This window comes from Agrobacterium sp. OT33, from assembly GCF_017313365.1.
Lineage (GTDB): Bacteria > Pseudomonadota > Alphaproteobacteria > Rhizobiales > Rhizobiaceae > Agrobacterium > Agrobacterium rhizogenes_A.
Genome location: NZ_JAFLMZ010000007.1, coordinates 115344 through 346029, shown reverse-complemented (window position 1 = coordinate 346029; position 230686 = coordinate 115344). Strand labels below are relative to the sequence as shown.

The window sequence follows — 230686 nt, the reverse complement described above, 5'->3', positions numbered from 1 at the left end:
GAGAACCTGCCCCCGCATGTGGATGTCATCTGGCGGCCACGCTTTGCAGCGGTGGCCCGCGCCTTCATCGACTGGGAGAAGGAACGCCATCCAGCCATTCGCCACAGTTTTTTTGAAGCGCGCGCCGGACAGGAAATCACCGAGGCGGGCATAAGACTGACCGGCATTGCCGACCGGATCGACATCAAGACCAACGGTCAGGCGGATATTATCGACTACAAGACCGGGCTTGCGCCATCCGTCAATCAGGCGCGCGCGCTGCTCGACCCGCAGCTCGCGCTGGAGGCGGCGGCACTGATGCGCGGTGCCTTCCGCGAAGCCGGATCACCCACGCCTGAAAACCTTATCTATGTACGCCTGCGGCCGGGCGAGCGCTTCTTTGCCGATCAGGTCAATAACGAACATTCCAGCCGAAGCGGCAAGAAACCACCAAAATCAGCCATTGAACTGGCGACCGAATCGATCGAACAGCTCGCCAGGTTCGTCCGCTCGCTGCGCGAAGGCGAGAATGGTTTTGCCTCACGGCTGGTGCCGGAAGAGCAGCAATCCTATGGCGGGGAATATGATCACCTCGCCCGCGTTTCGGAATGGTCGACGGCAGAACCGGGAGACGGCGATGACGATTGACCCCTTCGACGCCGGCCCCGCCGCTGACACGCCTGAGAGCTGGATCGACTGGACCAGCGCCCGGCAGCGGCTTGCCTCCGATCCGTCGAGCTCCGCCTGGGTGTCCGCCAATGCCGGCTCGGGCAAGACCCATGTGCTGACCCAGCGTGTCATCCGCCTGCTTTTGGCCGGATGCCGTCCCTCCGCGATCCTCTGCCTCACCTATACCAAGGCTGCCGCGTCGGAAATGTCGAGCCGTGTCTTCGACCGCCTGGCGGAATGGGCTACTTTGCCGGATTCGGATCTTAAGGACCGTATCACCGCCATTGAAGGAAGAGCGCCAGATCGCATCAAGCTTGCGGAAGCGCGCAGGCTGTTCGCCAAGGCGCTGGAAACGCCCGGCGGCCTGAAAATCCAGACCATCCACGCTTTCTGCGAGGCGCTGCTGCATCAGTTTCCGCTGGAGGCCAATGTCGCCGGTCATTTTTCCGTACTCGACGACCGGGCCGCAACCACCCTCCTGGCTGAAGCACGCCGCTCGCTTCTGACGGCGGTTTCGACGGAGCGCGATGCGGAACTGGCCCGGTCGCTGGCCTATGTGCTCGATCTCGCCGACGAAAGTGGGCTGGAATCGCTGCTCTCCGCCATCATCGCCAATCGCAGCGCCCTTCGCGGTTTTCTGCTCGACGCCAAACAATCTGGCGGCATTGATGCCCGGCTGCGGCAGGCGATGAAGATCGCAGATGGAGAGACCGAAGAAACGGCAGCGGCGGCCTTCTGGCCCTTGCCCGGCCTCTCCGGGCTCGCACTCGATACCTATCTGACACTTGCAGACGAGGTCGGCGGATCGCGTGTCATCGATGTCGCTTACGCCCTCAGGGAGGCGAAACGGCAGTCGGACCCGGTGCGGCGGATGGAATTCATCGAGGCCGCACTGCTGACGGCCAAGGGCGAAAAGAAATCGGATACCTATGTCATCAACAAGGGCATGCAGAAATCCGCTCCTGATCTTGTCGACGCATTGACGCTGGCGCGCGACCATGTGGTTGCCTGCCGCAACCGCTACCGCCTGGTGCGGATGCTGGCGGCGACCAAATGCGCCCTTATTCTGGCCGAACGGCTGATCGGTGATTTCGAGGATTTGAAAAAGCAGCGCAGCCAGCTCGATTTCGAGGATCTGATCGAGCGCGCCGCCAATCTGCTCAACCGCGATACGGCGGGTGCATGGGTGCATTACAAGCTCGATCAGGGCATCGACCATATTCTCGTTGACGAGGCACAGGATACGAGCCCGGTGCAATGGTCGATCATCCAGTCGCTGGCGGCGGATTTCTTCACCGGCGAAAGCGCCCGCATGGGGCAGCGGACGCTGTTTGCCGTGGGTGATGAAAAACAGTCGATCTATTCCTTCCAGGGTGCGCGGCCGGAACGGTTCTCGCAGGAGCGCGACGAGACCAAAAGGCGCGTCGATTCGGTGGAGCAGGCCTTTCACCGCATCCGCCTGCCGCTTTCTTTCCGCTCCACGGAAGATGTGCTGGCCGCCGTCGATCAGGTCTTCTCGATCCCGCAAAATGCCAGCGGCCTCAGCGCCGATAATGAGCCGGTGGAGCACCGCTCGAACCGCGCCGGCCATCCCGGCACCGTGGAAGTCTGGGACATGGTGGCGCCCGAAACCACTGAGGACGAAGAGGACTGGACGGCACCTTTCGATGCGCTGCGCGAAAGCGCGCCGTCCACCATCGTCGCGCGTCGCATCGCCGCACGCATCGCCGACATGATCGGACGTGAAACCATCATTGAAAAGGGCGTGGAGCGCGCTGTCGAGCCGGGTGACATTCTGGTGCTGGTGAGAAAACGCCATGCTTTCGTCAATGCGCTGACCCGTGAACTGAAGCGGCGCAAGAATATTCCCGTTGCCGGCGCCGACCGTCTTCGTCTGACAGACCATATTGCCGTGCAGGATCTCCTGGCGCTCGGCCGGTTCGTGGTACTGCCTGAGGACGATCTGTCGCTTGCCGCACTCTTGAAAAGCCCGCTTTTCAACCTGACGGAAGATGACGTCTTCGAGATAGCCGCCGCGCGAACCGAGACGGAGAGCGTGTGGTGGAGGCTGCAGATGCTTTCACAGAAAGAAAATAGCCACCTTTCCGTCGTTACCGGCAAACTGCAAAACTTCATCGCGCTCTCTAAAACAGCCACCGTGCATGACTTCTTCGCGGCGGTTCTGACGCTGCATGACGGGCGCAAGAAGTTTCTCGGAAGGCTTGGCAACGAAGCAAGCGACGTTCTGGATGAATTCCTGTCCTTTGCACTGGACCACGAAAGAACGGGGCTGCCCGGCCTGCAGGCCTTTCTTTCCGTTCTGGAGACCGATTCGCCGGAAGTGAAGCGCGAGCAGGACAAGGATCGCGGCGAAGTGCGCATCATGACCGTGCATGCCTCCAAGGGGTTGGAAGCGCCGGTCGTTTTTGTCGTCGATGGCGGCTCGAAGGCCTTCAATCACAGCCATGTGCCGAAACTGCGCTTCATCGAGGCTGGCGAAGACACTTTCCCTGTCTGGCTGCCCGGCAGCGGCTTCTCCAACCATCTCATCCGCTCCGATGAAGAACGGCTGAAGACGGCTGCGGAAGATGAATATCGCCGGCTGCTTTATGTGGCGATGACCCGTGCCGCCGATCATCTGGTCGTCTGCGGTTATCGCGGCCAGAAAGAAAACCCCGAATGCTGGCACGCCATCGTCAAGACGGCGCTTGCAGACAATCAGGACCATTGCCGGCCGCACGTATTCGTGGCCGATGGCGAAGAGTGGCAGGGGCTTGTGTGGCGCAAGTCCGAGCCTCGTCCGGCATCCACCCCGCAAATGTTGCCGGAGACGCAACAGGAGGAGAACCACGCTCTTCCGGCGGGGCTTCTCGCCCCCCTGCCGGCCCTGCCCGCTCTGCCAAGACCGCTCAGCCCTTCCGGCGCAGGCACCATCATCGATGATGGCGCGGACGATCTGGCTGTACGTTCACCGTTGTTCGGAGAAAAAGCGGAGGCATCCGGCCTTGCCTTGCAGCGCGGCCGGCTGGTGCATCGCATGCTGCAGGCCCTGCCGGATTTTACGGAGAATGAGCGCGAAGAGGCAGCCCGCCGTTATGCGGAGCGGGCAGCCCGTTTCTGGCCCGCTGCCGAGCGCGAGCATTTGATACAGGCGGTTTTGCGGGTTCTGTCCGAACCGGCGGTGCAACCGGCCTTTTCCGCCAACAGCCGTGCGGAAATATCGATCATGGGCACGATGACGATCGGCAGGCAGCAATATGCCGTCTCCGGCCGCATCGACCGGCTGGCAGTGGAAGGCAACCGCGTCATTCTTGTCGATTACAAGACGAACCGCGTTCCCCCACGTGAAGCACGCGAGATCCCCTTCTCCCATGTCGCGCAGCTTGCGATTTATCGTGAAATTCTGGCGCCGCTCTATCCCGGCAAGGAATTTGTCTGCGCGCTGATCTATACGGAAAATGCCGCTTTTGTACGGGTTGACGACGATGCCATGGCGGAGGCCCTTGCCGCAATAAAGACAAAGTGAGATACCGGGGCATTGAAATTCCGTCGCGCCCGCATCACATCGATAGCGGAAAAGTTTAGCTGAAAGGAGAGCCAGATATGGCTACCGTAAAAGTCGATGCCGCCAACTTCCAGTCCGAAGTCCTTGAATCCGCCGAACCCGTCGTAGTGGATTTCTGGGCTGAATGGTGCGGCCCGTGCAAGATGATCGCGCCGAGCCTTGAGGAAATTTCCTCCGAGCTCGCCGGCAAGGTCAAGGTCGCAAAGCTCAACATCGACGAAAACCCGGAACTGGCCGCCAAGTTCGGCGTTCGCTCCATCCCGACGCTTGCCATGTTCAAGGGCGGCGAAGTGGCTGATATCAAGGTTGGCGCTGCTCCCAAGACCGCGCTTTCCGCCTGGATTTCCAGCGCCGCATAGGTGCTGTCTTATGGAATTGAAAAAGCCCGGCGATAACGCCGGGCTTTTTTATTGGGGAACCGTGCCGTTCAGGGCGAGCGCGTTTCCGGCAAGATAAAGCGATCCGCCGATGAGAATGCGTGGTGGTGGTCCTTCGGGATCGACACGGCGCGACAGCTCTTCCAAAGCGTGGGTGAGCGACGATGTCGGGGCTGCCACCAGTCCCGCGTCGAAGGCCGCGTGGGCGAGCACGACGGGATCGATCGCCGCATCGGTGCCACCGATCGGCACGGTGAACACATATTCGGCGATATCGGCGAAGGCCTTGAAATAACCCACCGGATCCTTGGTGTTGATCATGCCGGCAATGATGAACAGCGGGCGTGGCGTCTTTTCCTCAAAACCCGCCATGGCCTCGGCAATGACTTCGCCGGCACCCGGATTATGACCGCCATCGATCCAGATTTCTGCACCCTTCGGCGCCATATCAGCGATTTTGCCAGTCAGGACGCGCTGAAGACGGCCGGGCCACTCCACGGAGGTCATGGCCCTCTCGATCATCCGTTCCGTCACCTCGAAACCGGCAGCCTTGACGGCACGGATCGCGGCAGCGGCATTGGCAAGCTGGTGACGGCCGGGAAGCCGCGGCAGCGGCGCATCGGTCAGGCCAAATTCATCCTGATAAACCATGCGGCCAAATTCCTCATGGGCGGAAAAATCCTGTCCATAGACGGAAACGGGGCAGCCAAGCCGCTCAGCAGTGGCGACGAGCGTTTCCAGCGCCGCATCATATTCCTGATGACCGATGACGACGGGAGAGCCCTTTTTCATGATGCCGGCCTTTTCAGCGGCGATCAGTTCCACGCGGTCACCTAGATAAGCCTGATGATCCAGCGAAATCGGCATGATGACGGAGACGGCCGGATTGTTGATCACATTGGTGGCATCGAAGCGTCCACCTAGACCAACCTCGACGATGGCGGCGTCGGCGGGCTGTTCCGCAAAAAGCACGAACATCGCGGCCGTCAGGATTTCGAAAACCGTGATCGTCTGACCAGCATTGGCGGCTTCAATACGGCGCAACGCGTCCGCGAAAATGTCGTCTTCGACATAACGACCTTTATCACCGGCGACGCCGATACGATATCGCTCATGCCAGTTCACCAGATGCGGCGAGGTATGGACATGAACGGAAAGCCCTGCCGCCTCGAGCAGGGCACGGCAAAAGGCCGTCACCGAACCCTTACCATTTGTGCCTGCAACGTGGATAACAGGTGGCATCCTGTTCTGCGGATTGCCGAGTTTTTCGAGAAGACGGGAAATTCTGTCGAGCGAAAGATCGAACCCCTTGGGGTGGAGCTGCATCAGCTCTTCAATGATCTTCTCGGCCTCACTGATCGCGGGCTTCGTCATGTCTTCCGTTCGCCTTTCAGGCGTTTTGCTTGCCATTTGTCCGCCGCACCAAAGATGAAATCATGCAACGTATAGCATCATCCCGAAGGCAGTTTATGCCTTCGGGCGACATATTTTTTTCCTCAGGCCGAAGCGGCCAGCGGGACGACCGCATTTGCAGTCTCAGCAGGCGCTTTGGTCATGATCTTGAGCAGATTGGCCAGAGTGTCGGGGATTTCGCGGCGGTCAATCACCATGTCCACCATGCCGTGTTCCAGCAGATATTCCGATGTCTGGAAGCCTTCCGGCAGCTTTTCGCGAATGGTCTGCTCGATGACGCGCTTGCCTGCGAAACAAATCTCAGCGCCGGGTTCGGCGATATGCACATCGCCCAGCATGGCGTAGGAGGCCGTGACGCCACCCGTCGTGGGGTTTGTCAGAACCACGATATAGGGCATGCCGGCTTCTTTCAGCATGTTCACCGCAACGGTCGTGCGCGGCAGCTGCATCAGCGAAAGAATGCCTTCCTGCATGCGGGCGCCGCCGGAGGCCGGGAACATGACCAGCGGGCAACGCTCGGAAATGGCGCGCTCGAAGGCCTTGACGATAGCTTCGCCGGCGGCGATGCCGAGCGAACCGCCCATGAACTGGAATTCATGCACGACGGCCACGATCTTCAGGCCCTTCAGCAGGCCGACGCCGGCGAGGATGGTGTCTTCCTGCTCGGTCTTCGCACGGCTGTCGCGCAGGCGGTCGGTATATTTTTTGGAGTCACGGAACTTCAAGGGGTCCTGCGCCACCTTCGGCTGCGGCAGGGCCTCATAGACACCGTCGTCAAATAGATCGACAAGGCGTGCCTTGGCCGGCATCTTCATATGATAGCCGGAAGCGGGGATGACCCACTTGTTGTCTTCCAGATCCTTGTGGAAGACCATTTCGCCCGTTTCCGGGCACTTGATCCACAGGTTCTCCGGAACCTCCGGGCGGCGGCCAAGCATGGAATTGATCCGCGGCCGAACGTAATTGGTGATCCAGTTCAACTGTCTACTCCTGACTGGGCCGCGCGCCTATTCCGCAGCGGCAAGGCGCGATGCACGCACGCCCGTTGAAAGTCCTTTTACCAGCGTCGTGACGGCCGGCACGGTATCGGCGGTCGCCTTTCCGTCCCTGGTCAGGCTGCCGGCGATCTGGTTGACGATGGCGGAACCGACCACCACGCCATCCGCCACGGCGCCGATCGCCTTGGCATGATCGGCCGTCTTGACGCCGAAACCGACACACACCGGCAGTTCCGTATGCGCCTTGATACGACCGACAGCGCCCGAGATCAACGAGGGATCGGGAAGTGCTGAACCGGTGATACCGTTCATCGAGACGTAATACACGAAACCTGAGGTATTTTTAAGGACGACAGGCAGACGCTTGCCATCCGTCGTCGGCGTGGCGAGACGGATAAAGTTGATGCCGCGTGCAAGCGCCGGAATGCAGAGCTCATCGTCCATTTCAGGCGGCAGATCGACGACGATCAGACCATCAATGCCGGCCGCCAGTGCGTCGTCCAGAAACTTTTCGACGCCGTAAATATAGATCGGATTATAATAGCCCATCATCACGATGGGCGTCGCATCATCACCCTTGCGGAACTCGCGGGCGAGATCGAGCGTGGTCTTCAGCGTCTGGCCGCCCTTCAGCGCGCGCTGGCCGGCCAGCTGGATGGCCGGACCATCCGCCATCGGGTCGGAAAAGGGCATGCCGAGTTCGATAACGTCGGCGCCCGCTTCCGGCAACGCCTTCATGATGCCGAGCGAGGTTTCAAAATCCGGGTCGCCACCCATGAAATAGGTAATCAGGGCCGGGCGATTTTCAGCGCGCAGATCGGCGAAGCGCTTGTCCATACGTGCAGTCATGATCTTATACATCCATTCCAAGGAACTTGCTGACGGTGTGGACATCCTTGTCGCCACGGCCGGAAAGGTTCATCAGGATGATCTCATCCTTGCCCATCTTCGGCGCGCGCTTGATGACTTCGGCCAAGGCGTGGCTCGGCTCGAGAGCCGGAATGATGCCTTCGAGGCGGGTCAGCATCTGGAAGGCGTCCAGCGCCTCATGGTCCATGATCGGCACATATTCCACGCGACCGATATCGTTCAGCCAGGAATGTTCAGGGCCGATACCGGGATAATCGAGGCCTGCGGAGATCGAATGGCCTTCCTTGATCTGACCGTCCTCATCCTGCAGCAGGTAGGTGCGGTTGCCATGCAGCACGCCCGGCGAACCGGCAGTGATGGAGGCGCAATGCTCGTCGCCCGAAAGACCCTTGCCGCCGGCTTCGACACCGACGATGCGGACATTCTTGTCATCGAGGAAAGGATGGAAGATGCCGATAGCGTTCGAGCCGCCGCCCACGGCTGCCACGACCAGATCCGGCAGGCGGCCTTCCGCCTCCAGCATCTGCGCCTTGGCTTCCTCGCCGATAACGGCCTGGAAGTCGCGGACCATTTCCGGATAGGGATGCGGGCCGGCGGCCGTGCCGATCAGATAATAGGTATCCTCGACATTGGTGACCCAGTCGCGCAGGGCCTCGTTCATGGCATCCTTCAGGGTGCCGTGGCCAGCCGTGACCGGCTTCACCTCGGCGCCCAGAAGCTTCATGCGGAACACATTCGGAGCCTGACGGGCGACATCGGTCGCGCCCATGTAGACGACGCAAGGCAGGCCAAAGCGTGCGGCAACGGTTGCCGAGGCAACACCATGCTGGCCGGCGCCGGTTTCGGCGATGATGCGGGTCTTGCCCATGCGCTTGGCCAGCAGGATTTGGCCGAGGCAATTATTGATCTTGTGCGAGCCGGTGTGGTTCAATTCTTCGCGCTTGAAATAGATCTTCGCGCCGCCGAGTTCCGCCGTCAGGCGTTCCGCAAAATAAAGCGGGCTCGGGCGACCGGTGTAATGCGCGCCGAGGTGCTTGAGTTCGGCCTGAAACTCGGGATCGGTCTTGGCCTTGTCCCACTCCGCCTGCAAATCCAGAATGAGCGGCATCAGCGTTTCGGCAACGAAGCGACCTCCATAAATGCCGAAACGGCCGTCCTCATCGGGACCAGCGCGAAAAGAATTGGGTGTTGGCGCGTCGTTCACTTCAAGCTCCCTTTGGGCCTTTCGACCAATCATTCACCACATCGAAAAATGCGTCGATCATCGACAGATCCTTGACGCCCGGCGCGCTTTCGACACCGGACGATAAATCTAGTCCGCTTGCCCTGGTCTCCGCCAGCGCCTCGGCGACATTGTCCTTGTTCAATCCCCCGGAAAGCATGTAATCCACACTTCCGTCAAGTGATCGCAGGATGGTCCAGTCGAAGGAGACGCCGTTGCCACCCGGAAGCTCGGAGCCGGCGGGCGCCTTGGCATCCAGCAGAAAACGGTCGGCTATTCCAATATAGGGGTCGATTTTGGCAAGATCAGCGGCGTCGCGAATGGAAATCGCCTTCATGACAGGCAAACCATAAAGCGCCTTGATGTTCAGCAGCCGTTCCGGGCTTTCATTGCCATGCAGTTGCAGGATGTCCGGTTTGACGAGATCGACGATTTCATCGAGATAATCATTATCGGCATTGACGGTGACGGCGACCACCCTGGCGGCGCCACGGGCGGCTTGCGCCAGCCTTCCGGCAATATCGGGCTCGACGTTGCGCGGGCTTTTTTCAAAGAAAATAAAACCGACATGGGACGCGCCGCGCCTGACGGCGCGCTCCAGCGCTTCCGGTGTCTTCAATCCGCAAATCTTGATATCCGGTTTCATACCCGCGACCTGACATGAAATGCGACAAGAGTCGAGCCAAATCGCATGCATTCCCGATGGAATGTTTCACGTGAATCCAGATGGCGATCCGCGCCGCAGGTTTCAATCGAAATCGATGGCGTGAAGTTTGGAACCGTGGCGTTTCAACCAGTCCTTGGCCTCATCGGTGTGTGGGCAAAGCTTTTCGCACAAAGCCCAGAATTTCGGGCCGTGGTTCATTTCGCGCAGATGCGCGACCTCATGGGCGGCGAGATAATCGATGACCTTTTCCGGGGCCATGACGATGCGCCAGGAAAAGCTCAGATTTCCATCATGGGAACAGGAGCCCCAGCGGCTGCGTGTATCCTTCATGCTGATGGACCGCACCGGCCGACCGGCCGCGCGCGCATGAACGGCAACCAGTCGCTCCAGATCGGCCTTCGCTTCCTTTTTCAGGAAAGCCGCGATCCGTCTTTTCAGATGCTCGGGCGCGCCGCTCACTTTCAGAACGGACACGCCATCGGCGTCTTTCGCGATGTGGGTCAGCCCCCGCAGGCTGCCGGTATGGTCGATGCGATGGGATACGCCACGAATATCGATGGTGGCGCCGGGACGCAAACCGTCATCGGGGCTGAATTTCAGAAGCTTGCCTTCCAGCCAGCCCTGATGCCTCTCCAGAAAATCATCGACCTGGCGGTGATGCAGACCCATCGGGATCGTCAGCTTCAGCGCCCGGCCGCCCGGTTCGATGCGCAACGTAATGCGTGTCGCACGCGGGTTTTCCCTGACCGTGATCGGCACCTGACGGCCAGCCACCGCAACGGTGCGCTGGCTCGGCGCGACCTTCTTTGGCGCCGGCGACGTCAGGGATTTTCTGAGGAGCGAAAACATGGACCCTTCATAGCCGATTCGTCCGTCGCTTGGCCATGCAAATGCGTGGCGCCTCCTGCCCTCTCACCTAAACCGTCTGGTGTCTGCGGATAAAATCCAGCATGCGCGGCACGATTTCCCTGCGGAAGCGCGAACCATTGAAGACGCCGTAATGGCCTACATCCGGCTGCATGTAATGGGCGCGTTTGTCTTCGGGGATATTCCGGCAGAGATCATGCGCGGCCTTTGTCTGGCCGACGCCGGAAATATCATCGTTCTCACCTTCCACGGTAAATAATGCGACTTTGCGAATGGCCGCGGGATCGACCGCCCTGCCCCGGTGCAGCATGTTCCCTTTCGGAAGCGCATGGTCAATGAAGACGGTTTCCACCGTCTGCAGATAGAATTCCGCCGTCAAATCCATGACGGCCAGATATTCATCGTAAAATTCGCGGTGTTTTTCAGCGGAATCGCCATCATTCTTGACGAGGTTCAGATAAAAATCCTTGTGCGCCGTCATGTGCTTGTCGAGGTTCATGGACATGAAACCGGACAGTTGCAGGAAGCCCGGATAGACGTTGCGGCCGAAAGCGGGCTGCGGCCACGGCACCTGCATGACGACATTGTCGCGGAACCACTCGATCGGCTTCGCCTTGGCCAGACCGTTGACGGCAGTGGGGTTGATGCGCGTATCGATCGGCCCACCCATCAGCGTCATGGATGCCGGCGCGAAAGAATCCCCATCCGCCTCCATCAGTGAGACGGCAGCCAGAACAGGCACCGACGGTTGACAGACGGCGACCACATGCGCACCCGGCCCGATCTCGCGCAGCATCTCGATGACATAGCCGATATAATCGTCGAGATCGAAACTCCCCTCACTCACCGGCACCGTGCGGGCATCGGCCCAATCGGTGATGTAGATATCCGCCGATGGCAGCAGGGCCTCCACCGTCCCGCGCAACAGGGTGGCGTAGTGGCCGGACATCGGCGCCACCAGCAGCACCTTCGGATCGGACTGGCGGGCTGGATCGGGTTCTTTCTTGAAATGAACGAGATTGCAGAACGGACGCGACCAGACGGTCTCTTCGGCAACATTGACGGGCTGGCCATCGACAATCGCGCTGCCGAGGCCGAACTCCGGTTTCGCGTAACGGCGCGTCATCCGCTCGAAGACCTCAAAACCGGCATCGAGGCTTCTCCCGAAAGCCGTGCTGGAAAGCGGGTTCAGAGGATTGTTACAGGCCTGGCGCATCATGTCGGCACCGGCGCGCAGCGGCGCCATGGCCGCATGGTTCATTTCATAAAGATGGTAGAACACTGATGGCGCCTCCCTCGCGGATCAAGCTCTTTTCCTGACCATAGCAGCTTTTCGCATGTGCACAAAATCGAAGGCGCCGGCGGTTGCCCGCCGGCGCCTCACTTTCCGTTGAATGCCTGCTGGCGATCAGATGTCAGCAACAAAAGTCTGCTTCTGGGAACCGAGGCCTTCAATGCCGAGTTCCACGACATCACCAGCCTTCAGGTAACGCGGCGGCTTCAGGCCCATGCCGACGCCCGGAGGAGTGCCGGTGGAAATGACATCGCCGGGATGCAGCGACATGAACTGGCTGAGATAGGAAACAACGTGGGCAACGCCGTATACCATGGTCTTGCTGGAGCCGTCCTGCATAGTCTGGCCATTCACTTTCAGCCACATGCCGAGGTTCTGCGGATCTGCGATTTCATCCTTCGTCACCAGCCAGGGGCCGATGGGGCCGAAGGTGTCGCAGGACTTGCCCTTGGTCCATTGACCGGCGCGCTCCGTCTGGAACGCACGCTCGGAAACATCGTGCGAAACGCAATAACCGGCGACGTAGTCGAGGGCATCGGCTTCCGACACGTATTTGGCGGTCTTGCCGATGACGACGCCGAGTTCGACTTCCCAGTCGGTCTTTTCAGAGCCGCGCGGAATGGTGACGTTGTCATTCGGGCCGACGATGGCCGAGGTTGCCTTCATGAAAATGACCGGTTCCGGCGGTACGGTAGCACCCGTTTCGGCGGCATGGTCGGAGAAGTTGAGGCCGATGCAGATGAATTTTCCGGTACCGGCAACGCAGGCGCCGATGCGGTCTTCGCTCAGCACCGGAAGGCTGCTCAGGTCGATCGCGGCAATCTTCTTGAGACCCTCGGGAGAAATGGCATCACCGCCAATATCCTTCACGTGGGCGGACAGATCGCGGACTTTTCCTTCCGCATCGAGAATGGCAGGCTTTTCCTGGCCGGGCTGGCCAACGCGCATCAATTTCATGGAACTCTCTCCCGGTTGTCAGACAAGGTGATGCATATATGAACGATGCATTCATACTTGTCACCCCTTGACTACGCCAAGTTTCGAAAAATACCTTTTCCTTCCCGTCAATCAAAAGGACATGGCCCGTGACGAACAGCAATAACCGGCAATCCGAATATCCCGTCGATCCCCTCTTCCTTGATCGCTGGTCTCCACGCGCCTTCGATGGCAGCGCCATGCCGCAAGAGCACCTCTTGACCATTCTGGATGCGGCGCACTGGGCGCCTTCGGCATCCAATCTGCAGCCATGGCGATTTGTTTATGCCCATCATGGCAGCAAAGACTGGCCGCTCTTCGTGGAGCTTCTCATGGAAGGAAACCAGCGCTGGGCGAAAAATGCCTCCGTGCTGCTGTTCGTCGTTTCGCGGAGCTACAATATCTCGCGCGAAGGTGAGAAAAAGCCCTCTGCGACCCATTCCTTCGATGCCGGCGCGGCCTGGTTCTCACTCGCCATGCAGGCACATCTGCTCGGTTACCACGCCCACGGTATGGGCGGCATTTTGAAGGACAGGATTGTTGAGGCGCTTGATATTCCGGAAGGCTACAAGGTGGAAGCCGGAATCGCCATTGGCACGTTGACCGACAAATCCGTCCTCCCGGACGATCTGGCGGAACGGGAAATACCCAGCAAGCGCCTGCCGCTTGCGGACGTGGCTTTTGAAGGACGTTTCACCGGCAAGGCCGATTGATATCCGCTACCGCACATAAAAAGGCCCGGCGTACATAGTCCGCCGGGCCTTTTGTTAAATTTGCGTTTCACGTGAATCGTTACGCGAGACGCTCCACAGGATTAAATGTCGAGGTTAGCGACGCTGAGGGCATTTTCCTGAATGAAGTCGCGGCGCGGTTCCACTTCGTCGCCCATCAGGCGGGCAAACAGGCCATCGGCGTCGGTCGCATCACTCACCCGCACCTGCAGCAGAGAGCGGACATTGGCATCAAGCGTGGTTTCCCACAGCTGTTCGGCATTCATCTCGCCAAGGCCCTTGTAGCGCTGCATGGAGAGACCCTTGCGGCCGGCGGCGAAAATCGCATCCAGAAGCGCCCGCGGTCCGGCCAGCTCCATGCTGCCATCCTTGCGCTGCAGCACGGGCGGCGTGGCGTAGATATCACGCGAGCGGACAGCGAGCTGGTCGATATGGCGGGCATCGGCCGAACCGAGTAGGCCCATATCCAGCGTCGAGACTTCCTTGACGCCGCGGACCATGCGCTCGAAGCGCAGACCACCGTCTTCCAGCACCGTGCCGGACCAACCACGCTCGGTTTCCTCCGCAATCATGTCCAGTCGCCGCGCCACTTCGGTCACGGTTTCCTCAGCGCGGGCGGCATCGGCCGAAAGCTCGGGGTTCAGCGCGCCGGCAATGGCCGCCTGTTCGACAATCGAGCGATTATAACGCGAATGCAGTCCGTCGATCAGCGAGCGCATGCGCACCGCATCCAGAATGGCCTCGCGCAGATCGGCGCCGACCCGGACCTCCCCGGAACCGAGGGTCAGCGACGCCTCCTCGATACCCATGGAGATGAGATACTCTTCCAGCGCCTTTTCGTCCTTCAGATACTGCACGGATTTTCCGCGCGTGACCTTATAGAGTGGCGGCTGGGCGATATAGAGATGGCCACGCTCGATCAGCTCCGGCATCTGGCGGAAGAAGAAGGTCAACAGCAGGGTACGGATATGGGCGCCGTCAACGTCAGCATCCGTCATGATGATGATCTTGTGGTAACGCAGCTTGTCGGCGTTGAATTCATCCTTGCCGATGGACGTGCCGAGCGCCGTGATCAGCGTGCCGATTTCCTGGCTGGACAGCATCTTGTCGAAACGGGCGCGCTCGACGTTCAGGATCTTGCCACGCAGCGGCAGGATCGCCTGGGTTTCGCGCGAGCGGCCCTGCTTGGCGGAACCGCCGGCAGAATCGCCCTCGACGAGGAAAAGTTCGGATTTCGCCGGATCACGCTCGGAGCAGTCGGCAAGTTTGCCGGGAAGCGACGCGATATCGAGCGCGCCCTTGCGGCGCGTCAGTTCGCGTGCCTTGCGGGCAGCTTCGCGGGCGACAGCCGCTTCCACAACCTTGCCGACGAGGATTTTCGCATCGGAAGGATGTTCTTCCAGCCAGGTGGACAGGGCTTCGTTGACAAGGCTTTCCACGACCGGGCGAACTTCGGACGAAACGAGCTTGTCCTTCGTCTGCGAGGAAAACTTGGGATCGGGAACCTTGACGGAAAGAATGGCCGTCAGGCCTTCACGGCAATCCTCACCCTGCAGGCTGACCTTTTCCTTTTTCAGAATACCGGATGTTTCGGCATAGGAAGTCACCTGGCGGGTGAGCGCCGCGCGGAAACCGGCCATATGCGTGCCGCCGTCGCGCTGTGGAATGTTGTTGGTAAAGCAAAGCACGTTCTCGTGGTAGCTGTCGTTCCACCAGAGCGCGACCTCGACGGTGATACCGTCCTTCTCGCCCCTGATGGCAACGGGCTTGTCCACCAGCGGCTTCTTGGAGCGATCGAGATAACGGACGAAAGCTTCCAGGCCGCCATCATAAAGCAGCTCTTCCTGTTTTACGTCCGAATGACGCTTGTCGGTGAGCAGGATGCGAACGCCGGAATTCAGAAATGCCAGTTCGCGCAGGCGGTGCTCGAGCGTGGCGTAATCATAGTCCGTCATGGTGAAGGTTTCGGGGCTCGCGAGGAAGGTGACTTCCGTGCCCGAGCGGCCTTCATATTCGCCAATGACGGAAAGCGGCGCGTCGGCGACACCATGGGTGAAGCCGATCTCATGCAGCTTGCCGTTACGGCGGATTCGGAGCTTCAGCCAGACCGAGAGCGCATTGACCACCGAGACGCCCACGCCATGCAGACCGCCGGACACCTTGTAGGAATTCTGGTCGAACTTTCCGCCCGCGTGCAGCTGCGTCATGATGACTTCGGCGGCGGAAACGCCTTCGGAAGAGTGGATATCGGTCGGAATGCCGCGCCCGTTATCCGTGACCGTCACCGACCCGTCGGCGTTCAGCGTCACCGTCACCAGATCGGCATGACCGGCTAGCGCCTCGTCGATGGCGTTGTCGACCACTTCGTAGACCATGTGGTGCAGGCCGGAACCGTCATCGGTATCACCGATATACATGCCGGGCCGCTTGCGCACGGCATCAAGACCCTTGAGGACCTTGATAGAATCGGCTCCATATTCGGTGTTCGCGCCGACTCCGCTTGACGATGTTTCGGTCATAAGTACTCTTTCCAAAGTTTCCTGGCCAGGTTTTCAGTGAGAAGGCCTGAAGCCAGCGAATCACTCAAATCCGACATGCGACTATAGAAATTCTACACCCAATCCCAAAGGCCGCATGCTTCAGGATGCTGCATAAAGCAGGGGATAGAGGGGGTTTCAATCGCAAGAACGGCTTTTTTGCAGCACCGCTGACAGTTCCTCTATCATACTCGGCGACAGCTTGCGAATATCCCGCGCCAGACGATTGGCGAAAGCCGTATATTGCGGCGGCAGGCCGATCGTATCGATCACCACTTTCGGGTCGGACGAACCGGCCAGAAAGAACAATTCCTCCGCCTCGTCCCAGATGATATTAAAATATCCGGCGATGCGCTGCAGAAGATCGAAGCTCGGCTTGCCGCGCCTGCCATGTTCCAATGCCGATAGATAGGCAGGCGACACGCCGATGGCAGCGGCCATTTCCTTCTGGGTTACGCCCTTGCGTTCGCGAAGCTGCCGTACGGCTTCCGCAAAGGGCGTCATGATTTTTCACCCCGCCTACGCGAAAGCCGCACATAAAGCGCACCGTCGCCACCATGATTGGCCGATGCATCCTCATAGGACGAGATCAGATGGCGATATTCCGGCTTTGAGAACCACATGGGCACGGCCCTCTTCAACGCTCCGTCGCTACCAATCGAACGCCCCTTGCCGGTGATGACCAGCACGTGCCTGAGGCCCCGTTCATGTGCACGCAACAGAAAATCGAGCAGCACCGCATGGGCCTCGCTCTGGAACATGCCGTGCAGGTCGATCCGCCCTTCCAGCGGCAGCCGGCCACGGGTGAGCTTGCGCTTGACCGGCTTTTCGAGCGGCTGATGGATTTTCGGCTTCTTGTCCGGTGTCATAGCCGGCGCTCCCGCCGCCTCCACAAGCATGCGCGGAAAGGCGCTTTGGCCGGTTTGCGGGACAACGGGTTCGGCCGCGGTTTCCTCTATCTCGTCGAAAGCCAGCAAATCCTCCAGCCTGCCGGAAATCGGCCGCGCGGTTCTTGCGACCTTGCCCCACAGAATGCGTTCTTCCTTGCCAAGCTTGCGACTGCCTTTCATCGCCGATACCTTTCCGCAGCAACGCGCGGCAGCAGTATATAAAAATCAGCCTCATTGCGCACCGTGCCGGCAAGCTCTCCCGCTTCGAAACCGGAACCGGTGAAAATATCGCCCCGCGCCGGCCCGACGATGGCTGAGCCCGTATCGAGCGCCAGCATCAGCCGGGCAAAGGGCTTTCCGTCATCCAGATGGGTGAGCGACGGCGCATGGATGAAGAAAGGAAGGCCAAAAGTATGGATCAGCCTGTCGACCGCAAGCGCGCGTCCGGCAACCAGTGGCACCTTGGCGGCAGCAATCGGCCCCATCTCCTGACCGGTAACATCCGCCTCCCGGAAAAAAATGAAGGAGCGGTTATGCCACAACACCGCGTCCACCTCATCCGGATGTTCAGCGAGCCACTTGCGGATCGTCTGCATCGAGATCGTTTTCGGATCAAGTTCCCCTCGGTCGAGAAGCAGCCGGCCGATCGGCGAAAACGGATGACCGGCCTTGGCCGCATAGGTAATGCGTTTTACCGCACCGTCCGGAAACACAAGGCGGGCAGCACCCTGGACGTGAACGAAAAACAGGTCGACCTTCGATCTTGCCCAGGCAATCTCCAGACCCCTGCCCTCCAGATATCCCTCATCGATCGCCCGGCGGTCAGGAAAATAGGAAATGCCGTTGCCGTCCGATTTGCCGAAAGCATAGGTGGGATCGAAGCCAGCGGGACGATTATCGTCGCCAATATCCACCAGTTCCGCCGGCCTGCGGTAAATCGGATGACGCCAGATGTCATCCGGCTTTGACGATACTTCCAGTTCCGGCTCATAGAAGGCCGTTACAAAACCGCTTTTTCCCTGGGCGGGAGAAATCCTGAACGGAACGCAATTGGCCTCGAAAAAATGGCGGGCTTGTTCGGGACTATCGGCTTTATTTCCCTCAGCCGCTTCCAGCAGGGAAACCAGTTCCGCCGCAGTGACCCCGAGAGCGCCGGTCCGATAGGGTTTTGAATTCCGAAGATGCGACAGGATCGTACCCATCGCCGGAAAAAGCTTGCCTGGATCGTCTTGTCGCCACCCGGGCAGGTCGCGGAAAGACACCTCATCGATCGAAAAGGGCGTATTCATTGCTCGGATTCGGTAGCAATCAGCTTCCAGTTCGGATCGCGCGAACGGATATCACGCGAGAAGGTCCAGATGTCGTCAACTTCCGCAACAGCATCCGGATCACCGTCGACCAGCTTGCCATCCTTGTCATAGGTCGCCGAAATCAGCTGGCTGACAATTCTGAGCGTGATCTGTATTTCGGAATCGCGAATGCCGGCCTGAGTAATGTCGGCTTTTTCGATGCCAACAAAAGTCGACTTCACGACTTCGCCGCGACCTTCACGTTCGGAAATCGCCGCCTCGAAGCCGTCAAAGACCTCCCTCGACAGAAGGTTCCTGAGCGTCTTGCGGTCGCCATCGGCAAAACCCATGACGATCATCTCGTAGGCCATACGTGCCCCGTTCAGGAATTCCTTCGGCCTGAAAGACGGATCCCTGGTCATTACATCACGCAGCGACGCGTTCAGGGCGCTATCCGCCGGAGCCAGGGCATCTGCCTCGGCAAAGCGGTTTTCATCATCTTCCGTTTCGCTGCGCCTCGGCAGGGTCACAACCTTGTTATCATCCGTGACGGGGCCTTTTGCGACATCGCGGGGGCTATAGGGATCGAATGGCGGCTTCTCGTTGCCTGTGCGGCGGCCGAGAACGCTGCGCAGCTGAAGAAAGATCAGCACCGCTGCAACGAGAAAAAACAATGTGATAAAGTCGCTAAAGCCCATCTTTTACCAAAACCGCCATTTAAATTCGAAAACCACACCATCATATAGTCTGCATCTTATCATCATTCAAATGTGCAGATTCAATCATCGGTGTCCCGGGAACCGGCAATCTGCCAGAGATGCACACGCAAGGCTAGAAGATGCGTTTTTCCTTTCTCCCCATCGTCATCCTGATGATGCCCATCCTCGAAATTGCCGGCTTCATCATCGTCGGCAAAGCGATCGGTCTGTGGCTGACTTTGGCGCTCGTCCTGTTCACGTCGTTTCTCGGCCTGCTCATCCTGCGTCTTGGCGGCATCGGCATGGTGAGAAATCTTCAGGATGCCGGCCGCACCGGGGCCCAGCCGGCGGATGAGCTGGTCAATGGCGCCATGCGGGTGGTTGCCGGAATCCTGCTTTTCATCCCCGGTTTCATCACCGACATCCTCGGACTTCTGCTTCTGTCGCCAGCAGTACGGCGCTTTTTCTGGAAAGCCTTGGGACCGCGTGTCGTCGTAGCCGGTTCTTTCCGGCAATCCGGTCCCCGGCCCGGCAATTATTCCGGGTTCGGCAACGGTCCGGGACGGGCAGGCGATTCCAAGGTGGTGGATCTGGACGAAGAGGAATTTCATCGCGAAGGTTCTGCAGAGTCTCCCTGGTCGCGCAACAAGCCGGACGACCGCGACCTGCCCAAACCCTGAGCACCCGCGAGCGCCGGGACGAAGGCGCCATCACGAAGGGTTGTAAGGCTCCGGTCGAAATGATAGACCGCCTTCCACGAATTCACGCCGCGAGGAAACGTAATGACCGCTGAAAATGGCGCACAGGGCGCAGTTAGTCCTTCCCTCAACATTCTTGCCCAGTACATCAAGGATCTTTCCTTCGAAAATCCGGGTGCTCCTCGCTCGCTTCAGGCCCGTGACAATGCGCCGTCGATCAACATCAATGTCAACGTCAACGCAAACCCGATCTCCGGTTCGGATTTCGACGTTGTCCTGACGCTGAATGCAGAAGCCAAGGATGGCGACAAGGTCCTGTTTGCGGCCGAACTGGTTTATGGCGGTGTGTTCCGCATCGCCGGTTTCCCGCAGGAGCATATGCTGCCGGTCCTGTTCATCGAGTGCCCACGCCTGCTGTTCCCCTTCGCCCGCCAGATCATCGCCGACGTTACCCGCAATGGCGGTTTCCCGCCGCTGATGATCGATCCGATCGATTTTGCGCAGATGTTCGCGCAGCGCGTTGCCGAGGAACAGGCCAAGGCCAAGGTTCAGGCCGTACCGAACTGATACTCTTCAGAGTGTCTGACAAAACAAAACCCGGGTTCTTCGCCCGGGTTTTTCTTTGACCCTACCGGTCATTTGGGCGTCTCAGCCCATGTCAATTCTGATAGCGATTCCAGATCGCCTTGTCGCCCATGCCGAGAACGAGTTTGCCATGGGCTGCGGCGGTTTCCGCATCCAGCCTTGCGGGCAAAGCCCTCGGCCGCTGCAGCGGCTCCAATGGCACATCTTCCTCGACGACAATGGTTTCCTGCTTGGCGGCGGAGCCGAAACCGAGCGCCGTCTGACGCCCGCCGATCATTTCTATATAGACTTCGGCCAGCAGTTCGGAGTCGAGAAGTGCGCCGTGTTTGGTGCGGTGGGAATTGTCGATGCCATAACGGCGGCAAAGCGCATCCAGCGAATTCGGCCCCATTGGATGTTTGCGGCGGGCAAGTGAAAGCGTGTCCGTCACCAGGTCGGCCGCAACGGGTTCTATACCAAGACGGGCGAATTCCGCATTGATGAAGCCCATATCGAACGTGGCGTTATGGGCCACCCAACGCGCGCCATCAAAGAAGTCACGAATCTGATCCACGACCTCGCCGAATTTCGGTTTGTCTTTCAGAAACTCATCGGTAATGCCGTGAACGGCAAGCGCGTCGGGATGAACCTTGCGATCTTCCGGGCTGATATAAAGATGCAGCGTGCGGCCGGTCGGGAAATGGTTGATCAGCTCGATGCCGCCGATCTCGATCACCCGATCCAGTTTCGATTCAAGACCCGTGGTTTCCGTATCGAAAATGATCTCACGCATTTTTCTCTCCACGGCGCGACTCGGCGGCCAGTTTCTGCAATATTCCTCTTACCTGATCCCGTGCCGCTTCGACACCGTTTCCGGAATCGACGATGAAATCCGCACGCCTGCGTTTTTCGGCATCGGGCATCTGCCGGGCAAGGATCATTTCGAGTTTCTCCTGCGTCATGCCGGGACGGGACAGGACCCTTTCGCGCTGGATCTCCGGCGCACAGCTCACCACCACGACCTTATCAACGCGGTTTTCCGCCGCCGTTTCAAACAGCAGGGGAATATCAAGGAGAGCGAATTGCCGGCCATCCTTCGCCGCTTCCGCCAGAAAAACATCCTGTCTTCTGCGTACCAACGGATGGACAATCGCTTCCAGTCTGGTGAAATTAGCCGGATTCTCCCGCAGCGCATCGGCGAGCTTCCGCCGGTCGACCGTTCCGGAAACGGTGGTGCCCGGAAAGGCAGATTCGATCAGGGGAACGGCTTCCGCCCGATAGAGCCCGTGCACGACCTCATCGGAATCGAGAACCGGAATACCCTCTTCGGCAAACAACTTCGCCGTCGTCGTCTTTCCCATTCCAATCGAGCCGGTGAGACCGATAACGATCATCAATGTTTCTCCATATCCTCGACGATGAGCGAACGCAGCGTTTCATCGACGTCAGGCATTTCGCCGAACCACCGCTTGAAACCCGGCTTTGCCTGGTGAAGCAGCATGCCAAGCCCATCTACGGTTGCCATGCCCTGCTCTTCCGCCATCTTCAGGATCGGTGTTTTCAACGGCACATAGACGATATCGGTCACAACCGCATTGGCGGCGAGCGGCGAAAAATCGAGATGTGGCGCTTCGCTCCCATCCATGCCGAGCGAAGTTGTATTCACAAAAAGCCCGGCATCCCGCATGACCTCGTGAAGTGCCGCCTGCGGATGGGAAAAGACACGCGGGCCAAAACGATCGGCCAGTTCCCGGGCCCGCTCAACCGTCCGGTTCAGGATGTGAATCTCGGCAATGCCCCGGTCGCGCAGGGATTGAACGATTGCACGGCTCGCGCCGCCTGCGCCCAGAACCACTGCACGGCTGGTCCTGTCCCAGCCGGGGTGCCGCTCATCAAGATTGGCGACGAAACCATAACCATCCGTATTGGTGGCATGGACCCTGCCCTCCTCCACCCAGATGGTGTTGGCAGCGCCAAGCTCCTCCGCCAAGGCATCCGGACTATCCGCCAAACGGTAAGCCGCTTCCTTGTGGGGAATGGTGACATTGCCGCCCACCGCCGTACCCGGTTTGTCCTCTTTGAGCATCGCGATAAAATTCGGAAAATCGCCCGGAGAAATTTCGATGGCCTTGTAGGAACCGGCAATGCCGAATTTCTTCAGCCAATAGGAGTGGATGATGGGTGATCGCGAATGCTTTATCGGATAGCCGGCAACGAAGGCATTTATGGTTAATGTTTCACGTGAATCAGCCATCAATGACATCCATGTCGCGCAGTTTCGATAAAAGTGGCAGAAGCGGCAGGCCGAGAATCGTGAAATAATCCCCCTCTATCGAGGTGAATAGCTGGATTCCCTCCCCTTCAAGCTGGTACGCGCCAACGCTGGTCAGGGCTCTGTCACCCACACGCTGCAAATGGCGCGAAACAAATTCGGCGCTCAAGGTCCTGACAGCAAGCTCGGCGCTGGAAACAGTCTGCCACAGAACCTCGCCGTTCAAGACAAGAACGGCCGCGCTGTTCAGGCGATGAACCTTGCCCGACAATGACAATAGATGGGCTTCAGCCTCCGCCATGGTTTTCGGCTTGTGATAGACCCGGGCTCCGAGCGCCATTGTCTGATCGCAACCAAGGACGAGTGCTTCGGGATACAGGGAACCAACGGCAAGAGCCTTCGCCCTTGCGAGTTCCAGCGCGACCTCTTCCGGGCTTGCGCCGTTTCGCTCCAGCCGCTCATCAAGCGCACGCTCATCGATATCCGCCGGTATCGCCGAAAATGTCAGCCCCGCATTGCGCATCAGCATCTGGCGGGATGCGCTGGACGAGGCGAGGATCAACTCTTGTTTCATCGACTGTCTGCTCCGAATGATGCGATCCGGATTATCGTGTCCTCGGGCGAAGGGCAAGGATGGCGGCGGCCGTTTCCTCAATGGAGCGACGGGTGACATCGATCAGCGGCCAATTGTTGCGGGCGCAAAGCGCGCGCGCATATTTCAGCTCTTCCATGATTGTGGCTCGGTCCGTGTAACGGCTGCTGTCAAATCCGCCCGTCGCGCCCAGTTCCCGGTTTTCACGCACCTGCGATATGCGGTCGGACGTTGCAACGAGACCGACGATCAGCGGCCGGGTGGCGGTATAGAGGCTTTCAGGCAGCGGCACATTGGGGACGACCGGTATATTGGCGGTCTTTATGCCCCGGTTGGCAAGATAGATGCTGGTCGGGGTTTTCGATGTGCGGCTGATGCCGATGATGACGATATCGGCCTCGTCATAGGTTTCCGGCATTTGCCCGTCATCATGGTCCATGGCGAAGTTGAGCGCTTCGATCCGGGCGAAATAATCGGCATTCAAGGCGTGCTGCGCGCCCACCCGCCTTCTGGATGGCGCACCGAGATAGGTCTGGAAAATGCCGATGATCGGTTCGAGAACGTTGACGCAGGGCACCCCGATCGCGTGGCAGCGCAGATCCAGGAACTCGGCCAGCTGCTGGTCAACAATGGTATAAAGGACGATACCCGGTTCCTTGTCGATGAGATCCACCACCTGCGCCAGCTGCTTCTGGTTCCTGATCATCGGATAGACATGTTCCACGGGCATGGAGGCATGAAACTGAGCGGAGACGGCACGGCCGGCCGACATCAGAGTCTCTCCCGTTGAGTCCGAAATCAGGTGCAGATGGAAGAAGCTTTTTTTGTTCTCCACGCTGTTTTTCTCCCGCTGTTGATAAACCGGGACAAACGTCCGAATTGTCCTGCGGGCCGAACCGCGCCGTGAATAAGGTGGTGTTTTTCCACAATCCGCAAGCGGCTTCAATCATCATCGGCGCGGGCTGTGAATTATTGGGAGAAGCCAGACTTGTTCAAACTTGTCCCCACGTCATCCACAGACAAAGCCATTATGATTTTCTACTTAAATATATGAAATAATTTAGAAAATTATGGTTTCAATTTTATCCCGCCATAGTCGGGTCCCAAATATCCTCTGGCAGTTTTCAAATCCTGGCGCTGCGGCATTTCGACTGGAATGATTTTAATCCTTGCTACCCACAGACTCTAAGAAATAGAAAATCTTTTAAATCTCTTTGATTTTATTTTTTAGAAGTTGGATGCCATGAGCGAACGCAAGGTAATGACGGTGTTGAACGGAGAGACGGTCACACCGCCGCCCATATGGCTTATGCGGCAGGCCGGCCGCTATCTTCCCGAGTACAGGGAAACCCGGAAGAGTGCCGGAAGTTTCCTTGATCTCTGTTATAATCCCGAGCTGGCAACGGAGGTCACCCTTCAGCCCATTCGCCGGTTCGGGCTCGACGCCGCCATCCTGTTTTCCGATATTCTGGTGATACCCGATGCGCTTCATCGCAACGTGTCATTCAGCGAAGGAAAAGGTCCAGCAATGGACCCGATCGATGTGAACGGTATCGAGAAGCTGGATGCCGCAAATGTCATGGCGCATCTTTCCCCCGTTTTCGAAACCGTTTCCCGTTTGCGCGGGACATTGCCGGATGAAACGACGCTTCTCGGCTTTTGTGGCGCGCCATGGACGGTTGCGACCTATATGATCGCCGGCCATGGAACGCCGGATCAGGCGCCGGCGCGACTGTTCGGTTATCAGGAGCCGGCTGCGATGGAAAAGCTGCTGGCTTTCCTGGCGGATGTTTCCGCCGATTATCTGGTGGCGCAGATCGATGCCGGAGCGGATGCGGTTCAAATCTTCGATTCCTGGGCCGGCGTGTTGGGCGAGAGAGAATTCGAGTCTTTTGCGATAAAGCCGGTTGCCCGCATCATTGCTTCCGTGCGCGCCCGTCGACCTGCCGCAAAGATCATCGCTTTCGCAAAAGGGGCCGGTTATCTCCTGAAGGATTATCGCCGCAAAACGGACGCCGACGCCATCGGGCTCGACTGGTCGGTTCCCTTGAGCTTTGCCAGTGATTTGCAGAAGGAAGGCCCGGTGCAGGGCAATCTGGACCCGATGCTCATGGTGGCTGGCGGGAAAGCGCTGCAGGATGGTATTGATGCGGTGCTGCAGGCTCTCGGACAGGGGCCGCTGATCTTCAATCTTGGCCATGGTATTACCCCGCAGGCCGATCCTGAAAACGTCGCCCGTCTGGTGCAGCGGGTGCGTAGCGGAGCCGGGATATGAGCGACGGCAGACAGACTTCGGCCCGCTCCGGAAACAGGGCGGCCTTGCGGGCCGGCATCGCACTCGGTGTCTTTGCCGCCTTCGTCGCGCTGCTGTTTTATGCCGACCCTGCCGATCTCTATCTCTGGATCAAGGCGCTTCACATCATCGCCGTGATTTCATGGATGGCCGCTATTTTTTATCTGCCGCGGCTTTTCATCTATCACACCGATGCGCCGGCCGGTTCTCAGCAATCCGAAACCTTCAAGGTGATGGAGCAGCGGCTGATCAGGGTCATCATGAACCCCGCGATGATGATATCCTGGATATTGGGCCTTTATCTCGCATGGTCGGTTTACGGTTTTTCCGGCGGATGGTTGCATGCCAAGATCGGGCTGGTGGTACTTCTGACCGCAGCACATGTTTATTTCACCCGAAGCGCCAAACGCTTCGCGCGCGATGAAAATACGAGACCTGCCCGTCACTGGCGGTTGATGAACGAAGTTCCGACCGTTCTGATGATCCTGATTGTCATACTTGTGGTTGTGAAACCCTTCGGTTAAGTCGGTGCGACGATAAATTTCGCGGAATTCGTGCTTTCCTCTTGCAGCGGCCGTGTTCAATCGCTATTTTCGGACCACTCATCTTCGTGGCATGTGAATTATTCAGTCATCTGCGGTATCTCCCACAGCATCTGATTCGCGAACACGCCCTCCCCCGACATTACATTATCAAACGGTCTTCTCTTCATGGCTGAAATGAAGCTTCAGGAACTTAAGAGCAAATCGCCTACCGACTTGCTGACTTTTGCCGAATCCCTGGAAGTTGAAAATGCGAGCACCATGCGCAAGCAGGAACTCATGTTCGCAATCCTCAAGGTTCTCGCGAGCCAGGACATCGAAATCATCGGCGAGGGCGTCGTTGAAGTCCTGCAGGACGGTTTCGGCTTCCTGAGATCCGCCAACGCAAACTATCTGCCCGGTCCGGATGATATCTATATCTCGCCCTCGCAGATCCGCCGCTTCTCGCTGAAGACCGGCGACACCGTTGAAGGACCGATCCGCGGCCCCAAGGAAGGTGAACGTTATTTCGCGCTTCTTAAGGTCAATACGATCAATTTCGACGATCCGGAAAAGATTCGCCACAAGGTTCACTTCGACAATCTGACGCCGCTTTATCCGAACGAGCGCTTCAAGATGGAACTGGATGTTCCGACATCCAAGGATCTGTCTTCGCGGGTCATCGATCTCGTTGCTCCGCTCGGAAAGGGCCAGCGCGGATTGATCGTTGCGCCGCCGCGTACCGGTAAAACGGTTCTGCTGCAGAATATCGCTCACTCGATCACGGCAAATCATCCTGAATGTTATCTGATCGTTTTGTTGATTGACGAACGCCCGGAAGAAGTCACCGACATGCAGCGTTCCGTCAAGGGCGAGGTTGTGTCCTCGACCTTCGACGAACCGGCGGTGCGCCACGTTCAGGTCGCTGAAATGGTCATCGAAAAGGCGAAGCGCCTGGTTGAACATGGTCGCGACGTCGTGATCCTGCTCGATTCCATCACCCGCCTTGGTCGCGCCTATAACACGGTCGTTCCCTCCTCCGGCAAGGTTCTGACCGGTGGTGTGGATGCCAATGCCCTGCAACGCCCGAAGCGTTTCTTCGGTGCCGCGCGTAACATCGAAGAAGGCGGTTCGCTGACGATCATCGCCACTGCGCTGATCGATACCGGCAGCCGTATGGACGAAGTCATCTTCGAAGAGTTCAAGGGCACAGGCAACTCGGAAATCGTGCTCGATCGCAAGGTTGCCGACAAGCGTATCTTCCCGGCGCTGGATATTCTGAAGTCCGGTACACGTAAGGAAGACCTGCTGGTGCCGCGCCAGGATCTGCAGAAGATTTTCGTTCTTCGCCGTATTCTTGCGCCGATGGGAACGATGGACGCTATCGAATTCCTGATCGACAAGCTGAAGCAGACCAAGAATAATTCGGATTTCTTCGAATCCATGAATACTTGATCCGGAGTTTAGCCGGATTCATCTGAAGACCTTGAAGCCGCATTCGTTCATTCGGATGCGGCTTGACTGTTTTAATCCGAGGTGAGCGATGTCAGCTTCCGCCGATACCATTTATGCGCTTTCAAGCGGAGCCTTGCCGGCGGGCGTTGCCGTGATCAGAATCAGTGGGCCTGGTGCTTTGGTGGCTGTGACGGCATTGACCGGGCGGCAAGCGCCGCCGCCGCGCCGAGCTGTATTGAATTCGATTCGGAATCGAAACAACGAGATTATCGACCAGGCGCTGGTCATGGTTTTCCCATCGCCGAATTCTTTTACCGGTGAGGATTGCGTGGAGATTCACAGCCACGGAAGCCGGGCGGTTCTGGCGTCGATTTTCGCCGAGCTTGAAAGTCTGGATGGGTTCCGCCCTGCTGATGCCGGTGAATTCTCCCGTCGGGCCTTCGGGAATGGCAAGATGGATCTTCTTGAAATCGAAGGGCTGGCGGATCTGCTGCAGGCGGAAACGGAAATGCAGAGACGGTTGGCCGTGGAGCAGAGTACGGGCAAACTGTCGGCGCTCTACGATGGCTGGGCAAGCCGGCTGACGCGGGCACGGGCGCTGATCGAGGCCGAGCTGGACTTCGCCGACGAGGATGATGTCCCGGATTCTGTTGCCTCTCAGGTCTGGGAAGCGATGGCGCAATTGCGGCAGGAAATATCGGCTCACCTTCATGATGGTGGAAATAGCGAAATCATCCGTGACGGTTTCAAGGTGGCGCTGGTTGGGGAGCCGAATGCAGGAAAATCGACCCTGCTTAACGCCTTGAGTGGCCGTGACGTCGCGATTGTGACCGATATAGCGGGAACCACGAGAGACGTACTCAGCGTCGATATCAATCTCGAAGGCTATCTTGTCCGGATATTTGATACAGCCGGTATTCGTGAGACACAGGACGTTGTGGAGCAGGAGGGTGTAAGGCGCGCACGGCTGACTGCCGAGAATGCTGACCTCGTCCTGTTACTTCAAGATAATGATTCGTCTCCGAAACAATCTTCTGTCTCCTTTGAGCATTCACGCCGCCTTTATATCAGAACGAAGGCCGCGCTCTCTTTCGGATCGGTTAAAAATGGCTTCGATCTTTCGATCTCGGCAAAAGAAGGACAGGGGCTTGATGGGTTGCGTGGGTTGATCAAACAGGAGATCGAAAACCGCGTAGGCGGAGGGCTGACATTGGTTCCCGCCCGCGCCCGCCATAAAAAACGACTTGAAGAGACGCTGAACTATGTTAGTGATGCGCTCGATTCCGAAGCCATGGACCTTGCGATAAGGTCGGAGTATTTGCGGCTTGCGGCGACATCGCTCGGACGCATTACCGGGCGCGTTGATGTGGAAGACTTGCTCGGTGTAATCTTCTCGGAATTCTGCATAGGAAAATGATTCACGTGAAACATTGGCGGCCCCTTGGGCCATGCCGGTGATTTGGGATAGGGCGCAGGAATATGCACCAGTCATTCGATGTTATTGTTATCGGCGGTGGACATGCGGGCAGTGAAGCGGCTGCCGCTGCCGCACGGCATGGTGCAAAAACCGCTCTTGTTACCCATAAGCGCGAAACCATCGGAGTGATGTCCTGCAATCCGGCAATCGGCGGTCTTGGCAAGGGGCACCTCGTTCGGGAAATCGATGCTCTTGACGGCCTGATGGGCAGGGTCGCCGATGCGGCGGGCATTCAGTTCCGTATGCTTAACCGCAAAAAGGGGCCGGCAGTCCGTGGGCCACGGACGCAGGCCGACCGGCGGCTCTACCGTGAAGCTATGCAGCGGGAAATCGGTGCAATTGAGAATCTGACGATTATCGAAGGCGATGCCTTTGATATTGAGATGGTCAATGACCGGGTTTCCGCAGTTTTAATGGAAAACGGTAGCCGGATTCCCTGTGGAGCTGTTGTCCTCACCAGCGGGACTTTCCTGCGTGGGCTTATTCATATCGGCTCCGAAAAGATTCCTGCCGGCCGTGTGGGTGAAAAACCGTCAGTGGGTCTCTCTGATACACTTTCGCGGCTCGGTCTGGTCATGGGACGGCTAAAAACCGGTACACCTGCACGGCTTGATGGCCGAACGATTGACTGGAGCGCTGTAGACCGGCAGGCGGCGGATGAAGATCCCGTGCCCTTTTCCTTCATGACCGATCATATTGCCAATCCGCAGATTGAATGTGGTGTAACCCGCACGACGCCTGCCGGACACAAGATCATCAGGGACAAAATACATTTGTCGGCGATGTATTCCGGACAGATCGAGGGAGTCGGTCCGCGTTATTGCCCGTCGATAGAGGACAAGATAACCCGCTTTGGCGAGCGCGATGGTCATCAGATATTTCTGGAACCGGAAGGCCTGGATGATCACACCATTTATCCGAATGGTATCTCGACCTCCCTGCCCGCTTCGGTTCAGGAACAATTTATCCGTACCATACCAGGGTTGGAACAGGTTGCCATTCTTCAGCCCGGTTATGCGATTGAATATGATTATGTTGATCCGCGTGAACTCAAGCCATCGCTCGAATGCCGCAAAATTCCGGGGCTCTTCCTCGCCGGGCAGATCAACGGCACCACTGGTTATGAAGAAGCCGGCGCTCAGGGTCTTGTTGCCGGACTGAATGCCTCTCTGTATGCAAGCAATACCGACGCGCTCTATTTCAGTCGCACGGAATCCTATATCGGTGTCATGATCGATGATCTGACGTCCAAGGGTGTGAGTGAGCCCTATCGCATGTTCACGTCCAGGGCGGAATACCGGCTTTCCCTCCGGGTAGACAATGCCGATCTGCGGCTGACACCGATTGGTCAAAGGGCGGGCATTATCAGCGCCGAGCGCGAAAAGCGCTTTGAAGCATTTATTGCGGATCTGGAATCAGGTCGCGAGCTGATGAAGACTATCTCCATCAGCCCGTCCCAGGCGGCGAAACAGGGATTAAAACTCAATCAGGATGGCCAGCGCCGTTCTGTTTATGAACTGCTCGCTTATCCCGATATAACGCTGGACGTTCTGACGCAGCACTGGCCGGAGCTGGAGTCTCTCCGCGGTAAAGTTGCGGAGGTTCTGGAGATCGAAGCCAGTTACGCGGTTTATATGCAGCGACAGAGCGCCGATATCGTCGATATCAAGCGGGACGAAGACAGAAAGATTCCAGAGGACTTCGATTTTCAGAGCCTGTCGGGTCTTTCCAATGAATTGAAACAAAAGTTGGAAAAGGCACGACCCGAGAACATTGCGCAGGCAGCGCGTGTTGACGGTATGACGCCTGCTGCGATATCGCTGCTGCTCGCGCTCCTGCGGAAAAACTCCACGGCGCGAAATGAAAAATTGCGCATGCACCAATAGCGAGTCGGATTATGAAGATAAACGGCCAGAGTGTTTCACGTGAAACACAAGAAAGGCTCGAGCATTTTGTTGAGCTTTTTAAGAAGTGGAACAAAACCACGAATCTGGTCGCGCCTTCCACTCTTGGCGAGCTTTGGAGCCGGCACGTTGCCGACAGCGCGCAGATATTTCAACTTTTTCCCCATCCAAAAAAATGGATCGATCTGGGCAGCGGTGGCGGCTTTCCTGGCGTTGTCACCGCTATTTTTCTGGCGGAACTTGGCGATGGCTGGGTAGATCTGATCGAAAGTAACAATAAGAAAGCCGCGTTTTTGCGGATTGCGCTGAAGGAAACCGGCGCAAGAGGTGCGGTTCATCCCGTGAGAATCGAAAAAGCGCCCGAAATCGTTGCAACCTGCGATGCTGTTTCGGCGCGGGCGCTAGCGGAGCTGGATCTGCTCTTCGAATACATTCACCCGTGGGCGCGGAATAATCCAAATCTCAAGGCTTATTTTAATAAAGGCCGGGATTATGATTCGGAAGTGCAGAAAGCGCATGGTCGCTGGCAGTTCGATCTGGTAAAACATCAGAGTGCCATTGAGGCAGATTCTGTTGTTCTTGAAATCAGCAACCTCACCCTGAGGCGCTGATAAGCTGGCCAGGTGCGGCATGACTTTTGAAAAAAACCGGATTATCGCAGTCGCAAACCAGAAGGGTGGGGTCGGTAAAACGACTACTGCCATTAATCTGGCAACGGCGCTGGCGGCTATCGGTGAACGCGTGTTGATCATTGATCTTGATCCGCAGGGAAATGCCAGTACCGGGCTTGGAATTGATCGCAAGGAGCGGAAGCTTTCATCCTATGATCTCCTTGTGGGCGATCATGGCATCAGTGACGTTGCTGTTCCAACAGCCGTTCCAAATCTTGATATCGTACCCTCCACGATGGATTTGCTCGGTTTTGAAATGCAGGTCGCGAATGTTTCCAATCGTGTGTTTCTCCTGCGCGCGGCTATGGAAACGCAGGAGGCGAGAGGCTACTCCTATGTTCTCGTTGACTGCCCGCCCTCCTTTAATCTTCTGACCATGAATGCAATGACAGCCGCGCATTCAGTGCTGGTGCCGCTACAATGCGAGTTTTTCGCGCTGGAGGGCCTTAGCCAGCTGCTGGATACGGTCAGCCAGATCCGTGGTTCGGTTAATCCGCAACTTGATATTCAGGGTATTGTTCTGACAATGTTCGATGCGCGCAATAATCTTGCGCAGCAGGTCGTTTCGGATGTGCGGACGCACCTGGGAGAAAAAGTTTACCACACGCTCATTCCGCGCAATGTTCGTGTTTCGGAAGCGCCCTCTTATGGTAAACCGGCAATTCTTTATGATCTGAAATGTGCCGGCAGTCAGGCCTATCTACAGCTGGCATCGGAAGTGATTCAGAGAGAGCGTTTGCGCAAGGCCGCCTGACGTTTGCCGGAATGTATGGAGTAATGTCTTATGAGTGATGATCTTTCCAAGCGCCGATTGGGGCGCGGCCTTGCTGCCTTGATCGGTGAAATGGACCAACCTGTCCCGGTGGGTGAACCGCAGCGGGCCGTTAATGCTGATCGGACCATCCCGATCGAATTCATTGCTCGCAGTCAAAGAAACCCCCGGCGGCACTTCGATGAGAATGAGCTGCAGGATTTGGCCGCATCCATTCGTCAGCACGGGATTGTTCAGCCTGTGGTGGTGCGAACGGTTGGAGTCAATCGATATGAGATTATTGCAGGTGAAAGGCGCTGGCGCGCCGCGCAGCTGGCTGGCTTTACCGACGTGCCGGTTATCGTTCGTGATGTGGATGACCGTACCGCGCTGGAACTGGCCATTGTCGAGAACGTGCAGCGTTCAGACCTCAATCCGCTTGAAGAGGCGATGGGTTATGAACAGCTGATTGCCGAACACGGATATACCCAGAACGATCTCGGTGAGATCATCGGCAAGAGCCGAAGCCATGTCGCCAACAGCCTCCGGCTTCTCAAGCTTCCCGATCCGGTACGAGACATGCTGGCGGATGGTTCGCTTTCCGCCGGTCATGCGCGTGCGCTCGTGTCCACTTCCGATCCGGCGAGCCTTGCGCGTACGATCGTTTCCAAGGGATTGTCGGTGCGTGATGCCGAACGTCTGGCACAGAACGACATCAAGTCTCAGGACATCGTCGAGAAGCGGCCGGCGGCTGAAAAGGATTCCGACACGATAGCGCTGGAGCGTAGCCTGTCGGACGCTCTGGGGCTTGATGTAAAGATCATCCACAAGGGCGGATCGGGGCAAATCCGTATCGGCTATCGTACGCTGGAACAGCTGGAAGCGGTCTGCCGGCTGCTAGAGCAAAAATAAATAAATATCTGTTTTAATTGACAAATACCCGCCTTTGGCGGGTATTTTTATTTCGCGCGGCTCAAAAGTCGATGGCCCGGCCCTTTATTTCGTAGTCGCCGAAACGGACGGGTTCGGCACCGCCTCTGCCGCCGGTTTCCGGAGGCAGCTGAAGATCGGCCTGTTGCCTGCGCCGCTCCTCCGCTTCTTTCAGGGCCCGTTCTGCGGCCGGCGACAACCGTCTCGGCTTTTCCGCGCCATTGTCATTATCTGCGTCCTGCATGAGAAATCCTCCCTATGACGGGATATTGAAATATGTTTGCCGTTCACCAGATTATATAATCTGACGGGCTTTATAAACCCCGTAACAATTCTGGTGAGCGACAGGGAGATTTCAACGGATGAACATGATGCGCACGGCAATGCTTCTGGCCTTCATGACCGCATTGTTCATGGGTGTCGGTTTTCTGATCGGCGGCCGGGGTGGCATGATGATTGCGCTGCTTATCGCCGCTGGTATGAATCTCTTCTCCTATTGGAATTCGGATAAAATGGTTCTCTCAGCCTATCGGGCACGGGAGATCGACGAGGCGAACGCGCCCGAATTTTTTCACATGATCCGGGACCTCTCGCACAATGCCGGCTTGCCGATGCCGAAGGTCTATATTTATGACAGCCCGCAACCCAATGCTTTTGCGACGGGGCGAAACCCGCAGAATGCTGCTGTGGCAGCTTCAACAGGATTGCTGGAGCGTTTGACGCCGGAGGAAGTGGCCGGCGTCATGGCGCATGAACTGGCGCATGTGCAGAACCGCGATACCCTGACCATGACGATCACCGCCACGCTGGCGGGTGCTATTTCCATGCTCGGCAATTTTGCCTTCTTCTTCGGCGGCAACCGGGAAAACAACAACAATCCGCTTGGTTTCATCGGTGTACTGGTTGCTATGATCGTGGCGCCGCTTGCGGCGATGCTGGTGCAGATGGCGATCAGCCGCACGCGGGAATATTCCGCTGACCGGCGCGGTGCTGAAATCTGTGGTAATCCGCTCTGGCTCGCCTCAGCCTTGCAGAAGATTTCCGGCATGGCGCAGCAGATTCATAACGACGATGCTGAGCGCAACCCGGCAACGGCGCATATGTTCATCATCAATCCCCTTTCTGGCGAGCGGATGGACAATCTCTTCTCCACACACCCGAACACCGAAAACCGGGTTGCAGCATTGCATGCCATGGCACAGGAGTTTTCCCCGCGAGCATCGACGCCGCCGCCGTCGGGTGATAGACCTCTGCGCAAATCAGGCTCCGTGCCCAATACGGGTTGGGGACGTGGCAACGAAAACGAGCGCAAGGGGCCGTGGTCTTGACATCCGATATTCAGAATAAGCCGGCGCGGTTTAAAAAATCGAGACCGGCGCAAGGCAGGGGCCGTGAAGACGGCCCTTCGTCTTTCCAGGACAAGCCAGGCCTTGCCGCACGCATTGCCGCGACTCGCATTCTTGCTGCCGTTCTGGAAAAGAAGACCTCGCTGGACGGCATGCTGGACAATGAAAACGGCAATCCGGTCTATCGCGCGCTGTCGCTTGCGGATCGGGCATTGGTAAGGGCCATCGTCAATAGTGCACTTCGCCATCTTCCCCGCATCGAAAAGGCATTGGCGATGCTGCTGGATGGTCCGCTGCCGCAGGGTGCTCGATCATTGCATCACGTTCTCATCGTCGGTGCGGCGCAGATGCTCTACCTTGATGTTCCCGATCATTCCGCTGTCGACTTGGCTGTCGAACAGGCGCACCGCGATCCGCGCAACCGGCGTTTCGTGAAGCTGGTCAATGCGGTCCTCCGGCGGCTGGGCCGGGAAAAAACGGAGATCGAAACGGCTCTTGCCGATGTGCCCGTGTTGCCGGACTGGTTTTACGCCCGGCTTGTTTCGGCCTACGGCGATGTGGTCGCACAACGCATTTCGGAGGCGCAGTTGACGCCCTCCTCCATCGATCTCACCGTCAAAACCGATCCTGGTCTCTGGGCGGAAAAGCTGGGTGGCACACTTATGCCGAATGGCAGCGTTCGCCTAGGTGAGTTCGAAGGCCAGATCCCCTCGCTTGACGGATTCGCCGAAGGCGCGTGGTGGGTGCAGGATCTTGCGGCCAGCATGCCGGTGAAGCTGTTGGGGGATATTTCCGGCAAGCGTGTCGCCGATCTCTGCGCGGCACCGGGCGGCAAGACAGCCCAGCTCGCACTTGCAGGTGCAAAGGTGACGGCGCTGGATCAGTCCGGAAATCGCCTGCGCCGTCTCAGGGAAAATCTCGACCGGCTTGGTCTCCACGCCGAAACGGTGGAGGTCAACATGTTGAAGTACCAGCCGGAGCAGCTTTTCGACGCCGTTCTTCTGGATGCGCCATGCTCGTCGACGGGTACGCTGCGCAAACATCCGGATGTCTGCTGGACCAAGGATGAAACGGACATTGCCAAGCTTGCGGCTCTTCAGGGCCAGATGCTGCGGCATGCCTTGACGCTGGTGGGGGCTGGCGGTGTCGTGGTGTTCTCCAATTGCTCGCTGGACCCTTCGGAGGGCGAAGCGATGATTGCCGAGGTTCTGGCGGAGAATCCCGATATCGAGCGCATTGCCGTACGCAAGGAGGACTGGCCGGGAATGGAGGTGGCGATCAGCCCGCAGGGAGATTTGCGTACAACGCCGGATATGTTTGGCGGCGTCGATGGGTTTTTTAGCAGTGTCTTGCGTAAGAAGTAGAAAAAAGCGAAGCTTTAGCGAATCATTGATATTATCGATAACGTTCCGGTCATCACGGTTCACTGATAAAAACAAAACTATGTGAAGCGGGAAACACAGCTTGTTTGGGTCCTTTGCAGGCAGCATGAATGCGGCCGGTCTTCTTTCACGGATGGCATATCGTCATCTGTGTGTCGGCCTCACACCTTTGCGTCTGCATGTCTCACGGTTTGCCAACCGTGTTCCCGATGGTCTGGTTGCGGCGCCGACCGATCTCAGGGCGATCGATCCGTATTTTGCCGAGGAATTGTTGCGCGGCCGGATCGCGCTTGCCGGTCGTGTTGTCGAAACCGGTGGCCTTTCGCCATTCCAGGTGGATTACCCCTCCCTCGTTTTTGAAGAACGGTTGCACGCTTTCGGCTGGCTGCGGCATATCCGTTCCGACAGGTCGAGCGAGGCATGCAAGCGGGCGCGCCGCATCGTGGCTGAGTGGATTGCCCTGAACGGCAGGCGCGTTACGGGCACCGGATGGTCGCCGGAGATTGCGGCACAGCGTTTGATCGCCTGGTTATCCCATTCCCCAGTGGTTTTATATGAGGCTGACGCCGGCTTCTATCGCCGGTTCCTGAGAAGCCTCGCTTTTCACGTGCGGTATCTCGACAGGATCGTGAAACATGCACCGGATGGCGAAGCCCGGCTGCGGATCAGGATCGCACTTGCCATGGCCTCCATTGCCATGCCAACACGCCTGTCACGCATTACCCGGCATGGAATGAAGCTGGCTCAGGAAATGGAACGCCAGATTCTACCCGATGGCGGGCATGTTTCCCGCAATCCGCGGGTCATGCTGGATCTGCTGCTCGATCTTCTGCCGCTTCGGCAAAGCTATATCAATCTTGGCCACGACCTGCCCTCGGGGCTGGTGCCGGCAATAGACCGGATGTTTCCGGCAATCCGGTTTTTCCGGCATCAGGGCGGCGATCTCGCGCTGTTTAATGGCGCGACGGCAACGCTTGCCAATGAGCTTGTCTCCGTGCTGCGTTATGACGAAACCGCCGGCCGGCCTTCGAAAATCCTGCCGGATGTAAATTACCACCGGCTCGCGACGGATGAGACTGTCATCATCGTGGACACGGGGTATCCCGGTTCGGCCGAGCTTTCGCGCAATGCCCATTCGGGTTGCCTGTCCTTTGAAATGTCCTGCGGCAAGAACCGGTTTATCGTCAATTCCGGTTTTCCACGAAATGCCGCGCCGGAATATCAGCGGGCCAGCCGGTCGACGGCCGCCCATTCCACCGTTACGCTTGCGGATACCTCCTCCTGCAGATTATCGCGCTCCAGACTTCTTGGTCCGATCATGATTTCGGGTGTCAGCCACGTGGATAGCGAGCGCGGAACGGATGAAAACGGCAATGATGTGCTGCGGGCGTCGCACGATGGATACCTGCAGAACTTCGGCTGTTACCACGAGCGTGAAATCGAGTTGAATGCCGCTGGCACGAAGATCAAGGGCCGTGACCTGCTTCGCGCTGACGAGAATGCAGCAAAGGTGCAATTGCAGTCGATCTCAGCGGTTTCACGTTTTCATATCCATCCTCATATTCAACTGCATCAGCGGGATGAAGAGTCGGTTTATATGGAGGCGGCGGACGGAACCACCTGGCTGTTTTCAGCGCCGGGTCTGGAGGTTTTCGTCACGGAGGATGTTTTCATGGCAGATGCCTCGGGCATGCGTCCGTCGCAACAGATCGAACTGCCTTTCAATCTGGCCAATACGCGGGAGATCCGCTGGATCATCGAGCGCAAGGCCTAGGAAAATTCCGACGGAGCGGGACAAAAACCGCCATAGTTTTCACCGTTCGATGTCCCTGCTGTTTATTAATTCGGTAAGCTGTGTTAACGCGGCGGCAATTGCTGGATCAATCCCATTCCAGCCTGTCCTCCCCGTTAAACGGAGTATGCCCGATGGCCGTCGTGTCCAAAAAAATCCCCGCCCCCGATAAGGTCAAAATCCGCACGGCGCTTCTTTCCGTGTCCGACAAGACTGACATTATCGAGCTGGCGACGGTTCTCTCCAAGCTTGGTGTCCGGCTGCTTTCGACCGGCGGAACGGCGAAGGCCATTGCCGATGCTGGGCTGCCGGTGACGGATGTTTCCGACGTGACCAATTTTCCCGAAATCATGGATGGCCGCGTCAAGACCCTGCATCCGAATGTGCATGGTGGGCTTCTCGCTATCCGGGATGACGCCGAACATGTCGAGGCTATGAAGGCACATGGCATTGAGGCGATCGATCTGTCGGTGATCAATCTTTATCCCTTCGAGGAAGTTCGCGCCAAGGGCGGCGATTATCCGACGACGGTTGAGAATATCGATATTGGCGGACCGGCAATGATCCGTGCTTCTGCCAAGAATCATGCCTATGTCACGGTGGTTACCGATCCCTCCGACTATCCTGATCTGGTTGAAGCCCTGCAGGCTGATGACGGCCAGACGTCCTATGCGCTGCGCCAGCGTTTCGCTGCCAAGGCCTATGCTCGAACCGCGGCCTATGATGCGGTGATTTCCAACTGGTTCGCAGAGGCGCTTGCAATCGAGACGCCGGATTACCGCGCCATCGGTGGCGTGCTGAAGGAAAAGATGCGTTATGGCGAGAACCCGCACCAGAGCGCCGGTTTTTACCTGACCGGTGAAAAGCGCCCCGGTGTCGCAACCGCGACGCTGCTTCAGGGCAAGCAGCTTTCCTATAACAACATCAATGATACGGATGCCGCTTACGAGCTGGTGGCGGAGTTCCTGCCGGAAAACGCTCCGGCCGTTGCCATTATCAAGCACGCCAATCCCTGTGGTGTGGCGACGGGTCCAACCCTTGCCGAAGCCTATCGGCGGGCGCTGGCATGCGATTCCGTATCCGCATTTGGCGGCGTCATTGCGTTGAACCGTACGCTTGATGCGGAAACGGCGGAAGAGATCGTCAAGCTCTTTACCGAAGTCATCATCGCGCCTGATGTCACCGAGGAAGCCAAGTCCATCATTGCCCGCAAGCCGAACCTGCGCCTTTTGACCGCCGGCGGCCTGCCGGACCCGCGCGCAGCCGGGATTACGGCGAAGACCGTTTCGGGCGGCCTGCTGGTACAGAGCCGCGACAATGGCATGGTTGAGGATCTCGATCTCAAGGTCGTCACCAAGCGCGCGCCGACGGCGCAGGAACTTGAGGACATGAAGTTCGCCTTCAAGATCGCCAAGCATGTGAAATCCAACGCCGTCATCTATGCCAAGGATGGTCAGACCGCAGGCATTGGCGCCGGCCAGATGAGCCGCGTGGATTCCGCCCGCATCGCCGCCCAGAAGGCGGAAGATGCCGCCAAGGCGATTGGTCTTGCCGAACCGCTGACACGCGGCTCTGCCGTTGCTTCGGAGGCGTTCTATCCCTTTGCCGACGGCCTGCTCGCCGCGATTGCCGCAGGTGCTACCGCTGTCATCCAGCCGGGCGGTTCCATGCGTGACCAGGAAGTGATCGACGCCGCGAACGAGCATAATGTCGCGATGGTCTTTACCGGCATGCGCCACTTCCGCCACTAAGTGCGTAAATAGTCAGGAATAAAGAAGGCCCGGAAAGCGATTTCCGGGCCTTTTGTTTCACGTGGGACAGTCTCGATTTTTGTTCAGGTCACTGCACCGACCTGCCACGGCACAAATTCGTTGTCGCCGTAATCGTAAATCTCGCTAACCGTCTTGTCGCCGGAAGCCACGGCGAGAATATGCTCGAAAATTCTTTTGCCGGATTCTTCGATGGTTTCCGCCCCGGTAACGATCTCGCCGCAGTTGATATCCATGTCTTCCTTCATGTGTTCATACATTTCGGAATTGGTGGCGATCTTGATGCAGGGTGCCGGCTTGAAGCCCGAAACCGAGCCGCGCCCGGTGGTGAAACAGATGACGTTGCAGCCGCCGGCAACCTGGCCGGTGACGGCGACGGGGTCGTAGCCGGGTGTATCCATGAAGACGAAGCCCTGTTCCGTCACGGTCTCGGCGAATTCATAAACTGCCTTCAGCGGCATGGAGCCGCCCTTGGCAACCGCGCCCAGCGATTTTTCCAGAATGGTGGTCAGGCCGCCAAGCTTGTTGCCATGGGAGGGATTGTTGTTGAGTTCGTCGCCATTGCGGGCGGTATAGTCCCGCCACCAGTCGATGCGTTGCAACAGTTTTTCAGCGACTGCCGGCGTGACGGCGCGTTTTGTCAGCAGGTGCTCGGCACCATAAATTTCGGGCGTTTCGGAAAGAACCGTGGTGCCGCCGTTGCGGACAATGAGATCGGATGCATAACCCAGGGCCGGGTTCGCCGATATGCCGGAATAGCCATCGGATCCGCCGCATTCCAGTGCCACCTTCAGCTTCGAAAGCGGTTGCTCGGTGCGACGGGCGGCATTGACCATCGGCAGCATGGCCTTGATCTCGGCGATTGCCGCATCGATCGTCTTGCGCGTGCCACCATGCTGCTGGATCGTCATGGTGCGCAGCCGCTCGCCCTCCTCCATCTTGTAGTGTTCGAGGATGGGGGCGATCTGGTTGGTTTCGCAGCCGAGGCCGATCAGCAGAATGCCGCCGAAATTGGGGTGGCGGGCATAACCCTGAATGGTGCGGATCAGCAGGCGATAGCCTTCCGATTTGGTGTTCAGCGCGCAGCCGCCACCATGGGTCAGCGCCACGACACCATCGACATTGTCGAAACCGTCAAGGCCGCCCTGCTTGTTGAAATAATCGGCGATATAACGCGACACGGTGGCGGAACAGTTCACCGAAGCGATGACGCCGATATAGTTGCGCGTGCCGACACCGCCGAAACCACGGTCATAACCCATGAAGGTGCGGCGCTCGGTTTCCGGCACCATGCCCTTTTCTTCGATATCGATGCTGAACTGATGCGCGTGTTCGGAAGGCACCATGGCGAGATTGTGCAGGTGCACGTGCCGGCCGGGTTCGATATCCTGGGTGGCAATACCGATGACCTGTCCGTATTTCAGCACCTCATCGCCGGATTTGATGAATTTGAGGGCTACCTTGTGCCCGCGCCCGATCAGCTCAAGCGCTGCCAGATCGCCTCTGCCCGTCGCGCCGCCGGCCGGAATGGACCGACGCGCCACCGCGACATTGTCGTTGGCGTTCAGCAAAATGGTTGCCTCGGAATTCTCACTCACGGGTTTTCCTCCTCCCGGTATATTGCCTGCTATGTTCTTAAATCAGCTTTCCACCCAGCGCCGCTTGGAGCCTTCCAGATGGGTATGCATGGCCGCCTGCGCCAGCAGCGGATCCTTGAGTTCCAGCGCCGCGAGAATCGCTTCGTGCTCCTGAAGCGCATAGGTCCAGGTGTCGCGGTCCTCGAATTTGACACGCAGCTGAGCTGAAATAGGGCTGTGTCGTTCATCAAAGAGGTTCGCTACCAGCCGTGCCAGAACGCTGTTGCCGGATTGTTCGGCAATGGTGACGTGAAACAACCGGTCCTGATCAAGAGGTTTACGCCCGGCCTCGATTTCTCTCTGCATGGTATTGAGGATCTGGCGAAGGCTTGAGATCGTCTCGTCGGTCATGCGGCTCGCCGCCAGCACGATCGTCGCACCTTCCAATGCGGCGCGTGCCTGCATCAGTTCGGAGGGGCTGTCGCCCAGCGATTTGGTGTGATGGGTCGTTTGGAGAGCCTCGGTCGACACATAAACACCGGAACCCATACGAATTTCGACGGTGTTGTCGATTTCAAGCGCAATCAGCGCCTCACGCAGCGAAGGTCTCGATACACCGAGCTTCTGGGCCAGTTCCCGTTCGGCAGGAAGCCGTGTGCCGGGCAGGAATTCACCGAGATCGATGAGTTCGCGTATCTGGTCCGCAATCTGCTGATAAAGCCGGCGCGGTTCCGCTATTTTGGCCTGACCACTCATGTGTTTTTTGCTGAAGCCTTTGTGATATCGGTATTTGGCCTTACCGTAACGCCAAGTGCAGCAATACGCAAGATATTACTTAAATAGCTGAAAATACGTAATTATTTTAATGGTATCTTTGGCGGCTCTTCGTTCTCTTGAATGCACCTCTTCACTTTTTGACCTAATTGGCTTGACCATTCTTCAAAACCGGCCTAACCATTTGGCCTGTTCATGACCCCCGGTGGAGCGGGGAGTGCGGGTGGAGGTTTTCTGATGTCGCAGGGCGCATCGACAATTCGGGACGAATTTTCGCCTGGGGAGATGGCGCGCGCGGAGCGTTTGGTCCTTCTGCGTCTCGAAAACATCAGCAAGGAATTTCCAGGCGTCAAGGCGCTGTCAAATGTGCATTTCGATCTGCGCAGCGGCGAAGTGCATGCGGTCTGCGGCGAGAATGGCGCGGGAAAATCGACGCTGATGAAAATCATCAGCGGCGTCTATCAGCCGAGCGACGGCACCATCCTGCACAAGGGCGTGAAGGTGCAATATGCATCGCCGCTGGAATCCGAAGCCGCCGGCATCGCCATCATTCACCAGGAACTCAACCTCGTTCCGCATCTTTCCGTCGCCGAAAACATCTATCTTGCGCGCGAGCCGCGCCGCGGTTTTCTCGTCGACCGCAAAAAACTGCGGCTTGATGCCAAGCGCTGTCTCGACCGGCTGGGTGTCGATATCGACCCCGACCAGATCGTGCGTGGCCTCTCGGTCGCGCAATGTCAGATGGTGGAAATCGCCAAGGCGCTCTCTCTTGACGCCGAAGTGCTCATCATGGACGAGCCGACCTCCTCGCTGACCGAGCAGGAAACGCGGCTCCTGTTCAAGGTTATCCGTGATCTCAAGGCATCCGGTGTCGGCATTGTCTATATTTCCCATCGTCTGGATGAAATGGCCGAAATCGTCGACCGGGTGACGGTTCTGCGTGATGGACGTTATATTTCGACCGACGATTTCGCTTCGATCACTGTCGATGACATCGTCACGCGCATGGTCGGGCGTTCGCTGGAAGACAAGTTCCCCGAACGCACGTCCCGTCCGACGGATGACATCATCTTCTCGGTTGAAGGCCTGACGCGAAGCGGCGTGTTCCACGATGTCGGTTTTTCGCTGCGGCGCGGTGAAATCCTCGGTTTTGCCGGGCTGATGGGCGCCGGCCGCACCGAAGTCGCCCGGGCAATCTTCGGCGCGGATCCGCTTGATGCGGGCAAGATCGTTTTCAACGGGCGCGAACTTTCCATCAGCTCGCCGCAGGACGCTATCCGGGAGGGCATTGCCTATCTCTCGGAAGACCGCAAAAGCGATGGCCTTGCGATCAAGATGTCGGTTGCGGCCAATACCACGCTTGCCAATCTCGGCGAGGTTTCCAACCGCTTCGGCCTGATCGATTTCAAGAAGCATGATGATGTTGCGAAGCGCTACGTCGATCTCCTGAATATCCGCACCCCCTCGATCGAACAGACGGTGCGGCTGCTTTCGGGCGGCAATCAGCAGAAAATCATCATCGGCAAATGGCTGTTCCGGCAGTCGCGCGTGCTGTTCTTCGATGAGCCGACACGCGGCATCGATGTCGGCGCGAAATTCGCGATCTACAAGATCATGGACGAACTGGCCGCGCAGGGTATCGGTGTCATTCTCATCAGCTCGGAACTGCCGGAAATTCTCGGTCTGACGGACCGTATCGCCGTTTTCCATCAGGGCCGTATCACGGGCGTGCTCGAAACCGCCAGGACCAATCAGGAAGAAATCATGCGGTATGCGTCCGGTTACGGCCGGGCCGCGCAGTGAGGAACGACATGGCCAATATTGCAGAACCCAAGAAGAGCTTTGCTGTCAGCGACCGCCAGAAGGACATTATCCAGAAGTTTGCCGCACTTGGCAGCCTCTTTGCGCTTGTCGCGGTCTTCTCCGCAACCAGCAGCGCTTTCTTCACCGTCAATAACGGCATGACGATCGCGTTGCAGGTCACGTCCATCGCGCTTCTCGGCATTGGCGCAACCTGTGTCATCATCACCGGTGGCATCGATCTTTCCGTTGGCTCGGTGCTGGCGCTTGCCGGCGTCGTTGCGGCGCTTGCGGTGAAGGAACTCGGCATGCCCGTGCCGGTCGGCATGTTGCTCGGCATTCTGACGGGGTCGCTCTGCGGCCTCATCAACGGCCTTCTGGTCACCCGTTTCAAGCTGCCACCCTTTATCGCCACCCTGGGCATGATGCTGATCGCCCGTGGCGTGGCGCTGCAGATCACGGGTGCACGCGCTGTTTCAGGTCTTGGCGAGTCCTTCGGTGAACTCGGCAATGGCGCTCTTTTCCGCATCGTCAATATCGGTGACGACGGCTTTCCGAATGTGGTGTTTCCCGGTATCCCCTACCCCGTCATCCTGATGGTGGTGATTGCGCTTGCGGTTTCCTTCATGCTCAACCGCTCGATCCTCGGCCGTCACATCTATGCTGTCGGCTCCAATGCGGATGCCGCGCGTCTTTCCGGTGTCAATGTCGCCCGCGTTACCAATTTCACCTACATCCTGTCCGGCACGCTCGCCGGCCTGACGGGCTGCGTGCTGATGTCGCGCCTTGTCACCGCCCAGCCGAATGAAGGTGTGATGTATGAGCTGGATGCGATTGCCAGCGCGGTTATCGGCGGTACGTCCCTCATTGGCGGCGTGGGCACGATTTCCGGCACGGCCATCGGTGCCTTCGTCATCGGCATCCTGCGCAACGGTCTCAACATGAACGGCGTCTCCGCCTTCACGCAACAGATCATCATCGGCCTCGTCATTCTGGTCACCGTCTGGATCGACCAGCTGCGCAACCGCCGCTGATCAAGGGCCTGCGGACCCTTTCCGCAAAAAAGATCGGCAAGGGGAGGCCCGGTATGCCGACATCACGGAGGAAGAAATGAAGAAAATTGCGACTGCCCTTCTGACATCCGCAATCGCGCTGTGGAGCGTTTCCACCGTGCAGGCCGGCGAAATCGCCGTCATCGTCAAGACCGTCAATTCCACCTTCTGGCAGAACGTTCAGAAGGGCGCCGATGCGGCGATGAAGAATTCTTCCGGCAACACCATGACCTTCCAGGGTCCGGCAGCCGAATCCGCGATCGCCGACCAGGTCAACATGGTTGAAAACGCCATCAACCGTAAGGTTGCGGGTATCGTTCTTGCTCCTTCCGATCCGGACGCGCTGGTGCCTGCCGTCAAGAAGGCCTGGGAGGCCCGTATTCCCGTGGTGCTGATCGACTCGCAGCTGGCGAGCGGCTCGGAGCAATATTACCAGTCGTTCCTCGCGACCGATAACAAGAAAGCCGGCGAACTGGCCGCACAGGCGCTGATCGACAAGGTGGGCAAGGAAGGCAAGATCGCCGTCATGTCCTATGTCGCCGGTGCCGGTTCGGAAATCGGCCGCGTTGGCGGTTTCACCGATTACATCCAGATGAACTCCAACCTGAAGATCGTCGGCCCGTTCTATTCGCAGTCGCAGATGGCGACCGCGCTGAACCAGACCACCGACGTTCTGGCCGCCAATTCCGACCTCAAGGGCATTTTCGGCGCCAATGAGCCGACGGCAATCGGCGTCGGCCGTGCGCTTGCCCAGAGCGGCAAGGCCGGCAAGGTCGTCGCCATCGGCTTCGATGGCAATCAGGACCTTCAGGGCTTCGTCAAGGATGGCACGCTGGCCGGCATCGTGGTTCAGGGTTCCTATCAGATGGGTGAAAAGGGCGTGGAGACCATTTCCAAGCTCATCAACAAGGAAAAGGTCGAGAAGTTCGTCGATACCGGCGTCGTTGTTGTCACCAAGGACAATATTGAGAAGCCGGAAGCCAAGAACGTCCTTTACTGATTGCGTGATGGCGCGCCGCTGTGCGGCGGCGCGTCCTTCCAAAGACAAGCTGGAAAGTCCCTGCGATGAAAGTCTCCGATACACGTAAATTGCCGCGCCGCGCCGTTGATGTCACGGTCATGGGCCTCGGTTGCGCCCAGATGGGCAATCTCTACCGGGTCACGCCGTATGAGGAATCCAAAGGCGCGTTCGACAAGGCGTGGGAAAGCGGCATGCGTTATTTCGATACCGCGCCCTTTTACGGCTATACGCGGTCGGAGCGTCGTCTCGGCACCATGGTGACCGAGCATGAGCGGGGTGACTATACGCTCAGCACCAAGGTCGGCCGTGTGATGGTTCCTGACGAGACCGTCGGACCGGAGGAGGACGCCTATATTGCGCCGCTGCCCTTCCGCCCGGTCTATGATTATTCCTATGACGGTATCCTGCGGTCCTTCGAAGCAAGCCAGCAGCGGCTTGGTGTTTTGAAGCCGGATATCCTTTATGTGCATGATATCGGCTCCTATACTCACGGCGAAAAGCATCAGCATTATTGGGAGCAGCTGACCACCGGCGGCGGTTTCCGGGCGCTTGGCAAGCTGCGTGAGGAAGGATCGACGGGCGCCGTTGGTCTCGGCGTCAATGAGTGGCAGATCGTCAACGATGCCATGGATGTCTTCGATATCGATGTCGCCATGCTTGCCGGACGTTATACGCTTCTGGAACAGCAGAGCCTTACCTTCATGAACCGCTGCGCGGAAAGCGGCGTTGGCATCGTCGTTGCCGGGGCATTCAATTCGGGCATCCTGGCCGGCAACCGCAAATTCAATTATGCCGATGCGCCGGCCGATATCCTGACACGCGTCGATGCGCTGCAGGGCGTGTGCGAGGAGCTGGGCGTGTCGCTGCAGGCGGCCGCGCTGCAATTTCCGCTGGCGCATCCGGCTTCGGTCACGGTCGTGTCCGGCGCGCGCAATGCACAGCAGCTTGCCTCCAATATCGAATGGTTCGAGCAGTCGATCCCGGATGAATTCTGGTCCGAGCTGCACAGGCGTGGCCTGATTGTCGAAGGTGCGCCCGTGCCGGTCGGAGAGGCCTGAGACAATGCTCATCGACGCCCACCAGCATTTCTGGTTGATGAAGAATCGCGCCGGGCAATGGCCGCCGCCATCGCTTGCCGCCATCTACAGGGACTTTCTTCCGGCCGATCTGTCGCCGTTGCTGGCCGCTGCCGGGGTTTCCGGCACGGTGCTGGTGCAGACGATGGAGACCGCGGCTGACACAGATTTCATGCTGGAGCTGGCGGAAAAGACCGATTTCATCAAGGGCGTGGTCGGCTGGGTCGACATGAAGTCTTCCGATGCCGTGGCGGAAATCGGCCGCCGGGCAAAACACCCGGCCTTCAAGGGTGTGCGCCCCATGCTACAGGGCATGGAGGATGTCGCCTGGATAGACGATCCGGCACTCGGTCCTGCCGTGGAAGCGCTGGTGCAACATGGGCTGGTGTTCGATGCGCTGGTTTTACCGCCCAATCTGCCGCATCTCCTGTCTTTCGCCCGCCGCCATCCGCAATTGCCCGTTGTCATCGATCATGGTGCAAAGCCGTTGATCGCCACTGGCCACTACAGGGACTGGCGCAGCGACATGGCCGCTTTGGCGGCTCTGCCCAATCTCTATTGCAAGCTTTCGGGTTTGTTGACCGAGCGTGGCGAGCAGCGGCCGGAAGCGGTGCGGCCTTATGCCGAAACCATTCTGGAACTGTTCGGCGCAAACCGCGTGATTTTCGGCAGCGACTGGCCGGTGTTGCGACTGGCGGGCGATTATCAGGGCTGGCTGGATTTTTGCTGCGATATCGTGCCGGCGGAAGACCATGCGGCAGTTTTCGGCGGCAACGCCATCCGTTTTTATTCCCTTTCCGACAGGTGATGCATGCTGGCGATTTTCTGTGACACCCCCGGTCAACTCACCGCCAAGGACCTGCCCAAGCCCGTGCGCGGTGAAGGTGAAGTACTGGTGCGCATTCGCCGTATCGGCGTCTGCGGTACGGATCTGCACATCTTCACTGGCAACCAGCCCTATCTTTCCTATCCGCGCATCATGGGCCACGAGCTTTCCGGCACGGTCGAAGAAGCGCCGGAAGATAGCCATCTTTCCACTGGTGACGTGGTCACCGTCATTCCCTATATCTCCTGCGGCAAATGCAGCGCCTGCCTGAAGGGCAAAAGCAATTGCTGCCGCAATATCGGTGTGCTCGGCGTTCACCGTGATGGCGGCATGGTCGAATATCTGAGCGTGCCGCAGCAATTCGTGCTGAAGGCGGAGGGGCTGAGCCTCGACCAGGCGGCGATGACCGAATTTCTGGCCATCGGCGCGCATGCGGTGCGCCGTGGCGCAGTCGAAAAGGGGCAGAAGGTCCTGATCGTCGGCGCCGGCCCGATTGGCATGGCGGTTGCGGTTTTCGCGGTCCTCGATGGTGGCGAAGTGACCATGATCGATGGGCGCACAGACCGGCTGGATTTCTGCAAAAAGCATCTCGGTGTTGCCCATACGGTGGCGCTCGGAGAGGGCGACGGGGATCGCCTTTCCGAAATCACCGATGGCGATTTCTTTGATGCGGTCTTTGATGCGACCGGCAATCCGAAGGCCATGGAGCGTGGGTTCTCCTTTGTTGGCCATGGTGGTTCCTATGTGCTGGTTTCCATCGTCGCCAGCGATATCGGCTTCAGCGATCCGGAATTCCACAAGCGCGAAACGACGCTGCTTGGTAGCCGCAATGCCACGCCTGAGGATTTCGAGCGCGTTTTGCAGGCGCTGCGGGAAGGCAAGGTACCGGAAGCGCTGATTACCCACCGCATGACGCTTGCCGATGTACCCACCAAATTCGCCGGACTGACCGATCCGAAAGCCGGAGTCATCAAGGGCATGGTGGAGGTCGCATGACGTTCAATACGCCCATTCTGCAATTCGGAACCAGCCGCTTTCTTCTGGCGCATGCGGACTTGTTCGTTTCGCAGGCGCTGGATAAAGGCGAGGCTCTCGGACGCATCGCCATTGTCCAGACTACCGGCAATGCCGAGAGCCTGAAGCGTGTTGCCGCGCTGAATAGCGGTGCGCCCTATCCTGTGCGCATTCGCGGCATTCGCGATGGGCAGGAAGTGGACGAGGAAATTCCGGGCAAGGCTGTCGCGCGGGCGCTGACCGCCGCAACCGGCTGGGCCGAGGTGCGGCGTCTCGCCTGTGTGGCCGAGGTCATTCTGTCCAACACGGGCGATCGCGGTTATGAGCTGGATTCCAGTGATGGGCCAAGCCTTGCAGCCGACTTCACAGTGGTTCCAAAAAGCTTTCCGGCCAAGCTGTGCATGTTGCTGCTGGAGCGCTTCACGACCAATCCGGAAGCGCCTTTGTCGATCTTCCCCTGCGAGCTTGTGCCGCGGAATGGCGAGCGGCTGAAGCAGATCATTCGCCAGCTTGCAGATGAATGGCAATTGCCGGCGGGTTTTGCCTTTTATCTGAATGAGAAGTGCCGTTTCGCCAACAGTCTGGTGGATCGTATCGTCTCCGAGCCGATCGATCCGGTTGGTGCTGTGGCAGAACCCTATGCACTCTGGGCGATCGAGAGCCAAGAGGGGCTTGTCCTTCCCTGCACCCACCCTGCCGTGGTGCTGACGGACGATCTCGATCACTATGAAAAGCTGAAACTTTTCCTGCTCAATCTCGGCCATTCCTATCTGGCGGAACGCTGGTTGCAGGATGCGCGTGCGAAGGACGAGACGGTGCGGCAGGCAATGGCCGACGACGCCCTCGTTGCGGATCTGGAAACACTCTGGCGAGACGAGGTTCTGCCGGTCTTTGTTGCGGAAGGCATGGGAGATGAGGCTGAGGCCTATATCGCTGTGTTGCGCGAACGTTTGCGTAATCCTTTTCTCGCGCACCGGCTCGCAGATATCGCCGGCAATCACGATGAAAAGAAGCGTCGTCGATTTACCCCGATCATCGCTGCTGCAGAACGGCTGGGATTGAACCTGCCGCAACACGGGCTGCGCGCGGCGCTCGCCACCATCAAGCAATAACGGAGTTTTTCATGCAGCGCATGGGCATGGTCATAGGCGTCAAACCGGAGATGATCGCAGAATATAAAAGGCTGCATGCGGCCGTCTGGCCGGAAGTTCTGGCGCTCATCAGCGACTCCAACATCCGTAACTATACGATCTTCCTGCGCGAGCCGGAGAATCTGCTCTTTGGCTATTGGGAATATCATGGCAGCGATTTCAGCGCCGACATGGCGAAGATAGCCGCAAGCCCCAAGAACCAGGAATGGTGGTCTTTCACCATTCCCTGTCAGCAACCGCTCGAAAGCCGGAAGGAAGGCGAGTGGTGGGCAATGATGGAAGAAACCTTCCACCACGACTGAACGATTTCCTTTGACACTGACCGCGAGTGACCGGCCATGACCAAAATTACTGATCTGCGTGTTTTCGACCTGCGTTTTCCCACATCCCAGAGCCTTGACGGTTCGGATGCGATGAACCCCGATCCGGATTATTCGGCGGCTTACGTCATTCTCGACACCGACGAGCCGGGCCTGAAGGGCCATGGCCTGACCTTCACCATCGGCCGCGGCAACGACATCTGCTGCATGGCCATTGAAGCGATGCGTCATCTGGTGGTCGGCACCGATCTCGCCACCGTCACCGAGAACCCCGGCAAATATTGGCGGCATCTGACGAGTGACAGCCAGCTGCGCTGGATCGGACCGGACAAGGGCGCGATGCATCTCGCCACCGGCGCCGTCGTTAATGCGGTCTGGGATCTGCTCGCCAAGAAGGCGGGCAAGCCGGTGTGGCAGCTTGTTGCCGATATGAGCCCGGAAGAAATCGCCGATATTGTCGATTACCGTTATCTGACCGATGTGCTGACCCGCGACGACGCTCTCGCGATCCTGAGACAAGCCGAGAGCGGCAAGAAGGAGCGTATCGAGACGCTGAAGAACGAGGGTTATGCCTGCTACACGACGTCAGCAGGATGGCTCGGTTATGACGATGCCAAGCTGCGCCGTCTTTGCCAGGAAGCCATCGATGCCGGTTTCAACCATGTGAAGATGAAGGTCGGCCGTGATCTGGAGGACGACATTCGCCGTCTCACCATCGCCCGCGAAGTGATCGGCCCCGACCGTTACCTGATGATCGATGCCAACCAGGTATGGGAAGTGGATCAGGCAATCGACTGGGTCAAGAAGCTCGCCTTCGCCAAGCCTTTCTTCATCGAGGAGCCAACCAGCCCTGACGATGTCGCCGGCCATCGCAAGATCCGTGCTGCCATCGGCCCGGTGAAGGTGGCGACCGGGGAAATGTGCCAGAACCGTATCATGTTCAAGCAGTTTATCGCCGAAGGTGCGATTGACGTGGTGCAGATCGATAGCTGCCGCATGGGGGGCCTCAACGAAGTGCTGGCGGTTCTGCTGATCGCCGCCAAATACAATCTGCCGGTCTGGCCGCATGCCGGTGGCGTCGGCCTTTGCGAATATGTGCAGCATCTGTCGATGATCGACTATCTGGTGGTGTCAGGCACGAAGGAAGGCCGCGTGATCGAATATGTCGACCACCTGCACGAACATTTCATCGAGCCCTGCGATATTCGCAATGCCGCTTACATGCCGCCGAAGCTGCCGGGCTTCTCCATCGAAATGAAGCCGGAATCGATCGAGACCTACACTTTCGAGGGATGATTAAAAGATGACAGCGCTTCATCGAGGCGCTGCCATTCCGCTTCGCTGCCGGGAAGGCCAAAACGCATGTCGTTCGGCCTTTCATCGAAAATGCGAACCAGAATACCGCGCCTGCCGAGATGGCCGAAGAGTTCGCCGGCCCGATGGTCCCGCACCAGCGTAAACAGGGATGCGCCGCCGGCAATTTTCAGCCTTGTTTTTTCCAGCAGAGCATTCATGCGCCGGGCTTCCTGCGAAAGCCGCAGGCGCATGGATGATTGCCATTCCCTGTCCGCCAGAGCTTCAGCCGCTATGTGCAGCGCCGGGCCGGAAATGGCCCACGGACCAAGCCTTGCTTCGAGTTCGGCGGCGACATCAGGATGCGCAATCGCGAAACCCAACCGCACGCCCGCCATGCCGTAGAATTTGCCGAAGGATCGCAAGACTACCAGCGCGTTCTGATCGGTGGCGTTTGCGAGGGTTTCGGCGTGGCCTGTTTCGATAAAAGCTTCATCCACGACGAGCAGGCCGTCCTTGCGGCACATGAATCCGGCCAGCGAGAGCAGGCTTTCGCGATCAGCCACACGACCATCCGGATTGTTGGGATTGACCACCACGGCATAATCGTAAGCCGACAGGTCGTGAATATTCTCCACCTCCGTCATTGTCAGCCCGGCCATGCGGGCGGTGCGCGCATGTTCGGCATAGGCGGGCGAAAGCACGGCGCCGTTCTTGGCACCCCGGACAAGCGCAATCTGCGCCAGCAGCGGCATCAGCATCTGGGTGCCGGGAGACAGCGCCACATGCCGGGCGGAAGGCGCGCCGAAATGCGCTGCCGCCAGCTGTTTCAGTTCTTCGGCGGCACCAGGTTCCGGCAGGCGGGCGAAGGCGCTGGCGGGAACGGGCGAATGCGGATAGGAGTGTGGGTTGATCCCGGTCGAAAGGTCGATCCATGGTTCAGGTGCGTCAGGAAACATCAGACGCGCCTTGCCGAGATTGCCGCCGTGACGGATCGCAGCCTGCGCCTTTTCTGATACTGTCTCGCCCATGTTCTTTGCTCTCGCTTTCCTGTCGCTCGTGATCGAACGCCTGACCGGTTATCCGGACTGGTTGTTCAACCGTATCGGCCATCCCGTCACCTGGATCGGTTCGCTTATCGCGCTGCTGGACAAAAAATGGAACCGGGAGAGTGCATCATTTTCGCAGCGCAAGGCGGCGGGTGTGTGGGCACTCGTTGTTATTCTCGGGCTGACGGCGATCCTCGCATGGTTTGCGCAATCAGCTTTGCTACTCCTGCCTTTCGGCCTTCTGGCTGTGGCAATCCTCGGTGCGTCTCTCCCGGCACAGAAAAGCCTGGAGCAGCATGTGGAGGCTGTCGCTGCGGCCTTGGAGCGCGATGGGGTGGACGGTGGCCGCAGGGCGGTATCGATGATCGTCGGCCGCGATCCGCAAAAGCTGGATGAGGCGGCGATCTGCCGGGCGGCGATTGAAAGTCTTGCCGAAAATTTTTCCGATGGCATTGTCGCGCCTGCCCTTTGGCTCGGCCTGCTGGGCCTGCCGGGCGGCGCGGCCTACAAGGCGATCAATACGGCCGACAGCATGATCGGCCATCGGTCACCACGCCATGAGGCTTTCGGCTGGGCCTCGGCGCGGCTGGACGATCTGGTCAATCTGCCGGCCTCGAGGCTCAGCGGCGGTCTTTTTGTGATTGCGGCCTTCTTCGTGAAAGGCGCATCGCCCAAAGGGGCCATTGCCGCGATCCGTCGCGATGCGCGCCACCACCGTTCTCCCAATGCCGGCTGGCCGGAGGCGGCGCTTGCCGGCGCGCTCGGTTTTGCGCTTGCCGGGCCGCGTTCCTATGGCGGGCAGATGATCGAGGCGCGTTTCATGGGTGAAGGCGGAAGGGCGACGCTCGTTGCTGGTGATATTCGCACGGCACTTCAGCTGGCACGGATCGCCGACGGGTTGCTGATCGGCCTGTTTGGTCTTCTGGCAATCCTCATCGCGCTATAGCAAGCAGCCTGTCGAGATCGAGATGCTGCTCCATGTGTGCGGCAAGACGATCAAGGACGGCCTCCACCTGCGCATCATAATTCAGTTCCGAACGCTGGCCGCCAAGCCGCTTCAGCCAGGCGCTGCGCTGGTGATCATCCGCGAAAAGACCGTGAATATAGGTGCCGAAGACGCGGCCGTCGGGCGATAACGCTCCATCGGCATGTCCGTTGACTATCGAAAACGGCTGGCTGTTTCCAGCGCTTCTGGTTTCACCGACATGCATTTCATAGCCGGATAAATCAACGCCATCGAAAGTCGCTCCGCTCACGGAGACCAGTCGCTTGTCTCCGGTCAGAACCGTGTCGACATCCAGCAGACCAAGCCCGGCAACCGTCGCCGGCGGTCCTTCGATGCCCTCGGGATCGGCAACGGTTTTTCCAAGCATCTGGTATCCGCCGCAAAGCCCGAGAACATAACCGCCGCGCCGGGCATGGGCCTTTATATCGATATCGAGACCCGCATCTTTGAGCACGGCGAGATCGGCGATGGTGGATTTCGAGCCGCAAAGCAGCACCAGCCGGCAATCGGCTGGAATTGTCTCGCCCGGCCGTATGCGGATCAGCTCCACATCCGGTTCCATGTCGAGGGGATCGAGATCATCGAAATTGGAAATATGCGGCAGGATTGGCACGGCGACGCGGATTTTTGCACCGGCTTTTTGCTGTGCCGGGCCGGATAGTCCGAGCGCATCCTCTGCGGGCAGTTTCGCGGCGTCGGAAAAATGCGGCAGAAGCCCTATGGAAGCCCAGCCGGTCTTTTCCGCAATCATCCGCATGCCATCGGAAAACAGTGCGGGATCGCCGCGAAAACGGTTGACGATGAAGCCCGCGATCATTGTCGCATCATCGTTTTCGAGCACGGTTTTGGTGCCGACAAGGCTGGCGATGACGCCGCCCCGGTCGATATCGCCGATCAGGATGACGGGGGCATCGGCTGCGCGGGCGAAACCCATATTGGCGATGTCATTGGCGCGCAGGTTGATTTCAGACGCGCTGCCCGCCCCTTCCACCAGCACCAGATCGGCCTGTTGTTTCAGGTGTTCAAAGCTCTCCAGCACGCGCGGCATCAGCCCGGCCTTCATATGCTGATAATCGGCCGCTCTGGCATTGCCGACGATCTTGCCCTGCACCACCACCTGTGCGCCGGTTTCGCTCTGGGGTTTCAGGAGTACCGGGTTCATGTGAACCGAGAGCGGTACACCCGCCGCCCGTGCCTGCAACGCCTGCGCACGGCCGATCTCGCCGCCATCGGCGGTCACCGCCGCGTTGTTAGACATGTTCTGTGGCTTGAACGGCATGACGGACAGGCCGCGCCGGGTGAAGGCCCGGGCAAGGCCAGCCACCATCAGCGATTTGCCGACATCCGAGCCGGTTCCCTGAAACATCAGCACCCGCGCGGTCATGTCAGAATTCTATCCCGGCCTGCGCCTTCACACCCGCCTTGAAGTGATGTTTCACCAGCGTCATCTCCGTCACCATATCGGCGGCGTCGATCAGTGGTTGCTTGGCATTGCGACCGGTGACGATGACATGCAGATCGGGCCTGCGACTGGACAGGGTTTCAACGACGTCTTCCAGCGGCAGGTAGTCGTAACGTAGCGCGATGTTCAGTTCGTCGAGGATCAGGAGGCCGATGGTTTCGTCGGCCATCAGGGCCTTGGCTTCTTCCCAGGCCTTCGTGGCTGCGGCAACATCGCGCTTCAGATCCTGCGTGTCCCACGTGAAACCCTCGCCCATGGTGCGCCAGACAACCTTGTCGCCGAACAGCGTCAGGGCCTGCTGTTCGCCCGTCGACCATGCGCCTTTGATGAACTGCACGACGCCGACCCGCCGCCCGGTGCCGAGCATGCGTAGCGCAAGGCCGAAAGCAGCCGTGGACTTGCCCTTGCCGGGGCCGGTATTGATCATCAGCAGGCCTTTTTCGATGGTTTTTGCCGCGACTTCGGCATCCTGTACCGTCTTGCGGTTGACCATTTTCTGCCGGTGGCGTTCGGCTTCGCTGTCGCTGATGTCGCGTGTCATTGCATGTTCCTTCTCATCCAGCTGCGCGGGAACCGGTGTGCCCGCCATTCGGAGCGGCGACTATACCCAATTTGCCGCACCCGGCAATGTGCCGGCCGCAGGCCCCCGGCATTGACCCTTACGTCCGTTCGGCCTAAGGGTAACGAACTGACGGTCTTTTCCCGGCAACGGGAAAAGCTAAGAGGGAACACGGTTCCACCCGGAAAATGGGTTACTCCGTGGCTGCCCCCGCAACTGTAAGCGGTAAGCCCGCACCGTAAAGCCACTGGACCTTTGAAGATGGGTTCGGGAAGGCGGTGTCCGGGTGTTGATCGAGCCGCAAGCCAGGAGACCTGCCGTTTCAGGAAAAAACGTCTGCCGGGCGGGGTGCTCCGGTTAGTCGGTCAGATCGAACAGCCGGTTTGCGCCTGTCCGCGTGCCGTTTTCGATATCCGCACCCCCGAATATTTTTTTAATGGCGCGGGAAGCGGGACGGTTTGGATATTTCAGCGACATCTGCAGGCGCAGGCGGAAACACGCAGGATGAAACAGCATCCGGCGTGACTGTCTTCGTTTGCCGAAGCTGTCGCGATGACGCCGATCCGAATGCCGAACCGCGTCCCGGTTCACGTCTTGCCGATGCCACCATCGCGAGGGCGGAGGAATCCGGAATTGCCGTCCGTTCCGTCAATTGCCTCGCCAATTGCAAGCGTGGCCTCAGCGCCGTTCTGCGCAGCGCCGATGGCTGGTCCTATGTGTTCGGCGGCCTGACACCCGGTGACGCTGAAGACCTGCTGACTGGCGCAAGGCTGCTGGCCGCCGCCCCCGATGGCCTGATGCCCTGGCGCGGCCGCCCCGAACCGTTAAAGCGCGGCCTGGTGGCGCGCATTCCCCCATTCGATTTTACCGAGGAGAGATCATGAGCACCCTTCTGGACCGCGTTCCCTGCACCATCGTCACCGGCTTTCTGGGGGCCGGAAAAACCACGCTGCTGCGCGGCCTTCTCGAAAAGCTGGATGGCAAGCGGCTTGCCATCATCGTCAATGAATTCGGCGATATCGGCATCGATGGCGAAATCTTGAAGGGCTGCGGCATTGAAAGCTGCCCGGAAGAAAACATCGTCGAACTGGCCAATGGTTGCATCTGCTGCACGGTGGCGGATGATTTCCAGCCCGCTATCGAACAAATCCTCAGCCGCCAGCCGAAAGTGGAGCATATCCTCATCGAAACATCCGGTCTCGCCCTGCCGAAGCCGCTGGTGCAGGCCTTCCAGTGGCCGGCGATCAAGAGCCGCGTGACGGTGGATGCCGTGGTGGCCGTGGTGGATGGCGCAGCCCTTGCCGAGGGACAGGTTGCCCACGACATGGAAGCACTTGCCGCCCAGCGGGCCAATGACGAGGCGCTCGATCACGATGATCCGGTAGAGGAAGTTTTCGAGGATCAGGTCGCCTGCGCCGATCTTATCGTGCTGACCAAGGCCGACCTTCTCGATGGTGCCGGTCTCGAGAAGGCGAAGGCTCATGTGCTCGAACATCTGCCGAGGGCGGCGAAGATCGTCGTCGCGTCGAATGGTGCCATCGATCCTGCCGTGCTGATCGGCCTTGGCCTTGCGGTGGAAGAGGATATTGAAAACCGCCGTACCCATCACGATGGCGCGTTCGACCATGAACACGACGATTTCGACAGCTTCGTCATCGACCTGCCGGCCGTGAGCGACCCGGAGGCGCTGGCAGCCCGCATCGCCGAGACGGCGGCTGCGGAAAATGTCCTGCGCATCAAGGGTTTCATCGAAGTTTCCGCAAAGCCGATGCGCCTGCAGGTGCAGGCGGTCGGCAGCCGCGTCAATCACTATTATGATCGCCCATGGGCGGCGGGTGAAGAACGCCGCAGCCGGCTCGTTATCATTGGTGAAAAGGGCATCAACCGCGAAAAGATCGAGCAGATGCTGGCCGCCTGACCGCTACGGACTTTTACTGGGAATGCCTTAGATGCATATTCTCGCCACCACATCCTCGTCCCTGGACGATCTGATCGAGCCGGTTGATCTCAACCAGCCCCGTTCGGATGTGGTGATGCTGTCTTTTTCGGCAAGCGATCTTGCCGGGCTGGAAAGGGCGTGGCGGCAGGCTGGAGATGCGCTCCCATCGCTCTCCGCCGCCAACCTCTCCGAGCTTCGGCACCCCATGTCGGTCGATCTGTGGATCGAAAAGACGGCGGAGCATGCCCGTGTTATCCTTATCCGGATTCTCGGTGGAGCTGATCGATGGCGCTACGGCGTCGATCAGCTTGCCATGATGGCCCGACGGCGCGGCATCAAGCTTCTGCTTTTGCCGGGCGAATGCAGCGACAGGGACGAAAAGCTCGAAGCGGCCTCGACCGTGGACAGGCAGATACTGGCCTCTGCCCTTTCCTTTTTCCGGGAAGGGGGAAGGGCGAATATGGGCAGCCTTGCAACTGATCTTGCGGCTCTGGCAAACGATGGCGCGTGGCCGGATATCGAGGCCGAGCGTCTGCCGAAGGCCGGATTTTATCGGCCCGGGCATGGTGTTGTCAGTCAAGCGGAAGCCATTGACGGTTTTCCAGCCGATGCAGCCATACTGCCCATTCTCTTTTACCGCTCGATGCTGCTGGCGGCTGATGCAGCACCCGTGGATGCGCTCTTCCACGCACTTTCCGGGCACGGTTTTGCGCCACTGCCGATTTTCGTCAGCGGCCTGAAGGACGGGGAAGCGATCCGTTTTCTCGAAAGTGTGTTGCCTGACCTGCAGCCTGCCGCCATCATTGCTGCGACCGCCTTTGCCAGTCAGACGGATGAGGACGGACGGACGCTGTTCGACCGCCTCGGCGTCCCTGTTTTTCAGGTGGTGATGGCAACCACCCGGCGTGATGGCTGGGCGGAAAATGCGCGTGGCCTCAACCCCTCTGATCTTGCCATGCACGTGGTTCTGCCGGAACTGGATGGCCGGATTCTCGCCGGGGCGATTTCGTTCAAGCAGGCGCGGGCGGATGGCGGTGCCAGCCTCCTGAATGTGCCGGAAGCGGATCGTATTGAACAGGTGGCGAACCGCATCGGGGCATTTCTGCGATTGAAACAGGCGCCGCCGCAGGATCGCCGTATTGTCATTCTGATGCCGGATTATCCGGGTGCGGCGCCGGGGCGCACGGGTTATGCCGTCGGTCTGGACGTGCCGCAAAGCGTGCTTGAAATGCTGCGCGATCTTGCTGATGCAGGATATGCGGTGTCGGATATTCCAGACACGGCGCGAGCGTTGCTCGACTGCGTTGAACAGCAGGAAGCGACGGTCGATCTTTCTGACTATCGCGATTTCCTGACCGCATTGCCGGCCGCTGCCGCAACTGCCCTGAATGCAACATGGGGAACTGCGGAAAGTGACGATGTGCTTGTTGATGGCGCATTCCGCTTTCGCGTTGCCCGCTTTGGCAATGTTTTCGTGGCGCTTGCGCCGGACCGGGGTCGCAATGAGGATCGGCGGGTGGATTACCACGATCCTGCCCTGCCGCCGCGTCACGCGCTTGTCGCTTTCGGCACATGGATGCAGCGGGTAGCGGCTGCACACGCCATCGTGCATGTCGGCGCGCATGGCACGCTGGAATGGCTGCCGGGCAAGACGGTGGCGCTTTCGCGCGATTGTTTTCCCGAAATCGTCACCGGTCCGCTGCCGGTGGTCTATCCCTTTATCGTCTCCAATCCCGGCGAGGCGGCGGTGGCAAAACGGCGGATTGCGGCTGTGACCATCGGCCATGTTCCGCCGGTGCTGGTCAATGCCGGGCTCTCGCCGGAACAATCGGCTCTGGAACAACTGGTTGACGAATATGCGCAGGCCGATGGGCTGGATCGCCGCCGCCGCGATCGGCTGGCGAAACTGATCGTTGAAAAGGCGCTGGAAACCGGGCTTGCGGCAGAGGCGGGCGTGGGTGCGAAGGACGATGCCGATGCGGCTTTGTCGCGCATCGACGCCTTTCTCTGCGACCTCAAGGATTTCGCCATCAAGGATGGTCAACATATTTTCGGCCGCTGCCCGGAAGGCGAGGCCGATCCGTTGAGGCTTGAAAGCGCGAAGGCGGAGAAAGCCGCGCTGCTTGCCGCGCTCGACGGTTGTCACATCCCCCCCGGCCCTTCCGGCGCACCCGCGCGCGGAAGGCTCGACGTGCTGCCCACCGGGCGTAATTTTTATGCTGCCGATCCGCGCACCATGCCGACGCCGACGGCTTTCGAGTTGGGTCGCATGGCGGGTGAGGAGGTGCTGCGCCATCATCTGCAAAGCCATGGCGACTGGCCGAAACATCTGGTTTTTGATCTCTGGGGCAGTGCGAGTCTCCGCAATGGCGGTGAGGATGTGGCGCAGGCGCTGCATCTGATGGGCGCAAGGCCGATCCATGACCCGGCGACTGGCCGCGTTACCGGCATCGAGGTTCTGCCGCCGGCGAGCTTCGGGCGGCCGCGGGTCGATGTCACCTTTCGCATTTCCGGCCTGTTTCGCGACATGTTTCCGGCACTGATCGCGCTGCTTGATACGGCTGCCAAGGCCGTGGCGCGGCGGGATGAGGCGCCGGGCGACAATCCGCTGGCGGAAGAGGCGGCCGCGCTCGGGCATGTTCCGGCGCGCATCTTCGGCTCCGCGCCTGGCACCTATGGCGCGGGTATCGAGGAAAAACTCGCCAGCGGAAAATGGGACGAACGCGAGGAACTGGGGCAGGCCTATCTCGATGCGGCAAGCCATGCTTTCGGCGGTGCTGACGGGCTGGAGATTTTTGAAGATGCCGGTTTTGTGGAGCTGGTACGTCGGGCCGATCTCCTTGTCCATACCGGCGACGACCCCGGCCGTGATCTTCTTGACGGTTCTTCCGATGTGGCCTTCATCGGCGGCTTTTCTGCTGCGAAGGCAGCATTGGGTGGTGTAGCCGATATTGTAGCGCTGGATACGACCGATCCGGCACGCCCGCGTGCAAGGTCGATGACGCAGGCGCTGACGCGGGTAGCGCGCGCACGCGCCGTCAACCCGCGCTTCATTGCCGGCCAAATGCGGCATGGCCCACGCGGAGCGGCGGAATTTGCCGAAACGGTGGATAGGCTCGTTGGTTTTGCCGAAACCACCCATGTGGTTTCCTCTTCGCTGATAGAGGCGCTTTATGATGCCTATTTCGGCAATGAGGAGGTGCGCGATTTCATCCTGCGGGAAAATCCGAAGGCAGCACAGGTGATGGCCGAACGTTTCCTGTCCGCCCGCCGTCGCGGCCTGTGGCACAGCCGGCGAAATGCGGTGGATGCGGAGCTTGAAATGCTGATCATGCCCCGTTCCGAAAGGGTGGGCGCATGATGGCTGCTGCTGCCGATCCCGTTCAGCCATTCGGTCGCCGCGGTCTTTGCCCGGCGCTCTCGGCACCCATGCGGACCGGCGATGGTTTTCTGTCGCGAGTAGCTTTCGAGGCGGATATCTCGCCCCGTATGATGGTGACACTTTGTGATCTCGCCGAGCGGCACGGCAATGGGCTGCTCGACATCACCGCACGCGGCAGCCTCCAGTTCCGTGGCCTGACGCCGGAAAGCGCATGCGCCTTGGAAAAGGATGTGCTGGCGCTTGGCCTGCCGCTGCGCGAAGGGCTGGCGGTCGAGACTTCGCCTCTTGCCGGCCGGGACGATGTGGAAATCGCCGATGGCCGTTTTCTTGCCGACCAGATTCGGAAAGAGGCCCACCGGCTCGCTCTTCATGAAAAGCTCGCCGCCAAGATTTCCATCATCATCGATGGCGGCGGATATCTCTCCATGGGGGAATTACTCGCAGATATTCGCCTGAAAGCGATCCGGCTGGGCAGCCAGATTTTCTGGCAATTGCTTGTCGGTGGGCCGGAAAGCAAGGCGCTGAATGCGGGATTGGTCGAAACGGATGCGGCAGCGGATGTCGTCCTGTCGCTTCTCCTTTATCTCGCCGGCAAGGGGCCGCTCGCCCGTGGCCGCGATCTGGACGCTTCGATCATCAAATCGGTTTGTGGTGATCGGCTGCTGGATCGGGTGATAAAGAGCGAGGCCGTCCAGGCACCTTCTTCGCTGCTGGGATTGATGGCGGCGGGCATGGGTCTTTTTGCCGCCGGTGTCGCGCCTGCCTTCGGACAGGTTCGAGGCTCGGATTTATCGCGTCTCTGCCAGGAGGCAGATATGCTCGACATCAGGGTCTTGCGGCCATCACCAAACCATAGCATGCTATTTTTCGGATCGAAATCTGCTTGCGATGCGTTGCTTGAGGCTGCAGGGACAAGTGGTTTCGTTACCGAGGCCGGCGATGCGCGATCTTCCATTGCCGTCTGTCCCGGCGCGCCGGGCTGTGCATCGGCTTTTCTTCCCACCCATGAACTGGCCGCCTTTGCCTCCCGGGAATGCGCTTCATTGCTCGACGGTTCTTTCACGCTGCATATTTCCGGCTGTGGCAAAGGCTGCGCGCACCCTGCCCCGTCGCTTCTGGCCTTTTGCGGCACGGTCGATGGTCTTGCCTTTTCCGTTTCCGGCCGCGCCGGCGACCCGCCCGACGGGATTTTACCTTTCGCACAGCAGAGGACGGCGCTTTCGCGGCTTGCCCGTCTTTACGAAAAAGAACATAAGCCCGGTGAAAACGCCGCCACCCTGCTCGCCCGCCTGGGCGGGCAAGTGATTGGTGCGGCGCTTCGACAGGATGACCGATGACCGACTATGACTATATTCGCGATGGCAATGCGATCTACGAGCGCTCCTTCGCCATTATCCGTGAAGAAGCGGATTTATCCGCCTTTACCGAAGAGCAGGCGGATATCGCCATTCGCATGATCCACGCTTGCGGGCAGGTGGAAGCGGCCAGCCATTTCCGTTTCTCGGCTGACTTCGTTGCCGCTGCACGGGGTGCGTTACTGGCCGGAAAGCCCATCCTCTGCGACGCGCAAATGGTTGCCCATGGTGTGACCCACGCCCGGCTTCCGGCCGATAACGCTGTCATCTGCACGTTGCGTGATCCACGCACACCGGAGCTTGCGAAAAAGATCGGCAATACGCGTTCTGCCGCCGCACTCGATCTCTGGGCGGATCATCTGGAGGGCGCTCTGGTGGCTATCGGCAATGCGCCGACGGCGCTGTTTTATCTTCTCGAGATGCTGGAAAAGGGTGCGCCGCGTCCTGCCGCCATCATTGGCATGCCCGTTGGCTTTGTCGGCGCGGCGGAATCGAAGGATGCGCTGGAGGCAAGCGCGCTCGGCATTCCCTATGCCATCGTCAAGGGGCGCATGGGCGGTTCGGCCATGACGGCGGCCGCCATCAATGCGGTTGCGAGGGCAGGCCTGTGAGTGCGGCTCTTTTTGAACATGCCAAGGGTAAACTGGTCGGTGTCGGCACCGGGCCGGGCGATCCGGAGCTTCTGACGCTGAAAGCGGTGCGTGCCATCGAAAATGCCGATGTGCTTGCCTTTTTCTGCAAGAAGGGCGGCAGCGGTAATGGTCGCGGCATTGTCGAAGCCTTTATCCGCCCCGGCACGCTGGAAATGCCGCTGGTCTATCCGGTGACCGTCGAAAGCGACAAGAACGGCGAGGATTATCGCGGCGCGATCGCCGCATTCTTTGATCAGTCGGCGAAAGACATCGCCACCCATCTCGAGGCCGGGCGCAATGTGGCCGTGCTTTCGGAAGGCGATCCGCTGTTTTATGGCTCCTACATGCACCTTCATCTGCGGCTGTCGCCGTCCTATGATGCAGAGGTGGTTGCGGGTATCACCGCCATGTCCGGCTGCTGGTCCATGGCCGGGCTGCCGCTGGTGCAGGGCGACGACATTTTGAGCGTGCTTCCCGGAACGCTTGCGGAAGATGTTCTCGCGGAGCGTCTTTCCGGCACGGATGGGGCCGTGATCATGAAAGTCGGGCGCAACCTGCCGAAAATCCGTCGGGCGCTTGAAATGGCCGGCAAGCTCAGCGAGGCGCTTTATGTGGAACGCGGCACCATGGCAAACAGCCATGCGGTGCCGCTTATCGAGCGTGACGCATCGCCCGCCCCCTATTTTTCGCTGGTTCTGGTTCCCGGCTGGAAAACCAGACCCTCTACAGGTGAAAAGCCATGACCGGCAGCCTCATCGTCGTCGGCCTCGGCCCCGGCAGTGCAGCGCAGGTAACGCCGGAAGCGCGGGCTGCCGTCGAAGTTTCGGAAGATTTCTTCGGTTATATCCCCTATCTCGACCGCCTGTCGCTTGGTCCTCACCAGCGCCGCCATGCCTCCGATAACCGTGAGGAAATTTCCCGCGCCGAACAGGCGCTGCGGCTTGCGGCCGAAGGTGGCAAGGTCTGCGTGGTTTCCGGCGGCGACCCCGGCGTTTTCGCCATGGCAGCGGCTATCTGCGAGGCGATTGAAAATGGCCCGGCCGAATGGCGTGACATCGATTTTTCCGTCGTACCGGGTGTGACCGCCATGCTGGCGGTTGCCGCAAAGGCAGGCGCGCCGCTGGGCCATGATTTCTGCGCCATTTCGCTGTCTGATAATCTCAAGCCCTGGGGCATCATTGAAAAGCGGCTGATCGCGGCGGCGGAAGCCGGATTCGTGATGGCTTTTTATAATCCCGTCAGCAAGGCGCGGCCGCACCAGCTCGGCACTGCTTTTGATCTTTTGCGTGCGCATCTGCCCGGCTCGGTGCCGGTGATCTTCGGTCGCGCCGCAGGTCGGGCGGATGAGCGCATTCGGGTCGTGCCCCTGTCGGAAGCATCGAGCGATATGGCTGATATGGCCACCTGTATCATCGTCGGTTCGGTGGAAACCCGTCTGATCGAGCGTTCCGGCAAGGAACCGATCGTCTATTCGCCGCGGTTTTCGAAAAGGGAGAGCTGATGGCGGATGGCGGTGAGCGCAGACGCTATGTCCGGCACCGTCGCGCCCTTCAGGGGCGCGTCGCCGAGAGGTTGCGGCCGCTCAATCATGATGACCGGCAGGCCAAGCCGTCTCGCCGCTTCAATCTTGCCGTAACTGGCGCTGCCACCGGAATTCTTGGAAACCACCGTCTCGATGCGGTTGTCCTTCAGCATGCGGATTTCGTCATCCAGCGCAAAGGGGCCGCGCGCGGTGATGTAGCGCGCATCCGGTACATTCAGCGGCGGCTCCACGGGGTCGACGCTGCGGATGAGATAGCTGTGCCGGGGTGCGGCTTCGAAGGGAAGAAGCTCCTGGCGGCCGAGAGCCAGAAATACACGCCTGGTTTCATCTCCGAGCACGGTAACGGCCTGTTTGATGGTGTCGACGCTCTGCCACCTGTCACCCGGCTGGCACTGCCAGACCGGGCGCGAAAGCGCGACGAGCGGAATGTCGGCCAGCCTTGCCGCTGCAACCGCGTTGGCGGAAATTCTCGCTGCATAGGGATGGGTGGCATCGACCAGAATATCGAAGCCCTCGGAGCGGATGAAATCTGCCAGCCCCGCCGCGCCGCCAAAACCGCCACTGCGCATTGGTACCGGTTGTTCGACCGGCGAGAGCGTGCGGCCCGCCATGGACAGCAGAATTCGGTAGCCGGAGTCCTCTGCCAGCCTGCCGGCCAGAATGCGGGCATCCGCCGTACCGCCAAGGATGAGTATGGAGCGTGTCATGACGTCTGAATATTCCGGAACGGCCAGTTCTTCTACTGAAAAGAAAAAAGAGCCGTGGCTTTCCATCGTCGGCATAGGCGAGGACGGGCTTGAAGGGCTCGGCAAAAATGCACTCCGGGCAATCGAAGCGGCGGAGGTGGTTTTTGGTGGCAAACGTCATCTGGAATTGGCGGCTGCGGCCATTCAGGGCGAGGCGCGCCCGTGGTCGGTGCCGTTCGATGTGGAGGTGAGCGGTGTTCTCGCATTGCGTGGCCGCCGGGTTTGTGTGCTCGCCTCCGGCGATCCGTTTTTCTATGGCGTCGGTGTTACGCTTCTGCGGCGGATTCCCTCCGGGGAGACTGTCTGCCATCCCTCGCCTTCCGCCTTTTCTCTGGCTGCGGCACGGCTTGGCTGGGCGCTGCAATCGGCCGAATGCGTTTCGCTGCACGGGCGTTCCATCGATCTTTTGCGGCCGCATCTGCATCCCGGTGCGCGGATCATCGCGCTGACCTCGGATGAGCGTGACCCCGCTTTGATTGCGGGGTTACTGGCCGAGTCCGGTTTCTGCCGGTCGGAATTCATTCTGCTCGAGGCATTGGGCGGAACGCGTGAAAGGCGGCGGCAAGCCCGGGCGGCTGATTTTTCCTTTGATGATATCGACCCGCTAAATGTGGTGGCGATTGATGTCGTGGCGGATGAGGATGCGCGTGTCCTGCCGTTCACTAAGGGGCTCGATGACAGCCTGTTCGAACATGACGGGCAGATCACCAAACGTGAAATCCGGGCGGTGACGCTTTCATCGCTGGCACCCCGGCGTGGAGAATTGCTGTGGGACATTGGTGCGGGCTCCGGCTCGATCGGCATCGAATGGATGCTGTCGCATCCTTCGCTGCGCGCCATCGCCATAGAGCAACATCCGGAAAGGGCGGAACGGATCGCCCGCAATGCCGATGCTTTTGGTGTTCCGGGGCTGGAAGTCATGATCGGCGTGGCCCCGGCAGCTTTTGAAGGCTTGCCCACGCCGGATGCCATTTTCGTTGGCGGTGGCGGCAGCGAAGCAGGTGTGTTCGAGGCTGCCATGGAGGCGCTGAAACCCGGTGGGCGGCTGGTCGCCAATGCGGTGACGCTGGAAATGGAAGCGGTCTTGCTAGATGCGAATGCGCGGTTTGGCGGTTCGATGATCCGGCTGGAGGTTTCACGCGTAGCGGCTGTCGGTTCCATGTCAGGCTGGCGTCCGGCCATGCCGGTGACGCAATGGAGCTGGGTCAAGCCATGGTGACCGTGGCTGGTATAGGCTGCCGCAAAGGTGCTGCTTCGGATGCGATCATCGCGGCCATACGCGCCGCCGAGCGGGCCTCTGGCATGACGGTTGACTCTTTGGCGACTGCTCCGCTCAAGGCCGGGGAAGCTGGCTTCGCGGAAGCGGCGAAAGCCCTGTCGCTGTCGCTTGAAATCGTAACGCAGGAACGGCTTGAGGCAGTTGCCGCCGAGACGATGACATTTTCACAGGCCAGCCTCGATCACGCCGGAACGCCCAGCGTCAGTGAAGCCTCGGCGCTTGCGGCAGCTGGAGCAGGTGCACGGCTGGTTGCGCCCCGCCTCATCGTCGGTGAGGTAACTGTGGCTATCGCAACGACGGACAACGCGCCACGTGGTAACGACTACGCCATTGAAGACGGAGAAGAAGAATGACGGTTCATTTCATCGGCGCCGGTCCGGGTGCCGCAGATCTCATCACGGTGCGTGGGCGCGATCTGATCGCTGCCTGCCCTGTGTGTCTTTATGCCGGTTCGCTGGTTCCGAAGGCCTTGATCGATTATTGCCCGCCGGGTGCCCGCATCGTCGATACGGCTGCACTTTCGCTTGATGAAATCGAGGCGGAATTTGTGGCGGCGGCAAAGGAAGGCAAGGATGTGGCGCGGCTGCATTCCGGTGATCTTTCAGTCTGGAGCGCCATGGGTGAGCAGATTCGCCGGCTGGAGCGGCTGGGTCTCGATTATACCGTCACGCCCGGCGTGCCCTCCTTCGCCGCCGCTGCCGCCACCCTGCAGCGGGAACTGACGGTGCCGGAAGTGGCGCAGAGCCTTGTGTTGACCCGCATTTCCGGCCGAGCATCGAAGATGCCTGACGGTGAAACGCTGAAGGCTTTCGGCGCAACGGGCACGACACTTGCCATCCACCTCGCCATCCATGCCATCGGCAAGGTGGTGGAGGAGTTGACCCCGCTTTACGGGTCCGATTGCCCCGTTGCCATCGTGGTGCGCGCCTCCTGGCCGGATGAGCGAGTCATTCGCGGCACGCTGTTCGATATTGAGGGCAGGCTTGCAGCCGAGCCGGTGGAGCGCACGGCGCTGATCTTTGTCGGGCGCGGGCTTGCCTCGACGGATTTTCGCGAGAGCGCGCTTTATAGTACCGACTATGTCCGCCGGTTCCGTTCTCCGAAAGAAGATGCGGCGGGCTGATGCGACGGTGTGGAAGCGGTGCGCCCCTTGAGCGCGCCCTGACGATCGAAAACCACGATATCGAGCGCGATGGCCGGCGTGTTCAGCGCCGCCGCCGCGGTTACCCAGGCTTTTTCCGCAACGGTCGCCCCGAGGTCTATTCCCGCGCTTTCGGCCAGCTGAAAGGCGTGCGCGACCATATTGGCCTGACGGATGGCAATGGCGAGATTGTCATCCCCTCCCGCCTCCGTGGCCAAAGCCGCCAGTGCTTCAAGGTCGGCAAGGCCTTTCTTGGAATGCACGTCGAGCATGCCCTGGGCGAGCTTGGTCATCTTGGCGACGCCGCCGGCAATCGTCACCCGCTCGACCGGGTGGCTGCGCAGATATTTCAGCATGCCGCCGATGAAATCGCCCATGTCGATCAGCGCCGTCTCAGGCAGGCCATACAGCGCCTGCCCGGCTTTTTCGGAAGTGTTGCCGGTCGCGCCGAGGACGTGGGTGCAGCCGGTCGCCCGCGCCACATCGATGCCGCGCCAGATGGAGTGAATCCAGGCCGAGCAGGAAAATGGAATGACGACGCCGGTGGTGCCGAGAATGGAAATGCCGCCGAGAATGCCGAGCCTGCCATTCAGGGTTTTTTCCGCCAGTCTTTCTCCGTCACGAACGGAAATCTCGACTTCGAAATCGGCATCCGTTCCCGCCACTTCGCGAATGGCGGCTTCGATCATCTTGCGGGGCACCGGATTGATGGCGGGTTCTCCCGGCGGCAGCGGCAGGCCCGGCCGGGTAACGGTGCCGACGCCCTTGCCGGCCTTGAAGGTGATGCCGCTTCCGGGTTCTCCCCATCTAACCGTGCTTTCAATCAGGGCGCCATGGGTGACGTCGGGATCGTCTCCGGCATCCTTGACGACGCCGGCCCGGGCGAAGTTTTCACCTTTTTCCTCTGTCGCGAGGGAAAAGGCCGGCCTTGCGCCGCTTGGAAGTTCGACCTCGACAGGGTAAGGAAATTCGCCGGTCAGAAGGGCGGCGCAGGCCGCCTTCGTGGCGGCTGCCGCGCAGGTGCCCGTGGTCCAGCCGCGGCGAAGGGTCTTTCCATCCGTTTCCATATGAATTCCTATAGCCGGGACGGCTTTTTCCGTCATCGTTAAAAAGCAGCCAAGAAAATGTCGATACCGCAGATTTTAAACAGCATTGCCGCAAAAGGTCCGGTCTTTGAGGCCGGTCACGTCTGGCTCGCGGGCGCAGGGCCGGGCGATGTGCGGTATCTGACGCTGGAAGTGGCACTGGCGCTTTCGCAAGCCGATGTCATTGTGCGTGATGCATTGGTGAGCGATGATGTTGTGTCTCTTGGACCTCAGGCCGAAATCGTTTTTGCCGGCAAGCGCGGCGGCAAGCCTTCGGCGACGCAGGACGACATTACCGCGTCGCTGATCGATTTCGCCGCCCGAGGCAAAAAGGTGCTGCGGCTGAAGGGTGGCGATCCCTTCATCTTTGGGCGCGGTGGCGAAGAGGCGGAGGCGCTTGTCCGCGCCGGCATTCCATTCCGCATATTGCCGGGCATGACCTCTTCGCTTGCGGCTCTTGCTTCTGCCCGTATTCCGGCCACCATGCGCGGCATCAGCCGCGCCGTGACGCTCGCCACCGGCCATGCGGCGGGCACTGAAGAAGATCTTGACTGGCTGGCGCTGGCGAAAACACAGGAATCCATCGTCGTTTACATGGGGCTGAAGAATATCGGCTCGATTGCTGCACTTCTGATGCAGGGTGGCCGTTCAGGCGCTACGCCGGTTGCAGTCATCATGTCGGCGACGACTGAGCAGGAGCGAATTTTTATCGGCAAGCTGGAAAGCATAGCTGACGATGCAAAGCGGGAAAACTTCGAAGCGCCGGCTCTTATCGTCATCGGAGAGATCGTTTCGATGCGGGAACGGCTTGGAGTTTCAGGATCATGACGGCGCGGGCGATCATCATCGGTGCACCGCGTTCGGGATCGGGCAAGACCAGCGTCACCATCGGTCTTCTCAGGGCATTTGCCCGGCGGGGCATCAAGGTGCGGGGCATCAAGACGGGGCCGGATTATATCGATCCCGGTTTCCACACTTTTGCCACCGGTACTCCCGGTCTCAATCTGGATAGCTGGGCCATGCAGCCGGATTTGCTGCGGCATCTGTTTTCGCAGCAGACCGAGGATGCGGAACTCGTTCTGATCGAAAGCGCCATGGGCCTGTTCGACGGCATTCCGGTGGCGGAAAACCGCACCGGTTCGGCGGCGGATCTGGCGCGGCTGTTCGGCATTCCCGTGCTGCTGGTATTGGATGTGTCGGGCCAGTCGCAGACGGCTGCCGCTGTCGCCCATGGTTTCGCCCATTACGACCCTGATGTCACCATGGCGGCGGTGGTGCTGAACCGGGCCGGCAGCGAAAGACACCGGACACTGTGCACGGAAGCCATCGAAAAAATTGGCCTGCCCGTTGCCGGCTGTGTCCTGCGCGATCCTTCGCTTATCCTGCCTGAGCGGCATCTGGGGCTGGTGCAGGCCAGCGAACACCCGGAAATCGATACGCATATAGAACGGCTGGCGGATGCGATGGAAAAATCCATCGATCTCGACGCCTTGCTTTCACTCGCTGCGCCGGTGAATGTGTCTTCCGGTTCGGTGGGCGCGGCGATTGCACCGCCAGGCCAGCGCATCGCGCTGGCGGAGGATGCGGCTTTCACCTTCCTTTATCCGCATCTCAGGAAGCATTGGCACGCGGCCGGGGCCGAAATCGTGCCGTTCTCGCCGCTGGCTGATGAGGTGCCGGACGAGAGCTGCGATGTCTGCTGGCTTCCGGGCGGGTATCCCGAACTTTTTGCCGGAAAACTTGCTGATGCGGCCGGTTTCAAGGCAGGCATTACCCGTTTTGCCGCGACAAGGCCTGTTCATGGTGAGTGCGGTGGTTACATGGTGCTTGGCGAGGCGCTGGAAGATGCTGATGGGGTGACCCATGCCATGACCGGGCTTCTCTCACATGCCACCAGCTTTGCGACACGCAAGATGAATCTCGGTTACCGGCAGGCAACGATCGCGGCAAGTGGTCCACTTGGCGTGGCGGGGGATGTTCTGCGCGGCCATGAGTTTCATTATGCGCGGGTCACCGATCCCGGCCGTGACGAGCCTTTTGCCCAGATCGCCGACGGGCAGGGCCGTCCGCTCGGGCCGTCGGGTGGGAGAAGGGGTTTCGTCTCTGGCACTTTCTTCCATGCCATCGCGAGAGGTGGTTGACCTTCTGCATCATCGCCTTTCCATGGGATGTGCGGCAAAGTGGAGCAAGCTGCGAAAGTTTGTAGGCTCTCACCACGGGAAAGTGTTATAGATCGCGTCAAGGAACATGGAAAAGCGGAAATAGCGCCTGCGATCCATGTTCCGTGAAGTCTGGTCGGATTGAAAGCTGTTTCATATTTTCCGGCCCGAGCCTGCTATCGCGCATTTTGTCCGAGCGTGCCTACCGATGATAAAGCCCCGAATTTTTCTCTCTGCCGCTCTTGCTGCGTCCATTCTGCTGGCTCCCTTCGGTGGGGGGATTAACAGCATGTTCGCTCACGGCGGCGAAGATTATGCGACGCTGGAAAAGCTTGGCGCAGCGCTGTTTGACGATCCCAATCTTTCGATGAACCGGACTATGGCCTGTTCCACCTGCCATATGCAGGTGGCCGGGTTTTCCGATGCACGGGAGAGCGAGAAGGTCGGTCGGGATGTCTCTCTGGGTGACGACGGTATTTCGCTCGGCGACCGCAATGCCCCGACGGCGGCCTATGCGAGGTTCACGCCGCCTTTCGGCAAGAATGCGGCGGGTGAGTATGTCGGCGGGCAGTTCTGGGATGGCCGGGCCTCCATGCTGGAGGATCAGGCGGGCGGCCCGCCGCTCAATCCGCTTGAAATGGGCATGCCGGACAAAGCCTCTGTCGTAAAGCGGCTGAGGGAAAATCCTGACTATGTCGCAGCCTTCGGCACGCAATTCGGCAATGATGTCTTCCAGAGCGATGAAACCGCCTATGCCGCGATGACCAAGGCGTTGGCGAGTTTCGAGCGCTCGGACGAATTCTCGACTTTCGATTCCAAATATGACCGCTTCCTGCGCGGCGAGGAAAAACTGACGGATCAGGAAGAGTTGGGCCGGGTTCTGATTTCCTCGACGCAATTTACCAATTGCAATACCTGCCATGAAATCCGCGGCGCCAAGGGGCTGGAAGACGGCCTGTTCACCAACCACAAATATTTCAATATCGGCGTTCCCGCCAATATGGCGGTCAGGGCCGTGAATGGCTCGAAGCCCGGTGCGGTCGATCTGGGTTTGGCGCAAAATCCTGAAGTGGCCGGCGATCTGGCACAGCGCGGCAAGTTCAAGGTGCCGACCCTGCGCAACGTCGCCGTTACCGGCCCTTATATGCACAATGGCGTGTTCAGGGATTTGCGCACGGTGGTGCTGTTTTACGTGAAATATAAAAGCAAGAAGCCCAGCCGCCAGATCAACCCGGAAACCGGCAAGACCTGGGATGCGCCTGAGGTGCCCGAGAATATCGCCATGACGGAACTGACATCTGCGCCGGCGCTGGATGACAAGCGGGTGGATGCCATCGTGGCTTTTCTGAAGACGCTGACCGACCGGCGTTACGAGCATCTTCTGCCCAAGGAGGATGGGCAGATGGCGGTGCCGCCTGCCCAACCGGTTCCTGTCAGCGTTACGCCGAAAGCACCTTGAATTCGGCGAGAACCGCGTCACCCATTTCACCGGTGCCGACCTGACGGCAGCCATCGGCCATGATGTCGGCGGTGCGGATGCCCTTGTCCAGCACGTTGGCGATTGCCGTTTCGAGCTTGGTCGCCTCGTCAACCATGTTGAACGAGTAGCGCAGGCACATGGCGAAGGAGGCGATCATGGCGATGGGGTTGGCGATGCCCTTGCCGGCAATGTCAGGAGCCGAACCGTGCACCGGCTCATACATGGCCTTGCGCTTGCCGGTCTTGGCATCGGGTGCACCAAGCGAGGCGGAAGGCAACATGCCGAGCGAGCCGGTGAGCATGGCGGCAACGTCGGAGAGCATGTCGCCGAAGAGGTTGTCGGTCACGATCACGTCGAACTGCTTGGGTTTGCGCACCAGCTGCATGCCGCCGGCATCGGCCAGCATATGCTCCAGCTGCACGTCCTTGTATTTGGCGGCGTGGGTTTCGGTGACGACCTGGTTCCACAAAACGCCTGATTTCATGACGTTGCGCTTTTCCATCGAGCAGACGCGGTTATCGCGGGTGCGGGCCAGTTCGAAAGCGACGCTGGCGATGCGCTCGATCTCGAAAGTGTCGTAGATCTGCGTGTCGATGCCGCGCTTCTGGCCGTTGCCGAGATCGATGATCTGCTTCGGTTCACCGAAATAAACGCCGCCGGTCAGTTCGCGAACGATGAGGATATCGAGGCCTTCAACCAGTTCCGGCTTCAGCGAGGAGGCGGCGGCGAGTGCCGGGTAGCAGATGGCAGGGCGCAGATTGGCGAAAAGTTCGAGGTCCTTGCGCAGGCGCAGCAGACCCGCTTCCGGGCGATGCTCGTAGGGAACGCCATCCCACTTCGGGCCGCCAACGGCGCCGAACAGGATTGCATCGGCGGCAAGCGCCTTTTCCATGTCCGCATCGGAAATAGCCACGCCATGGGCGTCGTAAGCGGAACCGCCAACAAGGCCTTCCGAAACGGTGAAGCCGGCATTTTGCGCGCTGTTCATATAATCGATCAGCTTGCGGACCTCAGCCATGGCTTCGGGGCCGATACCGTCACCGGGCAGCAGGAAAAGCGAACGGACTGTCATGAGAACCCTCCTTGGGCGGCGCGCCGGAAAACATCACGAAGGGTTTTCGATGGCGGCGAGCGCGGCGTCAAACTCGTTCCGTCCTATGCGTGCAAAGTCGTATCGCAGCCGGACGGGATCGAGGGCTTCTTATCTCCGCCTCAACGGCTTTTCAAGCAAAGCAAAAGCCGATCCGGTACTGTTTGGTACGGGATCGGCTTTTTTGAAGAACGGAAATGCGGTCAGGCCCAGGGGCGAACCGAGGCGTTCGCCTTTTCAAACGTGTCGATAGCGCCGGAATGTTCCAGCGTCAGGCCGATATCGTCCAGACCGTTCAGCATGCAATGGCGCTTGAATTCATCGATCTCGAAGGTAATCGTGCCGCCGTCGGGGCCGCTGATTTCCTGGCGTTCCAGATCGATGGACAGAACGGCGTTCGATCCGCGCGAAGCATCGTCCAGCAGCTTTTCGAGGTTCTCGGGGCTGACGACAACCGGCAGGATGCCATTCTTGAAACAGTTATTGTAGAAGATGTCGGCGAAACTGGTGGAGATCACGCAGCGGATGCCGAAATCGAGAAGTGCCCACGGCGCATGTTCGCGCGAGGAACCGCAGCCGAAATTGTCGCCGGCCACAAGAATCTGGGCGTTCTGATAAGCGGGCTTGTTCAGCACGAAATCCGGATTGGGCGAACCGTCCTCAAGATAACGCGACTCGGCGAAGAGGCCTTTGCCAAGGCCCGTGCGCTTGATGGTCTTCAGATAGTCTTTCGGAATGATCATATCGGTATCGATATTGACCACCGGCATGGGCGCGGCAACGCCCGTCAGCTTGGTGAATTTTTCCATCTGTCGCTTCCCGTGTTTCCCTTGAACAAAATCCGGCACTCGCAAAAAGCCTGCCGGATGTTCTCTGCCGGGAAATACTGCAAAACTTGGCGCTTTAGAAGCGCAAACCCGCGTTCTTCGGTACGCCTCCTGCGGCGTACTGGCATTTTGACCGGATTAAACGATCTCAGAGATCGATAATCGTGCCCTTGCCGTCGTTCCAGACGCGCATGTCGCGCTGGTTGCGGGGCTTTACCGGAATGGGAGCGGGTTTCAGGCGCGCAGACAGCATGCGGGCAGCGCTGAGAACCGCGAGCACACCAATGAAAGCGACCGTAAGCGACGCGGTAAAAAGAGCGGCCATGGCCAGAATTGCAATGCCGGATGCGGCGATGAAAAATGAACGTATGCCTTGCATGATCCAAACCTTTCTATCCAGATGAATGTGGGCCTTCTTCTTCCGGCTTGCAAGAGGATTCAGTGGATTGTCAGCTTGCAGATGTCACAAAAGCTTGACACAAGTGCGGCATCGTCAATTTTTCCGAAAATATTTCCGTGAGACCACGTCGTTCATTGCTGTCAGTTCCGGCCGTCAATGTCCGGGCACTCGAAAAAATCCGTGAGCTTGACTGCGACGGGGTGATCCTCGATCTGGAGGATTCCGTTGCGCCCGACATGAAGGGCAAGGCACGGGACAATCTGGAAAGGCTGTTTTCGGACGGACTTCTCGCCCGGCGCGAGACCATAATCCGCATCAACCCTCTGTCGACGCCGGATGGGAAAGCGGACGTGAGGCTTGTGCTTTCCTGCCTGCCGGATGCGGTTCTTTTGCCCAAGGTGGAGCAGCCCGCCGACATCAATGACCTGGCCGATCTTCTCGCCGAGGCCGATGCGCCCGGGCGCCTGAAAGTCTGGGCGATGATCGAAACGCCGTTCGGGGTTTTTAATGCCGCGTCGATTGCCGATGCGGCCCATACGCCGGATGCGCGGCTTGCGGCCTTCGTTATCGGCCTCAACGATCTGCGCAAGGAAACACGCGTTCCGTCCCTTCCCGGACGCACTTATCTCGTGCCGTGGATGATGCAGGTCGTGCTGGCCGCCCGGGCTTACGGGCTGGACGTCATCGACAGCGTCTCGAATGATTTTCGCGATATGGCGGTTTTTGACGCTGAATGCGAACAGGGGCGCGCCATGGGATTTGATGGCAAGATGCTGATCCATCCTGCCCAGATCGAACCGGCCAACCGGCATTTCGCCCCGGATGAAGCGGCGGTTGCGGAAGCCCGCGAGATCATTGCCGCTTTCGCAAAACCGGAATCTGTGGAATTGAACGTCATCAACATGAACGGTCGGATGATCGAACGGCTGCATGTGGGCCAGGCCGAAAGGCTGGTCGCCGTGGCCGATATCATCGCGCAAAGAAAGGCGAAAAAAACGTGAAGGTCTATCGTTTCATAACCGGCCCGGACGACTCCAAATTCTGTCACCGGGTCACCGAAGCGCTGAACAAGGGCTGGGAACTTGCCGGTTCGCCGAGCTATGCCTTCAATGCCGCGAGCGGCGTCATGCATTGCGGCCAGGCCGTGACCAAGGTGGTCGAAGGCAAGGAATACCATCCGGACATGAAGCTCGGCGAGCAGTGAGCGGCGCCAGCCGCCCCGATCAGCGATCGGCGGCGGCCTCGTCGGCGCTTTCCTCGATCCGCTCCATATCGTCATCCGACAGGCCGAAATGATGGCCGATCTCGTGGATCAGGACATGGGTGATGATATCACCAAGCGTTTCCTCGTTCTCGGCCCAGTAGTCGAGAATGGGACGGCGATAGAGCGTGATGCGGTTCACCATCTCGCCCGTTTCCATGGTGAAACGTTCGGAGATGCCGCGCCCTTCGAACAGTCCGAGAAGGTCGAAAGGCGTTTCAAGCGCCATGTCCTCGAACACGTCATCGGTCGGAAAATCGGCGATCTCGATGATGAGATCTTTCGTCAATGCGCGAAATTCTTCCGGCAGGTGGCCATATGCCTCGATCGCAAGCGACTCGAAGGCGGAAAGCGTCGGCGCATGGCGGTCCCGCCAATCGTCGGTCTGGTCTATGCGGGCCATTTCTGCTCCTTGTTGGAAGGCCCATATAAACACTTGCTGGACAAATTTCGAGACCCGACTGCTTCACCCGCCGAAAAAGCATGAAATTCTTGGCGTTACAGTTACTTTTCAAGCCGTCGTCATCTTGACATAAACGGGCGTCTCGCGTAATCGGCACCCAAATTGGTGGCGTAGTGCGCCTTCTGTTTATTCCGCCCTTCAAAAGGCGGCTTCACCGGCAGACATTCAAAGGGGCATTCAGCCCTGACGGATTTCCGCTACTCCGACTGATAAAAAGACGGCCAGCTTGCATTTGCGGGCAGAGCCGGAACGAACATGAAAGGATAAAAAATGTTCGCAGTCATCAAGACCGGCGGTAAGCAGTACCGCGTAGCGGCCGACGCCGTGCTGACCATCGAAAAGCTGGAAGCAGAGGCAGGCGCAACTGTAGAATTCACCGAAGTTCTCGTTGTTGGCGAAGGCGCCGACGCCAAGATCGGTGCTCCCTTCGTCAAGGGCGCCATCGTCAAGGCTGAAGTTGTCGAGCACAATCGCGGCAAGAAGGTCATCGCCTTCAAGAAGCGTCGTCGTCAGAACTCCAAGCGTTCGCGCGGCCATCGTCAGCATCACACTGTCGTCCGCATTACGGACATCGTTGCTGCCTGATCGGCGCGACACGGGAAACAAGGTTTAAAGGAGAACTCCAATGGCACACAAAAAAGCTGGCGGTTCCTCGCGTAACGGTCGCGATTCCGAATCCAAGCGCCTTGGCGTGAAGAAGTTCGGCGGCGAAGCCGTCATTCCAGGCAACATTATTCTGCGTCAGCGCGGAACGCAGTGGCATCCGGGCGCCAACGTCGGCATCGGCAAGGACCACACGATTTTCGCACTGACCGCAGGCAACGTGAACTTCCGCACGAAGGCCAACGGCCGCGTATTCGTATCCGTGGCCCCGAAAGCGGAAGCCGCAGAATAAGCCGGTAAGCGTCATATGCAGCCGGTGTCCCATCGACCCGGCTGAGACGTATCAGGTTCAGTCAAGAAAACAGGGGAGATGGGACACCACCCAACTCCCCTTTTTCTTTAACCTCATGGAGGGACTGAACCATGCAAGCTGAATTGTTGAGGGTTGACCAATCACGGTCACCCGAGGAACGGCCGAGGCCCGATCGGTCGAGGAGCGATTGCCCCGTTTTACTGTCGCAGAGGCTGGTTTTGCGCAAGCCTCACGAAGAAGACATCGACGCCCTTGCCCATCTTGCCAACAATGCCAATATCGCGACCATGGTGTCGCGTATGCCGCACCCCTACACGGCGAAAGACGCCGCGGATTTTGTGCGACGCTCCAAAGCTGGCGAGATTGGCAAGTGCGTCTATGCGATTACCCGCATGGACAATGGCGAGTTTCTGGGCTGCTGCGCGCTCGAACCCCAGGAAGACGAAAAGACGCTGGAAATCGGTTACTGGCTGGGGGAACCCTACTGGAACCGGGGTTACATGACGGAAGCGGCGCATGCGCTGATCGACATGGCCTTCCGCACGCGTGAAATCGACCAGATCGATGCCCGTTGCCGGGTCACCAACATTGCTTCGCGCCGCGTCATCCAGAAGTGCGGTTTCCAGTTCCAGGGCTCCGGCATGGTCGGGTCTCTGGCGCTCGGCGGCATGGTGCCGGTCGAATGGTACAGGCTGGACCGCAAGACCTGGGTTTCGCTGAAGAGCTGGGGGGATATGGGATGAGTGCGCTCGAACTGACCCGACGGCGAACTTCCACCACCGTGGCGCCGCCCGGCCCCTGCCCCGTCATCGAGACAAAGCGTCTGGTGCTGCGGCCGCAGCGGCTTTCCGATGCCGGCAGCATTGCGGAATCGCTTGGCGATTTCGCCGTGACGAGGATGCTGGCCCGTGTTCCCGCGCCCTACCACAAGCAGGATGCGCTGGAATGGCTGGTCCTGCGCACCTCCGGCACCCTGCCCGACTGGGATTTCGCCATTACCAGTGGTGACGATACCCTGATCGGCGTGGTCTCGGTGGAATTGCGGCATGGCGAGTGGCATCTCGGCTACTGGTTGAACCGCTTCTACTGGGGCAAGGGTTACATGACCGAGGCGGTGGCTGCCGTGGTCGAGCGGTTCTTCCGCCGCATGCCCGGGGTGATCCTTCATTCCGGCGTGTTTGCGGATAATCCCGCTTCGCTGCGTGTGCAGGAGAAACTCGGTTTCCGGGTGACCGGCTGCCACCAGATCTACGCCACGGCGCGTGCCGCCATGGTGGCCCATATCGACACGATGATCACGGCGGAAGATTTCATTGCGCCGCGTCGTTGATACCTGAGGAGCATCGGGCCGAAAACCACATACAGTTTTCGGCCCGATGCTTTGAACAGGGCCGGTTTGCCCCGGACCGGCCTTGTCTCGCGCAGGGGCTTCCCGCACGATAGTCTTTGACCTTGCGGAGAAGCGCTTGTATTCGAAACGACAATATTTTTGTTTGACGCAGCGGAAAGATTGCTGCGTCCGAAAACCGACAGAACGGCAGTCCGATGAAATTTCTCGATGAAGCAAAAGTCTATATCAAGTCCGGCGATGGCGGCGCGGGTGCCGTGTCCTTCCGGCGCGAAAAATTCATCGAATTCGGTGGTCCTGACGGTGGCGACGGCGGACGCGGCGGCGATGTCTGGGTTGAGGTGGTCAACGGTCTCAACACGCTGATCGACTTCCGTTTCCAGCAGCATTTCAAGGCCTCGATCGGACAGCACGGCATGGGCAAGACCCGCACCGGCGCCAAGGGGTCGGATGTGGTGCTGAGGGTGCCGGTCGGTACGCAGATTTTCGAGGAAGATAACGAGACGCTGATCGTTGACCTCACCAAGGAAGGCCAGCGCTTCCGTCTCGCAGCCGGCGGCAATGGCGGCTTCGGCAATGCCTATTTCAAGTCGTCCACCAACCAGGCGCCCACCCATGCCAATCCGGGCCTTGCGGGCGAGGAAAAGACGGTCTGGCTTCGCCTGAAGCTGATCGCCGATGCCGGTCTCGTCGGTCTGCCCAATGCAGGCAAGTCCACTTTTCTTGCGACCGTGACCCGCGCACGGCCGAAGATCGCCAATTATCCCTTCACCACGCTGCATCCGAACCTTGGCGTTGCAACCATTGATGGCCGCGAATTCGTGCTTGCCGATATTCCCGGCCTGATCGAAGGCGCGCATGAGGGTGTCGGCATCGGCGACCGCTTCCTTGGTCACGTCGAGCGCACCCGCGTGCTTCTGCATCTCGTCTCCGCACAGGAAGAAAAAGTCGGCAAGGCCTATAAGACGGTCAAGGCCGAGCTGGATGCCTATGGCGGCGGGCTGACGGACAAGGCGGAAATCGTCGCGCTGTCGCAGATCGACGTGCTGGATGAAAAAGAACTGAAAAAGAAGGCCAAGGAACTGGAAAAGGCCTGCGGCCGCCCGCCGCTTCTTCTGTCGGCTGCCGCGCATATCGGCATGACGGAAGCGTTGCGCGCCCTTCGCGACATCATCGTTTCGGCGAGCAATGGCGGTGAAACCGCACTTCCCGACCGGTCGATGCCGCATGAGGACAGCGAGGCCGAGGAAGGGGACGACCGCTTATGAGCCTGACGCGCAAGCCGCTGGCGAGCCACCACCGGATCGTCATCAAGATCGGATCGGCGCTTCTGGTGGACCGGAAGACTGGCCTCAAGAAGGACTGGCTCGATGCCATCTGCGAGGATATCGCCGCGCTGAAGAAAAACGGTGCGGATCTTCAGGTCGTGTCTTCGGGCGCGATTGCGCTTGGCCGCACTGTGCTCGGCCTGCCTTCCGGCGCATTGAAGCTGGAAGAAAGCCAGGCGGCGGCGGCTGTCGGGCAGATTGCGCTGGCGCGGGCATGGTCGGAAAGCCTGTCGCGGCACGAAATCGTCGCCGGGCAGATTCTGTTGACGTTGTCTGACACCGAAGAGCGGCGCCGTTATCTCAATGCGCGCGCCACGATCAATCAGCTCCTGAAAATCGGCGCCATTCCGATCATCAATGAAAACGATACCGTGGCGACCACCGAAATCCGTTATGGCGACAATGACCGTCTGGCGGCGCGCGTGGCGACCATGACGGGTGCGGATCTGCTGGTCCTGCTGTCGGATATTGACGGGCTTTATACGGCCCCGCCGCATCTTGATCCGGATGCAAAATTCCTTGAGACGATCGCCGATATCACCCCCGAAATCGAGGCCATGGCGGGCGGGGCGGCCTCCGAGCTTTCGCGCGGCGGCATGCGCACCAAGATCGATGCTGGCAAGATCGCGACCGCTGCCGGCTGCGGCATGATCATCGCCTCCGGCAAGACGCTCAATCCGCTGAAGGCCATTGAAAATGGCGCTCGTTCCTCGTGGTTTGCGCCATCAGGCACGCCGGTGACAGCGCGCAAGACCTGGATTGCCGGGCAATTGCAGCCGGCTGGCGAAATCCACGTGGATGCCGGCGCGGAAAAGGCCCTTTATGCCGGCAAAAGCCTGCTTCCCGCGGGCGTGCGGACGGTGAAGGGCAATTTCGGACGCGGTGATGCGGTTGCCATTATCGGTGTCGAAGGTCGTGAAATTGCGCGCGGTCTTGCGGGTTATGACGCGGAAGAGGCGCGTCTCATCATCGGTCACAAGTCCAACGAGATCGAGGCGATCCTCGGTTATGTTGGGCGGGCGGCGATGATCCATCGTGACGACCTCGTGATGACCGGCGCTGCCGTCAAAGTTAAACATGCAAAGAAGGATGAGATCCATGCCTGAACAGGCCGTGAAGCAGAGCCATGATATTGACGCGCTGATGATGACCATCGGCGCTCAGGCAAAAGCTGCTTCGCGACCGTTGTCCATCGCCGGCACAGACCAGAAGAACCGCGCGCTTCTCGCCATGGCATCCGCCATCGAGGCGTCGAAGGAAGCGATCCTCGCTGCCAACCGCAAGGATCTGGCGGCGGCGGAAACCGCCGGTCTTGCCGCTTCCTTCGTGGACAGGCTCACGCTCAACGATGCGCGGATCGCTGGTATCGCCGAAGGTATCCGCTCGGTTGCGGCGCTGCCCGATCCGGTCGGCGAGGTCATCGCCGCCTGGGATCGTCCGAACGGGCTGAAGATCGAGCGCGTACGCACACCGCTTGGTGTTATCGGCGTCATTTACGAAAGCCGCCCGAATGTAACGGCGGATGCCGGCGCACTTTGCCTCAAGGCCGGCAATGCGGTCATCCTGCGCGGCGGCTCGGATTCGCAATATTCATCGCGTGCTATCCATGCCTGCCTCGTGGAGGGTTTGAAGATTGCCGGGCTTCCCGAACATGCCATTCAGCTTGTGCCGGTGACAGACCGTGCCGCGGTCGGCGCGCTTTTGGGCGGATTGAACGGCTCGGTTGATGTGATTGTGCCGCGCGGCGGCAAAAGCCTGGTTGCGCGGGTGCAGTCTGAGGCACGGGTGCCCGTCTTCGCCCATCTGGAAGGCATTTGCCATATCTATGTCGATGCCTCGGCCGATCTCGACATGGCGAAACGCATCGTCGTTAATGCCAAGATGCGCCGCACCGGTATTTGCGGGGCGGCGGAGACATTGCTGGTCGACGCCGCCGCTGTCTCCACGCATCTCGCACCGCTCGTTAATGACTTGATTGCGGCCGGTTGCGAAGTGCGTGGCTCGCAGGCGGTTCGAAGCGTGGTTGAGGGCCTGAAGGCCGCGACGGAAGAGGACTGGCGGACCGAATATCTCGATGCGATCATTTCGGTCGCGGTGGTTGAGGGTATTTCAGGTGCGATCGATCACATCGGCACCTATTCGTCCAACCATACCGAGGCTGTAATCGCCGAAGACCCTGATGTGGTCGAGCGCTTCTTCAATGAACTCGATTCGGCCATTCTGCTGCACAATGCCTCGACGCAATTTGCCGATGGCGGCGAATTCGGCATGGGCGCGGAAATCGGTATCGCCACGGGCAAGATGCACGCGCGCGGTCCCGTCGGTGTCGAGCAGCTTACCTCGTTCAAATACCGTGTGCGCGGCACCGGCCAGACACGGACCTGATATTTGCCGACCGGGAAGCGCCTCGACAGACGTTATCTCACCATGCCGCATGCGGAACGCGGCATGGTTGTCGGCCTGTTCGGCGGCTCTTTTAATCCGCCGCATGCCGGCCATGCGCTTGTTGCCGAGATCGCGTTGCGGCGGCTGGGTCTCGACCAGCTCTGGTGGATGGTCACACCCGGCAATCCGCTGAAAAGCCGTTCAGAACTCGCGTCGCTTGAGGACCGCATCGCCGCCTGCGAAAAGCTTGTCAGCGATCCGCGCATCAAGGTGACCGCCTTCGAGAAATCGCTGGGCATCAGCTACACGGCCAACACGCTTGCGAAGGTGAAGGCGAAAAATCCGCATGTCCGCTTCATCTGGATCATGGGGGCCGACAATCTGAAAAGTTTTCACCGCTGGCAGAAATGGCGGACGATCGCAGAAACATTTCCGATTGCCGTCATCGATCGGCCAGGTTCCACTTTGTCCTACCTCTCCTCGACCATGGCGCATGCTTTCAGCCAGGCGCGGATAGATGAGGATGACGCGGGTGTGCTTTGGAAAAAACGGGCGCCTGCCTGGGTCTTCATTCACGGTCCCCGTTCCACGCTCAGTTCCACGGCGCTGCGCAATAATCACAAATGATGTATGGGGCGGCGGTTGCAGGCTCCATATCTTGAAAAGTTAATGGTTTGATGCCACCTTTATTGTGTGACGCAGAGAATCGCGTTGCCAGTATCTGTTTTGTCATTCTTGGAAAGGGAAAACCTCTGACAACAGTACACAGCAAGGGAAGAGCATTCGTTGCTATCCCGAAGGGCCAGGACAGTGGCGCCGATGCCGCCGGCCATGCTCTCGACACCGTCCTCGCGAGCCTCGAGGACTCCAAGGCCGAAGATATCGTATCTCTCGACATTGCCGGAAAATCGGCGCTTGCGGACTACATGGTGGTGGTCTCCGGGCGATCGAACAGGCATGTCTCGGCGATCTGCGAGCATCTTCTCAGGGATATGAAGGATGAAGGGTTCGGAAACGCCCGCGTTGAAGGTCTTGAGACCGGAGACTGGGTGCTGATCGACACCGGCGATATCATCGTTCATGTGTTCCGTCCGGAAATCCGCGCCTTCTACAATATTGAAAAAATGTGGGCGACGCCGGACATGCCGGAAGAAACGCTGCATTGACCCGGTAGGCCCTGGATCGAGCGCATCCCCGTTGCCGAAGGTCGTCTTCGACTTCGGAAGGGTGCCTCTGGCCGGAAATCAAACCGGCCGCATAGGAATCCGCAGGCCAAGCTGCTAAGAGCGGGACCCTGTTGGGTTACGAGAAGTGCGGGTTTGCGATGCGGATTTCGATTTTTGCGGTGGGACGGCTGAAGTCCGGCCCGGAAAAGGATCTTGCGTCCCGTTATATCGAGCGTCTTGCGAAGACCGGCCCGGCGATCGGGCTGGAGTTTTCGCGGGTGATCGAAGTGGCGGAAAGCCGGGCATCGAATGCGGAAACGCGCAAGCGCGAAGAAGCCGCGATGCTGGAAAAACATCTTCCCGACGGCACGGTGCTCGTCTTGCTGGACGAGCGCGGCAAGGCGCTGGACAGTCCTGCCTTTGCTTCGTTTTTTGGTGACCTGCGCGACAGCGGCAAGCGCGAACTCGTTATCGCCATAGGTGGCGCTGACGGGCTGGATCCGGCCCTTTACGACAGGGCGGCGGCCGTTATCAACCTCGGCAAGCTTACCTGGCCGCACCAGATCGTTCGTATCCTGATTGCCGAGCAGCTTTACCGCGCCGTCACCATTCTCTCAGGCCATCCCTATCACCGGGTTTGAACGGTTCGGACGAGGATTGGCGTCTCAATTTCAACATGAAGCTTCGCGACACGACAGGCTGCGGACGGCTCTGCCGCCGTGATCTTTCAGGCCTCTTGGAAGATCGCGGCAAAATCCCTAATATCGCCGCTTCTGCTTCGGCATCAAAGAAAGTTCAAATGGACAACAGGTCTCAACGAAAACGGCACGCTGCCCTTGCGGGCGCGGTTATTGCTGCTTTCGTCATGGGGATCGGTCCGACCTATTCGCGCGATGATGCGGGCGCCGTTCCGGCCGAAAATGGCGATTCATCTCCGGATTCGTTGCAGGCGCTGGAAAAACGTCGTGACCAGAACCGGCAGGATCTGGAGGAACTGGTCGACAGCATCGGTCTTTCGGAAGACAAGACCCGCAATCTCGAGGAGAGCATTGCTGCCCTCAATCAGGATAGCGCCCGCATCCGGGAAGAACTGATTGCATCCGCTGCCCGGCGCAGGGCGCTGGAGACCAGGATCAGCGACGGCGAGGATCGTCTGGCCAAGCTCTCCGTTCGCGAAGACGGTGTCAAGGCGTCGTTGCGTGAGAGGCGTGGCGTGCTGGCCGAGGTTCTGGCGGCGCTGCAACGGATGGGTCGCAATCCGCCCCCCGCCCTGCTGGTCTCACCGGAGGATGCGCTTGCTTCGGTGCGCAGCGCCATTCTTCTCGGTGCCGTCGTTCCAGGTATTCGCGGTGAAATGGACAAGCTCGTCGCCGCTCTCAAAGAATTGACTGATCTCAGGCAGGCAATCGCTCGCGAAAAGGATGATCTTACGGGTATGATGACGGCAAGTCTGGAAGAGGAAAAACGCCTCGACCTGCTGATTGCCGAAAACGACCGCAAGAATACGCAGACGGCGGCGGAACTGGAGGCGGAACGCAAGCGATCCGAGGAGCTTGCAAGCAAGGCGACTAGCCTGGAAGGCCTGGTCAGTTCGCTTGAAGGCGAGATCACCTCGGTGCGGGAAGCAATGGAAAAGGCACGCGCGGAAGAGCAGCGCGTGGCGCGTCTTTCCGAGGCTGAACGTGAAAAGGAGCGTGCCGCGGCCGCGGCTGGAATGCCTGATAAAAACCGCATTGCGCCCGCATATCCCTTCGCGAGTTTGAAGGGAAAGCTGGAGGTGCCGGTTGCGGGCGAAGTGCTGCGGCGTTTCGGCGATGCGGACGGTACGGGCCACTTTTCCAAGGGGATTGTCGTTGCGAGCGGGCCGGAAGCCATCGTGACGGCGCCTGCGGACGGCTTCGTGGTGTTTGCCGGAGATTTTCGCAGTTACGGACGGATGATCATCCTTAATACGGGTGACGGATATCATGTGGTGATGACGGGCATGGACAATGTGAGGACACGGCAGGGAATGTTCGTGTTCTCGGGAGAGCCCATCGCCTCCATGGGTGCAAAAAGAGTAGCGAGTGCAGCAGCATTGGCGCTGGAAACCGACAGGCCAACGCTCTACATTGAGTTCAGGAAAGATGGTGTGCCGGTTGATTCCCAACCGTGGTGGACCGCAAAAAATACCGGAAGGGCGCACAATGATTCGTAAGGTTTCGCTTCTCCTTATCGGTGGGCTTATGGGCGCCACGGCGATGAGCGTGATTTATTCGGCGAGCATGCCGGCACAGGCGGCCGGGCCTTCGACCTACAAGGAACTGTCGATCTTTGGCGACGTGTTCGAGCGCGTGCGCGCACAATATGTGACGCCACCCGATGACGAGAAGCTGGTTGAAAATGCCATCAACGGCATGCTCAGCTCTCTCGATCCGCATTCCAGCTTCATGAATGCCAAGGATGCCAACGACATGCGCACCCAGACAAAGGGTGAATTCGGCGGTCTCGGCATCGAAGTGACCATGGAGAACGAGCTCGTCAAGGTGATCTCGCCGATGGACGATACGCCGGCTTCGCGTGCGGGTATCCTTGCCGGTGACTTCATTTCGGAAATCGACGGCACGCCCGTTCGTGGTCTCAAGCTCGAACAGGCCGTCGAAAAGATGCGCGGCGCTGTCAAGACGCCTATCAAGCTGACGATCATCCGTCAGGGCGCCGACAAGCCGCTCGATATCACCGTCGTGCGCGATGTCATTGCCGTGCGGGCGGTCAAGTCCCGTGTCGAGGGTGACAATGTCGGTTATCTGCGGGTCATCTCCTTTACCGAGAAGACCTATGACGATCTCGAAAAGGCGATCAAGAAGATCAAGGCGGATGTGCCGGCCGACAAGCTGAAGGGCTATGTGCTTGACCTGCGCCTTAACCCGGGTGGCCTGCTCGATCAGGCGATCAACGTTTCCGACGCTTTCCTTGAGCGCGGTGAAGTCGTTTCGACCCGCGGCCGTAATCCCGACGAGACACGCCGCTTCAACGCGACGGCAGGCGATCTGACCGACGGCAAGCCGGTGATCGTCCTCGTCAACGGCGGTTCGGCTTCGGCTTCGGAAATCGTTGCCGGCGCCCTGCAGGATCTGCGTCGTGCGACCGTGGTCGGTACGCGTTCCTTCGGCAAGGGATCCGTTCAGACGATCATTCCGCTCGGTGAGGCAGGTGCGCTGCGTCTGACCACGGCGCTTTATTACACGCCGTCGGGCAAGTCGATCCAGGGAACGGGCATCGAGCCGGACATCAAGGTGGAACAGCCGTTGCCGCCGGAATTGCAGGGCCGTGTCACCTCTGAGGGCGAATCCAGCCTTTCCGGCCATATCAAGGGCCAGAGCGAGACCGATGAAGGTTCGGGCTCCTCCGCCTATGTGCCGCCGGAAGCCAAGGACGATATCCAGCTCAATTATGCGCTGGACCTGTTGCGCGGCGTCAAGACGGATCCGTCCTTCCCGCCGAACCCGGACAAGGCTGTGGTCAACAAGCAGTAAGACAGTGCGCCGGCCAGCCGGCACATTTTCTTGAATGCCCAACCATTTGGACGGATCGTTCATTGCCTTCGGACCTGCGAAAACCGCTTCTGGGTCGTCAGAAAAAAAGCGCCGGTATCAACCGGCGCTTTTCCGTCATTATGGTTTTGTCTGCGCTTGCGGTTCTTTCGATCGGCGGCCTTTCCGTCTATACGGCGCTTTCGCCCGGCAACCTGCAGAAGACGGCCTCCGGGCCTGAGACGGCGGCGCCGCTGGCTACAAAGGTGCCTGAGACAGCAGTTGCCGAACAGGTTGCCGGCGAAAATGCAGGCCTGCAGACGCAAAGCGGTCGTTCCGGCGCCAATATCAATCGCGCAACCATGCCGGATGGCAATGTGGTATCCGTTTATTCTCCCCGGCCCCGTGACGGCGAGGGGCCGGTGCTAATGAGTGGGCAGACCTATGGCCAGGATCCGCGCATGGCCATGCGCCCCAATGAAGAGCTGCTGGAAGAGACTGCGTTCGGCAGGCTGCCCGTCGTTGGTGCAGATGGCCTGCGACCGATGGAACAATATGCCCGGCCATGGTCCGGCGCGCGCGGCACCCGGGTGGCGATCGTGGTCGGCGGTCTCGGCCTCAGCCAGACTGGTTCGCAAAAAGCGATCCGGGAATTGCCGCCGGAGGTGACGCTTGGTTTTGCCGCGAGCGGCAACAGCCTGCAGCGGTGGATGCAGGAAGCGCGCCGTGAGGGGCATGAAATCCTTCTCCAGATACCGCTGGAGCCTTTCGGTTATCCCGGCACCAATCCCGGGCCGGACACGTTGCTGGCCGGCGATCCGGCCAAGGTCAATCTTGACCGGCTGCATCGCTCAATGGCGAAGATCACCAATTATACCGGCATCATGAATTATCTCGGTGGACGCTTTCTGGCCGAGCAGGCGGCGCTGGAGCCGGTGATGCGCGATATCGGCAAACGCGGTCTGCTGTTTCTGGATGACGGTTCCTCGGCGCAGTCGCTGAGCGGCGGAATTGCAAAGGCCATCTCCGCCCCACAGGGATTTGCCGATATTCTGCTCGATGGTGAAGTAACCGAAGCTTCCATCTTGCGCAAGCTGGACGAGTTGGAGCGCATTGCCCGCCGCAATGGCCAGGCAATTGGTGTCGCATCGGCCTTTGATGAGAGTATTGCGGCGATCTCCAAATGGTCGCGTGAAGCCGGGGGCCGCGGCGTCGAGATTGTCGGCGTTTCTGCGCTTGTTTCGGAGCCGGCGGGGCAGTAAACCTTGCCTGCGGCCATTTCCGCGCCTTTCAGCGCTCAGACAATGCGGGTTTCCCATGACAATCAAAGCAGAAGATTTGCCTTACCGTCCCTGCGCGGGAATAATGGTTTTGAATGCCGAGGGCCTCGTCTGGGCTGGCCGGCGCATCCGGGAAGGCAATTCCGAATATGACGGCTCACCGCAATTGTGGCAGATGCCGCAGGGCGGCATTGACGATGGCGAACGGCCTTTGACAGCCGCCATTCGCGAGCTTTACGAAGAGACCGGAATGAAATCGGTGACGCTGCTGGCAGAAGCAAGCGACTGGATTCATTATGATCTGCCGCCCGAGTTGATCGGTATCGGGTTGAGAGGCAAATATCGCGGGCAGGCGCAGCGCTGGTTCGCCTTCCGCTTCGAAGGCGACGAAAGTGAAATCCAGATCGACCCGCCACCGACGGGACATACGGCTGAATTCGATGCCTGGGGCTGGAAGCCCATGGAAAGCCTGCCGGAACTGATCGTTCCGTTCAAGCGTGCTGTCTATGAGAAGGTGGTTACGGAGTTCCGTCACCTCTCCGGCAAATAAAAAAGGCGGCCCCGTGGCCGCCTTTTCCCTGTCCGATGCTGAGAGCTTATTCCGCTTCGTTGGCGGAATCGGCGTTGAGCTGGCCGTATTTTTCCTCGCCGATCTTGCCGAGCAGTTCGAGCTGGGTTTCGAGGAAGTCGATATGGCCTTCCTCGTCGATCAGCAGGGTTTCGAACAGCTTCATGGAGACGTAGTCGCCGGCCTCGTGACAGATGTCACGGGACTTCTTGTAGGAGGTGCGGGCGTCGTATTCACCGGCCAGATCGGCCTCGAGTACTTCCTTGACGTTCTGTCCGATGCGCAGGGGAGCAAGGGTCTGAAGGTTGGGATGACCTTCAAGGAAGATGATACGATCGATGATCTTGTCGGCGTGCTGCATCTCTTCGATGGATTCTGCGCGCTCCTTCTTTGCGAGCTTGGTGTAGCCCCAGTCGTTCAGCAGCCGGTAATGAAGCCAATATTGGTTCACCGCGCCGAGTTCGAGAAAAAGGGCCTCGTTAAGCCGCTCGATGACTTTTTTGTCGCCTTTCAATGTCCGCTCTCCTGTTCTCTTCATGGAATCGCTTCAAGCGGGACATAAAATCAAAAACATCGGCCTCAGTCGAGTGGCGACGGGCGTGATATTCTTCGGTGGTCTTGATGATCAGGTCGACAACGGTCGGAAAACAGCCGCAGCAGCGACCGCGTTTTTCCATGGCGTGATACACTTTTGCAGGAACAATCAGCTGCCAACAGTCCTCATCGAGGAGTTCGTTGATGACGTCCCGGATATCGTGATCGGTGATGTAATTGCAGCTGCAAACCAGCATGATGGACTGCCTGTATGACGCAACACGTTGTTTTCGTTCTTAAACCAAAACAGGACACCAAATGTCAAGAAAAACCTATTTTTGAATCGGCCGGAGATTTCTAGACTCATTCTAAACTATACAAAAACTATCGTATTTTCATTAGCTTAGCGATTGTCATTTTCCGGTTTTTCGTGCTCAAGTTTTTGTGTGCACCAAAATCGGAGCGATAGACATCACGAAAAGTTTACCGCTTGTGCGGCCGAGCGGGTCAAGTTTGCCGTCGTCAGGCGAAATATTGCCCGCCATTCGCCGTCATCGTGGAACCGGTTATGAAGCCGGCCTCGTCTGACACCAGAAACAGCACGCAGCGGGCGATCTCCTCCGGTTCACCCAGCCGCCCGACCGGAATCTGCGGCACGATCCGTTCAGCCAGGACTTTCTCCGGTATCGCTCTCACCATCTCGGTGCCGATATAACCGGGGCAGATGGCGTTGACCGTGATGTTGCGGCTGGCGCCTTCCTGGGCGAGCGCCTTGGTGAAGCCGATATCGCCTGCCTTCGAGGCGGAATAATTGGTCTGGCCGGCCTGCCCCTTCTGGCCATTGATGGAGGAAATATTGACGATACGGCCGAAGCCGCGGTCGCGCATGCCCGGCCAGACGGGATGTGTCATGTTGAACACGCCGGTAAGGTTGGTGTCGATCACCTCGCGCCACTGCTGCGGCGACATCTTGTGAAACATGGCATCGCGGGTGATGCCGGCATTGTTGACAAGGATTTCGACCGGCCCGAAGGTCTCTTCCACCTTCGCGATGCCATTTGCGCAGGCGTCATAGTCGCGTACGTCCCACTGATATGCAGGGATGCCGGTTTCCTTCTGGAAGGCTTCCGCCCGGTCCGTCGTGAACGCGTAGTTGACGGCCACCCGGTAGCCGGCTGCCTGCAGGGCGCGGGCAATCGCGGCGCCTATGCCGCTTGTCCCGCCGGAAATCAACGCAACCCGGCTCATATCGGCCTCCATGACCTGTCACTGAAGCGCCTGCTCATGCGCGATGCTTCATCCTGCTCAACCTGTTTGTCGTGCTCAACGGCCACAGAAATGCGGCCAATGGGAGGCCGCTTCTACCCTATTGTTCACCGAACCGGAATTGATTTTTGGAAAGCCGTATAGCGGCTTCAGAGCGCCTCGATGCACATGGCGACGCCCATGCCGCCGCCGATGCAGAGTGTTGCGAGGCCCTTCGATACGTTGCGGCGGCGCATCTCATAAATCAGCGTGTTCAGGACGCGTGCGCCGGAAGCACCGATTGGATGGCCGATGGCGATTGCCCCACCATTAACGTTGACAATGGCCGGATCGAGGCCCAGCTCGCGCACCACTGCGCAGGATTGGGCGGCAAAGGCTTCGTTGGCCTCCACAAGGCCGATATCATTGATCGACCAGCCGGCCTTGGCCAGCGCCTTGCGAGAGGCAGGAATGGGCCCGGTGCCCATGATCTGGGGATCGACGCCCGCCGTTGCCCAGGAGGCGATGCGCGCCAGCGGCTTGATGCCGCGTTTTGCGGCTTCCTGTTCAGACATCAAAAGTGCGGCGGCTGCGCCATCATTCAGGCCGGAGGCATTGCCGGCCGTGACAGTGCCCTCCTTGTCAAAGGCGGGGCGTAGCTTGGCCATGGTTTCCAGCGAAGCTCCATGGCGGATATGTTCGTCAGCATCGATGACGATATCGGCCTTGCGGCCTTTGACCGTGAAGGCGACGATCTCGTCCGTAAAGCGGCCGGCGTTCTGCGCCGCTTCGGCTTTGTTTTGCGATGCGACGGCGAACTGATCCTGTTCATCGCGGGAGAGTTGCCATTGGCGGGCGATATTCTCGGCGGTGATGCCCATGTGGTAACCGTAAAAGGCGTCGGTCAGACCGTCCTTGAGCATGGTGTCTATCATCTTGAAATCGCCCATCTTCACGCCGCTGCGCAAATGGGCGCAGTGAGGCGCCATGGACATGGATTCCTGCCCGCCGGCAATGACGATGTTCGCGTCGCCGGTCGCGATCTGCTGCATGCCGAGGGCCACGGCGCGCAGGCCGGAGCCGCAGAGCTGATTGAGGCCGAAGGCGGTTGCCTCCTGTGGAATGCCGGCCTTCATTGCCGCCTGCCGCGCCGGGTTCTGCCCTTCGCCTGCCGTCAGCACCTGACCGAGAATGACTTCATCGACTTCGTTTGCCGTGATGCCGGCACGTTCCATCACCGCGCCGATAACGGTCGCCCCGAGTTCATGGGCTGGCGTATTGGCGAAATGGCCATTGAAAGAGCCGACGGCGGTGCGCGCAGCGCTGGCAATCACGATTGAAGGCAGGGTCATCTCTATTCTCCTCACATGCGGGCGGAGACTGGCAAAGCTTTCAATACAAGTCAAATGCCGAAAGTTGCTTTAAAAGATGTTGCTAAATCACCCGGGAATCTTGCGAAAAATTGCTGCGCAAAAAACAAACTGTTGCGATGCACAAAACATTTGTCAGAGGGCTTGTTTTGCGCATACACTTTGAGCCGGGAAGAGCAAGAACACCAAAAAACAAAAAAATACCATCATCGCGAGGAGGCGGGCATGGCGAAACACGACGGCGAAACAATCATTAAAAAATACGCCAACCGGCGGCTCTACAACACCGGCACCAGCACCTATGTGACGCTTGATGATCTGGCGCAGATGGTCAAGCGCGGCGAGGACTTCAAGGTCCAGGATGCCAAGTCGTCCGAAGATATTACCCATGCTGTCCTGACGCAGATCATCGTCGAACAGGAGGCCAAAACCGGCAATACGCTGTTGCCGACGGCGTTTCTGCGGCAGCTGATCTCCTATTACGGCGACCAGATGCAGATGGTCGTGCCGACCTTCCTCGAACATTCGATGAAGACGTTCTCCGACCAGCAGAGCCAGATGCAGGAGCATATGGCCAAGGCTTTTGGCGACGGCTCTCTTGCCCGCAATTTTCAGGCGCCGCTGCAAATGATGGAAGAGCAGATCCGCCGCAATACGGAACTGTTTCGGCAGGCGATGCAGGGTTTCACGCCTTTCGCAATGCCGCAGGCGCCCAAGGAAACCCGCAAGCCGAATGCATCCGAAATTGATGAGCTGAAGGCGCAGCTGCGCGCATTGCAGCAAAAGCTCGACCAGCTGTGATGGCGTGACGAGTACGCCGGAAGTGGCGCGCTGTTCCGGCTTCGCTCGCCCATGTCTGCGATGCAGTTTTCTGATCGCAGACTAAGGTGTTGAAAACATCTCCCATCATCCTCAGGTCAAGCCAGAGGATGACGTTGACCATGCCGAGTGCGTTGTCTCCCCGCGCATCTCTGGCTCTAGATCGGTCAACTTGCGGCGCGTTCAGGCACGCGCAGCAGTAGCAGGAATCCAGCTCCCAGGAACACGATGAGCGTGGCCATGCCAATATGGGCGGAGCCGCTTATATAGGTCGCTATGGAAAACGACAGCGTCGCCATGAAACTCGTGGCGCGCCCGGAAAGCGCGTAGATGCCGAAATAACGGCCGGCTTCCGCCACGGTGATATTGCGGGCGAGATAAGAGCGTGACGAGGCCTGAACGGGGCCGAAGGCGAGGCCGATCAGCACGCCATAGAGCAGATAGGCCTTTTCCGCGCCTGTCGCGAAGATGCCGCCATTGTCTACCGTGGATAATTGTATCCAGCCGAACAGGGTCGATCCCTTTTCCGTGGAGACGATGCCGAGCGTGGCCAATAACAGGAGCGCCAGACTGATGAGGATGGTGATGCGCGAACCGAGTTTCTGATCGACGCGCCCGGCGGCAAAACAGCCCGCGATGGCGACGACGTTGAGGAGAATGCCGAAGAGGCCGATTTCCATCGTCGCCCAGCCGAACATGCCGGCGGCAAAGGCGCCGCCGAGTATGAGAACGCCATTGACGCCGTCCTGATAGAGCATGCGTGCGATCAGGAACCGCAAAAGCACGGGGCGGTAGCGCAGCTCGCGGAGCGTGATTTTTAGCTCCCCCAGCCCTGAACGGATCGCGGCCTTGAACGGCAGGCCCTTTTCGGCGTCCGGGGTCAACAGAAACATCGGTAGTATGAAGATGAGATACCAGAGTGCTGCGAGCGGGCCGGTTATTCTGGCGTCCTCACCGGTTGCGGGGTCGAGACCGAAGAGCGGCTTGATGCCGGCGATGGTCAGCCCGGTCTGCGGGCTCGCGGCCAGAAGTGTCACCACCGCAATCAGCACTACCATGCCGCCGAGATAACCCAGCCCCCAGGCGAGATTGGAAATGCGCCCGACATTTTGCGGGTTGGTCAGTCGCGGCATCATGGAATCGTTGAAGACAATCGAGAATTCCGCCGCGATGGAAGCAAGGATCATGCAGATGATCGGCAGGATGATCGGTGAACCCGGCGCCGCAAACCACAATAAGAAAAGGCTGACGATCTTGATGACGGCAAAAAAGGCGATCCACGGCTTGCGCGCGCCGGATTGATCAGCGATGGAGCCGAGGATGGGCGAGAAGAGGGCGATGATGATCGAGGAGACCGTCGCCATATTGCTCCATGTCGCCTGTGCCGAAATCGGATCGTCGGTGAGGCGGGCGACGAAATAAGGCCCGAAAACGAAGGTGGTGACGACGGTGAAAAACGGCTGCGCCGCCCAGTCGAACATGACCCAGCCCCAGATGCCGCGTTTGGCAACCACTGTTTCCGCGTTTTGGGAGGGGACAGTCATTCATCGTCCTATCGGATAATCGGGAAGGATAGAGTGCGGGATGCCGGTCATCCGCTTGGTTTTTCGCCATCCGGGTCGATAACCCGGATGGCGTTTTTAAGAGTGCCGATCAGCGTGCCTGAACGATATCGCCAAGCAACCCGGCCGCCACTGTCAGGCGGGCAAGGTTGGTATCGCCGCTTTCACTGAGCGCGCCCAGCTCGGAGACGATGCGGTTCACCCGCACGCGGTCGGCGGCATACCAGGCCTGAACCGGATCTTTCTCCTTTGCATATTCCGTCAGCGCAGAGATGACGATCCGGCGTCTCGAGGAAGATATCTGGTCCTGGCTGCGCAGAAGAGCCAGGCTCTCGTAATGATCGGCCGGTGCGATGCGCTGGCTGGCATCCAGCAGGCGTGCCACACGGAATGTCGAGGAAACGGTGGCATAGCTTTCGGCGGCGCGGGCAAGCGTCGTGCCCGCGCTTTCGGCGATACGCATGATCTCGGGCACATAGACCAGCAGGGAAAGCGTATCCAGCTCTTCCAGAAGGGCGGCCGGAACGCCGTCGATTTCCGTGACGCCAAGCTCGCGACGATATTTCGCCGCTGCCGGCGACAGCGTCTTGATGGCGGTTTTCAGTCGCTCGATCTCGGTCGCCATGTCGCCTGTTGCAGCGCCTGCGCTTCGGGTCTGCAGGTAAAGCCTGCTTGCATCGGAGAAGATGCGGGTGATGGTGGCATAAAGCCCGTTCTGGACTTGCCCACCGATCTTGCCATCAAGCGCGTCGACCTCACTCCACAGACGTTTGAGGCCGAAACCATCTTCGACAATGACCGCCGCCTTGACGACGTCAGCTGCGAGAAGACCGCTTGCATCGCCAAGTTTCTGCACGAAGCCCGGTCCACCGCGGTTGACCACGGCGTTGGCGAGCGCGGTCGCGACGATTTCACGGTGCAGACGATGCGCCTTGATGTCGTCGGCATAGTTCTTCTGCATCTTGGCCGGGAAATAGTCGACTAGCAGATGCTGGAGATAAGGCTCATCCGGCAGCGGGCTCGCCACCAGTGCGTCGAACAGCGTCAGCTTGGCATAAGACAGAAGCACACCGATTTCCGGCCGGGTCAGCGGCTTGCCAGAGGCATATCTTTCGCTGAACTCGGCATTATCAGGCAGGGTTTCGACCTTACGGTTCAGCTGCCCCGTCGCCTCAAGCGCGCCCATCAGGCGGCCAAGTTCTTCGCGGTTTGCGAGCCCCAGCCGTTCCGTCAGCGAGATCGCCAGTGATTGCAGGTAGTTGTTGCGCAGCACCAGCTGCGCCACTTCCGGCGTCATGGAGGCAAGAAGCTGATTGCGCTTCGGCATCGTCAGGCGGCCGCTGTTAACGGCGGAGGCAAGCGCGATCTTGATGTTGACTTCGACGTCGGAGGAGTTCACCCCGGCCGAGTTGTCGATGGCATCGGAATTGCATCGCCCGCCCGAAAGCGCATAGGCAATGCGGCCCTTCTGGGTGATGCCGAGATTGGCGCCTTCGCCGATGACCTTGGCGCGCAGTTCGGTGGCGTTGACGCGGATGGGGTCGTTCGCCCTGTCACCCACCTCGGCATTGGTTTCCACCGCCGCCTTGATATAGGTGCCGATGCCGCCGAACCAGAGGAGATCGGTCGGCGCCTTCAGAATGGCGGTCATGATCTCGAAGGGCGTGGCGACGGATTTGTCGATACCGATGGCAGCGACGGCTTCCGGCGTCAGCGTCACCGATTTTTCCGAGCGGGAAATGATCATTGCGCCGGCGGAAAGGGCCGAGCGGTCATAATCCTGCCAGCTGGAACGCGGCAGTTCGAAAAGCCGCTTGCGCTCTGCAAAGGACCTGTCGGTATCGGGGTTGGGATCGATGAAGATGTCGCGGTGATCGAAGGCGGCGATAAGCCTGATCTTTTCCGACAGCAGCATGCCGTTGCCGAAGACGTCGCCGGACATATCCCCTACGCCCGCCACAGTGAAGGGTGTGGTCTGGATGTCGGTGTCCATTTCACGGAAATGGCGCTTTACCGTTTCCCATGCACCACGGGCGGTGATGCCCATTTTCTTGTGGTCGTAACCGGCGGAACCACCCGATGCGAAGGCGTCGTCCAGCCAGAAGCCGGCTTCGCGGGCAAGGCCGTTTGCCGTATCGGAGAAGGTTGCCGTTCCCTTGTCGGCGGCGACAACGAAATAGGGGTCGTCCCCATCGAGCCGCAGCGTATCGGCAGGCGGTATGATGGCGTCATCGACGATATTGTCGGTGATGGACAGCAGGGTGCGGATATAGGTCTTGTAGGCCTCGCGGCCGGCATTGAAGACCTCATCGCGGGAGCCGCCGGCCGGGAGGTTCTTCGGGAAGAAGCCGCCCTTGGCGCCGACCGGAACGATCACCGCATTCTTGACCTGTTGTGCCTTGACGAGGCCGAGCACTTCCGTGCGGTAATCCTGGCCGCGATCCGACCAGCGCAGACCGCCGCGTGCTACCTTGCCGAAGCGCAGATGCACGCCTTCGACTTCGGTTCCGTAAACGAAGATTTCGCGGAAGGGACGCGGGTCCGGCAGGCCATCCAGATGCTTGGGATCGAACTTGAACGCCAGAATGTCACGTGGCGTGCCATCGGCATTTTTCTGGAAGTAGTTGGTGCGCAGCGTCGCGTCGATGGCGTTGACGTAACGTCTGAGGGTGCGGTCCTCATCGAGATTGGGAACGCCGCTCAGGGCTGCTTCGATTGCCTTGTGTATCTCGGCGAGCTTTTTCAGCCGCTTCTTTTCATCGACAGAGGGATCGAAACCGGCCTTGAACAGTGCGAAAATATTCCGGGAAATGGCCGGATATTTGTAGAGCGTTTCGGAAATATGCTCCTGCGAATAGACGATGCCGGTCTGGCGCAGATACCTGGCATAGGCGCGCAGCACGGAGACTTCGCGCACGGTGAGGCCGCAGGCAAGGATCAGACGGTTGAAGTTGTCATTGTCCACCTTGCCGGAGAAGGCGGCAAGGAAGGCCTCCTCGAGTTTCGGCCCGTACTGCGGCAGATCGAGCGTCGTGCCCGCAGCGACGGACAGTTCCATGTCGTGCAGCACGATATCGCGCTTTTCGCCATCCGCAACGACGCCGATATCGAAGGTACGTTCGCTGATGACGTTGAAGCCCAGATTTTCGAGCAGCGGCACACGCCGCGAAAGCGGCAGATGGCCATCGCGGTGGAAGATCTTCAGTGACAGCGTCTCGGGCGACTGGCCTTCCTGCTGATAGAATTCGATGCGGACCGGTTCACCCTTTGCCGCGCCCAGAATATCCGGCATGTCGCCGATCGCCTCTTCGGGCGTGAAGGCTTCCTGATAGGCCTGATCCACCTCCAGCACCGCTGCGCCCGGTTCCGACAAGGCAATGAAGTGGTCTATCCAGCGCGCAGCGATGTCGCTGACGGCGTCTTCAAGCTTGTCCTGAGCGATGCGCGGCGTCTTGCCTTCCGTGCGGCCGACGATGAAATGGACGCGGGCGACGGCGCCTTCAGGGAAAGCGGGGTAATAGGCGGAGATATGTCCGTCATAGACCTTGCTTAGATAATCGCCGATCTTCTCGCGCACATAGGAATTATATTCCTCGCGCGGCACGAAGATGATGGCGGAAACGAAGCGGTCGAAACGGTCGATACGCGCAAGGACCCGCACACGCGGACGGTCGCTCAGTTCCATGATCTGCTCGATGAAACGGATCAGAAGATCGGTCTCGATCTGGAAGAGATCGTCACGCGGATAGGCTTCCAGTGTGTTCTGCAGGATGCGGCCGGAGTGGCTGTTGGGGTCGAAGCCGAAATGCCGCTCGACATCCGCCACCTTGGCACGCAGCAGCGGTATCTGCTTGACCGAACGTGTATAGGCGGTCGCTGTGAAAAGACCGACAATGCGCAATTCACCGATGACATTGCCGTCCTCGTCGAAGCGCTTGATGCCGATGTAATCCATATAGGCGCGGCGGTGCACGATGGATTTCACATTCGCCTTGGTGACGATGAGGAAATCCGGGCCATCAAGGAAGGCGAGGATTTCGGGCGTCGTCGTCACGGCGTTCTTGCCCAGGCGCAGCACGCGCACATCCGGGTCGCTCAGGCTGCCGAGGCCGACGCCATCACCGCGCTCGATCTTCGCGTTTTTCCCCTTGCCGGAATAGGTGTAGTCACGCATGCCGAGGAAGGTGAAATTGTCGTTGCGAAGCCAGTTGAGGAATTCGACGGCTTCCGTCCGCTCGGCCTTGCGTCGCGAGGAGCCACGCTTGGACAATTCATCCAGCGCCTCGTCGAGTTTCGCCAGCATGGGCCGCCAGTCGCGATAGGCGAACTGGACCTGCGTCAGCACGAAACGCAGGCGCTCTTCAAGCGCTGCGGCGGCCTGCTGTGTCAGCAGCGCGATATGAAGCTGTATGAGGCTGATATTCTCAGCCGGATCGTCCTCTGGCTCGGCAAGGCGGTAACCGGCCCGCGCGTCCTCATCGCGGACGAGGATGGGGTGGACTGCCAGATAAAGGCCGCGATAGCTGCTGGTGACCTCGCCCATCACGGAATCATAAAGGAAGGGCATGTTGCGGCCGATAATGGTCAGGACCGTTACCGGAATATCCCGCGGTGAAACGCCGTCCACCTGGGTGATGCTGATATGAGGCGTCTCTCCGGTCCAGTGCGAAAGCGCCTGGAAACTGTGAGCCGCGCTCGCTGCCAGCATCTCCGCGGAATAATATTCTATATCGTCGGCACTTGCCCTTCCATAAAGAATACCCGGATCAAGAAATTGGACATTTTCGGCAATTGCCTGCTGGCGCGCTTTTTCGATCTGTTTTTCGCGTTTTGGATTATTTCTGTAGCCCATTTGACGTGGATTCCTCCAAAAATCACACTTTAATATAAAAAAGCACCGCCAATTTACGGATTTTGCCTTTTCAGTCGAATCGGATATTGGCGTGGAATTACGAAGAGTTTAAGAGGCTTTCGTGTTTCTTCAGTCGGTAAGTGAAATTTTTTTGCTTCTTTTGCCATGAGGGTCCGTCGCGAAGCATTTGACAGTATTTTAGCGGCTAATTTTTAGGCGGTTATTGAGCCGCCATGTGATGTTGCGGCCACGGTCGAAGCAAATTATTGATTTGCGCCTATTTTTGTGGTACACCAACGACACTGATCCACAGCGTGGCATTTGTGTGCCCAAAAACACCACGAAAGCAACACCTCTTTTGCACGCGGTTTCCGTGACATATCGAGCGTTTACGTTATCGAACCCCGCAAGACGGGAAGGTGTGTTTTTGCGTGCACGGCTGGACCAGTGCGGAGTCACCTGACGGTTCCCCCGTCTCATCAGGGCCTGACCGACCCAACCCCGGCATCCCCGGGTATGTAACAGGGAGTTTTTAGAACGAATGACGACCCAGCAGAAGAAATCTCCAGCACATCACGGTTTCAAGACCGGTGAAGCGATTGTGTATCCCGCTCATGGTGTCGGTACCATTTCTGCCATCGAGGAACAAGAAGTCGCCGGCATGAAGCTTGAGCTTTTTGTCATCGATTTCGAAAAAGACAAGATGCGTCTTAAAGTTCCCGTCGCCAAAGCCGTCAGCATCGGCATGCGCAAGCTTTCCGAAGGCGATTTTGTCGAGCGGGCGCTGAAAGTGGTGCAGGGCAAGGCGCGTGTGAAGCGTACCATGTGGTCGCGCCGCGCGCAGGAATATGATGCGAAGATCAATTCCGGCGATCTCATTGCGATTGCTGAAGTTGTGCGCGATCTCTACCGTGCGGAAAACCAGCCGGAGCAGTCCTATTCCGAGCGTCAGCTTTACGAAGCCGCTCTCGACCGCATGGCGCGCGAAATCGCCGCCGTCAACAAGATGTCCGAAACCGAGGCTGTCCGCCTGGTGGAAGTCAACCTTGCCAAGGGCCCCAAGCGCGGCAAGACCGTTGAAGAGGACGATTCTCAGGACGAAGCCGCTTAATACCAGGCTTTTTCCTTCTAAAAAAACCCGCCTTGATGGCGGGTTTTTTGTTGCCTCATCGATAGATGATGCACATCACAGGATACGGATTTTCGTGCCCTTGCGCATATGGGGCAGAACGCGTCGCATGTCTCGAGGGTGGAGGGCGATGCAGCCGGCGGTCGGCTCGTATCCCGGTCGGATGAGATGCATGAAGATTGCCGAGCCGCGGTTACGGCTTCTTGAGGTTATGTTCCAGTCCAGCACCAGACAGACATCATAGAGGCCGTCCTTGCGCATCATTTCCTCGTGGCTTGGAGCGAAGGGTGCCTTGACCAGCCTGTTGTAATTGGGATTTCGAGGCTCGTCGCACCACAGCATGGAGTTTTGTGTCCGTTGCATCGGCAATGCCGTCGTGGTGGCGGAAATGCGGTCGCCGCGATAAAATCCGTGCAGCAGGCGGGTAACGGAAATCGGGGATTTCCCGTCTCCCTCGCGTTTCAGCATGGTGCGGCCATTCCGCCCGATCGCGGCGGGAAAGGTGAGATGCCCGAGTTGAACGATGGCCCGGCTGATTTTCAAGGGAGCCGGCCGAACCATGAGCGTCGATGCGCGTTTACGTTGTTCTACGGGGCGTTTGCTCATGTTTTTCACGAGATTTTGCTTTGCAGGTTATTTAACGTGAAGTCATAGCATTTCATCATGTGATGGCAATGGGTTGACCTTTTACCGGCAAACCGCTGAATTGGCTGACGATTAAAGTAAGAAAGGCTGAGAATCCGAATGACGGCTCGCACTATCCTTCTGGTGGACGATGACGACGATCTTCGGGAGACGCTGACCGAGCAATTGTCTCCCTATGAGGAATTCTCGCTCTTGAGCGGTGCAAACGCCGCGCAGGCGATGCAGACGGCCAAGACCGCCCAGGTCGATCTTCTGATCATGGATGTCGGCCTGCCGGACATGGACGGCCGCGAAGCGGTGAAGCTGTTGCGCAAGGGCGGCTTCAAGGCGCCGATCATCATGCTCACCGGACACGACACCGATTCCGATACGATCCTCGGGCTTGAGGCGGGCGCCAATGATTATGTGACGAAGCCGTTTCGTTTCGCCGTGCTTCTGGCGCGCATCCGGGCGCAGCTGCGTCAGTATGAGCAGAGCGAGGATGCGGTTTTCACCGTCGGACCCTATCAGTTCAAGCCCAGCCAGAAGCTGCTGACGACCGAAGACGGCAAGAAAATCCGGCTGACGGAAAAGGAAGCGGCGATCATCCGTTATCTCTATCGCGCCGGCAGCACCGTTGTGACCCGCGACGTCCTGCTGGAGGAGGTCTGGGGTTACAATTCCGGCGTGACCACGCATACGCTGGAAACGCATGTCTATCGCCTGCGCCAGAAGATCGAGCGCGACCCCTCCAATGCCGAAATTCTGGTGACCGAGAACGGCGGCTACAAGATCGTTCCCTGAGCAGAGGCCTCTCCGCGCCCGTCATCATGTCAGGCTTGAAACTTCACGCCGCGTGTCCAAGAAGGTGCGCGGCGTTCTAACATCTTGTATTTTGAGGGCTGATATTGGAAAACCGCTATAGTGATGCAGGTGGTTTTCCGGAGTAACAATCAACATGGCCTTGACGGACGATATCATTCTGCTGGGGCAAGTGCCGTTATTCGCGGGGTTCAGCGACGATCAGTTGCGGCTCATCGCCTTCGGCGCGGAACGCCGCCGTGTATCGGCCGGGCAGACCTTGTTTCGTGAACATTCGCCGGCCGAATGCGCCTTTGCGGTGACAGCGGGTCATTTCGAGCTCTTCGCGGCCGGGCGGGATGGCAAGCCCGAGCTGCAGGCGACGCCGGGCAAGGGAGCCCTGCTTTCGGAACTCGCGCTCTTTACCCTCTGCGAAAGGAAATTCACCGCGGTCGCCGCGGAGGATTCCGAAGTCATCCGGATAACACGTATCCTGTTTCACCGGCTGGTGGAGGAGTTTCCGGAGGTTGCCGATATCGTCTCGGCACGCATTCGTGACAATATAGCGTCGCTGGCGGCGGGTGCGGCCCGTTTGCAGAACCGCTTCATCTGACCTCCGCGCCGAACCGGCTTCGCCTGAAAGCCCGGTTCAGAACCGGAAATGAGCCGTGACCGGAACGTGGTCCGATGGCCGGTTCCAGCCGCGCGCTTCACGCAATATGTCGATTTTTTCGAGCGAGGATCCAAGATCCTGCGAAGACCAGATATGGTCGAGGCGGCGGCCGCGGTCTGCGGCTTCCCAATCCTTGGCGCGGTAGCTCCACCAGGTGTAGATTTTTTCCGTCTCCGGTACGTTCAGGCGCATCAGGTCGAGCCAGTTGCCCTGCTTCATGATATCGAGCATGCCCTCGGTCTCGACAGGCGTGTGGCTGACGATCTTCAGAAGCTGCTTGTGCGACCAGACGTCGTTCTCAAGCGGCGCGATATTGAGATCGCCGACGAGAATGGACGAGGTGCCCGGCACGCCATCGGCACGAAGTGCCTTCATTTCCTCGATGAAATCGAGCTTATGGCCGAATTTCGGATTGATCGACCGATCCGGCTCGTCGCCGCCGGCAGGCACGTAGAAATTATGCAGCCGCACCCGGCGCGATCCGACCTGAAAAATCGCGGAGATATGTCGCGCGTCGCCGATGCCGCAATAGTCCTGGCGGTGATCTTCCGTCAGCGGAATTTTCGAAGCGATGGCCACACCATGATAGCCTTTCTGGCCATGGATGATGACATGCTCGTAACCGAGCGCCTTCAGCGGTTTCATCGGAAACTCGCCATTCGGGCATTTCGTTTCCTGCAGGCAGAGAATGTCGGGCTTATAACGCACCAGAAACTGCTCAACGATCGGCATTCTGAGCCTGACCGAGTTGATGTTCCAGGTGGTTATCGAAAACGACATGCATGCGCTCCGCTTCTAGAGTATTTTGCCGCATTTCCGGACGGAAAGCCGATGGCCACTTTTCCTGGAAATGCTCCTTTGCCTCGAAGCACAATGTTTCGAGACGTGTTTCCGGGGCGAAGGCTTATAACATCGCGATGAAAACGGGAATGTATTTTAGCGGCAAAATGAAAAAGGCGACCTGAGGGCCGCCTTTCGAAGAGTTCTTTTGGGCGAAGGGGCTCAGCCGCGCTTGCGCACTTCCTCATAATTGATGTTGAAGACGCGTTCGTCGAAGTTCACGCCGGTCTGGACGTTGAAGATCATCACGGTCGTGTCCTTGTTCTGCGCGTCGGTCGTCGTCCACTGCCGCAGGTCGAAGGTTTTCGGGTCGAACATCAGTGTGATGGTGGAATCGCCGAAGACGCTCTTGTCGCCGAGCACGATGGTGGTCAGGTCCGATTCTTCCTTCACGTCCCGGACCTTCTGGTTGCCGAGGTCGATCTTGTCGGACAGAAGCAGGCTGAGCGGGGTTTTGGACAGCGGATAGAGATCCCACGTCTTCAGCTTCATGTTGCCGATGACGACGTTCTTGCCGTCGGCGATGACCCGCATGGGTGAGGGATCTTCATAGTTGAAACGAAGCTTGCCGGGACGTTCGATGTAGAATTTGCCGCCGGTCTGTTCACCGCGCGGGCCGAACTGGACGAATTCGCCCATCATGGTTTTGACCGACGAGAAGTGGTTGGCGATCTTCTGCGCGGTTGCACCGCTATTGCCGGCTGCCTGGGCAAATGCGTCAAGCGGTGACAGGCCTGCCATGACTGCAGCCATGGAAAATGCCGTCAGCACGCCCCGTCGCGTCACGCCATCCTGCGGTGCGTTTGCGATGGCCGTTTCGCCGGTGGTGAGGTCGTTCATTCTGTTCTCCTTCATCGCAGCGATTGTCCGCATAAAAGGCGGCGGCTTCATGACGTTGAAAGCGTGTAATAACGCTTCCCGGCCCCGCTTGGTTGCCCGGCGCATCGGGCCTTTGCTTTGCGCATGTCGTTGTCCCGAAACCTCTACACATTTTCGGGAGACATGTATTACCGCTCGATGATGTCTGCTTCCGTTGGCACGAGGATTTCGCGTTTTCCGGCATGATTGGCGGGGCCGATGATGCCCTCCTGCTCCATGCGTTCGATCAGCGAGGCGGCGCGGTTGTAGCCGATGCCGAGACGCCGCTGCACGTAGGAGGTGGAGGCTTTGCCATCACGAAGCACGACGGCGACGGCCTGATCGTAGGGGTCTTCGGAATCGGAGAAGTTGCCGCCGCCGGCCGGGCTGCCGCCAGCACCTTCCTCGTCGTCTTCCTCGGTGATCGCTTCAAGATATTCCGGCGACCCTTGTGTCTTCAGATAGGCGACGATCTCTTCGACTTCGTTGTCGGAGACGAAGGGACCGTGCACGCGCTGGATGCGCCCGCCGCCCGCCATGTAGAGCATGTCGCCCATACCGAGCAGCTGTTCTGCACCCTGCTCCCCGAGAATGGTGCGGCTGTCGATCTTCGATGTCACCTGGAAGGAGATGCGGGTTGGGAAGTTTGCCTTGATCGTACCGGTGATGACGTCGACGGAGGGGCGCTGGGTGGCCATGATGACGTGGATGCCTGCGGCGCGCGCCATCTGCGCCAGACGCTGGACCGCGCCTTCGATGTCCTTGCCGGCGACCATCATCAGGTCGGCCATTTCGTCGATGATAACGACGATATAGGGCAGGGGCTTCAGATCGAATTCTTCGGTTTCGTAGATTGCCTCGCCGGTCTGGCGGTCGAAGCCGGTCTGCACGGTACGGGTGAGGATTTCACCCTTGTCGAGCGCCTGCTGCACGCGGCTGTTGAAGCCGTCAATGTTGCGCACGCCGATCTTCGACATCTTCTTGTAGCGCTCTTCCATCTCGCGCACCGTCCATTTCAGGGCCACGACGGCCTTTTTCGGATCGGTGACGACAGGGGAAAGCAGATGCGGAATGCCGTCATAGATCGACAGTTCGAGCATTTTCGGGTCGATCATGATCAGGCGGCACTGTTCCGGCGACATGCGGTAGAGCAGCGACAGGATCATGGTGTTGATGGCAACCGACTTGCCTGAGCCGGTGGTGCCGGCGACGAGGAGATGCGGCATCTTGGCGAGATCGGCGATGACGGGTTCGCCGCCGATGGTCTTGCCGAGCGCCATGGCGAGCTTGGCCTTGCTGTTTTCGAAATCGCGGCTGCCGATGAGTTCACGCAGGAACACGGTTTCGCGCGTCTGGTTCGGCAGTTCGATGCCGATCGCGTTGCGGCCGGGGACGACGGCGACACGGGCGGCGATCGCGCTCATGGAGCGGGCGATGTCATCCGCAAGGCCGATGACGCGTGAGGATTTGATGCCGGGCGCCGGTTCCAGTTCGTAAAGTGTCACGACCGGGCCGGGGCGAACGTGAATGATCTCGCCCTTGACGCCGAAATCCTCGAGAACCCCTTCTAGAAGGCGGGCGTTCTGCTCCAGCACTTCCTCGCTCAGCATATTGTCGCGAACCACATTCTTCGGCTCGGCCAGCAGATGGACGGTAGGCAACTGGAAACCGTCGGCAGCGATGAAGGAGGACTGCGCCTCCCTTGCCACGCGCTCGCTGGGCTTGGGGCGTGCGGAAGGGGCGGTTATTCTGGTCTGCCCGCGCCCCGGAGCCTGTTTTGCGGTGAATTTCTGGTCGGATTCTTCGTCGGAAAGAATGCCGCTCGGCAGACGGCGTCCATCCGCGTCGAAGGGCGGTTCGTCATCCATGTCGTCGTCATGATCGAGCGCGATGGAGGGCGGCGACATCTGCCGGCGTGATGCGGCACGTTCTTCGAAAGACGGTTCCGAGCGCTGGTCGAGGCGGTTGATCGCGGTCTTCAGGCGCGACGGCTCGTTCAGCGTGCCGAATTCATATTCGTTGAAGTCGTAAGGATGCTCGAATTCTTCGTGCAGGGATTTCGACTTCAGGCCGAACAGGCGGCGCAGGCGCGCCTGGGTGATGTACCAGTAATGCGCCAGTGCGCCGAAGGCGAGAATGTTGGCAAAGAACCCTTCACCGTCGTCCTCGTCATCCTCTTCGGCCTCACGGGTGGTGCGGGCCTTGCTGGCAACTGGCAGAGCTTCTTCCTGTTCAAGATCGTCGAGGCCGCCGATAATGCCGGCGGCAAACAGCATCAGCCAGGCGGCGGGCGCCGCGAATATGACGCCGAGCACGGTGGCAATGGTGCCAGTGGGGTAAGCGCCGATGAAAAGGGCGGGGAAGCGCAGGATCATGTCACCGATGACACCGCCGATGCCGTTTGGCAGCGGCCATGTGACGGGCGCCGGAAAACAGCCGAGCGATGCGGCGCAGACAATGGCGCCCGCGACCCAGGCGACGAGACGGGCCGGTATCCTGTGGAACTTGCGGCCGGCAATCAGGGCAATGGCCCATGCGATGATGGGCAAAAGCGCGATGATGGCGGAAAGCCCGAGGAACTGCATCACGATATCGGCGAAGATCGCGCCGCTGTAACCCAGAAGATTGGTGGGCTGGTTTCCCGTTGCATAGGACAGGCTTGGATCCGCCACGTTCCATGTGGCGAGCGCGGCAATTCCCAGCGCGATCGTGGCAAGCAGAGCGAAACCGGCCAGAGCCATGATCTGACGTACGAAAAACGCCGTCAACACAAAGCGCGTGTGACGACCATCGAATGTCGGAGAGTGCATTCTGCCCATGTCCCTGAACCCATCGTTTTTTGGTTTCGGCAAGATCCGGCAGGTGATCTGATCCCGGATTGACAGGGAAAACTAACCGCTGGCTGGTTAATGTCGTGTTAACCATGCGGGTTTTTGACGCCATCCGCGAATTTGCGGCAAAGAAAAGGCCCGCCGAAGCGGGCCTTCTTTTGGGAGAGGGGATGGAGAACCCCTTTTCCCTGGTATCAGGAGTGGTAGGCGGCTTCGCCGTGGGTTGCGAGGTCGAGACCTTCGCGTTCGGCTTCGACCGGTACCCGGAGACCAACGATCACGTCGACGATCTTGTAGAGGATTGCCGAGACGATGGCGCACCAGACGATGGTGATGGCGACGGCGACGAACTGCGTCCAGACCTGCGAGGCGATGGAGAAGTCTTCCTTGCCGGTGCCGCCGAGCAGCGGAGAGGTGAAGATGCCGGTGCCGAGAGCGCCGATGATGCCGCCAATGCCGTGGACACCGAAGACGTCGGCCGTGTCGTCATAACCGAACTTGTTCTTCACCACGGAGACGAAGAAGTAGCAGATCGGCGAAACGATGAGGCCGAGAACGATCGCGCCCATCGGGCCGACGGAGCCGGCGGCGGGCGTGACGGCGACGAGGCCGGCGATCATGCCCGAAGCGGCGCCCAGCATGGAGGCCTTGCCGCGGGTGAAGCTTTCAACCAGCGACCAGGAAACGATGGCGGCCGCGGTTGCGAGGAAGGTGTTCATGGTTGCGAGAACCGCACCACCAGATGCTTCGAGGTTGGAGCCGGCGTTGAAGCCGAACCAGCCGAACCACAGCATGGCCGCGCCGACCAGCGTCAGCGTCATGGAGTGGGGAGCCATCATGTCCTTGCCGAAGCCGGTGCGCTTGCCGACCATGATCGCGCCGATCAGGCCTGCGATACCGGCGTTGATGTGAACGACCGTGCCGCCGGCGAAGTCGAGAGCGCCCATGCCGAAGATCAGGCCGTTTGCGTCCCAGACCATGTGTGCAATCGGGAAGTAGACGAAGGTGGCCCACAGGATGGTGAAGAGGATGACGGCGGAGAACTTGACGCGTTCCGCAAAGGCACCAACGATCAGCGCCGGTGTGATGGCTGCAAAGGTCATCTGGAAGGCGATGAAGGTGTATTCGTAGATCACCACGCCTTCCGAGAAGGTTGCCGAGGTGCTGTCAAGCGAAACGCCCGACAGGAACAGCTTGCCGAAGCCGCCGAAATAGGGACCGGTGCTACCGCCGAAGGCGAAGGAGTAACCGTAGATCACCCAGACGAGCATCATGACTGCGGCAACGACCGTGCACTGCATGAGGACGGAGAGCATGTTCTTGGTGCGGACAAGGCCGCCGTAAAACAGCGCCAGACCGGGAATGATCATGAACAGCACGAGGATCGTCGCGACATACATGAAGGCTGTGTCGGCCTTTTCCGGAACGGGCGCCGCTGCTGCTGCCGGCGCGGCATCCTGGGCAAAGGCGATGGCCGGGGCCATCAGGGCTGCCATACCGGCGCCCAGCTTGCCGAGTGTTGAAAACTTGTTGAATTGCATAGCGAGAAAACTCCCCTGTCAGCCGTGCTTCAAAGCGCTTCTGTGTTGGTTTCGCCGGTACGGATGCGCACGGCCTGTTCGATAGAGTAGACGAAGATCTTGCCGTCACCGATCTGCCCGGTCTTTGCCGCAGACGCGATCGCCTCGACAGCCTTGTCGACGACATCGGATGCGACCGCGATCTCGATCTTCAGTTTGGGAAGGAAGCTCACCGCATATTCCGTGCCGCGATAAATCTCGGTATGCCCCTTCTGGCGTCCGTAACCCTTCACCTCGGTTACGGTCAGGCCCTGGATGCCGACGCCGGTGAGCGCTTCGCGCACCTCATCCAGCTTGAACGGCTTGATAATGGCCATCACAATTTTCATCTGGTTTCCCATCCTTTGTTTGTCCTCGGCATGGAGCCGACTCTCCTTGCCGCTGGCAGATCAGTAACAGCGACTGCGGACATACATTCAAAGGGCGTGCCAGTTTTGGATGGCGCGTCTAACTTATTGAAATATAAAATTTATATGACATGCGTCTGAAAAACGGGCACGAAGACGCGCAGTTTTCGTCTATTAAATGTGCGGTTTTTGAAAAAAGCACATTATTTAATCAGTTGCCCTTTTGCGGATCAAACCTTCCTGTGCCACGGAGGCGACCAATTCACCCTGCCTGGTGAAAATATTGCCACGGGTCAGGCCGCGGGCGCCTGAGGCGCTGGGGCTGTCCTGCGTATAGAGCAGCCAGTCGTCCAGCCGGCAGGGCCGGTGGAACCACATGGCATGATCGAGGCTCGCCACCTGAATGGACGGATCGAAGATCGTCGTGCCGTGGGCATAAAGCGAGGTGTCGAGCAGGGTCATATCCGAGAGATAGGCGAGAATGGCCGATTGCAGGCGCGGATTGTCAGGCACGTCGCCGACGGCGCGGACCCAGATGTCCTGTTGCGGTTCCAGCTTTTCCTTCGAGATATAGTGGGTCAGCGAAACTGGCCTGATTTCGATCGGACGTTTGTTGCTCCAGTAGTTCCGGATCGAGGCGGGTGCCTTGGCGAGAAAGGCAGCCTGCATCTGTTCCTCGCTCATCAGTTTTTCCGGTGGCGTCACGTCCGGCATCTTTATCTGATGGTCAAACCCGTCCTCGAAGATCTGAAACGACGCCGACATGGAAAAAATCGCCTTGCCGTGCTGGATGGCGACCACGCGGCGGGTACAGAAGCTTGCGCCGTCGCGGATACGCTCCACCTGATAGACGATGGGCACCAGCGGATCGCCGGGGCGCATGAAATAGGAATGCAGCGAATGGACGAGGCGATTGTCATCCACCGTTCTTTGTGCCGCAATCAGGGCCTGCGCGATGACCTGGCCGCCGAAAACCCGCTGCCAGCCGATTTGTGGGCTTTCGCCGCGAAACAGGTTCTCTTCCAGCTTCTCGAGATCGAGCGTGGCGATGAGATTGACCATCGGGTCTGACGTTTGCGAGGGATGCGACATTTTTTCGGCCTGCTCCGGCTGTAGGAAGACGTCACATGGTCTATAGTGCGCCGATGATGCGTGCACAAGATTTGAGGAGAAGCGCGATGCTGGACGTGGTGGTGGCTGGCGGCGGATATGTCGGTCTTTCCGTTGCTGTCGCAATTAAGCAGGCGGCCAGGCACCTCAATGTGCAGGTGATCGAGGCCGCCCCTGAGGATGTCTGGAAGAAGGATGTCCGCGCTTCGGCCATCATCGCGGCTGCCACGCGCATGCTTGATGTTTTCGGCATATGGAACGAGATCGAGCCGGAAGCGCAGCCGATCCACAGGATGATCGTTACCGATTCGAAAACCGCCGATCCGGTTCGACCGGTGTTTCTGACCTTCGATGGCGCGGTGGAGGAGGGGAGACCATTTGCCCATATGGTCCCGAATGTCGCGATGGTCGGGGCGCTGAGAGGCCTGTGTGACCGCCTCGGCATCGAAATCCGCCACGGCCTCAGTGTTTCCGGCTTTACCGCCGGCGCGCAATCGACGGCCATCAGCCTTTCCGACGGCTCGTCGCTTGAAGCCCGATTGCTCGTCGCCTGCGACGGGGTTCGCTCGGCGCTGAGAGATATGGCCGGTATCAAGACCGTGCGCTGGGATTACGACCAGTCCGGCATCGTCACCACCGTCGAACATGAGCGGCCGCATGAAGGCTGCGCGGAGGAGCATTTCCTGCCGTCAGGACCTTTTGCCATCCTGCCGCTGAAGGGGAACCGGTCGTCGCTCGTGTGGACGGAACGCAAGGCCGATGCCGACAGGCTGGTGGCTTCCGACGATCTGGTGTTCGAGGAGGAACTCGAACGCCGCTTCGGCCACAAACTCGGCTCCATCCGTCCCGTCGGTCCGCGCCGTGCCTTTCCGCTGGGTCTGACGCTTGCGCGTTCCTTCGTCGCGTCGCGGTTCGCGCTTGCGGGTGACGCGGCGCACGGTATTCACCCGATTTCGGGGCAGGGTCTCAATCTCGGCTTCAAGGACGTGGCGGCGCTTGCCGAAACCGTGGTCGAGGCCGATCGCCTCGGTCTTGATATCGGCTCCCTCAACGTTCTGGAGCGCTACCAGTCCTGGCGGCGTTTCGACACGTTGCGGATGGGTGTGACGACCGATGTGCTGAACCGGCTTTTCTCCAACGATGTCGGCCCCATCCGCATCATGCGTGATTTCGGTCTGGGCGTGGTGGATCGTTTGCCGGGTCTCAAATCCTATTTCATCGGTCAGGCCGCCGGTACGACGGATTCGAATGCGCCGCGGCTGCTGGCTGGCGAGGCGCTTTGAACTGAACCATTCGCCGAGGGGCAAGCAGGTCCATCTGCAATTGCCGCTTGACAGGCAGTTGCGGTGTTTTCTGTCTTTCGCCGGTCATGGAAAGCTGAATCCGGGCAAGGACTTATCCGGATTCACAATCTTGTATGGGGCGTGAATTCTCCAACCAGATATTGCGGAGAACAAAAGCTGAATCCGGGCGAGTCAGCGATTCGTATTCGATTCGTTCGCAAACTGTTCCGCAGCCGAATCGATTCCATTTTCGCCGGATTCTTTTTGGGCCATCAAGTCGCTGAATTTGAATGGAAAATTCGCCTGCGAATTGACCCGCCGCCACTTTACGGGCGAGGCCTATTGCCTTTGTCGGCGGGCGTTGCCATGTGTGGTGCGCGTGATCGCGTTCATGATGGTGGGCGGGCACGGCAAGCAGATGAAGTCGATTCGCGGATAGTACGTTGAATTTTCGCCCCATGATCCTGAGCGGCCGCGGTGTCACGGCCGTTCTCGGCCCTACCAATACCGGCAAGACCCATTACGCGATCGAGCGGATGGTCGCGCATGGCAGCGGTGTTATCGGCCTGCCGCTGCGCCTTCTGGCGCGCGAAGTCTATACCCGTCTGGTTGAAAAGGTGGGGGCGCCGAATGTGGCGCTGATCACGGGCGAAGAAAAAATCGCGCCACCCAAAGCCAAATATTCCGTCTGTACCGTGGAAGCCATGCCGCGCGAGACGGCTGCCGCCTTCGTCGCGATCGACGAGGTGCAGCTGGCCGGCGATCTTGAGCGGGGCCATATCTTCACCGACCGGGTGCTGCATCTGCGCGGGCGGGAGGAAACGTTGCTTCTCGGCGCCGGCACGATGCGGCCCATCCTCGAAAAGCTGCTGCCGGGAATTACCGTGGTGGAGCGGCCGCGCCTGTCGCAGCTTTTTTACGCGGGCCAGAAGAAGATCACTCGCCTGCCGCAGCGCACCGCAATCGTCGCCTTTTCCGCCGACGAGGTCTATGCCATCGCCGAACTGGTGCGCCGCCAGCGCGGCGGTGCGGCCGTGGTGCTGGGGGCGCTTTCGCCGCGTACGCGCAATGCGCAGGTCGGGCTCTACCAGTCGGGCGACGTGGAATATCTTGTCGCGACGGATGCCATCGGCATGGGCCTCAACCTCGATGTCGATCATGTCGCCTTCGCGCAGGACCGCAAGTTCGACGGTTACCAGTTCCGCAATCTCAATCCGGGTGAAATCGGCCAGATTGCCGGCCGTGCCGGCCGTCATCTTCGCGATGGCACATTCGGTGTCACGGGGCGCGTCGATCCGTTCGACGACGAGCTGGTGGAGCGCATCGAAACCCATCAGTTCGATGCGGTGAAGGTGCTGCAGTGGCGGACGAAAAACTTCGATTTTTCCTCCATCGCCAATCTGCGCGTGAGCCTTGATGCCGCGCCGACGATCCAGGGGCTCTCGAGGGCCTTGCCGGCCATTGACCAGCAGGCGCTGGAATATCTGTCGCGTTATCCCGAGATCATCGATGTGACGACGACGGAGGCGCGGGTGGAAAAGCTCTGGGAGGCCTGCGCGCTGCCCGATTATCGACGCATCGCGCCCGCCCAGCACGCCGACCTGATCTCGACGCTTTATTTCGATCTCGTCAAGCGCGGTGCGGTGAACGAGGATTTCATGGCCGAACAGGTGCGTCGCGCCGACCGGACGGATGGAGAGATCGATACCTTGTCTGCGAGGATTGCGCAGATCAGAACATGGACTTATGTATCGAACCGCCCAGGATGGCTTGCCGATCCGACACACTGGCAAGAAAAGACGCGGGAAATCGAGGATCGATTGTCCGATGCGCTACATGAAAGGTTGACGAAACGCTTTGTTGATCGCAGGACATCTGTGCTCATGAGGCGCCTGAGAGAGAATGCGATGCTTGAAGCTGAAATCAGTGTAAATGGTGATGTCTTCGTAGAAGGCCATCACGTCGGCCAGTTGGCCGGATTCCGGTTCACGCCGGTGTCGGGAATGGAAGGGCCGGATCAGAAGGCCGTGCAGGCTGCGTCGCAGAAGGCGCTGGCGCTCGAATTCGAGGCGCGTGCCGCGCGCCTGCATGCCAGTGGCAACGGCGATCTCGCTTTGAGCTCCGATGGTATGGTTCGCTGGCTGGGCGAGCCGGTTGCCCGCCTCTCGGCCGGCGACAACATCATGAAGCCGCGGGTGATCCTGCTGGCCGACGAGCAGTTGAGCGGCAATGCCCGGGATCACGCGCTGGCGCGCGTCGAACGTTTCGTCAATCACCAGATTGCGACCGTGCTGAAGCCGCTGGACGATATTTCACGCGCTGAGGACCTTCAGGGTCTGGCGAAGGGGCTGGCGTTCCAGCTGGTGGAAAATCTTGGCGTATTGTTCCGCCGTGATGTCACGGAAGACGTAAAGTCGCTGGATCAGGACGCACGTGCCTCCATGCGTCGTTACGGCGTTCGTTTCGGCGCCTATCACGTCTTCCTGCCGGCGCTGCTGAAGCCTGCTCCGGCGGAGCTTGTGACGCTGCTCTGGGCGCTGAAGAATGACGGCCTCGGCAAGCCGGGCTATGGCGATCTCATTCCGGTGCTGGCCGCTGGCCGTACCTCGGTGGTGACGGATGCCAGCTTCGAGCGCATGTTCTACAAGCTTGCCGGTTTCCGTTTCCTTGGAAAGCGCGCCGTGCGCATCGATATTCTCGAGCGTCTGGCCGATCTCATCCGTCCGCTGCTGCAGTGGAAGCCCGGCCAGCAGCCGCGCCCGGAAGGTGCTTATGATGGCCGTCGCTTTACGACGACGACCGCCATGCTTTCCATTCTCGGTGCGACGCTCGACGACATGGAAGAAATTCTCAAGGGCCTCGGCTACCGCGCCGATCAGGTGACGGCGGAAGAGGCGCAGGCCTTCCTCGCCAGCCAGGCCGGTGCCGCTGCTCCGGCGGAGGCTGTGACAGCGGAAGAAGAAAGCGCCGAGACCGAGCAGGACGAGCCGGCTTCCGAAGAACAGGCGTCCGAGACGGTCGCTGTTGCGGAAGGCGAAGCTGCTGAAGCACCGGTCACGGAAGCTGCCGGTGAAGCGGTTGCCGCAAACGAAACCACCCCCGTGGAAGGGGCCGAGGCCGCTGAGCCGAAGCCTGTTCTTCTGTGGCGTCCGGGTGGCCGCAACGAAAACCAGCGCGGCGAAAACCGCCGTCCCGGTAATCGTGGTCATGGCCGCGAACAGGGAGCGCGCGAGCAGGGCGAGCGTCGTGGCGAAGGCCGTCGCGACAATCGTGACGGCGCAAATCGCGACGCCGCCAATCGCGGTGGTGACGGTGAACGCAAGCGTGATGGTGGTCGTCCCGATCGGGGCAACAACCGCAACAACGACCGTCATGATCGCGGCGAGCGCAAGGACCGGCCGGAACGCAATGACCGCGGCGGAAAGCCGCAGGGCCAGCAGCGTTTCGAAGCCAAGCCGCCACGCAAGGAGAAGCCGATCGATCCGGATTCGCCTTTCGCAAAGCTCGCTGCTCTCAAGGAGCAGCTGAAGAAGTAAGCCTATGGGGAGTAACGAACAGCCACTGGAGAGCACGCGTCAGCGTCTGGACAAGTGGCTGTTCTTTGCCCGCATGGCCAAGTCGCGCTCGCTTGCCCAGAACTATATTCAGTCGGGTCAGGTCAAGGTCAACGGCGCTACCATCCGCCAGCCCAGCCATGCGGTGAAGGCCGGTGACAGGCTGGATATCGGTTTTGAGCGCATGGACAGGGTGCTTGTCGTCAAGTCCGGCGGTGTGCGCCGTGGGCCCTACGAAGAGGCCAGACTTCTCTACGACGATCTCACACAGCCACGGGAGCCTTCCGACAGGCTGACCCCTCTCGAGCAGGCCATGCGCGAACCGGGCAGCGGGCGTCCGACCAAAAAGGAGCGCAGGGCGCTCGACAGGTTTCTGTCGGATAGTGACGGAAGCAAAGATTAGAATAAACCTCCAAGTTACACCCGTTTTTCAGAATTGTTTATCCTTGCTATCTGAAGACAAAGGCATTACGTCCTTTGCGAAATTGCCCTGTCTGAATTCCGGGCGACGGCTTGTGTTCCGAAGCCCAAAGACCCGGCCTGCATATTCTGGAGTTCATCATGACATATGTCGTGACCGACAATTGCATCCGCTGCAAATACACCGATTGCGTTGAGGTCTGCCCCGTCGACTGCTTTTACGAGGGTGAAAATTTCCTCGCCATCAATCCTGACGAATGTATCGATTGCGGTGTGTGCGAACCGGAATGTCCCGCCGAGGCGATCAAGCCCGATACGGAGCCGGGTCTCGACAAGTGGCTGAAGCTCAACGCTGAATATGCTGCGATCTGGCCGAACATCACCATCAAGCGTGACCCGATGCCGGAAGCCAAGGAAATGGACGGCGTTGCGGGCAAGCTCGAGCTTTATTTCTCCGCGGAGCCCGGCCAGGGCGACTGAGTTCAGACGATCCAATAGGTCGTTTAGTGTGATCCGGGAAGCCCTCGCAGCAGCAGCGCGAGGGCTTTTTGGTATGCTTTATCTGTTCATCCGCCACGGCCGGATTGCAGGGTGGTCGAAAGCAAGGTCAGAAGGGCCACGCTTTCCTCCAGGCTTTGCCGCTGGCGGCTTTGCAGGATCGCGGCCTGCAGACGGTTCATCTCGCGGGCGATCGCTGCTGGCTGCCATGTTCGCAGCGCTCTTTCGATGATGGGTTTCCTGCGGAAATGGATGTGGCGTCCGAGTGTCTGCATGACCTGACCGGCCTGCTGCTTTTTCTCGTCCATCTCGGCGCGCATCTGGTCGAGAAGCTGAAATTGCTTGAGACATCCCTGAAGCACAAGGAAGATCGGCGTCTTCGATGAGATGATCTTCTGGGTGGCGTGGAAAAAGGCGTTCCTGTCGCCTTTCAGGATGGCATCAACGGCATCGTCAGCCGAAACGGTGCTGGCATCGCCGATGATGGCCAGCACGTCGTCTTCCTCGATCACCTCCGCGCCACGGCAATAAAGTGCCAGCTTGCGGATTTCGTTGCGTGAGGCAATGCGGTCGCCGCCGAGCGATTCGATCAGCCTTTGCCGCGCGGCGGGGGCAACGCGCAGATTGTCGTTGGAGAGTTCCTGGTCGATCAGTGCGTTCAGGGAGCGCGCATCATCCGCATAACAGGGAATTGCCGCGATGGAGCGCGCGGGTTCCGCTATCTTGCGCAATCCCGTACCCTTTTTGATGTCGCCCGCCTCTATGATCAGGAAACTTGCCTGTGGTGGTGTTTCGGCCAGAATCTGGAGCGCATCCACCAGCGCCTTTTCCGCCGCAGCACCTTTGACCCAGACGAGTTTTTCGCCGCCGAAAAGACCGATGGCATTCACTTCGTCAAGGAGGCGACCGGGATCGCCCTGCAGATCGGATGCGGTCAGCTTCAGCGATGCGAAAGCGTCATCGGGGTCGATACCCGTCTTTTTGGCGATCACGTTTGCCCGTTCCGACACGAGGCCGCGGTCCGGGCCGTAAAGCACGAAAACGCGAAAGCGCTCCGCCGGATTTTCGGCGAAGCGCTCGAACTCATGCGATTTTATCTCTGCCACGGCCGCGGCTCTCAGCGGCCGAGGGTGGCAGCGATATCGGTGCGGATGATTTCAGCCAGCTCCCGGGCGGCCCGGTTCTCGGCATCGCGGATCGCCCTGATCTTGGCGAATTCCTGCTGCGGCAGGTCCACCTGCGCCGTCACGCTGCGGCGTGCGGATCGCAGGATCTGGCCATCGGAAATCCGCGTCAGCACATATTGACCGCTCATCACGACGCGACCGGGGTAAGGACCGTCATAATTGTTGTTGGTCCGGGTCGTCAGGTCGTAATTCTCGACTTCCGTGGACGTCGCGCTCGAACTCACGGATACCTTGACGTTGTACTGCGCCGTGGCGGGCTCACCTGCGCCGCCGGATGTCAGGAAGATCAGCTGGTTACGGACTTCCTGCCCGATCCTGCCGCCGATCGGGGAGATGCTGACCGCTGCCAGCCTTTCCTTGGTGCCGGAAGCCTCGCCATAAAGCGGGCGTACCTGGCAGCCCGCTAGAAGACCAGCCATCATCACGACGGAAATTGCTGCCGCGACGCGGCTCCATCTCGAAAAAACGTCAGACAACAATGTTCACAATCCTCTGCGGAACCACGATGACTTTCTTGGGCTCGCCACCGGCAAGAATGGATTTGACGGCATCCAGAGCAAGGGCGGCCGAACGGACCGCATCTTGATCCGCATCGCGCGCGATTGTCAATTCTCCGCGCTTCTTGCCATTGACCTGCACGGGCATGACTACGTCATTTTCCTCGACCAGCGAGGCGACGAAGGCCGGCCATGGCGTCTGGGCGACGAGGCCTTCATTGCCCAGCGCCGACCAGCATTCTTCCGCCAGATGCGGCGTCATGGGGGCGATGATGCGAATGAGGATTTCGACGGCATCACGTGCTGCGGCCCTCACGTCTTCAGGCTTGCCGCCTGCTGCGACATCCGCAAGCGGTCCGGCAAGCGCATTGACGAGTTCATAGATGCGGGCGATCGCCTTGTTGAAGGCGAGCTTGTCCAGATCCTCCTGAACGGCCTTCAGCGTCTTGTGGGCCGCCTTGGAGGCCGCCAGTCCCTCGCCTTCGGTTGCCGGTTTTGGCTGGACGGCTCTCAACTCTTCAGCCGCTTCGCCGATGATGCGCCAGACACGCTGGACGAAGCGGTTTGCGCCCTCCACACCGGCTTCGGACCAGATGACGTCACGGTCGGGCGGAGAGTCCGACAGGACGAAGAAGCGCGCGGTATCGGCCCCATAGGATGCGATGATATCATCCGGGTCGACCACGTTCTTCTTCGACTTCGACATTTTCTCGATAGAGCCGATTTTCACTTCCGCGCCGGAAGACAGCAGGAATGCCCGACGTGCGCCGTCCGTTTCCTCGATGCGCAGGTCAGCGGGCGATATCCATTCGCGGGTCATGCCCTCGCCATGGCTATAGGTCTCGTGCACGACCATGCCCTGCGTGAACAGGCCCTTGAAGGGCTCTTTGACGCCGACATGGCCGGTCTCACGCATGGCGCGGGTGAAGAAGCGCGAATAGAGCAGGTGCAGGATGGCATGCTCGATGCCGCCGATATATTGATCGACCGGCAGCCAGTGATTGGCGACCTTCGGGTCGGTCGGCTGGTCTTCCCACGGCGCTGTAAAGCGGGTGTAATACCAGCTGGAATCGACGAAAGTGTCCATCGTATCGGTTTCGCGCCGCGCGTCATGGCCGCATTGCGGGCAGGAAACATGGCGCCATGTGGGGTGGCGATCCAGTGGGTTACCGGGCACGTCGAAAGTCACGTCGTCGGGCAGCTTGACCGGCAGGTCCTTTTTCGGAACCGGCACCACGCCGCAGACTTCGCAATGAATGACCGGGATCGGGCAGCCCCAGTAACGCTGGCGGGAAATGCCCCAGTCGCGCAGGCGGAAATTGACCTTGCGCTCGGCCTGCGGCGCGTTGCCCAGCGTCTGCGCAGAAAGCTTCTGCACGACCGCCTCAAAGGCGTCAGCCGTCTGCATGCCATTCAGGAAGCCCGAATTGATCATCACGCCGTCATCGGTGAAGGCGGTGTCCTCAACGGTGAAGCTTTCAGCATCGGGACCTTCCGGTGCCACGACGGCGACAACAGGCAGGCCGTATTTGCGGGCGAAATCCAGATCGCGCTGGTCACCCGAAGGGCAGCCGAAGATCGCGCCGGTGCCGTAATCCATCAATACGAAATTGGCGACGTAGACGGGCAGTTCCCAGCTGGGGTCCAGCGGATGCACGACCTTGACACCGGTATCGATACCCTTCTTTTCTGCGGTTTCCAGCGCTGCCAGAGAGGTGCCATGGCGGCGGCATTCGTCGCAGAACTCGGCGATATCGGGGTTGTTCTCCGACAGTTCCTTTGCCAGCGGGTGGTCGGCGGCGATCGCCAGGAAGGATGCGCCGAACAGCGTGTCCGGGCGCGTCGTGTAGACGGTGATGTCGGAGAAACCTTCCGGAGCCGTGTCGGCAACCGTCTGCCAGCGCAGGGACAGGCCTTCGGAGCGGCCGATCCAGTTTTTCTGCATCAGACGTACTTTTTCCGGCCACTGGTCCAGTTCGTCCAGTTCGTCCAGCAGGTCCTGGCTGAAATCGGTGATGCGGAAGAACCATTGCGTCAGTTCGCGCTGTTCCACCAGCGCGCCGGAGCGCCAGCCGCGGCCGTCGATCACCTGCTCATTGGCCAGAACCGTGTGGTCGACCGGATCCCAGTTGACCTTGGACTGCTTGCGGTAGACCAGGCCCTTTTCCATGAAATCGATGAACAGCGCCTGCTGGCGATGGTAATATTCCACGTCGCAGGTGGCGAATTCACGGGTCCAGTCGAGTGACAGGCCCATGGATTTCAGCTGGCCGCGCATGGTGGCGATGTTCTGGTAGGTCCAGTCCTTGGGGTGAACCTTGTTCTGCATGGCCGCGTTTTCCGCCGGCATGCCGAAGGCATCCCAGCCCATCGGGTGCAGGACGTTGAAGCCGCGCGCGCGCTTGTAGCGCGCGACGACGTCACCCATGGCATAGTTGCGAACATGGCCCATATGGATGCGTCCCGACGGATAGGGAAACATCTCCAGAACGTAATATTTCTCGCGCGGATCGCTGTTGTCGGTGACGAAAACCTTGTCTTCGTTCCATTTCTGCTGCCAGCGCGGCTCGGCGTCGCGAGGATTATAACGTTCGATGGCCATTGTATAGAATTCCGGGTATCGAGGGGAAAAATTTGCGCTGACCTTCACCATGAAACGACCGGGGCGTCAAGTTTGGCGGGGCATTCGGGCGTTCAATCTTGGCCAGCGTGTCTCAAATGGTGCTAAAGGCGCTTGGCATCAAGGCAATCGGCGTCTAGTTAGCGGTTCGAACGGTTTAAAAAAGGTCTTGTGATGGAAATCGAAGCACGTCTTGAGGATGTCAGGCAGCGCATTGCGGATGTTGCGGAAAAATCCGGCCGCAAGGCAACGGATATCGCCCTCGTTGCCGTTTCGAAGACATTCGATGCGGAAGCGATCCAGCCCGTCATCGATGCCGGTCAGCGCCTGTTCGGCGAAAACCGCGTACAGGAAGCGCAGGGCAAGTGGCCGGCGCTGAAAGAGAGGAACCCAGATCTCGAGCTTCATCTGATCGGCCCGCTGCAGTCCAACAAGGCGGCGGATGCCGTGGCACTGTTCGATGTGGTGCAGAGCGTCGATCGGGAGAAGATCGCGCGTGCGCTTGCCGAAGAATGCGCCAGACAGGGCCGCAGCCTGCGGTTTTACGTGCAGGTGAATACCGGGCTTGAGCCGCAGAAAGCGGGTATCGACCCGCGTGAAACTGTTGCTTTCGTGGCTTTTTGCCGGGACGAGCTGAAACTGGCTGTCGAAGGGCTCATGTGCATTCCGCCGGCGGAAGAAAATCCCGGTCCGCATTTTGCCCTTCTGGCCAAGCTTGCCAAGCAATGCGGTCTGGAAAAGCTCTCCATGGGCATGTCCGGTGATTTTGAAACCGCCGTCGAATTTGGCGCAACAAGCGTGCGCGTCGGTTCCGCGATTTTCGGCGCACGCTGAGCTGTGCAACAAAAAACCCGGCACGATGGCCGGGTTCGTAATCTCGCGAAGGGCTGCGATCAGTACTGATCGTCCTCGTCTTCGTCCTTCTGCGTGGATTTCAGCGAAGAGAGCTTCTTGAAGACGGCATCGGCGTCGATCTGCTCGTCTTCCTCGCGCTGGAAGCTGTATTCCAGACCTTCCGTTGCCGTTGCCGGCTGCAGCGTGTTGTCGAGTTCCTCGGCGGTCGGCAGCGGGCGGCCGCGCGATGCGCGTTCGACTTCGAGGTCGAGATCGATCTGGCTGCAGAGGCCGAGCGTCACCGGGTCCATCGGCGTCAGATTGGCCGAGTTCCAGTGGGTGCGGTCGCGAATCTGCTCAATGGTGGACTTGGTGGTGCCGACGAGACGCGAAATCTGCGCATCCTTCAGTTCCGGATGGTTGCGCACCAGCCACAGAATGGCGTTCGGACGGTCCTGACGCTTCGAAACCGGGGTGTAGCGCGGGCCACGGCGCTTGGATTCCGGCACGCGGACTTTCGGTTCGGAAAGCTTGAGCTTGTGGTTGGGATTGGCTTCGGCGCGGGCGATCTCGTCGCGGGAAAGCTGTCCCGTCGCGATCGGATCGAGACCCTTGATGCCCTGCGCGGCTTCACCGTCGGCAATCGCCTTGACTTCGAGCGGATGCAGTTTGCAGAACGTGGCGATCTGATCGAACGACAGCGCGGTGTTGTCAACCAGCCATACAGCCGTAGCCTTTGGCATGAGCAATTGTTGAGCCATAGATACAGTCCTTCTGTCCGTCCGCGCCGGTGTCGCGGGCGTGGTATCAACCACTGATTTCCGGGATATTGGCGCTCTATAACCGGATTGCATCATAATTGCAATTCTTTGCGAAACAAATGACCTTTGTCTAATTGCCGTGCGGATTTGAACTGCTATGAATTCAACACATGCCTGAGGTGGGAGTCTCGGGTCGCGTTAAAAGCCATATCTGGTTCCAGGAGGAGTTCATGTCTGCCAAAATCTACCCGGTGCTCAAATCGGCGAAGGCCCGCACGCTCATCGACAATGAGCGTTACCAGAAATGGTATCAGGAGAGCGTCGAGGATCCGGAAAAGTTCTGGGACAAGCACGGCCGGCGGATTGACTGGTTCAAGCCCTATACCAAGGTCAAGAACACGTCCTTCAAGGGAAGGGTGCCGATCAAGTGGTTCGAGGATGGCCTGACCAACGTCTCCTACAACTGTATCGACAGGCATCTGAAGACGCATGGCGAACGCACGGCGATCATCTGGGAAGGCGATAACCCGTATATCGACAAGAAGATCACCTATAACCAGCTCTATGATTATGTCTGCCGTCTGGCCAATGTGCTGAAGAAGCACGGCGTCAAGAAGGGCGACCGCGTCACCATCTACATGCCGATGATCCCCGAGGCGGCTTATGCGATGCTCGCCTGCGCCCGCATCGGTGCCGTGCATTCCGTCGTTTTTGGCGGCTTCTCGCCGGAAGCGCTGGCCGGTCGTATCGTCGACTGCGAATCAACCTTCGTCATCACCTGCGATGAAGGCGTGCGCGGCGGCAAGCCGATCCCGCTCAAGGAAAACACCGACAAGGCGATCGATATCGCCGCCAAGCAATATGTCATCGTCAACAAGGTTCTTGTCGTGCGCCGCACCGGCGGCAAGACCGGATGGGCGCCGGGCCGCGATATCTGGTACCATCAGGAAATCGCCACGGTGAAACCGGATTGCCCGCCGGCGAAGATGCGGGCGGAAGATCCGCTGTTCATCCTCTACACATCAGGTTCCACCGGCAAGCCGAAGGGCGTTCTGCACACGACGGGTGGTTACCTCGTCTATACGTCGATGACGCATGAATATGTGTTCGACTACAAGGATGGCGAGGTCTTCTGGTGTACCGCCGATGTCGGCTGGGTCACCGGCCATTCCTACATCGTCTACGGGCCGCTTGCCAATTGCGCGACGACGCTGATGTTCGAAGGTGTTCCCAACTTCCCGGATCAGGGTCGTTTCTGGGAAGTCATCGACAAGCACAAGGTCAATATCTTCTACACCGCACCGACAGCGCTCAGATCGCTGATGGGAGCCGGCGACCAGTTCGTCAAGCGCTCCTCGCGCGATAGCCTCCGGCTGCTTGGAACGGTGGGCGAACCGATCAATCCGGAAGCCTGGGAGTGGTATTATCATGTGGTCGGCGAGGACAAGAGCCCGATCGTCGATACCTGGTGGCAGACGGAAACCGGTGGCATTCTGATCTCGCCGCTGCCGGGGGCGACCGATCTTAAGCCGGGCTCGGCGACAAGGCCGTTCTTCGGCGTGCAGCCGCAGCTTGTGGATGCCGAGGGCAATGTGCTGGAAGGGCCGGCGGACGGCAATCTCTGCATCACCGACAGCTGGCCGGGTCAGTCGCGCTCCGTTTATGGGGATCACCAGCGCTTTGTCGATACGTATTTCTCTACCTACAAGGGCAAGTATTTCACCGGCGATGGCTGCCGGCGGGACGAGGACGGTTATTACTGGATCACCGGCCGCGTCGATGATGTGCTGAACGTTTCCGGCCACCGCCTCGGCACGGCCGAGGTGGAATCGGCACTGGTATCGCATCACCTTGTTTCGGAAGCGGCCGTGGTGGGTTACCCGCATGCCATCAAGGGGCAGGGCATTTATTGTTATGTCACGCTGATGGCGGGCCAGAACGGTGACTATGCGCTGCGCGAGGAGCTGGTAAAGCACGTGCGTAACGAGATCGGGCCGGTCGCGACGCCCGACAAGATCCAGTTCGCGCCGGGCCTGCCGAAAACCCGCTCCGGCAAGATCATGCGGCGCATCCTGCGCAAGATCGCCGAAGACGATTTCGGTGCGCTTGGGGATACATCGACGCTCGCCGATCCGGCGGTGGTCGAAGATCTGATCGCCAACCGGCAGAACCGCACGGCGTGATCTTTTGGAAAGGCTGCTTCGGTAGCCTTTTCTGTCGGTTGTCTTCACAAACAAAAACACCCGGAGGTGGAACCTCCGGGTGTTTTTCATTTCTACCAAATGGGCTTACTGGCCGCGGATCTTCTTCAGGTCCGCCAGAACGGCGTCAACGACATCGGCGCCGATTTCAGCCTTGTGCTTTTCGTAAACGACCATCGACTTTTCGCGGATACGGGTCTGCTCTTCCGGAGACAGCGTGTTGACCTCGAGGCCGGCGGCCTTGATCTTCTCCAGCGACTGCTGGTTCAGTTCGCGGATGACCTTGCGCTCTTCATCGCGGCCGACGATTGCGCATTCACGCAGGGCAGCCTGTTCTTCGGGTGTGTAGCTGTCGAAGATCGGCTTGGAGAAGAGGAAGAGGAACGGCGTGTAAGCGTGGTTCGTCTCGGTGATGTACTTCTGCACCTCGTAGAACTTGGAGGTGTCGATCGTCACATAGGGGTTTTCCTGTGCGTCGATCGCGTTGGTTTCAAGCGCCGAGAAGACTTCGCCGAAGGCCATCGGCGTTGCGTTGGCGCCAAGGTTCTGGAAGGTGTCGAGGAAGATGTTGTTCTGCATCACGCGAACCTTGAGGCCGGAGAAGTCTTCCCACTTCGTGACGGCGTGCTTGGAGTTCGACAGGTTGCGGAAGCCGTTTTCCCAGTAAGCCAGGTTTACCAGGCCCTGTTCTTCCAGCTTCTTGTTCATCATGTCGCCGAAGGCGCCATCCATGACCGCGTCAGCTTCCTTGTCGTTCGCAAAGAGGAACGGCAGGTCGAAGACGCCGAGCGAGGGGATGAGACCAACGAGCGGCGAGGACGACGTCACGACGGCTTCCTGAACGCCGGAGCGCAGGGCCTGTGTCGCCTGAAGGTCGCCGCCGAGAGCGCCGCCCCAGAATGCCGTCAACTTCAGCTTGCCGCCCGACTTGTCATCGAGGCAGGCCTGCATGGCCTTGATGCCGTTGCCGACCGGGTGGTCCTGGTTGATGCCGTTCGAAACGCGGATGTTACGGCTGTTGAATTCGGCCATTGCCGGAGCTGCGGCGCCGACGGCGAAAGCGATGGCCGTGGTGGTCAGAAGAAGCTTTCTCATAATATCCTCCCTTGGATTGTGTTCGAGAAGCGGTTGCGGATTAACGAAGATACTGCAGCGGTACGAGGACGATGTCCGGGAAAATCACGAGCAGCGCCAGAACGATGGTTTCGGCAACGAGGAACGGCCAGACACCGATCGTGACCTTGCCGAGCGGGATGCGGCCGACGCCGCTGACGACGTTGAGAACCACGCCGACCGGAGGGGTGATCAGGCCGATGGCGTTGTTGATGATGAAGAGAACGCCGAAATAGACCGGGTCGATGCCCGCCTGCTTGACGATAGGCATCAGAACGGGCGTCAGGATCAGGATGGTCGGCGTCAGGTCGAGCGCGGTTCCGACGATGAAAACCAGAACCATCATGGCGGCCATGAGAAGCATCGGGCGGTCGATCAGCGGCTCGATATAGCCTGCGACTTCGTTCGGGATGTTCGCAGCCGTGATGAGCCATGCGGAGACGAGCGCCGCGCAAACCAGGAACATGATGATGGACGTGCTCTTGGCGGCGCGCAGAAGCACATGGAACAGATCCGCCGGCTTCAGTTCGCGGTAGATCACCATGCCGACGAAAAGCGCGTAGACAGCCGCAACGACGGCAGCTTCCGTCGGCGTCATGATGCCTGCCTTGATGCCACCGAGAATGATGACAGGCATGCCGAGCGCCCAGCCGGCGCGGGCAGTGGCGGTCAGACGTTCCTTGGCGGAGGTCTTCGGCAGCGGCTTGACGTTATCCTTACGGACCACGATGAGCCAGGCGATGATGAGCGACGCACCCATCAGGATGCCGGGAACGATACCCGCAAGGAAAAGCTGGGTGATCGAGACATTGGCGGCGACGCCGAAAACGATGAAGGCCATCGACGGCGGAATAACGGGGGCGATGATGCCGCCTGCGGCGATGAGGCCGCCGGAACGCGGAATATTGTAACCGGCCTTGGCCATCATCGGGATGAGAATTGCGGCAAGAGCTGCGGTGTCGGCTGCTGCCGAACCGGAGATGCTGGCCATGATGATGGCCGCGACGATGGCCACGATGCCGAGGCCGCCACGGATATGGCCGACCAGCGCAATTGCAAAGTCGATGATGCGGCGGGACAGGCCGCCGGAATTCATCAGTTCACCGGCCAGAATGAAGAAGGGGATGGCGAGCAGCGTGAAGGTGTCCGCGCCCGAAATCATGTTCTGGGCGATGATGGCGGTGTTGAACATGCCCATGTACCACATGAGCACGACGCCGCAGAACATCAGCGAGAAAGCGACGGGAACGCCAATCGCCATGGCTCCCAGGAGAGAGCCGACAAAAACGAGAAGTGTCATGGTATCAGCGCTCCGAAAGCTGTTCGATCGTCAGGTTCTCGCCCGCGAACTGGGCGATTTCGTCTTCCGTGACGCGGCCCGTCAAAAGACGGTACAGGCGTTCCAGTGCGATGATGAACATCAGGCCACCGGTGAACATGCCGATGCCGTAGACCCAGATCATCGACAGTTTGGTGACGGGCGCATGCATGCTGGCATTGATGCCGGACTGCTTCCAGGTTCCCCAGAAGAAGATGGCGGAACAGGCCAGAATGATGATGTTCGACGCGATCATGCAGACGATACGGGCACGGCGGGAGAGAAACATCACGAGCGTTTCGATGCCCATGTGGCTGTTCTCACGAAATGTCAGCACGGCGCCGATGAAGGTCAGCCAGACGAAGAAATAGCGCGACAGTTCTTCCGAGACGTTGATGCCGGAATTCATCGTGTAACGCATGACGACGTTGACGAAAACCATGATCGACATGCCGGCGAGCAGCAGGACGAGAATGATTTCGAGAATCCGGTAAAAGAGATTGATGGTCTTTTGCATTTTCCCCTCCCGAAGAAATATCTAGAGTAGCCCTCGTTTCGCCAGGTTGCGCATCAGGGCCGCGGTGCCGAATGTCCATTCCGGGCATTCGTCGGTCGTCGTGACCCAGTTGATCAGCTTGCCGAGCTTGGGCGTGGAGATTTCGACACGGTCACCCTTGGCATGGGTGAAACCGAGGCCTGGGCCATGGCGGTCCTTTACCGGCGCGAACATCGTGCCAAGGAAAAAGACGGCGCCGTCAGGATATTGATGGTTACGGTTCAAGAGTTGCGAAGCGAGGTTTTCCGGCGTGCGGCTGATCGCCTCCATGGGGCTGACACCCGTCATGGTGAAACCGTCCTCACCCTCGACCAGAAGCGAGATCTGCGACTTCTTCACGTCTTCGATGGTGAAGCTGCCGTCGAACAGGCGGATGAAAGGACCGATCGCGCAGGAGGCATTGTTGTCCTTCGCCTTGCTGAGCAGAAGGGCGGAACGGCCTTCGAAATCGCGCAGGTTGACGTCGTTGCCGAGCGTCGCGCCGATGATGCGGCCATCGGAGGTGATGGCGAGCACCACTTCCGGCTCCGGGTTGTTCCACTGCGATTTCGGGTGAACGCCGATCAGTGCACCGCAGCCGACCGAGGCCATGGCCTGTGCCTTTGAGAATATTTCCGCATCCGGACCGATGCCCACTTCCAGATATTGCGACCAGAGGCCCATTTCCTGGAGCAGTTTCTTGACCTCGGCGGCCTTCTCGGAGCCGGCCTCAAGTCCCTTCAGGTTGTCGCCGAGAACCGGCGCCAGACGTCCGCGTATTTCCTGCGCGCGAAGCGGGTCGCCTTTGGCCTGTTCTTCGATCACACGTTCCAGCATGCTGTCGGCGAAGGTGACACCTGCGGCCTTGACGGCCTGAATGTCGTTGGGGGCCAGAAGCAAGCCGGCGGAACCGTCGAGAAATGCTTCAAGCGCGCCAAGTGCCACAAATGTGCCGGTGTTGGCGAGCCGCTCCACCAGATCCGTCGTTTCCAGAAGTTCGGACATGGTTGGGGAAATCGAGGTGAGGTCATAAAGCACGCCGCCCTTGAGCAGGACGGGGCAGGGACCGCCTTCGCTCTTCGACCAGACGCGGCCAACGAGCAGGGCGTTTTCGTAATCTTCAGGCAGAATTGCGGTAGCGTCGATGGACCTTGCGCCGGTCATATAATGTCCTCCCCTTCAGCCCATCGACAGGCCGCCTCCTGCGGTCTTATTGTCTGGATGTCTGACAACCTAATCTCATTCTTCTTAGTATGACTTTTCCGGCGAGTCTAGCGGTCTCGCGGACAAAATTATCGCCTTTCGGTTCCGGATACCGGTCAAGCCTGGAAACCTGTCCTATAGCTTTACGGTCGGCGCATTTATTCCGTGCTTCAGAATATATCCAGTTCCAGATTGACCCGGCTTGCCGCGCCGATCAGATGTTTGCGCATGGCATTCTTGGCTGCGGTCGCATCGGCCTTCTCGACGGCTTCGTAGATCGCCACATGTTCGGCGATCGTCACCTCAAGAATTTCACCGAACACCGCGCGGGAGAAAGCGATGTTGATGGCGGAACTGATGCGTTCCGCGATGAAGCCGAGGAACATCAGGAAATATTCGTTTTCAGTCGCTTCCGCCAGAATACGGTGAAAGTCGAGATCGGCGGCAACACCTTCGGTAGACCAGTCGTCGGCGGTCTTCATTTTCTCCAGCGCCGCGGCCAGCCGCGTCAGTTGCTGCGGGCTGCGGTGCAGTGCTGCAAGCCCTGCCGCTTCTATTTCCAGCGGCATGCGAAGCTGAAAGAGGTCGCGGAAATTGTCCGGATCATTGAGGCGGGAGCGCTCGATCCGGATGGACAGTCTCTGGCGGGGATCGGTGACGAATGCGCCCACGCCCTGGCGGGTTTCGACGAAGCCTTCATTGCGCAATTGCGCGATCGCCTCGCGAATGACCGAGCGGCTGACGCCGAAGGTTTTCGCCAGAACATGTTCCGTCGGCAGCCTGTCGCCCGGACCGAGTTTCGAATCATTGATTTCGCGCGCAATCTCGGCGGCGATACGGCCGGGCAGATGATCGTTGCGATGTATCTGATTGAACTCCAGCGTCATGATTGCTCCCGTTCCGCAGAAACGATTGGTTCATTTTGCCCGCCGCAGGCGACGTCCTCCTTCGCCGTCGGCGGGTTTTAAAAGGCGGCATATTCACAGCCGCCTTTGCCGTTCCTCGATTAGCTATCCGGTTGCAGGCTTATCTGGCAACCGGGATTCATGCGCAAATCGGGGTCGAAGGCATTTTTCAAACCCGTGATCATCCGACGTTGCACATCCGATAGCCGGCTTTCGAAATCGGAGCGCTTCAGGCGGCCAATGCCGTGCTCGGCACTGATACTGCCGACGTAACGGTCGAGGACCTCGTTGACGAGTGTCTTGGACTTGTAGATGAACGCCTCACGCTCCTCCGGTGTCGCGCCATTGGGGGGCAGGACGTTGAGATGGACGTTGCCGTCGCCGACATGGCCATAGGAAACCGCAAGGCATTCCGGCAGTTTTTCCGCAAGTTCGGCTTCCGCCTCGGCCACGAAAGCCGAGAGTTTCGAAAGCGGCACCGAAATGTCGGTACGCATATGGCTGCCGCGCAGCGCCTGACCTTCGTTCATGCCTTCACGGAACAGCCACAACGATTGCGCCTGCGCCCGCGAGGACGCGATGACGCCGTCCAGTACCAGACCGTCTTCCATGACGCCCTCAAGGAAGCGGCCCATCAGATCGGCGGTATCCACCAGACCGGAGCCGGAAATTTCCATCAGCACATAGGCCGGGTAATCGCCGGCGATAGGCATCCTGAGGTCGGGGATTGCCTCGATCGCCAGCGTGAAGGCGACCGGCGGCATGAATTCGAAGGCGGACATCAGGTCGCAGCATTCGCGGCGGGCGCGGCGGTAGAGCTTGATGGCATCGTCGAGCGAATTGAGGCCGAGCAGCGCCGTTTCGACATGTTCCGGATTGGGGTAGAGCTTGACGGCAACGGCGGTGATGATGCCGAGCGTTCCTTCCGCGCCGATGAAAAGCTGCTTCAGGTCAATGCCGCGATTGTCCTTGCGCAGCGTCGACAGTCCGTTCCAGACGGTGCCATCCGGCAGCACCACTTCGAGGCCCAGTACCAGCTCGCGGGTCATGCCATAGCGCAGGACATTGATGCCACCGGCATTGGTGGAGACATTGCCGCCGATACGGCAGCTGCCCTGCGCGCCGAGCGACAGCGGGAAGAACATGCCCTTGTCCTGAACGGCGTCCTTGAATTCAGAGAGAATGCAGCCCGCTTCCACGACGGCGGAAAAATCGTCGCCATCTATGGTGCGGATGGCGTTCATGCGTTCAAGGCTCAGCACGATCTGATGCCTGGGCGCATCCGGAATACCGCCGAGCACCAGGCCGGTATTGCCACCCTGGGGGATGATGGCGAGGCCAAGTTCGGCGCAGGCACGCACCGTGTCGGACACTTCCTCGGTCGAGCGGGGACGGATGACGGCCACGGCCGAGCTGGTGACGTCGCCGTGCCAGTCGCGGCAATAGCGCAGCATGTCTTCCTGCGATGTCAGCAACAGGGCCTCGCCCAGCCTGTTCTTCAGCGAGAACCGCAGTTCCTCGATATCGTGTTCACTCACGATCGTCATTCCACCCTCTCCGTCCAATCCGCCCTAAATATCCGGTCAAGGGTCGTACCGTTGATTCTACCGGCACCCTTGCTTTTTCCAGTTTGTGAAAAAATACTATTTTCAATCCGATCATATAAGGTTATCAGACAACCTTACAAGCTAATTTATCGGTCGACAGGCCGATGATGTTTTTTCGGTCTCGGGAGAATGACCGGGACAAAGAGGAGGAAGACATGCATATCGCAATCATCGGCGCCGCAGGTATGGTTGGCCGCAAGCTGACGCAGCGTCTCGTGAAAGATGGATCGCTGGGTGGCAAGCCGATCGAGAAATTCACGCTTATCGACGTGTTCCAGCCCGAAGCGCCCGCCGGTTTTGCCGGTGCGGTCGATGCGCGCGCAGCTGATCTCTCCGCTCCGGGTGAAGCTGAAAAGCTGGTGGAGGCCCGTCCGGATGCCATCTTCCATCTCGCCGCCATCGTCTCCGGTGAGGCCGAACTCGATTTTGACAAGGGCTACCGTATCAATCTCGATGGCACCCGTTATCTCTTCGACGCCATCCGCATTGCCAACGGCAAGGACGGTTACAAGCCGCGCGTGGTCTTCACCTCGTCGATTGCCGTGTTTGGTGCGCCGCTTCCCTATCCGATCCCGGATGAATTCCACACCACGCCGCTGACCAGCTACGGTACGCAGAAGGCGATCTGCGAATTGCTGTTGTCCGATTACAGCCGTCGCGGGTTCTTCGACGGTATCGGCATCCGTCTTCCCACCATCTGCATTCGCCCCGGCAAGCCAAATGCGGCTGCCTCCGGCTTCTTCTCGAATATCCTGCGCGAGCCGCTGGTCGGCCAGGAAGCGGTTCTTCCTGTACCGGAAAGCATTCGCCACTGGCATGCCTCACCGCGCTCTGCCGTCGGTTTCCTCATTCATGGTGCAACAATCGACGTCGAAAAGGTCGGCCCGCGCCGCAACCTGTCGATGCCCGGCCTCAGCGCCACTGTTGGCGAGCAGATCGAAGCGCTGCGCAAGGTGGCTGGCGAAAAGGCCGTCTCCCTCATCCGCCGCGAGCCGAATGAGATGATCATGCGCATGTGCGAGGGCTGGGCACCCGGTTTTGAAGCCAAGCGCGCCCGCGAGCTGGGCTTCACCGCCGAAAGCTCTTTCGAAGAGATCATTCAGGTTCATATCGAGGACGAACTGGGAGGTTCACTGAAATGAATGTTGGCGGGGAGGAGAAAAAGCGGTCTGTTGCCTTTATCGGCACGGGCCTGATGGGCGGTCCGATGGCCCGACGACTGCTGGGCGCAGGCTTTTCGGTCACGGTCTGGAACCGCAGCGTCGACAAGGCTGAAGCCCTTGTCGCCGATGGTGCGGTTCTGGCGGCGTCTCCAGCGGAGGCCGCCAAGGGGGCTGATATCGTCATCACCATGCTGAGCGACGGCACGGCCGTGGGCGAGGTGCTGTTTGCGGCCGGCGTGGCCGACGCGCTGAAAAAGGGTGCTGTGGTGATCGACAGCAGTTCGATTGCGCCGCCGATTGCGCGGGAACATTCCTCGCGGCTTGAGGCGCTCGGCATTCATCACGTCGATGCCCCGGTGTCCGGCGGTGTGCCGGGCGCGACCGCCGGCACACTTGCGATCATGGCCGGTGGTGACGAGGCGCTGATCTCGGGTCTCGCCGATGTCTTTGCGCCAATGGGCCGGCTGACCTATGTCGGTCCCTCGGGTGCCGGTCAGCTCTGTAAGCTCGCCAACCAGCAGATCGTCGCCATTACGATCGGCGCGGTTGCCGAGGCGATGATGCTGGTGGAAGCGGGCGGCGCATCCCGCGAAGGTTTCCGCAATGCCATCCGCGGCGGTTTTGCCGAAAGCCGGATTCTGGAACTGCATGGCGAACGCATGGTGAAGCGCAATTTCGTGCCGGGCGGCCCGTCCAAGTTCCAGCTCAAGGACCTGAACGGCGTGCTGGCAATGGCGAAGGATATGTCGCTCACATTACCGCTGACCCAGCAGGTGACGCGGGAATTCGATGACTTTGTGGGTGATGGCGGGGCCGATATCGACCATAGCGGCATCCTGCTTTACCTCGAAAAACTCAACAACCGGGAACAGGGCTGAGGCGATCTCATGAGCGACGACAAGGCACCCATGCGCCGCCTGCGATCCCAGGACTGGTTCGACAATCCCGACCATCTCGACATGACGGCGCTTTATCTGGAGCGCTTCATGAATTACGGGGTGACGCCGGAAGAGCTGCGTTCCGGAAAACCGGTCATCGGCATTGCCCAGAGCGGCAGCGATCTGACGCCCTGCAACCGCGTCCACGTGGAGCTGGTCAAGCGGGTACGTGACGGTATCCGTGATGCGGGCGGTATTCCCATCGAGTTTCCGACCCACCCGATGTTTGAAAACTGCAAGCGCCCGACGGCGGCGCTTGACCGCAATCTTGCTTATCTCAGCCTCGTGGAAGTGCTTTACGGTTATCCGCTCGACGGCGTCGTTCTGACCACGGGCTGCGACAAGACCACGCCTTCGGCGCTGATGGCGGCAAGCACGGTGGATATCCCGGCCATTGTCCTTTCCGGCGGCCCGATGCTCGACGGTTATCACGACGGCGATCTGGTTGGTTCCGGCACGGTGATCTGGCGTATGCGCCGCAAATATGGCGCGGGCGAAATCACCCGCGAGGAATTCTTACAGGCAGCGCTGGAATCAGCCCCGTCGGTCGGCCATTGCAACACCATGGGCACAGCGTCCACCATGAACGCCATGGCGGAGGCGCTCGGCATGTCGCTCACCGGCTGTGGCGCGATCCCGGCCGCTTACCGTGAACGCGGTCAGATGGCCTATCGCACGGGTCGCCGCGCCGTCGAACTGGTTGTCGAGAATATCAAGCCTTCCGATATCATGACGCGCGAGGCGTTTTTGAACGCGATCCGCGTCAATTCGGCGATTGGCGGTTCCACCAACGCCCAGCCGCATCTGGCGGCAATGGCCAAACATGCCGGTGTTGAACTTCGCGAGGAGGACTGGCAGGTCCACGGTTACGACATTCCGCTGCTGGCCAATGTTCAGCCGGCCGGCAAATGGCTGGGTGAGAAATACCACCGCGCCGGCGGCACGCCCGCCATCATGTGGGAGCTTCTGCAGGCCGGCAGGCTCGACGGAAACTGTCCGACCGTGACCGGCAGGACCATGGCGGAAAATCTCGAGGGGCGGGAATCGACTGACCGCGACGTGATCCTGCCTTACGACAGGCCGCTCAAGGAACGGGCCGGTTTCTTGGTCCTCAAGGGCAATCTGTTCGATTTCGCCATCATGAAGACGAGCGTGATTTCGGCGGAATTCCGGCAACGTTATCTGAGCGAGCCGGGCCGCGAGGGGATTTTCGAGGGCAAATCCGTTGTTTTCGATGGTTCGGAAGACTATCACGCCCGCATCAACGACCCGGCGCTGGATATCGATGAGCGCACCATCCTTGTCATTCGCGGAGCCGGTCCGCTCGGCTGGCCAGGTTCGGCTGAGGTCGTCAACATGCAGCCGCCGGATGCGCTGTTGAAAAAAGGTATTACCAGCCTGCCGACAATCGGCGACGGGCGGCAATCGGGAACGGCTGACAGCCCGTCAATCCTCAACGCCTCGCCGGAAAGTGCGGCTGGCGGCGGGCTGGCATGGTTGCGCACCGGCGATGTGATCCGCATCGACTTCAACAAAGGTGAGTGCAATGCGCTGGTGCCGGAGGCGGAACTGGAAGCGCGCAAGGCCGACGGCATTCCTGCTGTACCGGCGGATGCAACGCCCTGGCAGCGTATCTACCGTCAATCGGTGACCCAGCTTTCGGATGGCGCGGTTCTGGAGGGGGCTGCGGATTTCCGCAGGATCGCCGAGAAGATGCCACGGCATAATCACTGAGCGAGAATGAAGAAAAATCCCCGGCTGCGTCCGGGGATTTTTCTTTTCCGGGTGGTTTCGCAATTGATTGCGACCTCCTAATGTATCCCCGAATCCGCGTTACAGGGACAGGGCATGACAGATATTTCGATGATAGAGGCCGCGCGCCAGCGTATCGGCAACCATGCGGTGCGGACACCATTGCTGTCGTCACCTTTTCTGGACGAGATTGCCGGACGAAAGCTGTTCGTGAAGGCCGAGTGCCTGCAAAGAACGGGTTCCTTCAAGTTTCGCGGCGGCTGGTCGGCAGTGTCCGGCCTGCCGGCGGAGGTGCGCGCCAAGGGTGTCATCGCCTTTTCCTCCGGCAACCATGCGCAGGGCGTGGCGCTCGCCGCCCGCCTGCATGGCGTTCCCGCTGTTATCATCATGCCGTCGGATGCGCCGAAGATCAAAATCGACAATACCCGTGCCTATGGCGCAGAGGTGGTGCTTTATGACCGGGTGAACGAAGATCGCGACGCCATCGGTGATCGCCTGTCACGCGAACGCGGGCTGACGCTGATCAGGCCCTTCGACGAGCCGCTTGTCATTGCAGGACAGGGGACCGTGGGACTTGAGATTGCCGAACAGGGCACGGAGTTGGGGATTGGCGCGGCCGAGGTTCTCGTGCCCTGCGGGGGCGGCGGCCTTACATCCGGCATCTCGCTCGCACTTGCCGCGAAGGCGCCGGCCTACAAAGTCAGGACCGCAGAGCCCGAGCATTTCGATGACGTGGCGCGCTCGCTCGCATCGGGCAAGATCGAGCGTAACGTTTCGACTTCCGGTTCCATCTGTGATGCGATCATCACACCGCAGCCCGGCAACATCACTTTCCCTATTCTGGCCAAGCTTTGCGGAAAAGGCGTTGCCGTGACCGATGAGGAAGCGTTGCGGGCCATGGTGCTTGCCTTCAACCGGCTGAAGATCGTCATTGAACCCGGCGGCGCCGTGGCTCTTGCGGCAGCGCTGTTTCATGGCCACGAGCTGGAGAGCGATACGGTGATTGCGGTTGCCTCCGGGGGCAATGTCGATCCCGGGATCATGGCGGATGCGCTGTCCCGCTTTGGCTGAAGCGGCGGCGTGAGATCAGTCCTCGAGCCGAGCCGCAACCTCTGCGGCGATCGCCAGCGAGGCGGTGAGGCCGGGGCTTTCGATGCCGAACAGGTTGACGAGGCCGGCAAGTCCGTGGGTCTCCGGTCCGTCGATACGGAAATCCATGGCGGGTTCGTCGGGGCCGGAAATCTTCGGCCTGATGCCGGAATAGGCGGGGATCAGGGCGTCCTCGGGAAGGCCCGGCCAGTAGCGGCGGATCGCCTCGCCGAAACCCTCCATGCGGCGGGGATTGACGGCGTAATCGATGCTCTCGACCCATTCCACGTCAGGGCCGAACCGGGCCTGGCCGGCAAGATCGAGAGTGAGATGCACGCCGAGGCCGTGGGTGTGCGGTGCCGGGTAGATCAGCCGTGAAAACGGCGACTTGCCCGTCAGCGAAAAATAGCTGCCCTTGGCAAAACGCGGCTGCGGAATGGCATGGGCCGGCAATCCCGCGATCTCTTTTGCCACCATGGGTGCGACGAGGCCGGCGGAATTGACGAGCAGGCGGCATGTCAGGCTCATGGGGTCCCTGCCACCGACATGGACCCGGAAACCCTCGCCGATCGGCTCCGCCCTTTCGAAGGGAGCATTCAAGGCAAGAGCCGCGCCGTGGTCTTCCGCCTCGCCGAGCAATGCCAGCATATAGCCATGGCTGTCGATGATGCCGGTCGAGGGCGAAAACAGGGCTGCCCCGCAGGCGAGGGCGGGTTCGAGCGAAAGCGCCTCATGCCCATCGATCAGTTCCAGATCTTCGCAGCCGTTCGCCTCACCCTTGTCCTTGAGTGCGGCCAGCAGGGCCGTCTCAGCCTCCTCTGAAGCCACGATGAGCTTGCCGCAGCGGCGGTGTGCAACACCATGGCTTTGACAGAAGGCATAGAGCTGCTTTTTACCCTCGACACAGAGGCGGGCCTTGAGGCTTCCAGACGGATAATAGAGCCCGGCGTGAATGACCTCACTGTTGCGGGAGGAGGTCGCGGAGCCGAATTCCTTCTCACCTTCGAGGATGATGACAGAAAGGCCGCGCATTGAAAGCTCACGGGCCGCCGCAAGCCCGATTACCCCCGCGCCTATGATGATGGCGTCGATATCCGTCATCTCTTCCCGTCCACGGACAGTTCGCCTGAACGAACGCCGTCCTGCCGCGTTAATATTCCGCGATGGGTAGATTGATGCTTGTTGGGAGGCAAGTGGCGACCCCTATTTTTCCCAATTGGCGCTTCTTATGGAATTTTATCTCTACTGGAACGGTAGGGGATAAAGCTATTCTTTGGTTGAAATTAACCACTGCCCGCTCCGGCGGGCCTGACAGGGAAGGGAGCGCACAATGTCTTATTCCAAGGCAGGAAAAGTAAAAGACTTTGTCTCGCAGCCCCAGTCGCCGCGCAATTGGAGAGATTCGGTGCACGCGGCTCTTGTCGGCGTGTGCGTGGCCTTTGTCGCCGCGGTTATTCTCGGTCTCGTTCCCTGATCCTCCCGACTTTTCCCATCAGGTAACTTGAGAACAAAAGGCCGGTCGCTCCTCCGACCGGCCTTTTACTGTTTGTCACGCCTTGAGGTAATCCTCAGCCAGATCGACCCAGAAAGCCGTTCCGATCGGCAGGATGTCGTCATTGAAATCGAATTTCGGATGGTGTAGCGGCGGGTCGTTGTCGGTGCGCGCCGTGCCGAGGAAGAAATAGCAGCCGGGCCGTTTTTCCAGCATATAGGCGAAGTCTTCCGCGCCCATGGACGGGCGCTGCATCTCAGCCACCTTTTCAGCGCCGGCAAAACGGCGGGCGAGATCGGCGACATAGTCTGTTTCCGCCTTGTGGTTGACGGTTGCATTATAGCCGCGCTCGTAATCGATGGTGACGCTCATGCCGTAGCTCGCCGCTTGACCTTCCGCTATCGCCCGGATGCGCTTTTCCAGCTCGTCGCGGACGCCGGCATCGAAGGAGCGGATGGTAAGAAGCATCTCTGCCGTTTCGGGAATGACGTTGCTCGCCGCACCGGCATGGAATGCGCCCACGGTGACGACGGCCGACAGTTGCGGATGGATGTTGCGGGACACCACGGTCTGCAGCGCCATGATGATGCTTGCGCCGGCAACGATGGGGTCTGCCGCATCCTGCGGTTCGGCACCGTGGCCGCCATAACCGTTGACGGTGATCCTGCACTCGTCGACGGCGGCAAGGATCGGCCCGTCGCGCAGCACGAATTGCCCGAAGGGCACGCCGGGATCGTTATGCAGGGCAAAAACCGCATCGCAGGGGAAGCGGTCAAACAGGCCGTCCTCGATCATGATGCGGGCGCCGCCGAAATTTTCTTCCGCAGGCTGGAAGATAAGATGCAGCGTTCCCTCGAAGTTCCGGCGTTCGGCAATGATCTTTGCCGCCCCCAGAAGCATGGCGGCGTGGCCGTCATGGCCGCAGGCATGCATTACGCCCTGATTGGCGCTTGCATATTCCGCCCCGGTTTCCTCGTGGATCGGCAGGGCGTCGATATCGGCACGGATGCCGAGCGTGCGTGTGCTGTCGCCATTGCGCAGCGTGGCGACGATGCCGGTCCCGGCGAGCCCCCGCGTCACCTCATAGCCCATTTCCACCAGCTTTTCGGCGATGAAGTCCGACGTCTTGAACTCGGACAGGCCGATTTCGGGATGGCGGTGCAGGTGGTGGCGGATCGCCACCACATCCGGCATGTGGTTGGCAAAAGAGGCGACGTTGGCGGTCTGTCTGGTCATTTTCGAAGTCCCGGGTTTCGCCGCTTGTTTCCGGCGCCTTTGGCAAATGACATAGCAGCATATGCAGGGCCATGTAAGGGGCGTTTCCGGTGCCGAAACACCCAGGAATTCAGCGCTTGCATCGTGCCGCGACAGGTGGCATGGAACTATTGACGTCCTGGGGCATTAGCTTCTTTCGGATGTGGCGCGGGCCTCCTTGGTTTCGCGTTGCCCTTCAGGTTGTCAACGGGGGACTATCGGGCGTTGTGCGAACAATTTTCGCCGTCGGGGAGTGTGCGAAATCCAGTTGGAACGGCTTTGCCGGGCCGCAGGATGAAATTTTCCTGTCGCCGGAAACTCGCTGTTTGCGCCGATCTCCTGCTTTGCAGGCACCTCGGAAAAATTGCCCTGCACGATGCTGCGCCCACGGACATCCGTCATCGGATGATCCGATCCGTCCGGCGCCCGGCCCGGTTCACCGAAGGTTCAGGATAAGTCATAAATATAGCGTGGCCCGATTTTTGTGCGTGTTCCCGCCACGGACGAAATGCCGGTCAAGTCGAACAGGTTTCCCTTAAGTTCAGAATACGAGCCCGATGTCATTTCATATCACCCCGACCGCCGCCGCCCGTGATTCCGAGACGAAGCAGATCGATCACAATGATTCGATCCGCGCGTCCTATATGACGATCGAGGAACTGCATGATGCGGGTGCCGCGCTTTCCCGCGACGGTGCCGACAGCCTTCCCGGTTTCATGGAATTCGATTTCTTCGAGCGTCACCGCGAGAACGAGAAGGAAATCCTCAGGGTCTACCGCACGACGGCCGTCGATGCGGAAAATGGCGCGACGATCACGCCGGCTGCGGAATGGCTGCTCGATAACCATTACGTCATCGAAGAAGCGATCCAGGAAGTGCGCCGCGATTTTCCGCGCAAATTCTATCGCCAGCTGCCGACGATGACGGTGGGCGGCGTGACGATCCCGCGGGTCATGGCGCTTGGCTGGCTTTATGTTGCCCATACCCACAGCACGGTTTCGCGCGAGAACATGACAGCGCTGGTGGATGGCTACCAGACCTCGAAGACGCTGCAGATCGGCGAATTGTGGGCACTGCCGTCGATCATCCGTTTTGTCCTCATTGAAAATCTTCGCCGCATCTCCATCCGCGTCGAGCGCTCGCGCCGCATGCGCCAGAAGGCGAACGAGGTCGTCGACGAGATCATCCGGCTGAACGATGCCGAGGCGTCGGCCGCGCTTCTGAAACAGGTCGATTCGCTGGTCGACGATCCGACTTTCGCGACACAGTTCCTTTATCGTCTGCGCAACGGTTCGCAGACATCGGGCTTCGCCGTGGCCTGGCTGGAAGAACGCCTGCATGCCGCCGGCACCGATGCCGAAAATGTCATGATGTCGGAACATAATCGTCTGGCGTCCGGCAATGTGACGATGGGCAACATCGTCAAGAGCCTGCGCGAAATCGACGATACCGAATGGTCGGTGTGGTTTGAGGAAGTCAGCCATATCGACAAGGTTCTGCGCGAAGAGACAGATTACGAAGTTCTCGATTTCGGTTCGCGCAACACCTATCGCAATACGATCGAGCTTCTGGCACGTCGCTCCCCCAAGACCGAAGTCGAGGTTGCGCGTGCCGCCGTCGAAATGGCGCGTTCGGAGACACCTGCCGGGGCCGATGACAACCATCGCGTCAATGTCGGCTCCGTGCTTGTCGGCCAGCGTCGCTTTGAGCTTGAAAAGGCTTTGGGTTACCGGCCGCTGGTGTCGCAGCACATCGTGCGCTCGATGCGCAAGTTCAACTGGCTGGCGATCGCCGCGCCGGTGCTTCTGATCACCGCGTTTGCCATGCTGGCGGTCGGCTGGTTCCTCGCGGAAGCCGGCATGCCGTGGTATGTCGTCACCGCCTTCCTGCTGATGTTCGCATTGCCGGCCTCGGAAGGGGCAACCGGTCTCTTCAACACGCTCGTCACCTTCTTCGTAAAACCGTTCCGGCTGGTCGGATACGAGTTCAAGAACGGCATTCCACAGGATGCCCGCACGCTGGTTGCCGTGCCCTGCATGCTCACCAGCCGCGACAGCGTTGACGAGATGATGCGCAATATCGAGGTGCATTATCTCGCCAATCCGCATGGCGAGATTTATTTCTCGCTCGTCAGCGACTGGCGCGATGCGCAATATGAGCAATCCGATGAGGATCTTGAGATCCTCGACTATGCCAAGCGCGAGCTTGCGGCGCTGAACAGCCGTTATGCCTTTGACGGCAAGACGCGCTTTTACCTGCTGCACCGCCGCCGTATCTATAATCCGGCGGAAGGCTGCTGGATGGGCTGGGAGCGCAAGCGCGGCAAGCTGCATGAGCTGAACATGCTGTTGCGCGGCGACAAGGACACGACATTCCTCGGCGGCGCGAACATCGTCCCGGCCGATGTCAAATACGTCATGACGCTGGATGCCGATACGCGCCTGATGCGCGATGCGGTGACCAAACTCGTTGGCAAGATGCATCACCCGATCAACCGTCCGGTGATCGATCCTGTTTCCGGCCGTGTTGTCGAAGGTTACGGCCTGCTGCAACCGCGCGTTACGCCCTCGCTGACGACAGGCAAGGACGCTTCCGTCTTCCAGCGCGTCTTTTCGATCAATCGCGGTATCGATCCTTACGTCTTCACCGTTTCCGACGTCTATCAGGACCTGACCTCGGAAGGCACCTTCACCGGCAAGGGCCTCTACGACGTGGATGCCTTCGAGGCGGCGCTGAAGGGCCGTATCGAAGAGAACTCGATCCTCAGCCACGATTTGCTCGAGGGCTCCTTTGCGCGCTGCGCGCTGGTGACCGATGTGGAACTCGTCGAAGATTTCCCGACCCGCTACGAGGTGGAAGTGTCGCGCCAGCATCGCTGGGCGCGTGGCGACTGGCAGCTCCTGCCCTATATTCTCGATCGCGCCCGTGGCGTTACCGCCATCGGCCGCTGGAAGATGGTCGACAATCTGCGTCGCTCGCTCACACCGATCGCCTGGTTCTTCGCCTCCATCCTCGGCTGGTATTTCATGGATCCGCTCGGCGCGCTGATCTGGCAGATCCTGCTGATCTTCTCGCTCTTCGTGGCGCCGACGCTTTCGCTGCTCTCCGGCCTCGTGCCGCGTTCCACCGACATCGTGCCGCAGGCGCATTTCCATACCATCTGGTCGGAAATACGCGCCACCAACGCGCAGGTTGCGCTGCGCATTGTCTTCATTGCCGATGCCGCCTGCATGATGACGGACGCGATTGTCCGTTCGCTTTACCGTCTGCTCGTCAGCCACAAGCTGATGCTGGAATGGCGCACCGCCGCCAGCATCCAGTCCAGCGCGCAGGGCAGCATCATCGATTATTATCGCCAGATGTGGCACGCGCCCGTGGTGGCGATGCTCGGCCTGCTGTTTGCGGCGCTGCCGGGTGACAATGCCTTCCTGATCGGCATTCCCTTCACGCTGCTCTGGGTCCTGTCGCCTGCCGTTGCCTGGTATGTCAGCCAGTCGGCTGAAACCGAGGATCGGCTGTTCGTCTCCGAACACGTCTCCTTCGAGCTTCGCAAGATCGCGCGCCGCACCTGGCGTTATTACGAGACTTTCGTGACGCCGCAGGAAAACCATCTGCCGCCGGACAATTTCCAGGAAACGCCGGAGCCGATCATCGCCTCGCGCACCTCGCCCACCAATATCGGCGTTTATCTGCTGTCCGTCATTTCGGCGCGCCGGTTCGGCTGGATCAGCTTTGCCGATACGCTGGAGCGGATCGAAAACACGATCCAGACCGTCGAGAAAATGGAGAAGTATCGCGGCCATCTGTATAACTGGTACCATACGGATACCCTGCAGACGCTCGGACCCCGTTATGTTTCGGCGGTGGACAGCGGCAATCTCGCCGGTCACCTGATTGCGGTCTCGTCCGCCTGCCGTGACTGGGCGGAAGCTCCTTCCGCCCACCTTCAGGGTAATCTGGACGGTATCGGCGACGTTGCCGGCATCCTGCGCGAAACGCTGAAGGCCCTGCCTGACAACCGTAAGAACCTGCGTCCGCTGCACCGCCGTCTTGAAGAGCGCATCATCGGTTTCTCGAACGCGCTCGCCTCCGTCAAGCGCGAGCATGAATTCGCCTCGATCCGCGTCATCAATCTGGCGGTACTTGCGCGCGATATCCAGAAGCTTGCCACCAATGTCGACCACGAGGTGAAGTCGGCGCAGAGTGCGGAAGTGACGCGCTGGGCGCAATTGCTGGTGGAATGCTGCGAGTCGCATATTTCCGACAGCGCCATCGACCTCACCAATATGGAGCCGCTGCGCCAGCGTCTTGCTTCGCTGCGCGACCGCAGCCGCAACCTCGCCTTCTCGATGGACTTCACGTTCCTCTATCGCAAGGATCGCCGTCTGCTGTCGATCGGCTATCGTGTCGAAAGCAAGGAGCTGGACGAAGCCTGCTACGACCTTCTGGCTTCCGAATGCCGCCTGACCAGCCTGTTCGCCATCGCCAAGGGCGATCTGCCGACCGAACACTGGTATCGTCTCGGCCGTCAGGTCGTGCCGATCGGCGCGCAGGGCGCGCTGGTGTCGTGGTCGGGTTCGATGTTCGAATATCTGATGCCGCCGCTTGTCATGCAGGAGCGTCAGGGCGGCATTCTCAACCAGACCAACAATCTGATCGTCAAGGAACAGATGAACCATGGCCGTCGTCTCGGCACGCCATGGGGCATTTCCGAAGCGGCGTTCAATGCCCGCGATCACAACATGAACTATCAATACACCAATTTCGGTGTGCCGACCCTTGGCCTCAAGCGTGGCCTTGGCCAGAATGCGGTGATCGCGCCTTATGCGTCGATCCTCGCCAGCCAGTACGATCCTGACGGTGCGCTTGAGAACCTCGACAAGCTGCGCAAGCTTGGCGCGCTTGGCCAGTACGGTTTCCACGATGCGGTGGATTTCACGCCGACGCGTGTGCCTGACGGCAAGGTCTGCGCGGTGGTCTATAACTATTATGCCCACCACCACGGCATGTCGATTGCGGCTGTCGCCAACGTCGCCTTTGACGGCGTGCTGCGTGAACTCTTCCACTCCGATCCGGTGATCGAGGCGGCCGAACTGCTGCTGCAGGAGAAGGCGCCGCGCGAAGTTCCGGTCATGAGCGCCAAATACGAGCCGGAAACCCCCGGCAAGGAGCAGGCCGACCTGTTGCGTGCCGAAGTGCGCTCCATCGCCGATCCGGCGGTGCGCGACCGCGAAGTGGTGTTCCTCTCGAACGGCCATTATTCGACCATGCTCACCTCGACGGGCGCGGGTTATTCGAAGTGGAACGGCCAGGCGATTTCCCGCTGGAAGGCCGACCCGACTGAAGATCGCTGGGGCACCTTCATCTTCCTGCGCGATACCACCAATGGACAATGGTGGAGTGCGACGGCCGAGCCGCGTGTCATCGAAGGTGAAAAGACCAAGACGATCTTCACCGATGACAAGGCCGAGTTCCACAAGACAACAGGCGATCTGCAGAGCGTGGTTGAGTGCATCGTCGCCACCGAGCATGATGCCGAAGGCCGCCGTATCACGCTGCTGAACGTCGGTTCCGAGGATCGCTATATTGAAGTGACCTCCTATATGGAGCCGGTCATCGCGTCTGAAGATGACGATAACGCCCATCCGCTTTTCTCGCGCATGTTCGTGCAGACGGAAATCGGCCGGCGTGGTGATGTCATCCGCGCCTGGCGCAACCGTCGCAGCCCGAACGAGCCGGGTACCGTCATCGCGCATCTGGCCGCCGACAATGCCGGCCCGTCGCGCCCGACGGAATTCGAGACGGACCGCGCCAAGTTCATCGGTCGCGGCCGGTCGCTGCGCGAAGCCGCAGCCTTCGATACCGGTGCAACGCTTTCCAGCACGGATGGTTTCACACTCGATCCTATCCTGTCGCTGCGCCGCACTGTGCGCGTGCCGGCGGGCAAGAAGGTGAGCGTGATCTTCTGGACGATTGCCGCGCCGAGCCGCGAGGAAGTCGACAAAGCGATCGACCGTTACCGTCATCCGGACGCTTTTGCGCATGAACTCGTGCATGCCTGGACGCGTACGCAGGTGCAGATGCGCCATGTGGGTGTTACCTCGCAGCAGGCGGCCGCCTTCCAGCATCTCGGCCGTTATCTGACCTATCCGGACATGCATCTGCGTGCGGATTCAGAAACGCTGAAAACGGGCCTCGCCTCGCAGCGCGCCCTTTGGCCGCTTGCGATTTCTGGCGATTTCCCGATCTTCAGCCTGCGTATCAACGACGACATGGACATGGATATCGCCCGTGAGGCGCTGAGCGCCCACGAATATCTGCGCTCGCGTGGCGTGATCTTCGATCTGGTCATCGTTAATGAGCGGGCCGCGTCCTATGCGCAGGACATGCAGCATGCGCTGGATCACATTTCCGAGGCGCAGCGCCGCATCAATCCTGCCGATGGCGGGCGTCCGCATGTCTTCTCCGTGCGTCGCGACCTGATGGACGAAGAGACCTGGAGCGCGCTTCTCGCCGCCTCCCGTGTTGTTCTTCACGTGCGCAACGGCAAAATCGTCGACCAGATCAACCGCGCTGTATCGCTGTTTGCGGCCCATCGCGGCCCGGACGGCACGAGCGATGCCGCACAGGCCCGTTTGCCTGTTCCGGCCTTCCCGGTCGCAGAGCCGGTCGAGGATGCGGGCGATCTCGATTTCTGGAACGGCTTTGGCGGCTTCGCCAAAAACGGACAGGAATATGTGGTGCGCCTCAATGGCGGGCAGTCCACGCCGCATCCTTGGATCAACGTCGTCTCGAACGAGAATTTCGGTTTCCATATTTCGGGCGAAGGTGCCGGTTTCAGCTGGAGCCGCAATTCGCGCGACTATCAGTTGACGCCATGGAGCAATGACCCGGTTATCAACCGGCCGGGTGAGGCTTTCTATGTCGCCGACGTCGAGACAGGAAAGCTCTATACGCCCTGCGCCGCGCTGTCGCGTGATCCCGAAGCGCTGTTCGAAACCCGTCATGGTCTCGGATACTCCGTGCTGACCGGTGTGGCGGATACGCTCGAAGTCGAGGTGACGCAGACCGTCGACCGCGAGAAGCCGGTCAAGTTCTCGCAGGTCATCGTTCGCAACAAGGGCACGAAAAGCCGCCGCCTGAAGGTCTATGCCTATGTGGAATGGGTGCTCGGCAATAACGGCCAGAAATCCGCGCCGTTCATTCTGAGCAGGCACGATGCCGGCAGCAACGCGATCTTCGCGTCGAACCCCTACAGCATCGACTATAGCGCCCGCACGTCCTTCCTGACGCTCGACACTGAGGCGAGCGGCTTCACCACCAGCCGCCGGGAATTCATCGGCCGCTTCGGTTCGGCACAGGCACCACAGGGGATCGTATCCGGTGCCGCACTCAGCGGTAGCACCGAGCTTGATGGTGATCCCTGCGCCGCGCTGATGCAGGAAATCCATCTGAAGCCCGGTGAAGAACGGCACATGACCTTCATTCTCGGTGATGCCGACAATGCGGAAGAGGCCGAAGCACTGGTGAAGGATGCCCGCAAGGCGGACTTCCAGACGGTGCTGGATGCGAGCAAGGCTTTCTGGACGGGCTTTACCGGCCAGTTGCAGGTTTCCACGCCCGATGCCGGCTTCAACCACATGGTCAATAACTGGCTGCCGTATCAGGCGCTGGCATGCCGCATTCTGGCGCGCACCGCCTTTTACCAGTCGAGCGGCGCCTTCGGCTTCCGCGACCAGCTGCAGGATACGCTGGCCTTCCTGCTCTACCAGCCGGATCTCGCCCGCGAGCAGATCCTGCGCGCGGCAGGCCGCCAGTTCCCGGAAGGCGACGTGCAGCACTGGTGGCTGCCGCTGACGGGTGCGGGTGTCCGCACGACGATTTCGGACGATGTCGTCTGGCTCGCTTATGCGATCAACCAGTATGTCTCGGCCACGGGTGATGCCGCCATTCTCGATGAAAACATCCCCTTCCTGAAAGGCCCGGCGTTGATGCCAGGCCAGCACGATGCCTTCTTCCAGCCGGAGACAAGCGAGCGGTCTGTCACGCTTTACGAACATGCGGCGCTTGCGCTTGATCTCGCCATTCATCGCACTGGTGAAAACGGTCTGCCGCTGATCCTCGGTGGTGACTGGAACGACGGCATGAACCGTGTCGGCGTCGGCGGTAAGGGCACCAGCGTCTGGCTCGGCTGGTTCCTTTCCGGGGCCCTGCGCGATTTCATCGAGATCGCCGAGAAGCGTGGTGATACCGACCGCGTCGGAAAATGGGCATCGCACCGCGAAAAACTGCGCAATGCTCTCGAAACCGCAGGCTGGGATGGCAGCTATTACCGGCGCGGCTACTTCGATGACGGCACGCCGCTCGGTTCAGCCAGCAGCGAGGAATGCCGGATCGATTCGCTTGGCCAGAGCTGGAGCGTTCTCTCCGGTGAAGGCGAAGAAGGCCGGTCGCGGCAGGCGATGGACGCCGTCATGGAGCATCTGGTCGATGAAAAGACCGGTATCATCCGGCTGTTCACGCCACCTTTCTCGCGTGCGCCGCACGATCCGGGTTACATCAAGGGATATCCGCCGGGTGTGCGTGAAAATGGCGGGCAATATACCCATGCCGCAACCTGGGTGGTTCTCGCTCTCGCACGGCAGGGCCGCGCCCAGGAGGCATGGAACTGCTTCAAGCTGCTCAACCCGGTCAACCATGCGCTCGATGCGGCATCGTCGGAAACCTATCGGGTCGAACCCTATGTGGTGACCGCAGATGTTTATGGCGAGGGCGCCTATGCGGGGCGCGGTGGCTGGAGCTGGTACACGGGTTCCGCCGGCTGGCTCTACCGTGCAGCTGTCGAGGGGATTCTCGGCATAACCCGCACCGGCGGCAAGCTGCATGTTTCGCCGTCGCTGCCGGAAGACTGGAGCGGTTTCTCGGTCAGCATCACGCTCGATGGAAAAGCAAGAAACATCACCGTCAGCCGCAAGGCCGGTACGGCGGAGGTTTCCATATCCGTCGACGGCAAGGACCTGGCGGCCGGCGATGGGGTGATCTCCTTCGACTGACGCTGTCAGCTCTATATCTGCCTAAGATCAGGCTCCTGCGGTGACGCAGGGGCCTGAATTTTTACAGGGCTGCCTTCAAGTCCGTTTGAGCATCTTGGCGGCTGATAGCCCTGACGCCCAGCGGCTTTCGCAGCTGCCGGCGAAAAGCCGGCGGCGCCGGGATATGGTCATCTGTGAAAGCCTCCAGGGATCGGGCTGGAGTGTCAGGCCCGGAGCCGTCGACCACTTCTCGCAGAAGCCGTGCTTGCGGGCGCTCCATCTGCGAAATATGTGTCTTGGCAGGAAACTGTCATGGACGGCCGGTTTCAGAATGTACCAACAGTGACTGGAAGTGGTCTTCGCGCGTTCCGCGACAATTTCGTCAGGCCGGAAGGAGGGTTATCTTGCAATTCAACGTCTCTTTCACAGAAACCGCGCTGTCCATATTCTTTGCCGTCCTGTCCTTGGCATTGTCGTGCTGGCTGGCGCGCTACCCTTCGAAAACGGGCACTGGAGTGACACTTGGCGTGCTTCTCGGTGTTTTTCTGATCAATGTTACGGCGGGTCTCGTTGCCTTTCTGGGATATGTCTTCCCATTCGGGCAGATCGATTTTTGGCTGGCGAGCTCTTTGGCGCAAATCCTGCGATAGGACCCATGGCTTGGAACCGTCTTTACGAAACAGGCAAAGAAAAAGGGCGGACAATATGTTGTCCGCCCTTTTTGTATTCCTATTGCCAAGGCGTCAGGACGCTATGGCCTTTGGCCGGGACTGGCCTTCTTCTTCCGTCAGCAGGCCGCTGGTGCGCAGCAGCGAGGTGAAGCGTCCGCCGCGCTGGCTCAGCTCATCGAAAGTACCCTTTTCTATGACCCGGCCCTGATCGAGGAACAGCACGAGATCGGCGTCGCGAACCGTGGAAAGACGGTGGGCGATGATGAAGGTCGTGCGGTTCTTTCTCAGCGCATCCACCGCAGCCTTCACGCGGGCTTCCGTTTCCACGTCAAGTGCGCTGGTCGCCTCGTCGAGAACCAGAATAGGCGCGTTCTTGAGGATAGCGCGCGCAATGGCGATACGCTGGCGCTCGCCGCCGGAGAGGCGGTTGCCGCGTTCACCGACCTGGGTGAGATAGCCGTTGATACGGCTGTCGATGAAGTCGGTTGCCGCGGCCGCCGCTGCGGCTTCCACCACTTCCGCATCCGTTGCCGATTCGCGGCCGAGGCGGATGTTTTCGCGGATGGAGCGGTTTAGCAGACCGGCATCCTGAAACACGGTGGCGATGGAGTTGCGGAGCGAGTTTTTCGTCACCGTCGAAATATCGGTTCCGTCGATCAGGATCTGGCCGGAATCGGGATCATAGACCCGCTGCAGGAGATTGATGAGCGTGGTCTTGCCGGCGCCCGTCGGCCCGACGATCGCAACCGTTTCGCCCGCCTTGGCCGTGAACGAGACGTCGTGAACGCCCTGCTTGGTATTGGCGAAACCGAAATTGATGTTGCGGAACTCCACCGTGCCGGAGACATTCGACAATTCGCGGGCATCGCCCGGCTCTTCCCGTTCCTTGACGGAATCCTCCAGCACGAAGAAATCCTCGAGCTTGGCGCGGGCTTCGAAAATCTGCGTCACGAATTGGCGCATCTGGTCCAGCCTGCCGATCAGGAGATTGGCAAAACCGATGAAGGCGATGACATCGCCAACGCGCAACTCGCCGTTCTTCACCAGCACGGTGCCGATGACGAGGATGATCATCATCGAAACGGTGGAGGCCGTGCGGTTGAGCGCACTTGCGAAGGCCCACCAGTCCAGCACGGGATATTGCGCGCTCAGCAGCTTTTCGGTGAAGGATTTCAGTGCTTTGGTTTCAGCTTCGATGCGGTTGTAGCTGTGCAGCACCGACACGTTGCTGATGGAATCGCTGACATGGGCAAAAACGCTGTGATAATGCTCCTCGACCGAAGCCTGGCCGTCCTTGGTGCGGCCCATGACCCATTTGCCGATGAACCAGTAGACGATGCCAAGGCCGATCAGAACGAAGCTGAGGCGCAGGTCCATGGACATGGCGGTTGGCACAAGCAGCACCAGCGCGACGAAGGTGGCCAGATGCGTGCGCATGAATTCCAGCCACAGGCCGAACAGCGTTTCGCTGGCGCGCAGCAGCGTGTGCAGGGCGTTGGATGTGCCGCGCTGATGGTGCCAGGAGAGCGGCATGGAGATGATGCGGCCGAAGGCTTCGGTCAGAAGCGAAGCGCGCCGGCCATGGGCCAGCCGGTCGGCCTCGCGCGCGACCGCGACATAAGCGACGGTATTGAAGACGCCGAAACCCGCCCACAGAATGAGGATGGACGTGACATTGGTGCCGGAAGAGATGGCGTCGATGATACGGCCGAACAGTACGGGTTCGGCGATGGTGATCGCTGCAAGAATGACGTTGGCGATGACGACCACCGTCACCCGCCATTTATGAACGGTCAGATAGCGCAGAGCGCGTGTGTAAACCTGAAACAAGGTCAAATTTTCAATCCAGTCCGTGCGTCTTTTTCGAGCTGTTGATTGTTCGGTCTCAAAGCCTTGCTACTTTAGCAAGGTTGCATGAGACGGCGAATTTTGTGTAATTATCGCTCTTTCTGTCTGAATGGCGGCTTAACAAATTGAGCGCGCGTGCGAACCGAAAAAAACCGAACCCGATGTTTCCCGGGGGACGCCGTCACAAGATTTCGCATCTTCGTTTCAGGGATTGCTAACGACGATATGTTCAATCTGAACCGACCGGCGCCCGAGTAACATGACGTCATCGCGGGACCATGTCCTCCGTGTCATTCCCTTCAAGCCAAGCTCCGGACCTTGTGTCTTTATGCATGATATTCTTCATTTCATCTCTGCCTGTTACCAAGCGGGAAACGCCGACCACGTGCGCTCCGAATTTGTGGCGCTCATCCGCGAATACGGTTTCGAATATTTCCTCGTTAGCAGGCGGATGACCGGGGAGCTTGCCTCTAACGGCCAGATCCTTGCGCAACATCTGCCGGAAGGCTGGATCGAGGTCTACAGGGCCAAGAAATACAATCTCGTCGATCCCGTCCGTAAGGTGATCGGCATGGTGCACAAGCCGTTTCAGTGGAAAGAAGCGCTTGAGGGCCTGCCGCGTGCGATGCATCGTAAAAGGGCGAGCGTCTTTTTTAACGATGCCGGCCGTTACGGTCTGCAAGGCGGTTATGCCTTTCCGGTGCATGGGCGCGCGGGCTTTATCGGCGCGGTCTTCATCGGCGGTCAGGACCGGCAATTGCCGTCGCTGCAGGTCGAGCTGCTGGATGCGGCGACACGCGCCGTATTCTGGCGGCTGCTCGATCTTTCGGGCCAGGCCCATGGTCTCAATAATGCCCCGGAAGTCTCCGCGCTCGAATTGACGAGGCGCGAAATGGAGGTCCTGACGCTGATGGCGGATGGCATGACCTCCACCGAAATCGGACGCCAGCTATCCATCTCCAACCACACGGTCGACTGGTATATCAACGGAATCCAGCGCCGTTTCAGCGCCAGGAACAGGCAGCATACCGTCGCGCTCGCTTTTCGCCATGGCCTGCTAAGCTAACGGCGACAGGACGGTTCTCTCCCGAATTGCCCTTTCCAAGACCGGGTTTTGCTGCTTAATTCCGCAGTGCAGCAGAAATTTTGTTTTGGCGTGTGGGGAGACCGTCTTGAAAATATCGAAAATACTTGTTGCCAACCGATCCGAAATAGCGATCCGCGTTTTCCGGGCAGCCAACGAGCTTGGGATTAAAACCGTTGCGATTTGGGCGGAAGAAGACAAGCTGTCTTTGCACCGCTTCAAGGCGGATGAATCCTATCAGGTCGGCAGGGGGCCGCATCTCGCCAAGGATATGGGGCCAATCGAAAGTTATCTTTCGATTGAGGAAGTTATCCGTGTGGCCAAGCTCTCCGGAGCGGACGCGATCCATCCCGGTTATGGTCTGCTGTCTGAAAGCCCGGAATTTGTGGAGGCCTGCAACAAGGCCGGCATCACCTTCATCGGACCGACGGCGGATACGATGCGCCAGCTCGGCAACAAGGTCGCTGCCCGCAATCTGGCGATCTCGGTTGATGTACCCGTTGTTCCCGCCACCGATCCGCTGCCGGATGATATTGCGGAAGTGGAGCGCATGGCCGAGGAAATCGGCTATCCCGTCATGCTGAAAGCCTCCTGGGGTGGTGGCGGTCGCGGCATGCGCGCCATCCGCAGACGAGAAGATCTCGCCCGTGAGGTGACGGAGGCCAAGCGCGAGGCGAAAGCCGCCTTCGGCAAGGATGAGGTTTATCTCGAAAAGCTGGTCGAGCGTGCGCGTCACGTCGAAAGCCAGATTCTCGGCGATACGCATGGCAATGTCGTACATCTGTTCGAGCGTGATTGTTCGATCCAGCGCCGCAACCAAAAGGTGGTCGAGCGTGCGCCCGCGCCCTATCTGAGCGAAGCGCAGCGTCAGGAGCTCGCCTCCTACTCCCTGAAGATCGCCGCCGCGACCAATTATATCGGCGCCGGCACGGTTGAATATCTGATGGATGCCGACAGCGGCAAATTCTACTTCATCGAGGTCAATCCGCGTATTCAGGTGGAACATACCGTCACCGAAGTCGTGACCGGTATCGATATCGTCAAGGCGCAGATTCATATTCTTGAAGGGGCTGCCATCGGTACGGCGGAATCCGGCGTTCCCAAGCAGGGGGATATCCGCCTCAACGGTCACGCGCTGCAGTGCCGCATCACGACGGAAGACCCGGAACATAATTTCATTCCGGATTATGGCCGTATCACTGCCTATCGCTCCGCTTCGGGCTTCGGCATTCGTCTGGACGGCGGCACGTCCTATACCGGCGCTGTCATCACGCGATATTACGATCCGCTGCTCGTCAAGGTGACGGCCTGGGCACCGCGCCCGGATGAGGCAATCAACCGCATGGACCGCGCGCTGCGCGAATTCCGTATCCGCGGCGTTGCGACCAACCTCACCTTCCTTGAAGCTATCATCGGTCACGACAGCTTCCGCAACAATACCTATACGACCCGCTTCATCGATTCGACGCCGGAACTGTTTGCGCAGGTCAAGCGTCAGGACCGCGCCACCAAGCTTCTGACCTATCTTGCCGACGTGACCGTTAATGGCCACCCGGAAACCAAGGGGCGTGCGAAACCCTCCGACAAGGCGGCAAAGCCCGTCGTACCCTATATCGATGCGCCGACGCCTGACGGCACCAAGCAGTTGCTGGACAAGCTCGGTCCGAAGGGCTTCGCGGACTGGATGCGCAACGAAAAGCGCGTGCTGGTCACCGACACGACCATGCGCGACGGGCACCAGTCGCTGCTGGCCACCCGTGTCCGCACCCATGATATCGCCCGGGTCGCCAATGTTTACGCCAAGGCGCTGCCGCAGCTTCTGTCGCTGGAGTGCTGGGGCGGGGCGACATTCGACGTTTCCATGCGCTTCCTGACTGAAGACCCCTGGGAACGTCTGGCCCTCATTCGGGAAGGCGCGCCGAACCTGCTGCTGCAGATGCTTCTGCGCGGTGCGAATGGCGTCGGATACAAGAATTATCCTGATAACGTCGTCAAATATTTCGTCCGCCAGGCCGCAAGGGGCGGGGTCGATCTTTTCCGCGTCTTCGACTGCCTGAACTGGGTGGAGAATATGCGTGTCTCGATGGATGCGATTGCCGAGGAGAACAAGCTCTGCGAGGCGACCATCTGCTACACCGGCGATCTGCTGAATTCGGCGCGTCCGAAATACGATCTCAAATATTATACCAGCCTTGCCGCCGAGCTTGAAAAGGCCGGTGCGCATATCATCGCCGTCAAGGACATGGCGGGTCTGTTGAAACCGGCTGCCGCCAGGGTCCTGTTCAAGGCGCTGCGCGAGGCGACCAGCCTGCCGATCCATTTCCACACCCATGACACCTCGGGCATTTCCGCCGCGACCGTTCTTGCTGCCGTGGATGCCGGCGTCGACGCCGTGGATGCTGCAATGGATGCCTTCTCCGGCAATACGTCGCAGCCATGCCTCGGCTCGATCGTGGAGGCGCTGGCGGGGTCGGAACGCGATACGGGTCTCGATACCGAATGGATCCGCCGCATTTCCTTCTATTGGGAGGCCGTACGCAATCAATATGCGGCTTTCGAAAGTGATCTCAAGGGACCGGCTTCGGAAGTCTACCTGCATGAAATGCCGGGCGGCCAGTTCACCAATCTCAAGGAACAGGCCCGTTCGCTGGGTCTCGAGAGCCGCTGGCACGAGGTGGCGCAGGCCTATGCCGACGCCAACCGCATGTTCGGCGATATCGTCAAGGTGACGCCGTCCTCCAAGGTCGTCGGTGACATGGCGCTGATGATGGTCAGCCAGGACCTGACGGTTGCCGACGTTGAAAACCCTGATCGTGAAGTGTCTTTCCCTGACTCGGTGGTGTCGATGCTGAAGGGCGATCTGGGACAGTCGCCCGGCGGCTGGCCGGCAGCCCTGCAGAAAAAGGCGCTGAAGGGTGAAGCGCCCTACACGGTTCGCCCGGGTTCGCTGCTGGAAGATGCCGATCTCGACGCGGAGCGGAAGGTGATCGAGACCAAGCTGGAGCGCAAGGTCGACGATTTTGAGTTCGCGTCCTATCTGATGTATCCGAAAGTGTTCACCGATTTCGCGCTTACCGCCGAGACCTATGGTCCGGTTTCCGTGCTGCCCACCCATGCCTATTTCTACGGCATGGAGGATGGCGAGGAGCTGTTTGCCGATATCGAGCGCGGCAAGACGCTTGTCATCGTCAATCAGGCCTCATCGGGCACTGACGATAAGGGCACGGTGACGGTGTTCTTCGAGATCAACGGTCAGCCGCGCCGCATCAAGGTGCCGGACCGGGCACATGGCGCCTCCGGTGCCGCCGTGCGCCGCAAGGCCGAACCCGGCAATGCATCCCATATCGGCGCGCCGATGCCGGGCGTGATCAGCCGCGTCTTTGTCAATCAGGGGCAGGAGGTCAAGGCCGGCGATGTGCTGCTGTCCATCGAAGCGATGAAGATGGAAACCGCGCTCCACGCCGAACGTGACGGCAAGATCGCTGAGGTTCTGGTGCGCCCCGGCGACCAGATCGACGCGAAGGACCTGTTGATCTCCTACGCCGAATAAGCCCTGTCGCATCGTCGATAAGGTTGCAGACGCCCGCCTTTCGGCGGGCGTTTTTTATTGCGCTTCGGAAGAAACTCGAATATGCATGTTCGTGCACGTTTGTTCCTGTTTATGCATGAGTTTCGATGAGCGATCATTTTGTCAGTGAGCGGCAGGCGCTCATCCTCGCGCAGTTGCGGCAAAGCGGCCGGGTGCTTGCGCAGGATCTGGCCCAGAATTTCGGTGTTTCCGAAGACACTGTGCGCCGTGACCTGCGCGAGATGGCGGCGCGTGGGGAATGTCTGCGGGTCTATGGCGGAGCACTGCTCTCCGACAGCACGACGGTGCCGCTGAAGATGCGCATTGCCGAGGATGCCGATCGCAAGGCGATGCTGGCGCGTGCCGTCGTTCCGCTGCTTGAGCCGGGCATGGTCGTTTTTATCGATGCCGGCTCCACCAATCTCGCCGTTGCACGAGCGATCCCGGCCGGTCTCAACCTCACAGTCGTGACGAATACGCCCGCCATTGCCGCCGAACTGACAGGGCGAGCCGATATCGATCTGGTGCTGATCGGCGGCAAGGTCGATCCGGCTGTTGGTGCTGCGATCGACGCCATGGCACTGCGGCAGCTTGAGTTGATGCGGCCCGACCTCTGTATTCTCGGCGTTTGCGGTGTCGCGACTGAAATGGGCCTCTCGGCCGATGTTTTCGAGGATGCGGTGTTCAAGCGGCTTGCCTGCAGCGCCAGCCAGCGGATTGTCGCGGCAATCACCACCGAAAAGCTCGGTCACAAGGCAGCCTTTCACGTCCATGATTTTTCCCCGCCGCTTTCCCTCGTGCTGGAGCAGGATGCCGACCGCGCATTGGTCGAGGCGCTGTCGGCGAAGGGCGTAGACGTTTATTGCGGCGATGAAGACGTCGCCCGATTTTCCCACGGTCAAGTCTGAAGGATATTGCCGATGAATGGCCCCACGTCATTTTCGCCGACGGCTGCACGCTCGTCCTATCTGACCCGGCACAGGCTGGGCGTTTCCCTGCTGTTTTTGATGAACGGTTTCATGATGGGATCCTGGGCGCCCAAGATCCCGGAATTCGCAGCGCGCCTGTCCCTCAGTGAAAGCGCTCTCGGCCTTATCATTCTGGTTTTCGGCATCGGCTCACTGGTCTTCATGCCCATTGCCGGTTCCCAGATTGCCCGTTTCGGCTCGCGCACGGTCAGCCTCGTGACTGCGGCGATCTTTTTGCCGACGCTGCTCTTCATCTCCTGGGCAGGCACGATCTGGGCGGGGGTAATTGCGGTCTTCCTGTTTGGCGGCCTGACGGGGGCGATGGACGTCGCCATGAACGCCAATGCGGTGGCGGTGGAGCGCGACATGCGCCGGGCGATCATGTCGTCGTGCCATGCGTTCTGGAGCCTTGGTGGCCTGATCGGCGCCGGTCTCGGTGGTTACCTCATCACGGCCATTGGTGTGCAGGGCCATGCTGTTGCGCTAACGATCATTGCGCTGGTGCTGCTGGTCATTGCCTGGCCGCGGGTTCTCGCGGATCGTCCGCATCTGGGAGCGGAGCGCCCGAAAGGCGGCCTGCCGCTGACACCGCTGCCATGGATCATCGGCCTGATGGCGCTGTTCTCGATGATTCCGGAAGGCGCGATCCTCGATTGGGGCGCACTTTATCTGCGCAATGAGCTGGGAGCCTCGGTGTCCCAGTCCGGTTTCGCTTTCGCGGCCTTCTCTATGACCATGGCGGCCATGCGTTTTGCCGGCGATCTGGTGCGTGACCGGTTCGGAGCGGTCAATACCCTGCGATTCTGCTCGGTCATGTCAATCACCGGTCTGTTGATCGCTGGTCTTGCGGGCAATTCCACCTTCGCCATCATCGGCTTCGCCATTGCGGGCATCGGTATTTCCAACATGGTGCCCATCGCCTTCTCGGCGGCCGGCAACATGCCGGGACTGGCGCCGGGAATCGGGCTCTCCGTCGTCACCACCATGGGTTATTCCGGTATTCTGGTGGCACCCTCCGCAATCGGCTTCATTGCAGAACATACGGGTCTTGCCAGTGTTTTCATCGCGCTGCCGTTGCTGCATGTGGTGGTTTTGCTGCTTTCGCGGCTCGCCCGCCACGCGGATGGCGCCGGCAAGGAATAGGCGTCTCGAATTTTGCCATGATTGCGGTAAAGTAGAAGCTCTCATGCGTTGGGTGTTGACAAGCAGGCCCCCTTGTTTCACCTCAATTGCCAGACCTTGCCGCAAGCTCCAGAGACCGCCATGACGTCACATGCCGATTACGATCCTAAGCCCCGCCGCGCATCCGTCGCCGTAGACGTGGGCGGTGTCATCGTCGGTGGCGGCGCGCCCGTCGTCGTGCAGTCGATGACCAATACCGACACGGCTGACATCGATGCCACCGTCAGCCAAGTGGCGGCGCTGTTCCGGGCCGGTTCGGAAATCGTTCGCATCACCGTCGACCGTGACGAGAGTGCGGCTGCCGTTCCGAAAATCCGCGAGCGGTTGCTGCGTCTTGGGCTTGATGTGCCGCTTGTCGGCGATTTCCATTATATCGGCCACAAGCTTCTGGCCGACCATCCGGCCTGCGCCGAAGCACTGGCGAAATACCGCATCAATCCCGGCAACGTTGGCTTCAAGGATAAAAAGGACAAGCAGTTCGGCGAAATCGTCGAAATGGCGATCCGCTACGACAAGCCGGTCCGAATCGGCGTGAACTGGGGGTCGCTGGATCAGGAATTGCTGACCACGCTGATGGACAGGAACAAGGAAGAGGGTTTTCCGCTCTCCGCCCGCCAGGTCACGCGCGAGGCCATCGTGCAGTCGGCGCTGATTTCCGCCGAGCTTGCCGAAGAGATCGGCCTGCCGCGCAATCGCATCATCCTGTCCGCCAAGGTCAGTCAGGTGCAGGATCTGATCGCCGTTTATTCGATGTTGTCGGAGCGGTCCGATCACGCCCTGCATCTGGGTCTTACCGAAGCGGGCATGGGTTCCAAGGGCATCGTCGCCTCGTCTGCCGCCATGGGTTATGTGCTACAGCACGGTATCGGCGATACGATCCGTGTTTCGCTGACGCCGGAGCCGAATGGCGACCGCACCCGCGAGGTGCAGGTGGCGCAGGAATTGCTGCAGGTCATGGGTTTCAGGCAATTCATTCCCGTTGTTGCGGCATGTCCCGGCTGCGGGCGCACCACGTCCACCGTCTTTCAGGAACTGGCGCAGAACATCCAGAACGATATTCGCAAGAACATGCCGGTCTGGCGCGAGAAATATCCCGGTGTCGAGGCGCTGAATGTTGCTGTCATGGGCTGCATCGTCAACGGTCCCGGCGAAAGCAAACATGCCGATATCGGTATTTCCCTGCCCGGAACCGGCGAAAGCCCTGCCGCTCCCGTCTTCATAGATGGGGAAAAGGCGCTCACCCTGCGTGGTCCCAACATTGCCGGTGATTTCGAAGCGCTTGTGGCCGATTACATCGAAAAGCGTTTTGGCCGGAAAGACGCGGCGGAGTAAAGAGTACCGTGAAAAGGCCGGAATTCCACTGTCGTACCTCCTGAACCTCTCGGAGCATCAAAACATATGATCAAAAAAATCGCGATCGTCGCCCTTTGCGGGACCTATCTTTCCGCTTGCACCACCACCGATCCCTATACGGGTGAGCAAAAGATGTCGAATACGGCGGGCGGTGCCGGTATCGGCGCCGTGGTTGGCGCGCTCGGCGGTCTGGCTGTCGGCGGTTCGCCGACCGGTCGTCGCAATGCTGCGCTTATCGGTGCGGGCATCGGTGCGCTCGCCGGTGGCGCCATTGGCAATTACATGGATGGTCAGGAAGCCGAGCTTCGCGCCCAGCTTCAGGGTACGGGCGTTTCGGTTTCCCGCCGCGGCGACAGCATCGTTCTCAACATGCCGTCGAACATTACCTTCGCGACGGATCAGGATCAGGTCATTCCGCCGTTCTATCAGACGCTCGATTCCGTCGGCATCGTGCTGAACAAGTTCAACCGCACGCTGATCGATATCAACGGTCACACCGATTCCACCGGTAGCCCCGGTTACAATCAGGGCCTTTCGGAACGTCGCGCCGCTTCGGTCGCCAATTATCTGGGTGCGCGCGGTGTCGACCAGCGCCGTATTTCGACACTCGGCTTCGGTGCCTCGCAGCCGATCGCATCGAATGCAACGCCTGACGGTCGCGCCCAGAACCGCCGCGTCGAAGTGCTGATTTCGCCCCTCAAGGGCTGATCGGATGTAGGGGCTGAGCGGGTATGCCGACTCAGCTTTTGCGTTCGGCGATAAATCTTGCGGCCGCGATGAGAATCGCGGCCTTTTCACCATAAGGGGCCAGGAGTTCTGCGGCTTCGGCCACCTGTTCCTGCAGTTTGCGGCGCGCCCATTCCTCGCCGCGCAGTGCCACCAGCGTTCCCTTGCCGCGTGCGGCGTCCTTGCCGGTCGCCTTGCCCATGGTGGCGGCATCGGCGGTCAGATCCAGAAGATCGTCGGCGAGCTGGAACGCGAGGCCGATCTTTTCGCCGAAGAGACGCAGTCTCTGCCGTTCGGCACTGTCGCTGCCGGCAATGATCGCGCCGGCCTCGCAGGCGAAACGCAGCAATGCGCCGGTTTTCATGGCCTGCAATGTAATGACGCCAGCCTCGTCCGGCGCCTTCTTTTCAGCGGCAAGATCGAGCGCCTGTCCGCCAGCCATGCCGCCAATGCCGGCTGCGCGGGCGAGCGAAAGCACGAGTGCGGCCTTGCGCTCGGCCGCGAGCGGATTTTCATCCGAGGCGATGATATCGAAAGCGAGTGTCAGCAGGCTGTCGCCGGCGAGAATGGCGGTCGCCTCATCGAATTTGCGATGCACTGTCGGCTGGCCACGGCGCAGGTCGTCGTCGTCCATGGCCGGCAGATCGTCATGAACAAGCGAATAACAATGGAGGCATTCCAGTGCTGCGCCGACATAATAAGCGGCTTCGGCGTCTCCGCCCGCAAGTTCGGCGCTTTCGATGACGAGGAAGGGCCGCAGGCGTTTGCCGCCGTTCAGCACCCCATGGCGCATGGCGTCGAGCAGGTTCTGCGGGCGCGTGATCTCGTCTCCGCGCGCTTCACCCGAGAGCAGGCGGCCGAGCAGGGCCTCGGTTTTTGCCGCGTTCTCGCGCAGCCGCGTTTCAAAATTCGTCATCTGAGCGTCCATGCCGCGCTCTTTGGCACGCCGCGCCGGGCCAGGCAAACCTTTTCGTGATTCGAGAGCCGCAACAGTGTGACCGGACTCGCCTTGAAGACGGCAATGGACTATGAAAGGCTTAAATTGGCGTGGGGCGCGGGGACGGATATTGAGCAGTACGCCTGAAAGCGACGCAGATTACGCCGTGCTGGCGGAAGACCGGAGCAGTCCGAAGGTGGATTTTCGCACGTTGGCAAAGCGCATCATCATGACCTTGCTGGCATTGCTGATCCTGCCCTATCTGCTCATTCCCGTCTATGCGCTGCCGTTTATCCGCCCTGTTTCGACGCTGATGCTGGCGGATCTGGTGACCCTGCAGGGTTACGACCGGCGCTGGGTGCCGCTTGAGGATATTTCCCCGCGTCTGGTCCAATCCGTGATGATGTCCGAGGACGGACAATTCTGTTTCCATGGCGGGGTGGACTGGAACCAGATGCAGTCGGTGGTCAGCAATGCACTCGACGGGGCCGCGACCCGTGGCGCCAGCACCATTCCGATGCAGACGGCAAAGAACCTGTTTTTATGGAACGGCCGCTCTTTCCTGCGCAAGGGGCTGGAACTGCCGCTGGCGATTGCCGCCGATTTCCTCTGGTCCAAAAAGCGGATGATGGAGATTTATCTCAACGTTGCCGAATGGGGCCCGGGTATTTACGGCATCGAGGCCGCCGCGCAGCACCATTTCAAGATTCCGGCGGCAAAGCTCAGTTCCCGTCAGGCGGCACTGCTGGCCGTCTCCCTGCCCAATCCCATCGATCGTGTCGCCAGCAAGCCGGGGCGCGGCCTGCAAAGGCTCGCGGGCCTCATCGAGCGGCGTGCCCGGGCATCGGGCGGCTATGTCGGCTGCGTGCTGGACTGATCCCCGCCCGCCAACTCAGCCTTTCGTGAAGATATAATCGGTTTCCTGCCGCAGGGTTTCGCCCGGCCGCAGGATCGCGTGCGGAAAATCCGCGTGATTGACGGCATCGGGCCATATCTGCGTTTCCAGGCAGAAACCGGCGAAGGGGCCATAGTGGCGGCCGTCGAGGCCGGGAACGGGAACATTCAGCTTGAAGGCCGAATAAAACTGTACACCGGGTTCGGTGGTGTGAACCTCAAGGGCGATATCCGAGGCCGGCGAATAGGCGCGGGCGATCTTGCGCTTGGCACGGCGCTCGGGCGACAGGCAGAAATTGTGATCGTAAAGCACCTGTTCGCCATTCTCCTTGCGCCGCATCGGCGTCGGCTGGCGCAGGTCGAAGACGGTGCCGTCGACAGAGCGGATTTCGCCGGTCGGTATCTGCTGTTCGTTGGTCGGCAGATAATAATCGGCGGCAATGCTGATCTCGTGTCCAAGCGCCGTCTCCGCGCCATCGAGATTGAAGTAGGAGTGCTGGCAGACATTGGCGATGGTCGGTTTGTCGCTCACCGTTTCATAAACCACTGAAAGCACGCCACCGTCGCGGATCGTGTAGGTGGCCGTCACCGTGCAATTACCGGGATAACCGGCGCGGCCATCGGGATCGATGATCTGCAGTACCGCGTGGCTTTCGCCATGTTCCATCAGCATCCAGTTGCGCTTGCCCATGCCGTCGCTGCCGCCATGCAGATGGGTTACGCCCTTTTCGTTCAGCTCCAGCTGGTATTCGTGTCCGTCGATGGAAAACCTGCCATTGCCGATGCGGTTGGCGTTGCGGCCCGGTGTGGCGCCAAAATAGGAGGAATATTTGTAGTCCTCGAATTTATCGAAACCGAGCACCAGCGGCGGCTGATGGCCATCAAGGCGCAGGTCCTGAATGACGGCGCCCCAGGTGATGACTTTCGCCGTCAAACCACCTTTCGAGATGGTGACGCGTTCGACCTTTTCGCCGGTTGCCGTGAAACCGAAATTCTCCCGTGCCGCACCGTCGCTCATCTCGTCACTCTCCCTGGACTTGTGAATTGCCGGGCGGACGTTGCGTCATTTTCCGGCAATTCGCAATCCCGCAATTCAAGGCATGTCCACCAAAAGTGTCCCGGGGTTTTGGCACAAGGACATGCTTAAACCAGGGACGAAAACGCGTCGCATGCGTTTGGCAGGACGCGGCGCACTTTACGCGGCCAGTTTACCGATGGCTTCGAGATCGTAAGGTGTCGTCTGATATATTTCGTTGATCCAGTTGCCGAAAAACAGATGGGCATGGCTGCGCCAGCGGTTGAGCGGGGCAAGTTCCGGGTCGTTGTGCGGGAAATAATCATGCGGCAGCTTGATGGGCACGCCGGCATTCGCATCGCGGAAATATTCATCCGAAAGCGACGTCGAATCATATTCGACATGGTTGAACATATAAAGCCGGTTGCCCGCTTTCTCATGCACCAGACATACGCCCATTTCCTCCGACTCCATCAGGATTTCGAGTTCAGGGTGTTTTTCTATGTCGGCGCGGCGCACCTCCGTCCAGCGGGAGACCGGAACCTGAAAATCGTCAGAAAAACCGTTCAGGTAGATGGACGAGGGGCAGAGATTGCGGTGACGATAGACGCCGAATGCCTTTTCCTTCAGTTCGTATTTTGGAACGCCGTGGAAATGATAGATGGCGGCCATCGCACCCCAGCAGACATTCAGCGTCGAATGAACGTTGGTCTGTGTCCACTCGAAAATTTTCTGCATCTCGTTCCAGTAGGTCACATCTTCATAGTCCAGCAGCTCGATGGGCGCGCCGGTAATGATGAAACCGTCGAACTTGCGGTGGCGCACTTCCTCCCACGTCTCATAAAAGGAAAGGAGATGTTCTTCCGGTGTGTTCTTGGCGCGGTGGCCGCCGATCCTCACCAGCGAAAGCTCCACCTGCAGCGGCGAGGCGCCGACAAGCCGCGCCATCTGGATTTCCGTCTTGATCTTGTTCGGCATGAGGTTGAGAAGCCCGATCTGGAGCGGGCGGATATCCTGCCGGATGGCCGCCGTTTCGGTCATGACCCGCACGCCCTCATGAACGAGGGTTTCAAAGGCGGGAAGCGTATCGGGAATCTTGATCGGCATGTCGAACTCTCTTTTCGGATGACGTAAAGAACGTTGCGAAAACAAAAAAACCGGCAGCGAAATCGCGACCGGTCCCAGGAAATTGCCTTTTTCCTCGACCCTTTAGCGACTTCTTTAAAGTGGCTGCAAGCCGGTCGGCAAATCACCACTGAGGCGTTTCATAATCCTGAAGCCGGCGAAAATCAATATAGGCTGATTTCATCGGGTTTCGGCTTTCCCTTTTTGTGCCAGTTGCGATAAGGCAGGGCATGGATAAAGAGCGCTTCACCATTCTGCTTGGCGGCGATGTCACGGTTACGGATCGTCTTGAGGAGGCGGTCGCGGAAAGCCGCGTGATTGCGGCCGATGGCGGCATGCGCCATGCCGGCCCACTCGGGCTTAGACCGGAGCTGTGGGTCGGGGATTTCGATTCCGCCAGCAAAGAGCTGCTCGATGCCTGGCCTGATGTGGAACGCCAGCCTTACCCCGCCGCAAAGGCGGTGACGGATGGTGAGATTGCTGTCTCGGAGGCTCTTTCCCGCGGCGCGCATTCGCTGCTGCTGGTGGGCGCGCTCGGGGGCGCGAGAAGCGACCACGCGCTGCAGCATCTGCTTTACGCGGTGGCGCTTGCCGAACGGGGGCTTGACGTTACGCTGACCTCCGGTGAGGAGGAGGCCCGGCCGCTGCTTCCCGGCTCGCTTGATGTCGATCTGCCGGCCGGCTCGTTGTTCTCGGTGGCCGGATTTACCGCCCTTGGGGGGCTGGATATCGGCAATGTGCGTTATCCGCTTGACGATTTCGCGCTTGCTTTCGGTTCCTCCCGCACTATTTCCAATGTCGCGAATGGCGGCCCTGTGCATTTCTCGCTGAAAAGCGGAAAAGCCATCGTGCTCGCCCGCCCTTATGATCTGACCGGAGCCTGACGCCTTGGCACCCCCTATTTTGAAACTCGACGATATCAAGCTGACCTTCGGCGTGACCCCGCTTCTGGATGGCGCCAATCTTCAGGTGGAGCCGGGTGACCGCATCTGTCTCGTCGGGCGCAACGGTTCGGGCAAGTCCACGCTGATGAAGATCGCCGCCGGGCTGGTCGAGGCGCAGTCGGGCGAGGTTTTCCGGCATCCGGCCGCCACCATCCGCTATCTGGAACAGGCACCGGATTTTGTCGGCTACGACACCGTTCAGGCCTATGCCGAGGCGGGCCTCGGGCCCGGTGACGATGCCTACCGCGTGACTTATCTTCTCGAGCATCTCGGGCTGACGGGGCAGGAAAACCCCGCGAGCCTTTCCGGCGGTGAGGCGCGGCGTGCGGCGCTTGCCCGCGTCATGGCGCCGGAACCCGATATCCTGATGCTGGACGAGCCGACCAACCATCTGGACCTGCCCACCATCGAATGGCTGGAAAGCGAATTGCAGCAGTCGCGCAGTGCGCTGGTGCTGATTTCGCACGACCGGCGTTTTCTCGAAAAAGTCTCGACTTCGACCGTATGGCTCGATCGCGGCCAGTCCCGCCGTCTCAATCGTGGCTTTGCCCATTTTGAGGAATGGCGCGACAAGGTGCTGGAAGAGGAAGAACTGGAGCAGCACAAGCTCGGCAAGGCCATCGAACGCGAAGAACACTGGATGCGGTACGGCGTGACCGCGCGGCGCAAGCGCAACATGCGCCGTGTCGGCGAGCTTCAGGCCATGCGCGCCGAATATCGCGGCCACAAGGGGCCGCAGGGTACGGTGCAGGCGACCGTCACCGAAGGCCGCGAGTCCGGTAAGCTGGTCATCGAGGCAGAGGCCATCACCAAGGCTTATGGCGAGCGCGTGATCGTCTCGCCGTTTTCGCTGAGGGTGCATCGCGGCGATTGCATCGGTCTCGTCGGGCCGAATGGCGCGGGCAAAACCACGCTTTTGAAGATGCTTACCGGCCAGCTGGAGCCTGATAGCGGTGTGGTGAAGCTTGGCACCAACCTGGAGATCGCAACGCTCGACCAGAAGCGCGAGGAGCTCAATCCCAACGATACGCTCGCGCATTACCTGACGGATGGCCGGGGTGACAATCTGCTGGTGAATGGGGAAGTGAAGCACGTAACGGGCTACATGAAGGACTTCCTGTTCCAGCCGGAACAGGCCCGCACGCCGATCCGTAATCTTTCGGGTGGCGAACGCGCCCGGCTTATTCTGGCGCGCATCCTGGCGCGGCCGACCAATCTTCTGATCCTCGACGAGCCGACCAACGATCTCGATATTGAAACGCTCGATCTGCTTCAGGAGATCGTTGCGGGTTTTTCCGGCACGGTCATTCTGGTCAGCCACGACCGTGATTTTCTCGACCGCACCGTCACCTCCACCATTGCGCCGGCCAATCCGGACCAGCCGGATGGGCGCTGGATCGAATATGCCGGCGGCTATTCGGACATGATGGCGCAGCGCAAGGGTGCTGCGGAAGAAAAACGCAAGGCGGAAAAGCAGGAGAAGACAAAGACGGCGTCTTCAGCCGCGCCGTCGCAGGAGCCGGCAAAGGCGAAGGGCAAGCTTTCCTTCAAGCAGAAATTCGCGCTCGAAAATCTGCCGAAGGAGATGGAAAAGGCACAGGGCGAAATCGCAAAACGCGAACAGCGCATGGCCGATCCGGCGCTTTTCACCAAGGACCCCGCCACCTTCAACACGCTGGCGCAGGAGATGTCGAAACTGCGCGAAAAGCTGGAGGCCATGGAAGAGGAATGGCTGGAACTGGAGATGCTGCGCGAGGAACTGGAAGGCTGAAGACGATGGTCTTTTGCTGACTGAAACCGCATCCACCTTTGACAGGGAGGCGGAATTGCCGTTTCCTGTGCCGGTTCGGAGGAGTTCACACCATGCGCATGATCTTCGTCAACCTGCCCGTCAAGAACATCGAGACATCGAAAAACTTCTTCACGGCGCTCGGTTTCAGCTTCAACCCGGAATATTCGGATGACCGCACGCTCTGCATGATCGTGGAGGAGAACATCTTCGTGATGCTTCTTCAGGAGGAGCGTTTTCGCGATTTCATCAATGGCGATATCGCTGATGCCAAGCGCAGCACCGAAGTTCTGACCTGTCTTTCCGCCGGAAGCCGCGACGAAATAGACCGGATGATTGCAACGGCGCTTGCCTCTGGAGGCAGTGGCTGGAAACCCGTTCAGGACCACGGCTTCATGTATGCCGGCAGTTTTCAGGATCCCGACGGCCATGTGTGGGAACTGGTGCACATGACGGGACAGGGCTGACCTTAGCCACCTTGCCAATCGCAAACGGCGGGACTAAACCATCATCGTGATCTAACGGGGTGTCTTCTGTTCTCGCGGGCAGAAGGCTGAGAGGCTTGCCAACCCGAAGAACCTGATCCGGTTCATACCGGCGGAGGGATTAGACGGCTTTAAGGCAAGCGGCTATTTCCCTATCGTTTTTGAGGAGATACCCGTGCGCCGTCGTCTTTTCCTGAATTCCCTCGTTGCCGCCTCGCTGTTTCTGCCCGGTTTCGCCGCTGCGCAGGACAGGCAGGAACTGACCGTCTACACCTATGAAAGCTTCGTTTCCGAATGGGGTCCCGGCCCCAAGGTGAAGGAGGCCTTCGAGAAGGTGTGCGGTTGCACGGTCAATTTCGTGGGTGTTGCGGATGGCGTGGCGCTGCTGAACCGCCTGAAGCTGGAAGGCGCGGGGTCCAAGGCCGATGTCGTCGTCGGTCTCGATACCAATCTCGTGGCGGAGGCGAAGCAGACGGGGCTTTTTGACGCCAGCGGCATTGATGCATCGGCGGCCAGGGTGCCGGGCGGTTACAGGGACGATGTTTTCGTGCCCTATGATTACGGGCATTTCGCCGTCGTCTATGATACGCAGACCGTGAAGAACCCGCCGACGAGCTTGAAAGAGCTGGTGGAAGGCGATCCCTCGCAGAAGATCGCCATTCAGGACCCGCGTACCTCAACGCCCGGGCTCGGCCTGCTTTTGTGGGTAAAATCGGTTTATGGCGACAAGGCGCCGGAGGCATGGGCAAAGCTCAGGAAGCGTATTCTCACCGTCACGCCTGGCTGGTCGGAATCCTACGGTCTCTTCACCAAGGGTGAGGTGCCGATGGTGCTTTCCTACACCACCTCACCCGCCTATCACATGGTCGCCGAAAAGTCGGACCGTTATCAGGCCGCCGCCTTTTCCGAAGGACATTACATCCAGATCGAGGTGTCCGGCCTTCTCAAAAACGCACCGCACAAGGAGCTGGCAAAGCAGTTCCTTGCTTTCACGCTCACATCGGGTTTTCAGGATGCGATTCCGCAGAACAACTGGATGATGCCGGTTGCGGCAACCTCGGCACCTTTGCCGGAGGCGTTTTCCAAACTCGTGGTGCCGCAGAAGACTTTCCTGATGGACCCGGAAGAGGTGGCCAAGAACCGCAAGGCCTGGATCGAAGAGTGGCTGGCGGCCATGAGCATGAACTGACGAAGAGGCACGCCCGCGCATGATGCTGCGTCGTGATTACCGGCGGTCGATCATTTTCGGGACGGCGGCTTTTGCCGCCGTTTTCCTGTTCATGGCGCTCGCCGTTTTTGCGCTGCTGTCTTTTGACACGGGTGCATCCGCTGCCGGCATCATGGATACTTACACGCTGCGCATCCTGCGCTTCACGCTTTATCAGGCGATGCTTTCCAGCCTTTTGTCCATTGTTCTCGGCCTGCCCGTAGCTCTGGCGCTTGCCCGGCGGAGAGAGTTTCCGGGAAGAATCTGGATCATCCGGCTGCTGGCGGTGCCGATGGGCCTGCCGGTGATTGTTGGCGCCTTCGGCATCATCACCATCTGGGGCAGGCAGGGTATCGTGAACACCGCCTTCGTTTTTGCCGGCGTGGACGAGCCTTTCAGCATTTATGGCCTCTCCGGCATTCTTATCGCCCATGTGTTTTTTAATCTGCCGCTTTGCGTGCGGCTGATGCTGGCGGGGCTGGAGCGCATTCCCGGCGAATACTGGCGCATGGCGGCAAGCCTTGGCATGGGGCCGGTCTCGGTGTTCCGTTTCATCGAATGGCCGGCGATCTCGCGGCTTGTTCCGGGTATTGCCGGGCTGGTGTTCATGCTGTGCGCCACCAGCTTCACGCTCGTGCTTCTCCTGGGCGGCGGGCCGGCGGCGACGACGCTGGAGGTGGCGATCTATCAGGCGCTGCGGTTCGATTTCGATCCACAGCGGGCGATTGTGCTTTCCGTCCTGCAGATTGTCCTCACCGCAGTCCTGCTCGGTCTCCTGGCATTTCTGCCATCGCCGGAAGCGGAGATTTCCCCGCTTGGTCGTCTCATCCGTCGTTTCGATGGCAAGAGCGTCAATGCGCGTCTCTGGGACGGGGTGGCGATCGGTTTTGCAATTCTGCTGGTCGGTTTGCCGCTCGTCGCCATAGCCGTCTCGGGTTTGACGGCCGATCTGCCGCGTCTCGTCACTGCGCCGATCTTCCTGCGTGCGGCGGTGACCAGTCTTGCAATCGCCGTGCTGTCGGCAATACTCGTTGTGTTCTGCTGCATGGCGATCATCAGTGCGCGTCAGGCTGTGGATTCAAAACGGCGGGCGGTATGGCCCCTGCGCGTTCTGTCCGCTACGCTTGGAGCCGGGTCTTCGCTCGTGCTCCTGGTGCCGCCCGTTGTGCTTGGAAGCGGGTGGTTCCTGCTGTTGCGACCTTTTGGGGATGTCAGCGCCTATGCTCCCATTCTCGTTGCGCTCATCAATATGCTGATGGCCTTGCCGCTTGCCATGCGTGTCCTCGAGCCGGCCTTTACCAGTCATTTTCTGCGCACCGGCCGCCTCTCCGCCAGTCTCGGGCTTCAGGGCCTGACGCGGTTGCGGTTTGCCGATCTGCCGGTTCTGTGGCGGCCCATGGCAATGGCGTTTTTCTTTGCCATGGCGCTGTCGCTTGGCGATCTCGGGGCGGTTGCGCTGTTCGGATCGGAAAATTTCGTCACCTTGCCTTGGCTGGTTTACAGCAATATGGGCAGTTACCGCACCAATGATGCCGCCGGCTATGCCTTCCTTCTCGGTATCGTCTGCCTGCTGCTTGCCGCAGGCGGTGTTTCGCGGCAGGCGCAATCGGCAGGGGCGCAATCAGCAAGGGCAAGCATATGACAGGCGATGATTTCGCGGTTCGGCTGGACAAGGTCAGGCTGCAGCTTGGAACGCAGGGTTTCGACCTCGATTGCACTTTCCCGCAGGGTCAGGTGACCGCTGTTGTCGGCGCGTCCGGTTCGGGCAAGTCCACACTTCTCAATCTGGTCGCCGGTTTCGAGGCACCGGATTCCGGCCGGGTAATGATCGGCGGGCGGGACATGACGGTGCTCGACCCTTCCGAAAGACCTGTTTCATCGATCTTTCAGGACAATAATCTTTTCGCCCACCTCGATATTTTCACCAATGTCGCCCTTGGTGTCAGCCCCGCACTGAAGCTGCAGGCGGAAGACCGGCAGGGGATTGAAATGGCGCTTGCGCGCGTTGGCCTTGCGGGTTTTGACAAGCGTCTGCCGGGCACGCTTTCCGGCGGCGAAAGGCAAAGGGCGGCACTGGCGCGCGCGCTGGTGAGGAAAAAACCGGTCATGCTGCTCGACGAGCCCTTCGCCGCGCTCGATCCGGGATTGCGGTCGGGCATGACCTCCCTGCTTCTCGACTTGCACAACGAAACAAAGAATACGGTGATTATTGTCACCCACCATCCGGAAGACATGAAGAAGCTGGCGCAGCGGGTGGTTTTTCTTGATCGCGGCCGCATTATCTATGCTGGCCCGACCGCAGATTTCTTCACCACACAAAATGTGAAGGCCGTCGACAGTTTCCTGAACGGCTGATCGCCTTATTTTCGACGCGCGCCGCTGGCAATCGCTTTAGATGACTTCAATGGCGCTAATTTGCACTTGCCAGTTTCAAGTTGCTGCCCGAGAAAAGATGGGAATTATTGCGTTCTTCAGGAATATTCCGGACTTGATGGATCGTTTTTACCGTTTCGGCATTCATCCCCCGTTGGGGCGAATCTGTTATTCTGGTCTGCAATTAACGGATGATCAGGAACGTTAAGGGGCAGGCATAGAGAATGAAAAATAGCATGACTGCACAGTGGAGGCTCTTCTCCCGTTCAGGCCTTCGCCGTTCGGGCAGGATGGCTGCTGCCTGTTCCGTGCTGACGGCATCCGCCGTGTTCCTGTCGTCGTGCCAGTCTCTGTTCAGCCCGGCTTATCAGTCCACATTGCGTCCCTCGGACAATCCGCAGACCGTGGAACAGGTGCAGAAGAACGATCCCCGCGCCCAGATGGGCGCGCGCGAGCACCCGCGTATCGTGGCGAGCTATGGCGGTGAATATCACGACGCCAAGACGGAACGGCTCGTTGCCCGTATTGCCGGCGCGCTCACGGCCGTTTCGGAAAACCCGCAGCAGTCCTATCGTATCACCATCTTGAATTCGCCGGCTATCAATGCTTTTGCGCTGCCGGGCGGATATCTTTATGTCACGCGCGGGCTTCTGGCACTTGCCAACGACGCCTCCGAGGTGGCCGCCGTGCTTTCGCATGAGATGGGCCACGTGACTGCCAACCACGGCATCGAGCGCCAGCGCCGCGAAGAGGCGGAGGTGATTGCGAGCCGCGTGGTTGCCGAGGTTCTGTCGAGCGATCTGGCCGGCAAGCAGGCTCTGGCGCGCGGCAAGCTTCGCCTTGCGGCCTTTTCGCGTCAGCAGGAATTGCAGGCGGATGTCATCGGCGTGCGCATGCTGGGCGAAGCCGGTTACGATCCCTACGCTTCGCCGCGCTTTCTGGATTCCATGGCGGCCTATGCGCGGTTTTCTTCGGCCGATCCCGAAAACGACCAGAGCCTCGACTTCCTTTCCAGCCACCCCAACACGCCGCAGCGCATCGAGCTGGCGCGCCGTCATGCCCGCGCCTTCGGCCAGGAAGGCCAGGTCGGCGATCGTGGCCGTGACTGGTTTCTGGATGGCATAGACGGCCTGCTTTATGGCGACAGCCCGCAGGAAGGCTACGTCCGCGGCCAGACGTTCCTGCACGGAACGCTGGGCATCCGTTTTGACGTGCCGGAAGGTTTCGTCATCGACAACAAGGTGGAGGCGGTTCTCGCGACGGGACCCGGCGACATGGCGATCCGTTTCGATGGTGTCGCCGATCCGAAACAGACCAGCCTTGCCAATTACCTGACCAGCGGCTGGGTTGCCGGTCTCTTGCCGGAAACCGTCAGGGAAACGCAGATCAACGGTCTTGATGCCGCAACGGCCCGGGCAAGCGCGGACAAATGGGATTTTGACGTGACCGTCATCCGTGTCGGGCAGCAGATATTCCGCTTCCTGACGGCTGTGCCGAAGGGCAATGCCCAGCTCGATTCCATCGCCAATGTGCTGCGCACGAGTTTCCGCAAGATGACCCCGCAGGAAATCGCGTCGCTGAAGCCGTTGCGTGTGCGGGTGGTGACGGTGAAGCCCGGCGAAACCGTGGCGACGATCGCCGCACGGATGATGGGGACCGAGCGCAAGCTCGACATGTTCCGCATGATCAATGCGATGAGCGCCACCGCCACGCTTCAACCGGGGCAGCGGGTGAAGATCATCTCGGAATGAGTTGACGGTCTCTCATTCGCCAGTTGCCCGAGACAGGTAGGCGTGAACGAGTGCTATCATTTCCCGCTTGATTTTGGGTGACTGCAATGCTCCGCGGCGGGCGGCATTATGGATGATGCCGTCAATGGCATCGGATACGATCAGCGCCGCGGTTCCGCTCTCTACCTTTGAGCCGGCTGTGGCATGCGCCGCGATCGCCGCCGCATAGAGACCGAGATATTCCTGTTCGAAAGCGCTGTTGGGATCGTTTGTCCCCTCGTGGCCGGGCGCATCATCCAGAAGCACCTTGTGAAGGCCGGGATGGATGCTGTGAACCGCGATCATGCCGGTCACGAGCTCTTCCACGAATTTTACGAGCGATTGCCGCTTTTGCGAAACGCCCTTCATGACGGAGAGACAATCCTCAAGGTGACGGCGGCGTACCGCTTCCACGATCGAAATCTTGTCCGGGAAATATTGATACAGCGAGCCGATGCTGACGCCGGCCGTTTCGGCAACCCTGTTTGTGGTGAAGCCTGCCCAGCCGTGGTCGCTCAAAATGCGAGCTGCTGCATGGATGACGGCATCGACCGTGGCCCTGGAACGCTCCTGGCGCGGCTCCTTGCGCATCTCGGTCTTCCGCTTTGCAATGCGAGTAGACAAGGCATCCTCCATGGCGAAAATATAAACATAGTGCTCACATTTTTCAGATGTAAAGGATATTGTCATGAGGGATTTGCTCAGGAGCCTGCTCGGCTATCACCAATGGGCGAACAGGGATTTATTCGAGAAGCTCAAACACCTCGATCCCGTGCAGAATGCGTCCGAACGGCACACGGCAACTTGGCTGGTCAATCACTACTACGTCGTCGCGAGGATTTTTTCGGGTCATCTCACCGGAACGGCGCACGGTTTTCTCTCTGATAATACCGAGGCAACGCCGCAGCTGGATGATCTTGCGAAGGATGTTGCCGCTCTTGATCGCTGGTATCTCGATTATATCGAGAAAACATCACCCGAATCGCTTGGCGAATTTGTCGCCTTCACCTTTACGGATGGTGACAAGGGTTACATGTCCCGTGCCGAGATGATCTCGCACATGGTGCTGCATGCCGGCATTCACAGAGGGGAGGTTGCTCGTATCTTGAGTCAGCTCTCCATCACGCCGCCCTGGGATACTTTTGCCGTGTTCCTGCACGGCACGCAGCCGCAACGGCGTTTGCAGGGGGTATAATAAAAGCCACCCGCCCCTGCGTGGGACGGGTGGCTTTGCTGAAAAGATGGTCTCAGGGTTTTATTGCCATTCGCGAACGTCGACGAAGTGACCGGCGATTGCCGCCGCCGCCGCCATTGCGGGGGAGACGAGGTGGGTGCGGCTCTTGTAGCCCTGACGGCCCTCGAAATTGCGATTCGAGGTGGAGGCGCAGCGTTCGCCGGGCTTCAGGCGGTCGTCATTCATGGCAAGGCACATGGAGCAGCCCGGTTCGCGCCATTCGAAACCCGCATCGAGGAAAATTTTGTCCAGACCTTCCTTTTCCGCCTGTTCCTTCACGAGACCGGAGCCGGGCACGATCATGGCCGAAACGGTGGAGGCCACCTTGCGGCCATCGACGATCTTCGCCGCCGCGCGCAAATCCTCGATGCGGCCGTTGGTGCAGGAGCCGATGAAGACGCGGTCAATGGCGATATCGGTGATGCGTGTGCCGGGCTTCAGGCCCATATAGTCAAGCGCACGCCACTTGGAGGCGCGCTTGTTTTCCTCCTCGATATCATCGGGATTGGGAACAATGCCTTCGACGGAGGTCACGTCTTCCGGAGACGAGCCCCAGGAGACGATGGGGGGCAGGTTGGCTGCATCGAGAATGACAACCTTGTCGTAATGGGCGCCTTCGTCGGATTTCAGCGTTTTCCAGTAGGCGATGGCCTGTTCCAGCGTTTCGCCCTTCGGCGAGCGCGGCTTGTCCTTGATGTAATCGAAGGTGGTCTCATCAGGCGCGATCAGACCGGCGCGGGCGCCGCCCTCGATGGTCATGTTGCAGACCGTCATGCGGCCTTCCATGGAAAGCGACCGGATCGCCTCGCCGGCAAATTCGATCACGTGACCGGTGCCGCCCGCTGTGCCGATCTCGCCGATAATGGCGAGGATGATGTCTTTTGCGGTGACGCCATCAGGAATTTTGCCGTCGACACGCACCAGCATGTTCTTGGCCTTCTTCTGGATCAGCGTCTGCGTGGCCAGAACATGCTCCACTTCCGAAGTGCCGATGCCGTGTGCGAGCGCACCGAAAGCGCCATGGGTGGAGGTGTGGCTGTCGCCACAGACGATCGTCATGCCCGGCAGGGTGAAGCCCTGTTCGGGGCCGACGATATGAACGATGCCCTGGCGTTTGTCGCGCTCGGAATAATATTCGACGCCGAAATCCTTGGCGTTCTGCGCAAGCGCTTCCACCTGAATGCGGCTTTCCTCGTTCTTGATGCCTTCCAGCCGGTCGGCGGTGGTCGGAACGTTATGGTCGACCACGGCGAGCGTGCGGGTCGGCGAATGCACGGGGCGACCGGCCATGCGCAGCCCTTCGAAGGCCTGCGGGCTCGTCACCTCATGGACGAGGTGACGGTCGATGTAGAGAAGACAGGTTCCGTCCGGGTCACGATTGACGACATGGTCGTCCCAGATTTTATCATACAAAGTGCGGGGTGCGCTCATGGCTCTATGCCTTGTCATGGAAAAGGATAATCAGGGTTCAATAAGGCGGTGGACAGCGGGTGCTGTCAGGCGAGCCTAAGTCGGCTGGTGAGCGCCCCGGAAACGCGCGCAAAGAACCGTGCCGGCAGACGCTTGTGGTCCTGCAGCACATAAACATTCTGCGCGAGACATCCGAATTTAGATCCCATGGCTGCTTTCATAGCAGATCGCCGGTTTTACGGCAATATGAATGCGTACCGCCGGGAAGCCGATGGTTCGGCATTTTCTATATGCACCGCATCATGGCCGAAGGCCCGTTACGGCCCCGCCTCGTGGCGGTTCCCAATGGTTATGATGCAGCGCAACTTGCGTATTTTGCGATGCACATATAGATGGGTCCCCTTATCATTTGCATTTCGACGAGCAATCGAAGGGAGGGAAAGCATATGGTATCCGAAAAGGCCCTTATCTCGAAGATCACCTGGCGGCTGATGCCGTTTCTTGGCCTTCTTTATCTCATCGCCTATATCGACCGCCAGAATGTCAGCTATGCCAAGCTGCAGATGGTCGATGCGCTGAGCCTTAGCGAATATGCCTACGGTCTTGGCGCCTCGCTGTTCTTCATCGGCTACTTCATCTTCGAAGTGCCGAGCAATCTGTTCCTCAACCGTTTCGGCGCCAGCAAATGGTTCGCCCGCATTCTGGTTTCCTGGGGCGCCGTTACCATCGCGCTTGCCTACACGCAGAACGCCACGATGTTTTACATCCTGCGCTTCCTGCTCGGGCTTTGCGAAGCGGGTTTCTTCCCCGGTGTATTGTTCCTGATGACGCTCTGGTTCCCGCGTGATTATCGCGGCCGCATGATCGGCCTGTTCATGATTTTCAGCGCGCTTGCCAATGCTATCGGCGCGCCGCTCGGCGGCATGCTGCTCGATCTCGATGGTTTCCTCGGTTATGCTGGCTGGGAATGGGTGTTCCTGGCAACGGGTATTCCTGCCGTCATCGCCGGTGTCGTCACCTTCTTTTATCTGGATGATACGCCCGAAAAGGCGAAATTCCTGACACAGGACGAGAAGGACTGGCTGAAGAACCGTCTGGCTGAAGAAAACAAGGGCATGGAAGAACATGCGGAAGACGGCTTCAAGGCGCTGATCAATCCGCGTGTCCTGTTCATGGCGCTTTGCTATGTCGGTTTTCCGCTGGCAGCCTATGGTCTCAGCTACTGGCTTCCGACGATCGTGAAGAGCTTCGGCGTTTCCAACACCGCCAATGGCTTCATCAACATCATCCCTTGGGTGATCGTGGCTATTGCCCTGTTCGTCGTGCCTTTGGCCGCCGACAAGGCAAAGAACAAGACGCCCTATATCGTCGGCCCCGCCTTCGTGGGCGCCTTCTGCCTGCTGATGTCGGCGCTGCTCAGCGATCCCGTTCTGCAGTTCGCCTTCCTGTGCGTTGCCGCCGCCGGCATCTTTGCCGGCCAGCCGGTGTTCTGGAGCCTGCCCGGCCGCTTCCTCAAGGGAGCGGGTGCGGCCGCAGGTATTGCCGCCATCAACTCCGTCGGCAATCTGGGTGGTTTCGTGGCGCAGAATGTGGTGCCATGGATCAAGGATCAGACCGGCAGCACCATTGCGCCGATGTTCTTCCTTGCCTTCTGCCTTGCGCTTGCGGGCGTGCTGGTCATCATCGCCACCCGCAGGATGGGCAATCCGGCCGGGGCCGCTTGACCTTTACCAATCCGACAGCCGGTTCCGCCGGCTGTCGCCCTTTCCTTATCCGCGTTTTGAGCGCATCGCCTTCTCGATCCGCCGCAGCATCAGCGACAGACCAATGGTCAGGATCAGGTAGATATAGGCGACGATGGAATAGGTTTCGAAAAACCGGAAAGAACCGGCCGCATAGACTTTCCCCATCTGGGTAATGTCGGTGACACCAAGCACCGAGACGAGCGAACTGTCTTTCACCATGGCAACGAAATCGTTGGAAAGCGGCGGAAAGATCGTCCGGATCGCCTGTGGCAGGATGATGAGCCTGAAACGCCGGTAGCGGCTGAAACCCAGTGCCTTCGCCGCCTCGATCTGCCCCTCCGGAACGGCCTGTATGCCGGCGCGAAAGATTTCCGCGATGAAGGCGGCATAACCGATCGTCAGCGCGATGATCGCCCTCCATGTCAGCGATACGTCGCGAACCATCAGCGGTTCCAGCCAGCCATTGGCGGCAAGCGGCAAAGTCAGCCAATTGTAGAACGCCACCAACGCCGGTGTGCCGACGAAGGCGACGTAAAACAATAGGACGATGACCGGTATGCCGCGAACGACCTCGACATAAAATCGCGCCATCTGCCGCAAAACGACATTGTCGGACATGCCGATCAGCGCAATGGCCAGACCGAACAGGGCGGCCAGCGCGAAAGCGGTCAGGGTTACGGAAATAGTGATGCCGATACCCTTGGCGACGGTGCTGAAAACCTGGGCGTAGATGCCGTTGACGGCGATTACCAGTGCAAGGGCGATGCCGATCAAGATGATCGCCGCCAGCCACCAAGGGAAGTCTTCATTCCCACCGCCCGATGCGGACCGTCGCGGAGGAGCGCCGTGTAGTGTCATTCGCCGAGCTTGTAGTCGAGGAACCATTTCTTATCGAGGGCGGTAAAGGTTCCGTCCGCCTTCAGTGCCGCAATTGCGGCATTGACCGGGGCAACGAGATCGGAGCCCTTCTTGAAGATGAAGCCGAAATCATCTCCGCCCAATGGCTCGCCGATCAGTTTCAGCGTGCCGTTCGAGGCATCGACATAACCCTTGCCAGCAACGCCGTCGGTCAGCACCAGATCGACATCGCCGGTCTTCAGTGCCTGGACGCTGGCGCCGAAGGTTTCCATCAGCCGCAGGCGCGGGTTCTGTTCATTGCCATCGAGAACATCGTAAACGGCAGTGTAGAAGGGCGTCGTGCCGGCCTGTGCGCCGACCAGGCCTTTCTCGAAGGCGGCGAAACTCTTCGCATCCGTGAAGCGGGTCTCGTCGGCCCGTACCAGCATGAACATCTCCGAGCGCATATAGGGTGCGGAGAAATCCACCTTCTCCTTGCGGTCGTCCTTGATGCTGATGCCGGTCATGCCGATGTCGTATTGGCCGGCCGACACGGCCTGAATCATCGCATCCCAGGAGATGTTCTGATATTCCAGCTTGAAATTCAGCCTTCGTGCGATTTCTTTCATCGCGTCATATTCCCAGCCGATGGCTTCGCCGGATTTGGGGTCGATGAATTGAAGCGGCGGATAGGCGTTTTCCGTAACCACAACGACGGTTCTTCCCTTCAGGTCCGGCAGATCAGTGGCGCTGGCAAAAGCGGGCGCCATGGCCAGGACGGCAAAAGCGGCGAGAAGCGGACGTCTGGCGATCATGGAGGCCTCCGGAAACGATTTTCCTGAAAATGCACGCTTGCCGGGGTGAGGGCAAGTCATGTCGGCACAACAAAAAAGGCGGTCCGAAGACCGCCTTTCCCGTAAATCCATTGAAATGGAAATCTTATTCCGCTGTGGCTTCCGCAGCCTTTGCTGCTTCTTCCGCTGCCTTGGCTTCTGCGGCTTCGGCTGCTGCCTTCTCGGCGGCGAGAGCCTGTGCTGCTGCTACCTTTTCGGCTTCCAGACGTGCCTTTTCGTCGGCCAGTGCCTGACGCTCGGACTCGTTCAGCTTGCGCGCGCGCGTACCGGTATTTTCAACGATACGGGCAGCCTTGCCGCGACGGTCGCGCAGGTAGTAGAGCTTCGCGCGGCGAACCTTACCGCGGCGAACGACTTCAACGCCTTCGACCAGCGGGGAGTAGATCGGGAATACGCGCTCGACGCCTTCGCCGTAGGAGATCTTGCGAACGGTGAAGCTTTCGGAAAGGCCACCGCCGGAACGGGCGATGCAAACGCCTTCGTAAGCCTGAACGCGGGTACGGTTACCTTCCGTCACGCGAACGTTGACGCGCAGGGTGTCGCCCGGAGAAAACTCAGGCAGGGTGCGCTTTGCTTCGATCTTGGCGGCCTGTTCGGCTTCCAGCTGCTGAATGATATTGGTCATGTTAACCTCTGATTTCTTCTGAAACAGCCAGAGCGCTCAACGTTTTGTCTGTCGGTCAATGCCTTCAGACCATGCCTTTCGGCAGGAGCGGGTTCGCCATTCTTTGCTTTCGGTTGGGATATTTCCCATTTACACGCGGGCACATACACGAGGATGTGCCGTTTGTCATCCCTTTCATGACAATATTTTATCAATTACGCGCCGCGTTCCGGCAGTTGCGAAGCGGCGCGCTGGCGGATATGGCATGGGAACCTTGGGAGGGGCCATGTCCATATTCATTATTCTCATGCTGTTTGCCACCGGCTTTCTGTCGGGTGTCGTCAATGCGATCGCCGGTGGCGGCACTTTCCTGACCTTCGGAGCGATGACGCTGGCTGGCCTGCCACCCATCGTCGCCAACGCCACGTCCGCCATCGTGCAGTTTCCGGGTTACATCACCTCCGTCATCGCCTACGGGCCGGAAATCCGCGCCCATTGGCGCGAGGCGATCCTTCTGTCGGGCGTTTCAATCGTCGGCGGGCTGGCCGGATCGCTTCTGCTTTTGTCGCTCGACAATCCCTCCTTCCGCCAGCTCGTGCCGTGGCTGCTTCTCGCTGCAACCGCCGTTTTCGCTGCCGGCCCGTGGCTGCGGCCGAAAGCGAGCGCCGAACGTTCGCCCGGCAATCTGCAGAGCCTCGTCTTTCAGGGTCTCGCTTCCGTCTATGGCGGGTTTTTCGGTGCCGGCATGGGCATCATGATGCTGGCCATCCTCGGAATAACCTCGGGCGGCAGCTATCATCATCTGAATGCGCTGAAGAACCTCTTGTCCGTCGTGATCGCCGTCATCGCAATCACGATCTTCGTCAGCGGCGGTGTCGTTTCCTGGTGGGCGGCGCTCATCATGTTCCCTGCGGCCGCACTTGGCGGTTATGCGGGCGTGCATACGGCACGGCGGGTGCCGCAGTGGATCATCCGCTGGCTGGTGATCGCCGTCGGGCTGGTGCTGACGGCCTATTATTTCGTTTCGGCCTGAGCCTTTACCAGAAGGTCCGGGCGTCTTTCCTGCGTCAGTTTCAACGCCTGTTCGTGGCGCCACCTGTCGATGACGGCGTGGTTGCCGGAGGTGAGGACGGTGGGAATGTCGCGGCCTTCCCAGACCTGCGGGCGGGTATAGTGCGGATGTTCCAGCAACCCGCCCTCGAAGCTCTCATGCACGCCGGAAAGATCGTTGCCCATGACACCCGGCAGGATGCGGACGACGGCGTCAAGAAGCGTCAGCGCCGCCGGCTCACCGCCGGAGAGAATGTAATCGCCGATCGACACTTCCTCCAGCCCGCGTGCCTCGATGACGCGCTGGTCGACACCTTCGAAACGGCCGCAGACGATGATCGCGCCTTCCCCGGCTGCGAGTTCACGCACACGGTTCTGCGATAGTGGTTTGCCGCGTGGGCTCATAAGGAGACGGGGCCGCGTATCGCCATCCGAAACATGGTCGATGGCCGCAGCCAGAACATCGGGCTTCAGGACCATGCCAGCGCCGCCGCCTGCCGGCGTATCATCGACGCTTCGGTGCCTGTCGGTGGCGAATTCGCGGATCTGCACAGCCTCCAGCGACCATTGCCCCCGCTCCAGCGCCTTGCCGGCCAGCGAATATTGGAGATGCCCCGGAAACATTTCCGGGTAGAGCGTCAGCACGGTCGCCTTGAAGGTCATGGATTATTTCTTGCCGAACGGCGATACGCCGGTTTCGTCCTTGTCGTCGGGATTGTCGATCAGGCCGGCGGCCATCGGATCGATGAGAATGCGCCCGGCTTCCAGATCGATCTCAAGCACGGCCGCCTCCGAAAAGGGGATAAGGGCGGGACGACGGCCGGCACCTTTCAGTTCCAGCAGATCGCCAGCGCCGAAATCATAGACGGCGCTGACGGCACCGTAGCTTTTGCCCTCGGCGTCAACGGCTTCCAGCCCTTCCAGATCGGCATAATAAAACTCGTCATCGTCAAGCTCGTCATCCGGCAGATTGTCGCGTTCGATGAAGAGTTCCAGCCCGTTCAGGCTCTCGGCCGCATTGCGGTCATTGATGCCCCGGAAACGGACGACGACGACATTCTTGCCTTCGCGCAATTCCAGAATTTCGAAGACCCGGCCATCGGCAGTGACAAGATTGCCATAGTCGCCGAGCGCCAGGGGATCGCCCGTATAGGTGCTGACACGGACTTCGCCGCGCAGGCCCTGCGCGCCGCCGATTTTTGCCATGAGTACCGGGTTTTCCAGCTTTGCCATCGGGCCGTCCGTCTTCTGGTGTTGGTTGCGTCAGCTTTAAGGTTTGTTGACGCCAAAATAAACAAAAAACGGGCGGCATGGAAAACCACGCCACCCGTTCCTCAAAAGTTTCCGTGCAGATTATTCTGCAGCAGAGGCTTCCGCAGCAGCAGCGGCTGCATCTTCAGCCTTCTGCTTCTTTTCAGCGATACGCTCGAGAGCGCGCTTGCCCGGCTTTGCCTTTTCCGGGTTGCTGCGAGCGGCGCGCTCGGCAAGGCCGGCTTCGGCGAGGAAGCGCAGAACGCGGTCGGTCGGCTGTGCGCCCTTGGCGATCCATTCCTTGATGAGGTCAGCCTTCAGCTCAACGCGCTGCGGGTTGTCCTTGCCGAGCATCGGGTTCCAGGAACCGACCTTCTCGAGGAAACGGCCGTCGCGGGGCGAACGGGCGTCAGCAACGACGATCTGGTAATACGGGCGCTTCTTGGAACCACCGCGTGCGAGACGAATTTTAAGTGCCATGTCATTTACTCCTTAGGATGGCTTGTCCGCCGTTCAGGCGGTCTTTTCGTTACCGCCATGTTCGGCGGCGATTGCTTCATGATGCCGGATGACTTCCTTGATGATGAAGTTCAGGAACTTCTCGGCGAAATCCGGGTCCAGATTGGCGTCCTTCGCCAGACGGCGAAGGCGTTCGATCTGGTATTCCTCGCGCGCCGGGTCGGCCGGCGGCAAATTGTACTTTGCCTTCAGCACGCCCACCGCCTTGGTACAGCGGAAACGTTCGGCAAGAATGTGAACCAGTGCGGCATCGATATTGTCGATCGACTGGCGATATTCGGAAAGCTGGGCTTTCACCTCTGCATTGTTCACTGGTGTCCCCCTCACTTCTTTTTCGGAAAGCCGGGCAGGCCCGGCATGCCGCCGAGACCCGGCAGCTTGGCTCCACCGAGACCCGGCAAACCACCCGGCATGCCACCAAGACCGGGCATGGCGCCCGGCTTGCCGAGACCGGCGGCTTCAGCCTGCTTCTGAAGCGCTTCGAGCTGCTTCGGATCGATATTCGACAGATCGGGCATGCCGCCGCCCATCATGCCACCGAGCCCCATCTTGCCGGCAAGGCCGCCCATCATCTGCTTCATGATGCCGCCTTTGCCCTTGCCGCCCATCGCCTTCATCATGTCGGCCATGCCGCGATGCATCTTCAGAAGCTTGTTGATTTCGGCGGCATCGGTGCCGGAACCGGCGGCGATGCGCTTCTTGCGGCTGTGTTTCAGAATATCCGGGTTGGCGCGCTCGGCCTTGGTCATGGACGAGATGATGGCGATCTGGCGGTCGAACATCTTGTCGTTCATGCCGGCCGAAGCCATCTTGTCCTTCATGCCGGCCATGCCGGGCATCAGCCCCATGATGCCGCCCATGCCGCCCATCTTCTTCATCTGGCCAAGCTGATCGGCGAGATCGTTGAGGTCGAACTTGCCCTTGGCCATCTTCTCGGCCATGGCGCGGGCTTTCTCCGCATCGATGTTTTCGGCGGCCTTTTCGACCAGCGAAACGATGTCGCCCATGCCGAGGATACGGTCGGCGATACGGCGCGGATGGAACTCGTCGAGTTCGTTCATGCGCTCGCCGATACCGATCAGCTTGATCGGCTTGCCGGTGACGGCACGCATGGAGAGAGCCGCACCGCCGCGACCGTCACCGTCCATACGGGTGAGCACGAGACCGGTGATGCCGACGCGCTCATCGAAATTGCGCGCCAGATTGACGGCGTCCTGACCGGTCAGCGAATCCGCCACCAGCAGGATTTCATGCGGATTGGACTTCTTCTTGATGTCGGCCATTTCCAGCATCAAGGGTTCATCGATATGGGTACGGCCGGCGGTATCGAGAATGACGACGTCATGGCCGCCGAGCTTGGCCGCCTGCACGGCGCGTGCGGCGATATCGGTCGGCGACTGGCCGGCGATGACTGGCAGCGTGTCGACGCCCGTCTGGACGCCCAGCTGGCGAAGCTGTTCCTGTGCGGCCGGACGACGCGTGTCGAGAGATGCCATCAGCACCTTCTTCTTCTCGCGGTCGGTCAGGCGCTTGGCGATCTTGCCGGTGGTCGTGGTCTTGCCCGAGCCCTGCAGACCCACCATCATGATGACGACGGGGGCGGGGGCGTTGAGGTCGATGGAGACGCCTTCGGTGCCGAGCATTTCGACAAGTTCGTCATGTACGATCTTGACGACCATCTGGCCAGGCTTGATGGACTTCAGGACGGCGGCACCAACGGCCTTTTCACGCACCCTGTCGGTGAAGGAACGCACGACTTCCAGCGCCACGTCCGCTTCCAAAAGCGCACGGCGAACCTCGCGCAGGGCGGCAGCAACATCGGCTTCCGTCAGCGCGCCACGGCCGGTCAGTCCATTCAGAATGGAACCAAGGCGGTCCTGGAGGTTTTCAAACATCGTTTCTTCCTTCTTCGTTCCGGGGTTTCCGAAACGTCGGTGCTTTTGCTGGCAAAAACAAGACGCAAAGCCAAAAAGCACCCGAGGGCGCATCGCGCTGTCGGGTGTTGACCTCCGGGATCTCTTTATACCTTTGCGGGTCCCGGTCGGCGGCTTGGAGTCATGAAACTGCCAGCTGATGGGCGGGATAAACAGGAAAGTGCGGGAAAAGTCAAGGCGATGCCGGTTTGTGGCCGGCAAAGCCTGCATTTCATCTTTGCGTGATTGGCCGCAAGCCGCGATTGGCGGCGCTTGAACGGCGCCATTCCGCTTCCTATACCTTTGTCATGAAACGTCGAAACTTCTTTCGTTTTTCCGCTCTTGGTCTGCTCGCTCTGGCGGGCGGCGGCCTCTATGCCCGCCGTTCGAACGCCAGCGCCTATTATAGCGGCCCGATCTCCGATCATTTCGACGGGGTGCGTTTCTTCAATCCCGGCGGTTCGCCGCCCGGCAATTTCATGGGCCTTTTGAAGTGGCGCTTCAATGGCGAGCGCGCCACATGGCCGGAAAGTTATCCGAGCCCTTTTCCCTTTGCGAAGCCCGAAAGCCGGGTCGAGGGCAAGGACATTCGTGTCACCTTCGTCGGCCATGCCTCCTTTCTGATCCAGACGGCAGGTCTGAATATTCTCGTCGATCCTGTGTGGTCGCAACGTACGAGCCCGTTCAGCTTCGCCGGTCCCAAAAGGGTCAATCCGCCCGGCATCCGTTTCGAGGACCTGCCGCCCATCGATCTGGTTCTGGTGACGCACAATCATTACGACCATCTGGACGTGGAGACGCTGAAGCGCCTGCATGTGGCGCACAAGCCGCTTTTCATCACGCCGCTCGGCAATGATGCCATCATCCGCACCGGTGTCGAGGCCGCGCGTATCAAGGTGGGCGACTGGGACGATGTGGTGGAGACAGGTTCGGTGAAAATTCATTTCGAACCGTGCCACCATTGGTCGGCCCGTGGTCTTAACGACAGGCGTATGGCGCTCTGGGCCGCCTTCGTCATCGAAACACCGGGCGGTAAAATCTACCATATAGGCGATACCGGCTTCCACGAGGGTCTCAACTACCACGCCGCACGCAAGAAGCATGGTGATTTCCGCCTCGCCAACCTGCCTTTCGGTGCTTACGAACCGCGCTGGTTCATGAAGGGCCAGCACCAGAACCCGGCGGAAGCCGTGGAGGGCATGAGGCTTTGCGGCGCGGCGCATGTCTGCGGCCATCACTGGGGCACGGTGCAGCTCACCGATGAGGCGGTGGATGCGCCGCTTGCGGCACTCAAGGTCGCATTGACCGAGCAGGGAGTGGACGAGAGCCGTTTCCGGCCGATGCGCCCCGGCGAGGTTTTCGACGTGCCTTCCGCCTGAGCCGCTGCCCCGTTTGCGTCGCAACAGTCTGGTAATTTGCCGGCCTTTCCGCCATATAGGGCGAAAGCGCGGGATAAATCCCGTATGCAATCCAATTTCAGATGGTTTTCAGGTTCAAGGCGATGGCGGATACGGTCGAATTTGCGAAGATGAACGGGCTTGGCAACAAGATCCTCGTTATCGACATGCGCGGCCGTAAGGATATGGTCACGCCGGCGGCGGCGATTGCGCTGAACGCCGATGCTGCCACACAGTTCGACCAGATCATGGCCATCCACGATCCGCGTGTCAGTGGCACAGATGCCTTTATCGACATCCTCAATTGTGATGGCACGAAGGCGCAGGCCTGCGGCAATGGCACACGCTGCGTGGTGCAGGCGCTGGCTTCCGAAACCGGCAAGACCAGCTTCACCTTCCAGACGGTGGCGGGCATTCTGAATGCCGTCGAGCATGAAGACGGCATGATATCGGTCGATATGGGCCTGCCACGTTTCCGCTGGAGCGATATTCCGCTTTCGGAGGAATTCCACGATACCAGCCGCATCGAATTACAGATCGGGCCGATCGATGCGCCGATCCTGCATTCGCCCGCCGTCATGTCCATGGGCAACCCGCATGCGATTTTCTGGGTGGACCGCGATCCGATGGAGTTCGATCTCGAACGTTTCGGACCTCTGCTCGAAAATCACCCGATGTTTCCGGAAAAGGCCAATATCACGCTGGCGCAGGTGATTTCCGACAGCGCGCTGCGCACCCGCACCTGGGAACGCGGCGCCGGGCTGACGCTCGCCTGCGGTTCTGCCGCCTGCGCTTCAGCCGTTTCCGCCGCCCGCACGGGGCGTACAGGCCGGAAGGTCACGATCGATGTCGCCTCCAGCCCCATCCGCGTACCGCTGACCATCGACTGGCGCGAGGATAATCACGTCATCATGACCGGCCCGGCCGAATGGGAATGGTCCGGTTCCGTCGATCCCGTCACCGGCGCCTGGGCGCGCGATGCGGTCGAGCGGGGGGCCGTATGAGCGGCGTCGAGGTCATAACCTTCGGCTGTCGTCTCAACACCTATGAATCGGAAGTGATGCGGGCGGAGGCCGAAAAGGCCGGGCTCAACAATGCCGTGCTGGTCAATACCTGCGCGGTGACGGGCGAGGCGGTGCGTCAGGCACGTCAGGCCATCCGCCGTGCACGGCGCGACAATCCGCATGCGCGCATCATCGTCACCGGCTGCGCTGCCCAGACCGAGAAACAGACCTTTGCCGAAATGCCCGAGGTGGATGCGGTGCTGGGCAACGAGGAAAAGCTGAAAAGCACTTCCTATCGTGCGCTGCCCGATTTTGGCGTCTCGGCGGAAGAAAAGCTGCGCGTCAACGACATCATGAGCATCAAGGCGACCGCGCCGCAGATGGTCAAGCACATTGACGGGCATGTGCGCGCCTTCATTCAGGTGCAGAATGGCTGCGATCATCGCTGCACCTTCTGCATCATTCCCTATGGGCGCGGTAATTCCCGCTCGGTGCCTATGGGTGCGGTGGTGGATCAGGCGCGCAGACTGACGGAAAGCGGTTATTGCGAGATCGTGCTGACCGGAGTGGATGCGACCAGCTATGGTGCTGATCTGCCGGGTGAACCCTCCCTCGGTTATCTCGCCAAGACTTTGCTGAAGCAGGTGCCGGACATTCTGCGCCTGCGCCTTTCCTCGATCGACAGTATCGAGGCCGACCGCCATCTGATGGATCTGATTGCCGATGAGCCGCGTTTCATGCCGCATCTGCATCTCTCTCTCCAGCATGGTGACGACATGATCCTGAAACGCATGAAACGCCGCCATTTGCGGGCCGATGCCATTCGTTTCTGTCGCGATGTGCGGTCGCTTCGGCCGGATATCGCCTTCGGGGCGGATATGATCGCCGGTTTCCCGACCGAGACGGAAGAGATGTTCGAAAATGCCGCCACACTTGCGGAAGAATGCGGCATTTCCAGCCTGCATGTCTTTCCCTACAGCCCGCGTGCCGGCACGCCGGCGGCCCGCATGCCGCAGCTCGACCGGGTGCTGGTGAAGGAGCGGGCGGCAAGGCTCCGTGCTCGCGGTGAGGCTCTGACGCTCACGCATCTGCAAGGTATGGTCGGTTCGGTGCAGACGATCCTCGTGGAAAACAACGGTTTTGCCCATACGAACAATTTCACGCTGGTGGAGGCGCCTGATCTTCTCCCGCGCACTCTTGCGCAGGTTGCGATTACCGGCCACAACGGCAAACATCTGAACATGAAGCTTCTGGCGGCGGACGCGGCCTGAGGCGGCACAAGAGAAAAGACACGGGAACGACCATGGCCCTCGGCTTCATCAAAAAAGTCTTTTCGTTCGGCAAGGACAAGGCCGAAACGGACGAGCGGCCGCAAGAGGATGCCGCGCCCGAGCGTGGCAATGAAAACGCCTCCTTCGAAGCGGCACTGAGCGAGGCCGAAGCGCATAACCCTGTCGATGAGGATCCCGTTTCCGAACTGGAGATGGAGACAGCGGGCGGACCGGCGCCGGACGAGACGTTGGATGTGGTCCTTTCCGAAGAAGACGACGAAGAGGACGCACCGCTTTTGCCCGGTGCCGAGCTTTCCGGCGACATGGGTGTGGTGCCGCTGTCGCTGCTGCAGGCGGAAGCCGCTGCCGAAGAGCAGGCCGAGCCTTTGCCGGAAGCTGTGCTCGATGCTGATGCGATGGATGCGCTGCTCGATGAGGCGGAGTCGGCAGATGCAGCCGAGCTCCCTGTCGTGCCGCAGGCTTTGCCGAAGGGCTTTTCATCAGCAAGCGAGCGTGAAGAGCCTGTCGCCGAAGCACCGCAACCGAAGCTCAGCTGGTTTCAGCGCCTGCGGGCCGGGCTCGCCCGCACGTCGTCGCAGCTGACCACGCAGATTTCGGCGCTTTTCACTAAGCGCAAGCTGGACGAGGACACGCTTGATGAGCTGGAAGATCTTCTCATCCAGTCCGACCTCGGCGTCGAGACCGCCATGCGCATCACCGGTGCCCTGTCTTCGGAACGTTATGGCAAGGATGTGAGCGGCGAGGATGTGGCGCGCATCATGGCGGGCGAGATCACCAAGGTCCTGAAGCCTGTGGCCAAGCCGCTGGAGCTTGATCTTTCGCACAAGCCGCATGTCATTCTCGTCGTCGGCGTGAACGGCACCGGCAAGACGACGACCATCGGCAAGCTTGCCGCCAAGCTCTCGGGCTCGGGCCTCAAGGTGATGCTGGCGGCGGGCGATACGTTCCGCGCCGCGGCGATCGAGCAGCTCAAGATCTGGGCCGATCGCACCGGTTCGCAATTCATCGGCACCAAGCTCGGCGCGGATGCCTCGGGTCTGGCTTATGACGCCTATGAGCAGGCGCGGGCGCAGAAAAGCGACGTTCTCATCATCGATACGGCCGGCCGTCTGCAGAACAAGACGGAACTGATGGCGGAGCTGGAAAAGATCGTGCGCGTGCTCGGCAAGCTCGATCCGGATGCGCCACACACCGTGTTGCAGACGCTGGATGCGACGACGGGGCAGAACGCCATGAACCAGGTGGAAATATTCCGCAATGTCGCGGGGGTTTCGGGCCTGATTATGACAAAATTGGATGGCACGGCGCGGGGCGGTATCCTCGTCGCCATCGCTGCCAAACACAAGCTGCCGGTCTATTTCATCGGTGTGGGTGAAGGTGTGGATGATCTGGAGCCCTTCGAGGCGGAAGATTTCGCCAAGGCCATTGCGGGAGTTTGAGTATGGATATCGAAAGCAATTCCAAGGAAAGCGAAAAGATGGTGGCGGAAATCAGCCCGCTCTTGAAATTCGTGCTCGAGCTTGGCCCGCTCATGGTATTCTTCTTCGCCAATTCCCGCGGCGAATGGCTGGCCTCCACCTTTCCCGTGCTGACGGAGTTCGGCGGACCGATCTTCATCGCCACCGGCCTGTTCATGATCGCGACGGCTGTTGCACTGTCCGTTTCATGGGTGCTGACGCGCAAGCTGCCGATCATGCCGCTGATATCAGGCATCGTGGTTTTCGTGTTCGGCGCGCTGACGCTGTGGCTGCAGAACGACACCTTCATCAAGATGAAGCCGACCATAGTCAACACGCTGTTTGGTGTCATTCTGCTGGGCGGCCTGTTCTTCGGCCAATCGCTGCTCGGTTATGTCTTCAATTCGGCCTTCAAGCTGACGGATGAGGGCTGGCGCAAGCTGACATTGCGCTGGGGCGTGTTTTTCCTCTTTCTTGCGGTACTGAACGAGGTGGTGTGGCGCATGTTCACCACCGACACCTGGGTTGCCTTCAAGGTGTGGGGCACGATGCCGATCACCATCATCTTCACCATGGCGCAGATGCCGCTTGTCATGCGCCATTCGCTCGAACCGCTCAACAAGGACGAAAAATGACAGTTGCGGAGATGTCGGCTTCCCGTTCGCGTTCGCTCAAATGGTTCGGCGTGGCCGCCGGGCTGCTTCTCCTGCAGATTGTCATCCTTTATGCCATGGGCCGTATTCCGATCTGTGAATGCGGTTATGTGAAGCTGTTCGAGCCGGGCGTGAACACGCCGGGCAATTCCCAACATCTGGCCGACTGGTATACGCCTTCGCACATCATTCACGGTTTCCTGTTCTACTGGTTCGCCTGGCTGCTGTTCCGCAACAAGCCGCTTTCCATGCGCCTTTCTCTCGCGGTTCTGGTGGAGGCGGCATGGGAAATCCTTGAAAACTCGCCCCTTATCATCGATCGTTACCGCACTGCGACCATGGCGCTGGGCTATACCGGCGACAGCATCCTGAACTCGGCGATGGATACGGTTTTCATGGTGTTGGGTTTCCTCTTCGCCGCCCGCGTGCCGGTGTGGCTGACGGTCTTGATCGCCATCTTCTTTGAAATCTTCACCGGCTGGCTGATCCGCGATAATCTGACGCTGAACGTGGTGATGCTGGTCTGGCCCGTGGAAGCGATCAAGGAATGGCAGAACGCGCTCCCGCAAATGTGAACGGGTTCGTGGGGATTCCGGCCCGAAAGGCGCGAAAACCGCGCAATATATGCAGGTTTTCTTAATGGCATTGCGGTAACGTCCGGCTTCAAAGGCTTGTCTCTCCCTCCGGCAGAACCCATTGCAAGATAACTTCGCCTATCTTCTCCCCTTCATCATGCTGACCTTTGGTGTGGTGTTCCTGTTCCTGCAGAGGATCGGTCACGCTTCGGCACGCTACTGGGGTATCGGATATCTTTCGGCGGCTTTCGGTTTTGCAACGCCTCTCGTGCTCGGCGGCCTGCCCTTCGAGATCCAGGCGATCCTTTCGAACCTGCTGTTCTTCTCCGCCTTCTTCCTCTATGGCCATGCGCTGCTCACCCATTTCCAGCGGCCGCTTTATACCACGGTTCGGCTATCGGCCGTGGTTGTCGCGGTGGTGCTGGTCGCATTCCATGTCTTCGTCACGCCGGATCTGAAGCGCGAACTCGTCATCGGTGATCTTGTCTGCGCGCTGCTGCTTGCTTTTCCGGTCTGGCTCGTGCGCAAGCGGCCCGTCGCACTCGCCGACAGGCTGATGGTGTTGATTGCATCGCTCGTTGTGCTGGAGACACTGGTGCGTATCGTCATGCTGCTCGTGATGACGCCGACTGGCTCGATGATTGAGTTGAGTGAATTCTTCGAGTCGGATTACGCCTTCTATATGCAGCTTGCGGCGAGCATATTCGGCTTCCTGCTCGCGCTGTCTGTGCTTGCGAGCCAGATTTCCGTTACCGTTGACCGTCACATGCACGCGGCGGAACATGATCCGCTGACGGATGTGCTGAACCGCCGCGGCTTCGACCGGCGCGTTCCCGATTTCCGCAACGATACACCCGAAGGTGCGATCATTGCCTGTGACATAGACCATTTCAAACACATCAATGATGTGTATGGCCATGCCGCCGGAGATATCGTGCTCATCGGCCTTTCCGACCTCCTCAGGAGAAACGCGCCGGAAGATGCGCTGGTGGCACGTTTCGGCGGTGAGGAATTCGTGGTGTTCGTGCCCGGCCAGACGGCTTTGGAAGCCGGCCAGCTTGCCAGCCGCATGCGTGTCGACCTTTCATCGCTCGATTGGCGCAATCGGGGTGTCAGCAGCCAGATCACGGCGAGCTTCGGTGTCTCGGCTGTTGCAAGGGGCGATCATTCCATCCACGATACCATCAAACGGGCTGATGACAGTCTCTATGCCGCAAAGCGAGGCGGGCGCGATCAGGTGGTGCTGGAAGGCATACGTCTGCCTGCCGAAGGTCCTTCGCTCAGGGTCATTACCAAGGCGTGACGTCCTTGCGGTTTGACGTTACTTCCCGGCTGCGGCGCTGATGGCCGGCAGCAGGTCACGCTCGACACTGCGGGCATCGAAAGGACCGACCTTTTTGTAAAGGATCGTGCCATCGGCACCGACCAGATAACTTTCGGGAATGCCATAGACGCCCCAGTCGATTGCCGCCTTGCCGTTCGGATCGACGCCTATCGCGGCAAAGGGATTGCCGAGCTCGCCGAGGAAGCGAAGCGCATTGTCCTGCTTGTCCTTGTAGTTGATGCCGACGACGGTGATACGGCTGTCCTTGGCCAGTTCCTGAAGCAGCGGGTGTTCCTGCCGGCAGGGAATGCACCAGGAGGCGAAGACGTTCACCAGCGTCAGCTTGCCCTTGATGGCGGCATCGGTGAGCGCCGGCAGGTTCGAGCCTTCCAGCGGCGGCAGCGACAGCGACGGTGCCTTGGTGCCGATAAGCGCTGACGGGATGGCGCTGATATCCAGCCCGTTCACATCCTGATCATAAAGCATCTTGCCGGCGACAAGGGCAAAACCGCCAAAAAGCAGAAGCGGCAGCAGGGCCAGCGCATAACGGGCGCGGCCAGTCGTCTTGGTTTTGGAATCCTGATTCTGGCTGGCCTGCGTCATTGCCCGTCACCTGCTGAACCGGCTCTTGCCCTGCGGCGCACGCCGGATGCCTCCAGCTGCTTCAGTTCCCGTTTGCGCGCCTGACCGTCCACGACGACCCAGGCGATGAGACAGAGAACGACAAGCCCGGTCGCCGCATAGGACATGCCGATATAAAAGGCGTGTGTCATCACCTCAGCCCTCCCGGTTGGCCATGCGCGCGGCAAGCCGCCGTTGCGCGGCCACGCGCCGGCGCCAGATTTCATTGCGCATGGCGGCGATATGCAAGGTGAAGAACAGCAGCGTGAAACCGATGGCCATGGTCAGAAGCGGCCAGAGAAATTCCGCATCGATGGCGGAGCCGCCCATGCGGATGACGCTTGCCGGCTGGTGCAGCGTGTTCCACCATTCGACCGAAAACTTGATGATGGGAATGTTCACGAAACCGACGAGGATCAGCACGGCGCTGACACGGGCGGCTCTGGAGGGATCGTCCATGGCGCGATTGAGCGCGATGAGCCCCAGATACATCAGGAAAAGCACAAAGACGGAGGTCAGCCGCGCATCCCACACCCACCAGGTTCCCCACATGGGTTTGCCCCAGAGCGAGCCGGTGATGAGCGCAATCAGCGTAAAGGCGGCGCCGATCGGGGCGGCGGCCTTGTGGCTGACATCTGCCAGCGGATGACGCCAGACGAGGGTTCCGATGGCCGAGACCGCCATGACCGAATAGCACATCATGGCCAGCCAGGCGGAGGGGACATGCACATACATGATGCGCACGGTATAACCCTGCTGGTAATCGCCTTCGGTGGTGAAGGAGAGATAAAGACCAGCGGCCAGCACCAGCGCCGTGAGCGCGGTGAGCCAGGGCAGAATGCGTGCCGCCAGCGCCAGAAACCGCGTGGGATTGGCGAGATCACTGAATTTGGTGATGGTGAAGGTCTGCTCGTTCATGCCGTTTGTGTAACCCGAGAATGGCCGCCCCGCAATTGATCCCTGTCAACAGGCGATCGTCTGGCGCGGTTTCATCAATCCATAACATTGCGCAGTGCCAAAGCGGCAAAGAAAGGGCCGGTCACGGCTGAAAATAACGTGATCGCGCAGAGAATGAGGAAAGGCGGCATAAAGGGCGCCGGGTCCTGCACCGCCGCATAGGAGGCGCTGACGCCGAAGATCAGGACGGGAATGGCGAGCGGCAGCACGAGGATGGAGACCAGAAGGCCGCCACGCGGCAGCGCGACGGCCACCGCCGCACCCACCGCACCGATGAAGGTGATGGCCGGCGAACCGACGAGAAGGGTAAGCATCACGGCGCCGATTGCCACCTCGTCCATATTCATGAACAGCCCGAGCAGCGGCGAGGCCAAAACCAGGGGCAGGCCGGTCGCCACCCAATGCGCCAGGCATTTGACGAACACCGTCAGCACCAGCGGGGTTTCCTGCATGAGAATGAGATCCAGCGAACCGTCATCCCGCTCGGCCTGAAACAGCCGGTCAAGGCCGAGAAGGGCGGACAGAAGCGCGCCGATCCAGACGATGGCGGGGCCGATGCGGGCGAGCAGGTTGAGATCCGGGCCGACGCCGAAGGGAATGACGGCAACAACGGTCATGAAGAACAGCACGCCGATCAAGGCACCGCCGCCGGCGCGGATGGAGAGTTTGATGTCGCGGAGGAGGAGGGCGGTCATTGGGGTTGCTCCGCGTCTGGGGTTTTACCCCCCTCTGCCCTGCCGGGCATCTCCCCCTCAAGGGGGGAGATCGGCAAGACGCGATTTCGCCACTCCATTCTCAAGCTTTCAGATGGACGAGAGCTCACCACGAGTCGATCTCCCCCCTTGAGGGGGAGATGCCCGGCAGGGCAGAGGGGGGTAAGCCACACGCGCAAACCGTTCATGCCCAGGCCTCCACACCCACAAACCCCGTCATCCGCAATTCCCGCGCATTCTCCAGCCCCAAAGGCTGATGCGTCGCAGCCATGACAATGCCGCCCTTTCCCAGATGGCTCTTGACGAGATCGGTAAACATGGCGTCCGCCGCCCTGTCGAGAGCAGCCGTCGGTTCGTCGAGAATCCATACCGGCCGCCAGGCGATCAGAAGTTTCGCCATGGCAAAACGCCGTTGCTGGCCGGCGGAGAGATAACCGAAAGGCAGGTGGGTAATGCCGGAGAGACCGACGATCTCCGCCGCCTCATCAATTGCCACGCTCGCGCCACCGGAGAAATCACCGAGGAAGTCTTTCCAGAATTCGAGATTTTCAGCAACGGTCAGCTCCGTTTTCATCGCATTGCGGTGGCCGAGATAATGACAGGCTTCCGAGGGTCGCATGCCCTCCTCTATCTCTTCGCCGGCTATCTTTATCCGTCCCTGTTCGGGCCGCAGCAGGCCGGCCACCGTGCGCAGAAGAGTCGATTTGCCCGAACCGTTTCGACCGGTCAGCACCAGCGCCTCGCCGTCACTTAACTTGAAGGAAATATTCATGAATATGAAATCTTCACCGCGCCGAACGCCGAGATTTTCCGCCGTCAAATCCATGCTGCGGTTCCGTTTAAGATTTTCATCGTCTCGATTACAAAAAATATCGATTTGGGTCCCTGATGGTCTGGCACGTTTCTCCGAAATTATCTATATGGGTGTCAACCACGCCAGCGGCCGGCGTGAACATCATCTTGCGCCGGACTTGACGATTGCGAGGAGCAATTTTCACGTGCGGACAGCGGAAATGGTCGCACCCGCATCCTGATGTGCATGAGTGCATAGGTGTCCGCACGCACGTGTTGGCTATCAGAGTAAGCGGGGTTTTTATCCATGCCCAAATCACTCGACAGTTTCAAATGTCGTTCCGTCCTTACCGTGGATGGTAAGGATTATGTCTATTTCAGCCTTCCCAAAGCTGAGGCAAACGGCCTCAAGGGCGTTTCCAAGCTGCCCTATTCCATGAAGGTTCTCCTGGAAAACCTGCTGCGTTTCGAGGACGGCCAGTCCGTCACCAAGGAGCACATTCTGGCCGTTTCCGAATGGCTGAACAACAAGGGCCTGACCGAAACCGAAATCGCCTACCGCCCCGCCCGCGTTCTCATGCAGGACTTTACCGGCGTTCCCGCCGTGGTTGACCTTGCCGCCATGCGTGACGGCATCAAGGCTCTCGGTGGCGATCCGGAAAAGATCAATCCGCTCGTTCCCGTCGATCTCGTCATCGACCACTCGGTCATCGTTGATGAATTCGGCACGCCGAGCGCCTTTGCCCGCAACGTCGAGCTTGAATATGAGCGCAATGGCGAGCGCTACCGCTTCCTCAAGTGGGGCCAGCAGGCGTTCAAGAATTTCCGCGTCGTTCCGCCCGGCACCGGCATCTGTCACCAGGTCAACCTCGAATATCTCGGCCAGACCGTCTGGACGAAGGAAGAGGATGGCGAAACGATTGCCTATCCGGATACCTGCGTCGGCACGGACAGCCACACGACCATGATCAATGGTCTCGGCGTTCTCGGCTGGGGCGTCGGCGGTATCGAGGCTGAAGCGGCCATGCTCGGCCAGCCGGTCTCCATGCTCCTGCCCGAGGTCATCGGCTTCAAGCTGACCGGCAAGGTGAAGGAAGGTGTGACCGCGACCGACCTCGTGCTGACCGTGGTGCAGATGCTGCGCAAAAAGGGCGTCGTTTCCAAATTCGTCGAATTCTTCGGCCCCGGCCTTGATTCGATGTCTCTGGCCGACCGCGCGACCATCGGCAATATGGGTCCGGAATATGGCGCGACCTGCGGCTTCTTCCCGGTTGACGGCGAAACCATCAACTACCTGACCATGTCCGGCCGTGCCAAGGACCGCATCGCGCTCGTCGAAGCCTATTCGAAGGCGCAGGACATGTGGCGTACCGGCGACGGTTCCGACCTCGTCTTCACCGACACGCTGGAACTCGACCTCGGCGATGTCGTACCGTCGATGGCCGGCCCGAAGCGTCCGGAAGGCCGCCTGCCGCTCGAAACCATCGCGCCGAATTTCGCGACGGCTCTTGAAAACGACTATAAGAAGCCCGGCCAGCTTTCGAACCGCTATGCGGTGGAAGGCGAAGAGTTCGATCTCGGTCATGGCGATGTGGCGATTGCCGCCATCACCTCCTGCACCAACACTTCCAACCCATCGGTTCTCATCGCGGCCGGCCTTCTTGCCCGCAACGCGGTTGCCAAGGGGCTGAAGTCCAAGCCATGGGTGAAGACGTCGCTCGCGCCGGGATCGCAGGTCGTTGCCGAATATCTCGACAAGTCCGGTTTGCAGAAGGATCTCGACGCCATCGGCTTCAACCTCGTCGGCTTCGGCTGCACGACCTGCATCGGTAACTCCGGTCCGCTGCCGCCTGCGATTTCCAAGACGATCAACGACAAGGGCCTGATCACATCGGGTGTTCTCTCGGGCAACCGCAACTTCGAAGGCCGTATCTCGCCTGATGTTCAGGCGAACTATCTGGCATCGCCGCCGCTCGTCGTGGCCTATGCCCTTGCCGGCACGGTCCAGAAGGACCTGACGAAGGAGCCGATCGGCGACGACCAGAACGGCAACCCGGTCTATCTCAAGGATATCTGGCCGACCTCGAAGGAAATCCAGGAATTTATCCTGAAATACGTCACCCGCGAACTCTATGAAACGAAATATGCGGACGTGTTCAAGGGTGACGCGAACTGGCAGGCTGTTCAGGTTCCTCCGGGTCAGACCTATGCCTGGGATGACCAGTCGACCTACGTCCAGAACCCGCCCTACTTTGTCGGCATGGGCAAGACCGGTTCGGGCCTGAAGAACATCAAGGGCGCGCGCGTTCTTGGTCTCTTCGGCGACAAGATCACCACCGACCATATTTCTCCGGCCGGTTCGATCAAGGCGGCGTCGCCTGCGGGCGCCTATCTGACGGAACATGGCGTTGCCGTTGCCGACTTCAACCAGTACGGCACGCGTCGTGGCAACCATGAAGTGATGATGCGCGGCACCTTCGCCAATATCCGCATCCGCAACCACATGCTTGGCCCGAACGGCAAGGAAGGTGGCTACACCATCCACTATCCGTCCAAGGAAGAGATGTCGATCTATGACGCCGCCATGAAATACAAGGCGGAGGGCGTTCCGCTCGTCATCTTCGCCGGTGTCGAATATGGTAACGGCTCGTCCCGTGACTGGGCGGCGAAGGGCACGAACCTGCTCGGCGTCAAGGCCGTGATTGCGCAGTCTTTTGAGCGTATCCACCGTTCGAATCTCGTCGGCATGGGCGTCGTTCCCTTCGTTTTCGAGGAGGGCACGACCTGGGCGAGCCTCGATCTCAAGGGTGACGAAGTCGTCGAGATCGACGGTCTCGAAGGCGAAATCAAGCCGCGTGAAAAGAAGATCGCCAAGATCACCTACAGCGATGGTTCGGTGAAGGAAGTTCCGCTTCTGTGCCGCATCGATACGCTGGACGAAGTGATCTACATGAACAATGGCGGCATTCTGCAGACCGTTCTTCGCGATCTGGCCGCTTGATAAAACTCTGGATCAATAAGACGCCGGGAGAAATTCCGGCGTCTTTCTCCGTTTCAGAAACTATAGTTTTGTGATTGCCGCTCACCCCTTCGTGACTTTCTATTGAAGGGCAATAGACGTTATTTTCCGGTTTGCATCCCGGCAGGATTGATCGCATCAATTCGTCTGGATATCTTCCGGACAAAGGTTTTCGTAATGCCGCTGAAATTTCCCCTGTCGATATGTCTTCTCGGCACGTTTCTCGTCACCTCCGCGCAGGCGCAGGAGGCTGTGAAGGGCGTTGTCGAATTGTTCACATCGCAGGGATGTGCATCCTGCCCGCCGGCGGACGAGGCGCTGCGCAAGATGATCCAGAAGGGCGATGTCGTCGGCCTTTCCTACCATGTCGACTACTGGAACTATCTTGGCTGGACCGATTCGCTGGCCTCGAAGGAAAATACCGACCGGCAATATGGTTACATGCGGGCGCTGGGCCGCAACGGGGTCTATACGCCGCAGGCCATTCTCAACGGCCGCGACCATGTCAAGGGTGCGGATGTTCGCGGCATTTATGACAGGCTGGATGCCTTCAAGCGCGAAGGCCAGGGGTTGAACGTGCCGGTCTCGTCAAAATTTGCCGGCGACGAGGTCGAGATTGATATCGGTGCCGGCAGCGGCAAGGCCGATGTCGTCGTTGCCTATTTCACGCGTGAACAGACGGTGGATGTGCAGAAGGGCGAGAACCAGGGGAAAAAAATGTCCTACTGGCACAGCGTCTACGACGTACAGACTGTCGGCATGTGGGATGGTTCGCCGATGACGGTGAAGCTTCCCGCGAGCGTCGTGGCAAAGGTGAAAAAGGGCGGCTGCGCCGTGCTTTTGCAGACGGCCAATGCCAGTGGTGATCCGGCGGCAATCGTCGGCGCAAGTATTTTGCTGGGAAATGAAAAGCCATAATCGCCGACCTGGCGATTGAAGATCCGGTCCGGGCATTGGGGGCTGGGGGTAAAGGGTCAATGCACCGGACCGGGTCATCTTGGTGCCTAGGCATCAATTGACAATAGGACTATTCCACCCAATTCAGGCCATGGTTTGACCGAAATACGGCAAGCCCTGCGAAAGTGGCTGCCTAAATGGTTACCATTTTTTACCCCTGCTTTTGTTGCGGGCAGTGCTTTTCCGCGAAATTGCGACGATCCTTTCCCTGTCACGGGCTTTCCGGTTTTATAGCCGACCAAGATTTTTCAGAGTCTTCCCGCATCGTCCTGCGCGTTACCCAAAGACCTCGCAAGGCTTGCAATTTCGCCGTCTCAGGCTCACATTGGTTGGGTGATTTGGGTGGAATCGGAGGTATTGGATGACCGATCAACCGGATGTGCAGCAGGTGCAAACCGCTTCACGCGACAATTCCACCGTTATCGATCTCCGCGAATATAAAAAGAACAAGGACCCTTTGCCGGTCACCTTTCACCGCCGCGAGCTGGATGCGATCCTGCGCATCTATGGTCGGATGGTGGGAGAGGGGGAATGGCGCGACTACGCCATTGACCATCTGAAGGACAAGGCGGTGTTTTCGGTCTTCAAACGTTCGGGTGAAATGCCGCTGTACAGGATTGAGAAGAACCCCAGGCTGGCGGCGAAACAGGGGGCTTATTGTGTGGTGAATACGGATGGCCGTATTCTCAAACGCGGCCATGAGCTGCCGCAGGTTCTCAAGGTTTTCGACAAGGTCCTGAAACTCATCGAATAGGCTTCAGAACCGATGGCTGCCTGCCGGATAGGACGGGCGGGTGAGCCATCGTCAGCTATGACCGTTCCCAAATAAAAAGGCGGCCGAAGGGCCGCCTTTCGCATGTCTGTCTTGAAAGCCTCTCAACCTTAGTCGTCGCGGTTACCGAGGAACTGCAGAAGGAAGGTGAAGAGGTTGATGAAGTCGAGATAGAGGGTCAGCGCGCCCATGATGGCCTTGCGACCGGCCACGGCAACGTCGTCACCATCAAAATACATTTCCTTGATCTTCTGGGTGTCGTAGGCGGTCAGGCCTGCGAAGATCAGCACACCGATCGCGGAAATCGCGAACTGCAGCGCGGACGATGCAAGGAAGATGTTGACGATGGAGGCGATGATCAGGCCGAACAGACCCATGATGAGGAACGAACCGAGGCCGGAAAGGTTCTTCTTCGTGGTGTAACCGTAAAGCGAGAGCGCACCGAACGAGGCCGCGGTCACGAAGAACGTCTGAACGATGCTCTGGCCGGTAAAGACCAGGAAGATCGCCGACAGCGACACGCCCATCAGCGCCGCATAGACCCAGAAGGTCGTCTGGGCGGCAGAAACGCTCATGTTCTGAATACGGAAGCTAAGGAAGAAAACCAGTGCGAGCGGTGCCAGCATGACAACCCAGCGCAACGGCGAAGCGTAAAGCAGCTGGGCGAAGGCCGGGTTCGAAGCGGCGAGCGTATAGGTACCGAACGCTGCAACGCCGGTGATGACCAGAGCCAGCGCCATCAGGTTGTAAACCTTGAGCATATAGGCGCGAAGACCCTCATCGATCATCGCACCAGTCTGTGCACGGGTCTGCGCCATGCGGTTCTGGTAGTTATTGAAGTCAGCCATTGTTTCCTCTTTTGAGCTCCGTAATTGCTACGGTGTCGGGATACCTCCCGGGCGCCGCTGCGGAGCTTCAGCAAGCCTGCTCAGGAATATGATGGCAGAACGTGTCCGATACAAGGCCTTTTCCCGTCGAAAAGACACCATATGCGCGAAAAGCGCTCACGTTTTGGCGATCATTACAAAGAATTAATCGCTAAAGTTAAGCGGCGCACAACCGATGATCATTCCCCCGCCTGCCTGAGAACCGGCGCCGCCTTCTGTCCGAGAATCCGCCAGGTGCCGATGAGGCCGATGCCGACCGTCATGACGAGGGCGACGACAAGCGTGCCGATCGCCACATCCGGCAGGAAGCTGGAGGGCAGTTTCATGATGCGGGCAATCACGAACCATGCGGAGACGCCGCCGGCGAACAGCGCGAAAACGGCGGTGGCGAGACCGAGCATCATATATTCGTAGGAAAAGGCGCGGATGAGCAGGTTTCGCGTGCCGCCCAGCGTTTTCAGGATGACCGCGTCATGGGTGCGGGCGCGGTTTCCGGCGGCAAGGGCGCCGGCGAGAACCAGAACGGAGGCGATGAGCGCGACGGCCGCAGCGGCGCGAATGGCGGTGGCGAGCTGGCCGACCAGCCGGTTGACGACATCGAGCGCATCTTTCACACGCACGCTGGTGATCGTTGGATAGGTATTGGTGACGGAACGCAATATGCGGCCTTCGTCGCTTGCGGAAGCGGAAGGGTCGGCAAGTGTCGCAAGCCAGGCGTGGGGTGCGCCGCGGAAGGTATTTGGCGAAAACACCATGACGAAATTGATCGAGAGGGATTCCCATTCGACATTGCGCAGATTGGCGATCTTCGCCGTGATACTGCGGCCGAGGACGTTGACGGTGACGCTGTCGCCGATCTTGAGGCCGAGTTCCTGTGCTTCTTCCGCCGCGAAGGAGACCAATGGCTCGCCACTATAGTCCGGGCCCCACCAGCTTCCTTCCGTCAGTGTCGCGTTTTCGGGAATATCCCGTGAATAGGTGATGCCCCGGTCGCCGCGCAGCACCCAGCGTCCGGCGGGCGGCACCTCCATCTTTGTCACATCCTCGCCGTTGAGCGCGAGGATGCGGCCGCGCAGCATTGGCACCTCGGTCAGCGTGCCATCAGGCGCCTCCCGTTTGAGAAGATCGCGGAAGCCCTGAAGTTCGCTGCCTTGGATATCGACGAAGAAGAAGTTCGGCGCGCGCTCCGGCAGGCTGTCCGTCAGCTCGCGGCGCAGATTGCCGTCGATCAGCGTCAGTGTCACGAGCAGGGTCAGGCCAAGGCCAAGGGAGAGGACGACCGAAGGTGTGAGCGCGCCGGGGCGATGGATATTGCCGATTGCCAGACGAAGGGCAGCGGAGTGAACGCGGGGGCTGCGTTTGGCGATGGCCTTGACACCGGAGGCTACCAGTCGCAGCACCACGAAGGCAAATGCGATTGCAGCAAGGAAGACCGAGGCGATGAAGCGGTCTTCCGCCGAGAAGATGGCCAGCGCGGCCAGCGCCGCCAGCAGCAGGCCGGTTGCAGCCAGATAAGGCCAGGATGGCCAGCTGCCCTCCTCGAAACCCTGTTCGCGGAAAAGCGCCGTCGCCGGCACCTCGCGCGCCTGACCGAGCGGTACGATGGCGAAAGCAAGCGTCGTCAGGAGGCCGAACAGGGCGGCGAGGCCGAGAGCGCCGGGATAAAAGGCAAGCTCTTCCGGCACGGGCAGCACGCCTTCCAGAAACCGCATGGCAATCAGCGGCGCGATGGCGCCGACCAGAAGGCCGATGACGATGCCAACGGCGGCAATGAAGGCAATCTGGAAGAGATAGGTCATGGTGACCACGGAGGCAGGCGCGCCGAGGCATTTCAGCGAGGCGATGGTGGTGCGCTTGGAATCCAGAAACGCGCGAACGGCATTGGCGACGCCAACCCCGCCGACGATGAGGGCGGTGAGGCCCACCAGTGTCAGGAACTGCGAGAAGCGGTTGACGTTTTCGGTGAGCGATGGCGCTGCCCGATCACTGGTGCGAACGGACCAGCCGGCATCCGGAAATGCCTTGTTGGCCGCATCGGTCATTGTTGCCCGCGCCGAAGGATCGTTCAGTTTGATCTTGTAGGCGTGTTCGACGAGACTTCCCGTCTGAACGAGACCGGAGGCGAAAAGGGCATCGCGGCTGACCATCAGCCTTGGAGCAAAACCGAAACCGTCAGACAGCGCATCCGGCTCGTCGACCACGGTGCCGGTCAGTTTCAGCTTTGCATTGCCGAGCAGGACTTCATCGCCGACCTTGATGCCGAGCCGTTCCAGCAAGAGCGGTGCGGCAATGGCGCCATAGGTGTCGCCGTTTCCGGCCAGAAGCTCATTCAGCGGCCGGTTCGGATCAGCCACGAAGGTGCCATGGAGCGGGTAGGCGCCGTCGATGGCCTTCACTTCCGTCAGGGTCTGTTCGGACCCATCGGCAAGGCGTGCCATGGAACGCAGCCCGGTGGAAACCGCGACGGTACCAAGGCCGTCGAGATAGGCCCGTTCCTCCTGCGTCGCCTCCCTGTTGCGCAGTTCGAAACGGACGTCTCCGGCGAGGATCGACTGGCCTTCGGTGGCTATGGCGCTGGTGACTGCGCGCGACACGGAATTGACGGCGGCTATGGCGCCGGTTCCGAGCGCAATGCAGGCGAGGAAAATGTAAAAGCCACGCAGGCCGCCACGAATTTCGCGGCGCGCAAGCCTCATGGCGTTTCTTATACTGGCGAAAGACGGGAAAATGGAGCCGATCATGCCGATACCGCCCGCGCCATCTGGGGACGGGCGCTGTCGCCCTCAATCTCGCCGGATCGCACCTTGATCTGCCGTGAGCACCGGGCGGCAAGCGACGGATCATGGGTGACGAGCACCATGGTCATGCCGCGTTCGGCCTGTTTTGCAAACAGAAGATCGGCGATCTGCCTGCCGGTATCGGTATCGAGATTGCCCGTCGGTTCGTCGGCAATCAGCACGGCCGGCGAAGGTGCAAGTGCGCGGGCAATGGCGACACGCTGCTGCTCGCCGCCGGAAAGCTGGCCGGGATAGTGGTTGAGGCGTTCGCCGAGGCCGACGGCGACGAGTTCGCGCCTGGCGATTTCGAAGGGGTTTGCGACGTTGGCCAGCTCCAGCGGAACGGCCACGTTTTCCAGAGCCGTCATATTGGCGATGAGGTGGAAGGACTGGAAGACGATGCCGATATTCCTGCCGCGGAAATCCGCCAGCGCATCCTCGCCGAGCCTGTGAAGTTCCGTATCCGCAATGACGATCTCACCGCTGTCGAGCCGCTCAAGACCGGCAAGTACCATCAGCAGCGTCGATTTTCCCGAGCCGGAAGGGCCGACGATGCCAACCGCTTCACCTTCACTGATGGACAGATCGATGGATTTGAGAACGTGGACGGAGGCGGCGGCGTTGCCAAGGGTGAGGTCGGCCTTCTTCAGCTCTATGATGCTTTTCGTCACAATTCTCGTTCCTATATAGGGTGATGAAAACGGTCTGGCGGTGTCGATGCGGTCGGTATTTCAGACAATGGGAACCAAGTTAGGAAAGCCGTGATGAGATTTAAAGCTGCCCTGTTTCACTTCATCGTCATTTTCGCCGCTGCCTTTTCCGCCTCGGTGGCCACGGCTCAGGAGCGGACATTGCAACTGGTCGGTCTTGGCGACAGCCTCATGGCCGGGTATCAGCTGCCCCCCACCGACAGCTATACGGCACAGCTTGAAGCTGCATTAAAGGCGAAGGGCGTCAACGTCGCAGTCGCCAATGCCGGCGTGTCCGGCGATACGTCTTCCGGCGGTCTGGCAAGGGCGGAATGGTCCGTGCCTGATGGCACGGATGGGGTCATTCTGGAGCTCGGTGCCAATGATGCCTTGCGTGGTATTGCGCCGGAACAGACGGAAAAGAACCTTGACGCCATCATTTCCGGTTTTCAGAAACGCAATATAGCGGTGCTGCTGGTCGGCATTATGGCGCCGCCGAATATGGGCGACGACTATGCCAGGCGCTTCAATCCGATCTTTCCAAAGCTTGCGGAAAAATACAACCTGCCGCTTTATCCCTTCTTTCTGGACGGGGTGGTGACGGATGACGCGCTGAAGCTGGATGACAAGATGCACCCCAATACGAAGGGCGTGGCAATGATGGTGGAGAAATCTTTGCCGGCTGTTGAAAGCTTCATCAAGACAATCGGTGCGCAAAAAAAATAAGCACTTGCGCCCGTCTGCATTGCGTGATTCGCTATGCTTGTTCTGCCAAGAGATTCGGGGAGCTCGCCATGCCGAGACTGTTTACCGCCCTCGAAATTCCGCGCAATGCGGCTATGAGCCTCTCATTGTTGCGCGGTGGTCTGCCGGGAGCCCGGTGGATCGATGTGGAGAATTATCACATAACCCTGCGTTTTATCGGTGACATCGACGGGCGGACCGCCGATGAGGTCGTGGACAGGCTGGATCGGATCGAAAGGCCGGAGTTCCAGCTCAACCTCACCGGTATGGGTTCCTTCGGTTCCAAGAAACCGCATTCCATCTGGGCCGGAGTTTCTCCCTCACCGGAAATGCACGCGCTTCAGGCGGAAATCGAAAGAATCTGCCAGAGGATCGGTCTGCCGCCCGATCCGCGCAAGTTCATGCCGCATGTCACGCTTGCACGGCTGCGCTCCTCCCGCGTGGACGATGTGGTGCAGTATCTTTCCGGACGCGGCAACTTCCGCACCTCGCCCTTCACGGTCGGTCGTTTCGTGCTGATGTCGTCCAAGGAATCGGTGGGCGGCGGGCCTTATATCGTTGAAGAGGCGTTCCCGCTTCACGAGGCGCGGTCGAGCTCCATCTTTTCGAGCAGCGATCTGCATCCCGCCAAGAGCATGTTGTAGACGTCAAGGAACCCGTCCTCGGCCCCGTAATAGGGATCGGGGACATTCTCGCGGCGGCCGGCGGCATATTCCATGAAAAGATGGATTTTGTGCCGGTGCCCCTGCGGGCTCGATTGAAGCAGGCTCGCCAGATTGTTTTCGTCCATGGCGAGGATGAGGTCGAAGCTTTCGAAGTCCGCCGAGGCGACCTGTCTCGCCCGCTGGCGGGAAATATCGACGCCGTGCCGCCGTGCCACGGCGATGGATCGCGGATCGGGCGCATCGCCCGCGTGCCAGCCGCCGGTGCCGGCGGAATCGACGATGATTTGGCGGGACATGCCTTCAGCATCGGCAAGGTGTGCCAAGATACCTTCGGCAAGCGGCGAGCGGCAGATATTGCCCATGCAGACGAAAAGAACGGTGATATGTTTCATGGATTATGCGTCGATCCGGTCGTTGAGGCGTTAATGGTTATCAAGCGGAGGCAAGTTCATGAAATATCCCAGACTCGAACCGGAGGCCATCCGGCAGACTCTCGTCAAGCTCGAGGGCTGGTCCCTGCGCGAGGATGGAGCGGCGATCGTCAGATCCTTCAAGTTTTCGAGTTTTGCCGAAGCCTTCGGTTTCATGGCCGAATCGGCCCTTGCGGCGGAGAAGCTCAATCATCACCCCGAATGGTCCAACGTCTATTCGCGGGTCAAGGTCTGCCTCACCACCCATGATTCACAGGGCGTGACGGAGAGGGATTTTCTTCTGGCCGAAGCCATGCAGAAGGCGGCTGCAGGCCGGGGGAATTGAACGACGGGCGTTCCGTCCCATATAATAGCCATGACCGGAGGACCGTCGATCATGGATGATGTGAAAATCGGTGAAATTCTTCTGCCTGGCGAAACCGACAGGCAGCAGGAGCGCGAAGATGTGGTGCGGGCGAAATTCTGGCCCAAGCTGAAGCGCGTCATGTCGAAGGTGCCCTTCGCGCGCGATGCGGCGGCTGCCTATTATTGCGCGATCGACCGCGACACGCCGCTGCGCGCCAAGGGCATCATCCTTGCGGCGCTCGCCTATTTCATCATGCCCATGGATGCCGTGCCGGATGTGCTCGCCGTCATCGGTTTTACCGACGACATCGCCGTCATCACCGCGGCGCTTGCCATGATCAGGGCGCATATCAAGATGGAACACTACGAAGCGGCTGACGCCATGCTGAAGCGGCAGCAGGAAGCAGGGTAACGTCTCTGTGATGTGTCCGTCCGACCTAGCCCGGCGGGTGACAAATTCTTGCCTGAATTTATGTGTCATACACGCGAGTGAAGGACGTGCCACGCCCTTCTCCCCAGGGCGTCGGGAGTCGCCAATCTGTAACACCGCAAGACGTTTTAGGCATTTTATGCGTGTTGTTGACGGTTTGGTAACCGCTTCCCGACCACAATGAGAAAAGACGATCCGCACCTGAACGTGGCCGATCCAGAAAATGGAGCCCGCCGCTGCTTCGGGCTAATGGAAGACAATAACCCGGCAGGAAATTCTATGTTTGTAAGAAGTGTAGCAACCGCAGCGGCCATTTTGCTGACCAGCGTCGGCGTAGCATCTGCACAGTCGCCCACGCGCATCCAGCAGTTCAATGCTTGGGGTGCCTATTCGTACAAATCGGGCAACAGCACCGTCTGCTACGTTCTTTCCATTCCGACCGCCAAGGAACCGGCAAGCGTCGATCACGGCGACATCTTCTTCATCGTGTCGCAGCGTCCGGGCCAGAACATTTCCTACGAGCCGCAGGCCATGGTGGGTTATCCGCTGAAGCAGGGTTCCAAGGTCAATGTGACGATCGACAACAAGAACTTCGTCATGTTCACCAAGGACAAGGCTGCCTGGGTCGAAAATGCTGCTGAAGAGCCCGCTCTCGTCGCTGCCATGAAAGGCGGCAAGTCGATGACCGTAAAGGCGACTTCCGGCCGTGGCACCGCAACCTCCTACTCCTATTCCCTGTCGGGTATCTCGGCAGCCCTCAAGCAGATCGAGAGCTGCAAATAATCCCGACGCTTTCCCGCGTTTACGAATGGCCGGTCCTTGACCGGCCATTTGCGTTTTTGCCGGTTTGATGCTAAAGGCGCGGCAACATTGACAGGCGGACGCGCGAAGAGTGCTCCGCCTTTGATTTTCTCGACATGCAGACGATTTTCCGCCTTTCCGACAGGCCGGTCGTGCGCTGCATTGGATGATGGGATAGCGTGATGTCCGTAATGCAAGCTCCTGCCGGCCTGGCAGTCAAAACCCCGCTGATCGCCAATAGCGATCTCATGTCCGGCAAGCCGTCGCTGATCGGCATGACCCGCGAGGAGATGGGTGAGGCACTGGCGGAAGTCGGTGTGCCGCAGAAGCAGGTGAAGATGCGCGTCAGCCAGTTGTGGAACTGGCTATATGTGCGGGGCGTCTCCGATTTCGACAACATGACCAATGTCGCCAAGGAGCTTCGCGAGAAGCTGAAGGCGGCCTTCACCATCGCCCGCCCGGAAATCGTCGAGGAGCAGATCTCCAATGACGGCACCCGCAAATGGCTGATGCGCTTTCCGCCGCGCGGTGCCGGCCGCCCCGTGGAGATCGAGACGGTCTATATTCCCGAAGAAGGGCGCGGCACTTTGTGCATATCGAGCCAGGTGGGCTGCTCGCTGACCTGTTCCTTCTGTCACACCGGCACCCAGCGTCTGGTGCGCAACCTGACGGCCGAGGAAATCCTCTCGCAGCTTCTGCTCGCTCGTGACCGCCTCGGCGATTTTCCCGATGGTTCGACGCCGGTCGGCGCCTATGTGCCGAGCGAAGGCCGCAAGGTGTCCAACATCGTGATGATGGGCATGGGTGAGCCGCTCTATAATTTCGAGCATGTGAAGACCGCGCTTCTGATCGCCACCGATGGCGACGGCCTGTCGCTCTCCAAGCGTCGGGTGACGCTCTCCACCTCGGGCGTCGTGCCGGAAATCTTCCGCACCGGTGACGAGATTGGCGTGATGCTGGCGATTTCGCTGCATGCGGTGCGTGATGAGCTGCGCGACATGCTGGTGCCGATCAACAAGAAATATCCGCTGAAGGAACTGATCGAGGCCTGCCGTAATTATCCGGGTCTTTCCAATGCCCGCCGCATCACCTTCGAATATGTGATGCTGAAGGATGTGAACGACAGCCTGGAAGACGCCAAGATGCTGGTGCAACTGTTGAAGGGCGTTCCGGCAAAGATCAACCTTATTCCGTTCAATCCGTGGCCTGGCACCAACTACCAGTGTTCCGAGTGGGCGCAGATCGAGAAGTTCGCCGATTTCATCAATCAGGCGGGTTATGCCTCGCCGATCCGCACCCCGCGCGGCCGCGATATTCTCGCCGCCTGCGGTCAGCTCAAGTCTGAATCCGAGCGCATGCGCAAGACTGAAAGGCTGGCTTTTGAGGCGATGATGATCGCCAACCACGGCGCGGATGACTGAATCAGCCGCATTTGCGCCATAAAGCTGGTTTTGCGGCGGTTCTCCGATTGATTTCGGTCTGTCTTGTTCCTAGAAAGACGAAAACAGGGAACCAACAGGAGGATATCCATGCGCGCATTCATTCTGGCTCTCGCTGCTGCGAGCGCCATCGTTCTGCCGGCCAAGGCTGAAAACGTCACCGTTGCCGTCACCGCCATCGTCGAACATCCGGCACTTGACGCTGCCCGTGATGGCGTCAAAGCGGCTCTTACTGAGGCTGGCTACAAGGAAGGCGAGAACCTCAAGTTCCTTTACGAGTCCGCGCAGGGCAATCCCGGCACCGCAGCGCAGATCGCCCGACAGTTCGTCGGCGACGCGCCCAACGTCATCGTGCCGATCTCCACGCCGTCGGCCCAGGCCGTCGTTGCGGCCACGCGTGACATTCCGGTTGTTTTCACGGCCGTCTCCGATCCGGTCGGTGCACAGCTCGTCAAGAGCATGGAAAAGCCCGGCGGCAACGTGACCGGTCTTTCCGACATGCTGCCGGTTGGCGAGCATCTGGCGCTCATCAAGGAAATCTCGCCGAACGCCAAGTCCATCGGTTTCATTTACAACTCGGCCGAAGCCAATTCCGCCTCGACGCTCGCCCTGCTGAAGGCCGAAGCCGACAAGGCTGGTCTGAAGGTCGTCGAATCCGTCGCCACCAAATCGGCTGAAGTTCAGGGCGCAACCCGTGCTCTGGTCGGCAAGGCCGACGTGATCTACGTTCCGACCGACAACACCATCGTTTCCGCTTTCGAGGCGGCAGCTGGTGTTGCGAGCGAAGCCAAGATCCCGCTCTATGCCGCTGATACGGATTCTGTCGCGCGTGGTGCGGTTGCGGCCCTCGGCTTCAACTATTTCGACGTTGGCAAACAGACCGGCGCCGTTGTTGTCCGCATCCTCAAGGGTGAAAAGCCGGGCGACATTCCGGCAACCGTGGCTGTCGGCACCGATCTCGTCATCAACAAGAAGGTTGCCGAAAAAGTTGGCGTCACCTTCCCTGAAAGCGTGACGAAGCGCGCCACCAAGGTCATCGACTGAATCGAAACCAGACTGAATTGCGGGCGGCGGTATTTCGCCGCCCGCTTTACGTGGCACGAGACGGTGCCCGTATCCGCCTGATGGCGGCAATAACAAGGACATTACCGTGAGCCAAATCGCCTTCTGGGGTGCCGTGGAGCTGGGACTGGTCTTCGCTTTCGTGGCGATCGGCGTCTATCTCGCTTTTCGTGTGCTTGATTTTCCTGACCTGACCGTGGACGGTTCGTTTCCGCTTGGCGCCGCTGTGGCCGCCGTGCTGATCATCGCCGGTTTGAACGCCTGGGTCGCGACGGCGGTTGCGATGGTTGCCGGTGCCGCTGCGGGCATCGTGACCGCGACGCTCAACGTGCGTTTTAAAATTCTCAACCTGCTTGCCTCGATCCTGACGATGATCGCGCTGTTTTCCGTCAATCTCAGAGTGATGGGAAAGCCGAATGTGGCGCTGCTCAATCAGGATACGATGATATCGCCGTTTTACGGCCTCGGCCTGTCCGAATATCTGGTGCGGCCGCTTTTCGTCGGCGCGCTGGTGCTGGTCGCGGTCATTCTGGTCTGGCGTTTTCTTGAAAGCGATGCGGGTCTTGCCATGCGGGCGACGGGTGCCAATGCGCGGATGGCGCGGGCGCAGGGCGTGAAGACCGGTAATCAGATCTATCTCGGCATGGCGCTTTCGAATGCGCTAGTCGCCCTCGGTGGCGCATTGTTCGCGCAGACCAATGGCTTTGCCGATGTGACCTCCGGTGTCGGCACCATCGTCGTCGGACTTGCCGCCGTCATCATCGGCGAAACGCTGTTCGGTGCACGCGGCATTCTGATTGCGCTCATCGGCTGTGTTTTCGGCTCGATTGCCTATCGTCTCGCCATCCAGCTTGCCCTGTCGAGCGATGTACTGGGCCTCAAGGCATCCGATCTCAATTTCGTAACGGCGGTATTGGTGGCCATCGCATTGATCCTGCCCCGACTGCGCCGTGGGGGAGCAACATCGTGATTTCCCTTTCCGACATCCAGGTCGTCTTCGGACGTGGCACGCCGCTGCAAAAGCAGGCTCTGGCCAAGATCGACCTCACTATCGAGGATGGTTCCTTCGTCACCGTCATCGGTTCCAATGGCGCCGGCAAATCCACGCTTCTCGGCGTATTGGCCGGCGACGTTCTGCCGACGGCGGGCAAGGTGATGATTGGCGGCGCCGACGTTACCCGTAAACCGACCGCCAGCCGGGCCGGTCGGGTGGCACGCGTGTTTCAGGATCCGCTGGCGGGCAGCTGCGGCGCGCTCACCATCGAGGAAAATCTGGCGCTTGCGGCGTCCCGTGGCGAGCGTCGTGGTCTTCTGCCGGCGCTTGGGCGCGGCCGTCGGGATTTCTTCAGGGAGCGGATCGCTTCGCTCAATCTCGGGCTGGAAAATCGCCTGAAGGACCGTATGGATCTTCTGTCCGGCGGGCAGAGGCAGGCGGTTTCGCTGGTCATGGCGACGCTGTCCGGTTCAGACGTGCTGCTGCTGGATGAACATACGGCTGCACTCGATCCCGGCATGGCGGAATTCGTGATGGAGCTGACTCGCAAAGTGGTGTCGGAGCGCAAGCTGACGACGCTGATGGTCACCCATTCCATGCGTCAGGCGCTGGACTACGGCACCCGCACGATCATGCTGCATGCCGGCGAAATCGTTCTTGATGTGTCCGGCGATAGCCGCAAGGACCTTGAGGTCGAAGACCTGATCGAGATGTTCCGCAAGATACGCGGCCAGACGCTTGATGACGATGAGTTGCTGATCGGCTGACCATTTCAAAAGGCGCCTTCCGGCGCCTTTTTATTTGCCTTCAGCGCGTTTGCGTGAAGAAAATCTTGATGGCGAAGAGCGAAAAGACGCCGGCAATCGTGTAATCCAGACCGCGCAGAACTTTCCGGTTACGCTGAAGCCAGGCGGACAGGACATCGGCGGCGACAACAATGCCGATACCGATCGGTAGCGCCACGATGATGGACCAGATGCCGAGGAAGATCAGCTTGCCGGTCACATGCGGATCGGAAGCGCTGACGAATTGCGGCAGGAAGGTCATGAAGAAGATGATGACCTTTGGGTTCAGCAGATTGACCCAGATACCGTTCAGCAGAGCTGATCTGAGAGATGATTGCGGCTTTTCGCCCGCCGTCTTCACCATCACGAAATCCGAACCCTTGCGCACGGCCTGAATGGCGAGCCAGACCAGATAGGCGGCCCCGCCGGTTTTCAGGATCATGAAAGCCGTCGGCGAGGCGACGATGAGGGCGGCGACGCCGAAGGCGACCAGCATCGTGTGCACGGTGATGCCGATATTGGTTCCGACCAGCGTCATGAAACCCGCCGCCCGGCCCTCGCGCAACGAACGGCTGATCCAGAGCGTCATGTCAGGCCCCGGGGTCACCGCCAGCAGCAGAATGGCGATGGTAAAGGCGACAAGTGTTGGCAGGCTTGGAACAAAATCCATCGCGGCACCCATGAAAGCTCAAGATTGCCGTTGCTTAACGCGATTTCGTGTTTCTGCCAATGGTTTTGCGCTTACATCGCCGGATAGGGGTGGGGAGCCGCCGCACCCTATAGAGCGCGGCGGTCGGAACTTCAGTTTTTCAGGAAGCTGGTGAAAGCGGCGGAATATTCCGCATGCCAGCGCGACAGCGGCGGGCGGTTCTGGACGATGTCCTGGGCCGCCCAGAGAATGCGCTTTTCATCCGTCGGGCGGTCTACCTCGCCGTCGGGGCAGAGAATATAAAAATCGCCCCGGCCGATGCTCTCGATCATGAAGTCGACGGTCTGCTCACCGGTCCATGCGCCCTCCGGTTTTTCCGTCCTGCCATGGGCGGTCAAACCCGTGAAGACGAAACCGGGGATCAGAAGGTGGGCGGAAACCGAGCCGTTCGGGCTGTTGCGCAACTCGTGCTGAAGCGCTTCCGTGAAGGTTTTGACGCCGGACTTCGAGACATTATAGGCCGGATCACCGGGAGGCGTGGTGATGCCCTGTTTCGAGCCGGTATTGATGATGAGCGCCGGCTCGCCATGGGCGATCATGCCCTGGCCGAAGACGCGGCTGCCGTTCACCACACCCATCAGGTTGACGCCGATGATTTTTTCCCAATTGGCCTGCGGCCCGAAAATGGCGCTACCCGGCTGGATGCCGGCATTGTTCATGAGGACGTGGACACGTCCGAAACGCTGGATCACGGCGCGTTCCAGCGCCTCCAGTTCATCGAGTTTCGATACGTCGGTCGGGATGGCGACGATCTGCGCTTCGCCGTCCCTGGCGACGGTCAGAATATCCGCATGCGCTGCGGCGAGCTTTTCACCGTCGAGATCGACGAGCACGACACTCATGCCGAAACTCGCAAATTTGCGGGCGGCGGCAAGTCCGATGCCGGATGCCGCACCTGTTATGACAGCGACATTATCTTCCTTGAATGCGGGGTGGATGGTCGTCATAGGTTTCTCCTTCGCGTCGTTTCTGCTGTTTCCAGCGGTTTGCAACGTTGCTTGAACCTCACTGGCTTCATTCACGGTCTTCAAGTCGATCGCGCCGCTTCATGATAAAGCGCGAATTTTCTAAATGCATGTGACAATCGCTTCGTTCCCATCGGCGCGGCCAGTCATCACCGGTCGCCAGACGTCCCCATCAATTGTTTTGTCGCTTATCTCACGGAAAAGCGCTTCACACATTTCGGGTTGCACTGTAAAAGTGCCGAAATCCCAAGGAAATGGCGGTACGCGGATGCCGTCATCATGCAGATGGACATCATTATGGCACTTCCGAAAGACGTTAAGAAAGTCGTTCTCGCCTATTCCGGCGGCCTCGACACCTCGATCATCCTGAAATGGCTTCAGACGGAACTCGGCGCTGAAGTCGTGACCTTTACCGCCGATCTCGGCCAGGGCGAAGAGCTCGAGCCGGCGCGCAAGAAGGCCGAGATGCTGGGCATCAAGGAAATCTTCATCGAGGACGTCCGCGAAGAATTCGTGCGTGATTTCGTGTTCCCGATGTTCCGCGCCAACGCCGTTTATGAAGGCGTCTATCTGCTCGGCACCTCCATTGCCCGCCCGCTGATTTCCAAGCATCTGATCGAAATCGCCAGGAAGACCGGCGCCGACGCCATTGCCCATGGCGCCACGGGCAAGGGCAACGACCAGGTCCGTTTCGAGCTTTCGGCCTATGCGCTGAACCCTGATATCAAGATTATCGCGCCCTGGCGCGACTGGACGTTCAAGAGCCGTACCGACCTCCTGAACTTCGCCGAACAGCACCAGATCCCGGTCGCCAAGGACAAGAAGGGCGAGGCGCCTTTCTCCGTCGACGCCAATCTGCTGCACTCGTCTTCCGAGGGCAAGGTTCTGGAAGACCCGGCACAGGAAGCGCCGGAATATGTGCATATGCGCACCATTTCCCCGGAAGCGGCTCCGGACAAGGCAACCGTCATCAAGGTCGGTTTCCGCAAGGGCGATGCCTGCTCCATCAACGGCGTCGAAATGTCGCCCGCCACGCTTCTGGCGACACTGAACAATTACGGCCGTGAAAACGGCATCGGCCGTCTTGATCTGGTCGAGAACCGTTTCGTCGGCATGAAGTCGCGCGGCGTTTATGAAACACCCGGCGGCACCATCCTGCTTGCCGCACATCGCGCCATCGAATCCATCACGCTCGACCGGGGTGCCGCGCATCTGAAAGACGATCTGATGCCGCGTTACGCTGAACTCATCTATTACGGCTTCTGGTTCTCGCCGGAGCGCGAGATGCTGCAGGCCCTGATCGACAAGAGCCAGGAACATGTGGAAGGCGAAGTGACGCTGAAGCTCTACAAGGGCAATGTCATGGTTACCGGCCGCGAGAGCGAAAAGTCGCTCTATTCCGACGCGCTGGTGACCTTCGAGGACGACCACGGCGCTTACGACCAGAAGGATGCGGCGGGCTTCATCAAGCTCAATGCGCTGCGTCTTCGCACGCTGGCCAAGCGTAATCTCAGCAAGTAATTCAGCTTAGATAAAAACAGGAACCCGCTGGCGGCGACGCCGGCGGGTTTTTTATGTCTCTCTTCTGGAAACGATGCGGAAGCCGATATAGCTGGCAATGGCTGTGAATTCCATCACCGGGATGATGATGCCGAAGCCGGTCAGCGGCGAACCGATGAGCGAAGCCGCAGCACCGCCCGCAAAGCCCGATCCCATCTGGATGAAACCCATCATCGCCGATGCAGAACCGGCAATATGCGGAAAGGGGGCAAGGGCGGCCGTCACCATCGAGGGCGTCAGCAAGGCGATGCCGACCGTCGCGACCGCCACGGGCGCCATGATCGAGAAGAAGGACGGTGGTATCAGGAATACCGACAGCAGGATGAGGAGACCGCCTGCCCCTGAAAAACAGAGGCCGAGCATGACCGAGCGGCGGTCACCCAGCCTCGGTGCGATATAACGCAGGGCAATGGAGCCGAAGAAGTAAGCGCCGGTCTGCATCAACATGCCGATGCCGAAGGCGGTGGGTGTCATGCCCACTTCGCCGATGAGGATGAAGGTCAGCATGGTCGCCTGCGCATAAAGCGCGCCGATAGAGCCGCCGAGTACCAGTGCGGCGAGCAGAAATCGTGGCTCGGTCAGCAAGGTGCCATAGGCGGAGAGAAGCCGGCGGGGGCGTATCAGGCTTTTGTCCGGGATCGTCGTTTCGCGCAGAAAAACCAACACGGAGACGATGGCGATGGCTCCCAGGCCGGCCATCAGAAAGAACACAGACTTCCAGCCAAAGGCCGCAAGCGAAAGCCCGCCGATCGTCGGTCCCATGGCGGGGCCGACGGCCAGCATGATGCCGATGAGGTTCATGATGCTGGATGCTTCAGCGCCGGTGAACTGGTCACGCACCACGGCGCGTGCCACCGTCATGCCGACGGAGGCGCCGATGCCCTGAACCAGCCGGGCGAAGAGCAGCACTTCGATCGTCGGGGCGAAAACGGCAAGCAGCCCGCCACCGAGAAAAATAGACAGGAAGACGAGGCTCGCCTTTTTCCGGCCGAAGGCATCGGAGGCCGGTCCGGCGAGCAACTGCGCCATGGCGAAACCGGCAAAATAAAGCGAGAGGCTGAGTTTGACGGCAGCTTCCGTGGTGCTGAAAACCCGCGTCAGTTCCGGCATGGCCGGCGTGTAGATCGCCATGGAAATGGGCGCCAGCGCCGTCAGCAACGCGCCGAGTATTGCCGTGCGCTTTGTGGACATGATCGGTTCTGGCGACATTGCAGTCAGCTGTTCTGGCCCGGCTGTTCCGGCTGCAGATTGTTGCGAAGGGTCTGCAGGAAGCTGCGAAAGAGCACGACTTCTTCTTCGTTCAGGCCCCGCGTGGCCTGACGGACAAGTTCATCGATTTCCTGGCGGACGGCTTCCAGCATCTCGGCGGAAGATTTCGTCAGCACGATACGCTTGGAACGCCTGTCCTGCGGATCCTGCTGGCGTTCGATGAGATCGAGAGATTGCAGTTTGTCGAGATAGGCACAGATCGTCATCGGCTCGATGCCGAGGCGGGCGGCAATATCCGACTGTTTGCTGCCATCAACGACCGCAACCGTCAGTAATGCGCGCGCTTCACCGGGGGTCAGGCCCAGTCCAGCTTCGGAAATACGGCGTTCAAATGCACTGTTCAGCAGACGTGCGCCGCTGTTCAGCAGAAATGCCAGTGAATCTTTTTCGCGCTTCGTGCCCATGCTTCGCCTTTTCGTAAGTCAGCCTTACTAAATTCCGGGCGATAATCAATGGTGCACAAATCATATTGTCGAAAATCGAGTAAAGTATGCGTCAGTTCGGTTGCGGGAGGGCCGCCAACATAGTCGATGATCATTACACCAAAGCAAAAAAAGACAGGACATCCTGCATTTTTTCCACTTCATCTGCGGTGCCGATGGAGCGGGCAATCTCGGCCCGGTCGGAAAAATAGGCGACGAAGTCGAAATCCGTATCGTCAGTCACTTCGGTTATATCGATCACCTCGCCATTGGCATTCAGCGTCTGCGTCGGCAGTTCGGACGAAAGCTCAAGCCAGGTATCCTGGCTGATTTTCCCCATATCGTAATATTCCCGGGCAATTTCCCGCAATTCGCGCGGGCTGACGCGGGTGAAGTCGATACGTTTTACCGTTTCCTCGAAGCCCGGACCTGCGTCGGATTTGGGAGCCTTGCCGAAATCGGCGCTGCCCACGGATCTGGCATTTCTGGAATTGTCCCTGAAAAGGAAATTATTAGAGGACCTTAAAGAATAAATCTCCATAATACATATCTCCATCATGGGATATTATTTCAAGAAACCAGATCACGACACCATCGTTTCGGTCAATACTTGGCCGTGATGGTGATCGCATATTCCACACCAAATTACGGCGTATTGAATTGGTGGTGGAGGCGTGCCCATATGGGCTTAAACCGGAATTGTACAAGGAAGATGAAATGCCATCCAAGACCGCGCTTTATCCCGCACTCGTTCACTGGAACGGCCTCAATGGTCTGCCGAGATTCGATGCGGTCAAGGATGAGGATTTCGCGCCGGCTTTCGAGGCCGCACTTCTATCCCATGAACAGGAAATCGATGCGATTGCCGGAAATACGCAGGCCCCGAGTTTCGAAAACACGGTGACCGCACTCGAAATCGCCGGCGATGATCTCTCGCGTATTTCGGCGCTGTTCTGGAACAGGGCGGGGGCCAATACCAATGGGGTGATCCAGACGCTTGAGCGGGAGATCGCGCCGAAAATGTCGCGGCATTATTCCAAGATCGGCATGAATGAAGCACTGTTCAAGCGCATCGATTCACTGTGGGAAAAGCGCGAGGCGCTCGGGCTGACGGGTGAGGAGAAGCGTGTTCTCGAACGGCACTGGAAGGGTTTCGTACGCTCTGGCGCAAAATTGCCGAAAGACCGGCAGGAGCGGCTGGCGGCGATCAATGAAGAGCTTGCCGGTCTCGGCGCCAAATTCGGGCAGAATGTGCTGGCGGACGAAAAGAACTGGAAGCTTCTGCTTTCCACGGAGGAGGAGCTGGCCGGCATTCCCGGTTTTCTGCGCGATGCAATGGCGGGTGCCGCCCGTGAGCATGGTGAGGACGGCAAATTCGCCGTCACGCTGTCGCGCTCCATCATCGAGCCCTTCCTGACCTTCTCCGAACGTCGCGATCTGCGCGAACAGGCATTCAAGGCCTGGGTAGCGCGCGGTGAGAATGGCGGCGAGACCGATAATCGCGAGATCGTCCAGCGCACGCTCGAACTGCGCGAGGAGAAGGCAAAACTTCTCGGATACGCCAATTTCGCCGCCTACAAGCTTGATGACACGATGGCAAAGACGCCCGATGCCGTGAACGGCCTTCTCGGTCAGGTCTGGGAAAAGGCCGTGCGCCGTGCGGGCGAGGAAGAGGCTGAACTTGCCGCCATCATTGCCGAGGAGGGCAGAAATCACGAGGTGCTGCCGTGGGACTGGCGCCACTATGCCGAAAAGCTGAGGGCACGGAAATTCAGCTTCTCCGAGGCGGAATTGAAGCCCTATCTGCAGCTGGAAAAGATCATCGAGGCCTGCTTCGATGTGGCCGGGCGGCTGTTTGGGGTTCGAGCGGTCGAGGTCAAGGGCGTTGCCGCCTATCACCCCGACGTGCGGGTTTTCGAAATCCGCGACGAAAAGGGCGGTCTGAAGGCCATGTTCCTCGGCGATTATTTCGCCCGCCCCTCCAAACGATCAGGTGCATGGATGAGTTCGTTCCAGTCGCAGCACAAGCTGCCCTTGAAGAACGGCACCGTCGGTGAAATCCCGATCATCTACAATGTCTGCAATTTCGCCAAACCGGCCGAGGGCAAACCGGCGCTGCTTTCGCTTGACGATGCGCGCACGCTGTTTCACGAATTCGGCCACGCGTTGCATGGCATGCTGTCTGATGTCACTTACCCTTCCGTTTCCGGAACGGGTGTCTCGCGTGATTTCGTCGAATTGCCGTCGCAGCTTTACGAACATTGGCTGACGGTGCCGGAAATTCTCGAAAAATACGCCCTGCACTATGACACGGGCGCGCCAATGCCGAAGGTGCTGCTGGACAAGGTTCTGGCCGCGCAGACCTTCAATGCCGGTTTCAGCACGGTGGAGTTCACTTCCTCGGCGATCGTCGACATGGCGTTCCACACGCGCGACAGTGTTGCCGATCCGATGGCCGTGCAAGGGGAGGTTCTGGCCGCGCTCCAGATGCCGAAGTCCATCGTCATGCGCCATGCGACACCGCATTTCCAGCATGTTTTCTCGGGCGACGGCTACTCCGCCGGCTATTATTCCTACATGTGGTCGGAAGTGCTGGACGCGGACGCCTTTTCGGCTTTCGAGGAAACCGGCAATGCCTTTGACGGCGAGATGGCGCGCCGGCTGAAGGACAATATCTATTCCGTCGGCGGCTCGATCGATCCCGAGGAGGCTTATCTCGCCTTTCGTGGCAAGATGCCGAGCCCGGATGCCATGCTTTCGAAGCGCGGTCTCCTATAAGAGACTGTCATAATTCTGAGCTAGAAGCTGGGCGCAGGGGGCTTATGACATGAGCCCCCCTTTCGCATTTGCAAAAAAAAGGTTATGAGCGCGCCAAACTAAATTGGCGTTTCTCATCAATATAGCGCCCAACCTCAGAGATTTTAAACAATGGCACTTCGCAACATCGCGATCATCGCGCACGTTGACCATGGAAAAACGACGCTTGTTGACGAGCTTCTGAAGCAATCCGGTTCGTTCCGTGAAAACCAGCGCGTGATGGAACGCGTGATGGATTCCAACGACATCGAAAAAGAGCGCGGCATCACCATTCTCGCCAAGGCGACCTCGATCGAGTGGAAAGATACCCGCATCAACATCGTCGACACCCCCGGCCACGCCGACTTCGGCGGTGAAGTCGAGCGTATCCTGTCGATGGTGGATGGCGCCATTGTTCTCGTCGACGCTGCCGAAGGCCCGATGCCGCAGACCAAGTTCGTGGTCGGCAAGGCGCTGAAGGTTGGTCTTCGCCCGATCGTCGCCATCAACAAGATCGACCGTCCGGATGCCCGCCACGAGGAAGTCGTCAACGAGGTGTTCGACCTCTTCGCGGCTCTCGACGCCACCGACGAGCAGCTCGACTTCCCGATCCTTTACGGTTCCGGCCGCTCCGGCTGGATGAACGTCAATCCGGAAGGCCCGACCGATGAGGGTCTTGCGCCGCTTCTCGATCTCGTCGTCAAGCATGTGCCCGAGCCCAAGGTCGAAGAAGGCCCGTTCCGCATGATCGGCACGATCCTTGAAGCCAACAACTTCCTCGGCCGCATCATCACCGGCCGTATCGCTTCCGGTTCGATCAAGCCGAACCAGGCGGTCAAGGTTCTCGGCCAGGACGGCAAGCTGATCGAAAACGGTCGTATCTCGAAGATCCTCGCTTTCCGCGGCATTGAGCGCACCTCCATCGAGGAAGCCCATGCGGGCGATATCGTCGCCATCGCCGGCCTCTCCAAGGGCACCGTCGCCGATACTTTCTGCGATCCCGCCGTCATGGAACCCATGCAGGCGCAGCCGATCGATCCGCCGACCGTCACCATGTCCTTCATCGTCAACGATTCGCCGCTCGCCGGCACCGAAGGCGACAAGGTCACGAGCCGCGTCATTCGCGACCGCCTGTTCAAGGAAGCCGAAGGCAACGTTGCGCTGAAGATCGAGGAATCCGCCGACAAGGATTCGTTCTTCGTGTCCGGCCGCGGCGAATTGCAGCTGGCGGTTCTGATCGAAAACATGCGCCGCGAAGGCTTCGAACTTGCCGTGTCGCGTCCGCGCGTTGTCATGCACAAGGATGAAAACGGCCAGCTGATGGAGCCGGTCGAAGAAGTCGTGATCGACGTGGATGAGGAACATTCCGGCGTCGTCGTTCAGAAGATGTCTGAGCGCAAGGCCGAGATGGTCGAGCTTCGTCCTTCGGGCGGCAACCGCGTCCGTCTGGTCTTCTTCGCGCCGACCCGCGGCCTGATCGGCTACCAGTCGGAACTTCTGACCGACACGCGCGGCACGGCCGTGATGAACCGTCTGTTCCACGACTACCAGCCTTACAAGGGTGAGATCGGCGGCCGCGTCAACGGCGTTCTGCTGTCGAACGAGTCGGGCGAAGCCGTTGCCTATGCCCTGTTCAACCTTGAAGATCGCGGCCCGATGATCATCGACGCCGGCGAAAAGGTTTATGCGGGCATGATCATCGGCATTCACAGCCGTGACAACGACCTCGACGTGAACGTGCTGAAGGGCAAGAAGCTGACCAACATCCGCGCCGCCGGCAAGGATGAGGCTGTGAAGCTCACGCCGCCGATCAAGTTCACGCTGGAACGCGCGCTGTCCTGGATCCAGGATGACGAGCTGGTTGAAGTCACGCCGAAGTCGATCCGTCTTCGCAAGCTCTACCTCGACCCGAACGACCGTAAGCGCTTCGAAAAGGCAAAGCTTGCCGCCAGCTGATCGGTTCGATCCCTGCTTTCGAAAAACCCGGCTTCGCGCCGGGTTTTTTTATGCATTCGTTTTTATGTGTGCATGAGTCGAAAGGCGCTTGTGCCGAAGGTTAAGGATGCGTTAATTTTTATCGGTCGTCCACATGAATAGGCTGTGGGTAAGCTCGCCGGCGTTAACCTTTATGACTGGCAAGTTTCCGTGGCCGGGGCCAGAATCGCGTTATGAAAACGTTATCCATCGATGTTCGCCGTGCCGAGCCGCATGATGCGCGCGCCATTTCCGAGGCGCACCGCCTGTCGTGGCAACAGGCCTATGCGGGGCTTATACCGCACAGGCCGTTGACGCAGATGCTGGAGCGTCGTGGCGAGATTTGGTGGAAGAAGGCGACCAAGGGTTCCGCAACCATGCTGGTGGTGGAGGTGGCCGGTGTGGTCGCCGGATATGCGACGCTGGGCCTCAGCCGGGCGCGTGGGCTGCCGCATGACGGCGAGATCTACGAACTTTATCTTCGCCCGGAATATCAGGGTATCGGTCTCGGCTCGCTGCTGTTCACGGAAGCGCGCAGGCTTCTGACCTCGCTTGGCTGCAACGGCATTGTTGTCTGGTGCCTCGAGGACAGCGATGTCGCCAATCGGTTTTTCCGCTCGCATGGCGGCCGCGATATTGCCGAGGGCATGGAGGATTTCGACGGCACTTCGCTGCGCAAGGTCGGTTTTGTCTGGAACTGACGAGAGCGTCCGGTGGATTTCACGCCGTTTTCTTTTCGTGGCGGCCATGCGCAATTGCGATAGCCTCAAATCCTGCATTCTGCCTTATCCGCCCAAAGCCATGTTGCAATGCGGCGACTTTCCCAGTATCGAAAACCAAATCCAACCCGTCGAATGAGGGAAGCGAATGCGTATCGATGCAATTTCCGTAGGCAAGAATCCGCCGGAAGACGTAAATGTTATCGTTGAAGTGCCGGTCGGTGGCCATCCGATCAAGTACGAGATGGACAAGGATGCCGGTGCGCTGATCGTCGATCGCTTCCTCTACACGCCGATGACCTATCCGGGTAACTATGGTTTCGTGCCGCATACCCTGTCGGACGATGGTGATCCGATCGACGTTCTCATCTGCAACACCCGCCCGCTGGTTCCCGGCTGTGTGATCAATGTCCGCCCCATCGGCGTGATGATCATGGAAGATGATGGCGGCAAGGACGAGAAGATTCTCGCCGTGCCGGTTCCGAAGCTGACGCGCCGTTACGACAAGGTCAATAATTACACCGACCTGCCGGAAATCACGCTGAAGCAGATCGAGCATTTCTTCGAGCACTACAAGGATCTGGAACCCGGCAAGTGGGTGAAGATGGGCGGCTGGCAGGATGTCGACGTTGCCAAGAAGCTGATCGTCGAAGCCATCGAGCGCTACAAGGCACAGGGCTGATCTAGTTTTCGAGCTTTTTAAACAGCTCTTCGAAATCCTCCGGGTCGGTATCGATCCGGAGGATTTTTTTGCGCGCTGTTTCGCCTGAAACGAAGCCGATGGAGGATTTGGGTAGCCCAAGCTTTTTCGCCAGCAAAACAATAAGGGCCTTGTTTGCCTTACCGCCTTCCGGCACGGCGCTGACACGGGCTTTCAGATGGCTATTCCCGTCCGCATCCTGTTCCACGCCGTCAATGGCGTCCCGCCCGCCATTCGGGGTGAGGCGAACGGACAGGCGGATATGACCGCTGTGCTTCTGCCAGCAACCGCTCACGCGACCATCGGGTAAAGCGTATTCCACATGAAGGAGCGGATGAAGAAGATGATCAAGAGCACGATGATCGGCGAAATATCGATACCGCCGAGATTGGGCAGAATGCGGCGGATGGGGCGCAGAACCGGTTCCGTGACATTGAACAGAAAGCTGCCGATGGCATTCACGAACTGGTTGCGGGAATTGATGACGTTGAAGGCATAAAGCCAGGAAAAAATGGCGCTGGCGATCAGCACCCAGGTGTAGAGGTTCAAGGCCAGATCGATGGTCTGAAACAGGGCAAGCATCAATATCTCCGTATCTTGGTTGCAAGACATTTAGACATTGACGCGTGAACCGGCAAGTGTTGCGCCAATATGGCTGGCGATTCTTGTCATATCGCTCTATTGCAAACATCTCATATTGTCTCGCGAGCACCCAGCCGATGTCCCTGCCTTCTGCCGAAAACCGCTTCGGCGCATTCCGGCATAGTTCCTATCGCCGTTTCTTCAGCGCCCGGTTTTTCTCGGCCTTCGCCATCCAGATCGTCAGCGTCTCCGTTGGCTGGCAGATGTATGAGGTGACCGGCAATGCCTTTTATCTCGGCCTGATCGGTCTTTTCCAGTTCCTGCCATCGCTGCTTCTGATCCTCGTCACCGGAACGGTTGCCGATCGGCACAATCGCCGGCGCATCATGGCCATATGCCTGCTGATCGCCGCGCTGTGTGCCGTGGCTCTTCTGGGTCTTACGCTGGCGCACCGTTTTTCCCCCTGGCCGGTCTTCGCCATTCTCGTCGTCTTTGGCATTGAGCGGGCCTTCATGGGGCCGGCGGTTCAGTCGCTGGCGCCCAATCTCGTGCCTGTCGAGGATTTGCCGAACGCGATCGCCTGGAATTCCTCTTCCTGGCAGATGGCATCCATTCTCGGCCCCGTTGCCGGTGGCTTGCTTTATGGCCTTGGCGCTTCTGTCGCCTATAGCGTGGCATTCGTGCTCTTTATCGTATCGGCGATACTGGCGGTGACAATCCGCAAGCCGGAACAGCGCGGCCCGGCGAAAGCCATCAGCCTCGAAACCATGCTCGCCGGGTTCAAGTTCATCTCGCAGGAAAAAATCGTCCTCGGTGCGATCTCGCTCGATCTTTTTGCGGTCCTGCTGGGTGGCGCCGTTGCGTTGATGCCTATTTTCGCGAAGGAGGTGCTGACGCTGGGGCCATGGGGGCTCGGGCTTCTGCGCGCCGCACCCGGCATCGGGGCCATCACCGTTGCGGTCATTCTGGCGTTTAAGCCCATCCGCCATCATGCCGGCCTGCTGATGTTCGTCGGCGTCGGTCTTTTCGGCATTTCCACCGTGGTGTTCGGGCTTTCGGAAACGGCCTGGCTGTCCATCGCGGCGCTGGTGGTCATGGGCGCGTCAGACATGGTGTCGGTGTATGTGCGCGAAACCCTGATTGCGCTCTGGACGCCGGATGAGGTGCGCGGGCGTGTGAATGCGGTGAACATGGTGTTCGTCGGAGCCTCCAATGAGCTGGGCGAGTTCCGTGCCGGCACCATGGCTCATGTTGTGGGGGCCGTTCCGGCAGTCGTCATCGGCGGAGCCGGTACGCTTGCCGTGGCGGTCATCTGGGCGCTCGGTTTCTCCAAGCTGCGCAAGATCGACAATCTGGACGCGCCGCGCTGACGGCGACGGGCTTCAGCGCTGCGCCTTGCCCTCAAAAACCAGATCGAGAAAATTGCCGAGCCATGCCCTGAGCGGCGTGTCGAACAGCATGCGGCCTTCCAGATGCTGGCTGCCGACCTGCGCATTGGGCATGCCGAAACGCTGCGCGCCGCGAACCACCCAGCTGTGCATCATGGCGCGGGTCAGTTCTGCGTGAAACTGCAGGCCCCAGGCATTTTTTCCATAGCGATAGGCCTGATTGGGATAGGTTTCGCCCGAGGCCAGAAGTTCGGCTCCGTGCGGCAAATCGAAGCCTTCGCGGTGGAAATGATAGACCATCTTCGGCCAGTGCGGCATCAGAAGCCGCCCATGTTCGGTGGGATGGAGTGGATACCAGCCGATTTCCACCTTGCCCTCCCTGTCGGCCTCGACCTTGCCGCCCAGATGTTTGGACAGCATCTGCGCGCCGAGACAGATGCCGAGAAAAGGCTTGTTCTCCTTCAGTGGCACCTTCAGCCAGTCGATTTCGGCTTTGACGTAGTCATGAGAATCGTTGGCGCTCATCGGGCCGCCAAAGATGATGGCGCCCGCGTGTTTCTCGAGCGTTTGCGGCAGGTCGTCGCCGAGTGCGGGCCGTCTTATATCCAGACGATACCCCTTTTCCACCAGCATCTGGCCGACGCGGCCGGGCGTGGAACGTTCCTGATGCAGGACGATGAGCAGCGAAGGTTGTTCTTTCTGTTGCCTGGAAGGGTCAAACAGCATCGTCTTCGTTTTCGCTTTCTTCAGCGGGCCCGGACCTCGTGGCGGCCTGCTGACGTTGCAGAACCCTGTCGCGCACGGAAACACCGAGCAGATCGGCAACACGCCAGATCACATGGTCTTCCATTTCGCTTCGTTCGCCGTCAGCGTAAACAATATCCCATAATATGCCAATAAGCTCCACGCGCTGATCTTCGTCGAGATGACGGCGTATATCGGTGGTGAAGCGGTAATAATCGACGGCTTCCTTGCCAGCCTCCTGACCGGCGTCAAGAAGCGCATCCAGCTTGCCGGAATCGAGATGATAATAGTCCTGCAGGATTTCACGCAGGCGGTCACGCTCGCTTTTCGAGACAGTGCCGTCCGCTTCCATCACCTGAAAACAGAGGGCGGCCACCGCCACCCTCAGATCATCAGGGCTGAAATCATCCGCATGCGGACCGACGAGGTTCTGAATAAACGACTGAATCCGGTTGAGCATCGATATCCTGTTGGTCAGAAGAGTTTGAGCCGGGTCTTGGGTTCGGCTTCCGCGCCGGGTTTCTTGACGCCGGGATCATCCGGTGCGCCGCCAAAAAAGGGTACGGCCTCCGCCTTTTCATCCGAAGCTTCGGTTTCAACCGGCGCTTCGATCGTAACGGGTTTTTTCTCCTTGGGAACCGCTAAGGTCGGCGCCACCTCTATCGGTGTGGCGGGAGCGGGCTTCGGCTCTGTGCGAGGCTCGGGAGCTACTTCAACGACGATTGTTTTCGCAAGCGGTTCGGCCCTTGCGGGTGCGGCAGCAATCGCATTTTCGATTGTCAGGTCTTCGACGGGACCTTCGAGCTGGCCAAAAGGCGCTTTCCATTCGAAGGCATCGAGACGGCCCGTGACGGGCGAAACCGGCAGCCATTTCTCAGAGACGATGCCATCGGCCACCCAGGCCGGATCGCGCGGCGCGCGCAACGCCTGCGCCATCCAGTAGCGAACCCGGCCCTGATCGCCGGTTTCCGCTTCCTCAATATCGGCCATCAGCAGGAAGATGCTCTCGCGCGGCTCGATCCGGGCTGCGGCTTCAGCCTTGGCCCGCGCCTTGGCGAATTCCTTTGCGTCGAGTGCTGCCTGCGCGACGGTAAACAGGGATTCGATATTGTTGGGCTTCAGGCTCTCGAGCCGCTCGGCGCGTTTCAGCCGGTCGATGGCGGTATCGCCGCTGCGGGCGCGGACATAAAGTTCGCCGATCTGCGGATGCGGATCGTTTTTCCACACGGGCTCCAGAACCGTGGCGGCCTTGCGCAGATTGTCTTCGCGCAGATAGGATCTTGCCGCGATCAGAGCTGCCGGGACCAAGCTTTTTGCGAGCTTCAGGGCGTGCTTGGCATCCTCGCGCGCACCGACAGGATCGCTTTCCAGCTTTTCGCCAGCCTTGGCGGTGAGAAGCACGGCTTTCAGGCGCTCCGCTTCGCCGCGTTCGATGACGCTGGCCGCCTTCTGCTGGTCCAGCAGACGGATCGCGTCATCCCATTGTCCGTTGCGACAACGATTTTCCAGCGTCGCCTGTGCTGCCCAGGGCAGATAGGGGGCTTTTTCCGCCGCGTCCTCGGCATATTGCTGGGCGGCCTCATAAGCGCCCTGACGACGGGCTTCGATGTAAAGGCCGCGAAGGCCAAGCTCGCGGGTTTCGGGATCGCGGGCCATGGCCTCGAACTTGCGGCGCGCCTCGTCATATTTGCCTTCGATGAGATCGGCCTGCGCATCGAGGAGGTGGATCAGTGGTTCCTGATCGGCGCTGAGCAGCCCTTGTGTGCGGGCCGTCATCTTGCGGGCGAGAATGGCATTGCCGGCACCGGCGGCGATGAGGCCGGTGGAGAGCGCCTGATAACCGCGGTCGCGCTTGCGGGCACGGAAATAACGACGGGCGGCATTGGGTGAGGTCCAGATGGCATTGACAATCCACCAGACCAGCATGACGGCCGCAACCAGCGCTGCGATGATCGAGGCGGCGACCATTAGGCTCATTTCGATCAGCTGACCCTGCCAGACGATGGAAAGCACACCCGGCCGGTCGGCCAGCCACGAGAAACCGAAACCGAGCGCCAGAACGAGAAGGGCGAAAGTCAGAATTCTGGTCATGCCCTTACCCCTGTCTGCCGGTGCTGGTGATGGCGCGGTTCAACGTGCCGCCCACCAGATTTTCGACCTCGATGCGCGCATCCAGAGATTTTTTATAGTCGGCGGATGCCGTCCTGGCTGCCTCGGGAAGCCCGTTCCATTCAAGTGCCGCGCCCTGCAGATCACCGTTGCGCAGCTTGTTTTCCATGCGCGCGATCATGGCGTCAGGCGTCTCACCTTCGATATTTCCGACCGGGCGTACCTTTACCAGCGAAAAGGCGCTTTCCGTCAGGCGCTCCATGATGCCCTGATTGGGGTCGGGCTGATTGATGGCCGATAGCATCGCATTGGCGACATCAGGGAATTTCTGCATTAGCTCCGAACGCGACGGCACGCCGGTTGCGGCGAAGGATTGCAGCGATGCGATGGCCGGATCATCAGGCGTGACCTTGGAGAGCGTGTCGAGTTCCGTGAGGAACGGACCGCCGCGATCGATCGCGGCCTTCAGCGCGGCCGAGGCGATGGCGCGGGCGACTTCAATATCGTCACGCGGTTCGTTGATCTTGGTTTCCGCGTCAGTAAGGCGGCGCGTCAGTTCCGCTGTCGCCGAGGCCTGCGCGGATCGTTCCGACTGCAGCGCGGTTTCCAGCGCGGCGATTTTTTCCGCAAGCCCATCCACCTGCGGGGCCTCACCCTTTGCGCCTTCGAGCGTCGCGATGCGCTGTTCCAGTGCCGAAGTGTCCGCCGCCGGGGCATTGGCGAGTTGCTGCCGCAGGCTGGTGATATCGGTTTTCAATGCGGCGATCTCATCGCTTCCGGCTTTTCCGGAATTGGAAGAGGGGAGGATACCGGCATATTGCATGCTGCCGGCGGCGGCGAGGGCGATGAGGCCGCCGACGATACCGGCTGCGATCAGGCCCGAGGTCGCCGCCTGTTTGCGCTCCGCCTGCGGTGGTGTGGACGGTTTGGCCGGCCCTGAAGACGGGGTCGTGGCCGATGGTTTCGCGGCAGAGGCGTTGCCGGATGTGCCGGCGGAGGCTGTGGCGCCAAAAGCCGGTTTCGAAGCCGCAGCAGCAGTTGCGGCGGCGCTCGCTCCGGCTGTATCCGCCGTCGGTTTTGCGTCGGCTTTGGGCGGAACAGGAACCGACGAGACCGGCTCTTTCTGTTTGTCCCCGGTGCTTTCAGCCTTCGGTCCGGCGGCTGCGGAGTCCGCTTTGCCGACATTGGGCTCGGGCTCAATAGGGGTTTTCTTCGGCTGATCCCAGACGGGCGCGGGATTGCCCGTTGCGACTGCTTCAGGCTTTGTTTCCGGAGCGCCCGGTTTTACAGGTGACGCTGGCGTTTTGTCATCGGGCTTTTCATCCGTCCCGGCAGCGTCCCCTTCGGCGGAAATTGCTTTCACGTCTTTTGCGTCCAGGTCGATTGTGACCGGTTCGGCTTTGGACTTGGAGTGGCGTGGCGGCTTTCCCGATACCATGACAACCTCATTTCTGCCTGCAGTAATCTAAACCTAGTCAGTGACGGCGGCAAAGGAAAGGGGCGAACGCCAATTAGGTTCCAGAGTTCTGGCGCAGAAGTTCGAACATCGCGGCCTCGCTCGGCTCTTCGGCGGCGATGGCCTTTGAGCGGAAGATTTCCGGAACCAGAGAAAGCACATTGCGGCTGATGCAGATGAACTGGACCGCTGCCAGCGCACCCACATATTTTTCCGCCGACACATGGCTGAAAAAAGCCCGTGCCGCTTCGGACGAATAGAGCAGGACCATATCGGCAGCAGTGTGGAGAAGGGCCGTTTCAACCATGTTTTCGGAGATATCCGAGGGCAGCATCTCGTAACAATCGACCGTTCTGAAGGGGATGCCCGCTGCGGCAAGACCTTCCTCGAAGACGGAGCCACGTGGCCTGCCGGCGAGATAGAGCAGGGGTTGTTCCTCGGAAAAAAAGGTGCGGTGTTCCGTCACCAGTGCAGTCAGACCGAGCGCATCTCCTGACGCGGTGAATATCTGCCCGAAGCCAGCTTTTTCCGCTGCCTGCGCTGTCGCTCCGCCGACGGCAAAAAGCGGTTTCGACAGATGCGGGGCCAGTCGCTCTCCGAATGTGTCCAGCGCCCGCACCGCCTCTGCACTGGTTACCGCGATGGCCGCCAGCGGGCCGGAGAGTGCCGAGATGGCGCGTTCACCATGATGGACGGGATGAAACAGCGGAAGAAGCACCGGCTCGTGGCCGAGCGCTTCAAGCTTTGCGGCCGTCCTTTCGCCCGAACGCTGCGGCCGAGTGACGACGATCCGCATCGGCTCAGCTCCAGCCTTCGAAGAAATTGCTGCCCGCCCTGGCGCGCGCCTCTTCGCCGGCCTGTCGGCCGAGTTTTGCCGCATCCCTGCGGTTGCCGGAGATTTCAATGCCGTGGCTCGTCTGGCCATCGGGGGTAAGGATCAGGCCGGAAAAATGCAAATCTTCGCCGTCGCAGGTCGCATAACCGGCGATCGGCGTACGACAGGAGCCGTCAAGTGCGGCCAGAAAGGCGCGCTCACAGGTCACGGCGTCAAAAGTCGGCCTGTCATTTATGGGGGCAAGCAGCTCGTCCATGCGCGTATCGCCGATGCGGCTTTCCACACAGATCGCGCCTTGTGCCGGAGCGGGGGGGAATTCCTTCGGGTCGAGAATTTCCGTCGGGACATTCTCCTTGCCGAGCCTTTTCAGGCCGGCAAAGGCAAGAAGTGTGGCATCCGCCTGGCCTTCTTCAAGCTTGCGCAGGCGGGTGTCGACCAAGCCGCGGAAAACGATGACGCTCAGATCCGGCCGCAGGCGGCGGATCAGCGCCTGACGGCGCAGAGAGGCGGAGCCGACAACGGCGCCCTGCGGCAACTCCAGAAGCTTCGGCGCGGTGCGGCCGATAAAGGCGTCGCGCATGTCTTCGCGTGGCAGGAAGGCAGAGAGATGCAGGCCCTCGGGCAAGACGGTCGGCATGTCCTTGGAGGAATGCACGGCAATATCGAGTTCGCCGGACAGAAGCTGGCTCTCCAGTTCTTCAGTGAACAGGCCCTTGCCGCCGATCTCCGACAGAGCGCGGTCGGTTATCCGATCACCCTTGGTGGATCGCACGACGATTTCGAACATGTCTTCCGGCAGGCCATGCGCCGACATCAGCCGGCTGCGGGTCTCATAAGCCTGTGCGAGCGCCAGAGGGCTGCCGCGCGTGCCGATTCGGAAAGGTTTTGTTTGCATCCGCGTCTATCCATTGTTACCGGAGTTGTCTTAGACCAACTCAGCGCATGATCGCAATGAACGAACAGATTTGATGACCCCCTTTCTTCGTATCCTCGGCATAGAGACAAGCTGTGACGAAACCGCTGCATCCATTGTGGTTCGGCATGCGGACGGGCGTGGCGAGATCGTCTCCGACGTCGTTTTGTCGCAGCTTGAGGAACACAGCGCCTATGGCGGCGTGGTGCCGGAAATCGCCGCACGGGCCCATGTCGAGGCGCTGGACACGCTGGTGGAAGAAGCGCTGGAACAGGCGGGTGTCACGCTTGCTGATGTCGATGCCATTGCCGCCACCTCCGGACCCGGCCTCATCGGTGGCCTGCTGGTGGGTTTGATGACGGGCAAGGCGATAGCCAAGGCGGCGGATAAGCCGCTTTACGCCATCAACCATCTGGAGGGCCATGCGCTGACGGCGCGGCTGACCGATGGCCTGTCTTTCCCCTATCTGATGCTGCTGGTTTCCGGCGGCCATACCCAGCTGGTGCTGGTGCGTGGCGTGGGCGATTATGAGCGCTGGGGCACCACCATCGATGACGCGCTGGGTGAAGCTTTCGACAAGACCGCGAAACTTCTTGGCCTGCCCTATCCCGGCGGGCCTGCGGTCGAGAAAGCGGCGGCGAAGGGGGATCCGAACCGGTTTCCGCTGCCGCGCCCGATGGTCGGCGAAACACGGCTCGATTTTTCCTTTTCCGGCCTGAAGACGGCGGTGCGGCAGGCGGCGACCGCCATCGCACCACTTTCGGAGCAGGATATCGCCGATATCTGCGCTTCGTTCCAGAAGGCGGTGTCGCGCACCCTCAAGGATCGCATCGGCCGCGGCCTTGCCCGGTTCAGCCAGGAGTTTCCGCAGCTGGAAACCAAACCGGCGCTGGTCGTGGCCGGCGGCGTTGCGGCCAATCAGGAAATCCGCCAGACACTGCAGGCGCTTTGCGATACGCATGGCTTCCGTTTCGTTGCGCCGCCACACCGGCTTTGCACCGACAATGCGGCAATGATCGCCTGGGCGGGACTGGAGCGCATGGCGGATGGCAGGCAAGCCGATCCGCTGGAGATACCGCCGCGCTCGCGCTGGCCACTTGATGGCAATGCGGAGACGTTGATCGGTTTCGGCAAAAGGGGAGCCAAGGCCTGATGCAGCGGGAAAAAATCGTCGTCATCGGCGCTGGCGCCTTCGGAACCGCGCTCGCTGTGGTCATCGCGCTGGAAAATCGGCATGACGTGACCCTGCTCGGTCGCGATCCATCCCTGATGGCCGACCTCAGGAGCGACCGTGTTCACGAGGCGGCCCTGCCGGGTGTGGAGCTGCCGGATGCGCTGGAGTTTTCCGCCGAGCCTGATGTGCTGGCGGCAGCCGGCATCGTGCTCTTCGCCATGCCATCGCAGGCCCATGCCGACGCGGCCCGTCATTATGGCCCTTATCTGGCTAACGACTC

The 230686-nt window shown here is 59.6% G+C and carries 210 protein-coding genes and 3 riboswitches (2 of these 213 only partly in view); of the genes, 119 read left to right on the top strand and 91 right to left on the bottom strand.

Annotation, left to right across the window (positions count from 1 at the left end):
• From addB to trxA, 3 genes are all read left to right on the top strand, one after another.
• Positions 1-627, top strand: partial view of a double-strand break repair protein AddB gene (gene addB / locus JZX88_RS18460; protein WP_206914372.1) — the 3' portion only. It extends 2559 nt beyond the left edge of the window; only the last 627 of its 3186 coding nucleotides appear in the window; its start codon lies off the left edge, out of view; its stop codon occupies positions 625-627.
• The gene (gene addA / locus JZX88_RS18455; RefSeq protein WP_206914371.1) at positions 617-4174 is read left to right on the top strand and encodes a double-strand break repair helicase AddA; all 3558 of its coding nucleotides are present in this window, start codon (positions 617-619) and stop codon (positions 4172-4174) included. Before addB ends, addA begins: the two co-directional genes overlap by 11 nt.
• Positions 4175-4251: 77 nt before the next feature.
• Positions 4252-4572 (top strand): thioredoxin, encoded by a 321-nt coding sequence (gene trxA, locus JZX88_RS18450; protein ID WP_065114451.1) that lies wholly within the window; start codon positions 4252-4254, stop codon positions 4570-4572.
• 48 nt (positions 4573-4620) lie between these two features.
• Here the strand turns inward: trxA and JZX88_RS18445 are convergent, their stop codons facing one another.
• The 8 genes from JZX88_RS18445 to JZX88_RS18410 all read right to left on the bottom strand — a co-directional run bounded on the left by JZX88_RS18445 (position 4621) and on the right by JZX88_RS18410 (position 12878).
• Positions 4621-6000 (bottom strand): folylpolyglutamate synthase/dihydrofolate synthase family protein, encoded by a 1380-nt coding sequence (locus tag JZX88_RS18445; protein WP_174033119.1) that lies wholly within the window; start codon positions 5998-6000, stop codon positions 4621-4623.
• 86 nt (positions 6001-6086) lie between these two features.
• Positions 6087-6983 carry an acetyl-CoA carboxylase, carboxyltransferase subunit beta gene (gene accD / locus JZX88_RS18440; protein ID WP_065114449.1) on the bottom strand — a complete coding sequence of 299 codons (897 nt, stop codon included), beginning with the start codon at positions 6981-6983 and terminating at the stop codon, positions 6087-6089.
• Positions 6984-7010: 27 nt separating this feature from the next.
• Positions 7011-7850 (bottom strand): tryptophan synthase subunit alpha, encoded by an 840-nt coding sequence (trpA, locus tag JZX88_RS18435; RefSeq protein ID WP_065116081.1) that lies wholly within the window; start codon positions 7848-7850, stop codon positions 7011-7013.
• A gap of 4 nt (positions 7851-7854) precedes the next feature.
• Positions 7855-9075, bottom strand: a complete 1221-nt coding sequence (gene trpB, locus JZX88_RS18430) for a tryptophan synthase subunit beta (RefSeq protein ID WP_065114448.1) — start codon at positions 9073-9075, stop codon at positions 7855-7857.
• A 1-nt stretch (position 9076) separates the two neighbouring features.
• Entirely contained in the window at positions 9077-9739 is a 663-nt protein-coding gene (locus JZX88_RS18425) for a phosphoribosylanthranilate isomerase (protein ID WP_065114447.1), read from the bottom strand.
• Positions 9740-9841: 102 nt separating this feature from the next.
• The gene (locus JZX88_RS18420) at positions 9842-10609 is read right to left on the bottom strand and encodes a M48 family metallopeptidase (protein WP_142858377.1); all 768 of its coding nucleotides are present in this window, start codon (positions 10607-10609) and stop codon (positions 9842-9844) included.
• A gap of 67 nt (positions 10610-10676) precedes the next feature.
• The gene (locus JZX88_RS18415; protein ID WP_206914370.1) at positions 10677-11909 is read right to left on the bottom strand and encodes a polyhydroxyalkanoate depolymerase; all 1233 of its coding nucleotides are present in this window, start codon (positions 11907-11909) and stop codon (positions 10677-10679) included.
• A 126-nt stretch (positions 11910-12035) separates the two neighbouring features.
• Positions 12036-12878 (bottom strand): fumarylacetoacetate hydrolase family protein, encoded by an 843-nt coding sequence (locus JZX88_RS18410; RefSeq protein ID WP_174030748.1) that lies wholly within the window; start codon positions 12876-12878, stop codon positions 12036-12038.
• A gap of 128 nt (positions 12879-13006) precedes the next feature.
• Between JZX88_RS18410 and JZX88_RS18405 the strand changes: the two genes are divergently transcribed.
• Positions 13007-13609: a nitroreductase family protein gene (locus JZX88_RS18405; RefSeq protein ID WP_065114443.1), complete on the top strand. Its 603-nt coding sequence runs from the start codon at positions 13007-13009 to the stop codon at positions 13607-13609.
• Positions 13610-13710: 101 nt separating this feature from the next.
• Here JZX88_RS18405 and gyrB read toward each other — a convergent pair whose 3' ends face one another.
• From gyrB to JZX88_RS18380, 5 genes are all read right to left on the bottom strand, one after another.
• The gene (gyrB, locus tag JZX88_RS18400; RefSeq protein ID WP_065114442.1) at positions 13711-16146 is read right to left on the bottom strand and encodes a DNA topoisomerase (ATP-hydrolyzing) subunit B; all 2436 of its coding nucleotides are present in this window, start codon (positions 16144-16146) and stop codon (positions 13711-13713) included.
• 156 nt (positions 16147-16302) lie between these two features.
• Positions 16303-16668, bottom strand: coding sequence for a helix-turn-helix domain-containing protein (locus tag JZX88_RS18395; RefSeq protein ID WP_065114441.1), 366 nt, complete (start codon positions 16666-16668; stop codon positions 16303-16305).
• Positions 16665-17234, bottom strand: a complete 570-nt coding sequence (locus JZX88_RS18390; RefSeq protein WP_065114440.1) for a Smr/MutS family protein — start codon at positions 17232-17234, stop codon at positions 16665-16667. Before JZX88_RS18390 ends, JZX88_RS18395 begins: the two co-directional genes overlap by 4 nt.
• The gene (locus JZX88_RS18385; RefSeq protein WP_206914369.1) at positions 17231-18343 is read right to left on the bottom strand and encodes a murein transglycosylase A; all 1113 of its coding nucleotides are present in this window, start codon (positions 18341-18343) and stop codon (positions 17231-17233) included. Before JZX88_RS18385 ends, JZX88_RS18390 begins: the two co-directional genes overlap by 4 nt.
• Positions 18340-19041, bottom strand: coding sequence for a Tim44/TimA family putative adaptor protein (locus JZX88_RS18380; RefSeq protein ID WP_065114438.1), 702 nt, complete (start codon positions 19039-19041; stop codon positions 18340-18342). The genes JZX88_RS18385 and JZX88_RS18380 overlap by 4 nt, the downstream gene beginning before the upstream one ends.
• A 140-nt stretch (positions 19042-19181) precedes the next feature.
• Here JZX88_RS18380 and JZX88_RS18375 point away from each other — a divergent pair, with 140 nt between their 5' ends.
• The gene (locus tag JZX88_RS18375) at positions 19182-19721 is read left to right on the top strand and encodes an FxsA family protein (RefSeq protein ID WP_206914368.1); all 540 of its coding nucleotides are present in this window, start codon (positions 19182-19184) and stop codon (positions 19719-19721) included.
• Between the two features lie 102 nt (positions 19722-19823).
• On the top strand, positions 19824-20306 hold the full coding sequence (gene secB, locus JZX88_RS18370; protein WP_003521154.1) for a protein-export chaperone SecB: 483 nt from the start codon (positions 19824-19826) through the stop codon (positions 20304-20306).
• 91 nt (positions 20307-20397) lie between these two features.
• Here secB and dnaQ read toward each other — a convergent pair whose 3' ends face one another.
• The 5 genes from dnaQ to JZX88_RS18345 are packed head-to-tail and all read right to left on the bottom strand — an operon-like array spanning position 20398 to position 24002.
• Positions 20398-21096, bottom strand: coding sequence for a DNA polymerase III subunit epsilon (gene dnaQ, locus JZX88_RS18365; protein ID WP_065114436.1), 699 nt, complete (start codon positions 21094-21096; stop codon positions 20398-20400).
• Positions 21089-21697, bottom strand: a complete 609-nt coding sequence (gene coaE, locus JZX88_RS18360) for a dephospho-CoA kinase (RefSeq protein ID WP_206914367.1) — start codon at positions 21695-21697, stop codon at positions 21089-21091. The genes dnaQ and coaE overlap by 8 nt, the downstream gene beginning before the upstream one ends.
• A complete protein-coding gene (locus JZX88_RS18355) occupies positions 21697-22557 on the bottom strand; it encodes a shikimate dehydrogenase (protein WP_206914366.1) in 861 nt (286 codons plus the stop codon). Before JZX88_RS18355 ends, coaE begins: the two co-directional genes overlap by 1 nt.
• Complete coding sequence (locus JZX88_RS18350) at positions 22550-23149, bottom strand: Maf-like protein (RefSeq protein WP_110756546.1); 600 nt, start codon at positions 23147-23149, stop codon at positions 22550-22552. The genes JZX88_RS18355 and JZX88_RS18350 overlap by 8 nt, the downstream gene beginning before the upstream one ends.
• Positions 23150-23180: 31 nt before the next feature.
• Positions 23181-24002 (bottom strand): pyruvate, phosphate dikinase/phosphoenolpyruvate synthase regulator, encoded by an 822-nt coding sequence (locus JZX88_RS18345; RefSeq protein WP_206914365.1) that lies wholly within the window; start codon positions 24000-24002, stop codon positions 23181-23183.
• Positions 24003-24410: 408 nt separating this feature from the next.
• On the opposite strand from JZX88_RS18345, the gene hemE reads away from it, so the two are divergent.
• The 8 genes from hemE (at position 24411) to JZX88_RS18305 (ending at position 33151) form a co-directional block, all read left to right on the top strand.
• Positions 24411-25442 carry a uroporphyrinogen decarboxylase gene (gene hemE / locus JZX88_RS18340; protein WP_206914364.1) on the top strand — a complete coding sequence of 344 codons (1032 nt, stop codon included), beginning with the start codon at positions 24411-24413 and terminating at the stop codon, positions 25440-25442.
• Positions 25439-25984, top strand: a complete 546-nt coding sequence (gene hemJ, locus JZX88_RS18335; protein WP_206914363.1) for a protoporphyrinogen oxidase HemJ — start codon at positions 25439-25441, stop codon at positions 25982-25984. Before hemE ends, hemJ begins: the two co-directional genes overlap by 4 nt.
• 186 nt (positions 25985-26170) lie before the next feature.
• Positions 26171-27436, top strand: a complete 1266-nt coding sequence (rho, locus tag JZX88_RS18330) for a transcription termination factor Rho (RefSeq protein WP_004444236.1) — start codon at positions 26171-26173, stop codon at positions 27434-27436.
• A gap of 88 nt (positions 27437-27524) precedes the next feature.
• On the top strand, positions 27525-28853 hold the full coding sequence (gene mnmE, locus JZX88_RS18325) for a tRNA uridine-5-carboxymethylaminomethyl(34) synthesis GTPase MnmE (RefSeq protein ID WP_206914362.1): 1329 nt from the start codon (positions 27525-27527) through the stop codon (positions 28851-28853).
• A 62-nt stretch (positions 28854-28915) separates the two neighbouring features.
• On the top strand, positions 28916-30799 hold the full coding sequence (mnmG, locus tag JZX88_RS18320) for a tRNA uridine-5-carboxymethylaminomethyl(34) synthesis enzyme MnmG (RefSeq protein WP_206914361.1): 1884 nt from the start codon (positions 28916-28918) through the stop codon (positions 30797-30799).
• An 11-nt stretch (positions 30800-30810) separates the two neighbouring features.
• Positions 30811-31428 carry a 16S rRNA (guanine(527)-N(7))-methyltransferase RsmG gene (gene rsmG / locus JZX88_RS18315; RefSeq protein WP_110756554.1) on the top strand — a complete coding sequence of 206 codons (618 nt, stop codon included), beginning with the start codon at positions 30811-30813 and terminating at the stop codon, positions 31426-31428.
• Between the two features lie 19 nt (positions 31429-31447).
• Positions 31448-32242, top strand: a complete 795-nt coding sequence (locus JZX88_RS18310) for a ParA family protein (protein WP_206914360.1) — start codon at positions 31448-31450, stop codon at positions 32240-32242.
• A 30-nt stretch (positions 32243-32272) separates the two neighbouring features.
• Positions 32273-33151, top strand: coding sequence for a ParB/RepB/Spo0J family partition protein (locus tag JZX88_RS18305; protein WP_206914359.1), 879 nt, complete (start codon positions 32273-32275; stop codon positions 33149-33151).
• Between the two features lie 61 nt (positions 33152-33212).
• On the opposite strand, the gene JZX88_RS18300 is transcribed toward JZX88_RS18305, so the two are convergent.
• Entirely contained in the window at positions 33213-33413 is a 201-nt protein-coding gene (locus tag JZX88_RS18300; RefSeq protein ID WP_110756558.1) for a DUF1674 domain-containing protein, read from the bottom strand.
• A 118-nt stretch (positions 33414-33531) separates the two neighbouring features.
• On the opposite strand from JZX88_RS18300, the gene htpX reads away from it, so the two are divergent.
• The 4 genes from htpX (at position 33532) to purH (ending at position 39440) form a co-directional block, all read left to right on the top strand.
• A complete protein-coding gene (htpX, locus tag JZX88_RS18295; protein ID WP_065114424.1) occupies positions 33532-34497 on the top strand; it encodes a zinc metalloprotease HtpX in 966 nt (321 codons plus the stop codon).
• The gene (locus JZX88_RS18290; RefSeq protein WP_206914358.1) at positions 34494-35879 is read left to right on the top strand and encodes an RsmB/NOP family class I SAM-dependent RNA methyltransferase; all 1386 of its coding nucleotides are present in this window, start codon (positions 34494-34496) and stop codon (positions 35877-35879) included. The genes htpX and JZX88_RS18290 overlap by 4 nt, the downstream gene beginning before the upstream one ends.
• Before the next feature lie 124 nt (positions 35880-36003).
• Positions 36004-37671, top strand: coding sequence for a heparinase II/III family protein (locus JZX88_RS18285; RefSeq protein WP_206914390.1), 1668 nt, complete (start codon positions 36004-36006; stop codon positions 37669-37671).
• A 152-nt stretch (positions 37672-37823) separates the two neighbouring features.
• On the top strand, positions 37824-39440 hold the full coding sequence (purH, locus tag JZX88_RS18280; RefSeq protein WP_206914357.1) for a bifunctional phosphoribosylaminoimidazolecarboxamide formyltransferase/IMP cyclohydrolase: 1617 nt from the start codon (positions 37824-37826) through the stop codon (positions 39438-39440).
• Between the two features lie 83 nt (positions 39441-39523).
• Here the strand turns inward: purH and JZX88_RS18275 are convergent, their stop codons facing one another.
• Positions 39524-41056: a UxaA family hydrolase gene (locus tag JZX88_RS18275; protein WP_142858351.1), complete on the bottom strand. Its 1533-nt coding sequence runs from the start codon at positions 41054-41056 to the stop codon at positions 39524-39526.
• Positions 41057-41098: 42 nt separating this feature from the next.
• Positions 41099-41791 (bottom strand): FadR/GntR family transcriptional regulator, encoded by a 693-nt coding sequence (locus JZX88_RS18270; RefSeq protein WP_065114419.1) that lies wholly within the window; start codon positions 41789-41791, stop codon positions 41099-41101.
• A gap of 255 nt (positions 41792-42046) precedes the next feature.
• Between JZX88_RS18270 and JZX88_RS18265 the strand changes: the two genes are divergently transcribed.
• From JZX88_RS18265 to JZX88_RS18225, 9 genes are all read left to right on the top strand, one after another.
• Positions 42047-43612, top strand: a complete 1566-nt coding sequence (locus JZX88_RS18265) for a sugar ABC transporter ATP-binding protein (protein ID WP_206914356.1) — start codon at positions 42047-42049, stop codon at positions 43610-43612.
• A gap of 8 nt (positions 43613-43620) precedes the next feature.
• Positions 43621-44643: an ABC transporter permease gene (locus JZX88_RS18260; protein WP_065114417.1), complete on the top strand. Its 1023-nt coding sequence runs from the start codon at positions 43621-43623 to the stop codon at positions 44641-44643.
• A 76-nt stretch (positions 44644-44719) separates the two neighbouring features.
• Positions 44720-45661, top strand: coding sequence for an ABC transporter substrate-binding protein (locus tag JZX88_RS18255; protein ID WP_065114416.1), 942 nt, complete (start codon positions 44720-44722; stop codon positions 45659-45661).
• 65 nt (positions 45662-45726) lie between these two features.
• Entirely contained in the window at positions 45727-46740 is a 1014-nt protein-coding gene (locus tag JZX88_RS18250) for an aldo/keto reductase (RefSeq protein WP_206914355.1), read from the top strand.
• 4 nt (positions 46741-46744) lie between these two features.
• Positions 46745-47566 carry an amidohydrolase gene (locus JZX88_RS18245; RefSeq protein WP_206914354.1) on the top strand — a complete coding sequence of 274 codons (822 nt, stop codon included), beginning with the start codon at positions 46745-46747 and terminating at the stop codon, positions 47564-47566.
• A 3-nt stretch (positions 47567-47569) separates the two neighbouring features.
• Complete coding sequence (locus JZX88_RS18240) at positions 47570-48580, top strand: zinc-binding alcohol dehydrogenase family protein (RefSeq protein ID WP_206914353.1); 1011 nt, start codon at positions 47570-47572, stop codon at positions 48578-48580.
• Positions 48577-49710 carry a mannitol dehydrogenase family protein gene (locus JZX88_RS18235; RefSeq protein WP_206914352.1) on the top strand — a complete coding sequence of 378 codons (1134 nt, stop codon included), beginning with the start codon at positions 48577-48579 and terminating at the stop codon, positions 49708-49710. The genes JZX88_RS18240 and JZX88_RS18235 overlap by 4 nt, the downstream gene beginning before the upstream one ends.
• 11 nt (positions 49711-49721) lie before the next feature.
• Positions 49722-50051 carry an L-rhamnose mutarotase gene (locus tag JZX88_RS18230; protein ID WP_065114411.1) on the top strand — a complete coding sequence of 110 codons (330 nt, stop codon included), beginning with the start codon at positions 49722-49724 and terminating at the stop codon, positions 50049-50051.
• 36 nt (positions 50052-50087) lie between these two features.
• The gene (locus JZX88_RS18225) at positions 50088-51365 is read left to right on the top strand and encodes an L-fuconate dehydratase (RefSeq protein ID WP_065114410.1); all 1278 of its coding nucleotides are present in this window, start codon (positions 50088-50090) and stop codon (positions 51363-51365) included.
• Here the strand turns inward: JZX88_RS18225 and cobD are convergent.
• Positions 51347-52393, bottom strand: a complete 1047-nt coding sequence (gene cobD, locus JZX88_RS18220) for a threonine-phosphate decarboxylase CobD (RefSeq protein WP_110756571.1) — start codon at positions 52391-52393, stop codon at positions 51347-51349. The two genes, JZX88_RS18225 and cobD, sit on opposite strands and share 19 nt — an antisense overlap.
• Here cobD and cbiB point away from each other — a divergent pair.
• Positions 52392-53357: an adenosylcobinamide-phosphate synthase CbiB gene (cbiB, locus tag JZX88_RS18215; protein WP_110756573.1), complete on the top strand. Its 966-nt coding sequence runs from the start codon at positions 52392-52394 to the stop codon at positions 53355-53357. The two genes, cobD and cbiB, sit on opposite strands and share 2 nt — an antisense overlap.
• Here the strand turns inward: cbiB and JZX88_RS18210 are convergent.
• Together JZX88_RS18210 and cobO are read right to left on the bottom strand one after the other, a co-directional pair.
• Positions 53344-54801, bottom strand: a complete 1458-nt coding sequence (locus JZX88_RS18210; RefSeq protein WP_110756575.1) for a cobyric acid synthase — start codon at positions 54799-54801, stop codon at positions 53344-53346. The genes cbiB and JZX88_RS18210 overlap by 14 nt on opposite strands.
• A gap of 1 nt (position 54802) precedes the next feature.
• Positions 54803-55420: a cob(I)yrinic acid a,c-diamide adenosyltransferase gene (cobO, locus tag JZX88_RS18205; RefSeq protein ID WP_142858334.1), complete on the bottom strand. Its 618-nt coding sequence runs from the start codon at positions 55418-55420 to the stop codon at positions 54803-54805.
• Between the two features lie 134 nt (positions 55421-55554).
• Positions 55555-55775, top strand: a riboswitch (cobalamin riboswitch).
• Positions 55776-55896: 121 nt separating this feature from the next.
• Between cobO and JZX88_RS18200 the strand changes: the two genes are divergently transcribed.
• Genes JZX88_RS18200 through JZX88_RS18170 form a run of 7 tightly spaced genes read left to right on the top strand, consistent with a single transcriptional unit; the run spans position 55897 to position 64247 of the window.
• A complete protein-coding gene (locus JZX88_RS18200; RefSeq protein WP_206914351.1) occupies positions 55897-56322 on the top strand; it encodes a DUF1636 family protein in 426 nt (141 codons plus the stop codon).
• Positions 56319-57356, top strand: coding sequence for a cobalamin biosynthesis protein CobW (gene cobW / locus JZX88_RS18195; RefSeq protein WP_206914350.1), 1038 nt, complete (start codon positions 56319-56321; stop codon positions 57354-57356). The genes JZX88_RS18200 and cobW overlap by 4 nt, the downstream gene beginning before the upstream one ends.
• A 31-nt stretch (positions 57357-57387) precedes the next feature.
• On the top strand, positions 57388-60738 hold the full coding sequence (gene cobN / locus JZX88_RS18190; protein WP_206914349.1) for a cobaltochelatase subunit CobN: 3351 nt from the start codon (positions 57388-57390) through the stop codon (positions 60736-60738).
• The gene (cobG, locus tag JZX88_RS18185) at positions 60738-62096 is read left to right on the top strand and encodes a precorrin-3B synthase (RefSeq protein WP_206914389.1); all 1359 of its coding nucleotides are present in this window, start codon (positions 60738-60740) and stop codon (positions 62094-62096) included. Before cobN ends, cobG begins: the two co-directional genes overlap by 1 nt.
• The gene (locus tag JZX88_RS18180; protein WP_142858329.1) at positions 62093-62725 is read left to right on the top strand and encodes a precorrin-8X methylmutase; all 633 of its coding nucleotides are present in this window, start codon (positions 62093-62095) and stop codon (positions 62723-62725) included. The genes cobG and JZX88_RS18180 overlap by 4 nt, the downstream gene beginning before the upstream one ends.
• Positions 62722-63489 carry a precorrin-2 C(20)-methyltransferase gene (locus JZX88_RS18175; protein WP_206914348.1) on the top strand — a complete coding sequence of 256 codons (768 nt, stop codon included), beginning with the start codon at positions 62722-62724 and terminating at the stop codon, positions 63487-63489. The genes JZX88_RS18180 and JZX88_RS18175 overlap by 4 nt, the downstream gene beginning before the upstream one ends.
• A complete protein-coding gene (locus tag JZX88_RS18170) occupies positions 63486-64247 on the top strand; it encodes a precorrin-3B C(17)-methyltransferase (RefSeq protein ID WP_206914347.1) in 762 nt (253 codons plus the stop codon). The genes JZX88_RS18175 and JZX88_RS18170 overlap by 4 nt, the downstream gene beginning before the upstream one ends.
• Here JZX88_RS18170 and JZX88_RS18165 read toward each other — a convergent pair.
• Positions 64214-64996, bottom strand: coding sequence for a cobalt-precorrin-6A reductase (locus tag JZX88_RS18165; RefSeq protein WP_206914346.1), 783 nt, complete (start codon positions 64994-64996; stop codon positions 64214-64216). The genes JZX88_RS18170 and JZX88_RS18165 overlap by 34 nt on opposite strands.
• Here JZX88_RS18165 and cbiE point away from each other — a divergent pair.
• From cbiE to cobM, 3 genes are read left to right on the top strand one after another with little or no spacing between them, the layout of a single operon-like run.
• Complete coding sequence (gene cbiE, locus JZX88_RS18160) at positions 64995-66254, top strand: precorrin-6y C5,15-methyltransferase (decarboxylating) subunit CbiE (RefSeq protein ID WP_206914345.1); 1260 nt, start codon at positions 64995-64997, stop codon at positions 66252-66254. The genes JZX88_RS18165 and cbiE overlap by 2 nt on opposite strands.
• Complete coding sequence (locus tag JZX88_RS18155; RefSeq protein WP_206914388.1) at positions 66248-66667, top strand: cobalamin biosynthesis protein; 420 nt, start codon at positions 66248-66250, stop codon at positions 66665-66667. Before cbiE ends, JZX88_RS18155 begins: the two co-directional genes overlap by 7 nt.
• Complete coding sequence (gene cobM, locus JZX88_RS18150; protein WP_206914344.1) at positions 66664-67437, top strand: precorrin-4 C(11)-methyltransferase; 774 nt, start codon at positions 66664-66666, stop codon at positions 67435-67437. The genes JZX88_RS18155 and cobM overlap by 4 nt, the downstream gene beginning before the upstream one ends.
• On the opposite strand, the gene JZX88_RS18145 is transcribed toward cobM, so the two are convergent.
• The gene (locus tag JZX88_RS18145) at positions 67392-68522 is read right to left on the bottom strand and encodes a cobalt-precorrin-5B (C(1))-methyltransferase (RefSeq protein ID WP_206914343.1); all 1131 of its coding nucleotides are present in this window, start codon (positions 68520-68522) and stop codon (positions 67392-67394) included. The genes cobM and JZX88_RS18145 overlap by 46 nt on opposite strands.
• 57 nt (positions 68523-68579) lie before the next feature.
• Between JZX88_RS18145 and cobA the strand changes: the two genes are divergently transcribed.
• The 3 genes from cobA to JZX88_RS18130 all read left to right on the top strand — a co-directional run bounded on the left by cobA (position 68580) and on the right by JZX88_RS18130 (position 72158).
• A complete protein-coding gene (gene cobA, locus JZX88_RS18140; protein WP_206914342.1) occupies positions 68580-69368 on the top strand; it encodes a uroporphyrinogen-III C-methyltransferase in 789 nt (262 codons plus the stop codon).
• A complete protein-coding gene (locus JZX88_RS18135; protein ID WP_206914341.1) occupies positions 69365-70681 on the top strand; it encodes a cobyrinate a,c-diamide synthase in 1317 nt (438 codons plus the stop codon). The genes cobA and JZX88_RS18135 overlap by 4 nt, the downstream gene beginning before the upstream one ends.
• Before the next feature lie 226 nt (positions 70682-70907).
• Positions 70908-72158, top strand: coding sequence for a cytochrome-c peroxidase (locus tag JZX88_RS18130; RefSeq protein ID WP_206914340.1), 1251 nt, complete (start codon positions 70908-70910; stop codon positions 72156-72158).
• Here JZX88_RS18130 and leuB read toward each other — a convergent pair.
• The 3 genes from leuB to JZX88_RS18115 all read right to left on the bottom strand — a co-directional run bounded on the left by leuB (position 72139) and on the right by JZX88_RS18115 (position 74475).
• The gene (gene leuB, locus JZX88_RS18125) at positions 72139-73251 is read right to left on the bottom strand and encodes a 3-isopropylmalate dehydrogenase (RefSeq protein ID WP_206914339.1); all 1113 of its coding nucleotides are present in this window, start codon (positions 73249-73251) and stop codon (positions 72139-72141) included. The two genes, JZX88_RS18130 and leuB, sit on opposite strands and share 20 nt — an antisense overlap.
• A gap of 221 nt (positions 73252-73472) precedes the next feature.
• Positions 73473-74078 (bottom strand): 3-isopropylmalate dehydratase small subunit, encoded by a 606-nt coding sequence (leuD, locus tag JZX88_RS18120; RefSeq protein WP_065114390.1) that lies wholly within the window; start codon positions 74076-74078, stop codon positions 73473-73475.
• 166 nt (positions 74079-74244) lie between these two features.
• A complete protein-coding gene (locus tag JZX88_RS18115) occupies positions 74245-74475 on the bottom strand; it encodes a hypothetical protein (protein WP_065114389.1) in 231 nt (76 codons plus the stop codon).
• Positions 74476-74585: 110 nt separating this feature from the next.
• On the opposite strand from JZX88_RS18115, the gene JZX88_RS18110 reads away from it, so the two are divergent.
• On the top strand, positions 74586-75497 hold the full coding sequence (locus tag JZX88_RS18110; RefSeq protein WP_206914387.1) for an aldolase/citrate lyase family protein: 912 nt from the start codon (positions 74586-74588) through the stop codon (positions 75495-75497).
• Complete coding sequence (locus JZX88_RS18105) at positions 75494-75700, top strand: DUF1737 domain-containing protein (RefSeq protein ID WP_003492695.1); 207 nt, start codon at positions 75494-75496, stop codon at positions 75698-75700. The genes JZX88_RS18110 and JZX88_RS18105 overlap by 4 nt, the downstream gene beginning before the upstream one ends.
• A 19-nt stretch (positions 75701-75719) precedes the next feature.
• Here the strand turns inward: JZX88_RS18105 and JZX88_RS18100 are convergent, their stop codons facing one another.
• The gene (locus tag JZX88_RS18100) at positions 75720-76160 is read right to left on the bottom strand and encodes a metallopeptidase family protein (RefSeq protein WP_003520258.1); all 441 of its coding nucleotides are present in this window, start codon (positions 76158-76160) and stop codon (positions 75720-75722) included.
• Positions 76161-76490: 330 nt separating this feature from the next.
• Between JZX88_RS18100 and rplU the strand changes: the two genes are divergently transcribed.
• The 14 genes from rplU (at position 76491) to JZX88_RS18030 (ending at position 88705) form a co-directional block, all read left to right on the top strand.
• Positions 76491-76805: a 50S ribosomal protein L21 gene (gene rplU, locus JZX88_RS18095; protein WP_065114387.1), complete on the top strand. Its 315-nt coding sequence runs from the start codon at positions 76491-76493 to the stop codon at positions 76803-76805.
• A gap of 40 nt (positions 76806-76845) precedes the next feature.
• Positions 76846-77115 (top strand): 50S ribosomal protein L27, encoded by a 270-nt coding sequence (gene rpmA / locus JZX88_RS18090; protein WP_003492686.1) that lies wholly within the window; start codon positions 76846-76848, stop codon positions 77113-77115.
• Positions 77116-77246: 131 nt separating this feature from the next.
• Complete coding sequence (locus tag JZX88_RS18085; RefSeq protein ID WP_003505256.1) at positions 77247-77879, top strand: GNAT family N-acetyltransferase; 633 nt, start codon at positions 77247-77249, stop codon at positions 77877-77879.
• Positions 77876-78466, top strand: coding sequence for a GNAT family N-acetyltransferase (locus tag JZX88_RS18080; protein ID WP_142858303.1), 591 nt, complete (start codon positions 77876-77878; stop codon positions 78464-78466). Before JZX88_RS18085 ends, JZX88_RS18080 begins: the two co-directional genes overlap by 4 nt.
• A 215-nt stretch (positions 78467-78681) precedes the next feature.
• Positions 78682-79752, top strand: coding sequence for a GTPase ObgE (obgE, locus tag JZX88_RS18075; RefSeq protein ID WP_065116078.1), 1071 nt, complete (start codon positions 78682-78684; stop codon positions 79750-79752).
• Complete coding sequence (gene proB / locus JZX88_RS18070; protein ID WP_206914338.1) at positions 79749-80918, top strand: glutamate 5-kinase; 1170 nt, start codon at positions 79749-79751, stop codon at positions 80916-80918. The genes obgE and proB overlap by 4 nt, the downstream gene beginning before the upstream one ends.
• Entirely contained in the window at positions 80911-82197 is a 1287-nt protein-coding gene (locus JZX88_RS18065) for a glutamate-5-semialdehyde dehydrogenase (protein ID WP_206914337.1), read from the top strand. Before proB ends, JZX88_RS18065 begins: the two co-directional genes overlap by 8 nt.
• 42 nt (positions 82198-82239) lie before the next feature.
• Positions 82240-82824, top strand: a complete 585-nt coding sequence (locus tag JZX88_RS18060) for a nicotinate-nucleotide adenylyltransferase (protein ID WP_081284483.1) — start codon at positions 82240-82242, stop codon at positions 82822-82824.
• Positions 82825-82874: 50 nt separating this feature from the next.
• Entirely contained in the window at positions 82875-83363 is a 489-nt protein-coding gene (gene rsfS, locus JZX88_RS18055; RefSeq protein WP_110756605.1) for a ribosome silencing factor, read from the top strand.
• 158 nt (positions 83364-83521) lie between these two features.
• Complete coding sequence (rlmH, locus tag JZX88_RS18050) at positions 83522-84004, top strand: 23S rRNA (pseudouridine(1915)-N(3))-methyltransferase RlmH (RefSeq protein ID WP_110756608.1); 483 nt, start codon at positions 83522-83524, stop codon at positions 84002-84004.
• A gap of 158 nt (positions 84005-84162) precedes the next feature.
• The gene (locus JZX88_RS18045; RefSeq protein ID WP_206914336.1) at positions 84163-85560 is read left to right on the top strand and encodes a murein hydrolase activator EnvC; all 1398 of its coding nucleotides are present in this window, start codon (positions 84163-84165) and stop codon (positions 85558-85560) included.
• Complete coding sequence (locus JZX88_RS18040; protein WP_065114381.1) at positions 85550-86878, top strand: S41 family peptidase; 1329 nt, start codon at positions 85550-85552, stop codon at positions 86876-86878. Before JZX88_RS18045 ends, JZX88_RS18040 begins: the two co-directional genes overlap by 11 nt.
• 62 nt (positions 86879-86940) lie before the next feature.
• On the top strand, positions 86941-88137 hold the full coding sequence (locus JZX88_RS18035) for a divergent polysaccharide deacetylase family protein (RefSeq protein ID WP_065114380.1): 1197 nt from the start codon (positions 86941-86943) through the stop codon (positions 88135-88137).
• A gap of 55 nt (positions 88138-88192) precedes the next feature.
• Positions 88193-88705 (top strand): RNA pyrophosphohydrolase, encoded by a 513-nt coding sequence (locus JZX88_RS18030; protein WP_110756611.1) that lies wholly within the window; start codon positions 88193-88195, stop codon positions 88703-88705.
• Positions 88706-88751: 46 nt separating this feature from the next.
• Here JZX88_RS18030 and bfr read toward each other — a convergent pair whose 3' ends face one another.
• From bfr to JZX88_RS18010, 4 genes are all read right to left on the bottom strand, one after another.
• A complete protein-coding gene (gene bfr / locus JZX88_RS18025) occupies positions 88752-89237 on the bottom strand; it encodes a bacterioferritin (RefSeq protein WP_065114378.1) in 486 nt (161 codons plus the stop codon).
• Positions 89203-89514, bottom strand: coding sequence for a bacterioferritin-associated ferredoxin (locus tag JZX88_RS18020; RefSeq protein WP_080600126.1), 312 nt, complete (start codon positions 89512-89514; stop codon positions 89203-89205). The genes bfr and JZX88_RS18020 overlap by 35 nt, the downstream gene beginning before the upstream one ends.
• 265 nt (positions 89515-89779) lie before the next feature.
• Positions 89780-90505, bottom strand: a complete 726-nt coding sequence (phbB, locus tag JZX88_RS18015; RefSeq protein ID WP_065116075.1) for an acetoacetyl-CoA reductase — start codon at positions 90503-90505, stop codon at positions 89780-89782.
• Between the two features lie 167 nt (positions 90506-90672).
• A complete protein-coding gene (locus tag JZX88_RS18010) occupies positions 90673-91854 on the bottom strand; it encodes an acetyl-CoA C-acetyltransferase (protein WP_065114376.1) in 1182 nt (393 codons plus the stop codon).
• 243 nt (positions 91855-92097) lie between these two features.
• Here JZX88_RS18010 and phaR point away from each other — a divergent pair, with 243 nt between their 5' ends.
• Entirely contained in the window at positions 92098-92673 is a 576-nt protein-coding gene (phaR, locus tag JZX88_RS18005) for a polyhydroxyalkanoate synthesis repressor PhaR (protein ID WP_003520279.1), read from the top strand.
• A 185-nt stretch (positions 92674-92858) separates the two neighbouring features.
• Here phaR and JZX88_RS18000 read toward each other — a convergent pair whose 3' ends face one another.
• Both JZX88_RS18000 and JZX88_RS17995 read right to left on the bottom strand, forming a co-directional pair.
• Positions 92859-94235 (bottom strand): MFS transporter, encoded by a 1377-nt coding sequence (locus JZX88_RS18000; protein ID WP_206914335.1) that lies wholly within the window; start codon positions 94233-94235, stop codon positions 92859-92861.
• Positions 94236-94344: 109 nt separating this feature from the next.
• Positions 94345-99105: an NAD-glutamate dehydrogenase gene (locus JZX88_RS17995; RefSeq protein ID WP_206914334.1), complete on the bottom strand. Its 4761-nt coding sequence runs from the start codon at positions 99103-99105 to the stop codon at positions 94345-94347.
• 541 nt (positions 99106-99646) lie between these two features.
• Here JZX88_RS17995 and JZX88_RS17990 point away from each other — a divergent pair.
• On the top strand, positions 99647-100216 hold the full coding sequence (locus tag JZX88_RS17990; RefSeq protein WP_003505223.1) for a CarD family transcriptional regulator: 570 nt from the start codon (positions 99647-99649) through the stop codon (positions 100214-100216).
• A 75-nt stretch (positions 100217-100291) separates the two neighbouring features.
• Here the strand turns inward: JZX88_RS17990 and JZX88_RS17985 are convergent, their stop codons facing one another.
• On the bottom strand, positions 100292-100795 hold the full coding sequence (locus JZX88_RS17985) for a L,D-transpeptidase (RefSeq protein WP_110756618.1): 504 nt from the start codon (positions 100793-100795) through the stop codon (positions 100292-100294).
• Between the two features lie 183 nt (positions 100796-100978).
• On the opposite strand from JZX88_RS17985, the gene JZX88_RS17980 reads away from it, so the two are divergent.
• Complete coding sequence (locus JZX88_RS17980; protein ID WP_003505216.1) at positions 100979-101662, top strand: response regulator transcription factor; 684 nt, start codon at positions 100979-100981, stop codon at positions 101660-101662.
• Between the two features lie 154 nt (positions 101663-101816).
• Positions 101817-102272, top strand: coding sequence for a cyclic nucleotide-binding domain-containing protein (locus JZX88_RS17975; protein ID WP_065114372.1), 456 nt, complete (start codon positions 101817-101819; stop codon positions 102270-102272).
• Positions 102273-102308: 36 nt separating this feature from the next.
• Here JZX88_RS17975 and JZX88_RS17970 read toward each other — a convergent pair whose 3' ends face one another.
• The 6 genes from JZX88_RS17970 to tesB all read right to left on the bottom strand — a co-directional run bounded on the left by JZX88_RS17970 (position 102309) and on the right by tesB (position 109880).
• A complete protein-coding gene (locus tag JZX88_RS17970) occupies positions 102309-103112 on the bottom strand; it encodes an exodeoxyribonuclease III (RefSeq protein WP_110756620.1) in 804 nt (267 codons plus the stop codon).
• Between the two features lie 222 nt (positions 103113-103334).
• The gene (locus JZX88_RS17965; RefSeq protein ID WP_161991780.1) at positions 103335-104063 is read right to left on the bottom strand and encodes an outer membrane lipoprotein carrier protein LolA; all 729 of its coding nucleotides are present in this window, start codon (positions 104061-104063) and stop codon (positions 103335-103337) included.
• Positions 104064-104179: 116 nt separating this feature from the next.
• A complete protein-coding gene (locus JZX88_RS17960; protein ID WP_206914333.1) occupies positions 104180-106840 on the bottom strand; it encodes a DNA translocase FtsK in 2661 nt (886 codons plus the stop codon).
• 215 nt (positions 106841-107055) lie between these two features.
• The gene (locus tag JZX88_RS17955; protein ID WP_065114369.1) at positions 107056-108402 is read right to left on the bottom strand and encodes an ammonium transporter; all 1347 of its coding nucleotides are present in this window, start codon (positions 108400-108402) and stop codon (positions 107056-107058) included.
• 29 nt (positions 108403-108431) lie between these two features.
• Complete coding sequence (locus JZX88_RS17950) at positions 108432-108782, bottom strand: P-II family nitrogen regulator (protein ID WP_019565993.1); 351 nt, start codon at positions 108780-108782, stop codon at positions 108432-108434.
• 213 nt (positions 108783-108995) lie between these two features.
• Positions 108996-109880 carry an acyl-CoA thioesterase II gene (gene tesB, locus JZX88_RS17945; RefSeq protein ID WP_206914332.1) on the bottom strand — a complete coding sequence of 295 codons (885 nt, stop codon included), beginning with the start codon at positions 109878-109880 and terminating at the stop codon, positions 108996-108998.
• Here tesB and JZX88_RS17940 point away from each other — a divergent pair.
• The 4 genes from JZX88_RS17940 (at position 109856) to fdxA (ending at position 115635) form a co-directional block, all read left to right on the top strand.
• Positions 109856-111181 (top strand): ubiquinone biosynthesis hydroxylase, encoded by a 1326-nt coding sequence (locus JZX88_RS17940; protein WP_371741184.1) that lies wholly within the window; start codon positions 109856-109858, stop codon positions 111179-111181. The genes tesB and JZX88_RS17940 overlap by 25 nt on opposite strands.
• Before the next feature lie 458 nt (positions 111182-111639).
• A complete protein-coding gene (locus JZX88_RS17935; protein ID WP_206914385.1) occupies positions 111640-114717 on the top strand; it encodes a helicase-related protein in 3078 nt (1025 codons plus the stop codon).
• 4 nt (positions 114718-114721) lie between these two features.
• Positions 114722-115138: an RNA-binding S4 domain-containing protein gene (locus JZX88_RS17930; protein ID WP_206914331.1), complete on the top strand. Its 417-nt coding sequence runs from the start codon at positions 114722-114724 to the stop codon at positions 115136-115138.
• 158 nt (positions 115139-115296) lie between these two features.
• On the top strand, positions 115297-115635 hold the full coding sequence (fdxA, locus tag JZX88_RS17925) for a ferredoxin FdxA (RefSeq protein WP_046799760.1): 339 nt from the start codon (positions 115297-115299) through the stop codon (positions 115633-115635).
• Between the two features lie 86 nt (positions 115636-115721).
• Here the strand turns inward: fdxA and holA are convergent, their stop codons facing one another.
• Genes holA through leuS form a run of 3 tightly spaced genes read right to left on the bottom strand, consistent with a single transcriptional unit; the run spans position 115722 to position 119939 of the window.
• A complete protein-coding gene (gene holA / locus JZX88_RS17920) occupies positions 115722-116759 on the bottom strand; it encodes a DNA polymerase III subunit delta (RefSeq protein ID WP_206914330.1) in 1038 nt (345 codons plus the stop codon).
• Positions 116760-116770: 11 nt separating this feature from the next.
• On the bottom strand, positions 116771-117316 hold the full coding sequence (gene lptE / locus JZX88_RS17915) for an LPS assembly lipoprotein LptE (protein WP_161991778.1): 546 nt from the start codon (positions 117314-117316) through the stop codon (positions 116771-116773).
• A complete protein-coding gene (gene leuS, locus JZX88_RS17910) occupies positions 117309-119939 on the bottom strand; it encodes a leucine--tRNA ligase (protein ID WP_206914329.1) in 2631 nt (876 codons plus the stop codon). The genes lptE and leuS overlap by 8 nt, the downstream gene beginning before the upstream one ends.
• A gap of 192 nt (positions 119940-120131) precedes the next feature.
• Here leuS and JZX88_RS17905 point away from each other — a divergent pair, with 192 nt between their 5' ends.
• A complete protein-coding gene (locus JZX88_RS17905; protein WP_206914328.1) occupies positions 120132-120791 on the top strand; it encodes a YggS family pyridoxal phosphate-dependent enzyme in 660 nt (219 codons plus the stop codon).
• Between the two features lie 59 nt (positions 120792-120850).
• On the opposite strand, the gene JZX88_RS17900 is transcribed toward JZX88_RS17905, so the two are convergent.
• Positions 120851-121552 (bottom strand): DUF1013 domain-containing protein, encoded by a 702-nt coding sequence (locus tag JZX88_RS17900; protein WP_065114359.1) that lies wholly within the window; start codon positions 121550-121552, stop codon positions 120851-120853.
• A gap of 230 nt (positions 121553-121782) precedes the next feature.
• On the opposite strand from JZX88_RS17900, the gene acs reads away from it, so the two are divergent.
• Positions 121783-123735: an acetate--CoA ligase gene (gene acs, locus JZX88_RS17895; RefSeq protein WP_206914327.1), complete on the top strand. Its 1953-nt coding sequence runs from the start codon at positions 121783-121785 to the stop codon at positions 123733-123735.
• 105 nt (positions 123736-123840) lie between these two features.
• On the opposite strand, the gene JZX88_RS17890 is transcribed toward acs, so the two are convergent.
• From JZX88_RS17890 to JZX88_RS17865, 6 genes are all read right to left on the bottom strand, one after another.
• Positions 123841-124848 carry a TRAP transporter substrate-binding protein gene (locus JZX88_RS17890; protein WP_110756637.1) on the bottom strand — a complete coding sequence of 336 codons (1008 nt, stop codon included), beginning with the start codon at positions 124846-124848 and terminating at the stop codon, positions 123841-123843.
• 40 nt (positions 124849-124888) lie between these two features.
• A complete protein-coding gene (locus JZX88_RS17885; RefSeq protein WP_065114356.1) occupies positions 124889-126166 on the bottom strand; it encodes a TRAP transporter large permease in 1278 nt (425 codons plus the stop codon).
• Between the two features lie 4 nt (positions 126167-126170).
• The gene (locus JZX88_RS17880) at positions 126171-126701 is read right to left on the bottom strand and encodes a TRAP transporter small permease (RefSeq protein ID WP_065114355.1); all 531 of its coding nucleotides are present in this window, start codon (positions 126699-126701) and stop codon (positions 126171-126173) included.
• A 21-nt stretch (positions 126702-126722) separates the two neighbouring features.
• A complete protein-coding gene (locus JZX88_RS17875) occupies positions 126723-127883 on the bottom strand; it encodes a fumarylacetoacetate hydrolase family protein (RefSeq protein WP_206914326.1) in 1161 nt (386 codons plus the stop codon).
• A gap of 209 nt (positions 127884-128092) precedes the next feature.
• Entirely contained in the window at positions 128093-128809 is a 717-nt protein-coding gene (locus JZX88_RS17870) for a FadR/GntR family transcriptional regulator (RefSeq protein ID WP_065114353.1), read from the bottom strand.
• Between the two features lie 119 nt (positions 128810-128928).
• Complete coding sequence (locus JZX88_RS17865; protein ID WP_206914325.1) at positions 128929-130374, bottom strand: FAD-binding oxidoreductase; 1446 nt, start codon at positions 130372-130374, stop codon at positions 128929-128931.
• 215 nt (positions 130375-130589) lie between these two features.
• On the opposite strand from JZX88_RS17865, the gene denD reads away from it, so the two are divergent.
• The 4 genes from denD to JZX88_RS17845 all read left to right on the top strand — a co-directional run bounded on the left by denD (position 130590) and on the right by JZX88_RS17845 (position 135358).
• Positions 130590-131576: a D-erythronate dehydrogenase gene (denD, locus tag JZX88_RS17860; protein ID WP_065114351.1), complete on the top strand. Its 987-nt coding sequence runs from the start codon at positions 130590-130592 to the stop codon at positions 131574-131576.
• On the top strand, positions 131573-132475 hold the full coding sequence (locus JZX88_RS17855) for an NAD(P)-dependent oxidoreductase (protein WP_065114350.1): 903 nt from the start codon (positions 131573-131575) through the stop codon (positions 132473-132475). Before denD ends, JZX88_RS17855 begins: the two co-directional genes overlap by 4 nt.
• Positions 132476-132484: 9 nt before the next feature.
• On the top strand, positions 132485-134269 hold the full coding sequence (locus JZX88_RS17850; RefSeq protein ID WP_206914324.1) for an IlvD/Edd family dehydratase: 1785 nt from the start codon (positions 132485-132487) through the stop codon (positions 134267-134269).
• A gap of 114 nt (positions 134270-134383) precedes the next feature.
• On the top strand, positions 134384-135358 hold the full coding sequence (locus JZX88_RS17845; RefSeq protein WP_206914323.1) for a threonine/serine dehydratase: 975 nt from the start codon (positions 134384-134386) through the stop codon (positions 135356-135358).
• Between the two features lie 15 nt (positions 135359-135373).
• Here the strand turns inward: JZX88_RS17845 and JZX88_RS17840 are convergent, their stop codons facing one another.
• Positions 135374-136477, bottom strand: coding sequence for an NAD(P)/FAD-dependent oxidoreductase (locus JZX88_RS17840; protein WP_206914322.1), 1104 nt, complete (start codon positions 136475-136477; stop codon positions 135374-135376).
• A 229-nt stretch (positions 136478-136706) separates the two neighbouring features.
• On the opposite strand from JZX88_RS17840, the gene JZX88_RS17835 reads away from it, so the two are divergent.
• A complete protein-coding gene (locus tag JZX88_RS17835; protein ID WP_081284474.1) occupies positions 136707-136850 on the top strand; it encodes a hypothetical protein in 144 nt (47 codons plus the stop codon).
• Between the two features lie 75 nt (positions 136851-136925).
• Here the strand turns inward: JZX88_RS17835 and JZX88_RS17830 are convergent, their stop codons facing one another.
• Entirely contained in the window at positions 136926-138104 is a 1179-nt protein-coding gene (locus JZX88_RS17830; RefSeq protein WP_206914321.1) for a M20 aminoacylase family protein, read from the bottom strand.
• 575 nt (positions 138105-138679) lie between these two features.
• Between JZX88_RS17830 and JZX88_RS17825 the strand changes: the two genes are divergently transcribed.
• Together JZX88_RS17825 and JZX88_RS17820 are read left to right on the top strand one after the other, a co-directional pair.
• Positions 138680-147175: a GH36-type glycosyl hydrolase domain-containing protein gene (locus JZX88_RS17825; RefSeq protein ID WP_206914320.1), complete on the top strand. Its 8496-nt coding sequence runs from the start codon at positions 138680-138682 to the stop codon at positions 147173-147175.
• A gap of 383 nt (positions 147176-147558) precedes the next feature.
• Positions 147559-147804: a hypothetical protein gene (locus JZX88_RS17820; protein ID WP_110756654.1), complete on the top strand. Its 246-nt coding sequence runs from the start codon at positions 147559-147561 to the stop codon at positions 147802-147804.
• 93 nt (positions 147805-147897) lie between these two features.
• On the opposite strand, the gene JZX88_RS17815 is transcribed toward JZX88_RS17820, so the two are convergent.
• On the bottom strand, positions 147898-149661 hold the full coding sequence (locus JZX88_RS17815) for a glucan ABC transporter ATP-binding protein/ permease (RefSeq protein WP_206914319.1): 1764 nt from the start codon (positions 149659-149661) through the stop codon (positions 147898-147900).
• Between the two features lie 340 nt (positions 149662-150001).
• Here JZX88_RS17815 and JZX88_RS17810 point away from each other — a divergent pair, with 340 nt between their 5' ends.
• The 6 genes from JZX88_RS17810 (at position 150002) to JZX88_RS17785 (ending at position 158536) form a co-directional block, all read left to right on the top strand.
• Entirely contained in the window at positions 150002-150739 is a 738-nt protein-coding gene (locus JZX88_RS17810; RefSeq protein ID WP_065114342.1) for a LuxR family transcriptional regulator, read from the top strand.
• A gap of 106 nt (positions 150740-150845) precedes the next feature.
• Positions 150846-154307, top strand: a complete 3462-nt coding sequence (gene pyc, locus JZX88_RS17805; protein WP_206914318.1) for a pyruvate carboxylase — start codon at positions 150846-150848, stop codon at positions 154305-154307.
• Positions 154308-154432: 125 nt separating this feature from the next.
• Positions 154433-155233 carry a DeoR/GlpR family DNA-binding transcription regulator gene (locus JZX88_RS17800; RefSeq protein ID WP_206914317.1) on the top strand — a complete coding sequence of 267 codons (801 nt, stop codon included), beginning with the start codon at positions 154433-154435 and terminating at the stop codon, positions 155231-155233.
• 12 nt (positions 155234-155245) lie between these two features.
• A complete protein-coding gene (locus JZX88_RS17795; RefSeq protein WP_206914316.1) occupies positions 155246-156436 on the top strand; it encodes an MFS transporter in 1191 nt (396 codons plus the stop codon).
• Positions 156437-156556: 120 nt separating this feature from the next.
• Positions 156557-157807, top strand: a complete 1251-nt coding sequence (ispG, locus tag JZX88_RS17790; protein WP_065114338.1) for a flavodoxin-dependent (E)-4-hydroxy-3-methylbut-2-enyl-diphosphate synthase — start codon at positions 156557-156559, stop codon at positions 157805-157807.
• Positions 157808-157873: 66 nt separating this feature from the next.
• Complete coding sequence (locus tag JZX88_RS17785) at positions 157874-158536, top strand: OmpA family protein (RefSeq protein WP_065114337.1); 663 nt, start codon at positions 157874-157876, stop codon at positions 158534-158536.
• A gap of 31 nt (positions 158537-158567) precedes the next feature.
• Here the strand turns inward: JZX88_RS17785 and JZX88_RS17780 are convergent, their stop codons facing one another.
• Positions 158568-159482 (bottom strand): polyprenyl synthetase family protein, encoded by a 915-nt coding sequence (locus JZX88_RS17780; protein WP_110756660.1) that lies wholly within the window; start codon positions 159480-159482, stop codon positions 158568-158570.
• Positions 159483-159621: 139 nt separating this feature from the next.
• On the opposite strand from JZX88_RS17780, the gene mtgA reads away from it, so the two are divergent.
• The gene (gene mtgA, locus JZX88_RS17775) at positions 159622-160368 is read left to right on the top strand and encodes a monofunctional biosynthetic peptidoglycan transglycosylase (protein WP_206914315.1); all 747 of its coding nucleotides are present in this window, start codon (positions 159622-159624) and stop codon (positions 160366-160368) included.
• Positions 160369-160383: 15 nt separating this feature from the next.
• Here mtgA and JZX88_RS17770 read toward each other — a convergent pair whose 3' ends face one another.
• Positions 160384-161403, bottom strand: a complete 1020-nt coding sequence (locus JZX88_RS17770; protein WP_174030618.1) for an aldose epimerase family protein — start codon at positions 161401-161403, stop codon at positions 160384-160386.
• Positions 161404-161580: 177 nt separating this feature from the next.
• The gene (metA, locus tag JZX88_RS17765) at positions 161581-162507 is read right to left on the bottom strand and encodes a homoserine O-succinyltransferase (RefSeq protein WP_065114335.1); all 927 of its coding nucleotides are present in this window, start codon (positions 162505-162507) and stop codon (positions 161581-161583) included.
• Positions 162508-162589: 82 nt separating this feature from the next.
• Positions 162590-162666, bottom strand: a riboswitch (SAM riboswitch).
• Between the two features lie 89 nt (positions 162667-162755).
• On the opposite strand from metA, the gene JZX88_RS17760 reads away from it, so the two are divergent.
• The 7 genes from JZX88_RS17760 to JZX88_RS17730 all read left to right on the top strand — a co-directional run bounded on the left by JZX88_RS17760 (position 162756) and on the right by JZX88_RS17730 (position 171074).
• Positions 162756-163409, top strand: a complete 654-nt coding sequence (locus JZX88_RS17760) for a thiamine diphosphokinase (protein WP_206914314.1) — start codon at positions 162756-162758, stop codon at positions 163407-163409.
• Positions 163410-163413: 4 nt separating this feature from the next.
• Complete coding sequence (locus JZX88_RS17755; protein WP_206914313.1) at positions 163414-165240, top strand: ABC-F family ATP-binding cassette domain-containing protein; 1827 nt, start codon at positions 163414-163416, stop codon at positions 165238-165240.
• Positions 165241-165332: 92 nt separating this feature from the next.
• On the top strand, positions 165333-165725 hold the full coding sequence (locus JZX88_RS17750) for a VOC family protein (RefSeq protein WP_110756667.1): 393 nt from the start codon (positions 165333-165335) through the stop codon (positions 165723-165725).
• Between the two features lie 45 nt (positions 165726-165770).
• Positions 165771-165881: riboswitch (TPP riboswitch) on the top strand.
• A 37-nt stretch (positions 165882-165918) separates the two neighbouring features.
• Positions 165919-166932 carry a thiamine ABC transporter substrate binding subunit gene (gene thiB, locus JZX88_RS17745; protein ID WP_065114331.1) on the top strand — a complete coding sequence of 338 codons (1014 nt, stop codon included), beginning with the start codon at positions 165919-165921 and terminating at the stop codon, positions 166930-166932.
• A gap of 19 nt (positions 166933-166951) precedes the next feature.
• The gene (gene thiP, locus JZX88_RS17740; RefSeq protein ID WP_206914312.1) at positions 166952-168592 is read left to right on the top strand and encodes a thiamine/thiamine pyrophosphate ABC transporter permease ThiP; all 1641 of its coding nucleotides are present in this window, start codon (positions 166952-166954) and stop codon (positions 168590-168592) included.
• A complete protein-coding gene (locus JZX88_RS17735; RefSeq protein ID WP_142858239.1) occupies positions 168589-169305 on the top strand; it encodes an ATP-binding cassette domain-containing protein in 717 nt (238 codons plus the stop codon). Before thiP ends, JZX88_RS17735 begins: the two co-directional genes overlap by 4 nt.
• Positions 169306-169613: 308 nt before the next feature.
• Positions 169614-171074 (top strand): M48 family metalloprotease, encoded by a 1461-nt coding sequence (locus tag JZX88_RS17730; RefSeq protein WP_065116071.1) that lies wholly within the window; start codon positions 169614-169616, stop codon positions 171072-171074.
• A 12-nt stretch (positions 171075-171086) separates the two neighbouring features.
• Here the strand turns inward: JZX88_RS17730 and JZX88_RS17725 are convergent, their stop codons facing one another.
• The gene (locus JZX88_RS17725) at positions 171087-171683 is read right to left on the bottom strand and encodes a TetR/AcrR family transcriptional regulator (RefSeq protein ID WP_206914384.1); all 597 of its coding nucleotides are present in this window, start codon (positions 171681-171683) and stop codon (positions 171087-171089) included.
• Between the two features lie 97 nt (positions 171684-171780).
• On the opposite strand from JZX88_RS17725, the gene JZX88_RS17720 reads away from it, so the two are divergent.
• Positions 171781-172287, top strand: coding sequence for a DinB family protein (locus tag JZX88_RS17720; protein ID WP_206914311.1), 507 nt, complete (start codon positions 171781-171783; stop codon positions 172285-172287).
• A 60-nt stretch (positions 172288-172347) separates the two neighbouring features.
• Here the strand turns inward: JZX88_RS17720 and leuC are convergent, their stop codons facing one another.
• Complete coding sequence (gene leuC, locus JZX88_RS17715) at positions 172348-173757, bottom strand: 3-isopropylmalate dehydratase large subunit (RefSeq protein ID WP_065114326.1); 1410 nt, start codon at positions 173755-173757, stop codon at positions 172348-172350.
• Between the two features lie 425 nt (positions 173758-174182).
• On the opposite strand from leuC, the gene JZX88_RS17710 reads away from it, so the two are divergent.
• Positions 174183-175460 carry an MFS transporter gene (locus tag JZX88_RS17710; protein WP_065114325.1) on the top strand — a complete coding sequence of 426 codons (1278 nt, stop codon included), beginning with the start codon at positions 174183-174185 and terminating at the stop codon, positions 175458-175460.
• Between the two features lie 45 nt (positions 175461-175505).
• On the opposite strand, the gene JZX88_RS17705 is transcribed toward JZX88_RS17710, so the two are convergent.
• The 3 genes from JZX88_RS17705 to rplS form a co-directional block, all read right to left on the bottom strand.
• Entirely contained in the window at positions 175506-176339 is an 834-nt protein-coding gene (locus JZX88_RS17705; RefSeq protein WP_206914310.1) for an amino acid ABC transporter permease, read from the bottom strand.
• Positions 176336-177133 carry a transporter substrate-binding domain-containing protein gene (locus JZX88_RS17700; protein WP_206914309.1) on the bottom strand — a complete coding sequence of 266 codons (798 nt, stop codon included), beginning with the start codon at positions 177131-177133 and terminating at the stop codon, positions 176336-176338. The genes JZX88_RS17705 and JZX88_RS17700 overlap by 4 nt, the downstream gene beginning before the upstream one ends.
• 124 nt (positions 177134-177257) lie before the next feature.
• Positions 177258-177797 carry a 50S ribosomal protein L19 gene (gene rplS / locus JZX88_RS17695; RefSeq protein WP_059759847.1) on the bottom strand — a complete coding sequence of 180 codons (540 nt, stop codon included), beginning with the start codon at positions 177795-177797 and terminating at the stop codon, positions 177258-177260.
• A 265-nt stretch (positions 177798-178062) separates the two neighbouring features.
• On the opposite strand from rplS, the gene JZX88_RS17690 reads away from it, so the two are divergent.
• A complete protein-coding gene (locus JZX88_RS17690; protein ID WP_206914308.1) occupies positions 178063-178809 on the top strand; it encodes a sulfite exporter TauE/SafE family protein in 747 nt (248 codons plus the stop codon).
• On the opposite strand, the gene trmD is transcribed toward JZX88_RS17690, so the two are convergent.
• The 5 genes from trmD to ffh form a co-directional block, all read right to left on the bottom strand.
• Positions 178791-179489 carry a tRNA (guanosine(37)-N1)-methyltransferase TrmD gene (trmD, locus tag JZX88_RS17685; RefSeq protein ID WP_206914307.1) on the bottom strand — a complete coding sequence of 233 codons (699 nt, stop codon included), beginning with the start codon at positions 179487-179489 and terminating at the stop codon, positions 178791-178793. The two genes, JZX88_RS17690 and trmD, sit on opposite strands and share 19 nt — an antisense overlap.
• A gap of 3 nt (positions 179490-179492) precedes the next feature.
• Entirely contained in the window at positions 179493-180059 is a 567-nt protein-coding gene (gene rimM / locus JZX88_RS17680) for a ribosome maturation factor RimM (RefSeq protein ID WP_065114320.1), read from the bottom strand.
• Between the two features lie 120 nt (positions 180060-180179).
• Positions 180180-180557: a 30S ribosomal protein S16 gene (gene rpsP / locus JZX88_RS17675; protein ID WP_003520510.1), complete on the bottom strand. Its 378-nt coding sequence runs from the start codon at positions 180555-180557 to the stop codon at positions 180180-180182.
• 33 nt (positions 180558-180590) lie between these two features.
• Positions 180591-180908 (bottom strand): chorismate mutase, encoded by a 318-nt coding sequence (locus tag JZX88_RS17670; RefSeq protein ID WP_065114319.1) that lies wholly within the window; start codon positions 180906-180908, stop codon positions 180591-180593.
• An 11-nt stretch (positions 180909-180919) separates the two neighbouring features.
• The gene (gene ffh, locus JZX88_RS17665) at positions 180920-182491 is read right to left on the bottom strand and encodes a signal recognition particle protein (RefSeq protein ID WP_142858225.1); all 1572 of its coding nucleotides are present in this window, start codon (positions 182489-182491) and stop codon (positions 180920-180922) included.
• Positions 182492-182817: 326 nt separating this feature from the next.
• Between ffh and JZX88_RS17660 the strand changes: the two genes are divergently transcribed.
• The 7 genes from JZX88_RS17660 (at position 182818) to JZX88_RS17630 (ending at position 190190) form a co-directional block, all read left to right on the top strand.
• On the top strand, positions 182818-183888 hold the full coding sequence (locus tag JZX88_RS17660; protein WP_246753499.1) for an MBL fold metallo-hydrolase: 1071 nt from the start codon (positions 182818-182820) through the stop codon (positions 183886-183888).
• A 122-nt stretch (positions 183889-184010) separates the two neighbouring features.
• Positions 184011-184910 carry a diaminopimelate epimerase gene (gene dapF / locus JZX88_RS17655; RefSeq protein WP_065116069.1) on the top strand — a complete coding sequence of 300 codons (900 nt, stop codon included), beginning with the start codon at positions 184011-184013 and terminating at the stop codon, positions 184908-184910.
• Positions 184907-186181: a tRNA (N(6)-L-threonylcarbamoyladenosine(37)-C(2))-methylthiotransferase MtaB gene (gene mtaB, locus JZX88_RS17650; protein ID WP_206914305.1), complete on the top strand. Its 1275-nt coding sequence runs from the start codon at positions 184907-184909 to the stop codon at positions 186179-186181. Before dapF ends, mtaB begins: the two co-directional genes overlap by 4 nt.
• 32 nt (positions 186182-186213) lie before the next feature.
• Positions 186214-187641 (top strand): signal recognition particle-docking protein FtsY, encoded by a 1428-nt coding sequence (ftsY, locus tag JZX88_RS17645; protein WP_206914304.1) that lies wholly within the window; start codon positions 186214-186216, stop codon positions 187639-187641.
• Positions 187642-187643: 2 nt separating this feature from the next.
• Positions 187644-188294, top strand: coding sequence for a septation protein A (locus JZX88_RS17640; protein WP_110756691.1), 651 nt, complete (start codon positions 187644-187646; stop codon positions 188292-188294).
• Positions 188291-188887 carry a DUF2585 domain-containing protein gene (locus JZX88_RS17635; protein WP_206914303.1) on the top strand — a complete coding sequence of 199 codons (597 nt, stop codon included), beginning with the start codon at positions 188291-188293 and terminating at the stop codon, positions 188885-188887. The genes JZX88_RS17640 and JZX88_RS17635 overlap by 4 nt, the downstream gene beginning before the upstream one ends.
• 121 nt (positions 188888-189008) lie before the next feature.
• Positions 189009-190190 (top strand): diguanylate cyclase, encoded by a 1182-nt coding sequence (locus JZX88_RS17630; RefSeq protein WP_206914302.1) that lies wholly within the window; start codon positions 189009-189011, stop codon positions 190188-190190.
• 18 nt (positions 190191-190208) lie between these two features.
• Here JZX88_RS17630 and JZX88_RS17625 read toward each other — a convergent pair whose 3' ends face one another.
• The 5 genes from JZX88_RS17625 to ccmA form a co-directional block, all read right to left on the bottom strand.
• A complete protein-coding gene (locus tag JZX88_RS17625) occupies positions 190209-190814 on the bottom strand; it encodes a DsbE family thiol:disulfide interchange protein (protein ID WP_206914301.1) in 606 nt (201 codons plus the stop codon).
• The gene (gene ccmD / locus JZX88_RS17620; RefSeq protein WP_065114311.1) at positions 190811-190984 is read right to left on the bottom strand and encodes a heme exporter protein CcmD; all 174 of its coding nucleotides are present in this window, start codon (positions 190982-190984) and stop codon (positions 190811-190813) included. Before ccmD ends, JZX88_RS17625 begins: the two co-directional genes overlap by 4 nt.
• Before the next feature lie 4 nt (positions 190985-190988).
• Positions 190989-191750, bottom strand: a complete 762-nt coding sequence (locus tag JZX88_RS17615) for a heme ABC transporter permease (RefSeq protein ID WP_206914300.1) — start codon at positions 191748-191750, stop codon at positions 190989-190991.
• 74 nt (positions 191751-191824) lie between these two features.
• Complete coding sequence (ccmB, locus tag JZX88_RS17610) at positions 191825-192484, bottom strand: heme exporter protein CcmB (protein WP_110756695.1); 660 nt, start codon at positions 192482-192484, stop codon at positions 191825-191827.
• Between the two features lie 202 nt (positions 192485-192686).
• A complete protein-coding gene (ccmA, locus tag JZX88_RS17605) occupies positions 192687-193328 on the bottom strand; it encodes a heme ABC exporter ATP-binding protein CcmA (RefSeq protein WP_174030582.1) in 642 nt (213 codons plus the stop codon).
• On the opposite strand from ccmA, the gene JZX88_RS17600 reads away from it, so the two are divergent.
• The 4 genes from JZX88_RS17600 to JZX88_RS17585 all read left to right on the top strand — a co-directional run bounded on the left by JZX88_RS17600 (position 193273) and on the right by JZX88_RS17585 (position 198024).
• Entirely contained in the window at positions 193273-193536 is a 264-nt protein-coding gene (locus tag JZX88_RS17600) for a hypothetical protein (RefSeq protein WP_162540188.1), read from the top strand. The genes ccmA and JZX88_RS17600 overlap by 56 nt on opposite strands.
• Before the next feature lie 65 nt (positions 193537-193601).
• Positions 193602-196295, top strand: a complete 2694-nt coding sequence (gene acnA, locus JZX88_RS17595; protein WP_142858213.1) for an aconitate hydratase AcnA — start codon at positions 193602-193604, stop codon at positions 196293-196295.
• Positions 196296-196490: 195 nt separating this feature from the next.
• Positions 196491-197231, top strand: a complete 741-nt coding sequence (locus JZX88_RS17590; RefSeq protein WP_065114306.1) for a thioredoxin family protein — start codon at positions 196491-196493, stop codon at positions 197229-197231.
• Positions 197232-197631: 400 nt separating this feature from the next.
• Complete coding sequence (locus JZX88_RS17585) at positions 197632-198024, top strand: DUF2794 domain-containing protein (RefSeq protein ID WP_065114305.1); 393 nt, start codon at positions 197632-197634, stop codon at positions 198022-198024.
• Between the two features lie 128 nt (positions 198025-198152).
• Here the strand turns inward: JZX88_RS17585 and JZX88_RS17580 are convergent, their stop codons facing one another.
• The 3 genes from JZX88_RS17580 to JZX88_RS17570 form a co-directional block, all read right to left on the bottom strand.
• Entirely contained in the window at positions 198153-198890 is a 738-nt protein-coding gene (locus JZX88_RS17580) for a Bax inhibitor-1/YccA family protein (RefSeq protein WP_065114304.1), read from the bottom strand.
• A gap of 218 nt (positions 198891-199108) precedes the next feature.
• Positions 199109-201670 carry an ABC transporter permease gene (locus JZX88_RS17575; RefSeq protein ID WP_206914299.1) on the bottom strand — a complete coding sequence of 854 codons (2562 nt, stop codon included), beginning with the start codon at positions 201668-201670 and terminating at the stop codon, positions 199109-199111.
• Entirely contained in the window at positions 201667-202377 is a 711-nt protein-coding gene (locus tag JZX88_RS17570; RefSeq protein WP_142858207.1) for an ABC transporter ATP-binding protein, read from the bottom strand. The genes JZX88_RS17575 and JZX88_RS17570 overlap by 4 nt, the downstream gene beginning before the upstream one ends.
• 93 nt (positions 202378-202470) lie before the next feature.
• Between JZX88_RS17570 and JZX88_RS17565 the strand changes: the two genes are divergently transcribed.
• The gene (locus JZX88_RS17565; RefSeq protein ID WP_065114301.1) at positions 202471-203121 is read left to right on the top strand and encodes an arylesterase; all 651 of its coding nucleotides are present in this window, start codon (positions 202471-202473) and stop codon (positions 203119-203121) included.
• 68 nt (positions 203122-203189) lie between these two features.
• Positions 203190-203783, top strand: coding sequence for an RNA 2',3'-cyclic phosphodiesterase (gene thpR, locus JZX88_RS17560; protein ID WP_065114300.1), 594 nt, complete (start codon positions 203190-203192; stop codon positions 203781-203783).
• Here thpR and JZX88_RS17555 read toward each other — a convergent pair.
• Positions 203717-204196, bottom strand: coding sequence for a low molecular weight protein-tyrosine-phosphatase (locus tag JZX88_RS17555; RefSeq protein ID WP_206914298.1), 480 nt, complete (start codon positions 204194-204196; stop codon positions 203717-203719). The genes thpR and JZX88_RS17555 overlap by 67 nt on opposite strands.
• Before the next feature lie 58 nt (positions 204197-204254).
• Here JZX88_RS17555 and JZX88_RS17550 point away from each other — a divergent pair, with 58 nt between their 5' ends.
• The 7 genes from JZX88_RS17550 (at position 204255) to JZX88_RS17520 (ending at position 210073) form a co-directional block, all read left to right on the top strand.
• Positions 204255-204560: a 4a-hydroxytetrahydrobiopterin dehydratase gene (locus tag JZX88_RS17550; protein WP_206914297.1), complete on the top strand. Its 306-nt coding sequence runs from the start codon at positions 204255-204257 to the stop codon at positions 204558-204560.
• Between the two features lie 51 nt (positions 204561-204611).
• Positions 204612-204992: a YkvA family protein gene (locus tag JZX88_RS17545; RefSeq protein WP_065114297.1), complete on the top strand. Its 381-nt coding sequence runs from the start codon at positions 204612-204614 to the stop codon at positions 204990-204992.
• A 297-nt stretch (positions 204993-205289) separates the two neighbouring features.
• Positions 205290-205793: an invasion associated locus B family protein gene (locus JZX88_RS17540; RefSeq protein WP_065114296.1), complete on the top strand. Its 504-nt coding sequence runs from the start codon at positions 205290-205292 to the stop codon at positions 205791-205793.
• 266 nt (positions 205794-206059) lie between these two features.
• Positions 206060-207232, top strand: coding sequence for a 23S rRNA (adenine(2503)-C(2))-methyltransferase RlmN (gene rlmN, locus JZX88_RS17535; protein WP_081284494.1), 1173 nt, complete (start codon positions 206060-206062; stop codon positions 207230-207232).
• A gap of 108 nt (positions 207233-207340) precedes the next feature.
• Entirely contained in the window at positions 207341-208294 is a 954-nt protein-coding gene (locus tag JZX88_RS17530; protein ID WP_110756707.1) for an ABC transporter substrate-binding protein, read from the top strand.
• A gap of 106 nt (positions 208295-208400) precedes the next feature.
• Positions 208401-209282: an ABC transporter permease gene (locus tag JZX88_RS17525; RefSeq protein WP_065114293.1), complete on the top strand. Its 882-nt coding sequence runs from the start codon at positions 208401-208403 to the stop codon at positions 209280-209282.
• Complete coding sequence (locus tag JZX88_RS17520) at positions 209279-210073, top strand: ABC transporter ATP-binding protein (RefSeq protein ID WP_065114292.1); 795 nt, start codon at positions 209279-209281, stop codon at positions 210071-210073. The genes JZX88_RS17525 and JZX88_RS17520 overlap by 4 nt, the downstream gene beginning before the upstream one ends.
• A 40-nt stretch (positions 210074-210113) precedes the next feature.
• Here JZX88_RS17520 and JZX88_RS17515 read toward each other — a convergent pair whose 3' ends face one another.
• Positions 210114-210761, bottom strand: a complete 648-nt coding sequence (locus JZX88_RS17515) for a LysE family translocator (RefSeq protein ID WP_110756859.1) — start codon at positions 210759-210761, stop codon at positions 210114-210116.
• A 131-nt stretch (positions 210762-210892) separates the two neighbouring features.
• Positions 210893-211747, bottom strand: a complete 855-nt coding sequence (locus JZX88_RS17510; protein WP_142858201.1) for an SDR family NAD(P)-dependent oxidoreductase — start codon at positions 211745-211747, stop codon at positions 210893-210895.
• Between the two features lie 315 nt (positions 211748-212062).
• Between JZX88_RS17510 and JZX88_RS17505 the strand changes: the two genes are divergently transcribed.
• The gene (locus JZX88_RS17505) at positions 212063-213286 is read left to right on the top strand and encodes an argininosuccinate synthase (RefSeq protein WP_065116067.1); all 1224 of its coding nucleotides are present in this window, start codon (positions 212063-212065) and stop codon (positions 213284-213286) included.
• Positions 213287-213337: 51 nt separating this feature from the next.
• On the opposite strand, the gene JZX88_RS17500 is transcribed toward JZX88_RS17505, so the two are convergent.
• The 3 genes from JZX88_RS17500 to JZX88_RS17490 all read right to left on the bottom strand — a co-directional run bounded on the left by JZX88_RS17500 (position 213338) and on the right by JZX88_RS17490 (position 215488).
• Positions 213338-214534: a multidrug effflux MFS transporter gene (locus tag JZX88_RS17500; protein WP_206914296.1), complete on the bottom strand. Its 1197-nt coding sequence runs from the start codon at positions 214532-214534 to the stop codon at positions 213338-213340.
• 5 nt (positions 214535-214539) lie between these two features.
• On the bottom strand, positions 214540-214998 hold the full coding sequence (locus tag JZX88_RS17495) for a MarR family winged helix-turn-helix transcriptional regulator (RefSeq protein ID WP_206914295.1): 459 nt from the start codon (positions 214996-214998) through the stop codon (positions 214540-214542).
• A gap of 133 nt (positions 214999-215131) precedes the next feature.
• A complete protein-coding gene (locus JZX88_RS17490) occupies positions 215132-215488 on the bottom strand; it encodes a hypothetical protein (RefSeq protein ID WP_236774381.1) in 357 nt (118 codons plus the stop codon).
• Positions 215489-215733: 245 nt separating this feature from the next.
• Here JZX88_RS17490 and JZX88_RS17485 point away from each other — a divergent pair, with 245 nt between their 5' ends.
• From JZX88_RS17485 to ppa, 4 genes are all read left to right on the top strand, one after another.
• Positions 215734-217794, top strand: a complete 2061-nt coding sequence (locus tag JZX88_RS17485; RefSeq protein WP_206914294.1) for a M3 family metallopeptidase — start codon at positions 215734-215736, stop codon at positions 217792-217794.
• Between the two features lie 150 nt (positions 217795-217944).
• A complete protein-coding gene (gene typA, locus JZX88_RS17480) occupies positions 217945-219768 on the top strand; it encodes a translational GTPase TypA (protein WP_004443860.1) in 1824 nt (607 codons plus the stop codon).
• 212 nt (positions 219769-219980) lie between these two features.
• Positions 219981-220487 carry a GNAT family N-acetyltransferase gene (locus JZX88_RS17475; RefSeq protein WP_065114287.1) on the top strand — a complete coding sequence of 169 codons (507 nt, stop codon included), beginning with the start codon at positions 219981-219983 and terminating at the stop codon, positions 220485-220487.
• A 166-nt stretch (positions 220488-220653) separates the two neighbouring features.
• Positions 220654-221187 carry an inorganic diphosphatase gene (gene ppa, locus JZX88_RS17470; protein ID WP_004443856.1) on the top strand — a complete coding sequence of 178 codons (534 nt, stop codon included), beginning with the start codon at positions 220654-220656 and terminating at the stop codon, positions 221185-221187.
• A 1-nt stretch (position 221188) separates the two neighbouring features.
• Here the strand turns inward: ppa and JZX88_RS17465 are convergent, their stop codons facing one another.
• Both JZX88_RS17465 and JZX88_RS17460 read right to left on the bottom strand, forming a co-directional pair.
• A complete protein-coding gene (locus JZX88_RS17465; RefSeq protein ID WP_174030566.1) occupies positions 221189-221500 on the bottom strand; it encodes a DUF167 domain-containing protein in 312 nt (103 codons plus the stop codon).
• A complete protein-coding gene (locus tag JZX88_RS17460; protein ID WP_003523487.1) occupies positions 221497-221787 on the bottom strand; it encodes a YggT family protein in 291 nt (96 codons plus the stop codon). Before JZX88_RS17460 ends, JZX88_RS17465 begins: the two co-directional genes overlap by 4 nt.
• 137 nt (positions 221788-221924) lie before the next feature.
• On the opposite strand from JZX88_RS17460, the gene JZX88_RS17455 reads away from it, so the two are divergent.
• Positions 221925-223157: an MFS transporter gene (locus tag JZX88_RS17455; protein ID WP_065114285.1), complete on the top strand. Its 1233-nt coding sequence runs from the start codon at positions 221925-221927 to the stop codon at positions 223155-223157.
• Positions 223158-223169: 12 nt separating this feature from the next.
• Here JZX88_RS17455 and JZX88_RS17450 read toward each other — a convergent pair whose 3' ends face one another.
• From JZX88_RS17450 to hemC, 6 genes are all read right to left on the bottom strand, one after another.
• A complete protein-coding gene (locus tag JZX88_RS17450) occupies positions 223170-223901 on the bottom strand; it encodes a glutamine amidotransferase (protein WP_110756714.1) in 732 nt (243 codons plus the stop codon).
• Positions 223891-224379 (bottom strand): TerB family tellurite resistance protein, encoded by a 489-nt coding sequence (locus JZX88_RS17445; protein ID WP_065114283.1) that lies wholly within the window; start codon positions 224377-224379, stop codon positions 223891-223893. Before JZX88_RS17445 ends, JZX88_RS17450 begins: the two co-directional genes overlap by 11 nt.
• A 14-nt stretch (positions 224380-224393) precedes the next feature.
• Entirely contained in the window at positions 224394-226010 is a 1617-nt protein-coding gene (locus JZX88_RS17440) for a heme biosynthesis protein HemY (protein WP_206914293.1), read from the bottom strand.
• Between the two features lie 4 nt (positions 226011-226014).
• A complete protein-coding gene (locus tag JZX88_RS17435; protein ID WP_206914292.1) occupies positions 226015-227466 on the bottom strand; it encodes a COG4223 family protein in 1452 nt (483 codons plus the stop codon).
• A gap of 73 nt (positions 227467-227539) precedes the next feature.
• On the bottom strand, positions 227540-228280 hold the full coding sequence (locus JZX88_RS17430) for a uroporphyrinogen-III synthase (protein WP_206914291.1): 741 nt from the start codon (positions 228278-228280) through the stop codon (positions 227540-227542).
• A 4-nt stretch (positions 228281-228284) separates the two neighbouring features.
• Positions 228285-229214, bottom strand: coding sequence for a hydroxymethylbilane synthase (hemC, locus tag JZX88_RS17425; RefSeq protein ID WP_206914290.1), 930 nt, complete (start codon positions 229212-229214; stop codon positions 228285-228287).
• 73 nt (positions 229215-229287) lie between these two features.
• On the opposite strand from hemC, the gene tsaD reads away from it, so the two are divergent.
• Both tsaD and JZX88_RS17415 read left to right on the top strand, forming a co-directional pair.
• Positions 229288-230385, top strand: coding sequence for a tRNA (adenosine(37)-N6)-threonylcarbamoyltransferase complex transferase subunit TsaD (tsaD, locus tag JZX88_RS17420; protein WP_065114278.1), 1098 nt, complete (start codon positions 229288-229290; stop codon positions 230383-230385).
• Positions 230385-230686, top strand: partial view of an NAD(P)H-dependent glycerol-3-phosphate dehydrogenase gene (locus tag JZX88_RS17415; RefSeq protein ID WP_206914289.1) — the 5' portion only. It continues 682 nt past the right edge of the window; 302 of the gene's 984 nt are visible here — the first part of the coding sequence; the start codon lies at positions 230385-230387; its stop codon lies beyond the right edge, outside the window. Before tsaD ends, JZX88_RS17415 begins: the two co-directional genes overlap by 1 nt.

Bases quoted from the DNA above. Each gene is read 5' to 3' on its own strand.
- addA (WP_206914371.1), top strand. From the start codon at position 617: ATGACGATTGACCCCTTCGACGCCGGCCCCGCCGCTGACACGCCTGAG.
- trxA (WP_065114451.1), top strand. From the start codon at position 4,252: ATGGCTACCGTAAAAGTCGATGCCGCCAACTTCCAGTCCGAAGTCCTT.
- JZX88_RS18445 (WP_174033119.1), bottom strand. From the start codon at position 6,000: ATGGCAAGCAAAACGCCTGAAAGGCGAACGGAAGACATGACGAAGCCC.
- trpA (WP_065116081.1), bottom strand. From the start codon at position 7,850: ATGACTGCACGTATGGACAAGCGCTTCGCCGATCTGCGCGCTGAAAAT.
- JZX88_RS18425 (WP_065114447.1), bottom strand. From the start codon at position 9,739: ATGAAACCGGATATCAAGATTTGCGGATTGAAGACACCGGAAGCGCTG.
- JZX88_RS18420 (WP_142858377.1), bottom strand. From the start codon at position 10,609: ATGTTTTCGCTCCTCAGAAAATCCCTGACGTCGCCGGCGCCAAAGAAG.
- JZX88_RS18410 (WP_174030748.1), bottom strand. From the start codon at position 12,878: ATGAAATTGATGCGCGTTGGCCAGCCCGGCCAGGAAAAGCCTGCCATT.
- gyrB (WP_065114442.1), bottom strand. From the start codon at position 16,146: ATGACCGAAACATCGTCAAGCGGAGTCGGCGCGAACACCGAATATGGA.
- JZX88_RS18395 (WP_065114441.1), bottom strand. From the start codon at position 16,668: ATGACGCCCTTTGCGGAAGCCGTACGGCAGCTTCGCGAACGCAAGGGC.
- JZX88_RS18390 (WP_065114440.1), bottom strand. From the start codon at position 17,234: ATGAAAGGCAGTCGCAAGCTTGGCAAGGAAGAACGCATTCTGTGGGGC.
- JZX88_RS18385 (WP_206914369.1), bottom strand. From the start codon at position 18,343: ATGAATACGCCCTTTTCGATCGATGAGGTGTCTTTCCGCGACCTGCCC.
- JZX88_RS18380 (WP_065114438.1), bottom strand. From the start codon at position 19,041: ATGGGCTTTAGCGACTTTATCACATTGTTTTTTCTCGTTGCAGCGGTG.
- JZX88_RS18375 (WP_206914368.1), top strand. From the start codon at position 19,182: ATGCGTTTTTCCTTTCTCCCCATCGTCATCCTGATGATGCCCATCCTC.
- secB (WP_003521154.1), top strand. From the start codon at position 19,824: ATGACCGCTGAAAATGGCGCACAGGGCGCAGTTAGTCCTTCCCTCAAC.
- dnaQ (WP_065114436.1), bottom strand. From the start codon at position 21,096: ATGCGTGAGATCATTTTCGATACGGAAACCACGGGTCTTGAATCGAAA.
- coaE (WP_206914367.1), bottom strand. From the start codon at position 21,697: ATGATCGTTATCGGTCTCACCGGCTCGATTGGAATGGGAAAGACGACG.
- JZX88_RS18355 (WP_206914366.1), bottom strand. From the start codon at position 22,557: ATGGCTGATTCACGTGAAACATTAACCATAAATGCCTTCGTTGCCGGC.
- JZX88_RS18350 (WP_110756546.1), bottom strand. From the start codon at position 23,149: ATGAAACAAGAGTTGATCCTCGCCTCGTCCAGCGCATCCCGCCAGATG.
- hemE (WP_206914364.1), top strand. From the start codon at position 24,411: ATGAGCGAACGCAAGGTAATGACGGTGTTGAACGGAGAGACGGTCACA.
- hemJ (WP_206914363.1), top strand. From the start codon at position 25,439: ATGAGCGACGGCAGACAGACTTCGGCCCGCTCCGGAAACAGGGCGGCC.
- rho (WP_004444236.1), top strand. From the start codon at position 26,171: ATGGCTGAAATGAAGCTTCAGGAACTTAAGAGCAAATCGCCTACCGAC.
- mnmE (WP_206914362.1), top strand. From the start codon at position 27,525: ATGTCAGCTTCCGCCGATACCATTTATGCGCTTTCAAGCGGAGCCTTG.
- mnmG (WP_206914361.1), top strand. From the start codon at position 28,916: ATGCACCAGTCATTCGATGTTATTGTTATCGGCGGTGGACATGCGGGC.
- rsmG (WP_110756554.1), top strand. From the start codon at position 30,811: ATGAAGATAAACGGCCAGAGTGTTTCACGTGAAACACAAGAAAGGCTC.
- JZX88_RS18310 (WP_206914360.1), top strand. From the start codon at position 31,448: ATGACTTTTGAAAAAAACCGGATTATCGCAGTCGCAAACCAGAAGGGT.
- JZX88_RS18305 (WP_206914359.1), top strand. From the start codon at position 32,273: ATGAGTGATGATCTTTCCAAGCGCCGATTGGGGCGCGGCCTTGCTGCC.
- JZX88_RS18300 (WP_110756558.1), bottom strand. From the start codon at position 33,413: ATGCAGGACGCAGATAATGACAATGGCGCGGAAAAGCCGAGACGGTTG.
- htpX (WP_065114424.1), top strand. From the start codon at position 33,532: ATGAACATGATGCGCACGGCAATGCTTCTGGCCTTCATGACCGCATTG.
- JZX88_RS18285 (WP_206914390.1), top strand. From the start codon at position 36,004: ATGAATGCGGCCGGTCTTCTTTCACGGATGGCATATCGTCATCTGTGT.
- purH (WP_206914357.1), top strand. From the start codon at position 37,824: ATGGCCGTCGTGTCCAAAAAAATCCCCGCCCCCGATAAGGTCAAAATC.
- JZX88_RS18270 (WP_065114419.1), bottom strand. From the start codon at position 41,791: ATGAGTGGTCAGGCCAAAATAGCGGAACCGCGCCGGCTTTATCAGCAG.
- JZX88_RS18265 (WP_206914356.1), top strand. From the start codon at position 42,047: ATGTCGCAGGGCGCATCGACAATTCGGGACGAATTTTCGCCTGGGGAG.
- JZX88_RS18260 (WP_065114417.1), top strand. From the start codon at position 43,621: ATGGCCAATATTGCAGAACCCAAGAAGAGCTTTGCTGTCAGCGACCGC.
- JZX88_RS18255 (WP_065114416.1), top strand. From the start codon at position 44,720: ATGAAGAAAATTGCGACTGCCCTTCTGACATCCGCAATCGCGCTGTGG.
- JZX88_RS18250 (WP_206914355.1), top strand. From the start codon at position 45,727: ATGAAAGTCTCCGATACACGTAAATTGCCGCGCCGCGCCGTTGATGTC.
- JZX88_RS18245 (WP_206914354.1), top strand. From the start codon at position 46,745: ATGCTCATCGACGCCCACCAGCATTTCTGGTTGATGAAGAATCGCGCC.
- JZX88_RS18240 (WP_206914353.1), top strand. From the start codon at position 47,570: ATGCTGGCGATTTTCTGTGACACCCCCGGTCAACTCACCGCCAAGGAC.
- JZX88_RS18235 (WP_206914352.1), top strand. From the start codon at position 48,577: ATGACGTTCAATACGCCCATTCTGCAATTCGGAACCAGCCGCTTTCTT.
- JZX88_RS18230 (WP_065114411.1), top strand. From the start codon at position 49,722: ATGCAGCGCATGGGCATGGTCATAGGCGTCAAACCGGAGATGATCGCA.
- JZX88_RS18225 (WP_065114410.1), top strand. From the start codon at position 50,088: ATGACCAAAATTACTGATCTGCGTGTTTTCGACCTGCGTTTTCCCACA.
- cbiB (WP_110756573.1), top strand. From the start codon at position 52,392: ATGTTCTTTGCTCTCGCTTTCCTGTCGCTCGTGATCGAACGCCTGACC.
- cobD (WP_110756571.1), bottom strand. From the start codon at position 52,393: ATGGGCGAGACAGTATCAGAAAAGGCGCAGGCTGCGATCCGTCACGGC.
- JZX88_RS18210 (WP_110756575.1), bottom strand. From the start codon at position 54,801: ATGACCGCGCGGGTGCTGATGTTTCAGGGAACCGGCTCGGATGTCGGC.
- cobO (WP_142858334.1), bottom strand. From the start codon at position 55,420: ATGACACGCGACATCAGCGACAGCGAAGCCGAACGCCACCGGCAGAAA.
- cobW (WP_206914350.1), top strand. From the start codon at position 56,319: ATGAGCACCCTTCTGGACCGCGTTCCCTGCACCATCGTCACCGGCTTT.
- cobN (WP_206914349.1), top strand. From the start codon at position 57,388: ATGCATATTCTCGCCACCACATCCTCGTCCCTGGACGATCTGATCGAG.
- cobG (WP_206914389.1), top strand. From the start codon at position 60,738: ATGGCTGCTGCTGCCGATCCCGTTCAGCCATTCGGTCGCCGCGGTCTT.
- JZX88_RS18180 (WP_142858329.1), top strand. From the start codon at position 62,093: ATGACCGACTATGACTATATTCGCGATGGCAATGCGATCTACGAGCGC.
- JZX88_RS18170 (WP_206914347.1), top strand. From the start codon at position 63,486: ATGACCGGCAGCCTCATCGTCGTCGGCCTCGGCCCCGGCAGTGCAGCG.
- cbiE (WP_206914345.1), top strand. From the start codon at position 64,995: ATGACGTCTGAATATTCCGGAACGGCCAGTTCTTCTACTGAAAAGAAA.
- JZX88_RS18165 (WP_206914346.1), bottom strand. From the start codon at position 64,996: ATGACACGCTCCATACTCATCCTTGGCGGTACGGCGGATGCCCGCATT.
- JZX88_RS18155 (WP_206914388.1), top strand. From the start codon at position 66,248: ATGGTGACCGTGGCTGGTATAGGCTGCCGCAAAGGTGCTGCTTCGGAT.
- cobM (WP_206914344.1), top strand. From the start codon at position 66,664: ATGACGGTTCATTTCATCGGCGCCGGTCCGGGTGCCGCAGATCTCATC.
- JZX88_RS18145 (WP_206914343.1), bottom strand. From the start codon at position 68,522: ATGGAAACGGATGGAAAGACCCTTCGCCGCGGCTGGACCACGGGCACC.
- cobA (WP_206914342.1), top strand. From the start codon at position 68,580: ATGTCGATACCGCAGATTTTAAACAGCATTGCCGCAAAAGGTCCGGTC.
- JZX88_RS18135 (WP_206914341.1), top strand. From the start codon at position 69,365: ATGACGGCGCGGGCGATCATCATCGGTGCACCGCGTTCGGGATCGGGC.
- JZX88_RS18130 (WP_206914340.1), top strand. From the start codon at position 70,908: ATGATAAAGCCCCGAATTTTTCTCTCTGCCGCTCTTGCTGCGTCCATT.
- leuB (WP_206914339.1), bottom strand. From the start codon at position 73,251: ATGACAGTCCGTTCGCTTTTCCTGCTGCCCGGTGACGGTATCGGCCCC.
- leuD (WP_065114390.1), bottom strand. From the start codon at position 74,078: ATGGAAAAATTCACCAAGCTGACGGGCGTTGCCGCGCCCATGCCGGTG.
- JZX88_RS18115 (WP_065114389.1), bottom strand. From the start codon at position 74,475: ATGCAAGGCATACGTTCATTTTTCATCGCCGCATCCGGCATTGCAATT.
- JZX88_RS18100 (WP_003520258.1), bottom strand. From the start codon at position 76,160: ATGGCCCGCATAGACCAGACCGACGATTGGCGGGACCGCCATGCGCCG.
- rplU (WP_065114387.1), top strand. From the start codon at position 76,491: ATGTTCGCAGTCATCAAGACCGGCGGTAAGCAGTACCGCGTAGCGGCC.
- rpmA (WP_003492686.1), top strand. From the start codon at position 76,846: ATGGCACACAAAAAAGCTGGCGGTTCCTCGCGTAACGGTCGCGATTCC.
- JZX88_RS18085 (WP_003505256.1), top strand. From the start codon at position 77,247: ATGCAAGCTGAATTGTTGAGGGTTGACCAATCACGGTCACCCGAGGAA.
- JZX88_RS18080 (WP_142858303.1), top strand. From the start codon at position 77,876: ATGAGTGCGCTCGAACTGACCCGACGGCGAACTTCCACCACCGTGGCG.
- obgE (WP_065116078.1), top strand. From the start codon at position 78,682: ATGAAATTTCTCGATGAAGCAAAAGTCTATATCAAGTCCGGCGATGGC.
- proB (WP_206914338.1), top strand. From the start codon at position 79,749: ATGAGCCTGACGCGCAAGCCGCTGGCGAGCCACCACCGGATCGTCATC.
- JZX88_RS18065 (WP_206914337.1), top strand. From the start codon at position 80,911: ATGCCTGAACAGGCCGTGAAGCAGAGCCATGATATTGACGCGCTGATG.
- JZX88_RS18060 (WP_081284483.1), top strand. From the start codon at position 82,240: ATGCCGCATGCGGAACGCGGCATGGTTGTCGGCCTGTTCGGCGGCTCT.
- rsfS (WP_110756605.1), top strand. From the start codon at position 82,875: ATGCCACCTTTATTGTGTGACGCAGAGAATCGCGTTGCCAGTATCTGT.
- rlmH (WP_110756608.1), top strand. From the start codon at position 83,522: ATGCGGATTTCGATTTTTGCGGTGGGACGGCTGAAGTCCGGCCCGGAA.
- JZX88_RS18045 (WP_206914336.1), top strand. From the start codon at position 84,163: ATGGACAACAGGTCTCAACGAAAACGGCACGCTGCCCTTGCGGGCGCG.
- JZX88_RS18040 (WP_065114381.1), top strand. From the start codon at position 85,550: ATGATTCGTAAGGTTTCGCTTCTCCTTATCGGTGGGCTTATGGGCGCC.
- JZX88_RS18030 (WP_110756611.1), top strand. From the start codon at position 88,193: ATGACAATCAAAGCAGAAGATTTGCCTTACCGTCCCTGCGCGGGAATA.
- JZX88_RS18020 (WP_080600126.1), bottom strand. From the start codon at position 89,514: ATGCTGGTTTGCAGCTGCAATTACATCACCGATCACGATATCCGGGAC.
- phbB (WP_065116075.1), bottom strand. From the start codon at position 90,505: ATGAGCCGGGTTGCGTTGATTTCCGGCGGGACAAGCGGCATAGGCGCC.
- JZX88_RS18010 (WP_065114376.1), bottom strand. From the start codon at position 91,854: ATGACCCTGCCTTCAATCGTGATTGCCAGCGCTGCGCGCACCGCCGTC.
- phaR (WP_003520279.1), top strand. From the start codon at position 92,098: ATGGCGAAACACGACGGCGAAACAATCATTAAAAAATACGCCAACCGG.
- JZX88_RS18000 (WP_206914335.1), bottom strand. From the start codon at position 94,235: ATGACTGTCCCCTCCCAAAACGCGGAAACAGTGGTTGCCAAACGCGGC.
- JZX88_RS17995 (WP_206914334.1), bottom strand. From the start codon at position 99,105: ATGGGCTACAGAAATAATCCAAAACGCGAAAAACAGATCGAAAAAGCG.
- JZX88_RS17990 (WP_003505223.1), top strand. From the start codon at position 99,647: ATGACGACCCAGCAGAAGAAATCTCCAGCACATCACGGTTTCAAGACC.
- JZX88_RS17985 (WP_110756618.1), bottom strand. From the start codon at position 100,795: ATGGTTCGGCCGGCTCCCTTGAAAATCAGCCGGGCCATCGTTCAACTC.
- JZX88_RS17980 (WP_003505216.1), top strand. From the start codon at position 100,979: ATGACGGCTCGCACTATCCTTCTGGTGGACGATGACGACGATCTTCGG.
- JZX88_RS17975 (WP_065114372.1), top strand. From the start codon at position 101,817: ATGGCCTTGACGGACGATATCATTCTGCTGGGGCAAGTGCCGTTATTC.
- JZX88_RS17970 (WP_110756620.1), bottom strand. From the start codon at position 103,112: ATGTCGTTTTCGATAACCACCTGGAACATCAACTCGGTCAGGCTCAGA.
- JZX88_RS17965 (WP_161991780.1), bottom strand. From the start codon at position 104,063: ATGAAGCCGCCGCCTTTTATGCGGACAATCGCTGCGATGAAGGAGAAC.
- JZX88_RS17960 (WP_206914333.1), bottom strand. From the start codon at position 106,840: ATGCACTCTCCGACATTCGATGGTCGTCACACGCGCTTTGTGTTGACG.
- JZX88_RS17955 (WP_065114369.1), bottom strand. From the start codon at position 108,402: ATGCAATTCAACAAGTTTTCAACACTCGGCAAGCTGGGCGCCGGTATG.
- JZX88_RS17950 (WP_019565993.1), bottom strand. From the start codon at position 108,782: ATGGGAAACCAGATGAAAATTGTGATGGCCATTATCAAGCCGTTCAAG.
- tesB (WP_206914332.1), bottom strand. From the start codon at position 109,880: ATGTCGCATCCCTCGCAAACGTCAGACCCGATGGTCAATCTCATCGCC.
- JZX88_RS17935 (WP_206914385.1), top strand. From the start codon at position 111,640: ATGATCCTGAGCGGCCGCGGTGTCACGGCCGTTCTCGGCCCTACCAAT.
- JZX88_RS17930 (WP_206914331.1), top strand. From the start codon at position 114,722: ATGGGGAGTAACGAACAGCCACTGGAGAGCACGCGTCAGCGTCTGGAC.
- fdxA (WP_046799760.1), top strand. From the start codon at position 115,297: ATGACATATGTCGTGACCGACAATTGCATCCGCTGCAAATACACCGAT.
- leuS (WP_206914329.1), bottom strand. From the start codon at position 119,939: ATGGCCATCGAACGTTATAATCCTCGCGACGCCGAGCCGCGCTGGCAG.
- JZX88_RS17905 (WP_206914328.1), top strand. From the start codon at position 120,132: ATGGAAATCGAAGCACGTCTTGAGGATGTCAGGCAGCGCATTGCGGAT.
- JZX88_RS17900 (WP_065114359.1), bottom strand. From the start codon at position 121,552: ATGGCTCAACAATTGCTCATGCCAAAGGCTACGGCTGTATGGCTGGTT.
- acs (WP_206914327.1), top strand. From the start codon at position 121,783: ATGTCTGCCAAAATCTACCCGGTGCTCAAATCGGCGAAGGCCCGCACG.
- JZX88_RS17890 (WP_110756637.1), bottom strand. From the start codon at position 124,848: ATGAGAAAGCTTCTTCTGACCACCACGGCCATCGCTTTCGCCGTCGGC.
- JZX88_RS17885 (WP_065114356.1), bottom strand. From the start codon at position 126,166: ATGACACTTCTCGTTTTTGTCGGCTCTCTCCTGGGAGCCATGGCGATT.
- JZX88_RS17880 (WP_065114355.1), bottom strand. From the start codon at position 126,701: ATGCAAAAGACCATCAATCTCTTTTACCGGATTCTCGAAATCATTCTC.
- JZX88_RS17875 (WP_206914326.1), bottom strand. From the start codon at position 127,883: ATGACCGGCGCAAGGTCCATCGACGCTACCGCAATTCTGCCTGAAGAT.
- JZX88_RS17870 (WP_065114353.1), bottom strand. From the start codon at position 128,809: ATGACGCTGGAGTTCAATCAGATACATCGCAACGATCATCTGCCCGGC.
- JZX88_RS17865 (WP_206914325.1), bottom strand. From the start codon at position 130,374: ATGACGATCGTGAGTGAACACGATATCGAGGAACTGCGGTTCTCGCTG.
- denD (WP_065114351.1), top strand. From the start codon at position 130,590: ATGCATATCGCAATCATCGGCGCCGCAGGTATGGTTGGCCGCAAGCTG.
- JZX88_RS17855 (WP_065114350.1), top strand. From the start codon at position 131,573: ATGAATGTTGGCGGGGAGGAGAAAAAGCGGTCTGTTGCCTTTATCGGC.
- JZX88_RS17850 (WP_206914324.1), top strand. From the start codon at position 132,485: ATGAGCGACGACAAGGCACCCATGCGCCGCCTGCGATCCCAGGACTGG.
- JZX88_RS17845 (WP_206914323.1), top strand. From the start codon at position 134,384: ATGACAGATATTTCGATGATAGAGGCCGCGCGCCAGCGTATCGGCAAC.
- JZX88_RS17840 (WP_206914322.1), bottom strand. From the start codon at position 136,477: ATGACGGATATCGACGCCATCATCATAGGCGCGGGGGTAATCGGGCTT.
- JZX88_RS17835 (WP_081284474.1), top strand. From the start codon at position 136,707: ATGTCTTATTCCAAGGCAGGAAAAGTAAAAGACTTTGTCTCGCAGCCC.
- JZX88_RS17830 (WP_206914321.1), bottom strand. From the start codon at position 138,104: ATGACCAGACAGACCGCCAACGTCGCCTCTTTTGCCAACCACATGCCG.
- JZX88_RS17825 (WP_206914320.1), top strand. From the start codon at position 138,680: ATGTCATTTCATATCACCCCGACCGCCGCCGCCCGTGATTCCGAGACG.
- JZX88_RS17810 (WP_065114342.1), top strand. From the start codon at position 150,002: ATGCATGATATTCTTCATTTCATCTCTGCCTGTTACCAAGCGGGAAAC.
- JZX88_RS17800 (WP_206914317.1), top strand. From the start codon at position 154,433: ATGAGCGATCATTTTGTCAGTGAGCGGCAGGCGCTCATCCTCGCGCAG.
- JZX88_RS17795 (WP_206914316.1), top strand. From the start codon at position 155,246: ATGAATGGCCCCACGTCATTTTCGCCGACGGCTGCACGCTCGTCCTAT.
- ispG (WP_065114338.1), top strand. From the start codon at position 156,557: ATGACGTCACATGCCGATTACGATCCTAAGCCCCGCCGCGCATCCGTC.
- JZX88_RS17785 (WP_065114337.1), top strand. From the start codon at position 157,874: ATGATCAAAAAAATCGCGATCGTCGCCCTTTGCGGGACCTATCTTTCC.
- JZX88_RS17780 (WP_110756660.1), bottom strand. From the start codon at position 159,482: ATGGACGCTCAGATGACGAATTTTGAAACGCGGCTGCGCGAGAACGCG.
- JZX88_RS17770 (WP_174030618.1), bottom strand. From the start codon at position 161,403: ATGAGCGACGGTGCGGCACGGGAGAATTTCGGTTTCACGGCAACCGGC.
- metA (WP_065114335.1), bottom strand. From the start codon at position 162,507: ATGCCGATCAAGATTCCCGATACGCTTCCCGCCTTTGAAACCCTCGTT.
- JZX88_RS17760 (WP_206914314.1), top strand. From the start codon at position 162,756: ATGGATAAAGAGCGCTTCACCATTCTGCTTGGCGGCGATGTCACGGTT.
- JZX88_RS17750 (WP_110756667.1), top strand. From the start codon at position 165,333: ATGCGCATGATCTTCGTCAACCTGCCCGTCAAGAACATCGAGACATCG.
- thiP (WP_206914312.1), top strand. From the start codon at position 166,952: ATGATGCTGCGTCGTGATTACCGGCGGTCGATCATTTTCGGGACGGCG.
- JZX88_RS17735 (WP_142858239.1), top strand. From the start codon at position 168,589: ATGACAGGCGATGATTTCGCGGTTCGGCTGGACAAGGTCAGGCTGCAG.
- JZX88_RS17730 (WP_065116071.1), top strand. From the start codon at position 169,614: ATGGCTGCTGCCTGTTCCGTGCTGACGGCATCCGCCGTGTTCCTGTCG.
- JZX88_RS17725 (WP_206914384.1), bottom strand. From the start codon at position 171,683: ATGCGCAAGGAGCCGCGCCAGGAGCGTTCCAGGGCCACGGTCGATGCC.
- JZX88_RS17720 (WP_206914311.1), top strand. From the start codon at position 171,781: ATGAGGGATTTGCTCAGGAGCCTGCTCGGCTATCACCAATGGGCGAAC.
- leuC (WP_065114326.1), bottom strand. From the start codon at position 173,757: ATGAGCGCACCCCGCACTTTGTATGATAAAATCTGGGACGACCATGTC.
- JZX88_RS17710 (WP_065114325.1), top strand. From the start codon at position 174,183: ATGGTATCCGAAAAGGCCCTTATCTCGAAGATCACCTGGCGGCTGATG.
- JZX88_RS17705 (WP_206914310.1), bottom strand. From the start codon at position 176,339: ATGACACTACACGGCGCTCCTCCGCGACGGTCCGCATCGGGCGGTGGG.
- JZX88_RS17700 (WP_206914309.1), bottom strand. From the start codon at position 177,133: ATGATCGCCAGACGTCCGCTTCTCGCCGCTTTTGCCGTCCTGGCCATG.
- rplS (WP_059759847.1), bottom strand. From the start codon at position 177,797: ATGACCAATATCATTCAGCAGCTGGAAGCCGAACAGGCCGCCAAGATC.
- JZX88_RS17690 (WP_206914308.1), top strand. From the start codon at position 178,063: ATGTCCATATTCATTATTCTCATGCTGTTTGCCACCGGCTTTCTGTCG.
- trmD (WP_206914307.1), bottom strand. From the start codon at position 179,489: ATGACCTTCAAGGCGACCGTGCTGACGCTCTACCCGGAAATGTTTCCG.
- rimM (WP_065114320.1), bottom strand. From the start codon at position 180,059: ATGGCAAAGCTGGAAAACCCGGTACTCATGGCAAAAATCGGCGGCGCG.
- rpsP (WP_003520510.1), bottom strand. From the start codon at position 180,557: ATGGCACTTAAAATTCGTCTCGCACGCGGTGGTTCCAAGAAGCGCCCG.
- ffh (WP_142858225.1), bottom strand. From the start codon at position 182,491: ATGTTTGAAAACCTCCAGGACCGCCTTGGTTCCATTCTGAATGGACTG.
- JZX88_RS17660 (WP_246753499.1), top strand. From the start codon at position 182,818: ATGAAACGTCGAAACTTCTTTCGTTTTTCCGCTCTTGGTCTGCTCGCT.
- dapF (WP_065116069.1), top strand. From the start codon at position 184,011: ATGGCGGATACGGTCGAATTTGCGAAGATGAACGGGCTTGGCAACAAG.
- mtaB (WP_206914305.1), top strand. From the start codon at position 184,907: ATGAGCGGCGTCGAGGTCATAACCTTCGGCTGTCGTCTCAACACCTAT.
- ftsY (WP_206914304.1), top strand. From the start codon at position 186,214: ATGGCCCTCGGCTTCATCAAAAAAGTCTTTTCGTTCGGCAAGGACAAG.
- JZX88_RS17640 (WP_110756691.1), top strand. From the start codon at position 187,644: ATGGATATCGAAAGCAATTCCAAGGAAAGCGAAAAGATGGTGGCGGAA.
- JZX88_RS17635 (WP_206914303.1), top strand. From the start codon at position 188,291: ATGACAGTTGCGGAGATGTCGGCTTCCCGTTCGCGTTCGCTCAAATGG.
- JZX88_RS17625 (WP_206914301.1), bottom strand. From the start codon at position 190,814: ATGACGCAGGCCAGCCAGAATCAGGATTCCAAAACCAAGACGACTGGC.
- ccmD (WP_065114311.1), bottom strand. From the start codon at position 190,984: ATGACACACGCCTTTTATATCGGCATGTCCTATGCGGCGACCGGGCTT.
- JZX88_RS17615 (WP_206914300.1), bottom strand. From the start codon at position 191,750: ATGAACGAGCAGACCTTCACCATCACCAAATTCAGTGATCTCGCCAAT.
- ccmB (WP_110756695.1), bottom strand. From the start codon at position 192,484: ATGACCGCCCTCCTCCTCCGCGACATCAAACTCTCCATCCGCGCCGGC.
- JZX88_RS17600 (WP_162540188.1), top strand. From the start codon at position 193,273: ATGAATATGAAATCTTCACCGCGCCGAACGCCGAGATTTTCCGCCGTC.
- ccmA (WP_174030582.1), bottom strand. From the start codon at position 193,328: ATGGATTTGACGGCGGAAAATCTCGGCGTTCGGCGCGGTGAAGATTTC.
- acnA (WP_142858213.1), top strand. From the start codon at position 193,602: ATGCCCAAATCACTCGACAGTTTCAAATGTCGTTCCGTCCTTACCGTG.
- JZX88_RS17590 (WP_065114306.1), top strand. From the start codon at position 196,491: ATGCCGCTGAAATTTCCCCTGTCGATATGTCTTCTCGGCACGTTTCTC.
- JZX88_RS17585 (WP_065114305.1), top strand. From the start codon at position 197,632: ATGACCGATCAACCGGATGTGCAGCAGGTGCAAACCGCTTCACGCGAC.
- JZX88_RS17580 (WP_065114304.1), bottom strand. From the start codon at position 198,890: ATGGCTGACTTCAATAACTACCAGAACCGCATGGCGCAGACCCGTGCA.
- JZX88_RS17575 (WP_206914299.1), bottom strand. From the start codon at position 201,670: ATGATCGGCTCCATTTTCCCGTCTTTCGCCAGTATAAGAAACGCCATG.
- JZX88_RS17565 (WP_065114301.1), top strand. From the start codon at position 202,471: ATGAGATTTAAAGCTGCCCTGTTTCACTTCATCGTCATTTTCGCCGCT.
- thpR (WP_065114300.1), top strand. From the start codon at position 203,190: ATGCCGAGACTGTTTACCGCCCTCGAAATTCCGCGCAATGCGGCTATG.
- JZX88_RS17555 (WP_206914298.1), bottom strand. From the start codon at position 204,196: ATGAAACATATCACCGTTCTTTTCGTCTGCATGGGCAATATCTGCCGC.
- JZX88_RS17550 (WP_206914297.1), top strand. From the start codon at position 204,255: ATGAAATATCCCAGACTCGAACCGGAGGCCATCCGGCAGACTCTCGTC.
- JZX88_RS17545 (WP_065114297.1), top strand. From the start codon at position 204,612: ATGGATGATGTGAAAATCGGTGAAATTCTTCTGCCTGGCGAAACCGAC.
- JZX88_RS17540 (WP_065114296.1), top strand. From the start codon at position 205,290: ATGTTTGTAAGAAGTGTAGCAACCGCAGCGGCCATTTTGCTGACCAGC.
- rlmN (WP_081284494.1), top strand. From the start codon at position 206,060: ATGTCCGGCAAGCCGTCGCTGATCGGCATGACCCGCGAGGAGATGGGT.
- JZX88_RS17530 (WP_110756707.1), top strand. From the start codon at position 207,341: ATGCGCGCATTCATTCTGGCTCTCGCTGCTGCGAGCGCCATCGTTCTG.
- JZX88_RS17515 (WP_110756859.1), bottom strand. From the start codon at position 210,761: ATGGATTTTGTTCCAAGCCTGCCAACACTTGTCGCCTTTACCATCGCC.
- JZX88_RS17510 (WP_142858201.1), bottom strand. From the start codon at position 211,747: ATGACGACCATCCACCCCGCATTCAAGGAAGATAATGTCGCTGTCATA.
- JZX88_RS17505 (WP_065116067.1), top strand. From the start codon at position 212,063: ATGGCACTTCCGAAAGACGTTAAGAAAGTCGTTCTCGCCTATTCCGGC.
- JZX88_RS17500 (WP_206914296.1), bottom strand. From the start codon at position 214,534: ATGTCGCCAGAACCGATCATGTCCACAAAGCGCACGGCAATACTCGGC.
- JZX88_RS17495 (WP_206914295.1), bottom strand. From the start codon at position 214,998: ATGGGCACGAAGCGCGAAAAAGATTCACTGGCATTTCTGCTGAACAGC.
- JZX88_RS17485 (WP_206914294.1), top strand. From the start codon at position 215,734: ATGCCATCCAAGACCGCGCTTTATCCCGCACTCGTTCACTGGAACGGC.
- typA (WP_004443860.1), top strand. From the start codon at position 217,945: ATGGCACTTCGCAACATCGCGATCATCGCGCACGTTGACCATGGAAAA.
- JZX88_RS17475 (WP_065114287.1), top strand. From the start codon at position 219,981: ATGAAAACGTTATCCATCGATGTTCGCCGTGCCGAGCCGCATGATGCG.
- ppa (WP_004443856.1), top strand. From the start codon at position 220,654: ATGCGTATCGATGCAATTTCCGTAGGCAAGAATCCGCCGGAAGACGTA.
- JZX88_RS17460 (WP_003523487.1), bottom strand. From the start codon at position 221,787: ATGCTTGCCCTGTTTCAGACCATCGATCTGGCCTTGAACCTCTACACC.
- JZX88_RS17455 (WP_065114285.1), top strand. From the start codon at position 221,925: ATGTCCCTGCCTTCTGCCGAAAACCGCTTCGGCGCATTCCGGCATAGT.
- JZX88_RS17450 (WP_110756714.1), bottom strand. From the start codon at position 223,901: ATGCTGTTTGACCCTTCCAGGCAACAGAAAGAACAACCTTCGCTGCTC.
- JZX88_RS17445 (WP_065114283.1), bottom strand. From the start codon at position 224,379: ATGCTCAACCGGATTCAGTCGTTTATTCAGAACCTCGTCGGTCCGCAT.
- JZX88_RS17440 (WP_206914293.1), bottom strand. From the start codon at position 226,010: ATGACCAGAATTCTGACTTTCGCCCTTCTCGTTCTGGCGCTCGGTTTC.
- JZX88_RS17435 (WP_206914292.1), bottom strand. From the start codon at position 227,466: ATGGTATCGGGAAAGCCGCCACGCCACTCCAAGTCCAAAGCCGAACCG.
- JZX88_RS17430 (WP_206914291.1), bottom strand. From the start codon at position 228,280: ATGCGGATCGTCGTCACTCGGCCGCAGCGTTCGGGCGAAAGGACGGCC.
- hemC (WP_206914290.1), bottom strand. From the start codon at position 229,214: ATGCAAACAAAACCTTTCCGAATCGGCACGCGCGGCAGCCCTCTGGCG.
- tsaD (WP_065114278.1), top strand. From the start codon at position 229,288: ATGACCCCCTTTCTTCGTATCCTCGGCATAGAGACAAGCTGTGACGAA.